Here is a 229,307-nt window from a genome sequence, read left to right as displayed (position 1 = left end):
GGAGGACGTCGCCGCGGTGGCCGGGCCCTGGTGGTACCAGGTGTACTGGCTGCGGGACGCGGAGATCACCCGCCGCCAGGTCGATCGGGCTGTCGCCGCCGGCGCGCGGGCCTTGGTGCTGACGGTCGACGCCCCGTACGTGCCGCCCCGGGCGACTTCGGGACTGCCGCTGCCCCTGCCCGAGGACGACGAGCTGTGCCGCTCGGTGGGCATCGGCACCCGGCTGCCCGGCTGGGAACAGGACCCTTCGCTGGGTCTGGACGCCATCGGCCGGCTGCACCAGATGTCAGGGCTGCCCGTCCTGGTCAAGGGGGTATTGCGGGCCGACGACGCCAGGGCGTGCGTGGCCGCGGGCGCGGCCGGGTTGATTGTCTCCAACCACGGCGGCAGGCAGCTGGACCGCGCGGTCTCCTCCGCGGACGCCCTCCCCGCTGTCGCGGCGGCGGTGGGCACCGAGGTCCCGGTCCTCGTCGACGGCGGCATCCGCACCGGCACCGACGTGCTGGTAGCCCTCGCCCTGGGCGCCCGGGCCGTCCTGCTGGGCCGTCCCGTCGTCTGGTCCCTGGCCCTCGGCGGCGCCGTGGGCGTCACCACCCTCCTGGACTCGTACCGCGCCCAACTCGCCACGTCCATGGCCCTCGCCGGCTGCGCCCGGCTCGCGGACATCGACGGGGAGCTGCTGTATGGAGGGCCCTGACTCGCTCTGCACATGACCGTACCGATCGGCCGCGACGCAGGCTGCGCGGCCGGCAGTGGCCACCCATGGCCGCCACCCACCACCCCGAACAGGCATCGAACGACCCCCGAAACGCCGAAGATCCCGCCCGATCTTGCGATCGGACGGGATCTCGTCAACGTCCTTGAGAGCTACTCAAGAACAGTCGTCTGTGGGGTGTTCACGAGTGGGGATGACGTGCATCAACGAGGCCACTTGGAGATCGCTTCCCAGATCACCAGAGATCGTTTCCCGGTGGGCCGACGGCAGGGACCGAGAAGCCGGAGCTGCCACAGATACGGGATCACTGAGCCTTTTCCAACCTCAGGTCGAGGCGTGGTGAAGGCCGAGCGCGGTCTTCACGAGGCCGTTCCCGGTGGCCCTCACCAGGGATGGGCCCCTCGTCGTTCAGGAAGCACGGATCGCCCGATCGATCTCCGCGCCGGTGCGAGCCACGACGACGGGCCACTCGTCCCTGAGAGCGGCAGGCAGACGGTCACGGTCCTCGTCCCGCTGAATCATGGTTGGTCCGCCCGGAACGACGAGCACGGCATCCAGCCGGCGCAGCAGGACGGCCAGGAGGTCCATGATTCCGCCGCCTCAGAAGCGGTTGAAGGTGATGTTGTCCGGGCTGGAGAAGAACACACCCGCCTCCTCCCTTTCCGCCGTACGGACCTGCAGGAAGTTCGTCCGGGGGTCCCGTGCCACCACATAGGGGTCGAGGACCTCGTGCGCAGCACTCATGTCCAACGGCGTCGGCTCGCCGTTCTCGAACCGGCACACGGAGATGTCGAAACTCATGGAGCCTTTCTATCCTCAGGTCGAGGCATGGTGAAGGAGGACGACTGCCTACCTCAGTCTGTGCAGTTCAGGTGCAGGGTGAGGATGGCCTGGACGAGCCTGGTGATGTGATTGGTGCTGCAGCGGAGTTTGCGTAGCAGGCGCCAGGTCTTCAGGGTGGCCATGCCCCGCTCGCCCAGGGCCCGGATGCGTGCGTGGGCGATGTTGACGGCTTGCTGACCTGCGGACAGTCGCTCCCACCGGCCGCGGAAGGGCACCCGGACGGCGCCGCCGGCGCCCTGGCCTACGCCGAAGCCGGCCGCAAGCTGGGCATAGGTGTGCCCGCAACGCAGGGGGGCCAGGGCCAACAGGGCCTGGCGGCCCGTGGTCAGCCGCCGCCAGCGGGCGCCACGCTCGCGGCGATGGGCACGCAGCCGGGCGGACAGGAAGCGCAGAGCGGAACTCGACACGTCGATCCCCGCCGGGTAGACAAGCATGTGAAGCCTCTGGCGGAGCGGTTCTCTTGGTCGAAATCCCATCTACCAGGGGCTTCACTGCGCTGTCAGCCCAACTGACCATCATGGACACCAGGTTGGAAAACGCTCACTGGCGCCAAAGGTTCCCCCTTGGATAGGCCGTTCGGATCACCGGCCGGCGCGCCCGCTCGGGTGAAGATCGGCACCTTGCGTTGATCAGCAGGACGGCGTTGTGCTCGAACTACTGAGGTTGAACTCGCGATAGCGGGCGGGTTGGTCATGGCGGTTCGATGAACAGGCCGGTCTCGGCGAGGCAGCCGTCAAGCAGGTGCGGGCGGTACTGGATCTTCTTCAGCTTGCGCTTCATGACGCGGACGAGGTGATCGAGGTTGGCGGCGGCGAAGTTCTCCAGCGACCGTTTGAGCAGCGACCACACTCCCTCGGCCGGGTTAAGGTCGGGAGCGTAGGAGGGCAGCTGGAACACCCTCAGCCACTCTTCGTTCTCCGCGATGAAGTCCGCGAGCTCGCCGGTCAGGTGGACAGTGAAGTCGATCCGGGGCGCGGTTCCGGTCTTGTCGACCGGTCCGTTTCCCCAGACCGCTTCCCGCACCCGGCGTGCCCGTTTCCGAGCACCAGGCGCTCCACAAGTCCTGTTCAGGATACGTGTGTTGTCCTCATTCCAGGCTTGGCCACGGGTTCGGGATGACTGTTCCCCGGTAGCGATAACGCGTGGTGGTCACCTTGGCCGGGTTGAACAGCGGCCTTTCCTCCGAGGCCGGCCACCATCCGACATCGCAGTAGCGGCGGCGGAGGTCCTTCCAGGTGGACCGGCGGTGTTTGTGGCGCAACCAGCCCCCGACCTGGCGCCACGTGTAGTAGCTCAGGTAGGCGAAGGTGCGGCTGGACACGCCGGGCCGGAAGTAGACGCACCAGCCCTTGAGCGCCGGGTTGAGCTGACGCAGCAGGGCATCGAGCGGCTGGCTCGTGTCCGTCGTCCGGCACATCGTCCTGACTTTGCCCGTCATGGCCTTGAGAGTGCGATTCGCGCCGTGATGCCGGGTTTGGTGTCGCTCGATGGGGTGACGTTGGAGCATGTCTGCTGGTCAGGCGTTCGGGGTTCGCTTGGGTGGCCGGATGAGTGACCGCAAGCCGTACCCGAGTGATCTCACCGACGAACAGTGGTAGTTGGTCGAGCCCGTGATCAGTGCCTGGAAGGCCGAGCACCCCTCGGCCACCGGTCACCGGTCACCAGGGTAGATACGCGATGCGGGAGATCGTCAACGCGATCCTCTACCAGAACCGCACCGGCTGTCAGTGGCAGTACCTGCCGCACGATCTGCCGCCGAAGAGCGCGACGTACTACTACTTCGCCGCCTGGCGCGAGGACGGCACCGACCAGACCGTTCACGACCTCCTGCGCTGGCATCTGCGCGAGAGCCGGAAGCGATTAGCCGACCCGAGCCTGGTGGTCCTGGACACCCAGAGTATCCACGCGGCTGTCGGTGTCCCGGCCGGTACGACGGGCAAGGACGCCTCGAAGAAGGTGCCGGGCAGGAAGAGATGCCTGGCCGTGGACGTGCTGGGCCTCGTCGTCGAGGCCGTCGCCCTGCCGGCGTCCGCGCACGACAGCACCGCCGGCACCACCCTTCCCTCCTGGAGGAACGCGTGAGCGAGATCCCCCAGTTCAAGGCCGTACTGGCCCACGTCGAGGCCCGGGAGAGCGAGGTCACCGGGCAGGCTGGCCGACTCCGGGACCAGATCGCCGAACTCACCACACGCCTACGCGAGTTCGAAACCGAGAGCGAGCATCTGCAGATCACCCGCAAGACCCTCCTCAGCCTCCCCGCACCGGCACCGGTCGACGACCCACTCCGCGCCGAGGTGCCAGAACACCCCGCCTACCAGCAGATTCTCACGACCCTCGCCGACACCGGCCATCCGATGCGGGCCCGCGACATCTGCGAGGCCCTCGACCTGCCGATCCTGCCGAAGAACACCGAGGGCATCCGGTCCAAGCTGAAACGCCTGGTCGACCGCGGCATCCTCACCGAACCCGAGACCGGCCTGTTCACACAGCCCCACCCTTGAGCACCAGCCCACCGAGCAGGGCACCTCACCCAGACCTCATCGCGAAACAGGCATCACGGCGCGAACCGCACTCTGAAAAGGGGGAGCTGACAGGTCCGAATCCTGTCGACCGGGGCAAGTACGGCTCGAAGATCCACTTGATCACCGAGCGGACCGGTCTGCCCCTGTCTGTCGGAATCTCGGGGGCGAATCTGCACGACAGTCAGGCCCTGATCCCGCTGGTGAAGGGGATACCGCCGATCCGTTCCCGGCGCGGACGTCGTCGGCGCAGACCGGGGAAGCTCCACGCTGACAAGGGTTACGACTACGACTACAGTACCTCGCGAACAGCGGGGTGCCGGATCACATCCTGGCCGCGTGGGCCGGTCACACGAACGCGGCGTTCACCAAGCGGAAGTACGTCCATGTTGATGTTGAGGACATGCGTGCCGCGGCGTCCGCGTGGGACGGCTTCCACAGCGAACATACCGACCGGTCGTGAGCGATTGTGAGAAATTGCCGCTTGTTGACCTTAGGAAACACGGTCTGAACAGGTGGTTTTCGTGGCGACGTAGAACAGTACACGGATTCTACTGGCGGATTGCGCAGGCCGGTGCGCCGCCCCGGTTTGTGGCTTGCTACGAGGGCTTCGCGGTCGCATCCGCGGTCAGTGTGCCTTCGGCGGCGGCGAACGGGAAGCTCACCCGATCGCCTTCGCGCACCATCGCGGACCATCGCGGTGATGATCCGTTGGATCACGTCGAGCGCGGAGTCCGTGGCGGGACCGGCCTGCTTGATCGCCGCTCGCAGCGTCGTCCACGAGTCGGTGATTGAGCGCTGCGTGGAGGCTGCCGAGGTCAGCAGGTCGGCTATGAGAGCGCTGCGGTCTCCCCGTCCGGCTCGCCCGTGAACGGGACGGGGTAGGGGAGCAGCTCGGGCCGTTTGGCAGGCCTTCCGTCGCCCGAGGAGCGCCCGGTGAGCCGACGCCCGATCCAGGGCAGCAGGTACTCCCGCGAGAAACGCAGATCCGCCGTCCGCCGGGCGGCCCAGCCGGCGGGTACGGCCGGGGGCAGCGGCTCCCGCCAGTCCTCCTCAGGCGCGAGCCCCAGGGTCTGCCACACGGCCTCGGCGACCCGGCGGTGACCCTCGGCGGTCAGGTGCAGCCGGTCCACGTCCCACAGGCGCTGGTCCCCGAGCACCGGGGCTCCGTACAGGTCCACCACGAGCGCGCCGTGCCGAGCGGCGATTGCGTCGATATGGGTGTACAGCTCCTCCATGCGCGGGCGGAAGCGCTCCATGACCGGCCCGTTGCGGCCCGGACTGCGCATGAGCACCAGCCGGCCGCACGACGGGGCCAGTCGTTCCACCGCCTCGTCGAGCAGTCCCCGCACCCTGCCCATGTCGCACTTGGGGCGCAGGGCGTCGTTGAGCCCGCCGACCAGGGTCACCACATCCGCGTTCATCGTCGCCGCACGGTCCACCTGCTCGTCGACGATCTGCCCGATGAGCTTGCCGCGGACTGCGAGGTTCGCGTATCGGAAACCGGGAGTGCGGGCCGCGAGGCGTGCCGCCAGGAGATCGGCCCAGCCCCGGTACGAGCCGTCGGGGCGGAGGTCGGACATGCCCTCGGTGAAGGAGTCGCCGATCGCGACGAAGCTGGCGTACTTGGCAGGTATCTCCATGGCGAGGGGATCATACCGTGCGGTATGTCGCGTGGGTTCCGTGTGTCACCCGACGTCTGCCGTCGGTACGGGGGTGCTGCCGTGGTGGAGGGCGTTCCGCCCGCTGCGAGGGGTCGGGGGCGTGAACCCGCGCGCTGGGTCTCGGTCGGTCGCTCACAGTTCGGTAATGTCGCGTACATGTCGAATCTACTGAGCGCCGCTTTCTGGACCGCCACGGCCGAACGCGCCATCCGCACCTTCGCCCAGTCGCTCGCCGCGGTGCTCGTAGCCAAGGCGACAAGCCTGTTCGACGTCGACTGGCCCGCCGCCCTCGCGACGGCGGGCCTCGCCACGCTGCTCTCCGTACTCACGGCCATAGGCGCCTCAGGAGTGGGTGGGCGCGGCCCCGGTATCACCGAGACCACGGACCGCGCCCCCTCGGCCCGGACCAAGTCCTAGGGTGTGTTGCGAAAGTAGCTCCGTCCGCCCGCAGGGCGGGGCCTGCGGCGTCTGGTGCGTGCGATCGCAAGGCGGAGGATCATCCTCGTACTGATCTTCTAGACGCTCTGCCCTGGTGTACCGACCAGCTCGCGCAGGACGTCCTCCATCGTGACCAGCCCGGCCGGTTCGCCGTCTTCGTCGAGGACCGCGGCGAGATGCGTCCGGCTGCGGCGCATCGCGGTCAGTACGTCGTCGAGCGGGGTCTCGGCCCGTACCCGGGCGATCGGGCGCAGCGCCGTGACCGGGAACGGCATATCGCGCGGAACCTCGTCCAGGGCATCCTTCACATGCAGGTATCCGAGGATCCGGCGCGTGCCGTCCAGGACCGGGAAGCGGGAGAAGCCCGACTCCGCGGACAGTCGCTCCAGTTGCTCCGGAGTGGTGCCGACCTGGGCGTAGACCACGTGCTCGACCGGCACCACGACCTCACGAACCGGTCGGCGCCCCAGCTCCAGTGCGTCGTGCAACCGCTCGGCGGCGCGGTCGTCCAAGAGCCCCGCGTCACCCGAGTCGCGCACCATCCGGGCCAGCTCGTCGTCCGAGAACGTCGCGGACACCTCGTCCTTGACCTCGACCCGCAGCAGCTTGAGCAGGGCGTTGGCGAAGGCGTTGATCGAGAAGATCACCGGGCGCATCGCCCGCGCCAGCGCCACCAGCGGAGGGCCGAGCACCAGCGCCGTACGGGTCGGCTCGGCGAGCGCGATGTTCTTCGGAACCATCTCGCCCAGCAGCATGTGCAGATACGTCGCAACCGCCAGCGCGATCACGAACGAGATCGCGTGTACCAGCCCGTTGGGCACCCCGACGGCGTCGAAGACCGGCTCCAGCAGATGCGCGATCGCCGGCTCGGCCACCACGCCCAGCACCAGCGTGCACAGGGTGATCCCGAGCTGTGCCGCGGCCAGCAGCGCCGAGACGTGCTCCAGACCCCAGATGACGCTGCGCGCCCTGCGATCTCCCTCCTCGGCCTTCGGCTCGATCTGGCTCCGGCGCACCGAGACCAGGGCGAACTCGGCGCCGACGAAGAAGGCGTTGACGACCAGCGTCAGAAAGGCGATGAAGAGCTGGATCGCGATCATCGCGCGCACCTCCCGCCCGCGTCGTCGTCCGCCGACGGGTCGGCGCTCGCCGAGGGCAGCGGCGCGTGCAGCAGCACCCGCGCCGCCCGCCGTCCGGAGGCGTCCACGACATCGAGCCGCCAGCCCGCGAGCTCGGTGGTGTCGCCGACGGCGGGTATCCGGCCGAGCGTGCTGGCGATCAGACCTGCCAGCGTCTCGTACGGGCCGTCGGGCACCCGCAGCCCGATCGCCTGGAGCTGGTCGGTGCGGGCGGCGCCGTCGGCGGACCACAGAGCCCGCCCGTCCGCGTCCTCGCCCGCCCGGGCCAGGTCCGGGGTCTCGTGCGGATCATGCTCGTCGCGCACCTCGCCGACGACCTCTTCCACGATGTCCTCCAGGGTGACCACCCCGGCGGTCCCTCCGTACTCGTCGATCACCACGGCCATCGTCCGCTTGGTGGACAGCCGGTCCAGCAGCCGGTCCACGGTCAGCGTCTCGGGCACCAGCACCGGATCCCGCAGCAACTCCACCACCGGATGCCGGGTCCGCTGCGCCGCCGGAACGGCGAGCACGTCCTTGATGTGGGCGATCCCGATGACCGTGTCCAGGTTTTCCCGGTACACGGGGAAACGCGACAGTCCGGTCGCCCGGGTGGCATTGGCGACGTCCTCCGCGGTCGCCCGCGACTCCAGGGCGGTGACCTGGACGCGCGGGGTCATCACGTTCTCCGCCGTGAGACCCGCGAGGTTGAGTGTGCGGACGAAGAGCTCGGCGGTGTCCGGCTCCAGCGCGCCCTCCTTGGCGGAGTGTCGGGCCAGGGCGACCAGCTCCTCGGGGGTGCGCGCCGAGGCGAGCTCCTCCGTCGGCTCGAACCCGAAACGGCGCACCATGCGGTTCGCCATGTTGTTCAGATGGCCGATCAGCGGGCGGAACGCGGCGGAGAACGCCCGCTGCGGCGTGGCGACGACCTTGGCGACCGCGAGCGGTGACGAGATCGCCCAGTTCTTGGGGACCAGCTCGCCGACGACCATCAGCACGATCGTGGACAGTGCCGTACCGATGACCAGGGCCAGGGACGAGGCGATGGAAGCGGAGACGCCGATCGCCTCCAGCGGACCCGTGATCAGCTTGGCGATGGAGGGCTCCGAGAGCATGCCCACGACCAGATTGGTCACCGTGATACCGAGCTGGGCCCCGGAGAGCTGGAAGGTGAGTCCGCGTACCGCCTTCAGGGCACTGGCCGCGCCGCGCTCGCCCCGTTCCACGGCGCGCTCCAGGTCGGGGCGCTCGACCGTCGTGAGTGAGAACTCCGCCGCGACGAACGCTCCACAGGCGAGGCAGAGCAGCACCGCCACGAGGAGCAGGAGCACTTCGGTCATCGGTTCACCTCCGTCCCATGATCGGTCGGTGGGAGGAGGAACGCTCGGTATCCGAGGTGGTGATTGCTACTGGGAGGCTCGCCCATGGGCGGACGCTCACACCTTTCGTTCGAAGGCGAATAGTTGCGGCCATAGTAAAGGATCGGCAAAGCAGAAGGTGATGCCGCCCCTTGTCGGCGCCCATCCGGGTGCGATTCGTTCCTGTGGGAGCGGCTTCACCCAGCGCCCCCACTGCGCCTGAGGGGCATAGCCGGCCGCACGCCACGCGGTGTGCGCATTCTCGTCGGCATGCAGCACCATGGCGTCCGCGCGCCTCCCATCGAGTGCTGCGAAGCGCTCCTCCGCCGCCGTGAGCAGCGCGCGGGCGACACCGCGGCGCCGCTGCTCCGGCAGCACCGCAAGCCGGTACAGATGGCAACGCCACCCGTCGAACCCGGCGATCACCGTGCCCACCAGATCTTCCCCGCGCTCCGCCAGGATCAGTGCGTCGGCGTCCCGGGCGATGAGCCGCTCGACTCCGTCCAGGTCGTCGCTGATGCTGGTGCCTTCGGCGACAGAGCTCCAGAACGCGAGCACGGCGTCGAGGCCGGAGGGAGTCGCGGAGCGCATACGAAGACCATTCATGGCCGCAATCCCATCACCGGCGCCTGTGACCGGTCGATGAGATTCCGGGATGTGGACCGAATCGCTCCCGCGGGCCGTATCGGCGCTCGCGTCACCGCGCCGCCCCCGGACCCGCAGCCGTCGCCCGAACCCGGCATCCCTCGCAGACCTCGCGGAGCTGTCCCGGCGCGTCGATGAGCCGAACGCGAAACGGACCGACTGCCCACGAAGCAGGAACCGGCCGATGCGCTGCGGGTCTTCGCCGATCAGCTGGACAGGAGCCCGGCGAGAAGGGTGAGTGGCCCATCGACCGGACAGGACCCGGCAGCTCGGCGTGTGCGACGTCGGCGATTCAAGGCGGCCCGCGCAGGAGGCTCAGGAGCCGGATCACCCCGCCCCGTCCGCATCACCCGCCCCGGCCGGGCCGTCGGGTGCGAACGGACGGCGCGCCACGCCGAGCACGGTGAACGAGGAGGGGAGCCTCGGCCCCTTCTCGGGGATGTACAGCGACCGGTAGGCGCCGATCTCGAAACCGGCCTGCTTCATGGCGGCAACCGGCTCCCGGGCAGTGTGACAGCCGCCGAACAGCAAAGGCCACACCGTGCGGTCGACTGCCCGCTGCGTGGCTGCCGTGAACCGCCCGGGAGCTCGGCCGTGTTCGAGGAAGCGCAGCTCACCGCCCGGCCGCAGCACCCGCCGGACCTCGCTGAGCGCCCGGGCGGCATCCCGTACCGAGCACAGCACCAGGGACACCACGGCCCCGTCGAACGCCTCGCTCTTCACCGGCAGAGCCTCGGCCGCGCCAGGCACCACATCGACCGGCACATCGGCGTTTCGCGCAGCGGTCATCGCCAACCGCCGCAGCACACGTTCCGGTTCGATCGCCACCACCTCGGAAACCGCGGCCGGGTAGTGCGCGAAGTTCAGCCCATTGCCGGCGCCGATCTCGATGATCCTGCCGGACAGGCCCGACAGCAGCTCGTCGCGGTATTGCGCGACCCCGGCTCTGGTGTCGGCCGCGACGCTCATCCTGGCGTAGAAACGGGCGAACAGCGGGTGGTGGACGGTATCCCTGGGCACTTTCGGCGCGCGCGACGTCATCGTGGCCTCCTTGGACGACCGGTACGGTGATTCTCCCCCCGGACCGCCCGGATCAGCCGATCTCGCACGCGCAAAAGCAGAATTCGTTGCCTTCCGGGTCGCGCATCACCTGGAAAGCGCCCTGCTCATCGCTGACGACGCCGCCGACAAGCGAGGCACCGAGCCGCACGGCAGCGGCGGACGCGGCCGTGATGTCGCCCGCTTCCAGGTCCAGATGCAGCCGGTTCTTGACCTGCTTGCCCTCCGGCACACGCTGGAACGCCACGCGTGCGAACCCTGGAGGCTCGACATAGGCCCAGTCCGGATCCCGCTCCACCGGATCGCCGCCGAGCAGCCCCGCCCAGAACCGGACCAGGGCCGCGGGCTCGGCGCAGTCGAAGACGACCTCGTTGACCCTCGCGCGCACCGACTCGGCATCCACCACGTCAGCCTACTGCGCCGCCGTGAAGTCGTCCGCGTCCCACATCCCACCGAGTACGGGGGCGAGCCAGGACGGTGCGCCGCGCCGGAACGCGTCGGGCGCCAACCCGCCCGCGCCATCGGGCACCGCGCCGATCAGCGCGGCGCCCGAGGTCGCAGGGAGGTCGACGAGGTTGCATCGCGCGGCGAGGCCCGGTTCGGCCGGCCAACTGCCGATCACGACTCCCAGCGGCTCCAACGAGCGCGCGCGCAGCGCCTCGGCGGTGAGCTGAGTCGCGTTCAGCGTGCCGAGTCCGGCGGTCGTGACGACCAGCACCGGCGCCTTCAGCAGGCCGGCGGCGTCGGCGAGCGTCCCGCCCGTGTCGTCAAGGCGTACGAGTAGACCGCCTGCGCCCTCGACCAGTACGAGGTCGTGCTCGGTGGCGAGCTTGTCGGCGGCCTCCGCGACCTCCTGCGGCCCGACGGTCGCGAGGCCCGCACGGCGCGCTGCGGTGTTCGGGGCCAACGGCTCCGGGAACCGTGAGAGCTCGACCGCCGTCACTCCGGGGCCCGCGAGCCGCGCCGCCTCATGGGCGTCCCCGGGCTCGCCGGGTTCCAGCCCGGTCTGCGCGGGCTTGAGTACGGCGACCTTCAGGCCCTTGGCCGCGGCCAAGGCGGCCAAGGCCGCGGTGACCACGGTCTTGCCGATCTCGGTCCCGGTTCCGCTGACGACGATGACACCCATGCCGTTCCTCGTTTCCTCGCCTTCGTTCTTCCGCGGTCACCCGGCCTCACCGGTTCAGCCCGCGGTCGCCGCCGCGCGCACCGCCCGGCCGATCAGGGCCAGATCCTCGTCGCTCGTGACGAACGGCGGCATCGTGTACAGCAGATCGCGGAAGGGGCGGATCCAGACGCCCTCGCGGACCGCCGCCCGGGTCGCGGCCTCCATGTCCACCGGATGGTCGAGCTGAACGACCCCGATGGCCCCGAGCACCCGGACGTCCCGGACTCCGGGGAGCGTGCCGGCCTCGGCGAGCCCCGCGTGAAGTCCCGCCTCGATCCGCTTGACCTCGCGGGCCCAGTCCTGGCCGAGCAGCAGGTCGATCGACGCGCAGGCAACGGCCGACGCGAGCGGGTTGCCCATGAACGTCGGACCGTGAGCCAGCACAGGGATCTCGCCCTGTGAGATGCCGTCGGCCACTCGTGGGGTGCACAGTGTCGCCGCCATCGAGAGGTACCCTCCGGTGAGCGCCTTGCCCAGGCACATGACATCGGGGGACACCGCAGCGTGCTCCGCCGCGAAGAGCGCGCCCGTACGCCCGAAGCCCGTGGCGATCTCGTCGAACACGAGCAGCACGTCGTTGGCGTCGCAGGCCTCCCGCAGCACCCGCAGATACTCGGGGGAGTGGAAGCGCATCCCGCCCGCGCCCTGGACCACGGGCTCCACGATCACCGCCGCCAACTCATGGGCGTGGCGGGCGATGAGCTCACGCAGCCGGTCCGCGTACACCTCTTCGAAGCCTGACGGCGGGGCGTCCGCGAAGATCTGACGCGGCAACACCCCCGACCACAGCTGGTGCATTCCGCCGTCCGGGTCGCACACCGCCATCGGTTGCCAGGTGTCTCCGTGGTACCCGCCGCGCCAGGTCAGCATCCGATGCTTCTCGGGCCGTCCCACCGAACGCCAGTACTGCAGGCACATCTTCACCCCGACCTCGACCGCGACCGAACCGGAGTCGCACAGGAAGACATGCCGCAGCGGTTCCGGGGTGATCTCGACCAGCCGGGTGGCGAGCCGGACGGCGGGCTCATGGGTGAGCCCGCCGAACATCACATGGCTCATCCGTGCGAGCTGGTCGCGCACCGCCTCGTCGAGGACGGGGTGCTGGTAGCCGTGGATGGCCGACCACCAGGACGACATGCCGTCGACCAGCTCCCGCCTGCCCTCGGCCGGTCCGGCGAGCCGCAGCCGTACCCCGGACGCCGACTCGACGACGAGCGGATCCGTACGGCCCGGCATCGGGCCGTACGGATGCCAGACATGCGCCCGGTCGAGCTCGACCAGGCTTCTTACCTCGTCGCTACGCATTCGGCGCGAGGTCCGTACCGGCACCACGGCGCCGCACCGAGACCAGGTCCGGGCGCGCCCCGGCGGTGTCGGGAGCAGCCGCCGCCGGTGTGGACGCGCCGCCGCAAGGTCCGCAGCCACCGTCGCTGTCACCGTGTGACGAGCCGCAGCCGCCGTCACCGTGGGCGGAGCCGCAGGCGCCGCCACCGCCGCCGTGCGACGAGCCACAGCCGCCGGCGGCAGCCGCGGCCATCGCGTCAGCCCGGTGCTCGGGCAGCGTGGTCGTGTCCGCGCCCTCCACCTCGAAGCCCGCGTCCGCGATCATGTCGAGGTCCGCCTGGCCGGCCTGTCCCTCGCTGGTCAGATAGTCGCCCAGGAAAATCGAGTTGGCGAGGTGCAGCGCCAGCGGCTGGAGCGAACGCAGCTGCACCTCCCGGCCACCGGCGAGCCGTACCTCCACATCCGGGCAGACGAAACGCACCATGGCGAGGATCCGCAGCGCCCGCTGGGGCGTGAGGTTCCACTCCCTGGCCAGCGGCGTGCCCTCGAACGGGATCAGGAAGTTGACGGGCACCGAGTCCGGGTCCAGCTCGCGCAGCGCGAACACCACGTCGACCAGGTCCTCGTCGCTCTCACCCATACCGGCGATAAGACCCGAACAGGCCGAAAGGCCCGCGGCATGCGCCTTCTGGACGGTGTCCACGCGGTCGGCGTACGTGTGCGTGGTGGTGATGTCCCCGTAGGTGCCCTCGGAGGTGTTGAGGTTGTGGTTGTAGGCGTCCGCGCCCGCCTCCCGCAGTCGCTCCGCCTGTCCGTCGGAGAGCAGCCCCAGGCAGGCGCAGACCTCGACGCCCTCGTTCTCCGCCTTGATGGTCTCGATCGTCTTCGAGACCCGGTCGACGTCGCGGTCCGTCGGTCCCCGGCCGCTCGCCACCAGGCACACCCGCTTCGCGCCACCCGCGACGCCCGCCGCTGCGGCCCTCGATGCCTCATCGGGCTTGAGCCAGGTGTACTTGAGGATGTCGGCCTTGGAACCGAGGCGCTGCGAGCAGTACGAGCAGTCCTCGGGGCACAGACCGGACTTCAGGTTCACCAGATAGTTCAGCTTCACCCGCCGTCCGAACCACTGGCGGCGCACCTTGCCGGCCGCGGCCACCACATCGAGCAGATCGTCGTCGGAAGTCGCCAGTACGGCGAGGGCTTCTTCACGGGTCGGCAGCTCACGCCGCAGGCCCTTGTCCACCAGCGTGTTCAGGAGGTCCATGGCGGAGATCCTCGCGTACCGGGCGCCTGTCGGCCAAGGAGGAACCGGACAACACACACGGATTGAGGTGTGTGTATGGCCACACTCTGACCTTTACCGCGCGGCGCTAGGGTCTGTTCGCTGCCTACAAAAGGACCGCACTGCCATGCCTCAGGCCATGCTCAAGGATCCGTTCGATTGGACCGACGAGGCTGCGCGGCTGCGCGCGGACGCCGGTCTCGTCCGTACCCTGCGCCCGCGCCCGGTCGACGATGCCCTGCTCGACCTTGCGAGCAACGACTATCTCGGGCTCACCCGCAGGCCGGAAGTCACTGCTGCGGCAGGCGAAGCCGCCGACCGTTGGGGCGCGGGAGCCACCGGATCGCGGCTGGTCACCGGAACCACGGCGCTGCACGCCGAACTCGAAGCGGAGCTGGCCCGTTTCTGCGGGTTCGAGGCCGCGCTGGTGTTCTCCTCCGGCTACGCGGCCAACCTCGCCGCGCTCACCGCGCTCAGCACACACGGGTCCCTCATCGTCTCGGACGCGGCGAACCACGCCTCCATCGTCGACGGCTGCCGACTCGCCCGGGCCGAGACGGCCGTCGTCCCGCACGCCGACCCGGAGGCGGTGCGCAAGACCCTCGACGCGCACCCCGGGCGGCGCTCGCTCGTCGTCACGGACTCGGTCTTCTCGGTGGACGGAGACGCGGCGCCGCTCACCGCGCTCGCCGCGGCCTGCCGCGCGCACGGCGCCGCGCTGGTCGTCGATGACGCGCACGGCCTCGGGGTACTCGGCGACGGCGGCCGGGGCGCGCTGCACGCGGCGGGGCTCGCGGGCGCGGTCGACGTGCTCGCCACCATGACCCTCTCCAAGTCATTGGGCAGCCAGGGTGGAGCCGTGCTCGGCCCGGCACGGGTCATCGCCCACCTGGTCAACGCCGCGCGGACGTTCATCTTCGACACCGGCCTCGCACCCGCGGCGGCGGGCGCCGCGCTGGCGAGTCTGCGTCTGATCGAGCGCGAGCCGGAGCTGGCGGACCGGGCCCGCGCCGTGGCGGCGACGCTCCATGAACGCCTCACCGACGCAGGGCTCACGGCCGCCCGCCCCGACGCCGCGGTCGTCTCCGTAAGGGCGCCGTCAGCGGAGTCTGCCGTGCGTTGGGCGGCCGACTGCCGCGCCGCGGGTCTCGCCGTCGGTTGCTTCCGGCCGCCGTCCGTGCCGGACGGTATCTCGCGGCTCAGGCTGACCGCGCGCGCCGACCTCACGGAGCGGCAGTTGGACGAGGCGATCGCCGTCATCCTGGGCGCCGCGCCGGGCCGCTGAGGTCCTCACCGGCGACCGTGGTCCGTGCCACGGTCGCCGTGGTCCGTGCCACGGTGCTCGGAGTCAGGCATCGGGTCGCCGAGGTCCGACTGCTGCCCTCGACGGTCGAACTTCCGCGCCATGCCGAGTGGTAGAACCCCCCACAGCATGACGCAGACGAACAGGGTCGCGGCGGCAGCGGTGACCCCCTCGGGCGTACCGTGCACCACGTCGACCACCAGGAGCACCGCCGAGGTCAACGCCAGGGTGAGCACGGCGAGCCCCATTCCGGCCAGCCGCGAGGAGACCGAGACGATCTCCTTTTTGGCACCCCTGCGGAACAGCCCGCGGTGGACCGCGGCGGGGGCGGTGAACAGCGCCGCGGCCACCACGGCCAGCATCAGCGTCGTCACATAGGTGCCGCGCTGGAACGAGTCGAGTGAGGGGAACCGGGCCGTGAAAGCCAGAGTCAGCAGAAAGGCGAAAAGGATCTGCACGCCGGTCTGGATGACCCTCAGCTCTTGCAGGAGCTCGGCGAAATTGCGGTCCGCCCGCTCGGTCTCGGTCTCGTCCCGCGCGATGCGGGCTTCCTCATCGTCCATATGGTATGAGTAACCCACACTATGCACGTTGTGTCCTGTTGCCGGCGGCGGCCGGCGACAGCCGTCCTGCTCGGTCAGCCCACGCGCCCGTACCGCACACCCTTCGACCAGATCTTGGTCAGCTTGACCACGGAGCCGGTCTTGGGGGAGTGCCAGATCTTCCCTGCGCCCGCGTAGATCCCGACGTGGTAGACCTGCCCGCCGTGATGGAAGAACACCAGATCACCCTTCTGACGGCTTGACGCCGCGATGTGGCGCGTCCGGTTGTACTGCGCCTGTGCGGTGCGAGGGAGGCTCCTGCCGGCCTTCCGGTACGAGTAAAGAACAAGGCCCGAGCAGTCGAAGCTGCTGGGGCCGGTGGCGCCGTACCCGTAGGGTGCGCCCTTCTTGGAAGCGGCCACCTTCAGGGCCTTGGCCGCGTGCGCGGCGGCCGCATGGGCTTCCGGGGCGCCGCCCGGTACGAGCAGCGAGCCGCCGACAGCGGCGAGCGTGACAGCGGAGACGGTACCCGTCCGCGCGAACAGGGACGGACTGTATGCATGCGCAGTCATGCGCAACCCTTCGTCAGCCGCCTGTGAAGGATGACCTGTCGGGTTCGGGCTGGCGAAGGTGCCCGGCCGCGAGCGCGGCTTCACCCCGAGGTCCGCCCGGATATGGCGGCCGGACCGTACTGCCTGGGTCCTCCACTCCTGCCGAAAGCACTCATGTCGACTCAGGCATCCGGGGCGGCGGCAGGACTCGGCGTCCGCCCGGACCGCCCCGCCGTGGTGGCGGGGGCTTGTCGTCCCAGCGATCTTGACGCACGAACTGCCGGATCTCCTCGTCGAAACGGCATTTCGTGAAGCTCCTCACCGCTCATCCAATCAGGTGGAGGACCCCATTCGGCCGTGCCGGCCGCTACCGCTGCAGGCGCCGTACCTGCGGCATAACGCCGCCTTGCATCGGATGGCCCATCGGGGAACGCAACTTGCCGGGCGCATGAGCGGCGGAATCGAGTGAGCCGGTTGGCCGACACCCACTCGTACGCGTGCGCCACGCCGCTGACGGCTCCTCGGCCACCTCAACTCCTGGATTCCGGTGGAAGGGTGATGCGGGCGGTGCGCCGTTCCCCGCCAAGCACCCGCAGGGCGCGCGTCAGTGTGGGTGCGTGCAGTTCGCTCTCCCCGCGCGCGTGCATCAGCGCGAGGGCGTCCCGGAGTGCATCCGCCCTTGCGGCCAGTGCCTGCGCGGCGCGCAGCGCCCCGTATGTGTGCGTGCCGTGTGCCGGGTTGATGCGTCCCAGCTGGTCGACGACTTCGAGGTAGCGGTCGATGACCTGGCCTTCGGCGCGGGTCAGCGCCGGCAGCGGCGGCAGTTCGGGCGGCAGCACGGCTCGTTCACCGTGTCCCGGACGAAGCCGCCGATGCCTTGCGGTTCTTGATGACATGGTCGATCAGGCCGAAGTCCTGCGCGGAAGCCGCGTCGAAGACCGTGACGCGGTCGAGCGTCTCGCGGACGCTTTCGTCGCTCTGCCCGGTGTGGCGTACGAGCATGGCGGCGATCTGATCGTGCATCCGCAGCAATTCCCGGGCCTGGATGTCCAGATCGGACGGCTGCCCCCGCATCGGCTCGGGCAGCGCGGGCTGCTGGACCACGACCCGGGCTCCCGGCAGCGCCATGCGCTTGCCGGGGGTGCCCGCGGCGAGGAGTACGGCGGCCGTGGAAGAAGCCTGCCCGATGCAGGTGGTGACCACGTCGCAGCCCACCACCTGCATCGTGTCGTAGATGGAGGTCATCGCACTGATGGGGCCGCCGGGCGAGTTGATGTAGAGCTGGATGTCCTGCTCGGGGGCGGCGTATTCGAGGTAGAGCAGTTGGGCGACCACGTCGCTGGCCGCGGTCTCGTCGATCGGCGTGCCGAGGAAGACGATGCGCTCGCCCAGCAGTTTCGAGTACGGGTCCAGGGTGCGGATTCCGGACGTGGTCCGCTCGTGGAACTCCGGAAGCACATAGCGGGCCTGTGAACGCTGCATCGCACATCTCCATCCGTAAAAAATGTACAGGACGTACAGACGACTATGATGGGGAGCATGGCCTACGAGATTCCGGTGACGCAAGCGCGGGCAGAGCTCGCCGATTTGATCAACCGCGTCGTGTACGGAGGCGAGCGGGTGGTCGTCACCCGGCATGGAAAGCCGCTCGTCGCCCTGGTCTCCGCCGCTGACCTGGAACGACTCAAGGCGCTTGAGGACGCGGAGCAGCCCGTGGGCGGGTCGGCGATCGCCTCGGTCTCGACGCTTCGCCCGCCCGCCCCGTCCGCTACCGGCGAACGGGGCAGGTTCGGTATCGCGGCGGAGCACCGCGACCCGGGTGCCGATTCCTGAGACGCGAGAGAACCGCGTGCCCCCGTCCGCTACAGCGGGGGCACGCGGCCGTTGTGGAGGGCGGTCGAACGCCCTGGCTGTCCCGGGTCAGGCCGTCGGCGCAGCGTCCGGGACCGGCTGCCGCGCGGGGCTCTGCACCCGGCGGCGTCCGCCGATCAGGACCGCGGTCAGTCCCAGTAGGGCCCAAAGGGTCAGGACGATCGCGGGTGAGGCGGCTCCGGCGCCGTCGAAGAAGGTCACCGACCGCAGCAGCGAACCACCCGCGCCCGGAGGCAGCCACTGGCCTATCAGGCCGGCCGGCTCGGGCAGCAGCTCCGGCGCGGTGCCCACGCCCGAGAACGGGTTGCCGATCAGCATGATCAGCAGGGCGCCGAGGCCGATCCCCTCGCGTCCCAGCACCGCGGCGAGCCCGGCGATGCCCCCGCCCACGGCGAGCACGGTGAGCGTCAGTACCCCGGCCTCGGTCCACCAGGCACCGGTGAGTGCGCCGAGCCAGCTGTGGGCGATGGCGGTCGCGACGAGTCCGGACAATGCGGCCGTGCCGCTCAGCGCGGTCGCCGCACGCCATCCCCGCAGGCCGAGCAGGGTCACCGAGGCTCCGGCCGCGATACCGGCCAGTGCGAGGGGCAGGATGCTCGACGCGAGGGCGCTGCCCCGGGGGTCGTCGGGGGACGCGGGGACGACGTCCTCGATCACGGGTCGGGTGCCCTCGGGAGCCGCCATGGCGGCGGACTCCTTGAGCAGTGCCGCCACGACAGGGCTCGCGGCCGAGGCCGTCAGCACCTTCGGGCCATCGGTGGTCACCACCATCGCGCCGTATACATCGCGGTCCTCGATCGCCTCACGGGCGGCGGCCTCGTCGTCGTAGTGACGGATCTCGAAGGCTTCCTCGTGCTGAGCGAGGTTCTGCTCCAGCTGGGCCGTGGCGGCTGCCGGGCCCGCGACGCCGATCGGCAGCTCGTTCGGCGCCATCCGGGCGGCGGGCCAGGCGAAGGCCCACAGCGCCAGGGAGACGAGGACGGGGACGAGCACCATCACCGCGATCATGGGGCGTATGCGGCGAGCGGGCGGTGTCGCGGGGGACAGGGCGGGCATGGGCTCCTCGATTCCAGCTCAAGAGAAGGATCGTTCGTTTTACGTCGCTGACGCCAATGTGGGGCAAGCGTGACCCCTTGTCAAGAATGAACGTTCGTTTTAAATTGGGATCATGGCTCGTGTATCCCAGGAACACCTCGACGCCCGCCGCCGTCAGATCATTGACGGCGCCGCGCGCTGCTTCGCCCGCAACGGCTTCCACGCCACCTCGATGCAGGATGTCCTCAGCGAGGTCGGACTCTCGGCAGGCGCTGTCTACCGGTACTTCAGGGGGAAGGACGAACTCATCGTCGCCATCGCCGAGGAAGCCTTCGGCGGCGTGCGCGCGGCCTTCTACGAGGCTGCCGAAGCGACGCCGGTGCCGACTCCCGACATCCTGTTGAGCCGCTTGCTGCGCAGACTCTTCGAGGAGCTGGCACCCGGCGGCGGAGGCCGGGCGTCCGCCGGGCTGATCATCCAGGTGTGGACCGAGGCGCTGCGCAACGAGCGGCTGAGCGGGATGCTGGACGGTGCGTTCGCCGACATGCGCGGGGCCTGGGCGCGGCTTGCCGACGCCTACCGGGACAGCGGCATCCTCCGGGCAGACGTGGCGTCCGAGGATCTCGCGCAGACGCTGATGGCCGCGGCCCAGGGGTTCATCGCCCAGAAGGCGCTGTTCGGTGACGTGGACGTCCGGGTTCTGGAGAACGGGCTGCGCGGGCTGATGTCCATGCAACTGCCAAAGATCAGTTAACGTGCCGGAAAAACTTCCGCCCTAACGTTCAAACTCCTGGCCACGAAGCATCACGCCGCCGTCGACGGCTGGTGGGGTGGGAGGCCGCGGTCGGCTCCCCGGCCGAACGGGCCCCGACCGGATCGAGCTTGTGAGGTGGAAGCGTGCAACTGACCCCGCACGAGCAGGAACGCCTGCTCGTCCATGTGGCCGCGGACGTCGCGGACAGGCGCCGGGCCCGAGGCGTGAAGCTCAACCACCCCGAAGCGGTGGCCCTGATCACCTCGCACATCCTCGAAGGGGCCAGGGACGGTCGTACCGTCGCCGAACTCATGGCCTCCGGACGCAAGGTGCTCACCCGGGACGACGTCATGCCGGGCATCCCCGAGATGATCCACGACGTCCAGGTGGAGGCGACCTTCCCGGACGGCACCAAGCTCGTCACCGTCCATGCCCCGATCGTCTGACCGGGGGTGCCGACGATGATCCCCGGAGAGATCCTCCATGCCGACGAGCCCGTCGTGCTCAACGAAGGGCGGGACGTGATCCTGCTGACCGTGCTCAACGCCGCCGATCGGCCCGTCCAGGTCGGTTCCCACTACCACTTCGCGGAGGTCAATCCGGGCCTCCGCTTCGACCGGGCCGCGGCGCATGGCCGTCGGCTGCACGTCGCCGCGGGCACCGCCGTGCGCTTCGAGCCGGGTATCCCGGTCGAGGTCGCACTCGTACCGCTCGCCGGACTGCGCGCGGTGCCCGGTCTGCGCGCCGAGACGGGAGGGCCGCTCGATGGCTGACAACACCGGGCACACCGGACGCTCGGCGACCACCGTGGCGCTGTCCAGGGCCAGGTACGCGGATCTCTTCGGTCCCACCACCGGGGACCGGATCAGGCTTGCCGACACCGCGCTGCTGGTCGAGATCGAGGAGGACCGTTCGGGCGGCCCGGGACGCGCCGGGGACGAGGCCGTCTTCGGCGGTGGCAAGGTGATCCGGGAGTCGATGGGCCAGGCTGCCACCACCCGGGCGGAAGGCGCACCGGACACCGTCGTCACCGGCGCGGTGATCATCGACCACTGGGGCGTTGTCAAGGCCGACATCGGCATCCGAGACGGCCGTATCACCGGCATCGGGAAGGCCGGAAACCCCGACACGATGGACGGTGTCCATCCGGGTCTGGTCATCGGCCCCGAGACCGAGATCATCGTCGGCAACGGCAGGATCGTCACAGCCGGGGCGATCGATGCCCATGTGCACTTCATCTCGCCGACCCTGATCGACCAGGCGCTCGCCTCCGGGATCACCACGCTGGTCGGCGGCGGCACCGGACCCGCCGAAGGCACCAAGGCCACCACGATCACACCCGGCTCCTGGCATCTCGCCCGGATGTTCGAGGCCCTGGAGCACAGCCCCGTCAACATCGGGTTGCTCGGCAAGGGCAACACCGTCTCGCGCGAGGCGATGTACGCCCAGCTGCGCGGAGGCGCCATCGGTTTCAAGATCCATGAGGACTGGGGTGCCACCCCCGCCGCCATCGACGCCTGCCTGACCGTCTGCGACGAGACCGGCGCCCAGCTCGCCATCCACACGGACACCCTGAACGAGGCGGGGTTCGTCGGCGACACCCTGGCGGCCATCGCGGGCCGTACCATCCACGCCTACCACACCGAGGGTGCGGGCGGCGGCCACGCACCGGACATCATCACGGTCGTTTCCGAGCCGTACGTGCTGCCCAGCTCCACCAATCCGACCCGCCCGCACACCGTCAACACCATCGAGGAGCACCTCGACATGCTGATGGTCTGCCACCACCTCAACCCGGCCGTCCCCGAGGACCTGGCCTTCGCCGAATCGCGCATCCGGCCCTCCACCATCGCCGCCGAGGACGTGCTCCACGACCTCGGCGCGATCTCCATCATCTCCTCGGACTCCCAGGCCATGGGCCGCATCGGCGAAGTGATCCTGCGGACCTGGCAGACCGCGCACGTGATGAAGCTGCGCCGCGGCGCGCTGCCCGGAGACGGCCGCGCCGACAACCTCCGGGCTCGTCGCTATGTCGCCAAATACACGATCAACCCGGCCGTGGCGCAGGGAATGGACCGCGAGATCGGCTCGGTCGAGCAGGGCAAGCTCGCCGATCTCGTGCTCTGGGAGCCCGCCTTCTTCGGCGTCAAACCCCAACTCGTCATCAAGGGCGGCCAGATCGCCTACGCGCAGATGGGCGACGCCAATGCCTCCATCCCCACCCCGCAGCCGGTGCTGCCTCGCCCGATGTTCGGCGCCACCGGACGAGCCCCGGCGGCCAACTCGGTCAACTTCACCACCGAGCAGGCGATCGAGGACGACCTCCCCGGACGTCTCGGCCTCGGTAAACCCTTCACGCCGATCCACAGCACCCGCCGGGTGACCAAAGCGGACATGCGGGAGAACGCCGCCCAGCCGCACGTCCGGGTCGACGCGGACACCTTCACGGTGACGATCGACGGCGAAACGGTCGAACCGGCGCCCGCGGAGGTGCTGCCCATGGCCCAGCGGTACTTCCTGTTCTGATCCATGGCAGCGAACGACCGCGCACACGCCGCTGATTCCGCCCGGGCCGCCCTGCTCGTCCTCGCGGACGGCCGCTTCCCCGCCGGAGGCCACGCCCACTCCGGCGGGATGGAGGCGGCAGTCAAGGCGGGCCGGATCCGGGACGCGGCCGGACTCGGTGCCTTCTGCCAGGGCCGACTGCACACCACGGGCCTGACCGCCGCCGCGCTCGCCGCCGCGGCGGCGGACGGGCTCGACCCGCTCGCACTGGACGCCGCCGCCGACGCCCGCACCCCCTCACCCGTACTGCGCACCACTGCCCGGCGACTCGGCCGCCAGCTGATGCGGGCCGCCAGGGCCGTCTGGCCGTCGCCCGAACTCGACGCACTCGCCGCCGCACGTCCCAGGGGCGCGCACCAGCCGGTGGTGCTGGGACTCACCGCACGGGCCGCAGGGCTGACCGGCTGGGACGCCGCCCACTGCGCCGTGTACGAGGCGGTCAGCGGACCCGCGTCGGCCGCCGTGCGCCTGCTCGGCCTCGACCCCTTCGAAGCCACCGCCGTACTCGCCCGCCTCGCCCCCGCCATCGACCAGGTCACCGACCGTGCGACGGCCGCCGCACGGCAGGGGATCGACTCCCTGCCCGCCGCGTCGGCACCCCTGCTCGACATCACCGCCGAGCAGCACGCGGCCTGGCCGGTACGTCTCTTCGCCTCATAGCCCCCGTTTGGAGCTGCCCCATGCACCTCAGCCACGAGCACACCGGCCACGACGGCCCGCCGGCCGCGAGCGCCGACGCCGTACGTCCCGACGGCATCCGGCGCGCCCTGCGTATCGGCCTCGGCGGGCCGGTCGGCTCCGGGAAGACCGCCACCGTCGCCGCCCTCTGCCGGGCCCTGCGCGACCAGCTCTCCATCGCGGTCGTCACCAACGACATCTACACCCGCGAGGACGCCGAGTTCCTTCTGCGCAACGCGGTGCTGCCGCCCGAACGCATCCAGGCGGTCGAGACCGGAGCCTGCCCGCACACCGCGATCCGCGACGACATCTCCGCCAACCTCGAAGCGGTGGAGGACCTGGAGGACACCGCCGGCCCGCTGGACCTGATCCTCGTCGAGTCCGGCGGCGACAACCTCACGGCCACCTTCTCCAAGGGCCTGGTGCACGCCCAGATCTTCGTGATCGACGTGGCCGGGGGCGATGACATCCCCCGCAAGGGCGGCCCCGGGGTCACCACCGCCGACCTCCTGGTGGTCAACAAGACCGACCTCGCCCCCTACGTCGGATCCGACCTGGGCCGCATGGCGCGTGACGCCAAGGAGCAGCGCGGTGAACTGCCCGTCGCCTTCACCTCCCTGACCGGGGAGCACGGCGTCGGCCCGGTCGCCGAATGGGTACGCGCACAGCTCTCCGCCTGGACCGCGTGCACGTGAGCCTCCACGCCACCGCACGCATCGTCGCGACCCGCGACGGCGGGCTGCCCGTACTCGAAAGCGCCGGGCCGCTCGCACTGCGCCGGACTCGGGGCGACGGAGCCCACACCCGTGTCACCGTGGTCGGCGCCATGAGCGCACCGCTCGGAGGTGATCGGCTGGCCATCGAGGCCGAGGTATGCGAGGGTGCCCGGCTGTACGTCGACTCGGCAGCGGCGACGGTCGCCCTGCCCGGTCCCGGGCCTGCCCCGGCGGACTACGACGTCACACTGGACGTGGCGGATGACGCCGAGGTGCGCTGGCTGCCCGAGCCGCTGATCAGCGCCCGGGGAAGCGAACTGCGGATGCGGACCCGAGTACGGCTCGCCGCCGGCGCACGTCTGGTGCTGCGTGAGGAGCAGATCCTGGGCCGCCATGGGGAACAGAGCGGCAGCCTGAGCACCCGGCTCACCGTGCACCGCGCCGGCCGCCCGCTGCTCGACCAGGAACTCGCCTACGGACCGGCCGCGCCCGCGGGCTGGGACGGCCCGGCAGTGCTCGGCGGACACCGGGCGGTCGGCCAGCTGCTCGTCGTGGACCCCGAGTTCGAGAAGCACCCGGCCCAGGCACGGCAGTTCGGAGACAGTGCGGTGCTCACCCCGCTCGCGGGGCCCGCGGTGCTGGTCACCGCCGTGGCACCCGACGCCCTGGCGCTGCGCCGGGTACTCGACACCGCGCTCAACAGCGGCAGCGGCTGAGCCGACCGTGCAGCCGCAGGCTGCGGTTCAGCGCCGCAGCCGGCGAAACCGGCTGCCCTGCTGCTGTTCCGCGGCCTCGCGCTCCTTCACCGTGGCCGCGTACTCGTCCACGTACTCCTGGCCCGACAGGGCGAGGATCTCGTACATGATCTCGTCGGTCACCGCGCGCAGCACCGACTTCTCGCCCTCCATGCCCTCATAGCGCGAGAAGTCCAGCGGCTCCCCGAACCTGATCGCCACCCGCTTGATCCTCGGCAGTTTCTGCCCTGGCGGCTGGACCTCGAACGTCCCGACCATCGCGCACGGCACCACCGGCACCCGGGCCCTGAGCGCCATCACCGCGACTCCGACCTTCCCCTTGTACAGCCGCCCGTCATGCGAGCGGGTCCCCTCGGGGTAGATGCCGAGCAACTCGCCGCGCGCCAGCACCCCGAGCCCCTCCCGGATGGCCGCCTGACCGGCTTCCTTGCCCGACCGATCCACCGGGATCTGCCCCGCACTGCGGAAGAATCCCGCGGTCATCCTCCCTTTGACACCAGGACCCGTGAAGTACTCGGCCTTGGCCAGAAAGGTGATGCGGCGCCTGATGATGGCGGGCATCAGGAAGTGATCGGAGAAGGACAGGTGGTTCCCCGCGATGATCGCCGCGCCCTCGTCGGGAATGTGTTCGAGACCCTCGATCCTGGGCCGGAACAGCAACCGCAGCAATGGACCCAGGACCACGTACTTGAGGACGTAGTAGAACACGGTGTGCTCCCAACTGTGACCGATCCGGCTCCAGGGGGCGGCTCGGGTGGCGGCCCGACCACCCGTCCCGAGCGGACGGGCTCCCCCGCGGGAGTGGCACTCCTCGTGGGCGCGGTACCCCGAATCCGCCCACGGTATGTCGCGGATCGCCCTGCTGCCCGGACATCGTGCTGCTCGGCCATGTCCGCCGCAGCGGCCAGGCCGAGCCTGCCGACCCGGGCCGAACCCGCGGGGACCGGCCGCTCCCGGCGCACCCGAGGCAACCGGGGCGCGGGAGCGCTCGTCCGCTCAGCTCACCGGGGCGCGCCCGCTCACGCGTCAGGTCGGTTTTGAGGTCAGCATTCCGAGAGTGACGAGGCCGAGTACGACCCAGGCGAACCACAGCCAGCCGTTACTGCCGAGTGCGACCGTGTAGCCGGTGATGAGCACCAGGCTGATGACGGTGAGCACGCCCATCGTCTTCGTGGCTCCGGACATCCGCGTCCTCCTCCGGGCCGGCCGCCGTGGCTGGGAGCCCGGCCGTGGCCTCTGCAGCCATCGTGACCCCTGGTACGGGCCCCGCGCCACTCTCCGGCACGTATCCGAGCCCGCCGGGATCGAGAGGTCAGCGCCCCCGGGTCTGGAGCGAGGCGAGATACGCGTTGTACGCCTCCAGCTCCTTGTCGCCGTCCCGGTCGGCCGCTCGGTCCTTGCGAACCGCCTGGCGCTGCTCGGAGTGGTACCACTGGTACACCAGGGCGATCAGTACCAGCACGGACGGGATCTCACTGAAGGCCCAGGCGATTCCCCCCGCCGCGTTCTGGTCGGAGATCGCGCTGATCGCCAGGCTCGCCGGGGGATCGGCGTAGGTCCGCACCATCGGCTCGCTCGCCATCATCAGCGCGATACCGAAGAACGCGTGGAACGGCATGCCCGCGAACAGCTCCAGCATCCGCATCACGTAGCCGGGACGGTTCGGGCCCGGGTCGACCCCCATGATCGGCCAGAAGAAGACCAGGCCCACCGCGAGGAAGTGGACCATCATCCCGATGTGTCCGGCCCTGGATCCCATCAGGGTGTCGAACAGCGGGGTGAAGTACAGCCCGTACAGGCTTGCGATGAACATCGGGATGGTGAACGCGGGATGCGTGACGATCCGCATGTAGCGGCTGTGCAGCAGTGCCAGCAGCAGCTCGCGAGGCCCCTTGGTGCCCCGGCCGGCCACCGGCAGCGCACGCAGCGCCAGGGTCATCGGGGCGCCGAGCAGCAGCAGGATCGGTGACAGCATGCTGATCACCATGTGCTGCACCATGTGGACACTGAACATCACCATGCCGTAGTCGTTCAGCTTGGTGCACATCACCAGGGCGATGCTCAGCACGCCGATGGCGAACGCGATCGTGCGGCCCACCGGCCAGGCGTCGCCGCGCCGCACCAGCCGGACGACGCCCCAGCCGTACAGGCCCAGCGCGAGCAGGCAGCCGATCAGGAAGACCGGATCCACCGACAGCTCGAGACCGCGCCCCAGCGTGAACGGCGGGAGGTCCATCGGCATACCGTGCTCGCCTTGGCCGCCGTGCCCGCTGTGATCCATCTGTGTACTCCTGGAGCGTCCCGATTCGGGGTTGTTGTCCGCACCAGACTAGAGCCGCCCCCGGCCGCGGTTGCGGGCGGGGGCGGCTCTGGGACGGCCGCGATCGTACCGACCGCTCAGCGGACCGGCGTCCGGATCACAGGACGCACTCGGCCTCGGCGTAGCGCTCGTCCGGCACCGTCTTGAGCGTCTCGACGGCATGCGCCAGGGGCACCATGGTGATGTCCGTGCCGCGCAGGGCCGTCATCATGCCGAACTCGCCGCGGTGTGCGGCCTCCACGGCGTGCCAGCCGAATCGGGTGGCGAGGACGCGGTCGTACGCGGTCGGCGTTCCACCGCGCTGCACATGCCCGAGGATCACGGGCCGGGCCTCCTTGCCGAGCCGGTGCTCCAGCTCGACGGACAACTGCCGGGCAACTCCCGCGAAGCGCTCGTGGCCGTACATATCCTTGCCGCCCTCGTCGAACTCCATACTGCCCGCACGCGGCTTGGCGCCTTCGGCGACCACCACGATCGCGAACCGCTTGCCCGCCTCGAAGCGCTCGCCGACCCGTCGCGTCAGCTCGTCCATGTCGAAGGGTCGCTCGGGCACCACGATCGCGTGTGCTCCCGCCGCCATGCCGGAGTGCAGGGCGATCCACCCGGTGTGGCGGCCCATGACCTCGACGATCAGCACCCGCTGGTGCGACTCGGCGGTGGTCTTCAGCCGGTCCAGGGCCTCGGTTGCGACACCGACGGCGGTGTCGAAGCCGAACGTCACATCGGTCGACGCGATGTCGTTGTCGATGGTCTTCGGCACGCCCACGATCGGTAGTCCCGCCTCGGAGAGCAGATTGGCCGCCTTCAGGGTGCCCTCGCCGCCGATCGGGATGATCGCGTCGAGGCCCAGCTCGGCGACATGGCCCTTGGCGCGCTCGACACCGTCGACCAGGTGCGCGGGCTGGACGCGCGACGAGCCGAGGATCGTGCCACCGCGCGCCAGGATGCCGACGACGGCGTCCAGGTCGAGCTTGCGGTAGTCGGCCTCCAGCAGGCCTTTCCAGCCGTCGTGGAAACCGATGACCTCGTCGCCGTGGTCGACGACCGCGCGGTGGACGACGGAACGGATGACCGCGTTCAGGCCGGGGCAGTCGCCCCCGGAGGTCAGGACACCAATGCGCATTGCCCGAATACCTTTGCAACGTGGGCTGACTCCCGGACCACGTCGTCCGGTGGGATCCCCGCCACCCTACCGGCGCGAGACCCCCTGAGCCGAACCGGAAGTCCGTCCAGTGGACATCGGCGCAGATGTGCGAACGGCCCGGCGGATGAGCGCCGGGCCGTTCGTCTTCGTTCGTCGCGTGGACCGCTCAGACGAGCACTCCGATGACCTCTCGAAGGCCGGCCCGAGTACCCGCCGGAGGAACGGTCAGGCGGGCTGCGTGGCGGCCCTTATCCGCTCGGCGCGCAGTGCCTCGTACCAGCGGTCGTCGGTCGGCGGCAGCGCGTTCACGTCCAGCGCGAGCTTCAGCAGCAGGTCCGCGATCTGCGGATTGCGGGCCATGACAGGGCCGTGCATGTACGTGCCGAAGACGGTGTCGTTGTACGCGCCCTCGGTGCCGTCCCCGGTGCCGTTGCCCTTGCCGAGCACGGTGCGGGCGAACGGGCGGGCCGCCGGGCCGAGGTGGGTGATGCCCTGGTGGTTCTCGAACCCGGTGAGCTGGGGCAGGCCGAGCCGCGCGTCGATGTCGGCCAGCACGTCGCCGACACAGCGCTCGCCCTCGCCGCGGGTCGACACGACATCGAGCAGGCCGAGACCGGGTTCGCGCTGGCCGATGTCGTTGATGAACTCATGGCCCAGGATCTGGTAGCCGGCGCAGACCGAGAAGATGATCGCGCCGTTGGAGGCGGCCCGGCTCAGCCCGCCGTCGCGCCGCAGCCGCTCGGCCGCGAGCCGCTGCGGGCGGTCCTCGCCGCCGCCGATCAGATAGATGTCACCGGAGGTCGGCACCGGCTGGTCGCTGCGGACGTCGATGCGGGTGACGTCCAGGCCGCGCTGCCGGGCGCGCCGCTCCACGACCAGGGCGTTGCCCTGGTCCCCGTACGTGCTGAGCAGGTCCGGGTAGACCCACACCAGACGCAGGCTGCTGTCGCTCATGCTCGTGTTCCTCTGCGATCTCTGCGGTCAGCGGGGTCAGTTGCCGACGCGGCGGCGGACGTCCTGGAAGGCGGTGTAGTTGGCGATGAGCTCGATCCGCCCGGGCGGTGCCGCCTGCACGGCGGCGTCCAGGGTGTCGCAGACGCGGAAGTCCAGACCGGCGACCTCGAGGCGTACTGCCAGGTCGAGGCGGCGGTCGCCGATCACGAAGATCGGGTGGCCGGCGAGCCGGGTGTAGTCCACGTCCCACAGCCAGGAGGTGTCGGTGCCGTCGGCGCCGCGGGCGTTGACGGAGAGGATCACCGGGGTGGGCGGCGGGTCGATCAGCGAGAAGGTCTCCAGCCAGCCGGCCGGGTTCTTCGCCAGCAGCAGCCGTACGTCGCGGCCCAGGAAGGAGACCACGTCGTAGCGGCCCGCGACCGCCTGCACCTGGTACATGCGCTCCAAGGCGACCTGCGGCGGCACGCCGAAGACCGCGGCGACGGCGGCGGAGGTGGCGGCGTTGGCCTTGTTGGCGCGGCCCGGGAGCTGGAGGTGGATCGGCCAGGCGGAGCCGTGCGGGTCCAGGACGTGGTCGCCGCTGAGCGCCCAGCTCACGGCGGGGCGCCGGAAGCCGCACTCGCCGCAGAACCAGTCGTCACCGGGGCGCTGCATCACACCGCCGCAGGCGGGGCACGACCAGGCGTCGTCTTTCCACTCCTGGCCGGCAGCCACCCAGACCACGGTGGGGGAGGACGAGGCGGCCCAGACGACGAGCGGGTCATCGGCGTTGGCGATCACCACCGCCTTGGAGCCGGACAGGCCCTCCCGCCACTTCTCGGCCAGCATCCGGGTCTCGGCGGCACGATCCAACTGGTCGCGGGAGAGGTTGAGCAGGGCGATGGCTTTGGGAGTGGTGTCCCGGGCGACGCCCGCCAGGTACTTCTCGTCGACCTCGATCACGCCGTACCTGGCGTCGGACCCACCGGCGAGCGCGGAGGTGATGCCCGCCGGCATGTTGGCGCCCAGCGCGTTGGAGACGACCGGGCCGCTGGCGCGCAGCGCCTCGGCGATCAGGCGGGTGGTCGTGGTCTTGCCGTTGGTCGCCGAGACCAGGACGACATCGAGGTGCTGGGCCAGAGCGCTCAGCAGATCCGGGTCGAGCTTGAGCGCCACCCGGCCGCCGATCACCGATCCGCTGCCACGTCCCGCCGCACGCGACACCGCCGCTGCGGCCTTGCCGGCCGTCACGGCCAGCTTGGCCCGCGGCGACAGCGACTCTGCGTTGCCAGGGTGTCCTGCCATCGTCCTAGATCCTCCTTGCGTCGGTCGGGCATCAGCCTATCGAGATCCGACCGACCGGCCGACCCCGGCTCCACGGCGAAAGCGGGAGGTCACCGAGGGGTTCGGGACCAGGGTGGTGCGAAACGTAGGCTTACCGCCATGCCAAAGCGTTCGATCCCCGGCAGTTCCGGACTCGTACGAGCCATGAGCCTGCTCGGAGATCCCGTGCTGCACGCCCCGTGCGAGCCCGTCACCGACTTCGGTCCTGCGCTCGCGTCGCTCGTCGACGACATGTTCGCCACGATGTACGCCGCCGAGGGCGTCGGCCTCGCCGCGAACCAAGTCGGCGTCCCCCTGCGGGTGTTCGTCTACGACTGCCCGGACGACGAGGACGTCCGCCATATCGGCCATCTGGTCAACCCGCGACTCGTCGATGCCGGCGGGGTCGCGGTGCGCGGCCCCGAAGGCTGTCTCTCGCTGCCCGGAGTCGAGGCGGGCACACCCCGCTACGACCACGCCGTGGTCGAAGGCGTCACGATGCACGGGGATCCGGTGCGTGTGGAGGGTACGGGCTTCTTCGCCCGCTGCCTCCAGCATGAGTGCGACCACCTGGAGGGTGGGATCTATCTGGACCACGTCAAAGGCTTGCGCCGCAACCGCGCCCTGCGGGCGGTTCGGCGGGCGCCCTGGGCGCGCGGACGTGCGCTTCCTGGCGACCTGTAGGGCCCGGACGGCCCGGCGCCCGGGCCGTGCGGTGTGAGGGGCCTGGCACCTCCGAACCCGGGCCGCGGCCCCGGCGCCCAGGGTGTGAGACCCGCCCGCTGCGCCCCTCCGGGGCCTACGGCCCGGTGTCGGCGTCGCGGTCCTCGACCTCGGCGAGCCGGCCCCAGAGCAGATCGACCAGGCTGGTCACCAACTGGGTCCGGGAGCAGGGCCGCTCGCCGAGCCACCAGTCGCCGGCGGCGTGCATCATGCCGACGATCCCGTGTCCCCAGACCCTGGCCAGTTCGCTGCCGCCCGGGCCGAGGTCCACGCGGTCCCCGATGAGCTTGCCCAACTCCTCCCCGAGGCGCCGCAGCAGCGGCGCGGAATGGCGGCCGATGTCGAAGCCGCGTGCGGACTGCTCGGCGGCGTGCGGGTCCTCGGCGGGGTGCATCAGGAAGCGGTAGACCTGCGGTGCCGCCTCGATGGTGGCGAGGTAGGTGTCGATGGTGTTCTCGACCCGGCCGCGCCGGGTCGCGGGCGCGTCGGCCGCGGCGCGCAGGGCGTCCAGCAGGGCATCGGTGTGGCGCTTGGCGAGGGCCCGGTAGAGGCCGCTCTTGTCACCGAAGTGCCGATAGAGGATCGGCTTGGTGATCCCGGCCTCGGCCGCGATCGCGTTCATCGACGCCTGCGGCCCGTCCCGGAGCACCACCCGGTCCGCGGCTTCGAGCAACTCACGCCGCCGCTGGTCCGCCGACCGCTGCTGGTCGGTCTGCTGAGTGGTGCTGTCCATGGTGGTTCTCCCCGCCCGTGTGTATTCCGTGAGGCCTGCGCAAAGTAACACTCCGCAGGGACAGCGTGCCGAACACGCTGGTTCCGGTTGACAGCGCTTACCCGGCAGTAACAGACTGTTGTTACCGCCAGTAACGCTGCGGGTGGGTCATGGATCGGTGCACATCAGGAGGGGACTATGACCGAGTTCGCGCTCGATCTCAACGACGAGCAGAAGCAGGTCCGTGACTGGTTGCACGGCTTCGCCCGGGATGTGATCCGCCCGGCCGCGGCCGAGTGGGACGAGCGCGAGGAGACCCCCTGGCCGGTCATCCAGGAGGCGGCCAAGGTCGGCATCTACTCCCTGGATTTCTATGCCCAGCAGTACTTCGACCCCACCGGCCTCAGCATCCCCATGGCGATGGAGGAGCTCTTCTGGGGCGACGCCGGTATCGCCCTGTCCATCGTCGGCACCGGCCTCGCCGCCGTCGGTGTGCTCGCCAACGGCACCGAGGAGCAGATCGGCACCTGGATCCCGCAGATGTACGGGGACGTGGACGACGTCAAGGTCGCCGCGTTCTGCTCGTCCGAGCCCGACGCCGGATCGGACGTGGGCTCGATGCGCACCCGCGCCGTCTACGACGTGGCCAAGGACGAGTGGGTGCTCAACGGCACCAAGACCTGGGCGACCAACGGCGGTATCGCCAACGTGCATGTCGTCGTCGCGGTGGTGGACCCGGAGCTCGGCAGCAAGGGTCACGCCTCCTTCATCGTCCCGCCGAACACTCCCGGGCTGTCCCAGGGGCAGAAGTTCAAGAAGCACGGCATTCGCGCCTCCCACACCGCCGAGGTCGTCCTGGAGGACGTCAGGGTCCCCGGCCACTGCCTGCTCGGCGGCAAGGAGAAGCTCGACGAGCGCCTCGCCCGCGCCCGCGAGCGGGCCAGGGTGGGCGGCGGCGAGCGCGTGAAGAACGCCGCCATGGCCACCTTCGAGGCCTCTCGCCCCGCTGTCGGTGCCATGGCTGTCGGCACGGCGCGGGCTGCGTACGACTACGCACTCGACTACGCCAAGAACCGTGAGCAGTTCGGCCGGCCGATCATCGACAACCAGGGCGTCGCCTTCCAGCTCGCCGATATGCGCACCCAGATCGACGCGGCCCGGCTGCTGGTCTGGCGCGCCTCCTGGATGGCGGTCAGCGGCAAGCCCTTCACGGCGGCCGAGGGCTCGATGTCCAAGCTCTTCGCCAGCGAGGTCGCCAAGAAGGTGACCGCCCAGGCCGTGCAGATCCTCGGCGGCAACGGCTTCACCCGCGAGTACCCGGTGGAGCGTATGCACCGCGACAGCGCGATCTACACCATTTTCGAGGGCACCAGTGAGATCCAGCGCCTGGTGATCGCCCGCACTCTCGCGGGTGTGCCCATCCGCTGAAAACCCGAGGGGGCGGGGAGCTGCGCGGGTCAGGAAGTACGCTGCTGTTCTGGTTCCTCCGCCGCCTCCATCGCGTGCTCACGGCAACCAGTGCAGTCGCCAGTGGGCGAACTCCTTCTGAGTCCGCGGCCGGCTGCGCCATTCGGGAGGGGCGGTCGGCTTCCTTCCTGTCTCGTCGATACACGCAGGTCAGCGTGCGAGCAGGACGGCAGAACGGGGACGACATCCTTCAAAGCTTCAATGCTTTGTACGGCATGACATCGCTCCCGGCGTCGGCTCGGCTTCGGCGACCTCAGCGAGCTTCAGTCACGTTCCTGTTCAACCGGGGCTGTCCGACTGTGCCCGGGTGTTGACGACTGGCCGGTCGCGACGCGTGGGCAACCGGCACGGTCACCTTCCGGGGAGCCGTGTCGAGGCGGCGCGCGGGGCTGTCGACCGGGTCGTGGAAGCACTCGTGGACAGCCTCACCGAGTTCAAGTGAATCGCCTCGTGCCAGGTAGAGACCTATCCGGGCCGATTCCGGCGGCGGCACCCGCGAGTTCGTGGCCTGGCTCGCCAGGCGAGGCCGGTGGCTGCCGTACTCGGTCGGCACGACCATCACCGAGCAGATCCACCACGCCGTCCTGAAGGTTCCCGCCCCGGCCTGGACGGCGGCCACCGAACCCGGCGGAGGGATCCGTGACGCCGCCTGGGCTGCCGAGGCGACGGCGATGTGCTCAGGGGCTCGCCGAAGGGAATCCACGCCCGATGGTCTGCACATGGAAAGTGCCCTCCCTCGGACCGACGGAACCCCTCAGCGAGGTTCGCCGTCCCGGGTCAGGAAGGCACTTTCACATTTCAGCCCCACAGCCGGCCGTCTCCAAGTGAAACGGCAAGGCCAAGGACGGTCCCGTACGCGATCTACGGCTTGGGTGCCGGCCTTGCGATGGCCAGGGCGTCGGTCTTCGGCGCAGCGGCGATGGCACGAGGTTCCTTGGCACTGGCCTTCAGCGCCAAGTCCTTGCCCTCCGCAACGGAAGCGACCTTGATTACCTTGCCCTCCGCAACGGAAGCGACCCTGTCCGCTGCCACAACCTTCTTGGCGGCGGGTACAGCCGCTATGGTGCCCTTGGGTGCCGCTGCCACGGCCTTCTTGGCGGCGGGTGCCGCTGCCACGGCCTTCTTGGCGGCGGGTACAGACTTGGCAGCGGGTACAGCCGCTATGGTGCCCGTGGGTGCCGCCACCTTCGCGTCTGCGCTGGCGACGGTTGCGCCTCCGAGGGCGAGCGCGCCTGCAGCAGCGGTGGCCAGGGCGGACTTGGCGATGACGTTCATAGCAGGACTCCTTTCACGTGGTGCGGCGGACCCGCCGGGTCCTTGCCCCAGCGGGTTCGACCTCGTGGTCCCCACGCTAGGAAATGCGGTCCGCCGCCGCGGTCCACCGAACGGTTCCCTCGACGGAGGAACCACGTATCCCCCGTCCGGGGGACACCGGCCGGTGAGGCGCGCCCGTGACGTGGACACTGAGAGGGCGTTTGAACGGTTCGAGTGATAGGGCGCCGATGGGGGCGGGCTGGTCGACCGCCACGACCATGGCTCGTCCGCCGGCTTGTGTGGACCGGGGCATGCCCGGCGTTGACAATGGGTTGAGGCTCCGTGTTTCCGCGTGAGCCGAGTGCTGACAGGACGGTGTGCCGTATGCGTACACATGAGACCCGCGTACGCGTCGTCGTTGCCGACGACCACCCGATATACCGCGAGGGCGTCACCCGTGCGCTGGGGCAGAGCGGACTGGTCGAGGTTGTGGCGGAAGCGGGGGACGGGGCACAGGCTCTGGAGCACATCCGCGTGCACAAGCCCGATGTCGCCCTTGTGGACTTCCGGTTGCCGAAGCTGGACGGACTTGCCGTGGTCCATGCCGTCGCACGGGACGGTTTGCCGGTGCGGGTGATCATCCTCTCCGCCCACACGGACGATTCCGTGGTGTTCCGCGCCGTCGAGGAGGGGGCCGCCGGCTATCTCGCCAAGGACGCCACGCGGAGCGAGATCGTCGATGCCGTGCTGAAGGTGGCCGGGGGAGGGACGGCGCTTCCTGCGGACCTCACGAGCGGTTTGATGGAACAGGTACGGCGCCGGGCCTCCGCCGGGGAGGACCGGGTGCTGCTCAGTGAGCGTGAGCGGCAGGTGCTGCAGGCCTTCGCCGAGGGCAAGAGCATTCCTCAGGTCGCCGAGGAGTTGTTCCTGGCCCCCAGCACGGTGAAGACCCATACCCAACGCCTCTACGAGAAGCTCGGTGTCGGTGACAGGGCCGCTGCGGTGGCAGAGGCGATGCGCCGTGGACTGCTGGAATGACCGTGGCCCTCCGGCGCGTCACGGTGGGCGGTTTCTTTCGGCACGCGCGATCCCGTCGGCACCACGAGGGCGCGGTCCCCGAGCGCGTGGCCCCCACGGCCCGTACCGTCGCGGACGCGCAGAGTCTGAGCGCGGCACGGTCCCAGACATCCGTGCGTCTTCTGATCGTCGCCTTGCTGGTGGTGCAGCTCTCGCTGTTCCCTCCGCTCGAAAACGAGGGCGCATGCAGAGCGCTGGTCATCGGCTACGCACTGTGGGCGGTGTTCCTGACGTGGAAGGCCTGGCGTGGCGACCGCGTGCTACCGCGGCTCTGGCAGCTGCTGCCGATCGACCTCGTCGTCCTCGGTGCGCTGCTGGCGATGGCGGGGGGGTTCGGCACCCCGCCCGGTATCAGGCCTCTGGTCGACGACGCCTTCTTCCTCATCCCCGTACTCGCCGCCTTCCAAGCCTCGCCGTGGGTGACGGCCGTGATGACCGGCGCCTCCGGTCTCGCATACGTGCTCGCCGTACAGGGAGCCGGTGCGGGTGGCGAATGGGGTCGCACCGCCCTGATCGTCCTCAGCCTGCTTCTGCTCGGTGCTGTCTGCACCGTACTCACCCGGATCCAGCGGGACCGGGTGAGAAGCATGGGGGTGCTTCTGGAGCGGAGCCGCGATCTGCTCGGGCAGGCGATGAACGCCGAGGAGCACGAGCGTCGCGATCTTGCGGAGGCACTGCACGACGAGGCCCTGCAGGACGTGCTCGCCGCACGTCAGGACCTGGACGAGGCCCGTGAGTCCGACGGCACGGAAGTGTTGGACCGCGCTGACCGTGCGCTCCAGGAAGCCGCGCGCAGGATGCGGTCGATCGTTGGGGAACTGCATCCGACGGTCCTCGAACAGCTCGGCCTGGCAGGAGCGGTGCAGAGCCTCGCCCACAGCTCGACGCAGCGCGGTGGGTTCGACGTCAGTGTCCACTGCGCCCCCATACCGCCTTCTCCCTTCGAGCCCATCGCCTTTGCCGCGGCGCGGGAACTCCTTCGCAACGTCGTGAAGCATGCGGAGGCAACGCACGTGGAGGTCCGTCTGGAGGCGCGGCAAGGACTCTTGCGTCTCCTCGTGGCGGACGACGGGAGGGGGCTGCCGCCGGGGGCCCTGGAGGAGAGCGTGCGCAGCGGCCACATCGGCCTCGCCTCGCTGCGTGTCAGGGTCGAGACGGCGGGAGGGCGCTTCCTGCTGGAGCCGCGTGATCCCACCGGGACCACGGCGACCGTGGAACTTCCGCTCGAGTCGTCCGCTCCCGCCGGGACCGGCTGATGGCCAGGCCTCCCAGTCGTACCCGCGTGCCGGGTCGGGTGCGTGCCTTGCGGTGCAGACCGACCGGTACGTCGGGGGTGGTGTGGGCGGCCTGCCCGCCTCGCCGGACGGGACCGGGGGCGATGGGATCGGTGGAAGACGTCCCCGCGCGGAAACCGCGTGTGGGAGACCGTGACGTGGGCCATGGCGCCGTGCCCAGCGCTGACGACCATCCTCGTTACTCGGCCGGCTTGGTCGTGGAGGGGACGTGCGAGAGGTCCTCCCGAACGGCCCGCAGTGTGTGGCGGAACCAGATCGTGCGTCTAGGGCGTGTTGCGAAAGTCCCTCCTGACCCGCGACGTCTGGCACGCACGCTCGCTGCGTTGTCGGAGTCATCCACGTACGTCCAGTACGAGGATGATCCTCCGCCTTGCGATCGCACGCACCAGACGCCGCAGGCCCCGCCCTGCGGGCGGACGGAGCTACTTTCGCAACACGCCCTAGGTGACTGGTGTTAAGCGGGTCGTCCTGGGCGTGCGGTGTCGCCGTTGGGGGTGTCAGGGTCGTGGTTGCTGGCTGGTGGTCGGGCGGCGTGTGGGTGGTTCGTGGCCGTCGTGGGGGCTGTTGAGGGCTTGGCACGGCCGCGTGCGGGTCGTTTGCATGGTCCAGGGCGCCCTCGGGACGGTCAGCCGGCGGCGACCGCCCACTTGTCACTGCCTGTGGACATGATTCCGAGCACGCCGAGCCGCGCGACGTTGACGGCGGCGGCCAGCAAGGAGAAGTCGGCGGCGATCTTGGCCCGGCCCCGCACCCGGGCGCGGCGTCCGCCGTGTCGCCGCCGCATCAGGTGGGCGATCTTGCGTTCGACCTTGGGGCGGGTGGCCCGGTAGGCGGCCAGCCAGACGGGGTCCGCACTGCGAGCCCGGCCCCGGGCCAGGTGTTCTTCGTGAGGGCCGATGGTGATGACGCGTCCGTTCCTGGCGGTAGTGCACTGCGCCGCAAGGGGGCAGGCGGCGCAGGCGGTCTTGAAGCAGGCCGTCCCACCGCCATCAGACTTCGGGCGGATCGCGGCGGTCACCTGGTTCGGGCAGGTGACCTGCCCTGCCTCCAGATCGATGGTGAAGGCGTCCTTGGAGAACCGCCCACCGGGCGCGTTGGCCGCCTGCACCTTGACCATCACCCGGGCGCCCGCGTCGTCCAGCTCGGCCAGCAGCGGCCCGGTCCCGTAAGCGGCGTCGCCGTAGACTTCGGCCCGCGCCTGGTCTGCCTGCTCGGCGGCAGGTGGTTGGAGAACGTCGGCGAGCAGGTCGGCGGCGGGCTCGGCATCGCCGGCGTTGCCCGCCGTGACCTCGGTCGCGGTGATGACCTCGCTGTCGGGTTCCTCGGCCACATGACCCTTGTAACCGTCGAAGGACCGGCGGACGGTCTTGTGGCCGTGCCGGGCCTCGGGATCAACCGTGGAGATGACCCGGTCCGCGGCCACCTTGCGGGCGATCTTGAAGACGCCCCCGTCCTGCTCCAGGTCCTGGCCCAGCACGGTGGCCAGCAACCGCGCGGCCTGGCCCACATCCCCGGGCACGGCCCGGCCGTCCAGCACGGTCAGCAGCGCGAACCCGTCACGGGCCCGCGAATCGATGAGGGCTTCCCGCTCGGCCGCGTCCGTCCAGTCGATGACCGGCTTGTCCGTGCTGGTGTAGGCGTCCCCGCTGGAGATCACCGCCCGCAGCTCGGCCCGCAGCACGTGATCGGCCGCCCGCAGCAGGCCGCGGATGGCCGAACGGATCAGCGTGATGGTGTCCTGCGTGGCCACCGCGTCATAGATCGGTGCCGAGTCCAGCACCCTCCTGCGGCCGACCAGTCCGGCCTGTGCAGCAACCTCTACCGTCCGCTCGAAGATCCGGTTCGGCCGGGCGGAAGCGGCAAGCCTCGCCCGCATGTCGACCAGCACGGTGTGCACGAACCCCGGATGGTCGAAGTCCAGCCCGCCGGCGGCGTACTTCCAGCGCACATCGAACGCGAACCGCTCGACCGCCTCGCGATCGGACAAACCCTCCAGACGCTGCAGGACCATCACGACCGCCACGATCATCGGCGGCACCGACCTGCGGCCGTCCTCGGCGAACAGATCGGCGAACATCTCATCGGGGAACAACGCCCGGCACTCGCGGTGCAGCACCGCGTAGATCGAGTTCGGCGCCAGCCGACCCTCGCAGAAACCCACTGTGGAGGAGAGCAACCCCGGCTGCATCGGAGTCCGGCCCACTGCCATCGCTCAACCTCTCCCCACACCCAGCGACCAACACCCCGCAGCCTGACACAGGACGAAGACCCAGCGCGAGCTCACACGATTAACACCAGTCACCTAGCGGCGGCAGCACGCCGGTGACGCCGAGGCCCGGATCTCGAACCAGATCTTCTTGCCGTGCTCCTGCGGGTCCGTCCCCCAGGCGGTGGCCAGCGCAGCGACGAGAAACAGGCCACGGCCGCTCTCCGCGTCGAGAGGGGGTGTCCGCGACTGCACTCGTATCTTCGTGTCCGCGGTGTCCGTGATTTCCACGCGCAGGCCCCTGCAGGTTCGGCGCACGCAGACCGCGCACGGCTCATGCGTGTTCTCGACGGCGTTCGCGACGAGTTCACCGGTCAGCAGCTCGATCGTGGACAGCGAACTGTCGCCCAGTGACAGGCAGAGCTCGTGGGCGAGAGCACGGACCTTGCGGCGGGCTGCAGGGACCGCCGCCACGGCGGGTCGGACGTCGAACTCGTGCGGCGGACAGGAGGCTGAGGTGGAGGGCATGCTCTGGCCTTCGAGAGGACCGGGCGTCACTGCGGATCGCGGTGTCCGTCTCGGCGGGTGTCCGGTGACGGGTACCGCGCTGCGTGCGGACGTCCGGTATGGGCGTGTGGGGGAATCCCGGCCGGGTCCGACACCGCTCCGCGGGCGGGGCGGGTCGTGCCCTGGCGGCCGACTGGTTCGTGCGAACCGCCGTCGAAGTGCGACCGGTGGCCGCGTTCACAGGCGGTGGTACCGCTTCCGCACTGATGACGCTATCGACCGCCGTGCGGTGTACCTGTCGACCAATCGGCCCCCTCGGCGGCTGATGGACAGTGTCCACCCACGGACGTGGGGGAGGTACGCCGGCGCCCTCTTCGTGGGCCCGGGCGCGTCCATGGCCGGGCCCGCTCGCGACCGGCACCCAAGGGCTTCGTCGGCAGCGCGTGACGAGGCGTGCGCCGCACGGCCACAGGACTCATCCCGTGCCGCGCCCGGCCCGGCGTATGCGTTCTCCGTCCGTCGTGCTGCGGCGGTGCCTGCGCCGCGGTCGCAGCCCGGCGAGCCCGATGCTCCGCATCACACGCACGATCCGCTTGTGGTTGGCGCGCTCGCCGTCCTCGCGGAACTCGGCGGTGATCCTGGAGACGCCGTAGTGCCGTCCGATTCCCGGTACACGGCCCGTATCCGGGCGGCCGAGCCGGCGTCGGCCGCCGGGTGGCCCGGTCCACGGCCGTCCGGCGCCAGTGGTGGAGGCCGGAGCGCGCGATGCCCAGGATGCCGCACAGCAGCTTCCCGGCGTGACGGCGCTGATGGTCGGCGACGAACTGGAAGCGGCTCTGTTCTTCCTGGTCGACCAGGGAGCGGTGCAGCGCACCGGGGGTGAAACCTCGCGCCCCGATGGACGAAGACAGGGGCACCGGCACCGCGACACCGCGATCTGCACCATCGTCGAGGGCACGAGTGAGATCCAGCGCCTGGTGATCGCCCGCACCCTCGCGGGTGTGCCCATCCGCTGAAACCCGAAGGGGGCGGGGTACGGCGTGTGCCGTGCCCCGCCCCCTTCGCTGCCGTCAGGCGCCCAGCTGAGCCTCGATCGCGGCCACGATCTCCGGAGCCTCCGGCTCGGTGCGCGGCCGGAAGCGGGTGACCTCACCCTTGGCGGAAACGAGGAACTTCTCGAAGTTCCACTGTACGTCGCCGGCCTCGCCGTCGGCGTCCGCGACCTGTGTCAGCTCCGCGTAGAGCGGGTGGCGCCCGTCGCCGTTCACATCCGTCTTCTCCAGCAGCGGGAACGACACCCCGTACGTCGTCGAGCAGAACGTCTGGATCTCCTCCGCGGTCCCCGGCTCCTGCCCCATGAACTGGTTGCACGGCACACCCAGCACCGTGAAGCCACGGTCGCCGTACTGCCGCTGCAACCGCTCAAGCCCTTCGTACTGCGGCGTCAGGCCGCACTTCGACGCCACATTGACCAGCAGCACCGTCTTGTCCGCGTACGCGGACAGCGAGGTGGGCTCGCCGCTCAGGGTGCGCAGGGGAATATCGTGCAGACTCATCAGTCTCTCCTCGGTCACAGTCCTCAGCGCCCACTCTCGCACGCCACCCCACCAAGGGTGTCCCGGAGTCCCCGGCGGGCGCACGACGACAGCCACGGCGCGGGGTTTCCCCGGGCCCTGCGGGCCAAGGGGACCTCGCTGCGTTGTCGGATCGCCCGAATGCGCCCGGTACGAGGGCGGCTCTCCGCCTTGCGATGCGTCCCCTCGGCCCCAAGGGCCGGGGGAGACCCCATACATCTGACGCCGCGCGCTGATCCACCTGGGACTACGGGACAGCTCTGCGGCGCAGGCGCCCCGGCAGGCCGTCAGAGCTGCCCGACAGAGGTCAGCCTGACCACCGCCCTGCCCTCCTCGTCGGACGCCGCCAGATCGACCTCCGCGCTGATGCCCCAGTCATGGTCGCCGTTCGGGTCGGCGAAGGTCTGGCGGACCCGCCACAGACCCTGCGCCGGGTCCTCCTCGATCGAGAGCAGCTTCGGTCCCCGCGCGTCCGGCCCGGTGCCCAGGTCGTCGTACTCGTCCCAGTACGCGTCCATGGCCTCGCCCCAGGCGTCCTCGTCCCAGCCCGCGTCGGCGTCCATCCCGCCCAGCTCGGAGACTTGGTCCAGCGCGGCCAACTCCACCCGGCGGAACATCGCGTTGCGCACCAGCACCCGGAAGGCACGGGCATTGGCCGTGACCGGCTTGACCTGGTCGGCTTTCTCCTGGGCCTCTTCGGCGGTCTCGGTCTCCGGGTTCGCCAGCTGCTCCCACTCGTCCAGCAGGCTGGAGTCCACCTGGCGCACCATCTCGCCGAGCCAGGCGATCAGATCCTCCAGGTCCTCGGTCTTCAGATCGTCCGGGATGGTGTGGTCCAGGGCCTTGTAGGCGCTCGCCAGGTAGCGCAGCACGATGCCCTCGGTGCGCGCCAGCTCGTAGAACGAGGTGAACTCGGTGAACGACAGCGCACGCTCGTACATATCGCGGATGACGGACTTCGGCGAGACCGGATGGTCGCCCACCCAGGGATGCGACTTGCGGTAGAGGTTGTACGCGTGCCACAGCAGCTCTTCCAGCGGCTTCGGGTACGAGATCTCCTGGAGCCGTTCCATCCGCTCCTCGTACTCGACCCCGTCCGCCTTCATCGCGCCGACCGCCTCACCGCGCGCTTTGTTCTGCTGGGCGGCAAGGATCTGACGCGGGTCGTCCAGGGTCGACTCCACGACCGACACCATGTCGAGCGCGTACGACGGTGACTCGGGGTCGAGCAGGTCGAACGCGGCGAGCGCGAAGGTGGACAGGGCCTGGTTGAGTGCGAAGTCCTGCTGGAAGTCGACCGTGAGCCGGACGATGCGACCCTGGGCATCCGGGGTTTCGAGCCGCTCCACGATCCCGCCGTCCAGCAGCGAACGGTAGATCGCGATGGCGCGGCGGATGTGCCGCAGCTGTTGCTTGCGCGGCTCGTGGTTGTCCTCCAGCAGCTTGCGCATCGCCTCGAACGCGTTGCCCGGGCGGGCGATCACCGACAGCAGCATTGCGTGGGTGACCTTGAACCGGGAGGTCAGCGGTTCCGGGTCGGAGGCGATCAACTTCTCGAACGAATTCTGCGTCCAGCCGACGAAGCCCTCCGGGGCCTTCTTGCGGACCACCTTCCGCTTCTTCTTCGGGTCGTCGCCCGCCTTCGCCAGCGCCTTCTCGTTCTCGATCACATGCTCGGGAGCCTGTGCGACCACGAAACCGGCCGTGTCGAAGCCCGCCCGGCCGGCCCGGCCCGCGATCTGGTGGAACTCGCGGGAGCGCAGCGTCCGCACCCGGCTGCCGTCGTACTTGGTGAGTGCCGTGAACAGCACCGTGCGGATCGGGACGTTGACCCCCACGCCGAGGGTGTCCGTACCGCAGATCACCTTCAGCAGACCGGCCTGCGCCAGCTTCTCGACCAGCCGCCGGTACTTGGGCAGCATGCCCGCGTGATGGACGCCGATGCCATGGCGCACATAGCGCGAGAGGTTGCGGCCGAACTTGGTGGTGAAGCGGAAGTTGCCGATCAGCTGCGCGATCTGGTCCTTCTCCTCGCGGGTGCACATGTTGATGCTCATCAGCGACTGTGCCCGTTCGACCGCCTGGGCCTGGGTGAAGTGCACGATGTAGACCGGCGCCTGCTTGGTCTGCAGCAGCTCGGTCAGGGTGTCGGTGATCGGCGTCGTGCGGTACTCGTAGGACAGCGGCACCGGGCGGGTCGCCGAGCGCACCACGGCCGTCTCCCGGCCGGTGCGGCGGGTCAGGTCCTTCTCGAACATCGACACATCGCCGAGCGTCGCCGACATCAGCACGAACTGCGCCTGGGGCAGCTCCAGCAGCGGGATCTGCCAGGCCCAGCCGCGGTCCGGCTCCGCGTAGAAGTGGAACTCGTCCATCACGACCTGGCCGATGTCCGCGTCCTTGCCATCCCGCAGCGCGATGGACGCCAGCACCTCGGCCGTGCAGCAGATCACGGGCGCGTCCGCGTTCACGGACGCGTCCCCGGTGAGCATGCCGACGTTCTCCGTGCCGAAGAGCTTGCACAGGTCGAAGAACTTCTCCGAGACCAGCGCCTTGATCGGCGCGGTGTAGAAGGTGACCTCGTCCCGGGCCAGCGCGGCGAAGTGCGCGCCAGCCGCGACCAGGCTCTTCCCGGAGCCGGTCGGTGTGGAGAGGATCACGTTTGCCCCGGAGACTGCCTCGATCAGCGCCTCCTCCTGGGCCGGGTAGAGCGAGATCCCCCGGCCCTCGGCCCATGACGAGAAGGCCTCGAAGAGGGCATCGGGGTCGGCGTCCTGCGGCAGCTGATCGATAAGCGTCACGCCCCCATCTTGCCTGGCCCGCGGCCCCGAGCGGGAACCGGCTACCGAGTGGAAGATCGCTACCGCTAAGCTGCCTCGTCAACTGGGGCCGAAGACAACAGCAGATGGGGCGGTACGAGCATGATGGGACCGGCGCACTCCCTGTCCGGGGCGGCTGCCTGGCTGGGGGTCGGCGCGGCGACAGCCGCCGCCGGACATCCGATGCCGTGGCCCGTGCTCGTCGTCGGGGCTCTGATCAGCGCCGGTGCGGCACTGGCGCCCGACCTCGACCACAAGGCGGCGACGATATCCCGGGCCTTCGGGCCGGTATCGCGCACGCTGTGCGAGATTGTCGACAAGCTCTCGTACGCGGTCTACAAGGCGACGAGGAAGCCCGGCGACAAGCGCAGGACAGGCGGCCATCGCACCCTCACCCACACCTGGCTCTGGGCCGTGCTGATCGGCGGCGGCACATCGGGGCTGGCCATGACCGGTGGCCGCTGGGCCGTCCTCGCGATCCTCTTCGTGCATCTGGTGCTCGCCGTGGAGGGCCTGCTGTGGCGTGCAGCCCGGGTCTCCAGCGATGTGCTGGTGTGGCTGCTCGGCGCGACCAGCGCCTGGATCCTGGCGGGCATCCTGGACCAGTCGGGCAACGGCGCGGACTGGCTGTTCACCGGCCCCGGTCAGGAGTATCTCTGGCTCGGGCTGCCGGTGGTGCTCGGCGCCCTGGTGCACGACATCGGAGACTCGATCACCGTGTCCGGCTGCCCGATCCTGTGGCCGATCCCGATCGGCAACAAGCGCTGGTACCCGGTGGGCCCGCCCAAGGCCATCCGCTTCCGCGCGGGCAGCTGGGTGGAGCTGAAGGTGCTGATGCCGGTGTTCATGCTGCTCGGGGGAGTGGGCGCGGCGGCGGCGCTCAACTTCATCTGAACGCCGCCCCGCGAGGCGGCTGCACCCCTTGGGCCGGTATGCACCGGCCGGCGGCTTCACCCGTGCCAGGACCGCCACAGCGCCGAGTACGCTCCGCCGGCCTCGACCAGCTCGCTGTGGCTGCCCAGTTCGCTGATCCGGCCCCGCTCGACGACGGCGATCACATCCGCGTCATGGGCGGTGTGCAGCCGGTGGGCGATCGCCACGACCGTACGCCCGTCGAGCACCCGGGCGAGTGAGCGCTCCAGATGCCGGGCGGCACGCGGGTCGAGCAGCGAGGTCGCCTCGTCAAGCACCAGAGTGTGCGGGTCGGCCAGCACCAGCCGGGCCAGGGCGATCTGCTGGGCCTGCGCCGGGGTCAGCGCCGCCCCGCCCGAGCCGACCTCGGTCTCCAGGCCGTCGTCGAGGGCCCGCGCCCAGCCGTCCGCGTCCACCGCGCCGAGGGCGGCCCACAGCTCGGCGTCCTCGGCGTCCGCGCGGGCCAGCCGGAGGTTGTCCCGCAGCGAGCCGACGAACACATGGTGCTCCTGGTTCACCAGTGCCACCTGTTCCCGTACCCGTTCCGCGGGCATCCGGGAGAGCTCGGCCTCGCCGAGGGTGACCCGGCCGCTTCGCGGGGCGTAGATCCCCGCGAGGAGCCGGCCCAGCGTCGACTTGCCGGCGCCGGACGGTCCGACCAGCGCCACCCGGGTGCCCGGCGGCACCTCCATCGAGACCCGGTGCAGTACGTCGACTCCCTCGCGGTAGCCGAAACGCACCTCGTCCGCGCGCACCACGCGCCCCTCGGGGCGCACATCGGGGTCACCCGAGTCGGGCTCTACCTCGCGTACGCCCACCAACCGGGCCAGCGACACCTGCGCCACCTGCAACTCGTCGTACCAGCGCAGGATCAGGTTCACCGGATCGACCATCATCTGGGCGATCAGCGCGGCTGTGGTGAGCTGTCCGATGCCGATCCAGTCCTGGAGCACGAACACCCCGCCGACCAGCAGGACGGAACCGAGCACCGTCGTGTGCGTGACGTTGATGATCGGGAACAGCACGGACCGCAACCAGAGTGTGTACCGCTCCCAGGCCGTCCACTGCCTGATCCGCAAGTCCGACAGCGCGACCCGGGCGGGCCCCAGGCGGTGGGCCTCCACCGTCCTGCCCGCATCGACGGTCTCGGCGAGCACCGCCGCCACCGCCGCGTACCCGGCGGACTCCGAGCGGTAGGCCGCGGGCGCCCGCTTGAAGTACCAGCGGCACCCGACCACCAGCAGCGGCACGGCCAGTAGCACCGCGGGAGCCAGCGGGGGCGCGGTCACCGCCAGCCCGCCGAGCAGCAGCACGGCCCAGAACACCGCGATGGTGAGCTGAGGTACGGCCTCCCGCATGGCATCGGCCAAGCGGTCGACGTCAGTGGTGATACGCGACAGCAGATCGCCGGTACCGGCTCGCTCCAGCACACCCGGGGGAAGTCCCACGGACCTGACGAGGAAGTCCTCGCGCAGATCCGCCAGCATCTGTTCGCCCAGCGTCGCCCCACGCAGCCGCACCAGCCGTACGAACACGGCCTGCACGGCGAGTGCCGCTGCGAACAGCGCCACCGTGCGCTCCGGATGAACGACGTTCGCCCCGTCCGCCAACCGCTGGACCAGGTCGCCGAGCAGCCAGGGACCGACCATCGAGGCCACGACGGCGACCGTGTTGACGGAGACCAGCAGCACGAAGGCCACCCGGTGCCGGCGCAGCAACTCGCGTACGTAGCAGCGGACCGTGGCGGAGGTTCCGACCGGAAGGGTGGCCGCCGCACGGGGCGCGGCCGGGTCGTACACCGGCGGTGGCACGCCGATCATGCGGACTCCTCGATGTCTGCGGCGGCTTCGGTGAACCGATCGGCCAGTCCTCTGGAGATTTCCTCGGCGAAGCGTTCGCGTACGGGCATGTCCATGTCCATGTCCATGTCCATGTCCATGCCTGTGCCTGAGCCCGTGGCCTCAGGCGACTCGGCGGACTCGTCCCGGGTGACCACCTCGCGGTAGTGGGGCTCCCTGAGCATCAGCTCGCGATGCCCGCCCACCGCGGCGACCGCTCCCGCGCGGACCAGGACGACCCGGTCGGCCCGGTCCAGCAGCAGCGGCGACGATGTGAACACGACGGTCGTACGTCCCGTCCGCAGCGCCCGCAGGCCGTCGCCGATCCGCGCCTCGGTGTGCGAGTCGACGGCCGACGTGGGCTCGTCCAGCACCAGCGCCTCGGGGTCGGTGATCAGTGATCTGGCCAGCGCCAGGCGCTGCCGCTGCCCGCCGGAGAGGGAGCGCCCGCGCTCTGTGATGGGCGCGGTCATCGGATCCCCGTCCAGCGAGGCCTGCGTCAGGGCATCCAGCACATCGCCGCACTCGGCGGCGGTCAGCGCCGCGGTTACGGACACCATGCCGGACGACGGCACATCGAGCAGTTCGGTCAGGCTTCCGGACAGCAGCACCGGATCCTTGTCCTGCACGAGCACGGTGGTGCGCGCGGAGTCCCGCGGCAACGCGTCCAGTTCCACGCCGCCGAGCCGCACGGACGGCAGCCCGTGTGTCTCCGAGGGATGCCCGCCGAGACGCTCGGCCAGTCGTCCCGCGGCGTCGGGGTCACCGCACACGACGGCCGTCAGCGATCCCGCGGGGGCGAGCAGGCCACTGGCGGGGTCGTACAGGTCACCTGCCGGTACATCGCCCCGCGGGCCGCCCGTCGGTACGTCGTCGGCCGGATCGGCACCGCCACCGGCCGGTCCGACCGGCTGCGCTCCGGATGCCTCCGTACCGGACACCCGAGTGCGGGAGCCCTGCGCCGAACCGCCCTGCGGCCGCTCCAGTGACAGCACTCTCGCCGCCCGCCGAGCCGACGGCTGCGCGAAGCTGTAGGCCATGGCGACCTCTTCGACCGGGCGCAGTGGATAGGACAGCAGCATCACCGCGCTGTAAACGGCCACCAGTTCGCCCACGTCGATCCGGCCGGCGGACACCAGACCGATGCCGTACCAGACCACCCACACCAGCAGCAGCCCCGGCAGCAGCACCTGGAGCGCGCTGATCAGGGCCCACATGCGGGCACTGCGGACGGCCGCCTTGCGAACCTGCTGGGAGGCGCGCCGGTAGCGCGAGAGGAAGAGCTCCTCACCGCCGATCCCACGCAGCACCCGCAGCCCGGCGACGGTGTCGGAGGCCAGCTCGGTCGCCCGGCCCGCCTTCTCGCGCTGGATGTCCGCGAGCCTGGTGGCGCGCGGCATGAGCGGCAGCACACCGAGGGCCAGCACGGGGACCCAGACCGCCACCAGGAGGCCGAGGTCCGGCTGGTAGAACAGCAGCCCGACGACCATCGCGACGATGGTCAGCGCGGCGGCGAGGAAGCGTGAGGCCGCCTCGACGAACCAGCCGATCTTCTCCACGTCCCCGGTGGAGACCGCGACGACCTCACCGGCCGCCACCCGCTTGGTGAGCGCGTTACCCAGCTCGGCGGTGCTGCGAGCGAGCAACTGCTGTGTCCTGGCCGCCGCGGTGATCCAGTTGGTGACCGTGGCACGGTGCATCATGGTGTCGCCGAGCGCGATGGCGATGCCGGAGACCGCGAGCAGCCCGCCCGCCAGCGCGAGTCCGCCGGCAGATCGTTCCACGACGGCTTGTACGGCGAAACCCACGCCGTAGGGGAGTGCCAGCACCGAGCCGAAGTGCACCAGCCCCCAGGCCAGCGCGCGGAACTGCCCGCCGAGCTGCCCGCGCCCGAGCCAGATGAGGAACCTGAGGCCGGAGCGGACGTCCGGGGTGCCTGGATCGGCATACGGAAGGTCGCGAATCTGCATGACATCCCAGATCGTTCGGAAAACCGTATCGGAACAGCAGGTTCGCCCCCGCCGGGAACTGGGGCAAACGAATTTCCGCCGCCCCGCTCCGGGATGGCCCGAACCCCGCCGGCTCCGGGCCCGGTCGGCCGCGCCGGATCACACCCCGTCGGGCAGGGCCCAAGGGCGGGTTGTCAAGGCACCAGCGCGGACAGCAGTCCACCGAGCGCCTCACGCTGCTCGGCGTTCAGCGGCGCCAGGATGTCCTCCGCGGCCGCCCGCCGGGCACCGCGCAGCTCCCTGAGCGTGGCGAGCCCGAGATCGGTCAGCTCCACACGTACGACGCGCCGGTTGGCCGGATCCTGTACGCGGCGCACCCGGCCGTTCGCCTCCAGACCGTCCACCAGCGTGGTCACCGCGCGCGGGACCACTTCGAGGCGGTCGGCGAGGTCGGCCATCCGGGGCGCCCCGTCGTAGTGCGCCAGCACCCGCAGCAGCCGGGACTGAGCGGGCGTGACGCCGACCGGCTCCAAGTGCCGCTTCTGAATCCGGTGGAGCCGTCGGGTCAGCCGCAGCAGCTGCTCGGCCAGCAGGCCATCCGCATCGGGCGCGGGCACGGGGGCGTTCATGCGGAAACACTATCAGGACCTGGCTCATTGTGAGTATAGGTAACAATGAGCTATGCTCCTCATGTGGTGTCGCGGCAATCGTCCCGCCGCCTGAGCCGTTCCCTTGCCTCCGAAGGAGCCCATGCGCCCTCACAGCGATCCCACCTGGACGCCCCCCGACCGTCCCATCGACCCGTCCCGCGCCGCCTTCCCCGACCGCCGGCCCGCGGAACTCCGGCGCATCGTGCGGCTCTTCAAGCCCTACCGCGGCAGGCTGGCAATCGTCGGTCTGCTCGTCGGCGCCTCGTCGCTCGTCTCGGTGGCCTCGCCGTTCCTGCTCCGGGAGATCCTCGACACCGCGATCCCGCAGGGCCGCACGGGGCTGCTCTCGCTGCTCGCACTCGGGATGATCCTGACGGCGGTGACGACGAGCGTCTTCGGCGTGCTCCAGACGCTGATCTCGACCACTGTCGGCCAGCGGGTCATGCATGACCTGCGCACGGGCGTCTACGCCCGGCTCCAGCGGATGCCGCTGGCCTTCTTCACCAGGACGCGCACCGGAGAGGTCCAGTCGCGCATCGCCAACGACATCGGCGGAATGCAGGCGACGGTCACCTCCACCGCCACCTCCCTGGTCTCCAACCTGACCGCAGTGGTCGCCACCGTCGTCGCGATGCTCGCGCTCGACTGGCGGCTCACCGTGGTCTCGCTCGTTCTCCTCCCGGTCTTCGTCGCGATCAGCCGCAGGGTCGGCCGGGAGCGCAAGGCCATCACGGCCCAGCGACAGAAGCAGATGGCGACCATGGCCGCCACGGTCACCGAATCGCTGTCGGTCAGCGGCATCCTGCTCGGCCGGACCATGGGGCGTGCCGATTCGCTCACCCGCTCGTTCGCCGACGAGTCCGAGCGGCTGGTCGACCTGGAGGTGCGCTCCAGCATGGCGGGGCGCTGGCGGATGTCCACCATCGGCATCGTCATGGCCGCCATGCCCGCGCTGCTGTACTGGGCGGCCGGACTGACGCTCCAGAGCGGCGGTGCGGCGATCTCCCTCGGCACCCTCGTCGCCTTCGTCTCGCTTCAGCAGGGCCTGTTCCGCCCGGCCGTGAGCCTGCTGTCCACCGGGGTGCAGATCCAGACCTCGCTGGCGCTCTTCCAGCGGATCTTCGAGTACCTGGACCTGCCGGTCGACATCACCGAACCCGCGCAGCCGGTCCGGCCGGACAAGGTACGCGGCGAAGTGCGCTTCGAGGGCGTCGAATTCGGCTACGACGCCAGAGGCGAGCCGACCCTCAGCGGAATCGAGCTCACCGTGCCGGCCGGCAGCAGCCTGGCCGTCGTCGGCCCCACCGGCTCCGGGAAGTCCACACTCAGCTATCTGGTGCCCCGGCTGTACGACGTCACAGGCGGCAGGGTCACGCTCGACGGTGTCGACGTACGCGAGCTGGCCTTCGACACCCTCGCGCAGGCGGTGGGCGTGGTCTCCCAGGAGACCTATCTCTTCCACGCCTCGGTCGCCGAGAATCTGCGCTTCGCCAAACCCGGCGCCACGGACGAGGAGATCGAGTCGGCCGCGCGCGCCGCCCAGATCCATGACCACATCGCATCCCTGCCCGACGGGTACGACACCCTGGTCGGCGAGCGCGGCTACCGCTTCTCGGGCGGCGAGAAACAGCGCCTCGCCATCGCGCGCACCATCCTGCGTGACCCTCCGGTGCTCATCCTGGACGAGGCGACCAGCGCGCTCGACACCCGAACGGAGCACGCGGTGCAGCAGGCCATCGACGCCCTGTCGGCCGGTCGCACCACCATCACCATCGCCCACCGGCTGTCAACAGTGCGGGACGCCGACGAGATCGTCGTTCTGGACGGCGGACGGATCGCGGAACGCGGCAGTCATACCGCACTGATGGAGCGGGGCGGGCGCTACGCGGCACTGGTGCGACGAGACGCGGCACCGGCCACGGTGGCAGCAGCGGCTTCCTGAGCTATCCGGAGACCACCACCGGCTCGCGCGCGAGCAGCCGCTGGATCTCGTGCACCGCGGCCCGTCCCGCGCGATTCGCGCCGATCGTCGAAGCCGACGGGCCGTAGCCGACGAGGTGAACACGCCCATCGCGCACCGCGCGGGTACCGTCCACCGCGATACCGCCCCCAGGCTCGCGCAGCCTCAGCGGCGACAGATGGTCGATCGCGGCACGGAAGCCCGTGGCCCACAGGATCACGTCCGCGTCGATCGTGCGCCCGTCGTCCCACGCCACACCGGAGGGGGTGATCCGATCGAACATCGGCAGCCGGTCCAGCACTCCTGCGGCCCGGGCCCGTCGGACCGCTTCGTTCAGCGCTAGTCCCGTCACCGACACCACACTCAGCGGCGGCAGCCCGCGCCGCACCCGCTCCTCCACCATGGCCACCGCCGCACGCCCCTGGACCTCGCCGAAAGGCCCCTCACGGAACACCGGCGGCCGCCGTGTCACCCAGGTGGTCTCCGCGGCGAAGTCCGCGATCTCCATCAGATGCTGGGTCCCCGACGCACCCCCGCCCACCACGACCACCCGCAGCCCCGCGAACGCCTCGGGGCCCGGGTAGTCCGATGTGTGCAACTGACGCCCGCGAAAGACCTCCTGACCGGGGTAGCGCGGCCAGAAGGGCCGGTCCCAGGTGCCGGTGGCATTGATCAGGGCGCGTGCGGAGTAGGCACCTTCCGACGACTCGACCAGCAGCCGGCCGCCTTCGCCCTCCCGCACCGCGCGCACATCCACGGGCCGGTGTACCCGGAGGTCGAAGGCCTGCTCGTAGCGGGCGAAGTAGTCGCCGATGACCTCGGACGACGGACGGCCCTCAGCCGCGCCGACCAGCTCCATCCCCGGGAGCGCGTGCATCCCGTGCACCTTGCCGTAGGTGAGCGAGTCCCAGCGGAACTGCCAGGCGCCACCGGGCTTCGGGGCATGGTCCAGCGCCACGAAGTCCTCATCGGGCCGCAAACCCACACGCCGCAGATGGTAGGCAGCCGAAAGACCGGCCTGACCGGCTCCGATGACGACCACATCGACCGGTCGTCCGGCGTCCTTCTCCCCAAAGTCGTTCACGCTTCCACCAACTACGGGGGTGCTCAGGATCTTCCCGAGGACGGTCTGAGCGGGCCCCGTGCACGACGGCTACGGCACGTGACCGGCCGAACCGCCGCTCACTTCGGCCGAGGCGAGGCGTCCTCCGCGGCCCCGGTCGGCCGCGGTGACGGCCCGATGCGGATCACGAAGTCCCCGGCGTACTTCTCGTGGCCCTCGACGACAGCGACGCCGACCGCCTCATCGCCCCGCTCGCCGCGCACGATCAGTGGGTCGTGCCGTAGATCGCGCACCAGCGAGAAACACATGCCGATCATCACCAGCGCGAACGGTGCGGCGACGAGGATCGTCAGGTTCTGCAGACCGGCCAGCGCATCTGCCTGACCGCCTCCCACGAGGAGCATCACCGCGGCGACCGCCCCCGTGAGCAGACCCCAGAAGACGACGACGAAGCGGCCGGGCTCCAGTGCGCCCTTCTGGGAGAGGGCGCCCATGACGAGCGAGGCGGCATCGGCACCGGAGACGAAGAAGATGCCGACCAGCACCATGACCAACAGGCTTGTCAGCGTGGCGGCGGGGAACTGCCTGAGCACGTCGAAGAGTTGGCCTTCAGGGGTCTGCTCCGCGCCAAGGCGTCCCCGTCCCTGAAGCGTCATCGCGGTGCCGCCGAAGATCGCGAACCAGCACAGGCTGACGACGCTGGGCACCAGGATGACACCGCCGACGAACTGGCGGATGGTACGCCCCCTGCTGATGCGGGCGATGAACATGCCGACGAAGGGGGTCCATGAGATCCACCAGGCCCAGTAGAAGACGGTCCATGTCCCGAGCCAGGCGGCCACACCGGAACCGCTGGCGGCATCGGTGCGACCGGCGAGCTCCGGCAGCTCGCCGAAGTAGGTGGCGATCGAGGTCGGCAGCAGGTCGAGGACGGCGATGGTCGGTCCGGCCACGAAGACGAACACCGCGAGGATCAGGGCGAGCACCATGTTGATGTTGGAGAGCCACTGGATGCCCTTCTCCACCCCGGACACCGCGGAAGCGACGAAGGCCAGCGTCAGTACCGCGATGATGCCGACGAGCAGCCCGGTGCCCGCCTTCTGCAACCAGCCCAGTTCTCCGATACCGCTGCCGATCTGGAGGGCGCCGAGCCCGAGCGACGCCGCTGAGCCGAACAGCGTGGCGAAGATGGCCAGCATGTCGATGACGCGCCCGCTCGTCCCGTTCGCGTGCCGTTCGCCGATGAGGGGAACGAACACGGCGCTGACGGTCTGCCGCCGGCGGCGGCGAAAGGTGCTGTACGCGATCGCCAAACCGGCCGCCGCGTAGATGGCCCACGGGTGGAGCGTCCAGTGGAACAGGGTGGTGGCCATGGACGTCGCCATGGCTGCAGCGGCGTCGGCGGGGTGGGTCCCGGGCGGCGGAGCGACGAAGTGCGCGAGGGGCTCACTGACGCCGTAGAACATCAGGCCGATGCCCATACCGGCGCTGAACATCATGGCCACCCATGACACCGTGCGGAATTCCGGGCCCTCGCCGTCCTGCCCGAGGGGGATGGAGCCGTAGCGGCTGATGGCGAGCCACAGCGCGAAGACCACGAACCCGGATGCCGCCAGGACGAACGCCCAACCGAAATTGTGGATCAGTCCGGACAGCAGAGCGTTCGACACCCGCCCCAGCGTGTCGGTGGCGACGGAGCCCCAGACGACGAAGGCGAGCGCCAACGCGGCGGTGACACCGAACACCACCGGGTCCGTACCGACGTGCCTCGCGGACTCGGGTAGCGCGGGCAGGTCGGCGGTCACCGGCAGCGCGCTCCGGGCCGGTGGTTTGCGTTCGTGGTCGTGCGGTTCTCGGCGCGGTACTTCATCGGACACGGTTGGTACCTTTCCGGCCTGTTACGAGCCAGTCCTCGCTTTGTGCTCAGGGCTGTCCCGTAATGCCCGGCGGTTCAACGCGCGGCGTCAGATGTATGGGGTCTCCCCCCGGCCCTTGGGGCCGAGGGGACGCATCGCAAGGCGAAGAGCCATCCTCATACCGGGCGTATGCGGATGATTCGACAACGCAGCGCCGGGGCACCTCCCGGCGAAGCCAGGGGGAGCGCCGTGGCCGGCGTCGTACGCCCGCCGGGGATTGCGGGACAGCCCTTAGGCAGTACCACATCCGCCGCTCCGTACCGTGCACCAACAGGCGTCCTGGGAATTCGGCAGCGACCAGCAGAGGAACGACGTCCGAGCCCGTCGCTGAGGATCGTCACGCTTGGTGTCCGCCGACCTCCGTCAGGACGACTCGACGCGTGAGCCACTCCAGCCGCGCTGGAGTCGGTGTCGGGCCACCCGGACGTCGGCCGACCGGGGCTGTCCGAAGACGTCAGACCCCCGCCTTCGGGGAGACGGTGTCGTTCGCGATCGATCCACCGGCCAAGCCCCACTGTCCGCGGGCTCCGACATCGGCCGCGACCGCCCCGGGCCCGGCCGTGCACCACGGTCGGGCCCGGGGCGGTTGGCGCGGTGTCGGCTCAACGACCTTCCGTCAGGCGCGACATGTAGTCCTGCCGCAGCGAGCCGAGGATCTGCGCCGCCTCCGGGAGGCCTGCCTTCCGGCAGCGTGCCGCCGCCGTCGTCAGCCGGGCGATGGCCTCCTTGAGCCGGCACAGCGCGCCGCCCTCGATCAGCGCGGCGATCCGGACCGCCTCGGCACGCGCCGACTCGCCCTCATCGCCGCCCTGTTCGTGGGCGGCGATGGCGGCCTCCATCTCGGCCAGGGCCTCCTCGAACCGCTCCGCGTCCGCCAGGACACGGCCCCGGCGGTAGTGCACGGTGCCCTGCTCGAACCAGGGCACGAAGCCCTCCGTGCCCTCCGGCACGGATGCCGCCAACGCGTCCGCCCCTGCGAGATGCTTCAGCGCCGTCTCCAGGCCGTCCGAGTCCTGCGCGTTCATGACCAGACGCGCGAACTCGCACATCATGTGCATGATCAGGGACGGGTTCGGTGCCTGTGCGTGCGCCGACAGGGCCCGCTCGTACGCCGTGTCCGCCACATCCCAGCGGTCCGCCAGAGCCAGCGCGATGGCCGTCTCAGCGGTCACCATGGTCTGGATGGGGGCATCGTCCTCCCAGCCGGAGACGGCATCCGCCAATCGCAGGAACTCCTCGGCCGACGGCAGGAACTCCTCCAGTTCCCGCAGCCCGCGCGCCAGCATGAGCCGAGCCTGGGCGACCATCCGCCCGTCGAGCGCGGCCACCGCTTCCTCGCCGACCAGCGACTCCAGGACCGCGACCGCGTCGGCCTGCCGGCCCGTCCGCATCAGGACGTCGACCAGTTGCAGCCGCACGTCCGCCGCGTCCTCCGACATTCCGGACTGGTCGAACCGCGCGGCCGCCTCCGACAGGTGGCGCACCGCACCCGCGTGGTCGCCAGAGTGCGAGACCGCGTGGCCGAGCAGCGCGTACGTCGGCGCCACGGGGAAGTCCGCGTCGTCGTACCGCACCGCGTCCGCGATCGCCTGGTGGAGCAGCTCCACCGCTTCCTGCGGTCGCTCCTGTGCCATCAGGATCTGGGCGAGCAGGGCACGCGGACGCGAACCGCGCCACGGCCGGCCGGCGGCGTCCAGGTCCTTCAGCGCGGCGCGCAGCCCCTCCTCGGCACGCACGAGGTCGCCGCTGCGGGCGGCCACGTCAGCGGCGAACTGCCGGGCGTTGGCGACCTGGTGAAGGACGGACAGCCGCTCCGCCTCGGTGTGCAGGGCCCGGACGCACCCCTCGAAGCGCTCGACGGCGCACGGGGAGGCCTCCGGACCGCCGCGGCCCAGCTCCCGATAGGCCGCGTATGTGCGCGCGTAGTGCACCGTGAGGTACGCCAGCTTGCGCTCCTGCCCCAGGTCGTCGCAGGCCGCAGCCTCCGCCGCCCCGAGGGCTTCGCCCGTGAACGGGACCTCGGTGCAGAGCCGTTCGGCCTCGTGGAGGAGTTCGTCGAGGGCGTCCCGGATCCCGTCGGAGTCCAGCCGCTCGGCTTCTCCTGCCGGCCCGGCGGTCGACGTGCTCGACCAGGCGACGGCCCGGGCCCGCGTGGACAGCGCCTGCCACGGCATGCCGAGCCGCTCGTACAGCTCCGCGGCCCGGCGCGCCTCCGCGGCGGCCTCGTCGTCGCGGTCCGCCATCGTCAGCTCAGCCGCCTGCTGCTCGGCGAGCTCGGCGCGCAGCAGCTCCTGCGGGCCGAGCACCTCGTCGTGCACCGCGCTGCCGTCGGCCAGGCGCTCGGCGATCCGGGTCCACAGCCGGGTGTCGCCGGGGTGGCCCGCGCTCGCCATCCGCCGTGCCTCGCGCACCAGGGCCACGAAGTCCTCGGGAACCGCGACGGTGGCGGGGGCCGTCGTCGCAGTCGCAGTCGCAGTCGCAGTCGCAGTCGCAGTCGGGCGGGCGACCGGCGTCCTCAGACCGAGCGGCAGCGGCGCGTCGAGGAGCGGACGCTGCGACAGACGCTCCCGGCGACGGTCCCCGACCGCCGTCGTGCCGTTGCGGGTGTCGAACGCCGCCGTCAGCCGGTCCGCCTCGGTGCGGACGTGCGTGAGCAGTTCGTCCGCCGCCCAGCTCCGTCCCGGCGGGCCCGCGACGACCGTGTCGGCATGCCCGTCCTCGACGATCCGGGCAAGCAGCAGCTCGACGCCGGTCAGGAAGTCCAGATGGGCCAGCGGAGCGCCGGTCGCCTCGAACAGCGGCCGGTTCTCGGCGAGTATCTCCAGGCCGCGACCCTCGTTGCGGGACAGCACGCAGAACTCCAGATGCCGGCCGACCCAGGTCTGCATGCCGGTGTTGCCGCGGACCCTGCGGTAGCCGGTCAGGTGGTGCGAGCGGGCCTCGTCGAGCCGGCCGGAGCGCAGTAGCGCCCCGAGTGCCAGCGCCTGGCTCATCTGCGGTTCCTCGGTGCAGCCGATCCCCTCGTCGAGGACCGGCCGAAGTGTGTCGAGTGCCCCGGCGTCGTCGCCCCCGTTCAACTGGTGCGTGGCGAGGTGCCGGGTCTCGCACGCGTCGCAGTCGCTCAGCTCGGTGCGCGGTCGGGTGACCCACAGGTCGTACGCGTCGGCGACCCCCGTGCCCGTGTGGGCCGCGACGTGGTAGCGCATCGCCGCCACGGGCTGCATGCCGTGCCCGGCTTCCTCGTACCGGCGCCGGGCCTCGTCGGTCCAGCCGCGGATGGAGGCCAGCGACACCTCGGGCACGTCGAGCAGCGAGGTAGCCACCCACTTGAACCGCCAGTAGACCTGGTGTGCCTCCCACTCGCTGAATTCCTCCGGAGACTCGTCCCACAGCTTCAGCAGCCGACCGAAGACGACCGGCGACTTGCGGTTCTCGCCAGTGAACTCGTACGCCGTCATGAGCTCCAGCAGAGCGGTGACCAGGACGTCCGGCTTCTCGAACTGTCCTGCCGCCTCCACGAGTTCTTCGGCTGTCACGGTGCGCTGCGGACCGTGCGGGCGGTCGTGGTTCTCACGTAGCGCCTCGACCACGGCCTCGGGGGTGTCCAGCATCAGATGTCCTTCCGGGGCCCGGAGCCGTCCGCGTCCGTGCCGGGGTTGTGCATGGCGTGGGTGAGCAGGCCGATGAAGGCCCGGTTCAGCAGGGCGCTCTCGCTCGCCTTCAGCGGGCGGCGGCTGAGCAGCAGGGCCTGCCCGTACAGCGCCTCGGCTGTGGTGACGGCCAGACCGCGCTCGGCGATCGTGATCGCTTGGCGCACCAGCGGGTTGAGGTGGTTCAGGACCAGCTGGGCGCGCGGCGTCTCGTGCCGCAGAGAGCCCAGGATGTCGGCCCACAGACCGTCGCTCTCGGCGGCGAGGCTCGACCGGGTCCGCTCGTGGCGTGCCTCCCGGTTGTCGAGCAGCAGTGCCGGGGCGGTCACCGGCTGGAAGTCGCGCAGCACGACATCGCAGTCGTGGGTGCCGATCGTCTCCCGGGCGACGAGCAGGAACGCCGCCGCTCGCAGTTCGGCCGTCGGGTCCACCGCGTCCAGATGGGCGGTGACCGTGGCCGGGTCGAGATCGCTCACGGAGGTGCCGGGACGGATCTCCGGCAGCCGGTGAACGAGATCGCGGTCGTAGGTGTAGCCGCCGTTGACCACGCCCAGGCCGGCCGCCGCGGCGATCGGGGCGACCTGCCGGAACTCCTCCACACTGCGGGTGACCAGCAGCGCCGAGTGCGTGCGTGCGAACTCCTCCAGCGTGACGTTGCCGTCGGTGGTCTCGAACGGCAGCCACGGCAGCACCACCCGCAGCAGCTCGTCGTCGTAGCGCGCCAGCGCCTTCACCGCGAGGTGGTGGGTATCGATGAACCGGTGCAGCAGCGCCGGGTCGCTGGCCGCGAGCCCCGTGAGCCAGTCCCGGATCCGGTCGCCCAAGGTGTCCCGTACGGCGGACAGCGTGCCGTCCTCGTACAGCGACTCGCGCGAGGCCGTCGGTCGCAGGCTCGTGGTGTCGACCACGCAGCGCACGAAGAACGCCCAGTCCGGCAGCAGTTCGGGCGCCTGATCGGTGAGCAGCATGCCCTTCAGGTGCACCCGGTGACCGGCGCGCTGCGCCGGACTCACGGCCGTCGGCAGCACATACGCGACACCGCGCAGCCCTGCCGCCGGAAGGTCCAGCTCGATGGTGTCGAGCGGGGTGAAGTCGAACCGGTCGCGGCAGTAGGCGGTCATGGCCTCGCGGCGCGCGAGTGGGGAGCGGTGGGTCTGCTCCCACGGCGGCGTGTCGTTGATCCGCACCTTCTCGCCGTGCGAGTCCACGACAGTGACCTCGTGTCGCAGCAGGCTGCCGTAGTGCCGGGCCAGATCGACGACCCGCTGCGGACTCGTCCACTCGGCGTTGTCGGCCCGGGGGACGAGCCGCACGGTGGTGCCGGGCTCAGGCACGGCCGAGGACGGCAGCGTACGGATCGTGTACCGGCCGTCGGAGTGGCCGCGCCACTCGACCGCGGGCGCCGCTGGGTCGGCGGCTGACCGGCTGAGCACGGTGATCTCGTCGGCGACGACGAAGCACGCAAGCAGACCGATGCCGAACTGGCCGATGAACTCGCCGCGGGCGGACTCCAGTCCGACACCGTCCAAGGCGCCTTCGGCGGTCCGCTTGGAGCTGCGACCGATGGTGGCGAGGAAGCGGTGGACGTCGGCCTCGGTCAGCCCGATACCGGTGTCAGTGACGGTGAGCGTGTCACCGGTGCGTACGGTGATCGCGCCGGGTGCGTCAGGGGCGATGGCCTGACGGGCCGTGATCGCGTCCACGGCGTTCTGCAGCAGCTCGCGCAGATAGACGCGGGGGCTCGAGTAGAGGTGGTGGGAGAGCAGGTCGACCAGACCGCGCAGGTCGACCTGGAACGTGTGGGCGGTCTCGGAAGGGGACACCGGACGGAATCCTTCACTGGTGCGTCCGCGCCGGCGAGCGGCACGGACGGGAAGTCGGGCAAAGAGGGGAGCAGGGGAGGGTGCGGGGCTCGTCTCGGCTTGCACGCCTTGCGGGTCAGCGCCCGGCGGCCGAGCGGTGCTTGCGGTAGGCCGCGACGGGATCGGAGCCGTTCAGGTACTCCCACGGGGACTCCGTGACGCGCCCCTGCGTGGCCTGGAAGCACTCCCGCGCGCAGGCCCGGTCCCCGGCCAGTGAGAACGCCATCGCGAAGCTGTTCAGCAGCCCCAGCCAGGAACCCTCGTGTACGAAGTCCGGATGCCGGTACGAGTGGTCCGCCGCCTGCCTCAGTGACTCCACCACCTCGCGCCGGCGCATGTAGGTGGCGTCAGGGCCCGAGTCGAGCGACAGCCACTCCTCGATGTGCGCGTCCGGCACCAGCTGGCCGAGCGGCGTGCCGCCAGGAGCCTTGAACACCGACTCGCGGGCGAACGCGTGCATCTCCTCGTGCGACCCGCCCCACTTCTCGCAGATCTGCTGCAACTGTTGCGTGTGCGCCCCCAGGTGGTGAGGGTCCCGGCGCACGGCCGCATCGAACCGGCGGCGCGCCGTGGCCTGCCCGACCTGCAGGCCACGGCCGGTGACCTGGAGGACGTACCAGGGCGAGGTCCAGCCCGGTTCGAGCTCGGCAGCCCGGTACAGCCACTCCTCGGCCTGGCGCAGCCGGGAGTGGAAGACTTCGAACTGCTCACGCGAGACGTTCTTCGCGAGTGCCGAGGTCCGGGCCTCCCAGCCCCAGCTGACGTAACGGATGCCCGCGACGGTCAGCGCCAGCGCCGACTCGGGCTCCGTCTTCAGCACGTCGCCGATCCACCGCTCGACGCCGGACGTGTCGCCGACGGCCCACAAGAGCCCCGTACGGTCCTGGCTCTCCGGTCGCGCCTCCAACAGGCCCCGCACGGCGGTCCAGTCCGCTGCGGCGGCAGCCTGGCGCACCCGTGCCACGTCCGGACGCCCGGAACCCTTCTCCAGCCGCGCCCCGGGCCGACCGGTCCATCGTCCCAGGTTGAGCCCCCTGTCACGGAGCAATGCCACTGTCCCCCACCCCTTGGTATCTCGCACGGGGAGGCAAACGATCACTCCCTCGTGGAGGTAGTGACTATCACGCGCGACTGACATTCGCACATCCGTTTGCGTCTCCGGCAACTCCGCGGGCACGGCGCCCGGCCACGTGCCCGCGGCCGGTCCGGTCCTGTCCGTCGCCGACGGGTACCGGACCACGAGCCCGTCCTGGGCGTGGCCCTGGGTACCCCTCCGAAGGGCTGTGGCGACCTGCGGGCCATACCGCCGGCTCCGACCCGGCCATGGCCTCCCACAGCCCTGACCGCAGCAGGGCTATCCGAGAAACGACAGTCGGACCTGACGCTCCGGGTTGTCCCGATTCGTATCCACGAGGACGACGGACTGCCAGGTACCCAGCTCCAGGATGCCGTCGATGACCGGGAGTGTGACGTGGGGCGGGACGATGGCCGGGAGCACATGGTCACGGCCGTGCCCGGGGGAGCCGTGCCGATGCTGCCAGCGGTCGTCGGCCGGGAGGAGCTGGTGGAGGGCGGACAGCAGGTCGTGGTCACTGCCCGCGCCGGTCTCGATGATCGCCAGGCCCGCGGTCGCATGCGGCGTGAAGACGTTGAGGAGCCCGTCCCGCCCGGCGGCCACGTCCCGCAGGAAGGACTCGCAGGCGGCGGTCAGGTCGTGGACGGTCTCCCGGGAGCCGGTGGTCACGTCGATGGTCCGTGTGGTGAAGGTGTCAGCCATACGTCCATGCTCGCGCCTCGGCGCCCGGTGCTCGCCCGGGACATGGTGAGTCCGCTCCGTGTCCGGGACCGGATCGAAGGAGGAGACCACGGAACGAGTCCGCCGGAGACCGGGCAGGATCGGTCCGCCCTTGAAAGGCCGCTGCTCGAATGAGAGGGTGCCTTGCCCGCGCGGAGGGGAACGGGGATTTCCACGCGCGAAGTCGGGCGGTGATGCGGTGGAGTCGAGGGGATCGGGCCGGTATGGCGGGGGACGAATGGACAGAGTCGCATCGCGTCGCGGGGTATTCGCTCGCTCCGCTTCAGATGGGTTTCTTCTTCCACGCCAAGTTCGATTCCTGCCGGAGTGACGACCCGGACGTCTACATCACCCAGCTCACGCTCGACTTCGAGGGGGAGCTCGACGTTTCGGAGTTGCGCCGCGCCTGCGACACGCTGCTGCTCCGCCACGACGGTCTGCGGGCCGGATTCCGGCTCGGCGAAGCGGGTGACCCGGTCCAGTTCATCGCGCCGCCGACCGAGGCACCCTGGCGGTCCGTGGACGGCAGAAAGAGCGACGTCGCCGCTCTGCTGATCGAGGAGCGCCTGCGCGGGTTCGACCTGGCCCGCCCGCCGCTGATCAGATTTCTGCTCGTCCGGGTCTCGGACACGTGCTGGCGACTGGCGATGACGAACCACCACATCATCCTGGACGGATGGTCGACCGCGCTGCTCGTGGAGGAACTGTTCGCCCTCCACCGAAGCCCGGTCGACACCGAGCCGGACCCCGCACCCCCTTACCGGGACTTCCTCGACTGGTTGGCGGAAGAGGACTTCACGGATGCGAGGAGCGCCTGGGCGGACGCCCTGGCGGACCTCGACGGGCCGACATTGGTGGCTCCGGCCGTGAGCCGCGGAGCCGCCGCTCCGCCCGCGACCGTCGGCCGCGCACTGCCGGAGGACGTGACCCGAGCCCTCGAGGAGCAGGCTCATCGCCACGGCGCGACTCTGAGCACCCTGGTGCAGGTGGCCTGGGCACTGGTGTTGCGGCGGCTCACCGGCCGAGACGACCTCGTCTTCGGTACGACGGTGTCGGGGCGCGACGCTCCGGTCGACGGCGTGGAAGGCATGGTCGGCCTGTTCATCAACACCCTTCCGGTACGGGTGGCCTTACGGGGCGGCGAGACCCTCGGCGGGCTGCTGCGGCGCGTTCAGGAGGAGCAGATCGACCTTCTGGACGCCCACCATGTCGGCCTCGGTGAGATCCAGCGCATCAGCGGATCGGCCACGCTCTTCGACACCACGACCGCCTTCGAGAACTACCCCGTAGGCGAGGGCGCCGTCGGATTCGGCGGAGCGCTACTCGTCGGGTCAGGGGGATTCGACGCCACGCACTACCCGTTGTCGCTGCTCTGCACCCCTGGCAAGGGGCTGCGGTTCCGGGTCGACTACCGCGAGGACGTCTTCGACCGCGCCTTCGCGGAACGGGTCGCGGGCTGGCTGGCGCGGATCCTGGACGACTTCGCCGCCTCCGGTGGCCTCGACGTGCCTCCGTCCTCGGTCGGCGTCCCGGTCGGCGATGAGTGCGAGCGCGTCGTCCGAGAATGGAGTGGCGGGACCACCGCTTACACCGACCGGCGGCCCGTGCACGGGTACTTCGAGGACGAGGCGCGTACCCGCCCCGATGAGACCGCCTTGGTGCACGGCGAGGAGCACCTCTCCTTCGTCGAGCTGAACACCCGGGCGAACCGGCTCGCCTGGACCCTTCTCGCCCAGGGCATCGGTCCCGAAGACCGTGTCGGGGTGCTGTTGGACCGGTCGGTCGCCTCCGTCGTCGCCGTCCTGGCCGTGCTGAAGTCGGGTGCCGCCTGTCTGCCGGTCGATGCAGGCGATCCGGCCGTGCGCGTCGCACGGATCATCGACACCGCACGGGCCCGGGCGCTGATCACCACGAAGACCGTGTACGCGCGGCTCGGTACGACCGCACCGCGAGTGGTGCCGGTCGAGGTCGATGAGGCGACGGGGAGCCCGTGCGGAACGGGGACGGACGGGAAGGGCGCGGCGCGGACGGACGACCCGACCCAGCGGGACAGGGCCGTGCCCTTGCTGCCCACCCATTCCGCCTACGTGCTGCACACCTCGGGATCGACCGGCGCCCCCAAGGGCGTGGTGGTCGAACACCGTTCCCTCACGAACCTGTTCCACAGCCACCGGACCGGGCTGTTCGCCGGTCATGTGCGCGCGACGGGCCTGGCAGCGGCACGGGTGGCCAACACAGCACCCCTCGCCTTCGACGCCTCCTGGACGGGACTGCTCGCGCTGTTCGCCGGTCACCGACTGCATCTGCTGGACGAGCCGACCCGGCGCGACCCCGCTGCCCTCGTGTCGTACATCGGACGCCACCGTGTCGACCTCCTCGACACCACGCCCACGTACGCGCTCGAACTGCTCGCCCACGGGCTGCTCGCCACACCGGAGTCCACCCCCGCCACCCTCGTACTGGGCGGTGAGGCCGTGCCCGACGCGCTGTGGCAGCGGATCCAGGCTGAGCCCGCCGTCAGCGGCCACAATTTCTACGGTCCGACCGAGTGCACCGTGGAAGCCCTCACCGTACGTATGACGGCCGCACCGACACCCGTGATCGGCAGGCCGCTCGACAACGTACGTGCCTACGTGCTCGACCGGCGGTTGCGACCTGTCCCGCCGGGCGTGACCGGCGAGCTGTACATCGCGGGGGCCGCACTCGCACGCGGATACACGGCGGCCGGGCCGACCTCCGAGCGGTTCGTGGCGTGCCCCTTCGGCGAGGGCATCCGCATGTACCGCTCAGGGGACCTGGTGCGCTGGCGTGACGACGGGAGCCTGGAGTTCCGCGGACGCGGGGACGACCAGGTGAAACTGCGCGGATTCCGCATCGAGCTCGGGGAGGTCGAGGCGGTCCTCGCGGCTCACCCCGCCCTTGCGCAGGCCCTCGTCGTTGTGCGTGAGGACGAACCGGGACTCAGGCTCCTCGTGGCCTACGTGGTTCCGCACTCGGGAGCGCAGGTCGCCGCGGCCGACCTGCGCGGATTCATGGAAGCCGCGCTGCCCGCCCACCTGGTGCCCGCGGCGTACGTCTCCCTGGAGTCGTTGCCGGCCACGGCCAACGGCAAGCGGGACCGGCGTGCGCTTCCCGCACCGCGCCGAGGCACGCTGGTGTCACGGCGTCCTCAGCTCGCCGCGACGCCCTGGGAGCGAACCCTCTGCGACCTGTTCGGCGAAGTGCTGGGCGTGGACGGTGTGGGACTCGACGACGGCTTCTTCGAACTGGGCGGCGACTCGCTGCTGGCCACCCGGCTCATGGGCCGGGTCGCGGCGCTGCTGGGGGCCGAACTGCCCATCAGGGTTCTGTTCGATGCGCCCACCGCGGCCGGCCTCGCCGCAGTGACGGCCGCGGTGGGATCGGCTCCTTCCGCCCCCGTCGACGCGCTCAAGCCCGTGCTGACGCTTCGAGCGGCGGGGGAGAGCGCTCCCCTGTTCTGCGTGCATCCCGTCACGGGACTCGGCTGGAGCTACGCGGGTCTGGCGGCGGTGTGCGACGACCGGCCGGTGCACGCCATCCAGGTATCCACCGCCGGGCACGGAAGGGGTCGCCGGGCGAAGGGCTTCACCGAGCTGATCGATGAATACGTCGCCCGGATCCGGGCGATACAGCCGCACGGCCCCTACCACCTTCTCGGCTGGTCGCTGGGCGGGAACATCGCCCACGCAATGGCGTGCCGGTTGCAGCAGTGCGGTGAACCGACGGCGCTGCTCGCGCTGCTGGACTCGTACCCGGCCGTCGCCGATGGGACGCGGGGCCCGACCGCGCGGGAGATCGCCGACCTGCTGCGTCGGGAGGCCGGCCCGCATGTGCGGCTGGACCCTCGGGACGTCACGGAGGTCTCGTGTGCGGCGGAGGCTGTGGCGGCCCTGGTGGAGGCCGCGCCGCCGGGCCGCTTCGTCGGGGACGTACTCCATCTGACCGCGACCGAGGGACGGCCGGCGGGAGCGCCGACAGCGGACGACTGGCAGCGTTTCGTCACCGGGAACGTCCACACCCGCCTGGTGGGCTGCGACCATTTGGAGATGATGCGTTCGGAGCCGCTCAAGGAGGTCTCCGCCCTGCTGTCGCGGGCCCTGCGCTGCGCAGGGCGGGAGGATCCGTCATGACCGAGCCATGGAACCCGTGCGACCCCAAGGTGCTGACGCTCCCTTCGGGCCGGATGGTCCGCGGCCGCGGACTCAGGTACGGCCTGCCGCAAGGGCAGACCCCCACGTTCGCGGTGCACTTGACGGATCACCGGCCGCCCGAGCCCCTGTGGGAGTCCCTCTGGATCCCGTGGCGTGACTTCCGGCTTCCCGCCGACCCCGTGGACGCGTTGCGCAAGCTCCGTGTCGCCTACGGGCGGGCCGCGGGTGAACGCGTGGAGATCTGCTGCGGGGGAGGCGTCGGACGGACCGGTACGGCGCTCTCCGTCTTCTGCGTCTTCGAAGGCATGGAACCCCGGGAAGCCGTCACATGGGTGCGGCGGCACCACCATCCGCGCGCTGTCGAGGTGCCGTGGCAGAGGCGATTGATCCGCCGGGCCTTCGCCGCGGAGGTTTCCGGCTCAGGGCGTTCGTAGCCCTTGCCGTGCCCTGCCGTGCCCTGCCGGTCCGCGACGGCGCGGGACGGCTCCGGCCCCGCGCGCCCGCTCCGCACCCGGTGGCCGGCCACCACCCAAGGGATCAAGCCTCCAGGACAGGCCTCAGTGCCGCGTCGGGCAAGGTTCGCCCGCCGAGGAGCGGCGCCCGGTACACGGGCCCGCTCCCGGCTCTCCGGGGCCGAGGGGGTGGGGTCTCCAGCCGCCGGATCGCCCTGTCGCAGAGGCCCTGCTCGGTTGATTCGGTAACGCCGCGAACATCGCCTGACGCGGCACTATCAGTGAGGCGCCCGGGCAGCCCGGCCGACCGACTCCACCAGCGGCAGCAGCCGTTGCGGAACGCGCTCGCGCAAGGCCATCTCGGTACGGGTACGGACCACGCCCGGCATATTGATCAGCCGCTGGATCACGTCCTCGAGATGACCGTTGTCGCGAGCCACCACCCGGGTCAGCAGGTCGCCCCCGCCAGTGATCGAGAAGGCTTCGACGATCTCGGGCACCTGGGCGAGCTCGTCGCCCACCTCGTCCAGGTGCCCCTGGGTGACCTCGATGTGCACGAACGCCAGCACCGGGTGTCCCAGCGCGGTCGGGGACAGGAACGGCCCGCTGCCCATGATCACGCCGTCCCGCTCCAGGCGGTCGATACGGGCCTGGAGGGTGCCCCGGGCGATTCCGAGTATGCGTGCGTACTCCCGCACGCTGGTGCGCGGCTGCTCGATGAGCAGGCGCAGGATTCGGGTGTCCAGCTCGTCTACGGCCATTTTCGGTCCGCCCCTTTCAGGCCGCCGCCGCACCGGATTATGGGGGCTTCCCTGTGCCGATGGCTCGCCTGGGCTGACCAGGACGGCTCTCGACTGTACCAATGGCTCAGCATAGTCGGTGCGACTTGAGCCGCTGGGGCACTAGATGCTCTCATAGTCATGTCGATGGCGCTGCGGGATCCCGCGGCGCCTTTTTCGTGCCGTCACCTGCCACGGCACGGCCGAGGCCCACGAGGCGCTAGAGGAAGGAGCGGGAAGCAGTGCTCAAGAGGGTGTTCGTGGCTCCGGACCCGGGTCTGCTGCGTCTGCGCAGCGCCCTACGGGCCGTCCTCGGCGTCGCGTCGGCGGTGGCCGCCTGCGCGCTGACCGGGCACCCGCTGCCCGCGGTGCTCACCGGCGGACTCGCCGCGATGCTCGCCCTCTTCACCGTGACCGATACGGCGATTCCCGGTCAGGCCCTGACCACGGCGCTGCTGCCCGTCGTGGGCGTCCCCGTGCTGGTGCTCGCGGCGGAACTCCACGGACAGCCACTGGCGCGGGACATGGCATTCCTCGCCGTCGCGGGGGCGGCGGTGTACGTACGGCGCTGGGGAGCGCGAGGCCATGCCCTGGGCGTGTTCGCGTTCATGATGTTCTTCGTGGCGCAGTTCTTGGGTACGCTGCCGGCGCAGCTGCCCGGGTTGTGCTCGGCCATCGCGCTCGCTCTGATCGCCGCGTCCACGGTCCGCTTCGGTGTCTGGTGCTACGAGCGCCGAATGCCGCCGCCGGCCGTGGCGTTCCCGCCCGGCGGCCGGGGCCTCGAACGACCGACCACCCGGCAGGCCGCCCAGGTGGTGGCGGCCGGCGCGTTCGCGCTCACCGTGGGCCAACTGCTGTCGCAGGACCGCTGGTACTGGGCCGTCGGCGCGGCCTGGTGGATCTTCGTCAACACTGCGTCGCGCGGCGAGACCCTGGTCCGCGGGTTCCGCAGGATCCTCGGCACCGTCCTGGGCGTCGCCGCAGGCCTGTTCGTCGCCGTTCCCGTACAGGGCGCCGTGATCCCCACGGCCGTCCTCGTGGCGATGTGCGTCTTCGGGATCTTCTACAGCGCACCGGTCTCGTACAGCTGGATGATGCTGTCCGTCACCGTGCTGGCCTCCCTTCTGTACGGGTTGCTCGGGGTGCTGGAACCCAGCCTGCTGGCGCTGCGGCTCGCCGAGACCTGCGTGGGCGCCTTGGGCGCGCTGCTGGCCGTGGCGTTCGTGCTGCCGATCACCACGCACACAGCCACCAACGCCTGGATCCGCAGAGCCGTCCGCTGCGTGCATGCCTGCACCACAGCGTCGATGGACCGGCTCGCCGGGGACGAGAGCGCCGATCCGGCCGTGCACGCCGCCGAACTGGAACTGCTCCTCGCCCGGGTGCGGATGTCCCTGGCGCCTCTGGTCCACCCCCTCAACCCCTCCCGCGCCCGGGGCACGCGGGCGCGGCAGGTGCTCGGACTGCTCGACGACTGCGCCCGTGAGGTGCGCGGACTCATCGCGGTCGCCGCAGACCCCGAAGCCTCGCACGACGCCCGTCTGGCCGCCGCCTGCTGGCGGCTGGAAGCCGCCGTGCACGCGCTTGAGGAACCGGGCGCCGCGACCGACGGACCGCTCGCCGAGACCCTGGCGGCCGGGGGCCGCACTCACCCGGGTGCCGAGGCGGTGCTCATGCACCTGCACGGTCTTGAGAAGGCGCTCGCCGGTCTGGCGGACCCGTTGCGCTCATCGCCGCGCTCCCCGCTCATGCCCGCCTGACGTCTACGGCGCAGCGGCCGGGGTTCGTACCCGGACCGGATCACCACCTGGCTGACCACGGTGCTTCGCGTGCCGTCCTTACCGCAGTGCCTGGCAACCGGCGCCGATGCCCGTCGCGGACGAGGCGCGTGCATGTGGCATCCGGGGGGTGGATCAGCCGGCGTACGGGGTAGTCCGCTCGTCAACTGTGAGCCAAGGTCGGTAATCATTCGATCACCAGCCGTTGATCGTGGGCGGTCTCCCATGGTCCGCTGTTCCGGCGTCCGCACTACTCGTCCCCGTTCAGGCCCGGAGGTGCCCATGATGCGGAAGTTCCTCAGACGAGCCGCCGCGCCCCAGGACCGGCCCTCACGAGCCGCGCCAGGCGACGGGCGCCCCGCCGCGGGCGCAGGGGCGGCGCAGGGGCAGTGCCCCGCGCACCCCGGACCGCAGGCCGCCCACCGGCAGGACGGCCGGGCTTCGTCGAGCCCGGACTCGTTGCGTCGGGAGGCAGTGGAATTCCTGCGGCTGTTCCACCAGGAGCACCCGTCCGCCGGAGGGCAGGCCGCGCTGACCTCCAGAATCGCCGCAGTCCACGCCGAGATCGACGCGACCGGCACCTACCGGCACACGGCGGCCGAACTCGCCCATGGAGCGCGCGTCGCCTGGCGCAACAGCAACCGCTGCATCGGCAGGTTGTACTGGCACTCGTTACGGGTCAGGGACCGGCGTGATGTCCATGACGCCGACACCATCGCCGCCGAAGCCGTCGCCCATCTGCGGGAAGCGACCAACGGCGGCCGTATACGCCCCGTCATCACGGTCTTCGCGCCTGATTCCCCCAGCCGTCGCGGCCCCAGGATCTGGAACGAGCAACTGGTCCGCTACGCGGGCTACACCGCACACGGTGGCGGCGGCCGCACCGGGGACCCGCGCAATGCCGGGATCACCGCCTATGCCCAGCGGCTCGGCTGGCCGGGCGGCCCGGGTACTCCCTTCGACATCCTGCCGCTCGTCGTCCAGGGCAGTGACGACAAGCCCCGGTGGTTCGAACTGCCCGCCGACGCCGTGCTCGAAGTGCCGCTGACCCACCCTGACGGCGACTGGGCCGACGACCTCGGGCTGCGCTGGCACGCCGTACCCGCGATCGCGAACATGTGTCTGGAGATCGGCGGGATCTGCTATCCGGCGGCACCCTTCAACGGCTGGTACATGGGTACCGAGATCGGCGCCCGCGACCTCGGCGACCGTGACCGCTACGACCTCCTCCCGGCGGTGGGCGAACGCCTCGGCCTGGACATGTCCAGCGATCGGACGTTGTGGAAGGACCGCGCTCTCATCGAACTCAACCGCGCCGTGCTGCATTCGTTCGACCGGGCGGGTGTGACGCTCGCCGACCACCACACCGAGTCCCGCCGCTTCCTCACCCATCTCGCCCGCGAGGAGGAGAAAGGGCGTCGGGTGGGGGCCGACTGGTCCTGGATCGTGCCGCCTGTCTCCGGCTGCGCGACCCCGGTCTTCCACCGCACCTACGACCCCGTGCAGCTGAAGCCGGCCTTCGTGCACCACCCCGAGGCGCTTGGGCGCGCCAGAGGGGAGGAGCCGGCGGGGTGCTGAGAGCACTTCCGGCACGGCGGTAGGGGGGTTCGTTCACCCCCGCGCTTTCACGGAGGTGTCGTTCACTCCTGCGATGCCGAGGGCCCGCACCAAGCGGTGCGGGCCCTTCCTGCGGATCTCCGCGGGGGCCGTCAGCGGAGCTGAGCGCCCGGCGCCTGCGTCGGGATGCCCAGCGCGGTCGTGTACTGGGACAGCACCAGCCGCCCGATCGCCGGGTACGCGCCCAGCGGCTCGGCCGCGGCGCAGCCCGCCTCCGCGGCGGCCGCGGCCAGCAGGCCGTCCGGCAGTTCGGGGCCGACCAGGTAGGGGGCGACAGCGAGCTGCCCCGAGCCGGAGGCGCGCAGCTCATCGGCGGTCGCCGCGATGGCACCCTCGCGGTCCAGCGCGGCGGCCATCACCGGCACGGCGAGCCGAGCGGCCAGCAGCATGCCAGTGATGCCCGCGGCCTGAACGGCCTCGTCGCCGCCGACCGTGGCCAGCACGATGCCGTCGGCTGCCGTCGCGACCGTGAACAGACGCGCCCGGTCGGCCCGGGCAAGGCCCGCTTCGGACAGTCGGACGTGCAGCGCCTCGGCGAGCAGCGGGTGCGGGCCGAGTACGTCGGTCAGCTCCGCGGTGCCCCGGCTGTCCATGACCGCCTGGCGTATCTGGCGGGTCAGCGCGCTGTCCGGGCCGGCGAGCAGTGGCACCACGACGGACGCGGGACCGTCCGGCTCCGCGACCTCGCGGCCTGCCGCCTTCGCCAGCTCGTACCGCTCGGTCCGCAGGGCGGCTGCCCCGGCGAGCACGCTCCCCAGCGTGGGGTACTCGGCGTCGTCACCGTCCAGATAGCCGATGACGGCCTCAAGGCCGGGCAGCTCGGAGCGGGCGATGCTGATGACTTCCTCGGCGAGCCCGCGTATCGCGGAAGAGGGTGTTCCTGGCACCGCGAGGACGAGCGCGGGCGCGCCCTCGGGGGCCGCCACGGGCTCCGGGCGGCGGTGCCGCCCGGACTGGCGGGGTCGCGGCATTCGTACAGGCAGGCCGGATGCGGGCCCAGTGGGGGAGCTCATGGCGCCGCATGCTACTGGTTTTGTCGCCGGGGCTGTTCGGGGAGGGGCGGTCACGCACCGTCTGTCCGTGTATGCCCGATGGATTTACCGGTCGACTTATGCGAGATGCGTCCGGGTTTGCGGGCGCTGCTCCGCCGGCTCAGCGACCTGTCGTCACACGGAGCAGACGTCCGTCCCGGGGCACGATCAGCCGTTCGGTCGCCAGCGCGGCGGCGACGGTCAGCGCGCCCGCCAGCGGGTCGCCCGCGGCGGCCACCAGCCGCGCGTGCGGGAGCCTCCGGGACAGTGCCGCCGAAAGTGGTGCCAGCAGGGGCTCGCCCAGCTTGAACAAGCCTCCGGTCAGAGCCACTTCGCACTCGCCTGCGGTGGGCGGCGGGCATACGGCCGCGGCCGCTGCGGTGATGTGGCCTGCCGCGTCTTCGAGAACACGCGAGGCGACCGGATCGTCCACCGCGCAGGCGGCGACCTCGGGGGCGAACGAGGCCAGCAGAGCGGGCCGGTCGGAGCGCGGATACAGCAGTCCCGGCAACTGGTCAGGAGGTCCGAACACCTTCTCCAGCCGGGCCAGCAGAGCGGCGGAGCCCCCCGCCCGCCCGTCGTGCGCGCACAGAGCGGCCTCGAAGCCTGCCCGCCCGATCCACGCACCGCCACCGCGGTCACCGAGCAGATGGCCCCAGCCGTCCGCCCGCCGCCAGGTGGCCAGATCCGTACCCAGCGCCACCATCCCCGTGCCCGCCGCGACCACGACTCCGGGGCGCTGTCCGAGCGCCCCGACATAGGCGGTCACCGCGTCCGCGGCGAGGGCGATGGCGTTCGCCCCGAGTCCGGACCCCAGAGCGGCCGGGAGTACGGCCCGCAGTTCGTCCCCGAGCGTCGCCATCCCTGCCGCGCCGATGGCGATCGCGTCCGGCCCGGGTGCGCCCGCCCGCCCGAGCAGAGTGCGGGCTGTCGGCAGCAGCCGCTCCAGCAGCGCGGCCGCGTCGATCCCGGCAGGGCCGGTGCGCACAGGCTCTTCCGACACGATCGCGTCGCCGCCGCACAGGTCCACGACCCCGGACCCGACGGGCGCGAGCGCGATCCTGAACCCCGAACCCCCGGAGTCCACTCCGAGCACCCAGCGCACCCGTCCGGTGCGCCGCCCGGTCATCCGGACCTCCGGCCGGATGCCGCCGCACATGGCCGCTGCCGGGCGAAAGCACTGCACCACCTCATGGGCCGGCTCCGGGATGACAGGGTGAGAATGGGGCGGGAGGGGCTGGGGAACGACAGCGCCAGCCTATCCTCGGGGGGCCTCATGGCGGCCGGATTCGAAAAGACACTCCGTGCACCAGTAGAGTGACGCGCCGTGGCAGCACGACCGTTGAACGAACTTGTCGAGCCCGGTTGGGCGGAGGCGCTGCGTCCCGTGGCCGGGCGCATCGCCGCCATGGGGGATTTCCTGCGCGCGGAGATCGCCGCCGGCCGTACTTATCTGCCAGCCGGTGCGAACGTACTGCGGGTCTTTCAGCAGCCTTTCGACGAGGTGCGAGTGCTGATCGTCGGTCAGGACCCCTATCCGACCCCGGGTATGGCGATCGGCCACAGCTTCGCCGTCGCGCCAGAGGTGCGCAACCTGCCCGGCAGCCTGGAGAACATCTTCCGCGAGCTGCACTCCGACCTGGGGCTGCCCCGGCCGTCCAACGGTGATCTGACCCCCTGGACCCAGCAGGGGGTGCTGCTGCTCAACAGGGCACTCACCACCGCACCCCGGAATCCCGGCGCGCACCGCGGCAAGGGCTGGGAGGAAGTGACCGAGCAGGCCATCCGAGCCCTGGCCGCCCGGGGCAAGCCCTTGGTGTCGGTGCTCTGGGGCAGGGACGCCCGCAACCTCCGCCCCTTCCTGAACGGCCTGCCGGCGGTCGAGTCGGCCCATCCTTCCCCCATGTCCGCCGACCGCGGGTTCTTCGGGTCCAGGCCGTTCAGCCGTACCAACGAGCTCCTTGTGGGGCTGGGGGCCGCGCCGGTGGACTGGCGCCTGCCCTGACGCCTGTCCGGTGCCGCCGTGATGACGGCAGCGCGGCGCCGACGGCACCGCCGCGGCCTCACCCGAGCACGGCCGCACGCACGCAGAGCACGTCCGGCAGATGTGCGGCGAGCTGCTGCCAGCTGTCACCGTCGTCCGCGCTCGCGTACAGCTCGCCGTTCCGGTTGCCGAAGTAGACTCCCGCCGGGTCGGCGCCGTCCGTGCACATCGCGTCACGCAGCACCGTGCCGTAGTGGTCGCCGTCGGGGAGTCCTGCGGCGAGGGGCTCCCAGCTGTCGCCGGCGTCGCTGGTGCGGTAGACCCGGCATCGGCGCCCGGCCGGGACGCGGTCCGCGTCGGCGTTGATCGGGAAGACATACGCCACATCGGCGCGGTGCGGATGCGCGGTGACCGCGAAACCGAAGTCCGACGGCAGCCCCCCGCCGATGTCTCTCCAGTGGGCGCCCGCGTCGTCGCTGCGGTAGACGCCCCAGTGGTTCTGGAGGTACAGCCGGTCGAGGTCTCCCGCGTCCTGCGCGATCTTGTGGACGCACTGGCCGAACTCCGGGTTCGGATCAGGGAGGAAGACAGCGGAGACTCCGCGGTTGGACGGGTCCCAGCCGGCGCCGCCGTCACGGCTGCGGAACACCCCTGCCGTGGAGACCGCGACGGTGACGGCGTCCGCGTCCCGCCGATCCGTGACCACGGTGTGCACAGCCTCCCCACCGCCCCCGGGCACCCACTGCGAGCGCGTGGGGTGCTCCCAGAGCGGGCGGACGAGTTCGAAGGTCTCACCCGCGTCGTCCGAGCGGAACAGCGCTGCGGGCTCGGTCCCCGCGTAGACCACGTCCGGTGCCGCCGGGCCCGCGGGGTGCAGCTGCCAGACGCGCTCCAGAGAGGCGCCGGTGTCCTTGGGGAACTTGACCGCGGGCTTGGCCGGCTCGGTCCAGCTCGCCCCGAGGTCGTCGGAGTGGAAGACGGAGGGCCCCCAGTGGGCACTGTCACCCCCCACGAGCAGCCGGGGGACCGGGCGGCGGGTGTCGATGCCGATCGAGTAGACCGCCTCCGCGTTGAAGCGCGGGCCGTCGAACTCCCAGTCGCCACCGCGCCTGCGGCCGATGAAGAGCCCCTTCCTGGTACCCACGGCGAGCAGCACTTCAGTCATCACAGACACCTCCAGGGCGGCGTTGTCGCGGACACCGGCCAGTCTGCACCCCACGGCTGACAACGCTCCAGGAAGTGTCCATCGCCGCAGGTCACAGCGGCCGGGTGGGCGTCAGTCCGGGATTCCCGTGCCCGCGGGGCCACCCAGCCCTGCCGTCGGCCCGCCCTCGCAGCCTGCCGCCGGGTCGTACGCCGCCTGCTCCAGGTCGGCCCCGTCGAGCTTGGCGGTCAGCTCCGCGAGACGCTGCTGGAGGTCGCCCAGCTCGGTCAGGGTGAGTCCGGTGGCCGCGGCGATCCTGTGCGGGATGAGGGCGGCCCGCTCCCGCAGTGCCGCGCCCTTCGCGGTCGGGCGCACGGTCACCGACCGCTCGTCCTCGGTGCTGCGGCGGCGCTCCACGAGATCGACCGCCTCAAGCCGCTTGAGCAGCGGGGACAGTGTGCCGGAGTCCAGCCGGAGACGGGTTCCGATGGCCTTCACCGGCTGTTCTCCGTGCTCCCAGAGCACCAGCATCGCCAGATACTGCGGATAGGTGAGTCCCAGGTCCTTGAGGACCATCCGGTAGACGCCGTTGAACGCGCGCGAGGCCGCGTGCAGGGAGAAGCAGATCTGCCGGTCGAGTCGGAGGATCTCCGTGCCGCGGGTCGCGTCCGGTGTCGTTGTCATGGCCCCAGGATAACCACCTCAGCCCAATTAAGTTGTGCACAACTTAATTGTGTGCTCTAGTAATGGGCATCCGGTCCGGCCGCCAGGGGCCCGGCCCGTCGACAGAGGGATGATCGCCATGAACGCGCTGTACACCGCCGTCGCCACCGCCAACGGCCGCGAAGGTCGTGCCGTCAGCTCCGACGGCCGCCTGGACCTGCCGTTGGCCATGCCGCCTGCGCTCGGTGGCAGCGGTGAGGGCACCAACCCGGAGCAGCTGTTCGCCGCCGGGTACGCGGCGTGCTTCTCGAGCGCACTCGGACTCGTCGGCCGTCAGGCGAAGGTCGACACCAGCGAGGTCTCGGTGACTGCCGAGGTCGGTATAGGCAAGGACGAGGCCGATGGTGGCTTCGGTCTCTCGGTGGTGCTCCGGGTCGAGCTGCCCGAGGCACTCGAAGGCGCGACCGGCGAGAAGCTCGTGGAGCAGGCCCACCAGGTCTGCCCCTACTCCAAGGCGACCCGCGGCAACATCCAGGTCGAGCTGGTCGTCGAGTAGGTCGAGTAGGTCGAGCAAGCCAGGCGAACGGTCGTCGAGCGACCGGCCTGAGGCTCACGGTGGTGCGATGCCCGGCAGGACCGGCATCGCACCACCGTTTCCGTGTGCGGCGGCCCCGTCGCCGCGCGCGGAGTCCGCTCCTCGGGCCGCCCCCAGCAATCCGTGCCAGTCGGGGATCTTCACCGAGCGCCGCCCGAGGGAGCGTCCCAGGGCTGCTTCGGCGTCCTCGATGGCCAGCCAGCCCGGCCATCCGACCGGCTCGTGCCCCAGGCTCCGCAGCACTTGGACGGGCTCGACCGTGAGAGGGCGCGCGGACAGCTCGGCGGCGTCCGCGAGCAGGGAGGCCACCGTCTCCTTGGCGCACGGCCGGTTGGTGCCGATCACCCCGGTGGGCCCCCGCTTGATCCACCCCGCGACGTACTCGCCGGGTGACGGCGCGCTGTCACGCAGCACCCGCCCCTCCTGATGGGGAATGGTTCCCCGGGTCCGGTCGAACGGCAGCCCCGCCAGGGGCACTCCGCGATAGCCGACCGCCCGGAGCACCAGCTGAGCCTCGATGTCCTCGTACGTCCCTGTGCCGCGCAGTGCGCCGCTGCCGTCCGGTTCGGTCCGCTCGCAGCGCACGGCGGCGACCCGGCCGTCCTCACCGGCCAGCAGCTCCACGGGCCGCAGGAAGAAGCGCAGCCGAACGCGCCTCGCCGGGGCGGGACCCGCCGCACCGGACGGGTCCGCGGCCCAGCCCCGGACGACCTCGACATTGCGCCGGTTCACCGCGGGCAGCGCCGACGGATCGGCGTATCCGGGATCGAGCGCCAGGTCCGTCGGCTCGACGTCCACCGCCACCCGTGGCAGTGCGCCCAGCTCCCGCAGTTCCTTGGTGGTGAACTTCGCCTGTGACGGGCCGCGCCTGCCGACCATGTGCACGTCGCGCACCCCGCTGGCGGCCAGTGCGTGGAGAGCCCCGTTCGGCACATCGGTCGGACGCAGGTCGGCCGCGCCGCGAGCGAGGATCCGGGTGACATCGACGGCGACATTGCCGACTCCGATGACCACGGCCGAACGCACGCCGCCGAGCGCGAAGCCGGGTTCGGGCGAGTCGGGGTGCGCGCTGTACCAGGAGACGAAGTCAGTGGCCGAACGGCTTCCCGGCAGATCCTCGCCGGGCACCCCGAGCCGGCGGTCCTGCGCCGCGCCCACGCAGTACACGACGGCGTGGAAGGCGTCGAGCAGCCGGGCGGGTGTCAGACCCTTGGCGCCCACTTCGACATTGCCGATGAAACCGATCCGTTCGTCCTCCAGGACCGACCGCAGGTTGTTCTGGAGGGACTTGATCTTCTCGTGGTCGGGTGCGACCCCGTATCTCACCAGCCCGTAGGGGCAGGGGAGGCGGTCGAGCACATCCACACGGACGTCCGGGACCCGGGTCTGCTGGACAAGGGCCTGAGCGGTGTACACCCCGCTCGGGCCCGAACCGACGACGGCGACACGAAGCACGACCGCGCTCCTTCCCGCAGGGTGTCTCCAGCATGGCACCCGAAACGGCGCCCGGGGAGACTCACATCGCGCGCATACGGTTGATCTCGGCGGTCTGCTGGGCGATCACCTCACTCGCCATCTCCTCCACCTGGACGTTCCGGCCGTTCGACAGTACTTCGGTCGCCATGGTGACTGCGCCCTCGTGATGGGTGATCATCAAGGTCAGGAAGAGCCTGTCGAACGCGGCGCCGTGGGCCGCCCGCAGCTGCGCCAGCTGGGCCGCGGTCGCCATTCCCGGCATCGCACCGTGGTCGTGACCGCCCTCGCCGTGGGAACCGTGGCCGCTGTCCGCCGCCCTGCTGTCGCCATTCAGCCAGGCCTCCATGGCGTCGATCTCGGGCCGCTGCGCCGCGTCGATCCGTTTCGCGAGCCGCTTGAGCCGCTCGCCGGCCGCGCGGCCGGGTGCCAGAGCCGTCATCTCCAGTGCCTGTCGGTGATGGACGATCATCATCCGCGCGTACGCGAGATCCGCCGCGTTCGGGCGGTTGTCCGGTACGGCCTCGCGTGCCTCGTCGGCCGACAACGTCCGCGCGGGCTCGCCCGGTCTGCCGGGCGCGACCACCGACGGACCTCCGTCGTCCGCGCTCTGCGCCTTCGCACTCCCGGTTTCCGAGTCGCAGGCGGTCAGGGCGAGTGCGGCGCTCACCAGGGCTGCGGCAAGGCCGGGGAAACGGCGGGGGCCACGGATCGGCGACACGGCAACCTCCTGCGAATCATGGTGTGTTGACGATCGGAAGAGCTCACTTGCCGGACTGGAGGATCAGCGTCCCGCAGGACGGTGCCGATGTCCCCTATTGGAATGGACATGCAAAGGGTGATACTGCCCGGGGATCCGCGAACCGTTCAATACCGAACGGGGATTACGGAGACAACGGAGCAAAGGGAGGTCCCAGTGTTCTCGTTGCAAACCACCCGCATGCCGTGGCGCAGACGAACGGCCGTGGCCGCAGCCGCGGCCGGGATGCTCGCCACGCTGCTGACCGCCGGACCGGCGGCGGCCATTCCCGACCCCGGGGACGGCCCGCACCAGGAGGCGGTGTCCCCGGCCCAACGTGCCGGTGCCGAGGCTGCCGTGGCCGGCGGTGAGATCCCCGCTGTGGACCAGGTCGTCCACAGCGACAACCTCACACCACTCGCCAACATCCCCAAGGACGCCCTCCAGGGCACCAACTCCGACCTGGCCTTCCAGGATGGATACGCCTTCGCCGGCAACTACGACGGCTTCCGGATCTTCGACATCCGCAACCCGAAGGCCCCGAAGACCGTGGCACAGGTCCTGTGCCCCGGCTCGCAGAACGACGTGTCCGTCTCGGGCGATCTGCTCTTCCTTTCCACCGACTCCTCGCGCAGCGACGACTCGTGCAGTAGCACCACGCAGCCCGCGACCGAGAAGTCCTCCTGGGAGGGCATGAAGATCTTCGACATCAGCGACAAACGCAACCCGAAGTACGTCGCCGCCGTGGAGACCGCCTGCGGATCGCACACCCACACCCTGGTGCCCGAGCGCCGCAACGTGTACGTGTACGTGTCCTCGTACTCGCCCAACACCGCCTTCCCCGACTGCCAGCCCCCGCATGACGGGATCTCCGTCATCAAGGTGCCGCGCAAGGCCCCGGAGAAGGCCGCGGTCGTCGACTTCCCGGTGCTCTTCCCCGGAGAGGGTCCGGACGGCGGCGGCAATCCGGGCAGTCCCACGAACCCCGGTGTCTCGAAGACGACTGGCTGCCACGACATCACCGTGCTGCCGTCGAAGGACCTCGCGGCGGGTGCCTGTATGGGCGACGGCATCCTGTTCGACATCAGGGACCCGGAGCGCCCCAAGGTCATCGACCAGGTCCAGGACAACGTCAACTTCGCCTTCTGGCACTCGGCGACGTTCAACCAGCGGGCCGACAAGGTCGTCTTCACCGACGAGCTGGGCGGTGGTGTGGGCGCCACCTGCAACGCCGAGATCGGGCCGAACCGCGGTGCGGACGGCATCTATGACATCGTGGGCAAGGGCGACAAGCGCAAACTGGTCTTCCGCAGCTACTTCAAGATCGACCGTCACCAGGCGAGCACCGAGAACTGCGTGGCCCACAACGGCTCGCTCATCCCGGTCAAGGGCCGCGACATCATGGTTCAGGCCTGGTATCAGGGCGGCGTCTCGGTATGGGAGTTCACCGACTCCGCCAGGCCCAGGGAGATCGCCTACTTCGAGCGCGGCCCGCTGTCCACCGACACCCTCACCACGGGTGGTTCGTGGTCGGCGTACTACTACAACGGCCACATCTACTCGAACGACATCGCCAAGGGTCTCGACGTGCTGAGGCTCGACGACCGCCGCACCGACCCGGCGAAGCGGATTCGGATGCGCGAGCTCAATGTGCAGACCCAGCCGGACTACTTCGACCGCCACTGACCCGGCTGACGGGCCGACCCGTCCTCCGGGTCGGCTCGGCGCGCGGCTGATCGGGCCCCGCCCGGTCGGTCAAGCGGGTTCAGCGGGCGTACGACGCGTCCCACCGGGCGGTTCCCCGCCCGGTGGGACGCCGAGTTCCCAGTCCAGCCCGTACCGCTGGAACAGCTCCGCGCGCAGCCGCTCCAGCGGCATCTGGGCTCCGGGCACCACCACCGTGAACACCGCACCCATCAGCAGCGCGCGCAACAGGGGGTACTCCGCGTCCACGTCAGCGGAGCCGTACCGTTCAAGGGCGCCACGCAGCAGGAACTCCAGTCGCTGCTGCTCGGAGCACCGGACGAAACCCTCGGCCTGGAGTATCCCGGCCATGTGCGCCCGCATCAGCACCGGCCGCTGTACGGCGAGGCCGAGCACCGAGTCGATCGCGCGTGCGAGCTCCTCCCCGCCGTCTTCGGCCCGGGGTGCGCGCTCCAGAGCCGCTTCGAGCGTCAGATGCATCAGCCGGTGCACCGCGGACTGGAAGAGCTGCCGTTTGCCCGTGAAGTAGTACGAGACGAGGCCGCGCGCCGATCCGGCGCGGTCGGCGATGTCACCCAGGGTCGTCGCTTCGTAACCACGCTCTCCCACGAGGTCCACGGTGGCCTGCAGGAGGCGCTCGCGGGAGCGCCGCCGCAGCTCTTCATTGACCGCTGGGCTCCGCGGGGACATGCTGGACTCCTGCGTTGACTGGCTTCCAGCCAATATACTCGGCGCATATCGCCGCACCGGGCTTGCGTGCCTGGTCGGCGAGGGTGACCAGCCCGACCGGGCGACGCGGGGGATCGCCCGGTCCGGCCGGCTCTCTCAGCTCCGCGAGTCCGGGGTTCTCCGCCCGGGCGGAGTGGGTGCGTCGGAAGCGAACCGTTCGTAGGTCGCGATGGCCAGACCCACCACGCAGATTCCCAGCAGCCAGCCGGCCACCACGTCCGTGAACCAGTGCACCCCGAGATAGAGCCGGGTGAAACCCACGCCCAGCACGGAGACGGACGTGACGAGCACCGCGGCCCACCAGACGCGGGTCCCCACGCACTCTCTCCCGAGCAGCCACAGCAGCAACCCGCAGACGATCGTCGCGGTCATGGCGTGCCCGGACGGGAACGCGGCGTACTGGGCGGTGTCCAGCGGATGCTCCCAGCGCGGCCGGTCGCGGCCCACCGCGAACTTCAGCGACTGCTGCACCACCGCGCCCAGCGCGCCGGCGGCGGCCACCCAGAGGGCCGGCAGCCTGGCGCCGCGCCACAGCAGCAGCACCACCGCCGTGACCAGCAGCGCTCGTATGGTCCATGGGTCCCATACCCAGTCACTCAGCACCCGGTTGGCCTCGGTGAACCCGGGCTCGGCGTGCGCCGAGCGGTGCAGTGCCCGCGCGATCGAGGTGTCGAGCGCGAGCAGCGGCGCCCACGGGACGGAGACCAGCACCAGCAGGAGCAGTGCCAGCGCAGCGGTCACCGCAGAGGTACGGGCGGGGGCGTGGACGGGGGTGCGCGCTCGGACGGGCCGGGCAGGAGGAGACCGCATAGGGCCGATCCTTGCCCACGACGGCCGCCCCAAGCTATCCGAGCGCCCTGAGCCCGGGAACGAATGCCACGAGCAGCGGAACGACCGGCACCAGCGCCGCTGCCGCGGTCAGCCCGAGCCGGTGGCTCGCGGTCAGCCGGGGGAGTGGTGCCAGCAGTCGGTTGACGCGCTGCGGCAGCTGGGCGTCGGGTGTGGGGCACGGGCCGAACACGCCCCGGTGCTCGTTCAGCTCCACCAGTGCCAGGGCGATGGTGAGCCGGCCGAAGCGGCGCGACGCGGAATCGTCGGCGGCCAGTTCCACCAGCCGGTGCATCTCGTCCCGGAACGCGGCGAAAACCGGCACCTGCGGAAAGCCGTTGGCCAGCGCCGCGGAGCAGTGCAGCAGCCAGTCGTGCCGGGCCCGGGCGTGCCCCTGCTCATGGGCGAGCACCGCGTCGAGCTGACGGCCCTTCAACCGGCGCAGCGCCGCCGTGGTGATGACCAGCTGGGGCGCGGCACCCGGGAGCCACCAGGCGTCGGGCCGCTCGGCCTCCAGCAGCACCAGGGGGTCGCTGCCCGGATCCTCGCCGGGCAACAGGGGCGCGCGCACAAGGAGTTCGGCCCGGCGCCTCTTGCGCCGGGCGTGCGCCCTGTGCACCTCCCGGGCCAGCATCGCGCCGGTCCACAGCCCGCCGCATGCCAGTACCACGGCGAGCACCGCGGACCAGGGCGCATGCGCTCCGAGCGCATAGGCTTCCACCACGGCACTCGGGGCGGGTGCGAACACGTGACCTCGTACGGCCTGCCAGGCCGCGGCGGCGCTGAACGTCATGGAGAGCGCGAAGCTCAGCAGCACGGCCGCGACCACGCACTGCCACACCCACAGCGCCACCACAGGCTCGCGCTCCGGCCAGTCGGCCCGCGCCATCAACCGCGGCGCCACCACGGCGGCCAGTGCGCCGAGCACAAGCAGCGCGAGCGAGAGCATCATGGGAACCAGCCTATGAGCGTGGCGCTACCAGGGGGTACGGCCTCGCGCACCATGTGACGCACAGCACGGTTGCGCCCATCACTGCGTCAGACGGTGAGCAGCATGGCCACCATGGCCACTCCCATGGACACCTGGCAGGCCAGAGCCAGTTCGGGCCGTGCCCCCCAGGCCGCCGGCACGGCCGCCGGGCGCGCAGCAGCCGGGACGAGGCGTGCGCCCGAGCGCAACACGAACACCACGAAGTAGACCAGCAGCACCCCGGTCAGCAGGGGTACGCCACCGGCACCCGTGCGTGCCGCGTGCCCGGTGTGCGTCCCCGTGCCCGGCTCCATCGTCAGCGCCATGTAGACCATGGCCAGCGAGCCCACCAGGTGATGCAGATGGTGTGGGCCGCCGCGCGCACGCCCGAGTGCCCACAGGGCGCGCAGTCCCGCGGCCGCGAACACGGCCGCGTACACCTGCCAGGCCCACGGTCGCGGCAGCGAGATCGCGGCGGGCAGGGCCATGGCGGCCATCCCGAAGCCCATCACCGCCTCGCCGCCCGCCGCACCGCGCTCCTCGCTCTCGCCGGTGCGCATCCGCAGTACGCAGTACGCGCCCGACGTGGTGCAGAGCGCGACGAGCAACCAGGCCGACATCGCCGTACCGTGCACCGGGCACCTCCCCGCTCGACGGGTGTCGGGGGAGGTGATGCCCCGGGTGCGCGAGGCACATACGAGCGCACGGGCGTACACGGGGGCACGGAGCCGGCGCTCGGCTCAGGGGCGCAGCCGCAGGGGGTGGTCCTCGGGCACCTCGACGACAGCGATCCGCACCCCGTCCGGGTCCAGTACCCACATCTCCACCAGGCCCCACGGTTCACGACGCGGCGCCTGCTCCACGTTGGCGCCATGCGCCAGCACATGTCCGTAGGCCGCTTTGGCGTCCGATACCTGCAGCCACAGCGAGAGACCCGGTGCGGGAGGGGCGTCGGAGCGCCCGGAGATCTCCAGGAAGCCCCCGCCCAGGAAGTAGACCGTCCCGCGCTCGGGCCCGGTGCCGAACTCCCGGTAGATCTGGAGGCCGAGTACGTCCTCGTAGAACCGCCGGGACCGGTCCGGATCGGTCGGCCGCAGAAGGACGCGGCTACTCAGCACGTGCATCATGGTCAGCACAGTAGACGGCACATGAGCGATCGGAGTTCCGACACATGGACGTCACAGCGCCGCATGAGCCCGCACGGCCGGCCTATCGCGAGGGCACCGAGGCCGATGTGGCCGCGTTGGTCGCGCTGGTCGACCGCGCCTACCGCGGGGACAGCAGCCGGTCCGGCTGGACCAACGAGGCGGACATCCTGGACGGAAACCGCACCGACCACGATGACATGCTGGCCGTGATCGGCAAGGCGGACAGCACGATGCTGGTCGTCGAGGACGGCGACGGCGTGCCGGTCGCCTGCTTCCAGCTGGAACACCGGGGCGACGCGGCCTACTTCGGGATGTTCGCGGTGCGTCCTGACCTGCAGGGCGCGGGCTTGGGACGGCGGATCATCGCCGAGGCGGAGCGTCGCGCGCGGGAGACCTGGAGCGCGCGCGAGATGCACATGACGGTGCTCTCGGTGCGCGAAGACCTCATAGCCTGGTACGAGCGGCGGGGCTACCGCCGTACGGGAAGGACGACGCCCTTCCCGTACGGCGACGAGCGCTTCGGGCGGCCGAAGCGCGACGACCTCCGGTTCGAACTGCTGGTGAAGGAACTCGGCTGACCCATCCGGCCCGGCACCGCTCGGGCGCGGGGGTTCTCGCGGCCTCTCGGCCCGCGCTCAGGCCGTGAAGCGTCCGGTTCGCCTGATCTCCGGGTAGTCGGTGGTCGCGCCGTCGAGTTCCAGCGCGCGCACCAACCGCAGATGGGTCTGGGTGTTCACCACCCAACCGATGACCCTGAGTCCCTCGCCGTGCGCGTGCTCCACGGTCTCCAGGGTGAGCCTGCGGATGTTCAGGGCGAGGGCGGCGGCGCCCACCGCCTGGCCGCGCTCCACCACATCACTGCCCCAGCGGCCGGCGACCAGGACCGTGCGCACCCCGGGCACGAGTGCCGCGATCTCCGCGATGGCCTCGTCGTGGAAGGACGACACCTCCACCCGGTCGGTGAGCTCGCGCTTGAGCATCACCTCGGCGAGTGCCCGTGCCGCGGCGACATCCTTGATCTCGGCCTGGAGCGGTGCGCGCACCGCGTCCAAGACTTCCTCGAAGACCGGAATGCGCTCACCTCGGCCCGCGTCGAACTCCCGCAGCTCGGCGAGTGTCTTGTCGGCGACCGGCCCGCTGCCGTCGGTCGTACGGTCCACGTCCGCGTCGTGCATGACGACGAGCGCGCCGTCTTTGCTCAGTCGAAGATCGAGCTCGATGACGTCCATGCCCGTCTGCTGGGCGCGGACGAAGGAGCGCAGGGTGTTCTCCGGTTCGACACCCATGACCCCGCGATGACCGATGGTGAGGAAACTCAAGATCTTCTCGCTTCCGTCGATGGTTCGGACTCGGGCTCGGGTCGCTTGACGGCACGGCCTGGGCGCAGCCTAATCCTCCGCGTGCGTTGCGTAACCGGTCGTGCACTCGTGCGTGGGCGCGTCCTCGGGGACTTGACGAACCGGGACTCTGCTCCGGCGTGGCCGGCCCGAGCCGTCACGCATGGAATCCGGCCATCGGGGAACGTCTATCCGAGTCGTAGCCGGCCGCCATGGCTTCGGGTCGGCATCGGACTGCCTTCTTGGGCTGCCGCCCCTCTCACTCACCGTAACCTTCACGTTGCCATGTGTTCGAGACAGGAAAATCTGCGGTCATTCGGGGGTGTGGCAGGATGATTTCCCAAGGTCACACTTGTCGTCGAGAGGCATGCATGGATACGCTTTCTTGACGCGAGTTTCCCCCGTGGAGGAAGTGAAATGACGGAAATCCTTGTGCAGGACGCCAGGGGTAGCGAAATAGCCACCGCGGAACGGGTGATCGACCAGCCCGCCTGGCGGACGCTCAAGGACGCGGTCGAGGAGATCCGGCCCTGGCAGTCCGAGGACGGCTCGGTCGACTTCGACGCCGATGGCGCCCCGGCCCGAGCCACCGCCGACAAGGCGGTCGAGCGGATCATCGGCGCGGTCGAGGAGCTCTCCCCGCTGCTGCCGCACGACGCCGACTACCACACCGCGCTCGTCGGCGACCTGAGGAAGTGGGCCGACAGCGCCTTCGACGTACCCGACTTCCTGGACTCGCTGCTCGCCTTCCAGCCCGCCGCGGACCGCAGGGACGGCCTCCAGCACCTGGTCGTCTTCCCCATGTACACGCAGAACGGAAACCCGGACCGCAACCTCGAGGCGGTCGTGCTGCGCATGGTCTGGCCGGAGTGGCTCGCCGAACTCGAAGCCACCCGCTTCGACAACCCGCTGTTCTGCGGGATCACCTTCGAGGACTTCACCCCCGGGTATGACACCAACTCGGCCGTGCTCTTCCCCGAGACCATCGCCGTGCGCGAGGCCCCCGAGCGCTTCAGCTGGGGCGGCATCTTCTGCGATCGCGAGGCCGCGCGCTTCCGCCGGGTCACCGAGGCCGCCGTGGACATCCTGGGCGTCGACCTGCCCGATGACATCGCCGCCATGGTCCACGACCAGGAGCGCTGCGAGAAGGCCTTCGTCCTGTGGGACATCATCCACGACCGCACCCACAGCCACGGTGACCTGCCCTTCGACCCGTTCATGATCAAGCAGCGCCAGCCGTTCTGGATGTACGGTCTGGAGGAGCTGCGCTGCGACCTCACCGCCTTCAAGGAGGCCGTGAAGCTCGACGCCGAGGGCAACGAGCACGGCCGCGACGTGCAGTACGCGGTCCTCTTCGACCGTATGTTCCGCTTCCCGGTCACGGGCGACCGCGTGCGCAACTACGACGGTCTCGGCGGGCAGCTGCTGTTCGCGTACCTCCACAAGCACGACGTCATCCGCTGGACCGACAACAAGCTCCGCATCGACTGGGAGCGGGCTCCCGAGGTCACCAACCAGCTCTGCGGTGAGATCGAGCAGCTGTACCGGGACGGTATCGACCGCCCGAAACTGGTCCACTGGTTCAAGGCCTACGAGCTGGTCTCCACCTACCTCGCCCCGCACCCCGGCTCCCGCTGGGCCAAGGGTCCCGACGCGCTGGACCTGACGCAGCCGCCGCGCAAGCTGGTGGACGACGTGCTTCCGGACGAGTTTCCGCTCAGCATGTTCTTTGAGGCGCTCTCCAAGAAGCTGAAGAATGTGATCGCCTCCACCAAGGGGATCACGGCTGAGAACGCCGAGCGAGTCGCTGCGTGAACTCTCGTACCGAGGAGACCGACACCATGAAATCGAAGGCGCTGGACGGTGCCGTCATCGCCGTTGCGGGAGCGGCCGGGCCCGCCGGTCGCGCCGCCCTGCTGCGGCTCGCCGAGGCCGGGGCGATCGTCGTGGGGGCCGACGCCGACACCGTGCGGCTCGCCGAGGCCGTGGACGCCGCCCGATACGCGCACGGCGGTGCCACCGTCACAGGGGACACGGTCGATCTGCTCGACCTGAACGCCACCCGCGAGTGGGCGAATCAGACGGAGAAGGAGTTCGGCCGGATCGACGGTCTGGTCCATCTCGTCGGCGGCTGGCGCGGCAGTGCCACCTTCGCCGAGACGGAGCTCTCCGACTGGAACCTGCTGGAGAAGTTGCTGATCCGCACCGTCCAGCACACCTCCCTCGCGTTCCACGAGGCGCTGCGGCGCAGCGACCGGGGTCGCTTCGTCCTGGTGAGCCAGTCGGGAGCGGCCAAGCCCACCGAGGGTAACGCCGCCTACGCCGCGTCGAAGGCGGCGGCCGAGGCCTGGACCCTGGCGCTCGCGGACGCCTTCCGCAAGGCAGGGGGCGAAGAGGGCCCGCAGGCCGCTGCTGCCATCCTGGTGATCAAGGCACTGGTGCACGACGCCATGCGAGCGGAGCGCCCCAATGCGAAGTTCGCGGGCTTCACGGACGTCAAGGAACTGGCCGAGGCCATTGCCGGGGTCTGGGACCAGCCCGCCCAGGAAGTGAATGGACAGCGTCTGTGGCTGACTCCCAAGCCGTGAGTTCGTCGAAGCACCCGAGTACGGATGCCCGACGGCATCATGACCCCGAGGTACGCGGCTTCGCCAGTGACAACTACGCGGGTGCGCACCCGGAGGTGCTGGCCGCGCTCGCCCTGGCCAACGGAGGACACCAGGTCTCCTACGGCGAGGACGAGTACACGGAGCACCTCCAGCGGATCATGCACAGCCACTTCGGCTCGTCCGCCGAGGCGTTCCCCGTGTTCAACGGCACCGGTGCCAACGTGGTCGCCCTCCAGGCGCTGACCGATCGCTGGGGCGCGGTGATCTGCGCCGAGTCCGCGCACATCAACGTCGACGAAGGCGGTGCGCCCGAGCGGATGGGCGGCCTCAAGCTGCTGACGGTTCCGACGCCGGACGGAAAGCTCACCCCCGAGCTGATCGACCGGCAGGCGTACGGCTGGGACGACGAGCATCGTGCGATGCCCCAGGTCGTGTCGATCACCCAGAACACGGAGCTCGGCACGGTCTACACCGTCGACGAGATCCGGGCGATCGTGGACCATGCGCACGGTCTCGGGATGAAGGTCCACCTCGACGGCGCGCGGATAGCCAACGCGGCAGCGGCGCTCGATGTGCCGATGCGCGCGTTCACCAACGCGGTCGGTGTGGATGTGCTGTCGTACGGCGGTACGAAGAACGGGATGCTTTTCGGTGAGGCGGTGGTCGTCCTCAACCCGGACGCCGTCAGCCATATGAAGCATCTGCGCAAGATGTCCATGCAGCTCGCCTCCAAGATGCGCTTTGTCTCGGTGCAGCTGGAGGCCCTGCTTGCCAAGGACCTGTGGCTGCGCAACGCTCGTCACGCCAACGCCATGGCTCAGCGGCTCGCCGAGGGCGTGCGGGCCGTCGACGGTGTGGAGATCCTCTACCCGGTGCAGGCCAACGCCGTCTTCGCGCGCCTTCCGCACGAGGTGAGCAGGCGGTTGCAGGAACGCTTCCGCTTCTACTTCTGGGACGAGGCGGCAGGCGATGTCCGCTGGATGTGCTCGTTCGACACCAGGGAAGACGACGTGGATGCCTTCCTCCTCGCGCTGAAGGAGGAGATGGCCCGCTGAGGGCTGTCCGTCCCCCGCGCACGTCACGCCCAGGGCCGTCCGGCTCACGCCGCCGGACGGCCCTGGGCGTTCTCCTTCAGGCCGGGGCGGCGATCTCCCGCAGCGCCCGGCCGAGCCCGTGGGCGTAGAGCCGCTGGAGTACCGGTACCAGCGGGCCCGCGAGCCGGGTGTACCAACGTGCCGGTCGGGAGAAGGCCGTCACGGTGAACCACACCGTGCCGTCCGCGGCGAGCTCCACGACGAAGGACTCCTCGCCCTGCTCGGGATGTCCGCGGCGGGTTCCGTAGGCGAACCCCCGGCGGTCAGCGCTGTGTTCGGCCCAGATGACCTGGCAGGGGGCACGGAAGCGCAGCGGTCCCACACCGAGCGACACTTCGACGTCCGTGCCCGGCTCGGCGTGCGCCGATTCGGCCAGCACCCGGGCACCCGTGGCGCGGTGCATCCCCCAGCCGGTGACCGCGTCCCCCGCTGCCTCGAACGCCGCTGGGCCGTGTCCTACGGCGGTGCGGTGGTGGAGGTGCCGGTACCTCTGCGGGAGCGCGGCGTGACGGGTGGCGCCGACCTCGGTGTAGTTCAGCGGGCGTGCGGCGGACATTTGGCACTCCTAAGTGTCGTGGACGGTCGCGGACGTCAGGCGTCGGTTACGCCGCTGACGCTGTGGAAGGCGGCCGTGGCGCGGCGACCTGCTCGCGGTGCTCTGCCAGGCGAGCATGGAGCACAGCCCGAAGCCCAAGGCGTTGCCGACGCCGTGAGTGGCTGCCATCCAGGTGAGGCTGGGATGCGGCAGCCCCGTGACCTCGCCGACCGCCCAGCACAGGGCCAGCACCATGGTCGCCGCGAGGGAGGCCGCCGACACGCCGAGCAGGGCACGCTTCAGCCGCCCGCTTCCGGGGCGGATCTCACGCCAGGTCAGCAAGGCGACGGCCCACATCCCGGCGGTCAGCACGAGTGCCCCCGCCAACTCGGTCTCGTTATTGACGAAGTAGCCGGCGAGGACGAGCAGGGTGCCGGAGGGAACACTGAGCGCGGCGAAGCGGCCGAGTGGCGCAGGCGCCGCCCGGCAGACGAGACCGGCGACCAGCGCCGCGGTGAAGCCCGCGAAGTGGAAGTGCGGCACGGTCAGCGCGAGCACGTCCAGGTCGAAGCCGAAGAGCCGGTGGCCGGAGCGTTCGGCCACCAGTGCCACGCCGGCGACGGCCGGGGTTGCGAGTGCCGTGAGCGTCGCGATCTCCGCCGGAGCCAGGGAGCGCGTCCGTCGCAGTCTCGCGGCAGCGCTCAGGGCGAGGGCTGCGGTTCCGAGTGCGTATACCGAGGCCGGCGCCGCACCGAAGGGCCCTCGCGGCAGCCAGAGGGCTGCCGCGCCCGGCACGGCGCACCATGGCCAGAAGCGCACCATCCGCTGTGTGACGGGGTCGTCGATCAGCCGCAGTCCCATCGGGATGATCAGCAGCATGCCGAGCATCACGATGATGCCGACCAGCGCGGTCATGACACACCCTCCCGTTGACTGTTGAACGCGTTCAGTTCCTTCGTCCGGTGAGCCTAGAGGTATTATTGAACGCGTTCAAGTCACATCAGGTCAGTTGATTGGGGTGCACTGAGGGGTGCTCTATGATGAACTGCAAAGGTTCGGATCGTTGCGCTGCGAAGCGTCGAGGCAAGGCGGATGATGACTCTCTCGCTCACCGTGTCGGACGCGGTGCGGACGCTCGCACCCGGCTTCACCCATCTCGCCGTAGAGGCTCGCGGCTTGGTCAACGGGCCCAGCAGTGAGGCGAGTTCAGCGCTGCTGGAAGACGCGGCGGCCCGGCTCGCCGAGCGGCTCGACGGTCGCGCCCCGCAGGAGGATCCGCATGTCGCCGCCTGGCGGGCGGCCTACACGGCCTTCGGAGCCAAGCCGTCCCGTACGCGGAACTCGGCCGAGGCACTCGCCCGGCGCGCTCTCGCGGACGGCGGTCTGCCGCGTATCAATGTCCTCGTGGACGCGTACAACGCGATCAGCGTGGCCCACCTGATCCCGGTGGGCGGCGAGGATCTGGACCGGATCCAGGGTGGGATGCGGCTGGTCCGAGCCGTCGGAGACGAGCCGTTCGTCACCTTCGCGCAAGGCGCCGAGACGGTGGAGCACCCCGAGGCCGGTGAGGTCGTGTGGAGCGATGACGAGGGCGTCACCTGTCGGCGCTGGAACTGGAGGCAGGGGCCGCGCACCGGTCTCACCGAGGAGTCGGTGAACGCGCTGTTCCTGCTGGAGTCGCTGCCGCCCATGACGATCGCCGAACTCGAGGCGGCGGGCGCCGAGCTCGCCCACGTGCTGGAGTCGCTCTGCCCCGGTGCGCGGATCAGCGTCCACGCACCGGAGTGACGCGCGGAAGCGGCATGCCCGTGAGGCGGGCACCGGCTGCGCTCCCGGCCGGGAGCGCAGCCGGTGGGGTGGAGGCTCAGCCTGCTTCGCGTACCTCAGCCGGGGTCGGCGCCGTGCCGCCGAGGTGCGCGGGCACCCACCAGGTGTCGCTCGCGTCCTTGGGGCGCACGGGGTAGGAGCGCTGCGCCGCCTCCAGAAGCTCCTGCACCCGCTCGCGCAGCCGCCGGGTGATCGCGCCGGCGTACTGGTCCCGGGGTGCCGCCATCGGCTCGCCGACCCTGATCGTCACGGGGATATGGCTGCGCTTGAGGTTCTTCGGCCGCCCCTTGGTCCACAGCCGCTGCGTGCCCCACACGGCCATCGGTATCAAGGGGACCCCGGCCTCCTGGGCCAGTCGGGCCGCGCCCGACTTGAAGCTCTTCAGCGTGAACGACTGGGAGATCGTCGCCTCGGGGAAGACGCCGACGATCTCGCCGGCGCGCAGCGACTCCAGCGCGTGCGCGTATGCCGCCTCGCCCTGCGACCGGTCCACGGGGATGTGCTTCATCCCGCGCATCAGCGGCCCTGAGATCCGGTGCCGGAAGACGGATTCCTTCGCCATGAAGCGGACCAGTCGCTTCTGCGGCAGGGTGGCCAGGCCGGCGAAGATGAAGTCCAGGTAGCTGATGTGATTGCTCACCAGCACCGCCCCGCCGGAGCGGGGGACATTCTCCGACCCCTGGGTGTCGATCTTCAGGTCAAGCGCCTTGAACAGGGTGAGGGCTGCGCCGACGACCGGCCGGTAGACAAGCTCTGCCATAGGTGGGGAGACCCTTCCTTCACTGTGCCCCGGGAGGGTTCGCCCGGCGGAAGTTACGCAGCCGTAGGTTTTCGGCATTGGGCAGATCGTGCACCATGCGCGGCGTATCGGCCAGTCCGCGGCGCCTCGTACGGCGAGATTCTCGTCACGTCGCGTCACCTGGTGGGAATCCGGGAGCCGGGCGCCGCGCTGTGTACGGGGTGAGGACGGACGGGAACGAGGACATGACCAGCGGACAAACAGAGCGATGCCTCGGCCCGGCCGAGCTGGGCGCGGAACTCGGGGAGCGCGCGACCCTGGTCCAGTTCTCCAGCGCCTTCTGTCAGCCCTGTCGGGCGACCCGGCGGACGCTCGCCGAAGTGGCGGCCATGGTCGATGGAGTCGCCCATGTGGAGATCGATGCCGAGGCCCGACTCCCGCTCGTGCGGGAGCTGGGCATCGCACGCACCCCGACGGTGCTGGTGCTCGACGCGAGCGGCCGGATCGTGCGCCGGGCATCGGGCCTGCCCCGCAGGGCGCATGTCATCGCGGCCATCGGCGCGGCGGCGCTGTGACTTCGGCCACCGCTTCGTGACGCTTCTCCCATCTTCTGGAAGCCGCTTGACTGTGCATGCCATCAATCGTCAGTCTGACGAGGTGCCATCTCTCATCCTTCTCCGCCAAGGTCGGCCGTGCGGGAGCCGCGCCCGCCATGCGAGTGCGCGCTGTCCGGGTGTCTGAACAGCCACGGACCACGACGCGACCCGCCCCGAACGCAGAAGGACGATGACTCGATGACGGCAGTGGCCGGACTCGGAACCGCACAGCTTGCCTCCCCCGACCTGCTCCGATCCGTGTTCAGACGGCACGCCGCGGGTGTCGCGGTCATCACCGCCCAGGGCGAGCGCCCCGTCGGGTTCACGGCCACCTCGCTCAACTCCGTCGCCGCCGAGCCTCCGCTGGTCTCCTTCGGGATCGGAACCGCCTCGTCCAGCTGGCCCGTGGTCTCCCGGGCGGAACACATCGGTGTGCACGTACTCGGCGAGCACCAGGGCGAGCTGGCCGCCACCTTCGCGCGCAGCGGCGCGGATCGCTTCGCCCCGCCCACCGGTTGGGGCATCGGGCCCGAAGGCGTGCCGGTCATCGACGGAGTGCTCGCCTGGCTGGTCTGCCGGGTCGTCGCCCGCGTGCCCGCGGGGGACCACTGCATCGTGATCGCGCAGGCGGTGGCCGGGGACTCCGACGGGGCGGGCCGTCCGCTGGTGTACCACCAGGGGCGCTTCAGCTCTCTGAGGGACTGATCCAACGATCCGGAAGGCCGGGAAGGCCCGGTTACGCAGCGTTGCCAAGGTCACAGTTCCAAGCGCTTGCTCATGGCCGCCGACCGTAATGTACTGGTGAGTAATATGACGTACGGGGCGTCGGTCGCCTTGACCGGAAACCCCGCCTTCGGGCGCCTATGCTGCCTGCACAAGGCAGGACCCCCTTGGCTTCGGTGACGGGGGACCCACGGAAAAGACGGATGCAGTAGGAGAGCCGGCGTGAGCTTGAGGATCGTTGTCTGTGTGAAGTACGTGCCCGATGCCACTGGCGACCGGCACTTCGCGGATGATCTGACCGTTGACCGTGATGATGTGGACGGCCTGCTGTCGGAGTTGGACGAGTACGCGGTCGAGCAGGCGTTGCAGATCGCGGAGGGTGTGGACGGTGCGGAGATCACCGTGCTGACCGTGGGTCCTGAGGATGCGAAGGACGCGTTGCGCAAGGCGTTGTCGATGGGTGCGGACAAGGCCGTTCATGTCGAGGATGACGATCTGCACGGCAGTGATGTGATGGGTACGTCGCTGGTGCTGGCGAAGGCGGTCGAGGAGACCGGGTTCGATCTGGTGGTGTGTGGGATGGCGTCGACGGACGGGACGATGGGTGTGTTGCCGGCGGTTCTGGCGGAGCGTCTGGGTGTGCCGCAGGTGACGTTGCTGTCGGAGGTGTCCGTCGAGGGTGGTGTGGTGACGGGTCGTCGTGATGGTGACGCGGCGTCGGAGCGGTTGGAGGCGTCGCTTCCTGCGGTGGTGTCGGTGACGGATCAGTCGGGTGAGGCGCGGTATCCGTCGTTCAAGGGGATCATGGCGGCGAAGAAGAAGCCGGTTCGGTCGTTGGATCTGTCGGATCTGGGTCTGGAGGCCGGGCAGGTGGGTCTGGAGGGTGCGTGGACCGTGGTGGATTCCGCGGCTGAGCGTCCGGCTCGTAGTGCGGGCACGATCGTGAAGGACGAGGGCGAGGGTGGTAGGCGGCTCGCTGAGTTCCTCGCGGGTCAGAAGTTCATCTGAGGGCTGCTGCCCGTCGGGGTCGTTGGTTCGGCCCTTGTTCCGTTGCGTTCGCGCATTCGTCGCATAGCAGGAGAGAAGACGTCCCATGGCTGAAGTTCTCGTCTACGTCGATCACGTGGATGGTGCCGTCCGCAAGCCGACGCTGGAGTTGTTGACGCTGGCTCGCCGGATTGGTGAGCCGGTTGCGCTTGCGTTGGGTTCCGGTGCGGGGGAGACCGTGTCGGTGCTGGCCGAGCATGGTGCGGTTCGGGTGTTGACCGCGGATGCGCCGGAGTTCGGTGCGTATCTGGTGGTGCCGAAGGTGGATGCGTTGCAGGCCGCTGTGGAGGCGGTGTCGCCGGTGGCGGTGTTGGTGCCGTCGTCGGCGGAGGGTAAGGAGGTCGCGGCGCGGCTGGCGGTGCGGATCGGTTCGGGTCTGATCACCGATGCGGTGGATCTGGAGGCGGGTGAGTCGGGTCCGGTGGCCACGCAGTCGGCGTTCGCGGCGTCGTTCACGACGAAGTCGCGTGTGTCGCGGGGTGTTCCGGTGATCACGGTGAAGCCGAATTCGGCTGCGGTGGAGCCGGCTGCGGCCGCGGGTGCGGTCGAGGTGCTCGAGGTGGTCTTCGGTGAGCAGGCGACGGGTACGAAGGTGGTGTCGCGTACGGCGCGGGAGTCGACCGGGCGTCCGGAGCTGACCGAGGCCGCGATCGTGGTGTCCGGTGGGCGTGGTGTCAATGGTGCGGAGAACTTCGCGGTGATCGAGGCGCTGGCGGACTCGCTGGGTGCCGCGGTGGGTGCCTCGCGTGCCGCGGTCGACGCGGGGTGGTACCCGCACTCCAACCAGGTCGGTCAGACGGGTAAGAGTGTGTCGCCGCAGTTGTACATCGCCTCGGGTATCTCCGGCGCGATCCAGCACCGGGCGGGTATGCAGACCTCGAAGACCATCGTGGCGGTGAACAAGGACGCCGAGGCCCCGATCTTCGACCTGGTCGACTACGGCGTCGTCGGCGACCTCTTCGACGTCGTCCCCCAGCTCACCGAGGAGATCAACACCCGCAAGGGCTGATCACGACAGGTGGCATCCGTCCCGGGCCGCGCGGTGCATCCCACCGCGCGGCCCCGGGCCGTTTCGGTGGACCATTGACGCAGTCGAGTCGCGCCGACTAGCTTCACCATACGGATAGCTGATTCCGCTGGATGGAAACGGGAGGGTGTGCGGCGATGGGGCAGCAGGAGAAGGTGGCCACGAGCCTGGCAGGTGCGATCGGCGAGGCCATCGGCGCCTCTCTCGCTCCCGTGGACGCCGAGCTCGCCCGCCGCTATCCGGGAGACCCCGGGACCCGTCAGCCCGTGCACACCGTCTACGTACCGGGTGAGGCCTTCACCGCGGGCACCGTACGGTCCTGGGGCGACCAGGCGCTCGCAGCGCTGGACGAGCACGCCCCCGACGCCGAGGCACTGGCGAGGGTGCTGGGGCTCTCCGATGAGCTGGCAGGCCCCGTCCACGACCGAGTGAAGGCCAAGCTGGAGCGCGAGCCCATCGAGGACCTCCGGGTGGACTTCGAGGACGGCTACCGGGGCACCGACGAGGACACGGACGCCGCTCGTGCGGCGCGACTGCTCGCCGGTGGCGGCGCCGACACCGCCGCGCCGTACACGGGCATCCGGATGAAGTGCATGGAGGCGGCAGTCCGTGACCGGGGCATCCGCACCACGGACGTCTTCCTCAGCGGCCTGATCGCCCAGGGCGGACTGCCCGATGGCCTGGTCCTCACCCTCCCCAAGGTCACCTACCCCGAGCAGGTCACGGCTTTCGCGCGCCTCCTGGAAGCCTTCGAGAAGACGCACGGCCTTGCGGACGGCCGGATCTGCTTCGAGATCCAGATCGAGACCAGCCAGGCCATCCTCGGCGCCGACGGTACGGCCACCGTCGCCCGGATGATCGATGCGGCCGAAGGCAGGGCCACCGGTCTGCACTACGGCACCTTCGACTACAGCGCCTGCCTGGGCGTCAGTGCCGCGTACCAGGCAAGCGACCACCCCGTCGCGGACCATGCCAAGGCGGTCATGCAGGTCGCCGCCGCCGGTACCGGCGTGCGGGTCTCCGACGGCTCGACGAACGTGCTGCCCGTCGGCTCCACGGAGCACGTCCACGAGGCATGGCGCCTGCACTACGGCCTTACACGCCGCGCCCTCGCCCGTGCGTACTACCAGGGTTGGGACATGCACCCGGCCCATCTGCCCACTCGCTACGCCGCGGTCTTCGCCTTCTACCGTGAGGGCATGGCCGCCGCAGCCGCCCGGCTCGCCGCCTACGCGGCGAGGGCGGAAGGCGACATCATGGACGAGCCCGCCACGGCGAAGGCGCTCGGCGGCTATCTGGTGCGGGGGCTGGAGTGCGGAGCCTTGGACGAGTCGGAGGTCACCGGGCTGACCGGTCTGTCCCGCGCCGACATCGAGGCATACGCCCGCCCGCGCCGGGGCGGGCTCACCGCTGCCGCGAGTTGAGATCCGCCGCCGTGCGGCGGTACGGCGGCGGCCTCCTGGCTGAGTACCGCTCGGGGCGTGGCCGCGACCCGTGGGCGCAGGGCGTGCCGGATGACGGCGTGCCGGACGGGAACCGTCAACGCCGTGCCGCGTCCAGGAGTATCCGCGCCAGTGGGGCCGGCTGGGAGAACATCGGCCAGTGACCGGTGTCCATCTCGACCAGCCGCCATCGCTCGCCGGTCAGCAACCGGGCCGCACCATCGCTCGGCTCGGCACCGTCGAGCAGGCACTTGACGTACGTCGTCGGCAGCTCGCCCAGCGGCCGGACCAGCACCGCCGGGTCGGCAAGCGAGGCACCGGGGTGCGGTGTCGCTCCGCCCAGGATCCGGGCGACCTGCTCATCGCTCAGGCCCTGGCCCGCGAAGTCCCCCTCGGTCGGGGGTGCCCACCAGCCGTCGTTGCCTGCGATGGCGGCTTCCAGGGCCGCCGGACCCTCCCACCAGGTCGAGATGAACGACTCGCCGTCGGCCGGGACCTCGGAGTCGACGAAGAGCACGTGTGCCAGCCGGTCGCCCACCCGCGCGGCGGCCTGACCGACGGGGATGCCGGAGTAGCTGTGCCCGACCAGCACGACATCGCGCAGATCGAGGCGTTCGACCTCGTCGACGATGTCCCGGACGTGAGTCTGCGCCCCGACGGGCAGTGCCTGCTTGTCTGCGAGACCGGACAGCGTGAGCGGATGAACGCCGTGCCCGGCGTCACGCAACGCGGGCACCACGTCGTCCCACGCCCATGCTCCGAGCCACGCGCCTGCCACCAGTACGAAGTTCGCCATGGACCGCACCGTAGCGGAGAGGTGTGACAATGCCTCGTCGGTGGCGCGCCGGGTCTCGGAGCCGCCGTTCAACGCCTCGGCGGCACGTGCGCATTCACGATGCGCACGCCACGACGCGGTGACCATCATGGCCGACCACGAAGCGGTGGCGCGGTGTTTCGCGGCCGGAAGGCGGATCGCCTGACGGCGGACCCGTCCCGTGGTGTGCACCGCGCGTGCACTCGCGGTGCACGGGGACGGGTCCGCCTCGCATCCGTCGGCGTCCGCCTGACGGCCAACCGGACGGTCAGTCCACGACGTTGAACACCGTGGTGGTGCGTTCTTCGAGCAGACAGGCGTTCATCGGCTGGACGAGCGCTTCGTGCTCGGAGCTCAGCCGCCACCGCTTGATGGCTTCCATGTCCTCCCACTCGCTGGTGAGCAGCCACTGCGCGGGGTTCTCGGCCGAGCGGCACAGCTGCTCGCTGAGATGACCAGGACTTGCTGCGGCCCTTCTGCGTACTTGTTTGTACGCTCTGACGAAACCGTCCTCCATGCCCTCGCGGACATGGAGAAGTCTCACGACGCGGATACGGCCCGAATCCTGAGAGACAGCTATCGAAGGCTTCACAATCCCTCTCCCTCCGCCTCGGGGCGGAAATGCCGCCCCGAACCATTGTCTTGAGTGGTGAACCCAGTGCAACTTGTTGCGACTCTCCGTATTCGGTTGCGGGAGTGCCGCAGGTGTGCGGGGGAGCGGGTGCCGAGGTGGGGCCGGGTGGGCCGGAACAGCCCGGGAGGGGGCGCTGTCGCCGTGCGTGATGTCGCCGCGCGCCACCTCAGCGCGTCCCGGGCGCCGGGGGCACCTCGCCCGAGCCACGAGTCAGCAGCCGAGTCGCCAGCTCCACCCGGGCCGGTTCGTCCGCCACTCCGTCCAGGCGGCGGAACAGCCGCTCCGCCGCCGTGCGGCCGAGTGCCGCCGCGTCCTGGGCGATGACGGTGATCCCCAGCAGATCGGCGAGTTCGATGTCGTCGAACCCGACCAGCGCGACCGGTGTCTCCCGCCTCGCGAGCATCCGTACCGCGGTCACGGTCACCCGGTTGTTGCCCGCGAACAGCGCGGTCACCGGCTCCGGGCCCGTGAGCAGCTTCTCCACCACGGGCCCGACCCGTCCCGGTTCGGTCGAGCCGAGCGAGATCCAGCGCTCGTCCACCGGCAGCCCCGCGTCCTCCATCGCGGTGCGATAGCCCCGCAGTCGCTCCTGTGCCGTGTGGATACGGGGTTGGTCGCCGATGAACCCGATCCTCCGGTGCCCGTGTGCGATGAGATGCGCGACACCGTCGCGGGCTCCTCCGAAGCTGTCCGAAAGCACCACATCCGCGGAGATGCCTCCTGCGGGCCGGTCCACGAACACCGTGGCGATGCCCGCCTTGATCTCCGGCTCCAGGTAACGGTGGTCGTCTCCGGCCGGGATGACGATCAGCCCGTCCACGCGACGTGCGCACAGGGCGAGCACCAACTCCTGTTCGCGGTCGGGGTCCTCGGCGCTGGAGCCGTTGATCAGGAGCGCGCCGTGGGCTCGGGCGACCTCTTCGACCGCCCGGCTGAGCGGACCGTAGAAGGGGTCCGCGAGGTCCTCCAGGACCAGTCCCACCGAGGAAGTGCGGCCCTTGCGCAGCACGCGCGCGCTGTCGTTGCGCCGGAAGCCCAGCGCGTCGATGGCCTCCTGCACCTTGCGCTCGGTGTCGGGTGTGACGCCAGGCTCGCCGTTCACCACCCGTGAGACCGTCTTGAGCCCGACCCCGGCGCGCGCGGCCACGTCCTTCATCGTGGGCCGGGAGCCGTAGCGGTTGATCTCGGGTCGGCGGGCGAACTCGGCCACAGTGTGCTGTCCTTGTCCTTGTACGTGTGATGCGCCCGCCGTCGGCGGGCGGCGCGAGGAGCCAGCCCTGTGTGCTGCATGCCCCGTAAGTGCTGTCCCGCAATCCCCGGCGGGCGTACGACGCCGGCCACGACGCCTCACCGCGTTGCCGAGTCATCCGAATACGCCGGTATGAGGATGACCGTCCACCTGCGATGCCCTCGGCCCCAAAGGCCGGGGGAGACCCCGTGTGTCCGACGCCGTGCGCGTATCCGCTGGGGATTGCAGGAACGCCCCTGCCGCGCAAGGCTGTGGCGTCGAGCATAGGCCCTGGACAACGTTGTCAGCCCGATGGAGACTGGATGATCGAACCCGCAGGCCCGATTCCGTCCTGCGGTCAGTCGCTGGGAGATCGCTCACTTGATGCATAACGACCTCATCGCCGCGCTCGACATCGGTGGTACCAAGATCGCCGGCGCGCTTGTGGATGCCGACGGCGCGATCCTCCTGCGCGCCCAGCGGCCTACGCCCGCGCGAGAGGACGCCGAGACGGTGATGCGCGCGGTCGAAGCGGTGCTCGGGGAGCTCACGGCTTCGCCGCTGTGGCCGGGCGCGTCGGCCGTCGGTATCGGCAGCGCCGGTCCGGTGGACGCGTCCACCGGCACGGTCAGTCCTGTCAACGTGCCGGGCTGGCGCGGTTTTCCGCTGGTGGACCGGGTGCGTGCGGCAGCGGCCGGCCTTCCCGCCGAGTTGGTCGGTGACGGTGTCGCCATGACGGCAGCAGAACACTGGATCGGCGCCGCACGCGGGTATGGCGACGCTCTGTGCATGGTCGTCTCCACTGGAGTCGGTGGCGGCCTGGTGCTCGGCGGCCGGCTCCACCCGGGGCCGACCGGAAACGCGGGACACATCGGCCATATGACCGTTGAGCTCGACGGCGACCGATGTCCCTGCGGCGGAAGGGGCTGTGTGGAGCGGATCGCGAGCGGCCCCAATATCGCCCGCCGAGCGCTGGACAACGGCTGGCGCCCGGGCCCGGACGGTGACACGTCGGCAGCGGCGGTCGCCGCGTCGGCGGCGGCGGGCGACCCGGTCGCCGCCGCGTCCTTCGAACGCGCAGCCCAAGCGCTGGCCGCCGCGATCGCGGGGGTCGCGGCGCTTGTCGAGATCCGTATCGCCGTCATCGGAGGGGGAGTCGCCGGCGCCGGGGACGTGCTGTTCATCCCGCTGCGCAAGGCGCTCCACGACTACGCCGCGCTCTCCTTCACCCAGAACCTCGTGGTTGCCCCGGCACGCACCGGAACGGACGCGGGCCTGCTGGGAGCGGCGGCCGCGGTCCGATCGGCCCCCGGCCCGCGTGCTCCTGGACGCTGATCGTCGGCCGGGGTGACGCCGTGCCGCCCCCCGGCCGCGGCGCGCGCCGTCTCGGCCAGGTGCGGGTACTCCTCATGCGGCAGTCCCGCGATGGCGGATGTGCCCCCGCCCGAGAGCGGTCCGAGGTGTTCGAGCCGGAGCGCCCCGGTGGCATAGGCGACCAGCCCGCGCAGTGCGATGACGCGCCGCCCCCGTCGAAACCCGCCTCGGTGAGGATGCCGAGCACGGTCTCGGCCCAGCGAAGTCGGCTCGGCGACCGGTGGCGGTGGGCGATGGTCAGCCGCAGTACGGCCGGGTCGGTCCCACGCGTTCCCACAGGTGCTCCGTCATGACCGCGACGCGCTCCTGCCGCAGCCCGCCCCTGGCCGACGGTGTGGCGTCGACGGCACCGCGTACCGACTCGACGACAGGCGACTCCAGTTTGTCGCGATCGGCCACGTAGCCGTAGAGCGCCATGGTGATCTTGCCGAGTCCGGCAGCCGTGGCACGCATGGTCAGCCGGCCACGATTCCCGCGGTCGTGAATGACTGGCGTTGCGACGACCGATTGAGTCCAAGCAGTACAGCGCCCGCGAATTCGCCCGAGTATGTGCCGAGTTGGGGGTGAAGCAGTCCATGGGTGCGGTCGGCACCAGCGCGGACGACGCACTCGCCGAGTCGTTGAACGCGACCCTCAAACGCGAAACGCTCCGTGGCGACCGCCGCTTCGACGGGGCCCGCGCCTGCCGCCTGACGGTCTTACTGGCGTTGCACTCGGTGGGACACCATCCGCGACGACGGCGAGCGCGTCAACCACAAGCGGATCGCACACGTGATGCGGAGCATCACGCTCGCCGGGCTGCGGCTGCGTCGCAGGCACCGCACCGCGGTCGCGGACCCGGTAGTGGCGAAGGCTCCGGACCTGATCGGCCGTGACGTCACCGCGAGCGAGCCGGACACGAAGTACGTCGGTGACATCACCTATCTCCCGCTGGACGGTGGCAAGTTCCGCTACCTGGCCACCGTGATCGACCTTCGCCGCGAGGGACACGGAGCGGTTTGCCGCGGGTCCCGCCTCCCGGGGAGAACGTGGAGCGGGGCGGCCGGGCCTGCCGACCGCCGCCCCGCAACCATGCTCCGCCGTGCCCCAACGTTCGCCACCCTTCTCCCGGAACCCCAGGGATTCGGACACCGGCTGGCCCCGGCTGCGGCCGATGCGACAAGGATCAGACGACGTAGAGGATGTCCCAGTGGCTGGACTCCTTGGCGTAGACGTTGCCGGCGACCGACTTGTACATGGGTGCGCCGTCGCTACGCTTGCCGTCGTACTTCATGTTCTTCTTGATCCAGTCGTCCACGCACGTGTTCGGTCTGATGTCGACCTTGTAGCCGTTCCAGTGGCTGTACGTGCCGGAAGCGTGGCCCTTCTCAGTGCCGCCCGTGATGGTGATCCCACACTTGCTGAGGTTCTTGAAGCCTATGATGCCGTTGACGGTGGTCTTGTTGATCTGATCGAAGGAAGTGCACGTGGTCGTGTCGCGGTCGTTGCAATTCCCGCTCGACGTCCAGGTGATCCCCGCTTCCTTCAGCAACGCAGCAGCGGTGGCCTGATCGTACTTCGCCGGGGCGGCCGTAGCGGTTCCCCCAGCCGACAGGACGGCACCCAGGACTGCCAGCGAGCCAAGCACCGCCGCGACACTGCGCTTCTTCATCATCCGATTCCTTCCCTGCTGATGTCCCGGGCCTGTGCGCCGGAACGGGCCCAGTCTCCGTCGGTGAGAGGGGGGAGCAGCAGTGGCGAGACCGCCACCTGTCGACAAAATCCTGCCATGTCCGCTGACACGGGCATACGAATGGGTGAAGTTTCCCCGAGGCCGGGTGGTTAGCGTTTTCGCAGGTCACGCAAGGAGTGTTGACGGGGTCTCTACGCGACGCAACGGAGCTCGTTGGTACAGGCAGTCGTCCAAGACAGCTTGTCCCGAAGGAGCTCCGTTGCCCGGTCATTGTGTCCTGCCGCAGTCACTGGCGAACATCACCCGTTCGGTGACTGTGGCCGCAGGGCGGTTCGTGTCCGGCCACCTGCGAGAACTGACGCCGATCATGCCGTTCGAGCTGGTCGATGCGGTCTTGCCGGAGACTCGGACCGTGTAGCGCCGGCTGCGCGACTTGCCCTCATGGGTCAGCGTCTACATCCCTGTTGGCGATGCGTCTGTTCCCCGAGGGCGGCTACCGGCTCGTGTGGGACAAACTGGCGGCCGGCCTGCCGGGGATACCGGTTGTCCGCCCGAGCACGAGGGCGCTGCATGATCTGTGCCGAAGGCTCGGCAGCGCGCCGGTGCGGGCGTGGTTCGAGGTGCTGGCCGGGCCGTTGGCCTGGCCGACCACGCCGAGGGTGCGGTTCGGCCCATACCGGACGGGTCGTTCGACGGCTGCAGCTCGATCAAGGTGCCAGACAGCGAACGCAACCGGAGCTGGCTGGGACGGTGCCCGCACGGCGGGTATCCCCAGGTCGAGCCGATGACGCTGGCCAAGACCGGCACCCGGGCCGTGATCGCAGCGATCTTCGACCCCACCCGGGAGGGCGAAACCTGCTACACCACCAGGCTGTTGCACCATCTGGACCCCGGGATGCCGATGCTGTGGGACCGGAGTTTCGATTGCAACGGCTTCCTCACCGACGTGCACGCCACCGGCGCACAGGTCCTGGGCCGTATCCACCAGCGCAGCCGCCCACCGGTCCTCAAGCCGCTTGCCGACTCCTCCCTGCCTCTCGGCCATCGGCGGCGTCCCGGTGCGCATCATCGAAGCCCAAGTGCACGTCACCTGCACCGGTGGTGTCGCCTTCGACGGCCCCTACCGCCTGGTGACCACACTCCTGGACGCCCGCCGCTACCCCGCCGACCGCCTCGTGCACCTGTATCACGAACCTGACCATCCTGCAGGCAGAACCCGAACGGCTCTGGCGCTCACGGGCGATCGCCGAACTCCTCGGCGACGTCACCCTCGTCGTCACCTACCGACAACTCCCGCGCTGGACCGAGAAAGAAATGATCAAGACCCTCAACATCCGCACCGGGAAGCCCACTTGGCGCGAAGAACCGGCAGCCCGCCACCCGTTACCACGTGGGCAAAACGACCAGACGCCCCCGAGAGCGTCACAGAACGCAATCAATTCAAAACTCACAAACCATAAAAAACAAACTGAGACAGGGCCTGATTCATGACACTCCCTCGGCCTCACTCGGAGGCAAGAGCCAGCCGGGATGATGACCTGCGGTTGTTCCGTCGGGAGGAATGTGGTGGGGATCACTGGGACGCCTGAGGGGCGGCGGACAAGACTGGGTGTGGATTTTTCTTTGCATGCCCGGGTTCGGGCAGGAGACCCTGAGGCGTTCAGGGAGATGTTCCAAGATCATGCGCAGATGGTGTATCGCCATGCGGTGCGGGTGAGCGGTGACTGGGCGGTGGCCCAGGACGTCGTCTCGCTGACGTTTCTGGAGGCGTGGCGGCTTCGCGGCAAGCTGCGGGATGAAGGGGATACCCCGAGGCCCTGGCTGATGGGCATTGCGACGAATGTGCTGCGTAACGCGGCACGTGCGGCGCGGCGGCATGATCGCGTGGTGGCCCGTATACCGGCGGCGGAGGCCGTGCCGGACTTTGCCGACGAGTTGATCGGCCGGATAGCGGACGCTGAGCAGATTGCCGCGGCACAGGCGGTGCTCGCGCAGCTGCGCCGGGCTGAGCGGGAGGTGTTCACGCTGTGTGTGTGGTCCGGCCTCAGCTATGCGGAGGCGGCACAAGCCCTGGGTGTTCCGGTGGGAACGGTCCGTTCCCGGCTTGCCCGTGCGCGGTCGAGACTGCGCGACCTTGCCGAGCAGGAGCTGAGGAAGAGGCAGGCGGATCGAGAGAAGACGGAACCCGCAGCAGGAGGCGGACAAGTACAGGGTGGCTGCACCGAAGCGGCCCGGTCGAACAAGGAGAGGAACCGATGATCATCAATCCGTGGTGGCGGCAGGAACCGCTGGATCACACGGAGCTGGCCCGGCTGCTGCCTGCGCCCGGCGATCCGGTTCTCTCCAACGACCGCCAACACCTGCTTGAGGACTTCCTGATGAGCAACGTCACTGAGGACCCCCGTCCCGTCCGCCCCCGCCGCAGCCTGGCCGTGCGCCTGGCAGCCCCCGTAGCCCTGGCCGCTTGCCTGGCCGGAACTGTGCTTGCCCTCGGCCAGGCCACCCCTCACTCGGCTTCCCCGATCACGGCCACCGACCGTGCCACCGCGGACAACTTCCCTGAGCGGATCTCTACCGTGGCCTACACCCTGCAGCGTGAGCGGCGTGGAACCGTCACGGTGACCATTAGAGAGGCGGGTGCGCAGCCTGACCCGGCCCAGCTTCAGCGCGATCTGGAGCGCATGGGCGTGCCTGCCCGCGTCTACCAGGACGACCCGACCTGCCCGCTGGACAAGGGCGAGGATCCCAAACTCGGCTACACCCCCCTGGAGGCCATCGACTTCCAGATCCGCAACGGCGCCGCCACCGCCTCCATCCACCCCAGCCAGATCCCGGCAGGGACCCACTTGGAGATCCTCGTCACCCGTCCAGCCCAGTACACCGGCGATGTCTACGCTTACGCGTTCGGCGTGCGCCAGGGCAAGGCACCCGACTGCCGCCGCAGGTTTGAGGAGTTCCCAGCCCCCACGGCGACCTTCGAGAGAGGGATCGTTTCCGAACACCGCAACTGACCCTGTCACCCGCGGTACCGGACAGGCGCCCACAGCACACGATGGCGGAGCCGAGCACACGCGACAAGACCCGGCGCCTGGATGGTCTCTGAGATGCGGCGTCTCTCTCATTCCCTGATTACCGGCTGCTCGGTCGACCGAGCACGCTTTCCCGGCCACTCGTAACGCCGGTACTCAGTGGGCGTTAACGTGCGTGTTTCGCTTGCCCCGGTGTCCGGATCTTGAGTCCTTCGCGAAGACGCCCAGCGCCTCAGGGAGCAAAACGAGGCCACGGTCACCGAGGGCGTCGACGGGCTGGTGCGGCCACGGTCCTGCCCTGAGCCGACCGAGGCATCCTGGTGTCCGCCGCCCGACGGGTCTCGCCGGGCCGGGCGAGGACGACACAGTAAGGGTGCCGACCTACACTGGTACGCCACGCGTGGGTGACGGTGACCAGGCCGGGACGGGAGTGGACCGTGGTGAAGAGCGTCGGTGGCATGAAGGACCCCTCCGCCGAGGTCCTCGCGGAGGCGGCTGCCACCTTTGGGTTGCTGTCCGCCGCGCACCGGCTTCACATCGTCTGGGCACTGGCTCAGGGCGAGAGTGACGTCACGAACCTCGCCGAGCGCGTGGGGGGAGCACTCCCCGCGGTCAGCCAGCACCTGTCGAAGCTGAAGCTCGCCGGACTCGTACGGTCCCGCCGCGAGGGCCGCCGGCAGGTCTACTACATCGACAATCCCGATGTCGTCAGCATTGTCCAGATCATGGTCGGCCAGCTGTCCGTTCGCGCCGAAGAGGCTTCCGGCTCGGTGCACCGACTCCACGGGACCCGTGCTTAGGACTGCCACCGCCGCAGGAAAGGCCGCCGGAGCACCGTTGCACGCAGCCAGCCAGGCAGCGTGCAACGGTGCCGCCGGACTCGACGCGGCGACGGTGCTGCAGGTGCTCAGGCAGCTGGACTGCGGCCCGCGCGGACTGACCGAGGCCCAAGCGGCACTGCGCCTGGAGCTCTTCGGCGACAACGCACTCCCGGCGCGTCGAAGCCCGACCTGGCCGAGGTTGGTCGTCCGCGGACTGCGGGACCCGTTCACGGCCGTGCTGCTCGGCCTCGGAGCTGTGAGCGCCGCCGTGCAGGCCTGGGGGACCGCCTGTGTGATCCTCTTCCTCGTCGTCGTCAGCTGCGTGTTGCGCGCCGCCGGTGAGCACCGGGCGGACCGGTCGACGGCCGCGCTGCGTCGGCTCGTGAGCACCACGTCGACCGTGGTGCGGCGCGCAGGCGAGGACGCGCCCCCGAAGGCCAGGGAAGTCCCGGTGGACGAACTGGTCCCCGGTGACGTCGTCCGGCTCGGCCCGGGGGACGTGGTCCCCGCGGACGTGCGGCTGCTCCGCGCGAGCGGTCTGTCGGTCCACCAGTCCGCATTGACCGGCGAATCGACGCCTGCGGCGAAGTACGCCGTCGACATCCCGGCGTCGGGCGACGGCAGCGTGCTCGCACAGCCCCAGCTGTGCTTCCGGGGCAGTAGCGTCGCGTCCGGCAGCGGCACCGCCGTCGTCGTCGGGACGGGAGCGCGCACCTGCCTCGCAGCCACCGGCGGGGCTTCGGCGTGGCAGTGGGAGCCGAGTACCTTCGACCGGTCGGTGCACGGCATCTCGTGGATCCTCATCCGTTTCATGCTGCTTGCCCCGCCGCTCGTGCTGATGGCTAACGCGGCACTGCGCGGACGCGGTCTCGAAATGCTGCCGTTCGCCGTGGCCGTGGCGGTGGGGCTGACCCCGGAGATGCTGCCGGTCATCGTGACGACCTGCCTGGCGAGGGGCGCCGCGCACCTCGCCCGGGCACACTGTGTCATCGTCAAGCGGCTGCCGGCGTTGCACGACCTCGGTGCCGTCGAGGTGCTGTGCCTCGACAAGACCGGTACCCTCACGCAGGACCGGCCGATCGTGGAACGGTGTCTGGACGCGGTAGGCCGCGAAGACGTCGAGGTGCTGCGCTGGGCGGCCGTCAACGCCTGGTGGACTCTGCAACTCGCCGAGCTGCCCGCACCCGACGCCCTCGACGCGGCGGTCCTGGACGCGGCAGTCGAGGACGACGTCCTGGCATACGACGCCGTGGCGGCCGTACCCTTCGACCCGCAGCGCCGGCTCTCCACCGCGGTCGTCCGCACCCCAGGTCGCCTCGGAACCCACACGCTCGTGGTCAAGGGAGCGGTCGAAGAAGTCCTCGCGCGCTGCACGCCGGAGCAGGACGGGCACCGACGGCTGTCGTCCCTGGCTGCGGCCGCGGCCGAGGAGGGTTTGCGCGTACTCGCCGTCGCCACGTCAGAACGCCGTGCGCGTACCGGGCCCTACACAGCGTCCGATGAACACGGTCTGACCCTCCGCGGCTTGATCACCTTCCGCGACGCAGTCGCGCCGACCGCCGCCGGCGCGCTCGGCGCGCTCGCCGAGCAGGGCGTCTCCGTCAAGATCCTCACGGGTGATCATCCGGGCACCGCGGCCCGCGTCTGCCGGGACCTCGACCTTCCCAGCGGCCCGGACCACGTCCTGACCGCGGACCGCATCGACCGCCTCAGCGACGCCGACCTCGCCGAGCTCGTCCCCCGGACGACGGTCTTCGCCCGCTGCACCCCCGACCACAAGGCGCGCATCACAGCCGCCCTGCGGTCCACGGGCCGTACCGTCGGGTACCTCGGGGACGGCGTCAACGACCTGCCCGCCCTGCGCGCCGCCGACGTGGGCATCGCCCCTCGCGGTGCCACCGATGTGGCCCGCGAGAGCGCCGATGTGATCCTGGCCGAGAAGGACCTCACCGCGATCGGCCACGCTGTCAGGTCCGGCCGGTTCAGCGGTGGCAACATCGCCAGGTACTTGCGCGTCACGCTGTCGTCGAACCTCGGCAACGTCATCGCGATGCTGTCCGCCGGTCTGCTCCTGCCCTTTCTGCCGATGCTCCCCACACAGGTGCTGGTCCAGAACCTGTGCTTCGACACGGCTCAGCTCGCGTTCGCCTACGACCGCCCCGACCCGTCCGTGCTGCGCCGCCCGATCCGGCTGAGCCCCGGGGCCCTGCTCCGTTTCCTCACCGGCTTCGGAGCGCTCAACGCGCTTGCCGACCTGGCCACCTTCGGCGCTCTGGCGCTGTCCCTCCGAAGCGCGGGGGCGGGCGGCGACGAAGCGCTCTTCCACTCCGGCTGGTTCACCGAGAACCTGCTCACCCAGGCACTGGTGATGGTGATCCTGCGCACCGGCCACCGCCGCGTCGCGCGAGGTGCCCTCGGACCGGTCCAGTGGGCGGCGGCGGCGCTGGCCGTCGTGGGACTCGTCCTGCCGCCCTCACCGCTCGGGTCGGTGCTTGGCCTGAGCGCCCTGCCGCCCACCTACTATCTGCTTCTCGGCTGTGTTCTCGCCGTCTACGCCGCTGCCCTCCTCGCGGCCCGTGCACGTGACGAGCGCCGTCGCGCCGAGGCCGTCCGCCTCAGCGGGGCAGCGCCTCCTGCGACGTGACCGGTGCCATCCGTTGCGTGATGACCGGACGACGTCGGGGCAGGGGGTGGCTTCCCCCATGATCCTTCTGAGTAGAGAAGGGCCACCTTGTCATTCAACTGCCTCGAGGAGGCACGTTGTGAGTACACGGCGCTCATCAACAGCCCTCGTCGCCGTACATCGTGTGTTCCCAGTCGGTGACGGAGCCGCAGAACCGGGCCCACTCCTCAGCCTTGCAGATCCGGTGGAACTCGGACCGCCGCCGCCTTGGAGGTGGTGAAGTTTTGTCAGCGCAGGGGCGTTTTGGTCATGGCCGCCATACTGCCCTCGGTGCCCGCCGGCTCGGCCCGGCTGCGTGTGAACGCCACAGCCGCGCACCGTCCGGAGGACATCGACACCGGAAGCGCCATCATCGCCGATGCCGTGCGGGAAGTGGCCAGGACTGGCCGCTGAGCTGGAGTTGTGCACGAAGGCAGACCGGGCGCGCCAGCCCGAGACTTCCCCTGACGCTCCCGAAGGGCATCTGAGCAGTCCCTCCAACGGGGCGCGCTGCAGATGGCGACCGAGAACCCATCTGGAGGTACCCATGCACGCCGTCGTCATCGGACCCGTCTCATCGGGGCTCTGCTACCCGGCGGCTGCGGCAGGTCGCGGGATGCGCGTCAGCGTCATCTCGGTCGCGCGTGCTCCGTATGTGATTCCCGACGATGTCCTCAGCACTATCGACGACCTGGTGCGCATCGACTGCTGGGACATCGGCCAGATCCTCGCCGCAGCCCGTGGACTGCACCGGCGCCACCCCATCGACGCGGTGGTGGCCGGCGACGAATTCCTCGTGGAGACCACCGCAGTGGTCGCGGCGAGTCCGGGCCTTCATGGCCTGTCGGCTCAAGCTCGCCGGGCGGTACGGGACAAGCGCGTCATGCGCGAGCGCCTCAAGGCGGCGGGAGCCCGGGTGCCCGGTTTCGCCCGGCCATGTTCCGGTCGACCTGCCGCGTCTGGCGGCAGAGAGTGTGGTGGGCACGGACATCGTCGACTCCGCTGTTGCCCAGCTGCACGACCGCCGGCTCGCGACGGTGACGAACAACCTACTGGTTCTCACTGATGAGGGCCGTAACACGAAGGCAGGGCTCGAACGCGCCCGGCATCAGGCCCTGGCCGCCCTGCTCGGTGACTGGGATCCGGAAGAGCATGCCGACCTGGCGATGCTTCTGAGCGGACTCGGTGAACGGCCACTGGGAGACGAGGAGGGTCGCACATGACCGGAAGAGAACATATCGGGTATGGGTGGGGCTTCCCCGGGATTCCCCGTGCGCCTGGAACCACCGCGAGCACGTGACACGGCTGATGCGCCTACCGGGCTGCCTCTCCGGGCCGATCCAACTGCCGGCGGTGCCAGGGGCGGGGCGGTGTCCGGCGGTCACGGCACGGTGGGAACCCGGTCTCCGGTTCGAGGGCGGCCTTGCTCCTCCGCCGAGCCCGGCGGTGAAGTGCGCGAGACGCCTCGTGCACGCCTGCACGCGGGCACTCGTACCATCGGAGGGACACTCGTGCGACGGCGTACCGCCAGCACCGGTCCACTTGAGGGAGGGGTCGATGCCGCGACAGCCTGACCTGGCCAAACGCCGGGACCTTCTCGACCGGATCCGCGCTTACGTGATACGAAACGGTGTGTCGGACCTTTCCCTCCGCCCGCTCGGCCGGGCCGTGGGGGTGAGCGACAGGATGCTCCTCTACTACTTCGGCTCCAAAGAACGCCTGATCACGGAAGTCCTGGCCAGGGACGAGCAGCGCCCTCTCGTGCGCATCCGTAGATTGCTCGAGTCCACAGGCCCGCCCGAGGACGCCGCGGGCATGCGTAAGCTCATGGAGGAGGTGTGGCGGCAGTTCACGGCCCCCGGCGTCCGCGCCGCCTTCCCGCTCTATGTTGATGTGCTGGCAGGCAGCCTGCTCCATCCTGACCGGTACGGGCCGGTCACGCGCGACGTCATCACGCAGTGGACAGAGCTCCTGGCCTCGGCACTCCTAGGCGTCGGCTTCCCGGAAGAGCGCGCCAAGGACCACGCCACCCTCCTCATCGACGCCACAATCGGCCTTCTTCTCGCGCCCCTGGCCGATGGTCAATGGGACCGTGCGGACAGGGCCTACCGGGCCCTCCTCGACGGCCTCGAACCTGCCTGGCAGTCTGCCCGGAACCTGCCGGCGGACACATGACGCGTGGGGCCCACTATCGGCAGCAGCATGACCGTCATCACGGCCACCACGGTGACGGCGGTGCCGGCGACACCACAGGTGAGGGCGGCCACAGGGGCCACCGTCGCGTAGTAGGCACCGAGCTGTACCGTCCCGTCCGTGGAACTGAGCGACGATGAGCGCGGCGAGCACCCCGGCAGGCAGCAGACGCAACCACATCGGCGGCATGGCAATCCGCAGCATCCTGTCTTCGGCCGGATCAATGCCCATTGAAGCACCGTTCCGGCCGAGCAGGTCCGCTGCTGCCAGCCCTGGCGCTCGGCGGAACGCAGGGCCGGCACACTCCGCACAGCAAGGTGTGAGTACAGGCTGTGAGCGCGGTGCCCGCCGTCAGACGGTCGCCGGGCGGGCGAAGGCCCATCCGACATGGTGTCGAGCCCCTTTGCGCATCAGCGACACGGTGCCCATGGCACGGGAAGCGCCCGGCCCGGTCAAGCGGTCACGACCTCACCGTCGGCACTTCGAACCACGTGGTCTTGCCTGTGGGGGTGCGGCAGCTGCCCCATACGTCCGCGAGCACATCGAGGATCACCATCCCCCGCCCGCCTTCGGCCTCGTCGTCGGCCGGCGCACACATCGGACTGACGCTGCTGGTGTCCTCCACTTCGCAGCGCAGACGGCCGTCATGGACCAACAGATTGAGTCGCAGAGGGCCGCGCGTGTGACGCACCGCGTTGGTGACCAGTTCGCTGACCAGGAGCTCGGCGGTACTGTCCACATCCCGCAGAGCCCACTCGTCGAACTGCGCGGCCACCAGGGTCCGCGCACGGTGGGGCGACGCCAGGTCCCTCGACAGGGACCATGACGCCTCCCGGTCTGCGGTGCCGTTGCGAGAGGTGCCCGACGATCTCACCGGCTGCCGACGGAACACGCGGCCCAAGGCCCGCTTCCGCCCCCGCGACTCACGCCGTAGGCGGCGGACTCGCTGCAGCATCCCCCGACAGGGCGCGGCGGAGATCGCGTCATGGCCGGTGATCTCAAAGGCCATGGGAACCAGAACCTTCCAAAGCGTTGACGAAGTGTGTCCGGCTGGCCGAACCGGATCCCGTCGATCAAGCGGTCGGGTGGACGTCCAGCATTCACGTAGCATGTGCAACATTCACGGGATGCCCGTAGCACGCGCTACGTCAAACATGTGAGCGGAAAGAATTTCTGATACGCGTGATGAGCGGTTCGACTCGAGTGCAAGGCGTTGTCAGTCGGCGGCCCTGCCGACGGCGCGGATCAGGCAGCGCGTCGAGGACGTCGGCGAGGTCCAAAGCAGGCGGTCGGGATCCTCGGAGATGGAGCCCGCATCGTGGTGAAAGTAGCGGAACACAGCGGCAATCAGCAAGGATGGCACTGGTTGCGATGAGGCGTCAGACACCTCCGTCATCACGAACCGCTTCCGTCAGTAGATCACCTGACCACAGCCCGACAACCCACCCTCACCCGGCAGTTCAGGACGTCTCGCCGCCCGAGAGCGCACGAGCCCGGGGGGCAGGGGAGGGCTGGGCGCAATGCGCTGTCCTGGTGGATGGTGCGCCGTCGACCGGGCCTCACCCTCCTGACCCGAAGGTCAGGTCCGAGCACGGATCGTCGTCTGCCGAACGTGTGCTGTTCGGCACCGACGGGGGGACGGCGTTCGGAGCCTCTGAGCCGGCGACCGGGTTCGTGTAGTTCCTGCCGAGGACGACCTTTATGCCCGCGCTGGGTCCGGCCGTGAGCTCGGCCCCGGGGAAGAGGTCGGCGACCTGTCGGGCCTGTGCCTTGAGACGCGAGTCGAACTCGACGACAGTGGTCGAGTGGTCCTGGGTGCTGGCGTTGGCGGTACGGGTGACAGTGAATCCGTGCCGGGTGAGCGTCGAGGCTGCGCGGGCGGCCAGGCCCTCGGTGGTGGTTCCGTTGTAGACGGCGACATCGACTTTCTTCGCGGGCGTGTCCGTGCGGGCACCCGGTGGCGGAGCTGAGGCTGCCCCGTCCTTCGTGGCGCCCGTGTCCTCGCCGTCGACCGTGCGGTCGGCCCTGAGCGCCGCCCACAGTTCGGAGGCATCCGGCTCGACGATCGCGACCCGCGAGCCCTCGTACCGCCAGGGTATGGTGACGAACTTCGTGTTGTGGAGGTCGATGTCCTTCAACGACACCGCGAATGAGACCAGTTTGTCCACCGTCCCCAACCCGGGGTCGACGGTCAACGACTTGGTGGCGGCGTCGGCGAGGGGCAACAGTTTGGTCGGGGTGAGCCCGTCGCTCTTCACCTTGGTGAACAGACTCGCCAAGAAAGCCTGCTGGCGCTTGATGCGCCCGATGTCGGAGCCGTCGCCGATACCGTGCCGGATGCGTACGTAGTCAAGTGCCTTCTCCCCGGACACGTCCTGCCGCCCTTTGATGAACAGCCGCTTGCCCCGGGTGGCGCGGTGGGGATTGAGGTCGCTCTCGTAGACGTCCTTCGGGAGGCAGACCGTGACCCCGCCCACGACGTCCGTGAGCGCTGTGAAGCCCTTGAAGTCCATCACCACGGTGTGGTCGACACGGAGCCCCGTCAGGTTCTCGACCGTGTTCTGGGTGCACGCGGGGTTGCCCTCGGGGGCGTTGCCGACGGAGTAGGCCGCGTTGAACATCGCATTCCGCTGCGTCTTCGTCCAGCTGCCGTCGGGCCGCCTGCACGGGGGAATTGCGACCAATGTGTCGCGGGGAATCGACACGGCTACCGCGTGCCGGTGGTCGGCGTGGACATGCAGAAGCAACGCGGTGTCGGAGCGACCCACGTCGTCCCGTTCGCCGCCACCGAATTCGCTGTTCCCGTTGGTGCGTGCGTCGGATCCGATGACCAGGACGTTCTCGCCCTTCGATACATCGGCAGTCGGACGGTTCTTGGAGACGCCGTCGGCGTCGAAGATGTCGAAGTTGCGGTTCAGCTTCAGGTAGACCCATCCCAGCCCCGCCGTGCCGAGCACCGCCACGGCCAGCACGACGAGGAGTGGGGTGCGCAGCGGGCGGCGAGGGCGACACCTTCGTGCGCCGGTGCCGCGGGACCGTCCGCGGCGGGGTGGCTCGGTGCCGCCCGCGCGGCGGGACGGGACGGCGTGGTGACTCGTCGGCATGGTTGTGGCCCCTCATCCGTCGTACTGCTACGGAGGGAAGACCCCCCATTGCTTGTATAGTTGCGCAATATAGCAATCATGTGGATGGGAATACCGGCCGAGTGTCCCGTCCGAGGAGAAGGGAAGGTGGCGCGATGCTCCGCAACGGCCTGGAACCCTGGCACCTGCTGATCGTGGTCCTCGTCGTCGTTGTGCTGTTCGGGTCCAGGAAACTGCCTGACACCGCACGTGCGCTGGGCAAGTCCATACGGATTCTCAAGAGCGAGGCCAAGGCCATGAGGGCCGACGACGCGACGCCGCAGCCCGCGGAGTCGTTCTCGGGTGGCGAGAGTGGGGCACCGGTCCCGCGCGTGGTCAAGGATGCCCCGGGGGCGGGTGTGGCCGGCGCTCCTCCCGTGGACGACGGCAACGGTGCCCGCTGATGCCGGGAAGCTCGCGGGCTCGACCGCGCACGGTGTGTCGCCCGTCGCTCGGTCCGTGGGTCGGGGTGGAGGCCTCGGCGCTCGGCGGTCCGTGTGGCGCCACGACCTGCGGTCGAGTGGTCTTCGGGGCGCTCGGCGGGGGTAGGCCGGACGCCCCCTGCTGATAACTTGCTATATTGCGCAACTGAAAGAGCGTGACGGTGGGGGGTGCCCTCTCGTCATGCCTCGGATCGACGAGGGGCTCCACAGCGGACACGAGCCGAGTCGGAGGGGGCCGCACCGCGTCCGCGTCGCGGTTCTCACCCACTGGGATGGCGGCGGGCCGATGCCACGCGAAACCACCGGCGCGGCACGGCGCCGATACGAACGGCTCCGATGGCGGACCTCCCGTTGCTGTTCCGCGCGTCCTGCACACCTCTGGAGGAAATCCCAAGATGCCCACCGTGCGACGGGGCGGTGCACGTGCGTGCACGATCGCCGTCCTGGCTGTGCTGCTGCTCGCCGTCACGGGCCTCCTGCCCGCAACCGCTCATGCGGCGAGTGGTGTGGAGGCCGTCGCTGACGCGTTGAGGAAGAGCCCTGTCTACGTCGACCCGCGGGCCGCGGAGCAGTTGCCGGGGACGTACGCCGAAGCCCTCGCGGAACGCATCAGGAACGCGAACAAACCGGTCTTCGTCGCCGTGCTGCCGAGCACGCCCGAGTACCCCCGAGTGTCGGTGCTGTCATCGGTGCGGGCCCTCACGCGCATCACCGGCGTCTACGCCATCCACCTCGGTGACGGCTTCAACGCCGGTGCCGACCCGAGCGTCATGTCCCAGAACGCGGTCGACAACCTCAAGAACGCCGTGCGCCCTTCCGTACACGATCCCGAGACCGAACTCGACGCCTTCGTCGACCAGGCGCTGAAGCAGGCCAAGGGCAACGCCCCCGCCTCCTGGGCGAACGGCAGCGGGGAAGACCGCTCCGGAGCGGCATCGGCATGGATCGCCGGAGGCGTGCTGGTGGTCTGTGGCGGTGGCGCCTACGCCCTGCACCGGCGGGCCGACAAGAAGCGCGCCACTCGGGAGCGGGACGAACTGGACGCCCTGCGTATCCTTGTGGACGAGGACATCACGGCATTCGGAGAGGAACTGGACGGAGCTGCGTTCTCGCCTTCGCATCCCGAAGCGACGGACTCCATGCGCGATGACTACACCTACGCGCTGGACATGTACGACACGGCCAAGGAGCAGATCGCCTCGGCCGCCCGCCCGGCAGACATCCAACCGGTCACGAAGACCCTCGCCGAGGGGCGGTTCGCGCTCGCGACGCTGGAAGCCCGCCGCACCGGCGCCCCGCTACCCCAGCGCCGCCTGCCGTGCTTCTTCGACCCGCGCCACGGTCCCTCGGTCACCGACACCTTCTGGTCCCCGCCGTACGGCACCGCACGGCCGGTGCCCACCTGCGCCGCCGATGCGGCACGCATCCACTCGGGACAGGACCCGGCCGCTCGTATGGTGGTCACCCAGCAAGGGCCGAAGCCTTACTGGGACGCAGGTCCCGCCTATGCCCCTTGGGCCGGTGGCTACTTCGGAGGAGCAGGCGGGGTTCTCACGGGACTCCTCGTGGGTACGGCTCTCGGCTCCGTGCTCGGCGCCCCGGCCGCCTTCGCGGTAGCAGACCTCCTCGACGATCAGCACTTTCCGGATGGCGGTGAGTTCAGCGGAGCGGACTTCGATCCGGCCGACTACGGGGGAGGGCCAGCCGGCACCGGGTTCGGAGCAGATACGGGAGACGGGTTCGGGGGAGGGGACTGGTGACCGCGTGCCCGCCCAGCGCTGCGGACGCCGAAAGCCGTGCTGCCGGCGCCGTGGCCACGGCCGTCGGACCGGTCGAGCGGAGCAGGGCCCGGGGTGTGGCGTACGGCTCCCTGGCGTCCTCGGAGGCCGCCGAGCGAAGAGGGCGTGGATGCTGACCGATCTGAGTCCCCTCAAGCTCCTCCTCCTGTCGGTCGTCGCCGTCCTGGTCCTCGGGCCGGAGCGACTACCCGCGCTCGTCCGGAGTGCGACGGCGGTGTTGCGGAAGGTGCGCTCCTTCGCCGACGACGCCGAGCGTGAGATTCGGAGTGAACTGGGGCCGGAGTACCAGGATTTCGCCTTCGAGGACCTCCATCCCAGGGCATTCGTGCGCAAGCACCTTGTGGAAGGCGGTGAAGGGCTCCGACTCGCCGAGGCCGCGGACCGCCTTGACGTGCGCAAGGACCTCAGGGAAGTCGGTGACGCCCTGGGCGAGGTGGCTGACGCATGTCTGCGGGACGCAGGCCAACGACCGGGCTCGTTCACCAAGGCCGCACCGGAGACGACACCGACCGGTCCGCGGTTCGACGACGAGGCAACGTGAGAGTTGCGTGACCGGTTGATTGCGCAGGCGGCTCGCTCCCGCGCCCCTTGCGATGCCGTGCGAAGCGTGGTCGCGCCGACGCTCGGGGCATGCCGTGACGGGCCGTGCGCTCCCGCGCTCCCGGCATCGCCCCCGCTGCTTTCACCGGTACGCGGCTACGGGAACTCACAACGGTCGGAATCCGACCAACTGGAGGTGGCGTGTGCACTCGTCTGATCGGAGCCACTTCGCCTTCCGCCCTGGCCGAGGTCGCGCTGACCCGTCACCGCAGCACGGGGCAAGGTGGGGCGTACCGCGACGAAGTGGCGTCGGCGGCCGTTCCGGCAGGCGGCGGGCTCTCCATGTCCCCACACGGTGTGGGCCTCAACCCTGCGGCCCAGGACGGGACTGCGACCGGGCGACATCGTGCCGTCCATACTCAAGTTCGAGCATGGCGGGACCGTCAGGGCCGTCGCCGTGGTGGTCCGCCCGGGCTCGACGTCCTCCTGAAGACCCCGTCAGCGGTCGTGGAGCGACCGTGCAACGCGGCCGCACCCTGCGGAGGCCCGGGTGAGGGCCCGCCGGCGCCCTCGGTCTGCTGCGGCTGTCCCGGCGGGGACCGCCCGGAAGACCGTGCCACGCGGGACCCTGAGCCGGGCGCGGTCCGGGCGGAGTGCCGTTCGCGGTGCGACCGGAGCCGAATGAGACGCTCCCGGGGTCCTTCCGCCCTACGGTCCTGATGCGCCGTGCGCACGAGGCGCCTTCCTGGTGGCCGAACACGCGCCGGGCCCTCGGGACTCGTTCCTGACGGCCGTTCCCGAAATCCTCCTCGCGGGACGTGGGCCCTCCAGTCGTTCACCGATCGCGTCCACCGGGGACCAGTGCGCTCGTGGAGCGCCGGACGGGGCAGACCATCGAGGCGAGCGTGGCAGTCTGCCGGACGCCAACTCCCCGTGGTATTCATCGATGAGAACGCTCTGCCGCCCCGCACCTCAATGTGCCCAGGATCATATGATCAGGTTTGAGTCGGCAACGGGGGCCGGGCACGTACCCATGCACGACGACGAACGTCAGGATGCGAGGATGAGGCGTCATGACTGCCGGGTGGTGTTCACGCACCCTGAGAGCCGCTGTGTTCGCGGCCGTATGCGTGCTGCTCGCCGCCCTCGGTCACACGATGATGTCCGCGGACTCCGTGCCCGAGTGGACGCTGGCCGGTGGATTCCTCGCAGCCGGCGTCCTGGGCTGGTGCCTGGCGAGCCGTGAGCGGGGACTGCTGTCGGTCGTGACCGTGGTGGTCACCGTCCAGACCGCACTGCACACCGCCTTTTCCCTCACACAGTCCCGGGCTGCCGCCGTCGGCCACACCCCACATGCAGCCGCTTCCGTCCATCAGGGTCACCACCCCATGGGTGCAGGCGGCACCGGCCAGGACCACCCGGGCGCTGTGGAGAGGATGGCGGCGAACCACGGGCACGGCGCCTCAATCGAGCATGCGGGCGACGCCTCCCTCTTGGGTGGCGTGGCTGACGTGGGCCACTCCGGCCATACGCATTACCTGGACGTGCTGTTCGGAGACACGTCGTCCCTGGGCATGCTCGTCGCCCACCTTCTGGCGGCGTTGCTCGCCGGGCTGTGGCTGGCCCACGGTGAGCGGGCTGCGTTCCGTATCCTGCGTGCGCTCGCCGGATGGCTGACCGCGCCGCTGCGGCTGCTGTCGGCGCTGCCCGTACCTCCGTATCGCCCGCGGCTGCGCCGCCGTCGCGGCCCATCGTCCCCGTCGCGTCTGCTGCCCCTGGTGTACGCGATCGTCTCCCGGGGGCCGCCCGCGGGATTCGCTGTCGTGTGACGACAGCCGGATCCCCGAGGCGGCCCGAGTGCCCCTCGGGCACCGGTCACTGACCCGCGCCGCGCGGAGAGTGACCGCTCCCCACACCGGTCCCAGGCTCAGCGGTGCCTTCGCGTGCCCTGGTCCTGATCCCGGCTGACCCGAGAAGGACACCAGGTGATCTCTTCTGCCCTGCCCGCTTCATGGGAGACGACGGAGAAGGCGCCATCGCTCGACGAGACGATCACTTCCTGGGCGCTCGCCGCCCGTGGTGGTGACGCCGACGCCGTCGAGCGCTTCGTTCGCGCCCTGCACCGCGACGTCGTCCGCTACGTCGCCCATCTGTGCGGTGATCCCCAGTCGGCCGACGACCTCGCGCAGGACACGTTCCTGCGCGCACTCGGCAGCCTGCATCGCTTCGAAGGACGCTCGTCGGCCCGTGCCTGGCTGCTGTCCATCGCCCGGCGTGCGGTGATCGACAGCTACCGCTACGCGGCCGCGAGGCCGCGCCTGTACGCGCTACCGGACTGGCAACTCGCGGTCGAACGTGCCCAGCCCGGCGATGTGCCGGGCTTCGACGAGGGCGTCGCGCTGCTCGAACTCCTGGCGGGCCTGCCGCAGGAGCGGCGGGAAGCGTTCGTCCTCACCCAGATGCTCGGGCTGCCCTATGCGGAAGCTGCCGAACTGAGCGAATGCCCGATCGGCACGGTGCGCTCCCGCGTAGCCCGCGCCCGGGCCAAGCTCACCGAGCAGCTCGCCGAATCGGAAGAGCTGGCCGCTCCCGTTCCGGCGGCATGACTCGGGAGGGCGCCGGCGCGTACACGGACGCGCCGACGCCCACATCCCGGCCGGACCGGAGCTCGACGCCGTGGCTCCCGAGTGGCGGGCGGCGACGCGGGGGCCGGATGGGGTACGCCGAGGGGCGACGCCGTTCGCCACAAACCGGGAACTCACCGGTCACTTGTTCCGACTAGTAGACCGGGTGGCGGAGTTTCATCCTCATATACCAAGTGAATTCTGGAGACTCTCATGCGTTCTCGTGTGTGGTGTGGTTCGGCGGTCGCGGTGCTCGGCCTCCTCACGGCGGGTTGCGGTGGCGGCAACGACACCGAGAACAAGGGAACGGAGAAGTCCGCTGCCGGTGGTGGCTTCCCCGTGACCGTCACCGACTGCATGGACGCCAAGACCACGTTCGACGACGCCCCGAAGAAGATCGTCACCAGCAACGCCTCCAGCCTGGAACTCCTGCTCCGGCTCGGAGCGGGCGACAAGGTGATCGGCACCGGATTCCCGCCCGGCAAGGGCGCGCTGCCCGGCGAGTTGGACGCGCAGGCGCAGAAGGTCAAGGTGCTCAGCCAGACGGTCATCCCCAAGGAGAAGCTCCTCGGCTCCGGCGCCGACCTGTACATCGACACCTTCGCCTCGATGGCGGGAATGGGCGGCGGCATGGGTGACGCGCCGACCGAGGAGGAGTTCAAGGCCGCCGGTATCAAGCATGTCTACCTCAGGTCCACCGCCTGCGCGGCGATGAGCAAGAGCCCGGCGAAGGACCTGTCCGCTGTCGAGAACGACATCACCTCCCTCGGGGCCGTCACCGGCACGAGTGCCAAGGCGAAGGAACTCGTCGCCGGTATGAAGCAGCAGGTGGACGCCGTTCAGAAGGCAGTCGGCGGGACCGCGGAGAACGCGCGGCCGACCTACTTCTTCTTCGACTTCGACGCGGGGACCAAGCAGCCGATCGCCGTGTGCAACCGCCAGGTCGCCAACGCCGTGATCACCCTGGCGGGCGCCCGCAACGTGTTCGCCGACTGCGACGGCGACTTCAAGCAGGTCAGCTGGGAGGACGTGGTGTCAGGGAACCCGGACTGGATCCAGCTCGGCGTGCGCAATCGCGGCAGTGAGGCGGCCAATCAGAAGGCGTTCGACGAGGCGCAGAAGTGGCTCGAGGGCAACCCCGCCACCAAGGGCCTGAAGGCCGTGGAGGAAGGCCACCTCCTGCGCATCGGCTCCGAGCGCACCACCATCGCGGGAGTGGAGAACGCCGCCACGGTCCACGAGATCGCCAAGGCCATCCACCCGGGCAAGGCCAAGTAGTCGTGTCGTCCACGCTGTCCGCGACGCGTCGCGGGGCGAAGGAGCCCCCGGGCGAGGCGCGGACCGTGCCTGCCGGGGTGCTCGCGATCGTCCTCGGTGCGGCGCTGCTGGCCGCCCTGACCGCGGCGGTCTCCTGGGGCTCGACGTCCATCCCGCCCGGAGAGGTGTGGAGCGTGGTCGGCAGAAGGCTGAGCGGTGAGGCACCGCGGCCCGGTACCAACGACCTGATCGTCTGGCAGCTGCGGGTTCCCCGGGCGCTGCTCGCCGCCCTCGTCGGCGCTGGTCTCGGTACCGTCGGCACCGCGGTACAGGCCCTGGTCCGCAACCCGCTGGCCGACCCGTACCTGCTGGGTATCTCCAATGGGGCTTCGCTGGGCGCCGTCGCCGCGATCGTCCTCGGTCTCGGAGCAGGCGGGGCGCTGGGCCTCGGACTGTCCGGCGCCGCCTTCGTCGGCGCGCTGGCCACCTTCGCCCTGGTGTGGGCCGTGGCCCGGCGCGGCGGCGGGTTCGCTCCGCTGCGGCTGGTGCTCGCGGGCGTGGCGATCGGGCAGTTCCTGTCCGGGTTCACCAGCTATCTGGTGCTGCAGACCGGCGACGAGCAGCAGACCCACAGCGTGCTGTTCTGGCTCATGGGAAGCCTCAGCGGGGCGAGCTGGCCGATGCTCACCGTACCCGCCGTCGCCGTGCCCGCCGGCCTGCTGTGGCTCCAGGCACGCGGCCGTGGTCTCAACGCCCTGCTGATGGGCGACGAGACCGCGGCCGGGCTCGGTGTCGACGTGACCCGGCTGCGCCGGGAGCTGTTCACCGTGACCAGTGTGCTGACCGGGGTACTCGTCGCCGTATCGGGCGGGATCGCGTTCGTCGCCCTGATGGTGCCGCATGTCTGCCGGCTGGTCGTCGGCGGCGACCACCGCAGGCTGCTGCCGGTGTCGGCGCTCTTCGGCGCGCTGCTGATGGTGGTGGTGGACATCGTGTGCCGTACGGCCATGGACACCCAGGAGCTGCCGGTCGGTGTGGTCACCTCGCTGATCGGGGCCCCGGCGCTGCTGTATCTGCTGGACCGAAGGCTGGGGAGCGGTAGTTGAGGATCGACATCGAGGACCTGTCCGTAGCCTATGCGGGCCGAACTGTCGTGTCGGGGGCGTGTCTGGTCGCCGCGGAGGGGGAGATCACCGGACTGGTCGGCCCGAACGGCAGCGGGAAGTCCACCCTCCTGCGCACGGTCTACCGGCATCTGCGTCCCCTCGCGGGCCGGGTGCTGCTGGCCGGAACCGATCTGCGCGAGCTGCCACCGGCCCGCTCCGCGCGCCATGTGGCCGCGCTGCCGCAGGAGCGGGGAAGCGACTTCGAGCTGACGGTGCGGGAGGTGGTGGCCATGGGGCGCACACCGTACAAGCGGGCGTTCGCCGGCGACGACGCCACCGACCGGGACATCGTCGTACGCGCCCTGGCGGACGTCGGCATGGCGGACGCGGCCGGACGGCGCTTCACGGCCTTGTCCGGGGGCGAGCGACAGCGGGTGCTGCTGGCCCGCGCCTTCGCCCAGGACCCGGACGTACTGGTGCTGGACGAGCCGACCAACCATCTGGACGTACGGCACCAGGTGGAGCTGCTCGCCCTGCTCAGGGCGCAGCGCCGGACCACCCTGGTGTCGCTTCACGACCTCAACGCGGCAGCCTCGGTCTGCGACCGGCTCCATGTCCTGCACGCAGGCTCGGTGGTCGCGTCGGGTCCGCCATGCGAGGTGATCACACCCGATCTGATGGCGGAGGTGTTCGGTGTCCGGGCGGCCGTGGTCGAACATCCGCTCACCGGCGATCCGCTCATCGCCTTCGACCACAGGGCTCCCGCCGACGGCCCCGCGGCCCTGGAGACCAACGTCGTCGGCTGACGGCCTGGCGGGGCGGCACGGGTGAGGGGCGGACGCCGGACGTCCCGCCCCTCACCCGTGCCCCCGTATCACGCGGGCACAGCCTCGCCGACCTCGTAGCCGGCCTCGACGATGGCGGCACGCAGCCGCTCGTCGTCTAGGTCCGTGCCGTGCACGGTGACGGTGTTCGCGGCGAGGTCGACCACGACCTCGCTCACACCGGCCACCTCACGGACCTCCTCGGTGATGCTGGCCACGCAGTGGCCACAACTCATTCCGCTGACGTTGTAGTGCTGGGTCATGGGTCACTCCTCTTGCTGCCGGGTCACGCCTTCACCGGCGTACGGATGCACGGGGAACGATGTTCAGCGCCGCGATGAGGCAGAGTCCTCCCGCACCACAGGAACACCACCCGTATTCATGTGTCACTTCAGTCGTCGGTTGAAGGGGTGCGTGAGTTCCCGTGTCCGGGTATGACGCGGGCCATTCGGGTGCCTTGCGGCAACAGGCATGCTCCTGAGCGCAGTTACCTGAAATGGCCGGGAACTCATCCGCTGGTGGCGCCGACATGTGGGACGAGGCCGCCACCCGGCGGCCGTCCCGCAGCGGAAGGGCGGAAGGGTGACGCACCATGGCGGGGGCTCGGTGGAGCCCGCAGGCATACCCGACGGCGGGGATCGCTGGCTCCTGGTGGCCGTGGCGGGACTGCTGTCCTTCGTGGCCATGCTCGACATGAACATCGTCAACGTGGCGCTGGCGGAGATCTCCCGTGACCTGGAGGTGTCTGCCACCGCGGCCCAGTGGGTCGTGCTGGGCTACCAGCTTCCGGTCGTGGCGCTGCTGCTTCCCGTCGGCGGATGGCTGGACGGCGCGGGACCGCGCTCCGCGGTGCTTGCCGCGACCGCGGGCTTCGCCCTGTGCAGCGTCCTCGCCGCAGCGGCCCCCTGGGCCGGTCTGCTGGTCACGGCCCGGCTGGCCCAGGGCACTTTCGGGGCGGTCCTGTTCGTGCTGATGCCTGTCCTCGCCCTTGGTTCGGTGCGTCCCGAGATGCGCGGACGGGCGATGAGCGTGCCCGCGACCCTCGGCCCGCTCGGCGCGGTGACCGGCCCTGCGATCGGTGGACTTCTGCTGGACGGCCTGGGCTGGCGTGCGGTCTTCCTGGTCAAGGTCCCCTTCTGTCTCCTGGCGCTGCTCGTGGCATGGAGGGCGATGCCCGGGGACAGCGGACTGCGCCTGCCCCGTGCGAGGGCGCTCCTGGACGCGGCGCTCGTCGCCGCAGGCGTAACGATTCTGCTGCTGGCGCTGACGCTGGCGGCCGGCACCCCCGCGTGGCTGGCCCTCGCCCTCGCCGCCATACCCACGCTGTGGCTGTGGTCGCGCGGGGAGGGCGGCCGGCCCGTGACCCGAGTGCTGCGTGTGCCCGGACTGCCGGGTGCGCACGGGGCCGTGCTGGCGCTGGCGACCGGGTTCGCCGCGATGCACTACGTCATCGCCCTGTACCTGCAACGCGACAACGGCGTCAGCGCCACCGCGACCGGTCTGACCGTGCTCGCTTTCCCGCTCGGCATGGGGCTTGCCGGGCCGCTCGGCGGACGCCTCGCCGACCGCTACGGAGCCCGGCCGGTCGCGGCATGCGGAGCCCTGGTCACCTCCTGCGGTCTGCTCCTGCTGATCCCGGTCGACGGAGCGTGGTCGACTGCTGACGTGGCCTGGCGTCTGGGGCTCGCCGGACTGGGCATGGGGCTCAACGGCGGTCCCGCACAAGCCCTGGTGATGGGGGCGGCGCCCCCGGAACGCATGGCCACCGTCGGCTCCACGGTCCAGCTCGCCCGGAGTCTCGGATTCACCCTCGGCCCTGCTCTCGCCACCGCCGCCTGGGGCCTTGCCGCGTCCGGGCACAGCGCCAGGGCCGGCCTGGGGCTGGCCGCCGCGGCCGCCTGCCTCTCCCTGCCCCTGCTCCTTCTGCCCGCACGCCGCGGCACCGACACCGCGGCGGCGACGAACGCGGCCACCGCCGCCCCGAACTGACCCAGGAGATTGCCCATGTGCGGAATCACCGGCTGGGTGTCCTTCCACAGAGACGCCCGCAGCCAAGCCCCCGTCATCGAAGCCATGACCGCCACCCTGACCCCTCGTGGGCCTGATGCGGGCGGAGTCTGGCTGGGCGAGCACGCGGCTATCGGACACCGCCGCCTCGCCGTCATCGATCCGGCCGGCGGCCTCCAGCCGATGACCGACCGGCCCGACGAGCCCGCCGTCGTCCTCACCTACAGCGGCGAGGTCTACAACCACCACGAACTGCGCGCCGAGCTGAGGAGCCTCGGCCACGTCTTCCGTACCCGGAGCGACACCGAGGTGGTCCTGCGGGCCTACCAGCAGTGGGGCGAGGACGTCGCGGAGCATCTGGACGGCATGTTCGCTTTCGCCGTCTGGGACGAACGCGCCCAGCGCCTCCTGCTGGTCCGTGACCGTCTGGGCGTGAAGCCGCTCTTCCGGGCCGTCGTCGACGGCGGGCTGGCCTTCGCCTCCGAACCCAAGGCCCTGTTCGCCCACCCCGAGATCCGGCCCCGTGTCGACGCGGACGGACTGCGGGAGGCATACAGCCTGCTCTTCAACACCGGACCCACGGTGTGGTCCGGGATACGCGAGGTCGAACCCGGCGGTGTCCTCGTCCTGGACCGCGGCGGCATCCGCGAGCGGCGCTACTGGCAGCTGGAGGCACGGCCTCACGACGACGACCGGGACTCCACGGTCGACCGGATCCGCGAGCTGGTCGCCACCGCGGCGCACAGCCGGCTGGAGGCCGACGTCCCCCTGTGCAGCCTGCTTTCCGGCGGGATCGACTCCACCGTGCTGACCGGGCTGCTCGCGGGCGAACTGCGCCGACGCGAAGGCCCGGAAGCCCGCATCCGCTCCTACGCCGTCGACTACAGCGACCAGGCGGAGCAGTTCACCGGCGACGTCCTGCGCACCGGCCACGACACCCCGTTCGCCACCGAGGCCGGTGCCTACGTCGGGACCGACCACTCCACGGTCGTCCTCGACCCGCGCTCCCTGCTCGACCCCGAGCACCGCAAGGCGGTCGTCGTGGCCCGGGACTCACCGATCGGCGTCGGCGACATGGACACCTCGCTGTACCTGCTGTTCGGGCGGATCCGGCAGCACTCCACCGTCGCACTGTCCGGCGAGGCCGCGGACGAGGTGTTCGGCGGCTACCCGTGGTTCCACAACCCCAAGGCTCTAGCCGCTTCCACCTTCCCCTGGCTGCTGGTCACGGGAGACGAGGCAGCCATGCCCATGAACCCCGAACTCGATCTCCGCATAGCCGAGTTCCGCGACGACACCTACCGCGCGGCCCTGGCGGCCGTCCCGCACACCGACGGTGAGACGGCGGCCGAGCACCGTCAGCGCGAGATGCAGCACGTGTCACTGACCCGCTGGCTGCGCCAGCTGCTGCACCGCAAGGACCGGCTCAGCATGGCGCAGGGCCTGGAGGTCCGCGTCCCGTACTGCGACCACCGGCTCGTCGAGTACGCCTTCAACACGACGTGGGAGCTGAAGAGCTTCGACGGCCGGGAGAAGAGCCTGCTGCGCGCCATGGGCGCCGGTCTCGCCCCGGACTCGGTGCTCTACCGGCCCAAGAACCACTATCCGACCACCCATCACCCCGACTACAACCGCGGACTCCAGCAAATGGCCCGGGACGCGCTCTCCGTTCCCCAGGTCCGGACCCTGGCGGACGAGTCCCTCATCAAGCCCTGCCTCGACACCCCGCCCGAGCAGCTTCAGTGGAGCCACCGGCTCCGCCTCGAACGCGTCGTGGACCTCGCCCTGTGGCTGGACCACCACAAGCCCGAACTCGCCCTCTGAGGAGCGCGTCATGACCCTTCAGGAACAGCCTCCCGCCGTGGACGACGCCGAAGCCCTCCCCGACCCGGTGCCGCTGACGGGCTGCCCCTACAAGAGCAACCCCTACCCTCTCTACGAACGCATGCGCGAGGCCGGTCCGGTCCACCGAGTGGTCTTCCCCAGCGGGGTGCAGGCATGGCTCGTCACCGGCTACGAAGCCGCCCACGCGGCGCTGAACGACGACCGGCTCGGCAAAAACCACGACCGGGGTAACGACCGCTGGCGGGCCCGCGCGTCGATCATGCCCGAGCCCCAGCACTCCCAGCTCCAAGTGCATCTCCTCCACCAGGACCCGCCCAAGCACACCCGCATGAGGCGGTTCGTCACCGACGCCTTCACCCCGCGACGCATCGAGAGCCTGCTGCCGCGCTTCCAGGAACTGGCCGACGCACTCGTCGACGCCCTGCCCGCGTCAGGCCCCGTTGACCTGGTCTCCGGCTTCGCCACACACTTCCCCTTCCAGGTCCTCGCCGAGGTCATCGGCCTGCCCGCCGAACTCGCCGCCCGCTTCGACCGCGACTGGGGCAAGGTCGTCCAGCCGGTCGGCCCCACCGACCCGGGCCGGCCCGCCTACGAGGCGCGGCTGCACGGGCTCCAGAGCTACATCGCCGAGGTCGTCACGCACAAGCGCGAGCACTGGGAGGACGACCTGCTCAGCCGGCTCGTCGTCGCCCGTGACCGCGGGAAGCTGTCCCAGGAGGAGCTGGACTCCATGATCTTCCAGCTCCTCGTCGCCGGCCAGGAACCGGTCACCAACCAGATCACCACCGCGCTCATCGCCCTGTTCCGGCACCCCGCCGCACTCGACCGGCTGCGCCACGACCCCGCACTGCTGCCCCGCGCCGTGGAGGAACTCCTCCGCTACGACAGCGCCTTCGAGCTCACCACCTGGCGCTTCTTCGCCGAGGACAGCGACCTCAACGGCACTGAGGTCCCGGCAGGCGACTCCGTCATCGTCTCCCTGTGCGCTGCCAACCGCGACCCCCGGCGCTTCGAGAAGCCCAACGAACTCGACCTGGAACGCAACCCGAACCCGCATCTCGCGTTCGGGCACGGCATCCACTTCTGCCCCGGCGCGGCACTCGCCCGCGCCGAGCTCCGCATCGCGCTCGGCACTCTCATCGCCCGGCTCCCCGGACTGCACCTCGCCATCCCGGACGAGGACATCCAGTGGAGCCCGGCTGTCCTCGGCCGCGGCACCAACCAGCTCCCCGTCGACTACGACCAGCGCGTCCGAGGCTGACGCGGCTGACCGGGCCCGGCGGACGGCCCGGCACGGTCAGCCGCGTTACCGACCCGCCTGAACCGCCGCGCCCGGCCGTTCGCCGAGGCGCCATGCCGCCATGCCGCCATGCCCGCGCACGTCCCCACGGAGGCCCCCATGCCGCTGACGACAGCAGCCGACCCCCGCACCACCGACGCCATCAGCACCGCGGTCCTGGAACTGCTGCTACCCCATCACCGCACGACCGACGAACGGTCCGCGTCTGCCGAGGCCTTTCCCTACCAGCTCCGGCAGATCGCGGGATACGTGCGGAAGAACGAACCCATCGCCTTCACCCTGCCCGGCTTCCCCTGCAAGTCCCCGAACGCGACCAAGGTCCTCGGTCATCTCCCTGACCAGGGGGAACGGCTCTCGCTCGCCTTCCTGAACTCGCTGTGCGCCGACATCGGGGAGATCCATCCGGCAGGGGCCCGTGTCGTCATCTGTTCCGACGGCCATGTCTTCGGCGACCTCATCCGCGTACCCGACGAGCACATAGACGCCTACTCGGACGAACTCAGCCGACTGATCTCCGAGCTCCGCCTGGACCAGCTGTCCGTCTTCGATCTCAGGGACGTCCTCGGCGACCTGCCGCATGCGGCGAAACGCGCCTACGTCCACGACCGCTACGCCCCCGGTCTCGACGAACTGCGGAACGAGGTCCGCACCGACGAACACACCCTCGCGCTCTACCGCGGCATCACCCGCTTCCTCGTCGACGACACCGCCGACTTCACCGGAACCCGCTCCGCCCTCCAGCGCGAATGCCGACGCCGCGCGTACGGCGTCATCCAGCGCAGCCGCGCCTGGGGCGAGCTGATCGCCGAGCACCACCCGGATTCGGTACGGCTGTCCATCCACCCCCAGGCCATCGGCGCACCCAAGTTCGGCATCCGCCTCCTCGACGCGCCCGACGCCTGGACCACCCCCTGGCACTCCGCCGCCCTCCACCGGCCGGACGGCACCTGGAGCCTGATGCCCCGCGCCAGGGCGGAACAACTCGGGCACCTCGTCCACCACGAGGGCAGACCCAGCCACTTCGCGTAGGGCGTGCGGCGAGGTCCGTCGTGTGCCCCGGTGGATTCGCGTGCTTCCGTGGCGTCCTTACGACAGCGACCGCAGCGGTGGGGTGCAACTGTGCGAGGAGCGCGCGGTTCTCGTCATCGGCGTCCTGACTGTCGACGAGAGCCAGGACGGGTGCGTACTCCAGCTGCCGGGCCCAGGTGTCGCCCACGGTGCGCTGGTCGGTGGCGGCCGCGGCGAGACCGGCCTCTGCGAGGTCGTCTCCGTTGGCGAGGTAGGGCAGCACGAGCGCGGGGTCGACGGCTGTGATCACGTTCGTGAGGCTCAGGCGGTCACCGCCGTGCGCGGTGATGACCTCGGCCATCGACATGGGCTCGACCGAGTCCCACAGCTCCACGATCGCGAGCCGGGTCGGGCCGCCTGCGGCCAGGCGCTCCAGCTCGGGGACGAGGTCCTCGCGCAGCGCGCAGCAGGCGCAGTCGTTGACCAGCGGTGCCTCGCCGCAGGACAGCGCGCTGGAGGCGTCCCGGATGCTCCGCTGCACGGTGCCGTGCGCGGCGGTGGCCAGGTCGTGGTGGAGCGCGATACTGCCCGGGACGGACCGCAGCAGGCGGTCGACGACTTCCCTACGGGCGTCGGAGTGGAGCCCTCCGACGATGACGACGGGCAACCGGTTCTCGTCCCGCATCAGTTGGCCCGCCCGCCGTAGCGGCGTTCGAATCGCTCGACCCGTCCGGCGGTGTCCAGCACGCGGGCGGTGCCGGTGTAGAAGGGGTGGCTCACGTTGGAGATCTCGACGTCGACGACGGGGTAGGTGTTGCCGTCCTCCCACTCGATCGTCTTGTCGCTGGTCGTGGTGGAGCGGGTGAGGAAGGCGGATCCGGCGGCCTTGTCGCGGAACACGACGAGGCCGTACGCGGGGTGGATTCCAGGCTTCATGGCGGAGTCCCTTCGGGGCAGGGGTGGTTCGGTCAGCGTTCTTCGCGGAAGTCGACGTGCTTGCGAGCCAGCGGGTCGTACTTGCGCAAGACCATGCGGTCGGGGTCGTTCCGGCGGTTCTTGCGGGTCACGTAGGTGTAGCCGGTCCCCGCTGTGGAGCGGAGCTTGATGATCGGGCGTACTTCGTTGCGGGCTATGAGCCGGTACTATATTGGAAATGGTTTCCATTACCAAAAAGTCCCCGAAGAGAGCAGGTAGCCCGTGTCCGCGCACTGCCAACTGACCGGAGCCCAACCGGGCTTCGGCAACAACATCTCCCACTCGCACCGGCGTACCTCGCGCCGCTTCGACCCCAACATCCAGCGCAAGCGGTACTGGCTGCCGAGCGAAGGCCGCAACGTACGCCTCACGCTCAGCGCCAAGGCGATCAAGACCGTCGACAGCATCGGCATCGAGGCCGCGGTCGCCCGCATCCGGGCGCGAGGAGGGAAGGTCTGATGGCGAAGAAGAGCAAGATCGCGCAGAACGAGAAGCGCAAGGCGATCGTCGAGCGGTACGCGGCACGCCGTGCCGAGCTGAAGGAGGTCATCCGGCTCCCGTCGTCGACGGACGCCGAACGCCGGGCCGCGATGGAGGAACTGCGCCGTCAGCCCCGCGACGCCAGCGCCACCCGGATCCGCAATCGCGACAGCGTGGACGGCCGCCCCCGTGGCCACCTGCGCAGGTTCGGACTCTCCCGGGTCCGCACGCGCGATCAGGCGCATGCCGGGTTCCTTCCCGGGGTGGCCAAGTCGTCCTGGTGACAGCACCGCCCTGACGGCGGATCGCTGCAACTGGCCGTGACCTCCGGCGGGGTCACGGCCGGAATCCTGTCCACGCCCGCGCGCCGCCTGCGTGCTCTCGGGCAGTAGCCCGGGCGCCACCTCCGCCATCCCGGCCGTCGCCTCGCTGCCCTGCTGCACGACACCAGCAGCATTGTGCCCGCGAGGCTGCCACCACCTGCACTGTGGAAGGCCGGGGTGAGGGAAGGGCATCAGCCCCGGTGCTCGAACGGACGGGTGGCAACCCCCCGGCTCCCGCGGCCCGTTACCAGGAAACTAGGACGACTCCGACGCAGTGATCACACCAGCCGCACCAAGATCACATCACCCGTGACCAGCAGTTACGGGACAGTCTTTAGGATGTTCCGGGCTGAGGTCTACTCACATTTGCTCTGACACACGCTCGTTCGGTCTGCCACCCTGGCCAGGGCAACCTGGGGAGTTCTCCGTACGGGGGCTCAGGGCTGTCCCGTAATCCCGGCGGGCGCGCGACGACAGCTACGGCACTCCCCCTGTCTTCGCCGGGAGATGCCCCCACGCTGCGTTGTCGAATCGCCCGAATACACCCAGTATGAGGGCGACCCTCCGCCTTGCGTTGCGTCCCCTCGGCCCCAAGGGCCGGGGGAGACCCCATACACCTCGGCCCCAAGGGCCGGGGGAGACCCCATACACCTCGGCCCCAAGGGCCGGGGGAGACCCCATACACCTCGGCCCCAAGGGCCGGGGGAGACCCCATACACCTCGGCCCCAAGGGCCGGGGGAGACCCCATACACCTCGGCCCCAAGGGCCGGGGGAGACCCCATACACCTCGGCCCCAGGGGCCGGGGGAGACCCCATACGCCTCGGCCCCAAGGGCCGGGGGAGACCCCATACACCTCGGCCCCGAGGGCCGGGGGAGACCCCATACACCTGACGCCGCGCTCTGATCCACCGCGGATTACGGGACAGCCCTTAGGGGGACCGGTGAGAAGCATCATCAGACTGGAACGGAGGCCGCGGGACTGCCCAAGTAGCAGGAGAGGCGGTGTGTGCCCTGTCCTTCAAAAATACCCAAGATCGCGGCCGCATGGGACGTGCGAGAGGGTTCATGAAGGTGCAGGGACTTGACTGCTCCTCATATCGCAGTTGACTTATTGGGCAAACGTAACAGGGCGGGCAGCGGAAGGTGCCAGCGGAGGGGATGCACTCTGGCGTCCCGCGCACCGCTCGTCAATCATCGATGGGATGACAGGTGCCCTACATAGAAGTTCGCGGGAACAGCATCCGTGTGAAGTGGTGGAGTGGCGAGTACAAGCTCGACGCTGATGGTAATCCGACGAAGAAGAAGCGGTACGCTTCCGTCAGCGGCCCCGAGCCCGGCGTCACGTTCCAGGACGAGAGTGAGGCGTACACCTACGGCCTCGACCGGGGGTCCGACGTCCGTAACAAGCGCAACCGCCGCATGGCGGGTGACTCTGTGAACATGGCCGTCTGCATCGACCGTTGGTTCAAGGACGCCGACCTGCGGGCCAACTCGAACAAGACCAATGCGTCGCGGCTGAACGCGGTGATCAAACCGTATTGGGCGCGGTGGAACGTTGAAGAGCTCACACCGCTCGAGTACGGCGCCTTCCGTAACTACGTGACCGGCAAGTACTCGGACAGCTACAGCAAGAATATCCTCGGGCTTTTCAAGATGCTGATGGACGACGCGGTCGTGAAGTGCAAACTTCGCGAAGAAAGCCCGATCGTGGAACAACGTCGCCGCGGCCGGTACAAGCGAAAGCAGGCCCGCCGCGTCAAGCGCAAGCTATCCACCCAGTCCGTGCACCGGTTGGCCGTGAACGCTCACACGTTGTGGGGCTTCACCGGCTGGGCGTACATCTGGACGGTGGCTTTCACTGGTGCCCGCCCTCCTGGCGAGATGTTCGGCCTTCAGCGTGGCTACTCGTCACCCTACTGGCCTGCCTCCGAGCCTGACGGCGAACTGCGCGAGGAAGCTGAGCAGCGGTACAGGGCGACGCACGCGATGCGGGTGCGGTGTCAGACGTACGTTGCGGACAAACGGCACGTGCTGGCAGCTCCGAAGTACGACTCATGGAGAACACTGGTGATACCGCCCTTCCTCCATGAGATCCATGAGGCTCTACCGGCGTCTCACGACAAGCCGTGGACGCTTCTTTCTGTCACGGGGAAACCGCTTCTGGTGACGTCTTTTGATCGGGGCTACTGGTGCCCGATCCGGGACGGAGCCGAGAGACGGGACTCCGGGCCGCGGTACGCACGGTGGGTGCGCCCCGCGATGCCGGCCGTCCCGGAGATGGCCGGGCAGGACATCCACCTGTTGCGGCACTGGCACAAAGCGAAGCGGATGAGCCGGGTGACATTCCGCGCGTGGCGGAGGAGGCCCGAATGGGGCATGAGCTTCCGGGCGTGGAGGGTGTGTACAGCGAGGTGACGGTTGCGATGGAGGAGAGGATCGGGGAGTACCTTCAGCGAGTATAAGAGAAAGAGGTAGTGGGTGCGGGGTTGTGGACGCCTCCTTTCCCATGCCGCTCCCAGATGACCTGCGCAATGCTACTCCGTCCCTGTTCAGCGGCCTTCCTGTCTTGGAGTATGAATGATCGTCTGGGTCAACGGTACGTTCAGCGCGGGCAAGACCACCGCCGCTCGCGAACTGATCGATCTGATCCCGAACAGCACGTTGTACGACCCCGAGGTGATCGGTGGGATGCTGCGGTACCTCCTGCCGCGCAAGCGCCTGGAAGAGGTGACCGACTACCAGGACTCGCCGATCTGGCGGCGGATGGTCGTGGACGCGGCGTCCGCGCTGTTCAGCGAGGTCGGCGGTGTTCTGGTGGCGCCTATGACCCTGCTTCGCCAGGAGTATCGGGACGAGATCTTCGGCGGTCTCGCCGCTCGACGCATACCCGTGTGCCATGTCCTGCTCGCCCCAGAGGAAACGATCCTGCGAGCCAGGATCGCCGCCCGTGACGAGCCGGGTACGCCGGATGCCGAAGAGCGCGTACGGCAGTGGGCCTATGACCACATCGAGCCCTACAAGCAGGCGCTCGGCTGGCTCAGAGACGATGCCCATGTCATCGACACCTCGTATCTGACACCCCGTGAGACCGCGGAGTCCATCGCCGAAGCCGTGCTTTCCGGCTCGTCCGGAGCCTGCGCGATCGTGCAGACACCGGAGCCGACCGGGGAGACTGTGGCGGCCGGGGTGCTGCTCTTCGACCACAAGGACCGGGTACTGCTCGTGGACCCCACCTACAAGCCAGCCTGGGAATTCCCCGGCGGAGTGGTGGAGCCTGGCGAGTCCCCGACCCGTGCTGGGGTGCGCGAGGTGGCCGAGGAGATCGGCGTACGCCTCGACACCACGCCCCGGCTGCTGGTCGTCGACTGGGAAGCGCCACGGCCGCCCGCCTACGGCGGAGTGCGGATGCTCTTCGACGGCGGTCGGCTCGCCCCCGCGGCCGCGGCGGGCATCCGGCTGGCCGGAGATGAGCTGAGGGCCTGGCGGTTCGTATCGGAGGAGGAGGCGGCGTCGTTGCTCCCGCCGCACCGCTACGAACGTCTGCGCTGGGCCCTGAGAGCCCGTGAGTGCAGCAAGGTGATCGCCCTGGAGGGAGGGACCCCCATCGGATAGCCGCCGCCGGGCCGCCCGTTCAGCCGTCCCCGTGCTCCTGCCCGGCCGCGGCGGCCAGTTGCTCCGCGGCGTCCACGGTCACCGGATCCCCATGCCCGAAGCACAGTACAGAGGGCATGAGAGCGGACAACCGCCGCATCGACTTCCGGGCCGCCTCGCGATCCACATGGAACACGCCCAGCGTCACCCGACCCACTCCCGCGACCGTGTCGCCGGTGAACAGCACACCGTGGCGCGGCAGATGCACGGCGATCGAGCCTGCGGTGTGGCCCGGGACGTGCACCACCCGGGCCCCGTCGCCGAACCCGAGGTCATCCCCGTCCACCAGTTCGCGGTGCACCCGCGTCGGGGGTGCCTCCGGCACCGTCAGCCCGTGCTCGTAGAGCGGGATCTCCCAGTCGAGCAGCACAGGTGCCGGCACCGGGACCTCACCGCGGATCACCGGTGCGTCCAGGGCGTGTGCCAGCACCCGCGCCCCGTGCCGAGCTGCGAGCTCCCCGGCCGCGCCCACATGGTCGCGATGGCAATGGGTGAGCACGATCCGGCTGATCGCCGACGGCTCGGCTCCGAGCCCGCGTACCGCTTCCTCGATCTCGTCGGCCGCGTCCGCGTACCCCGCGTCGACGAGCGTCAAGTCCTCACCGTCGCGCCAGAGATAGGCCTGGCCGATCGGGAAGCGGAGCATGTGCAGCCGGGGGATCACTTCGATGACGTCCATACGGCGAACGTACGCGGGTGCATACGTCCGTCGTATGGAGTTGCGCTCGGAGCAATCTTCGCTCGCCGCGTAACGCCGGTGGTCGCGGCGCGGGTCACGCGGTCCCGGCGCCGCGAGTCCGCCGGCTTGCTACCCCTGCTTCGAACGCGCGTAGTTCACCAGGAAGTGCGCCTCGGCCACCGACAGCCGCTCCAGCTCCTGTGGTGACACGCTCTCGTTCACGGCGTGGATCTGCGCTTCCGGCTCGCTCAGACCGATCAGCAGGATCTCCGCCTCCGGGTAGAGCGCGGCGAGCGTGTTGCAGAGCGGGATCGAGCCGCCCATCCCCGCCGACTGCATCTCCTCGCCCGGGTAGGCGACCCGCATCGCCTCGGCCATGGACGTGTAGGCCGGGCTGTTCACATCCGCACGGAACGGCTGGCCCTGCCCCACCTGCTCGATGCTCACCCGGGCGTTCCACGGCGTGTGCTTCTCGATGTGCGCGAACAGCAGCTTCGTCGCCTCGGCCGCGTCCTGACCGGGCGGCACCCGCAGGCTGATCTGCGCGCGGGCGCTCGCCGGTACCGATGGGGTCGCACCCGCCACTGGCGGGCAGTCGACGCCGATCACCGTGACGGCCGGACGGGCCCAGATGCGGTCGGCGACCGTACCGCCGCCGATCAGGCCGACTCCGTCCAGGACCTTCGCGTCCTTGCGGAAGTCCGCCTTCGGGTACTGCATGCCGTCCCAGGACGCGTCGCAGTCCATCCCGTCGATGACCGTCGAACCGTCCTCGGCCCGCAGCGAGTCCAGTACCCGGATCAGTGCCGCCAGCGCGTCCGGTGCCGCACCCCCGAACTGGCCCGAGTGGAGATTGCCCTCAAGGGTGTCGATCCGGACGCGGACCATCGTCATCCCGCGCAGGGTCGCGGTCACGGTCGGCAGCCCGACGCGGAAGTTGCCCGTGTCGCCGATGACGATCGCATCAGCGCGCAGCAGTTCCGGGTGCGCCTCGGTGTAACGCTCCAGCCCGCCCGTGCCCTGTTCCTCCGAGCCCTCGGCGATCACCTTGACCGATACGGGTAGGCCGCCGTTGGCCTTGAGCGCACGCAAGGCCAGCAGATGCATGATGAAGCCGCCCTTGCAGTCGGCGGCGCCGCGCCCGTACCAGCGGCCGTCGCGCTCCGTCAGCTCGAACGGCGGTGACACCCACGCCGCCTCGTCCAGCATCGGCTGTACGTCGTAGTGCGCGTACAGCAGCACCGTCGGCGCACCCTTCGGACCGGGCAGCAGGCCGTACACCGACTGCGAGCCGTCGGGGGTGTCGAGCAGTGCCACGTCCTGGAAGCCTTCCGACCGCAGCGCGTCCGCCACCCAGGCCGCGGCTGCCTCACACTCGCTCCGGGGGGCCACAGCCGGGTCCGCCACCGACTGGAACGCGACGAGCTCCGCCAGCTCCGCCTTGGCGCGGGGCATCAGGGCCGCGACGGTCTCGGCGATCGGATTCTCGGTCATGGGCACGCTCCTCGTGGGTGCGACGTTGTCCTCGGTGGGTGTACTGCGAAGGTACGGCCGATCCTCCCATAACGGGGGTGCCGGACCGCGCCCGTAGGATGCCGTCGAGAGCTTGGGCCAGAGGTTCGGATCGGGAGCAGAAGCACATCGTGAGCAGCGAGAACGCAGACGCCATCAGCGGACAGGGTGAGCCGGAGCAGGGGGCTCCGGTATGGGACGTCGTCGTGGTCGGCGCCGGACCGGCCGGGGCATCGGCCGCATACGCCGCCGCGGTCGCCGGACGACGGGTGCTCCTGCTGGAGAAGGCGGACCTGCCCCGTTACAAGACCTGCGGCGGAGGCATCATCGGCCCGTCCAGGGATGCCCTGCCGCCCGGCTTCGAACTGCCGCTCCAGGACCGCGTGCACGCCGTCACGTTCTCGCTCAACGGAAAGCTCAGCCGCACCCGCCGCTCACGCCGGATGCTCTTCGGGCTCGTCAACCGCCCCGAGTTCGACGCCGGTCTGGTCGAGCAGGCGCAGAAGGCGGGCGCCGAGTTGCGCACCGGGGCCACGGTCTCCCGGGTCGAGCAGCACGGCCCGGCCGTACCCGACCGCCGCACCGTCGCGGTCGTACTCGCCGACGGCGAGACGGTCCTCGCCCGCGCCGTCGTCGGCGCGGACGGCAGCGCCAGCCGGATAGGGGCACATGTCGGGGTCAAGATGGGGCAGGTGGATCTCGGCCTGGAGATGGAGATCCCGGTGCCGGCGAGTGTCGCGGAGGACTGGGCGGGGCGGGTGCTCATCGACTGGGGTCCTCTGCCCGGGAGTTACGGCTGGGTGTTCCCCAAGGGCGAGGTGCTGACGGTGGGCGTGATCTCGGCCCGGGGCGACGGCGCGGCCACCAAGCGCTACCTGGACGACTTCGTCGCCCGGCTCGGGTTGTCCGGCTTCGAGCCCGCCGTCTCGTCCGGTCATCTCACCCGCTGCCGTGTCGACGACTCACCGCTGTCGCGAGGCCGGGTCCTGGTGTGCGGTGATGCGGCCGGTCTGCTGGAGCCGTGGACCCGGGAGGGCATCTCGTTCGCCCTGCGCTCGGGCCGGCTCGCGGGAGAGTGGGCGGTGCGGCTCGCGGAGGCGGGCGACGGGGTGGACGCCAGGCGCCAGGCGCTGAACTACGCCTTCGCCATCAAGGCGGGACTGGGCGTGGAGATGGCGGTCGGGCGGCGGATGCTCGCCGTCTTCGAGCGGCGCCCCGGACTGCTGCACGCGGTGATCAGTGGCTTCCGGCCCGCCTGGAAGGCATTCGCCGACATCACACGCGGATCGACCTCGCTGGCCGGCATCGTGCGATCCCGTCCCATGGCGCGGCGCGCGCTGGAAGCGCTGGACCGGGTGCAGCCGTCGGGTACGGGGGGCGAGGACCGCGCAGGTGAAGTGGCGGGCGGCACCCCCGGAGAGCCCACGCCTGAGGGGACGGCCGTCCAGCCCTGAGGCCGCCCCGTGACAGCCGGCCGCCCCGTGACCGCCGACCGGTCCGTGACCCGGCCGATCCGTGATCCGTCGGGTGCCGACCGGCGGTCACGGATCACGAACCGACCTGGCTCCGTCGTGTCGAACCGCCGGATGCCGCAGCGCTGCCACGGCCTATGAGCCGGAGTCAGCGCGTCCGGTTCGGCCCTGTCGCCCGGCGCCGCCCGCACGGGGGAAGCGCCACAGCACGTGCACGACGCGGGCCACGAACACCACGGCCCCGAGCACGAGGCCCGCTGTTGCGAGTGCGTGTGCCACGGAGCGCGGTGGATCCAGCGCGAGAGCCGGGCCCGCCACGGCTCCGGTCACCACTGCCGCCGCGAAGAACGCGCTGATCAACGCGTACCCGATCTCCACGGTGATCGCGTCCCGCTGCGCCTGTGTGCGTCTGCCCATGGGCGCATGGTCGCAAGGCCGTGGCGCGGGGGCAAGCGACTTCGGTGTGGACCGCCCCGGGTCTCGAGCGGCACCGACCGGGTGGCTGCGTCCCCTTGCCGATGACCCCATGGGCGCGGCGTCATCGCCCAGGAGCAGCCGGGAGCCTTCCCCGGGGCAGGATCAGGTGACCGCCGGTCGCTTCCAGCGGTCCTCCGGGGAAGCGGGGTTCGCCGGGGCGGATCTGCGTGCCGAGATTCCGATGACGCCCGCGGTGGCGGCGAGGGCCGCCACCGTCGTGAGCGCCACCGGAAGTGAGAACCAGTCGGCGAGGAAGCCGATCACCGGCGGTCCGAGCAGCATTCCGCCGTAGCCGAGAGTGGAGGCGGTGGCCACACCCGAGGGTCCGGCCAGGGCGCCGGCGCGTCCCACGGCCACCGGGAAGATGTTCGCGAGACCCAAGCCTGTGATGGCGAAGCCCGCGAGCGCGAGCCAGGCGGTGGGCGCCAGTGCGCCGATGAGCATGCCCGCGGCGGCGGTCGCGCCCCCGGCGGCGAGCACCTTGGTCTGGCCGAGCCGCTCCAGCAGGGTGGTGCCCGTCAGTCGGCCCACGGTCATGGTGAGTGCGAAGAGCGAATAACCGGCGGCGGCGATGCCCGGGTGCGCGTGCAGGTCCTGCTCCAGATGAAGTGCTCCCCAGTCGGCCAGCGCGCCTTCCCCGTACGCCGTGCACAGCGCGATCACACCGAAGAGCAGGACGAGTCGGCGGGTATGGCCGCTGTCGCGGGCGGCGCGGCCCGACGTGGATGGCGGCGTGCGGGTCGTGGTCGCCGTTGCGGCGTCGGCCGGAGGGGTGGGCAGCCGGTGGCGCAGCAGCATCGATCCGGCCACGGCCGTGACCAGCAGACCGATCGCGGCGAGCGCGAAGAGGTGGAGCGCGGGGGAGAGGCCGGCGGCGACCAGCCCGCCGAGTCCTGCTCCGACCATGCCACCGAGGCTGAAGGCGGCATGGAAGCTGGGCATCACCGGGCGCCGCAGCACTGCCACCAGTTCGACGGCGGCGCTGTTCATCGCCACGTTGATGCCGCCGTAGGCCGCGCCGAACAGGAGCAGTACCAGGCCGAGGGAGAGTGCCGAGTGCGTCTGCGCGGGCAGGGCGATGCTCAGCGACAGGAGTGCCCCCGCGACCATCGTCATGGGCCGCGTGCCGAAACGCTCGCACAGGCGCCCGGTCAGGGTCATGGTGACCACCGCTCCCGCGGACACCCCGAGCAGAGCCAGGCCCAGGGTGCTCGCCGAGGCGCCGGTCTGCTCCTTGATCGCGGGGATGCGGACCACCCAGCCCGCGAACAGGAAGCCGTCGAGAGCGAAGAAGAGAGTCAGGGCGATACGGAGACGGGTCAGGGAGCGAGGGGCGAAGTCGTCGCCGTGGTTCCGCGGGGCGGCCGTCCGAGGTTTGTTTAGTAGCGGCACAAAGTCAGCGTAGAGGGAGAGACGCCCGCGACACAACCTCGCGGGATCATGGGACACTCGCCCCCATGAAGGGCAAGGTGGCGACCACGCGGACGAGACTGGAGAGAGGCCGCAACGTACTCGGCCCCGCGCTGGAACTGGTGCACACCGGCCGGGCGCCCACCCGCGCCGTGCTCACGGCCGAACTCGGTGTCACCCGCGCCACCGCCGGAGCCGTGGCTGCGGAACTCGAGGCACTCGGACTGATCCGCGTCGACTCCCGGCCCGAGGCGGCGGGGTCGCAGGGCCGCCCCTCACACCGCCTGTCGGTCGACGCCGACGGTCCCGTGGCGCTCGCGGCCCAGGTGCACGCGGATGGGTTTCGGGCCGCCCTCGTCGGACTCGGCGGCACGATCGTCGCCACCGCGCCGGGTTGCGTCACCGTCTCCGCCGATCCCGCCCAGGTGCTCGGCGAGGTCGTGGCGGCCGGAGCCGAACTCCTCCGCACCGGCGGGCGGCACTGCGTCGGAGCGGGGCTCGCCGTGCCGTCCGCGGTGGCCGAACCGGAAGGCACCGCCCTCAACCCGCTGCACCTGGCCTGGTCCGCCGGTGCACCGGTGCGGGACATCTTCGCCGAACGCGTCCGTGCCGTGGGTATCGACGGACCGGTCTTCACGGGCAACGACGTCAACCTCGCGGCGCTCGCCGAGCACCGACACGGTGCGGGCCGGGACGCCCGGCACCTGCTCTGCGTGGCCACCGGGCACCGCGGTGTCGGTGGCGCCCTGGTCCTCGACGGGCGGCTGCACACCGGGAGTTCCGGCCTGGCGCTGGAGGTCGGGCACCTCACCGTCAACCCCGAGGGGCGCCCCTGTCACTGCGGCAGCCGCGGATGCCTCGATGTCGAGGCCGACCCCCTCGCCTTCCTCACCGCAGCGGGTCGCGCGGCCGGTCCCGAGGTGTCGTTGCTGCAGCAGTCCATCGACCTGCTGCGCACGGAATATGACGACCCTTCGGTGCGGGCCGCCGCGGAGGAGATCGTCGACCGGCTCGGACTCGGACTGGCGGGCCTTGTCAACATCCTCAACCCCGACCGCATCATCCTCGGCGGTCTGCACCGAGAGCTGCTCGACGCCGACCCCGAACGGCTGCGTGCGGTCGTCGCGGACCGCAGTCTCTGGGGGCGCAGCGGCGGAGTGCCGATCCTGCCCTGCACCCTCGACCACGACAGCCTGGTGGGTGCGGCGGAACTGGCCTGGCAGCCCGTTCTGGACGATCCGCTCAGTGTGCTTCCGGCCCGCACGTCCTGAACCTGCGCCGGGCCCGGGCTCGGTTGCCGACCCGGCCGGTCATCGGGTGCGGCTCCCGGTGCGGACCTCGCGGTCAGCGGGAGGTTGCGGCCCGGACTGCTGCGGGGGTGCGCGGCTCGGGCGAGTGCCCGGCGTCGACGACCGCGAAGGGCTCGTCCAGCGAGACACCGCCGACCCCGTCGGACGCGAGGGACGTGGCCACGCTCGCACCGCACACCACGGCATCGGCGAACGTCGGCCGGTACGCCAGGGGCAGCGGCGCGGGAAGCGTGAACCACACGGCCTTGCCGCCCTCGCCCTTGGGGCGCACGCCCCAGCTCTCGCTCAGCGCCGCTATCAGGGCCAGCCCCCGGCCCGTGGTCTCGAGCCGATCGCCCGGGTTGCCCGTGGTGGGAAGCCGGGGGTCATGGTCGTGCACCGAGATGGTGAGCCTGTTGAGCAGCAGCTCGAGCTCGACGGCGCAGAGTTTGTCGGGTTGGGCGTGGCGGTGCACATTGGTCAGCAATTCGGTGACGCCCAGCGCGGCATGGTCGATCAGCGGATCGAGATGCCAGTAGCGCAGTTGCGCCGACACGATTCTGCGGACCTGACCGATCCGCGCCGGCAGAGCCTGGAGCTCCACCCTGCAATGCCTGCTTGCCTCGCTGATCACGGCTGCGACTCCCCGAATGAGGTCCGGAAGAAGGCGAAGGAACGGATCCAGCAGTTGGCTGCCTGCTGTGTGTGCCGACGGTCTGGATCACAGAGTAGCCGTCGGTGAACCCTGAGTGATGAGATCAAGCGTGAACCAGGAGCGGTGAGTGCGCAACTCCGCGCCAGGACGCTCGGTTCCCTCGCAGGTCAGGGTCGGCGGTCGCTGGGTTCGACGGTCAGTCGAGGTCGCCCCCGGCCTCGCGTACCGCGTCCAGGAACCGGCCCGCGAGCGCCGTACCGTCGAGCCTGCGGCCGTCGTGCGCCCGCCCGGGACGGTCCATCGTCAGCCGGTAGCGCGTGCCGTTGACCGTGGCGACGGTGCTGTCGCTGCCGGCGAACCAGGGCCTGCCCGCATGGACGGCGTCCATCGGCGCGCTGTCGATCACCCGGCCGTAACTCGTCAGCAGCGCGAGCCGCCCATCCTCGATGAGGACCCGGCCGGCCTTGGTCAGTGAGCGGGGCCACCGCTCGATCCGTACACCCGTCGCGTTGAAATCCGGTTCCTGCAAGACCCCTGCCCCCTTCGTACGAGCCGTACGAGCTGCCGCACCCAGTCTGCCCAGCCGGTCGCGGCGACGCCAGGGTGCATTCCGACACCTTGCCACAAGGAGTTCCTATGAAACCCCAAAGTGAACGTTTGTACAGGTGAGGGGCTTATGGTGCAGTGGGGAGGGGGCGGCAAGGCGCGAGCAGGCAAGGAGCGGGGCGCATGAGCACATACGAGGCGATGGCCACGATCGACGTGGACCGGAGCGACCCCGAGTACCGGGCGTGGCTGAAGGACGCCGTCCGGAAGGTGCAGGCCGATGCCAACAGATCGGCCGACACGCATCTGCTGCGGTTCCCGCTGCCGGATGACTGGGGCATCGACCTCTATCTCAAGGACGAGTCCACCCATCCCACCGGGAGCCTGAAGCACCGGCTCGCCCGCTCGCTGTTCCTGTACGGGCTGTGCAACGGCTGGATCCGGCCGGACCGACCTGTCATCGAGGCCTCCAGCGGTTCGACCGCCGTGTCGGAGGCCTACTTCGCGAAGCTGGTCGGCGTCCCCTTCATCGCGGTCATGCCGCGTACCACCAGCGCCGAGAAATGCCGTCTCATCGAATTCCACGGCGGACAGTGCCACTTCGTGGACGACCCGAGAAAGGTCTACGAGGAGTCGGCGGCGCTCGCGGTCCAGTGCGGCGGCCACTACATGGACCAGTTCACCTATGCCGAGCGTGCCACCGACTGGCGCGGAAACAACAACATCGCGGAGTCGATCTACCAGCAGTTGAGGCGGGAACGCTATCCGGAGCCCGCCTGGATCGTCGCCACCGCCGGCACGGGCGGCACGTCGGCGACCATCGCCCGTTACGTCCACTACATGCAGTACGACACCCGGGTCTGTGTGCCCGATCCGGAGAACTCCTGCTTCTTCGACGGCTGGACGAGGGGCGACGCGCTGGCGAGCAGCGACTGCGGCTCGCGTATCGAGGGCATCGGGCGCCCCCGAATGGAGCCGAGCTTCGTCCCCGGCGCCATCGACCGGATGATGAAGGTGCCGGACGCGGCCACGGTCGCTGCCGTCCGCGCCTTGGAACGGGCCATCGGACGCAAGGCCGGCGGCTCCACCGGCACCGGGCTGTGGAGCGCACTGAAGATCGTCGCGGAGATGCTCGCCGCAGGGCGCAAAGGCAGTGTGGTCACCCTGATCTGCGATCCCGGTGACCGCTACCTGGACAAGTACTACTCGGACGAATGGTTGGCCGGACAGGGCCTTGACATCGCCCCGTACGCCGAGGCGATCGACCGCTTCCTCACCACCGGTGCCTGGCCGGACCGAGCGTCAGCCGACTGAGTTTCAGCCCGCGTTCAGCCCGCTTGCTCGGAAGCGAGGCGGCGCTCCAGCCTGCGCACCGCGTCCCGGAACGAATGGCCCACGCCCGGCTTCGCCAGCCGGATCCCGACCCGCAGCGGCCCGGGTCCGTCGACCGCCATCGTCCACCGGACCCGCGTCCCGGATCCGGAGGGCGTGAGCCGCCATTCCTCCAACATGGCCCGGACACCGGGCAGATTGGTCTCGTCGATCCGATACGCGTACCGGACCGCCGGGTCCGACGCCATGATGGTCTCCTGGAAGCGGACACCGCCCCGCAGCGCGACATCACGGCCCGCGCCTTCCCGGGTCGGCTTCGCCCAGGCGACAGACCTGAACCAGCCCGGCCACCCCTCGACATCCTCGGCGAGCGCCCGGTAGACCTCGGAGGGAGTGGCGGCGACGTCGGCGGTGAAGACGAGGCGCAGGGGAGCGGACTCTACGAAGTCGAGCTTCACGGCATTCAGCCTGCGTGGCATCGGACCGTACCTCCGGGGTCGGGTCGCGGGTGGTCGGGCGTGGCGTTGCGGCAGGTCGCGCACGGGCCGGGACACCATAGCCGTCCGAGCGTCGAAGCGGCACTGCGGGCGCCCAGCAGGCGGGTGAGGAGTGCGCAGCGCAGCACTACTGGCGTGCCGTCAGCAAGCCGTCCACCACCCTGCCGAACAGCCTGCGGGCCGTACCCGCCACCGCCGGGTCCAGGGCACGCGGTACTCCCCGCAGCCGGAGCTCCTCTTCCCAGACCACCCGGGACCCTTCCGGTGTCGTCAGGACCTCGATCTCCGCCCAGCCCATGACCGTCCGGCCGCGCTTCTCGAGGCGACAACGGCCAGAGAGCTCCGGGGCCGGCGGCTGCCAGCGCACGATCTCCATCGTGTCGTCGAAAGTCCAGCGGCCCAGGCCGGTGCGGGCGACGAAGCGCGTGCCGGTGCCCGGTGGACCCGGGGTCAGGACCGCGACGCGGGTCAGTGGCACATGCGCGGCGTGCGCGGGCCATTCGGTCAGGCGCCGCCAGGTCTCGGCCGGCGGGAGCGACGTCGTACGGACGACGCGGAACAAAGCCATGGACCAGTCTCCAGTGATCGTCCGATCGTCCTGGCGACGGGAGCTCGGCCGCACCGCGAGCAGCGCGTCCGATCACCGCACACCAGGGAGCACGGCACCCTTTGCCGAGCTTTCCATCCTGTCACGGTCCGGCGGCACTCGTACGGGGGAGATTCCCGGAGAGACCGGCGCGATCGGGCCGCGAGGCGTGACTCTGGTCAGGCTGTCGATCCTTACCGGTGGAAGGGAGCCGCGGACGTGTCTGCTGCCGACCCGGCGTACGACCATGCGTGCGACCCGGCGTACGAACCGGCCCGGGAACCGGTGGCGCCGTCCGAAGTCGCGGGCGGCGGTGCCGCCCTGGAGCTCCTGGTACACGGTGTCGGTGGCGCCACCCCGCAGGACATGCTCGCCGCCCCCGTCACCGTGAGGATCACCGGCGACGCGACCGCGGCCGTGTACCGGCGCCCCGAGGACGCAGACGCCGAGCAGCATCCCGAGCGGTACGCGCACGGCCCGGTACCCGAGGCGTACTGCTGGGCCAACCTCACCTCGGGCAATGGCGCCCGTGCCCTGTGGCTGCTGCTCCTGCCCTTCATGGTGGTCAACCTCGCGCACTGGATGCGCCCGACCACCAAGGGCCCGTCGGCAGCGGTCAGATGCTACGGAATGCTGGTGCGGCTCGTGGCGCTGAGCCTCACCGCGCTGCTCACCGCTGCGAGTTGCGAGGTCGCGCTCGATCTGACGGCCTGGCAGTGCGCCGGCGCGGCAGCCTGCTCCGCCGGGCGGGCCTGGCTCGGATTCGTCTCCGCTGCGGGGGACGGCTGGTGGTCGCAACCGGGCCGGCGCCTGTCGCTCGCGGCACTCGTGCCCGCTGCGCTGGTGGGCCTGCTCTGGTACCTGTCCAACCGCACCTGGAGCGCGTACGAGTCGCAACGGCCCCCCGCCACCGAAGCCGCGCAGGGCACCCGGGCCACCCGTGTCACCGTTGCCGCCGCCGTGGGCGGGCAGGCGGACACCCGTCCCGCACTCGGGCGGCCCGGCTTCTGGTACGGCCGCCGCATCGTCGCCCGATTGCGTGCGGCGCACACCGCGGCCGGATTCCTCATCGTCGCCGCGGCGGTCGCCGGGGCAGCCGCACGCCATGACAGGGGAGCGGATGTCCCCGCCCTCGACCTCGCAGGCCGATCCCTGGAAACGGTGCTCGTTCTCGCCGGGACCTTCGTCGTCGCCGTCGTGTTCCGCCGCGGACACAGCGACTCGCTCATCGACCACCGCGTCGACCGCGCCGTCGTCAACTGGCTGCCCGGTGTCTCCCTCTTCCTGCTGGCCCTCGCCATGCTCTACGCGTCCTGGTCCCGCCCCGGCTGGGCCTCCCACGGCACGCTTCCCGGCGAGGAGGCCTTCCGGATACTCACCCTCGCCCAGGGCGCCCTGATCGTTGCCCTGGCCGTCACCGCGCACCTCCTGCACCGGCGCGCCTCCCATCCCCGCACCGCCCTGCGCGGTCTGGGCGGACCCGCGGTCGCGCTGCTGGCCTGCGCTCTCGGCGGGGTCATGACCGGCGGTGTCGCCCAGCGTGTCGCCGACTGGCTGGACGGCCCCGGCACACCGGGCATGGGGCACGGTCCCATCAGCGGCCCGCCCGTGCTGCTGAGTTGGCAGGCGTCGGTCATCCCCGTGCTGCTGTTCCTGTTGCTCGTCCCACTGGCGGTATTCGCCGCGAGGACCTGGCGCACCGCCCGCTCACTGACCGAGGCGGTCGAGCGGGACTATCCGCAGGAGCGGCCCGACGCGGTCCGCACCCGGCGGATCGCCGCCACCCGGGCGACGGCGGCGCTCACCGACGCCATCCCGGTCGTCGTCGGCGTCCTGTGCACCGCCACCCTGCTGCTCGGCGGCGGCGCGGTGGCCGGGTCGTGGGCGACCGGCGCGGTCCCGGGCGAAGCCTTCGAACGGGCCCATCCACTGGTGGAAGCCGTCGCCGACGCAGCGCAGACCCTGGGTTCGCTGCTGGTCGGGCTCGGCTTCGTCCTGCTTGTCACCTGGGGCCGACGCGCCTACCGGGACGCGGCGGCCCGGCGCACCATCGGCATCCTGTGGGACGTCGGCACCTTCTGGCCCCGTGCCGCCCATCCCTTCGCCCCGCCCTGCTATGCCGAGCGCGCCGTGCCGGACCTGACCTGGCGCATGGCCTCCTGGACCGGCAGCACCGGCGGACGTCTCGTCATCTCCGGCCACTCGCAGGGCAGCGTGCTCGCCGCCGCCGCGGTCTGGCAACTGCCCGCGGCCACCCGCCGCCGAGTGGCTCTGCTGACGTACGGCTCACCGCTGGAACGCCTCTACGGGCGCTGGTTTCCCGCGTACTTCGGCCCCGCGCCGTTGGGCACACTTCACCGGGAACTGCACTGCTGGCGCAATCTGTGGCGTCACACGGACCCGATCGGCGGACCGCTGCGGCTCCCACCCGAAGAGGGTAAGCCGACCGTGGACCGTCCCGCGCTCAGGGACCCCGTCGTCTACGGGCGCACCGACAGCCACCCCTTGCCGGAACCGGTACTCGGCCATTCCGACTACCAGGCAGACCCCGCCTTCGCCGAGGAGCGCAAGGGGCTGCTCCACCGGCTGCCGCCCGCGCTTCCGGCCCAGCGCACCCCGTCACGAACCGGGCGAGTCGAGAGTCAGGGATGAGCGGCGGCGTTGTGCCAGTCGATCACCATCGAGTGCTCAGCGCGGCAGCCCCTCAGCCGCCCATGATCCCGCTCAGGGAAGCTCGGGCAGGTCATCGGGCACCAGCAGCGTCAGATCGTCGGTGCTCACCTCGGCGAGTCCGGCGACCCGCCCCGCATGCCGTTCCACCATGGACTCGAAGGTCTGGCGCGCGGTACGGCCGTTGCCGAACGCGGCGCCCTTCGGCAGCGCCGTGAAGTACTTCAGCAGGGCCTCGTCAGTGCCGTCCGCCAGGCGGTACTCGTGTTCCTCGGCCTGCTGTTCCACGATCCGCAGCAACTCGTCGGGCACGTAGTCGCTGAAGGTGATGGTTCGTGAGAAGCGCGACGCCACACCCGGGTTGACGGTCAGGAAGCGCTCCATCTCTGCTGTGTACCCGGCGACGATGACGACCACGGCGTCCCGGTGGTCCTCCATCAACTTCACCAGGGTGTCTATGGCCTCCCGCCCGAAGTCCCGCCCGGAGTCCTCCGGCGACAGCGCGTACGCCTCATCGATGAACAGCACCCCGCCCCGTGCCCGGTCGAACGCCTCCTGGGTACGTATCGCCGTCGAGCCGATGTGCTCACCGACCAGATCCACCCGGGACACCTCGACAAGGTGCCCCCGCTCCAGTACGCCCAGCGATGCGAGGATCTCGCCGTAGAGCCGCGCCACCGTGGTCTTGCCGGTGCCCGGGGAGCCGGTGAAGACCAGATGGCGCCGCACCGACGCGGCCTTGAGCCCCGCCTCCTGGCGCCGCCGGCCCACCTCGATCATGTTGGTGAGGGTACGGACCTCCCGCTTGACGCTGTCCAGACCGACCAGGCCGTCCAGCGCGCTCAGCACATCGTCCGGGGTGCGGATCGGAGCCGACCGCGCATCGCCGGACACGGCGGGTTCCGGTACCGGCGCGGTCGAGGGTGGCGTGGTGAACTCACCCAGCAACAGGCCGGGGGAGCGCTGTGCCTGAGCCCCGGCGGTCGCCACCGCCGGGGCGGGAGCCGCCGCGCGCACTCCGCTGGTGTCACTGGTGCAGTCCTCGGAGGTCACACCCTCCCCGGGGAATTCGTAACCCCCTCGCGCGCAGCGCTCGGTGCGGCAGCGCGACAGCACTGTGCGGCAGCCGTCGGTCACATGGAAGCCGTAGCCCCCACTGTCCGTCACCCGGCAGCCGTGGAAGGTTCCGCGGCCCTCCGCCGACACGTAGAAACCGGCCTCCGCCGGGGAGGTCACCGTGCAGCGCTCGATCGAGGGATCGGCGCCCTTGGTGACGATCACCCCCGTCTGGGCCTTGTCGATGGTGCAGTTGCTCAGCGTGCCCCCGCTGCCGTGGTCGCGGAACCACGCTCCGGTCGACGCGTCCCGGATACGGCAGTCGTCGAGTTGGGCCGCGGCCCCGTCGCTGACCGAAACCGCCGTGTTCCGTACCTGCGACAGATCGCTGTCGACCACATCGGCCCGGGAACCGCGGTCGAGCACGAAGAGCGCGTCCGGCACGTCGTGCACTCGGCAGGAGTCCAGCACCGCGGTGGCCCCGTCACTGACCCACACGGCCGGGTAGTCGCCCGTACTGTCGTGGATCTCGCACTGGTTGGCGTCCACCCGGGTCCCCGGATCCCACACCGAAAGGCCGTTGCGCCCGAATCGCCGCACGGTCGAGCGGGTGAGTGTGAGCACCGAACGCGAGCGCAGGTCCACTGCGTTCTCGGGGATGTCATGGATGTCGCAGTCGGAGAGGGTGAGCACCGCATCCGTGTCGAGGGTGACACCGTCGGCGGTGGTGCGGTGCACGGTGGACTCGGTGAGATGCGCCGTGGCGCGCGAGGCGATCTGCACACCGGTGCCCTTGATCTCGTACACCTCGCAGCCGAGCGCCTCCAGCGCCGTAGACTCCCCGCTGACACTCATCCCCGCCCCCGACGCGTGGTGCACCTGGCAGCGTTCCAGCCGGGGATGAGCCCCGCCGTGCACGGTGACCCCGGACTGCCCCGCCGCGACGACCTCGCACTCCTCGAACACGCCACCCGCGCCGTCGAGTACGGCGATGCCCACGCCCGCGGGGTTGTCGACCGTACAACGGCGTACGGTCGGCCTGGCGGCGCCGCGCACCTCGATTCCCGCCGCCGAGCGCGTGACGATCCGCAGATCCGCCAACTCCGGTGTGCCGTCCTCCACCAGCAGTGCGGGCGCCGCGGTGTCCTGGCCCTCGACATGCAAGTCCCGCAGGGTCGCTGAGGCCCGTATGGTCAGCGGCACCCCTTCGGAGGGCGCGATCCGCACCGATCCGGCTGCGGATCCGTCGGGCCCGCGCAGGGTCACGGCACACCGCACCACGAGGTTCTCCCGGTAGGTACCCGGGGAGACGGTGAGGACGTCGCCGTCACCGGCGGCCTCCAGGGCGGCGGCGAGGGAAGCGTACTCGCCCGTGCGGCGCCGCCACCGCGATGTGCCGGTGTGCGTCACCTGGACCGTGCCCTGTGCCATGGTGCTGCCTTGCCCCCACCTCGTCGTCCAGCCGCCGTGCTTGTGCGGTGCGCGGCGTCGGTCCACCGTAGCGTGGCGCGGGCGCGCCGGTGGACCGGTCGGCCGGACGCGTGGTCTCGGGTGAGCGCCGATGCGCCACGGGGCGGACAGAATGTCCGGAACCGCAGCCGCACCCGTGCCCGGAGCCGCACCCGTGCCCCGAGCCGCAGCCGCACCCGTGCCCGGCACCAACGAGCGGTACCGCCCGGCCGCTTCGTGCGCGGGGTCCGTCGCGGGCTTCGCTCAGTCGATGATCCGCACCGCGTCGCCGACCCGGACCACCCCCGCGGTCTCCGGCACCAGGTTCTGTCCGAAGACCAGCCGGTCCCCGATGCGCCGGTGCCGGGCCAGGGTCCGCAGCGGTTCCCTGCCGCGCAGTGCCGTGGACTGGTCCGTGGTCGTCACGACGCACCGGCCGCAGGGTTTGGCCACCCGGAAGCGGACCTCGCCGACCTGGATCCTCCGCCACCGGTCCTCGGCCCAGGGCTCTGCGCCCTCCACGACCAGATTGGGCCGGAACCGGTTCATCGGCAGCGGGCCCTCATCCGGATCGCCTCCCTCGGCGATCAGCCCGTTCAGCGCGTCGAGCGACGACCGTGTGGTCAGCAGCAGCGGGAACCCGTCCGCGAACGAGACCGTCTCGCCAGGCCGGGCGTAGGCCGCGTCCACCGGTCTGCGCCGGGCGGGATCGTCCAGATGCACCAGCCGAACCGGTGCGCCGACATAGGCCCCGAACCAGTCGTCGGACGCGGTGCCCACCGGCACCGCCTCCACCTTCTCCCCGAAAAGCTCCACGACGACTGTGCACCCCGGCTCGGGCACCGCCACGGTCAGCGGCTCCTGCCCGGGCGCGGTCAGCTGGATCCCACCCTCGTCGGCGGGCACTGCGGACGCCAGCGCGAGCCGGGCTTGTTGACGCTGGGTCACCGCCAGGCCCGTGGCATCCACGAGCATCCACCGCCGGTCACCGGCCAGACCCCACGGCTCCACGACCGCCGAGTCCGGAGCGAATCCGCCGCAGGACTTGACGGGATGGACATGGACGGAGCGAAGCACGAGACCAGTCATACGGCCATCCTGTCAGAGGGTTGCCGTGCCGACGCTTCCGTGGGTGACGCCCCGGTGGGAAACGATCTAGTATCCGCCGCCTTGGTAGGGGCGGTTGTACGGGTCGTCGTAGGGCGCCGGGGTCGGTATCGGGCGCGGCGCCGCCGGGCGCATCGCCTCGTAGCCGGTCGCCACCGGGCGGGGTGGCTGCTGGGGCTGGACACCCGGGTAGCCGCGCGGGACACCGGCCTGCTGGGGGATGTACGGCGCCTGGGCCTGTTGCAGCGGAACGGGCTGCGACATCGGCTGCGGGTAGCCGTACGACGGTGCGGGCTGGGACGGAGCCGCCGGGAGCGCGGGCAGGGCCGCGGGCAGCGCCGGCATGTAGCCGCCGCCGATGGAGCCGACCGAGTCGTAGGCGGCGGGCACTCGGATCGGGGCGATCTGAGGCGTGCCCCGCTCGGCGACAAGGGAGTCGTAGATCGGGGTGTCGGCGAACGGCGGCACGGAGTAGTAGCCGCCACCGTAGGTGGAGCGGGGGGAGGTCATGGCACATAAGTTAAGCCCACGATGTGCTTTTGGGGAGTCCGGTAAGAGGGTTGTTTGACGTGTTACCGGTGGCGGGTGATCCCCAATGCGAGCGAAGTGGGGAAAATCGGTCGCTCCAAGGCATCTGGATCATGTAAAGGGCGAGCTGGGAGCGGGTTGTTCACGGGTCGCGAACGTGTACGGATGGGGTGCGGCGCTACGTTGGTCCTACCGATTCGACCGGGTGTCAGGACCCGTGATGGGGGCGAGGATGTCCATGCTCAAAGGGGCGAATGTCCCCGTGCCCGCGAAGGCCGTACAGGTGGAGCTGGGGTGGCGTTCGGGCCGCGGCGTGCCCGATGTCGACGCCTCTGCTCTGCTGCTCGCCTCCGGGTCGGGAAAGGTCCGGTCCGACGCGGACTTCGTCTTCTACAACCAGCCGGAGCACGCCTCGGGAGCGGTCCGCCACGAGGGCAAGCGTACCCAGGGTTCCGCGACCACCGATCGCATCGCCGTCGACCTCGGGCGCGTCGAGCCGTCCGTCGAGCGGATCGTCCTTGCGGCGTCGGCGGACGGCGGCAGCTTCGGGCAGGTGCCGGGAATGTACGTCCGGGTTCTCGACGCGGCGGGCGGGGCGGAGATCGCCCGCTACGAGAGTGGCGACGCGACGGTCGAGACGGCGTTCATCCTCGGCGAGCTCTACCGGCGCCAGGGCGGGTGGAAGTTCCGCGCGGTGGGCCAGGGGTACCAGAGCGGACTCGAGGGACTCGCCGTCGACTTCGGCATCACGGTCGACGAGCCCCAGCAGCCGGCGTCCGCGCGCTCCGCCCCTGTCGCTCCGGCCCCCGCCGCTTCCGCTCCTTCCACCCCCGCATCCCTCGCCGCGGGGCCCCAGGGTGCCCCGGCGCCCGTGCGGCTCAGCAAGATCACCTTGACCAAGGAAGCGCCGTCCGTCTCGCTGACCAAGCAGGGCGGGACATCCGGCGCCATGCGCGTCAACCTCAACTGGCAGGTCCGCAAGCAGTTCGCGGGCTGGGGATCCAAGCTCGGCCGGGCCGTGGCCATGCACGCCGACCTCGATCTCGACCTGTGCGCGCTGTTCGAACTCACCGACGGCCGCAAGGGTGTCGTGCAGGCTCTCGGCAACGCCTTCGGAGCCCTCCACCAGCCCCCGTACATCCACCTCGACGGCGACGACCGCACCGGCTCTCTGGCCGAGGGTGAGAACCTCACCGTCAATCTCGACCACAAGGACAAACTCAGCCGCGTCGTCATCTTCGTCGCCATCTACTCCGGCGCCCGCAGCTTTGCCGACCTGCACGCCACCGTCACCCTCCGGCCGGAGAACGGTGCACCGATCGAGTTCTCGCTGGACGAGTGCACCGTGCCGTCGACGGTCTGCGCCCTCGTGCTCCTCACCAACCGGGACGGCGACCTGATCGTGCAGCGCGAGGCGCGCTATCTGGTTCCCGAGCGCGGTGTCAGCCCGCAACGCACCATCGACCAGGCCTACGGCTGGGGCATGAACTGGACACCCGGCAGGAAGTGAGCCCGCTCGGCGACAGCCCGCTCAGCGGTCCTGCGCGGCCTCGGGGCGCGTGTATGTGCGCCCCTTCCAGGCCGCTCCACGCCCCCGGTAGTGCCGCATCGCCGAGTCCACCGTCATCAGCAGGTAGAGCAGTGCCGTGAGCGGAAGCAGCGGAGCCAGCCACAGCGACTGCCGGTAGTAGCGCAGCATCGGCATGTACGTCCCGGCCATCAGCGCCCACGCGGCGAGCCCCGCCCATCCCGCGACAGCCGCAACGGTGCCTCCTGCCGCGTACATCCCCGCGAACGCCGCCACCGGCGGCACCAGGTACACCACCACGAGCCCGGCCGCCGTCCCCGCGAGCAGCAGCGGACTGTGCCGAAGCTGGGCGTAGGCGCTGCGCGAGACCATCCGCCACAGATCCGCCAGTCGTGGATAGGGGCGGATGCTGTCCACCCGCTCGGCGAGCCCCAGCCACACCCGCCCCCCGGCCCGCCGCACAGCGCGCGCCACCGCGACATCGTCGATCACCGACTGCCTGACCGACTCCGGGATTCCGGCCCGGACCGCCGTCGCGGTCCGCAGTAGCACGCAGCCGCCCGCTGCGGCCGTGGCCCGCGCCCGCCGCCCGGGCTTGCGGCGATTGATCCAGCGGAACGGATAGAGCTGTGCGAAGAAGTAGACGAAGGCAGGGACCACCAGCCGCTCCCAAAGGGTGGCCACCCGCAGCCGCGCCATCTGCGAGACCAGATCGATGCCATGCGCACGGGCGGCGGCGACCAGCTCCGACAGACTGTCCGGCTCATGCGCGATATCGGCGTCCGTGAGCAGCAGGTACTCGGGGTCCTCGCTCAGCGCGAGCGCGATGCCGTGCCGTAGCGACCAGAGCTTGCCCGTCCAACCGGCGTCCGGTTCACCCGGTGACGCCACGGTGAGCGGCAGCCCGCCGTAGCGCGCCGACAACTCGCGGGCCAGGGCGCCCGTGCCGTCCGTACTGCCGTCGTCCACGAGAATCACCTCGGCCTGACCCGGATACGCCTGACGCAGCAGCGAGGGCAGGCTCTCCGGAAGTACGGCGGCTTCGTCCCGTGCCGGTACGACAATCACCACCGTCGGCCAGTCGTCATAAACGCCCGGTGCCGCGTCGCACCGTGGCAGCCGTTGATCCGTACGCCAGAAGAACCCCCGGCCCAGCAGCAGCCACAGCCATACGCCCAGGGAAATCACGGCGATCCACGCGAGGGTGCCCATTCGTCGCAGTCTGCCCCACACCGGCCAGGCCGCAAGGGGCGTCGGCTAGGGTGACCGGGTGAAGATCGCACTCATGGACTCCGGGATCGGCCTGCTCGCGGCCGCCGCCGCGGTACGCAGGCTGCGACCCGAGGCGGAGCTGGTGCTCTCCTGCGATCCGGACGGGATGCCCTGGGGGCCTCGCACCCCGGAGGACCTGACCGCACGCGCGCTCACCGTGGCACGTGCCGCGGCGGCACACCGCCCGGACGCGCTGATCGTCGCCTGCAACACGGCGAGCGTGCACGCGCTGCCCGCGCTGCGCGCGGCCCTGGAGCCCGGCGTGCCCGTGATCGGCACGGTGCCCGCCATCAAGCCCGCAGCCGCAGGCGGCGGGCGAGTCGCCATCTGGGCCACCCCCGCCACCACCGGCAGCGCCTACCAGCGGGGGCTGATCAGCGACTTCGCCGACGGGGCCGAGGTCACCGAAGTGCCCTGCCCTGGGCTCGCGGACGCCGTCGAGCAGGCCGACGAGGACGCCATCGACCGCACCGTCGCCGCGGCCGCCGCACTCACTCCGATGGACGTACGGGCCGTCGTTCTCGGCTGCACCCACTATGAACTGGTCGCCGAACGCATCCGCGCCGCCGTCGGCAAGGGCCGCCCCGGCGGACTCCCGCCGCTGGTCCTGCACGGTTCGGCCGGTGCCGTCGCGGCGCAGGCACTACGCCGCGCCGGCACCCGGCCGGCCGGCGCAACGGCACCGAGTACCGGCCTGACCGTGCTGCTGAGCGGGCGCGTCGGAGTCCTGCCGCGACCTGCGATGGCCTACGCCGAAGGGCGGCTCCTCGCCGCCGCGGACACGGTGAATCCGGTCACCCCGGTCCGCTGAACCCCCCGGCGAGACCCGCTGGCACCACCGCGAGAGACCCCCGCTGAACCACCGCGTGAGACCCGCTCGGTCCCGCCTGCGTGACCTTGGTGACCCGTGCCGCCGGAGCGGAACGTGAGTACGCTGCTACGCATGACGGACCACCCCGGCGTTGAGGGGCAGGCCGCTCAGGCGCCGCCCCCGATCTGGACCGGCCGCGCGACCAACCGCATCCAGTGGGCGCTGGCGGCGGTCGGCGCCGGATGCATGGCGCTCGGCATCGAACTCGCTGTCGACGCCCCCTGGACCTCAGGCCTCCTCCCTCTGCTGATGTCGGTGATCGGCTGTGTCGCCGCCGGGCTGCTGGTGCTGTTCGGCACTCTCGCCTTCGTCCATGTGGCGGTCACGGTCGACCGCGACTGTGTGGAGGTGCGCTGCGGTCCCATGGGTCTGCCGCGGCGGAAGATCCCCCTGGAGTCCGTGGTGGGAGCCGAGTACGTCCCTCGGGTCTGCCCGCGACAGTGGGGCGGCTGGGGCTACCGCTGGCGTCCCGAGCAGGGCACGGCGGTGATCGTCCGCCGAGGTGAGGGCATCGCCCTCAGACTCGGCGACGGCCGGACGTTCACCGTGACCGTCGACGACGCCGAAACCGCCGTCCGGGTGATCCGTGACAGACTGCGGCTGACCTCGAAAGGCACCGCTGCGGAGATGTGACGTGCACGAGCTGGCCTACGACGACATCGCATCCGCCAAGACGCGAGTGACCGGGTACGTCCGGCCAGTCACGGTCGCCCCGGTCGAACCGGGGCCGGGTGAGAAGCACCAGGTCTGGCTGGCGCTGGAATACATGCAGCACACCGGGTCGTTCAAGGCCCGCGGCGCGCGGAACTTCATCCAGGCCCACCGTGACGCCGGTACCTTCCCGGACGCGGGGGTGACCATCGCATCCGGGGGCAACGCCGGGCTGGCCTGCGCCTGGGCCGCCCAGCAGCAGGGCGTTCCGGCCACCGTGTTCCTGCCCGCCGGAGCGCCGCCGGTGAAGGTCGCCAGGCTGCGCCGCCTCGGCGCCGATGTACGCCTCGTCGGTGCCGAGTACGCGGAGGCCCTCGCCGCCTGCGAGGACTTCACGGCGGCCACCGGAGCGCTCGCCAGCCACGCCTACGACCACCCGCTGATCGCCGCGGGCGCGGGCACGCTGCTCGACGAGATCAGGGCGCACGTCCCGGGCCTGGACACCGTGGTGGTGGCGGTCGGCGGCGGCGGGCTCTTCGCCGGGGTCGCCACCGCCGCCGAGCGGCACGGCATCCGCACGGTGGCGGCCGAGCCTGCCGGGTGCCGGGCGCTGAACGCCGGGCTTGAGGCGGGCCGTCCCGTCGATGTCGGCGTGGACTCCGTGGCGGCGGACTCCCTCGGTGCCCGCAGAGCCTCCTCGATGGCCCTCGCGGTCGCGCAGCGCGAGCACGCCCGCTCCGTGCTCGCCGCCGACGAGGAGATCGTCGAGGCGCGCAGGGAGCTGTGGGATCAGCGCCGGGTCGCGGTCGAGCACGGCGCCGCGACCGCGCTCGCGGCGCTCACGAGCCGTGACGGCTACCGTCCGGATGACGGTGAACGGGTGTGCGTGGTCCTCTGCGGTGCGAACACCGACCCTTCGGACCTCGTCTGAAGCGGGCCGTGCCCCGGATCCGAGCCGTCCCACCCGGTGAGGCGCGGGCCACGGGGCGGACCCACGCCCGACGACTCAACGAGGCTGCGGCATCCGCGGCAGCGCTGTCGCCAGGCCGACCGCGCGGCGTACGCGGCGCAGCAGGCCGCGCCGGTCGCCAGGACCAGGAGCGCGGCCGCCGCACCGGTCCGACCGGGCGGGCTGGGGCCATGGCCGTGACGCCCGGGGCCATGCCGTAGCGCGATGCCGGCGCGAGAGCGACGCCGCCGCGCCCACGTCTGCCGACACTGCCATGTGCGTGAGACCCCCGTCCCCGGCCCCCGATGTGCATACCCCGCAGGCCGACCTCAGGTCGCCTCCGGGCGCGTCTGGATCGGGGCTGGCGCACGCCGTAGCCGGAGACCCCCGGCTCAGGAAGCCATCGCCGAGCCGGGCCGGACTTCCTCGATGCCGCCGAAAACGTAGACTCCGGCAGGTGAGCGCCACCGTGACCCCCACCGAGCCCCAGCCTCAGGACCCCCAGCCCGAGCCCGCAGCCGCAAGCCTGGTTCAGCGGCTGTCGGGCCGGTTCGCAAGGCCGGTCGCCGCCGCGCTGTCCGGCGTCCTGCTGTTCCTGAGCTTCCCGCCCCGGCCGCTGTGGTGGCTGGCCCTGCCCGGCTTCGCGCTGCTCGCCTGGTGCCTGCACGGGCGCCGTCCGCGCGCGGGGTTCGGTCTCGGATACCTCGCGGGTCTGGGCTTCCTGCTGCCCCTCCTGATCTGGACCGGCGAGGAGGTGGGGGCACTGCCGTGGGTGGCGCTCGCGGCGGTCGAAGCGCTCTTCGTCGCCGTGACCGGACTGGGTGTCGCCGTCGTGTCCCGGCTGCCGTGGTGGCCGGTGTGGGGCGCCGCTGTCTGGGTGCTGGGCGAGGGCGTACGCGCCCGGGTGCCGTTCGGCGGTTTCCCCTGGGGCAAGATCGCGTTCGGGCAGGCCGAGGGGTGGTTCCTGCCGCTGGCGGCGGTGGGCGGTACCCCTGTGCTGGGTTTCGCGGTGGTGCTGTGCGGCTTCGGCCTGTACGAGTGCGTGCGTCAGGCCCGCCGCTACCGGTGGACCGGTGAGTTCGGGCGCGGGCCGGTCGCCGCCGCGGCGCTCAGTGTGCTCGTGCCCGTCTCCGGGGCGTTCGCCGCGCTGCCCCTCGTCGACGGTTCGGCCGAGGACGGTACCGCCACCGTCGCCGCGATCCAGGGCAATGTGCCCCGCCTCGGACTCGACTTCAACTCCCAGCGCAGGGCGGTCCTGGACAACCACGCCCGCCGTACCGAGCAGCTCGCCGACGATGTCGCGGCAGGCAAGGTGGCCAAGCCCGACCTGGTGCTGTGGCCGGAGAACTCCTCCGACCTCGATCCGTACCGCAACGACGACGCTCGCCGGGTGATCGACCGTGCGGTGCGCCGGATCGGTGTGCCCACGGTGATCGGCGCCGTCCTCACCCCGGACACGGGCAAGCTCCGCAACACCCTGATCGAATGGGATCCCGAGCTCGGCCCCGTCGACACCTACGACAAGCGGCATGTGCAGCCCTTCGGCGAGTACATCCCGATGCGTTCCTTCGTCCGGCTGTTCAGCGCTGACGTCGACCGCGTCAGCCGGGACTTCGGCCCTGGCAGCGAGGTGGGCGTCTTCGACCTCGCCGGCACCAAGGTGGGCCTCGCCACCTGCTACGAGGCGGCTTTCGACTGGGCGGTCCGCGACACCGTGACCCACCACGCCCAGCTGATCTCGGTGCCCAGCAACAACGCCACGTTCGGCCGGAGCGAGATGACCTACCAGCAGCTGGCGATGTCCCAGGTGAGGGCCGTCGAGCACAGCCGGGCCGTCGTGGTCCCGGTGACCAGTGGTGTCAGCGCGGTGATCAACCCGGACGGGAAGATCGTCCAGCAGACGGAGATGTTCACCCCGGACGCCCTGGTCGCGGAGGTCCCGCTGCGCTCCTCGCTCACCCCCGCCACTCGTATGGGCACGCTCCCCGAGGGGCTTATCGCCGCGCTCGCGGTGGGCGCGCTCGGCCGGGTCGCGTACGCGCGTCGCCGGGGCACGTCCTCGTCCGTGTCCTGAAAGCGGCTCCGAGCCTCAGCGCATAGGGTCGGGCCATGGGCACGCCTGACTTCATCAGACGGATCCGGGCCAGCGTCGGTACCCAGCTCCTCTTCCTGCCGGGGGTGAGCGCGGTCGTGCTCGACGACGACGGCCGGGTCCTGCTGGTGAGGCGTGCCGACACCGGTGAGTGGTCGATCATCGGGGGTATTCCCGAGCCGGGAGAGCAGCCGGCCGCGACGGCGATCCGTGAGGTGTACGAGGAGACAGGGGTGCGCTGCGTGGTGGACCGGGTCGTGCTGGTCCAGGCCAAGCGGCCGGTCGTCTACCCCAACGGGGACGAGTGCCAGTTCATGGAGATCTGCCTGCGCTGCCGGGCGGTGGGTGGTGAAGCCAGGGTGAATGACGAGGAGTCGCTCGACGTGGGCTGGTTCCCGGTCGACACGCTCCCGGAGCTTCAGGACTTCGCCGTGTTCCGGATCAGGCAGGCGCTGGGCGATGGCCCCACCTGGTTCGATCCGTCCGACGCAGAGGCGGATCACCGCGTGGGCGGTGTCTGACCGGGACCGCCCTCCTCGGCGGCTGCATCTTCTCGGGCCGGCAGGCGGGCCGCGCGGCGGCGTCGGCCACGGCGACCTGACCCGGCTCCTGTCTCCGGACGGGAAGTCCGCGGCCACGGTGCCGCGCCGGTGGATGCGACACCGAGACCATTCCGCTCCGGCATTGCTGAAGGGCTTTCAGTCGGAGGGCTTTCAGCGCCGTCGGGCGGTGTGCTCCGGTCGTGGCCGCAGCCCGTCGAGGATGATGCCCAGATAGCGGCGCCAGTCGGTGACCCCTGCCTGGACGACATGGCACAGGCCGATGTAGAGCGGTGAGACGTCCGCGACGGTCAGGTCCTCGCGTACCGAACCTTCGGCCTGGGCCCGCTTGAGCACTTTGTCGGTGAGCTCGTTGAGCTCCGTGATCGCCTTCGCGTCGAATGTGCTGCCGCCCACCATCGCCGTGACCGTCTCCGCGTAACCGCGGTCCTGTTCCTGCATGGTTCCGCAGAACTCCAGGGAGCGCGCGAGCCCGTTCCAGGGGTCGGGATCGGGGAGCACCTCGTTTCTGAGGAAATCCAGGGTCTGCTGGAAGCGGTGTGCCACGATCGCTTCCGCCAGTGACTCCTTGGTGGGGAAGTGGCGGTACACCGTCCCGATTCCCACGCCCGCTCTGCGGGCGATATCGCCCATCTGGGCGTCCCGGCCCGACTCCGAGAAGGCGGCCCGTGCCGCGTCGAGGACCTTGAGGCGGTTGCGGGCGGCGTCGGAGCGCAGCCTGCCGCCGCGGGGCGCACGGGAAGGGGGAGGGGTGTTTGACAAGGGGAACCGCGCCTCCGTATCGTCAAAATCCGGAATCGGACGTCCGATTCCGGATACCACTCTAACCCACAGGAGCGTATCCCTCCCATGGCAACGCCTCCCGATTCCGCGTTATCGCCTTCCTCGCTCACACCACCCGACCCCCTTCGCTGGAAGGCGCTCGTCGTACTCGCCGTCGCCCAACTGACGGTCGTGCTGGACGCATCGATCGTGAACGTCGCGCTGCCGTCGATCCAGCGGGACCTGCACTTCGGCGACTCCGACGTCCAGTGGATCGTCAACGCCTACGCCCTCGCCTTCGGCGGCTTCCTGCTCCTGGGAGGAAGGACCGCCGACCTGCTCGGGCGGCGGCGGGTGTTCATGATCGGACTCTGCCTCTTCGCCGTCGCATCGCTGCTCGGCGGACTGGCACCGAGTGCGGGCTGGCTGATCGCCGCCCGTGCGGGCCAGGGCCTCGGCGCCGCGATCATCGCGCCCGCCGCACTCTCCATCGTCACCACGACCTTCACCGAAGGCGCCGAACGCAACAAGGCGCTCGGGATCTGGGGCGCGCTCGCCGGGGCGGGCGGTGCCATCGGCGTACTGCTCGGCGGTGTGCTCACCCAGTGGGCGGGCTGGGAGTGGGTGATGTTCGTCAATGTGCCGATCTGCGTCGGCGCGGCCATCCTCACCCCGCGCCTCGTCCGCGAGAGCCGCGGCCAGGAGCGCACCGGGATCGACTTCGCCGGTGCCGCGCTGGTCACCGGCGGACTCAGCGTGCTGGTCTACGCGCTCGTGGACGCCGAGCGAGCGGGCTGGGGCTCGGGCAGGACCATCGGGTTGCTGACCCTGTCCGCCGTGCTGCTCCTGGTCTTCGGCCTGGTCGAACTACGCATCGTGAAGCACCCGGTGATGCCGTTGCGGATCTTCCGCAACCGCAACCTCTCCAGCGCCAACATGGTCTCCCTGCTGGTGGGCGCCGCGCTGCTGTCGATGTTCTTCTTCATTTCGCTCTACCTCCAGCAGGTGCTCGGATTCTCCGCACTCGAAGCCGGGCTGTCCTACCTGCCGTTCTCGGTGGCGAGCATCCTCGCGGCCGGTGCCGCATCGCAGCTGGTGACGAAGGTCGGGCCCAGGCCCATCCTCCTCACCGGCCTGGTGCTGACCGCGCTGGGACTGCTGCTGTTCACCCGCATCCCGGCCGACGGCACCTTCGCCGGGGACGTGCTGCTGCCATCGGTGGTCGCGGCCCTGGGACTTGGGTTCTCCTTCGTGCCCGTGACGATCGTCGCCGTCTCCGGTGTCACACCCCAGGAGTCCGGACTCGCCTCGGGGCTCATCAACACCACCCAGCAGATCGGCGGCGCACTCGGTCTCGCTGTGCTCTCGTCCGTGGCCAACGCTCGTATCGGCGAGCTTCTCAAGGGCAAGCAGCTCGACGGTCAGACCGTGGCCGGCGCGATGACGGAGGGCTTCCGGCTCGCCTTCGCGGTCGGAGCGGGATTCGCCCTGCTCGGTGTGGTGATCACCCTGCTCGCCGTTCCCAGGACCGACCGCTCGGTGAAGGACGACGTACCGGTCGCGATGGTCTGACGCATCCGAGCAAAGGGGAAGCACGGCACGGGCCCGGCCGCCATCGGCCGGACCCGTGCCGTGCCGGTGCGTCAGTAGGACAGCCCCGGGCAGTAGACGCCCGCCCCGGGCTCGGTGTACGAGCCTCGTACGACCAGCGTCTCCAGCCGGTCAAGGGACATACCCCGGGTGCGCAACGCCCAGCCCAGGACCTCGGGCATCAGCCGGCCCGGGATGCGCAGCCGGGGTGCGGGGCCGTCGGGAGCAGCCCTGCGCATCAGTTCACCGGCTCCTGTGTAGAGGGCGCGTGCCGCGGCATCCGAGACCGCCGTCAGATGGCCCAGATCGGACAGGCCCGTGGTGTATCCGGCGATCGCGCCACTCGTCCGGTCCACGACCACATACGGTCGCGACCAGCCGAAGGCGCGCTTGGCGGCCATATGGATCTCACCGTCCCGGGAATGACCGCTGATCCCGCGGTACAGCTCCTGGCAGGCGGCCACATCGTCCTCGGACATGGCGCGCACCGCGAAGCCCGCCAGGTTCGCGGGGGTGGGCGGCGCGTACCCGGTCACCACGGACAACTGCTCGCACGGTACGAAGCCGAGTGAGGCGTACAGCCGGTACGCCCCGAGGTTGTTGGTCACCTGGACGGCGCGGACCGAGTCACGACCGTGCCGCGCGGCGGCCGCGAGCACCTCGTCCATCAGCAGCCGTCCCACCCCGGCGCCCTGCGCTCCGGTCGCGACACTGAGCGGGCCGAACGCCGCCACTGCCTCGCCCAGCACCAGGAAGTTGGAACCCACCACGGCCCCCGTGCCGTCGACGGCCACAAAGGCGAGGCAGCCCGGGGCCGCGAGGCGGTCACGGAACATCTCCGTCACCGCCTCCACCGACGACCATTCGGGCGTCAGGCCGAGCGAGGCGTTCAGTGTGCCGAAGGCGTCGAAGCAGACACCCGCCATCGCCTCCAGGTCCTCCCATGCCGCCTCCCGCACCTCGATGCCCTCGCCGTCGACGCCGTCGCGCGCGGCACCGCTGCCCGGCTCCGGGAAGTAGCCGACACGGACGAAGAACCCGACGTATTTCTCGAAGAGTTCACGGGTCATCGGCGGGCATTCGATACCGGTACCCGCCAGGAGCTCCCGGGTCCGGGAGGTGTCGACCGACAGATAGTGGTTGCGTCCGCTGTAGATGGTCGACTCGAAGGCGTCGATCATCGGGACCATCGCATTGTCGCGGCCGGCCCGGATTCGCTCGACCCAGGCGTCCCAGCGCAGTTCGTCCAGCCGGTATCCGAGGGACCGCAGCGAGTCTGTCATCTCCGAGAACGGCAGATGTGTCCCGTTCGCGAGATGGTGGTCGCGGCTCGCGGCCCGTTCGTCGCGGGACAGCCTCAGGATCGCCGCGCTCACATGGTCGACGGGAACGAGGTGGAAGATGCCCGCGGGGTCCGCCGGTACGGCGCCGGCCTGCACGATCCCCTTCATGCTCAGCCAGACGAAGTCGTGGGTCTGGCAGAAGCCGTGTTCTGTGTCGCCCGAGATCTCGTCCACCCGGTAGACCGAGACCGGCAGGCCCCGCTCCCTGGCGATACCGATGATCTGCTCCGCCACCAGTTTCGTCTGCCGGTAGCCGGATGACAGCGCCTCGGCCGGTCCCGGTGGATCGGTCACCTTCAGCGCCACTCCCGGGACCGCCTCGGCGGCGAACACGCCCGTGGACGAGACATGGTGGACGGGCACGGTGCGGTGCCGGGCGGCCAGCCGCAGGATCTCCGCGGTACCGGTGACATTGGCATCCTTCAACGCCGCATACGGATAGAGGCCGTTGACGGCCGCCGCGGCGTGGTAGACGGCGTCCACGCCGCGGGCCAGGGTGTCGAAGCGGTCGGGGGCGAGGCCCAGCAGGGGCTGCGCGAGATCGCCGACGACCACCGACAGGCGATCCGTGTCGATGCCGTCCCAGAACGCGTACCACTCCAGGTTCTTCCGCAGCCTCGCACGTGCATCCGCCTCGTCGGTCCCGCGCACCAGGCAGTGCACGGTCGCACGGGTCGTGCGCAGCAGATCGCGCAGCAGATACGCGCCCAGGAACCCGGTCGCACCGGTGAGGAGCACCTCCCGTGGGTCGTCAGCCACCCGGACGACCTCGTCGGCCGGGGTGATGTCCGCCGCCAGCACGACCTCGGCGGCGAAGTCCACCGCGTCCTCGTCCGTACTCGGCGCTGTGGACACGGCGTCCAGGACCTTCGCGAGCAGATGGTCGGCCAGCACGGCCAGGGTCGGATGCTCGAAGACGAGCGTCGGACGCAGACTCACCCCGCAGAAGTCGCTGATCTGGTTGCGCATTTCCACGGCCATGAGGGAGTCGACGCCCAGGTCGAGCAGCGGTACATCGGGGTCGATGTCGTCCGCGCTGTCGTGACCCAGCACCGCCGCGACCCGGGTGGCGATCCGCTCCATCATGTGCAGGAGCTGCTTCTCCTCGTCCAGGTCGGCCAGTACGGCGGCCAGTCGGGCGGCGACCTCGGGGCGCTCACCCGGTTTCAGCACCCGTCCGGACGGGGCCTCTTCACCGGGACCGGAGGCGGGCACCGGAGAGGGGACCGCCGAGGCCGCAGGGACGGCAGACCGGGGCAGCCAATGGCGTTTGCGCTGGAACGCATAGGTCGGCAAGGTGATGTGGCGGGCGCCGGTGCCCTCGAAGAAGGCATCCCAGTCCACCGGCACACCGGCGCTGTGCAGGGCTGCCGCCGCACCCACGGCGGTGGTCGCACCGGGCCGGTCACGCCGGGAGAGCGGCAGCGCGCGGTTGTCGTACGCATCGCCCACGACATGGCGCACCAAACCCGTCAGTACCCCGTCCGGGCCCAACTCGACGAAGGTGTCGACGCCCCGGTCGCGCAGCGTCCGCACCGCATCCGCGAAGCGGACCGGCGAGCGCAGCTGCCGGGTCCAATACCCGGGTGTCAGCAGCTCCGCACCGGCGAGCTCGCCGGTGACCGTGGACACGACGGGTGTGTGCGGCTCTCGGTAGGCGACCGTGCGTGCCACGGCCTCGAACTCCGACAGCACCCCGTCCATACGCGGAGAGTGGAAGGCGTGACTTACCGTCAGTCGCTGGGCCCTGCACCCCCGTTCGGCCAGGATCCGGGCGATCTCCGCGACGTCGTCCGCGTCGCCCGAAACCACCACCGACCGTGGGGCGTTGACCGCGGCGACCCCCGTCCGTGACTCCCGCCCCGCGAGGAGCAGCAGCACCTCCTCCTCGGTGGCCTCGACGGCGACCATGGCGCCCCCTTCGGGCAGCGCCTGCATCAACTCGCCACGGGCGGTGACCAGTCTGGCCGCGTCCGCCAGCGAGAAGACCCCGGCGACATGAGCCGCGGCGAGCTCACCGATGGAGTGGCCGGCTAGAGCGTCAGGCCGCACCCCCCAGGATCGCAGCAGCGCGAACTGTGCCACCTCCAGTGCGAACAAGGCGGGTTGGGCGAAGCCGGTGCGGTGGACACGGCCGTCGTCCGCGGCGTCATCGCGGGCGAGCAGCAACTTCCTCACCTCCGGTGCCAGATGCCCGCAGACCGCGTCCAGAGTCTCGGCGAACACCGGGAATTCGGCGTACAGTCCGCTGGCCATGCCCGCCCACTGTGAGCCCTGCCCCGTGAAGAGGAAGGCGGTGGTACGAGCCGGTCCGGCGAGCCCGGTGACCAATCCGGCCGCCGGCTCACCCGCCGCGAGCGCGCCGAGCCCGCGCAGCAGGCCGGCCACACCGTCCGAGGCGTCCGCGACGACGGCAGCGCGGTGCTCCAGCCCGGCCCGGGACATCGCCAAGGTCCGCCCCACATCCGCCGGCTCGCAGTCGGGCGCCGCGCGAACGAAGGACTCCAGGCGACGGGCCTGCTCGCGCAGTGCGGCGGGGGACTTCGCCGACAGCAGCCACGGTACGGTGGCGAGCGGCCGCGTCGTGGTCTCTTCGGAAGAAGGAGAGGGGGAGTGCGGTGCCTCCTCCAGGACGGCATGGGCGTTGGTGCCGCTGATGGCGAAGGCCGACACCCCGGCGCGCCGCGGCCGCCGACCAGGGCTCGACCACGCCCGAGCCTCACTGAGCAGACGTACGTTCCCCGATGACCAGTCGACATGCGGCGACGGCCGGTCCACGTGCAGTGTCGCCGGGAGCACCGCATGCCGCATCGCCTGCACCAGCTTGATGACACCTGCGACGCCAGCGGCGGCCTGGGTGTGGGCGATGTTGGACTTGACCGACCCCAGCCACAGCGGCCGCTCTGGGTCCCGGCCCTGACCGTAGGCCGCGAGGATCGCCTCCGCTTCGATCGGGTCACCGAGGGTGGTCCCCGTGCCATGCGCCTCGACGAGGTCCACCTCGTGCGGTGAGACCCCTGCGTTGGCGAGTGCCCGGCGGATCACCCGCTGCTGCGCCTGGCCGTTGGGCGCGGTGAGACCGTTGGACGCACCGTCCTGGTTCACGGCGCTGCCCCGGATCACGGCCAGTACCTGGTGGCCTGCCCGGCGCGCGTCCGAGAGCCGTTCGAGTAGCAGTGCCCCCGCCCCTTCACCGAAGGCTGTGCCGTCCGCCCCGTCGGCGAAGGCCTTCACCCGGCCGTCCGGGGCGAGCCCCCGCTGCCTGCTGAAGGTGATCATGTCGTCCGGCGTCGCCATCACCGTGACACCGCCCGCGAGCGCCAGCCGCGACTCACCGGTGCGCAGTGACCCGCAGGCGAGATGGAGTGCCACCAGGGACGCGGAGCAGGCGGTGTCGACGGTGACGGCGGGGCCGTGCAGGCCCAGGGTGTAGGCGACCCGGCCGGACATCACACTGCCGGATGTGGCGAAGCCGAGATAGCCCTCGTACTCGGACGCGGGCGCGGCGAGCGAACTGTACGTCTGCCCCTTGGTCCCGACGAAGACACCGGTCTCCGAGCCGGTCAGCCGGGTCGGGTCGATGCCGGCCCGCTCGAAGGCCTCCCACGCCACCTCAAGCCACAACCGCTGTTGAGGGTCCATCGCTGTCGCCTCGCGGGGTGCTATCCCGAAGAATCCGGCGTCGAAGGCGGACGGGTCGGTCAGGAACCCACCGCGCGAGGCATAGCTGGTGCCGTGGTGATCGGGATCGGGGTCGAACAGGGTGTCGAGCGGCCAGCCGCGATCGGTGGGGAACTCCGATGTGGCGTCCCGGCCTTCGGCGATGAGGTCCCACAGCTGCTCGGGCGACTCGACACCGCCCGGGAACCGACAGGCCATGCCGATCACGGCGATGGGCTCGTCCGCGTCCGGGCGGCCACCGGACCGGTCCGTGGGCTGCGTCGCGAGCGCTCCGGCGGGGGAGCGGTTGTCGCCCGAGGCCCCGCTCAGCTCCCCGACCAGCCGCTCCGCGAACGCCGCAGGCGTCGGATGGTCGAACACCGCGGTCGCCGGAAGCCGTATCCCGATCTGCGCGCTCAGCCGCTGCCCGACCGCCACGACGACCAGGGAACCGAGACCGAGGTCGACGAACGGCCTTGTGGGGGAGACCTGTTCGGGTCCCTCGACGCCGATCGCCAGGGCCACCTCCGTACGGACCAGGTCCAGCACCGCCCGGCTCCGCCCGGCCGCCGTCATCGCGGCGAGCCGATCCGCCCACGCGCCGTCACCGGCGACGCCACCACCACGGGACGCGGTCCCGAGCCCGCCGGCGGAGGCCGAACCGAGCAGCCGGGGGGCCGCTTCCGCCAGCAGATGCCGGGTGATCTTCCCCGACGCCGTCCGCGGCACGCGCTCGACGGCGTACACCTTCTCCGGCACCTTGAAGAAGGACAGCCGCGCCCGGCAGTGCTCCAGCAGTGCCGGTACGTCGACCCCTTCGGGGCCCGGCACCACATACGCGACGGGAACCTCGCCGAGCACCTCATGGGGTTCACCGCCCACCGCCGCGTCGGCCACGCCCACCGCCGTGCGGATCACGTCCTCGATCTCCACGGGATGGATGTTCTCGCCGCCCCGGATGATCAGTTCCTTGAGGCGCCCGCTCAACGTCAGATGCCCGGTGGCGTCCCGGCGTGCCAGATCACCGGTGCGGTACCAGCCGTCGCACAGCACCTCCGCGGTCGCGTCGGGCTGCCCGTGGTACCCCAGCATCAGATTCGGGCCGCTCACCCATACCTCGCCCTCCTCCCCGGTGGCGACGTCGGTACCCGACTCGCTGTCCACCAGCCGGATGTCCACCCCCGGCACGGCCGGCCCGGCCGATCCGGCGACGCGCGCACCGGTCGGCCGGTTCGAGGTGATCGCTCCCGTCTCGGTCGACCCGTACTGGTCCACGAGCGGGACCCCGAACGCCTCCTCGAATCGGCTGCCCAGCGATGCTCCGCTGGCCGACCCGGCGACGAACCCGATACGCAGCGAGGGGAGTTCGGTGTGCTCCTCACGCTCACGTTCCAGCAGGTAGTGGTAGGTCGTCGGCACTCCGGCGAGGAAGGTCACACCGTCGTCGCGCAGCGCGTCGAGGACTTCGGAAGGGGCGAAGCCGCCCATGAGCCGGGCCGAGGCTCCCACGGCCACGACCCCCATGACGCACAGATTCTGGCCAAGACCGTGGAACAGGGGCATCGGCCACAGCAGCCGGTCGTCCTGCGACATCCCGAGCACACCCACATGGCAGGTCTCCACCAGCCAGAGCGAGCTGCGCAGGGAGTAGAGCACGCCCTTGGGACGGCCGGTGGTACCCGAGGTGTAGAGCATCCACGCCGGAGCGTCGAGCGGACTCTCCTCCGGCGCCGGACCCTCGGGCGCGGTCGCCACGAGGGCCTCGTACCCTGCGACGCCGCCCGGCACGTCCTCCCGCTCGGCGGAGCCGCCGGTCAGGACGATCGCGGGCCGGGGAAGTCCTGACGCGGACACCGAGGACACCGCGCGCAGCAGTACGCCGAGCCGCGCCGGGTCGCACAGGACCACCGACGCTCCCGAGTCCGCAAGGAAGTGAGCCAGTTCGGCCTCGGACGCCTGCGAGTTGAGCGGCACGGTGATGCCGCCGGCCCGTATGACGGCAAGGCAGCTCTCCACCAGCTCGACGCAGTTGCCCATGAGGACGGCCCCGCGGCCGCCCCTCTCAAGGCCCAGGGCCGCAAGATGCCCCGCGAGCCGAGAGGTCCGCAGATCCAGTTCCCGGTAGCCGACGGCACGCCTGGCATCGGCGAAGGCCGCCTTGTCCCCGATCCGGGCGGCATGTCCCCCCAGCAGTTCGGACAGCGGACGGATCAGTGAAGAGGTCGTATCGGGAGCCATGTCATCGCACCTCTCGGCTCTGTGCTCAGCGCTTGGTGGGCGGTTACGGTCGTGCCGTCAGCGGACGGCCAGCACGGTCCTGGTCGGGCAGGAGAACTCCAGGGAGCCGTCGGGCCCCGCGAGTACCCGCAGCGCCTCGCGTGCCTCGTCGGTCGCCTCGGCCACCCGCTCCGGGAGCACCAGGTCCCACTGCATCCGGGTGGTCACCGTCTTGGTCCAGGTCAGGTAGTCGTCGATGGTCTCGAAGCGCGAGTCCGCCGGGACATGGCGGATCCGCACATCGCTGAACCCGGCGTCGAGGAACGCCGTGGCTGTGGACTCCTCGCTGACGAGGGGACCGCCGACCCCCAGGACGACCTGCCAGGGGTCGTCCACACCCTCGGGCAGGTACTTGGCCAGCACTCCCGCGAGGATCTCGGCCGACTCCCAGCCCGCGGCGAGCCTGCCGTTCTCGGTGGGGAAAGTGGTGGCGGCGAACCTGCCCCCGGGGCGCAGCGCGGACACGGCACAGGCCAGTGCCTTCTCGGCCTCGGGCAGCAGGAACAGGACCATCCCGGCGCTGGCCGCGTCGAACGGCTCATCGAAGGCGAAATCCTGGGCGTTGCCCAGTTCGGCGCGGGCCCAGCCGGAGACCCCTCGGGCATCGATGTCGGCGGCGCACGCGTCGACCATGCCCTGGGCCTGGTCGATACCGAGGACGAAGCCGCCGGGGCCGACCTGGTGGGCGATGGGGAACAGGCAGGCGCCGCGCCCGCAGCCGATGTCGAGCACACGCTCGCCCGGAGAGAGCTCCAGTGCGTCGGCGACCATCTTCCCGAGCGGATGGAAGATCATCTGACCCGCGGACTCGTACTGCTCGGCGGACTTGTCGTAGGCGTCCCTCACCAGGGAGGTGATCCGGATGTCCTCGGTCATGACACGCTCTCTTCCTGCTTTTCCTGGGGCAGTGGATTTTCGGATTTCGTCGGCCGCACAATGCAGCCGAGGCGGAATTCGGCGCAATGCGGCCTGCCCGCCACGCGCCACCACAATTGATCAGGGGTGGGCAGCATTTCGGACACGACGACCTCCCCTTCGGGAAGCCTGGTGATATCGAGTACCGACAGCGGGTCGGCGAAATCGACGTACAGCGGTTTGGGCTCGACCGGATGCTTCACGTACACATGGCGCGGAATTCCCTGGGCCGTTCTGAGGCGCTGCACCGCCAGCCATCGGGCGACGGTGTCCCCGGTGCGTTCAGGAAGAGGCAGTCGCCAGCGGGCGCGCTGGAGTACGACACCCTCCACCACGATCCGCGGGGTGTACGCCCCGAGGTCGACCGGCACCGGCACCAGCGCCGGTCTGGACACCGCCCGGTGCAGCGTGGACGACAGGTCGCCCGGGTAGAGCAGCCGCTCCTGACCGTCGATCAGTACCGTGTCGGCCGATGCGGGGACGACGGCGTCGGCGATCGGCACCACTTCGGCGCGGTCCTTGGCCGATAGGCCGGTCAGCTCGATGGCGGCACCGGGCAGCTCGGGTGTCACATGCGCGCTGCGCCGACGCGAGACGATCGTCGCGGCGGTCCCGGGCGGCACTGCCCGTGCCACCCGTTCGCCGAACTCGTCCCACAGCCCCACCGGGTCGCTGTGAAGCGGGCGTTCCAGACCTCCGAAGATCGAGCTGCAGTCATCGTGCAGCTCGGAGAGCACCCAGGCGGCGGTGGCCGGGTCAGGGCCCGCCACCATCAGGTCAGGACTCGGCAGGCAGGCGTCGTCGGGACCGTAGGACACGCTGTTCCAGAGCGGCGCCAAGGCTTCGTCCAGTTCGTTCCGGCTCAGTTCCACCGCCGGTGGCCGGCCACCGGCCCCGCCCGCCTGTGCGACGGCTCGCTCGACCAGTCCGCGCAGCACCGAGTCCAGGCGGTCGCGGCGTGGCGAGCGCGAGGGGATGTCCCGTACCGCGAGCGCGGCCAGTGGCGCCGGAGAGCCGCGGAGTTCGCCGCGCAGGGCCTCGCGGGCGTCCTCCCTCGCCAGCAGCGCCGCGAGGAACACGAGCGGGAACACCGCCTCCGTCACCTGGCGGATCCGGTCCACGACCGGCGCCCCGAAGCCGACCCGCTCGCTCAGCGGGCTCGACCTGTCCTCGTGGAACAGTTCCCGGTCCGCGTAGTGCCTGCCGCTGTCGCGAGACAGCTGCCCGCCGTCCCGCGCACGTGCCGCGCGCACGCCGGCGAGATGTCCGGCGCGCTCCGGCCACGCGGCCTGGGCGTACTTGTCGCGGGTCTCGGCCAGTTCCACCACCGCGGGCGTGGGCTGCTCGGCGGCCAGCCTGGTGAGCGCGTGCAGTTCGGTCGCGGGGAGGCGCCAGGGCGAGACGACCAGTGCCGGTCCGAGCGCTTTCACCAACCGGGCGGCGTGCGCGTCGGCCGTCCTCTCGTCCGCCGCCCCCACCTGCTGCGCGGAGGGCGCGCCGACGCCCGTCGAGGCGATCAGCGCGTCCAGTCGGCTACCCGGCGCTGCCGAAGCCGCCTTCCACAGGGCCAGCGCGGGCGCGGCGACCTTGAACCTGCGGCCGTCGACGGCCCGCTCCAGTACCGGGGACGCATCAGGTCGCCGGAACAGCGGGCTGGGCCAGACACGTTGAAGCGTCAGCGGCACTTCACGCGCGGCCTGCTCCCGCAGTTCCTCCACCAGCCAGGCACTCGCCTCCACCACGACCTTCTCCGGCCCCGGCGCGCCCACCAGCACGGCTTCCTCCTGGTCGGGCCGCAGGCGGGCGAACAGTACCGGGCCGAAGAACGACACCGTCTCGCACTTGGTCGCGAACCTGCGCAGATAGCGGTGCAGGGTGTCGACCCTGCGTCGCAGGGCGCGCGGCAGCGCACCGCCCTCTTCCCGGGCCTGGGCCCAGCCAGGATGCGCCAGTGGCGCGTGCTCGAGGGCCGTGTGGTGGAACGACGGGTTCGATACGAACACGGCGTGCCCGAAGTCGTCCTGCCCCGCGGCCTCCGCGGTGCGCAGCCGGGCTCGCAGCAAGGCCCCTTCGAGCTCGTGCCGGGCCGCTGTCAGCCGCTCGTCGAGCCCGGCGACCAAGGCGTTCCACTGGGCCGCCCAGCCGGGCTCACCGGTCGCCGCGAGCACCGACTCGCAGCGCTCGTCCAGCGGCTCCCCCTCGTCCACCAGCCGGCGGCAGCTCTGGAGGGCCCGCAGGGACCGCTGGCGGGGTTCGACCGTCCGCACGGCCTCCCGCAGCCCCGGCCACAGTTCCTCCAGGAAGCGCAGGCGCTCGGCGGCGACCGCGTCCTGAGCCGCCAGGGCCCCGGCAGCGGTGTCCAGCAGCCCGTCGGAGGCGAGCCCGTCCAGCAGACCGGCCGGGAATCCCGTCGCCCGCAGCAGCGACCAGGGCATCGTCTCGACGGAGAGTTCCCCGTCTCCCGCTCGCACGTTCCACGTCAGTGATGCCATGTCAATTCTCCATACTGGTCTCGCTTTTCGTCCCCTGCTCCGGTAGGAAGGAAAAGAATCAGGGAATGGCCGGCAATCCGGCCGTCGGTGTCCCCGGTAATCCGGAGGGAAAAGCAAGGATGCGTATTTCGTCTCGGATCATGCGCCACTGCCGCGAAAGCGTCGACCGCGCCGAGAAGAAACTGGTCGCACTGTCGAGGAGTATTCACGCCGAGCCGGAGACCGCGTTCCAGGAGCACCGGAGCGCGGCCAAGGTGAGCGGGCTGCTGCGGGACGAGGGGTTCGAGATCGAGCCCGGAGTCGGGGGGCTGGAGACCGCGTTCACCGCCCGCTACGGCAGCGGTCCGCTCACGGTCGGGTTGTGCGCCGAATACGACGCCCTGCCGGGCCTCGGCCACGCCTGCGGGCACAACATCATCGCCGCGTCGTCGGTGGGTGCGGCACTGGCGCTCAAGGACGTGGCCGACGACCTGGGCGTCACGGTCATGGTGCTGGGCACCCCGGCCGAGGAGGAGGGCGGCGGCAAGATCACCATGCTGGAGGCCGGAGTGTTCGACGAGGTGTCGATGGCGATGCTCGTCCACCCCGCCCCCGAGGACAACTGCGCTCCCCGCCCCCTTGCGCTGGTCGAGCTCGAAGTCCGCTACACCGGGCGGGAGTCGCACTCCGCTCTCGCCCCCCAACTGGGGGTCAACGCGGCCGACGCCCTCACCGTGGCCGAGGTCGCCGTCGGGGTGGGCCGTCAGCACTTCGAGCCCCGGCAGCAGGTGCACGGGATCGTCACCCGGGGCGGCGAGGTGCCCAATGTGGTGCCCGCGCACACCAGTGCCCTCTACAACCTCCGCGCCGCCGACATGGAGTCCCTGGAGCGCCTCGAAACCCGCGTCAGGGCCTGCTTCGAGGCCGGTGCCGTCGCCACCGGCTGCACCCACGAGGTGCTGTCCACCCCCGCGTACGCCGAACTGGCCCACGATCCGTTCCTGGTGGCCGCGTACCGGGCCGCCGCCATCGAACTCGGCCGCCCCCTGGCGACCCCGGAGGAGGAGCGCGCGATGCCCACCGGCAGCACCGACATGGGCAATGTGAGCCGGGCTCTGCCCAGCGTGCACCCGAGCATCGGCATCGACAGCGGCGGAGCGGTCAACCACCAGCCGGAGTTCGCCCGGGCGTGCGTGGCCCCCGCCGCCGACCGGGCGCTGCTCCAGGCCGCCGTGGCACTCGCCTGGACCGGGGCGCAGGCCGCCGAGGACGATCAGGCCCGGGAGCGCCTGCTGGCCGCCCACCGGGCGCGGCGCGGCGCGGGCGGCGCATCCGGCTGAGGGCCGCCTGGGTGCCCGGGCCGCGGCTGTGCCGCGGCCCGGGCGGCCCGGTACCCGCCCGGCGGCGGGACGTGCTGCGGTCACGGAAGCCGCACCACCGTCTCGCCTTCGGCGGTGTCGATGTGCACGGCCGATATCCGGGGACCGGCCGCGGGATCGACAGCGACGTCGAGTGCGGCCAGTCCGGGCCACCGGCCCGCCCAGCCATGCTCCTGGGCCTGTCCCGTCTCGAGGCGCCGCAGCGCCTTCGGGCACACCCTGTGCCCAGCGGCCTTCAGATCACCCGGCACCCGTGCCGCGCGCGCCTCCGCGTTGCCGTAGCTCAGGAAGAACGGCAGCACCCGACTGCGCCAGGACAGGTCGAAAGCCGCCTCCGCCCAGGGCACGCGCTGACCGTCCGCGCGGACCGACTCGCCACGGAACAGATCCGGATCCGCTCCCGTGACCGACTCCACCGCGCGTGCGGTCGACTCGATGTCGTCGGTCAGCGCGGCCCAGTTGAGGAAATCCGGACCGTCCGCCGTCCGTTCCAGGAACAGCCGCCCGAAGTCGCCGTCCATCAGCTTGCGCTCGTCATGGGTGACGAGCAGCTCCAGATACTGCACATCGGGTGTGTCGAAGGGCACCACCCAGCTCGCCGTGCCGTCCGGGTTGGGACTGCCGTCGGTGATGCCGAACCCGTGGCGCTCCCACAGCAGTTCCCGCAACGGCTCGATGGTCCGCGCGCCCAGGATCACATGGTCGATACGCATCAGGCGGCACCGCCCAGCGCGTGCGAGGGGCACATGCTGTACGGCAGGGCCTCCCAGTCGTCCCCGGCGAGACCGGCCGCCATGCCCTTGGCAGTGGCGCGTGCCGAGAGCAGCCCGTGTCCGGCGTGCCCGGCCGAAAGGAAGACCCTCGCGTGCCCGGGCAGGGCGCCCGCCAGGGGCCTTCCGGTCCCGGACACGGGGCGCAGCCCGGCTCGCAACTCCACGGGGACCGAATCCGCGAGCCCCGGCATGGCGGTGGTCGCGAACCTCAGCAGCTGGGCGATGCCCTGGGTGGTGACGTGCTCGGCGAAGCCCGCGTCCTCTTCGGTGGCCCCGACGATCACGTCGTCACCGACGCCGGGCGCGAGGTAGTAGGCCGACGACAGGATGCAGTTCAGCTCCTCGTCGGTGCGCAGCACCGCCATCTGGCCGCGCTGCGGCCGGATGCCCGTTGCCTCTGCCAAGCCCTTGCCCGAGCTCCACGCACCCGCGGTGATCACCACCCGGTCGGCGCGCAGCGCCCCGTCGGCAGTGAGGACCGAGACCGATGCTCCCTCCTCGCGCACCTCCCGCACGGCGACGCCCTGCCGCCAGTCGACTCCTTGGGCCACGCAGCGGCGCCGCACGGCGTCCAGATAGCGGCGGCCGTCGATCATCAGCCCGTCCGGGTCCAGGAGGTAGCGTCTGCTGGCCGGAAGCTTGAGCCCGGGCGTGGACCGGGCGAGCGCGTCACCGTCCACCCAGTTGCCGACGCCGAGACCGTCCAGCACCTCGCCGTACGCCTCCACGTCCGTCTCGCGCAGCGCGCGCAGGATGGGCCGGGCCACGCTGAACACGCCGGACTCCGGCTCCAGCCGGGCGACATCGGCGTCCAGATCCCGTTTGGCGGTCCGCAGCCAGTCGTAGAACTCCCGGTCGGCGAGATAGCGCAGTGAGGGGACCGCCACCCCCGCCGCCCGGTTGGTGGCGTGCCCGGGCTCGTCACCGGAGTCCAGCACCAGGACCGACGCACCGACGCCGCTCAACTCCTCGGCGAGGCAGGCGCCGACGATGCCGCCGCCGATGAGAGTGAAATCAGGGGGTGATGACGGTGACGACGGCATGTCCTGCACCTTCCATGTCGGTCGCGCCGGCGAGTACCAGCGAGCGGGTGGTCACTTCGCTGTCGCTGTGGACAGCCGTGGGCGGGCCGGCCAGACCGCGGGCCTGGCGCAGCAGGTGGATCGGTTTGCCGCGCAGCACGAGACGGAACCAGCCGCCCGGCCGGTCCGCCGTCCTGGCCAGGCAGTGGAGACGTACGGTGCCGTCGCCGTGATAGCGCTGGAGCCCCTCCACGCACCAGACGAGTTCCACCGCATCCGGGGGCACCTCGGTCTCCGGCCCGGTGAGTTCGAGCCTTGCCTGCGGCGGCGGCAGGATTCCACCGGCGTCGTGGTCCCAAAGCGCCCGCCCGATCGGGACGCCGGTGGCGGCCGGGGACACCGGCGGTGGCGGGCAGATACGGCCCGCTTCCACAAGCGGCGCGGGTCGCGCCAGGGCGCCCAGGTCGTCGATTCCGACCTCCGGCGGCGCGGACGGCAGGTCGGTCAGCGTCAGCGGCGGCAGAACGCGCCGCCCCGACAGCCGCTTCGCGGTCGCGCGCCCGCCCCGGGAGGTCAGCGAGAACGCCGCACCGGCGACCAGCACGGCCGCGGGGGACGGCCTGAGCACCAGCGGGCGCCAGCGCCAGTCGTCCGGCGGGCGGACGTGGTCGAACGGCGCGTCGAGCGAGCCGAGTTCGTCCCAGGGCAGTGCGTCCACCAGCGAGCCCGGATCCCCCTGGCCGCTGGTTCCGAGCAGCACAGGCCCGCCGGCGGTCTCCACTCTGGCCAGCAGTTCGGCCCGCCTCGACACCAGCAGACCGTCGGCGTCCCGCCATTCGCGGACCTGCGCCACAGCGCTCTGGAGACCGGCCGCTCCGGACGCCGCGCGCCCCGCCGCCTCCGTGAGCAGCAGCCCGGTCTCCTTGCCCGCTTCCTGGTCAGCCGACCCGGGGAGTCGCCGGGACCCGGTGATCCGTCCCGTGGCGGCGTCACGTCCGAGGCACAGGGTGTCGAGAGAGACGGTGAGCCGCGGGGCACCGCGGGTGGGGGTCAGGACCCCGGAGGCACGTATCCGCGTCTCAGCCATGCGATACCGCCCGCAGCCCGACGAGCCCGGCGGGGAGCCGGAAACCCGCGTTGGCGAACGACACCAGCACCGGGTACTGCCCGAGCTTTCCGCAGCCTCCGGTGGCCCGCAGATAGGCGGCCACCCTGTGCTCGTACGGCCGCAGCCCGGCGAGCACCCGTGCCCCGTCACCGGTCACCGTCATCGGGCCCAGGCGTGCGGTGCTGCCGTCGGCACGGTGGAGCAGGGAGAACGGGGCGTGGAAGACGAACGCGCCCGAGGCGATGTTCATCATGTCCAGCCGCAGCCCGTACGGTGCGATCCAGTCGCCGGCCGGGGGCTCCACCTCGGTGCCCGGATCGATCAGGGCCACGGTGTGCGCCATCCGGGGGATCGCCGGGTGCCGGTAGTCCTGCTTGCGCCCGTGCCCCGAGCCCGGCCCGCCGCCGAGCCGGGACGCGAGAGCCCGGTCGGTCATGGGCTCTCCCACCGTGCCCCGGTCGATCAGCCTCAGTGTGCGGCAGGGCGTCCCCTCGTCGTCGAACGGGCTGCGGTAGCCGGGTCCGTCGTGCGCGCCGCCGTCGAGCACCGACAGCCACGCCGGTGCCACCCGCTGTCCGGCGCGCGCCCCGAGGTAGCTGGTGCCGGAGGCCACCACATCGGCCTCCATCGGATGGCCGGCGATCTCGTGGAAGAACGCCCCGGCGAGACCGGGTAGCAGTACCAGGTCGGCCTCGTCCGGGAGTTCGGTCGCCAGCGGAAGTGCGAGGCGTTCGCGTATCGCACCGGCCTCACGCACGGCCGCCTCTCTCAGGCCGTCGGGGTCGGTCCCGGGCCGGGCGCACAGCAGCGACCGGGAGTGGACGGTGCCGTCGGCGCCGGTCACCCTCGTCTCCAGGGTCGTGACGAGCCGTTCCGTGGTGCGGACGCGTTCCGGCCCGCCCGCGGCGATGTGCTGCTGCGCCACACCGAGCGTCAGCTCCGCTCCCGTCTCGGCGGCGATCCGGGCCAGTTCGCCGCGCAGTCCAGGGGTCAGCTCGAACAGGGGCCGCTCCTGGACCTCGCGCAGTGCTCCGGCGGCCTCGGCGCCCACCGGGGCTGCCCCGACGGTCAGCAGATCGTCGCCGTCCGCGAAGCGGTGCTCGGTGAACCCCTGGCCCAGGTGCCGTTCGACGCTCATCCCGCGCGCCGACGACCGCTCGGTGCTGACACCGCCGTCCGGAAGCACATCGGCACGAAGGCGCATCGAGCGTTCGGCGAAGAGTGTGGTGACTGTCATTGGGTGCTGCTCCTGCCGATGATCTGCATCCGCAACTCGCTGGTGTAGCGCCGCCCTTCGGCGTCGCGCAGCCAGAGCTCGTCCGGCCCGGGCGCCATGCGTTCCACGCCCAAGCGGTCCGCTCCGCGCGCCACATGGCTGACCAGGTCCGCCGCGAGCGGTGAAGCCAGGTCGATCAGATACGGCTTGCGTTCGTGGGCGCTGCGGCAGAAGACGAAACGGCCTCCGGTGTCGCGCGCCAGTCTGCGCAGCGCGAGGAAGCGTGCGGACGGCTCCGCCGCCGCGAGCGCCGCGGTGGGCACCTGCCACCGTGAACGCTGCAATACGACCTCACCCAGGGTGACTTCGGGGAGCGCCCCATCGGCGGTGAAAGCCGGATGGAGCACCTGGGGATGGGAGAGGGCAGCGATCGGGGGGTACTTGACGAAGTCGCTCAGCGGGACGTACGCGCTGACCCGTCGGCCCTCGGGGTCGTGCAGGGTGACCTCGTCCGGACCGATGCGGACGGTCAGGTCCTCCGGCTTCAGAAGCCCCGGCCGGCTGTGGTCCGTCCAGGTCAGTGGGCGCATCGCGACCTCACGGCCGGGGAAGCGGTAGTAGCCCTTGTTGCGGCGCCCGAAGTCGAGGCCGACGACAGCGCCGTCCTGCTCCGCGGTCCATCCGGCGGCGTCGGCGCCGAGCCGGGCCGGGTCGGGGTGCATCGTGCCGAGCCAGCTGCGGACGAGCAGATGGTGGTGGGCGCGGGAGAGCACGAGCGGGGCGCCGTCGAGCCCGGCGGCGTCCGGGGCGGCGGGGCACAGGTCGATGACCGCGTACCGGTCGCCGTCCAGCGCCCCGGCCTCGCCGGCGAGCCGTTCGACCTCGGCACGCCAGTCGGCGCCTGGGTAGGCGGGCGCGTGCGCCGCCTGGAAGGTGCTGGTCGAGTCCGACCTGCTGATGGCCGCCCTGGTGGCGTATGTGAGCAGGTCCAACTCGACGCCGCCGCCCGTGCCGTCCGTGAATGCTTCCCGTACCGCGTCCGCCGCGGACGCCTGTGCCGCTTGCCCGTGCGCCGCACACACCTCAAGCACGGGTGCCAGACGCTCCTCCCAGCGGCTGACCAGCCCGGCGCCGAGAGTCAGCGCGAAGGGCGAGGCGCACTCCTCGAAGAACACCGCGCGGTCGGCGTACGCCGCACCGGCACCCCGGCGGGCCGGTCTCCCGGTGAACTCGGCGAACCGCTCCTCGAGCGCCGCCACCGTCACGGCCTTGCGGTCCAGTGGCTGCTCGGCCAAGTCGGTCATCAGAGCGACGAGTTCACCGATGCGGCGCAGCCACAGTCCACGAGCCGCAGAGTCGGGCAGCGCGGAGAGCTGCTCCTGTAGGGTCGCGAGCGGATCCGGGTCGTAGTCACCACCGCCCAGGCCGATCGTGACGGCTTCGGCGGCGACCAGTCGCATCAGCGTCCGCGCGACCTCGCGGGCGGGCTGCCCCGACGCTCGCACCAAGTCGCGGAACACGGTGCCGTCCGCAGCCACCAGGGCCAGCAGCGGCTCCTGCGCCGTGTCACCCCGGCCGGTGGGGTGGAACGCCAGATACGGAAGCAGCTTGGGGTCCTTGGCGATCGCCGTGGCCAGCGCCCGCGCAGCCCAGTGCGAGAAGAACACCCTGCGGGCACGGGGCACGTCGTCGCGCAGCGCGACTTCCTCACCGTCCCCGACCGAGCCGTAGGCCATGGGCCCGAAGAAGCTCACGGTCTCGTTCTTCGCGCAGAACCGCTGCACATACGTGTACATCTGCCGGCGCACCCTGCGCCAGCGCGAGCTCAGGGGGCCCTCGTGCGCCAGCAGCGGGAGCAGCATGTTGCGGTAGGCATCAGGGTTGGACAGGAACACCGCCTCGCGGACCCCCGGATCCGCCAGCAGCTTCCTCAGCCGCTCGCCCACCTCGTCGTCGGCCCGCTGGTGGGCGAGCGCATAGCGCTGCCAGACATCGCTCCAGGCACTTACCACCCGGTTCCAGTCCGCACCGCCCGACTTCGGCAGCTGACCCGAGCGGCCACGCAGCACATCGGACCGCAGCGAATCGGCGCGCGCACCGTCGAACTGCTTCTCCACGAGCTCCAGTACGACCCGCTCGTGGTCGAGCAGCTCATCGGCGAGTTCCAGCAGGGAACGGGACGCACCCAGCTCCTCCAGCCAGTCGAACGGCATACCCGCATGGCGCAGGATGAACTCCCGCCCGATGCGCCACTGTCGGCTCACTGGCTCCTCCGCATCACTCCGGCTTCGACCAGCCGGCCGGTCAGTTTGGTGCGGACCGCATCGCTGATCCGGTCCAGGACGGCGGTGTCGCCCGACGAGAGCCGCTCCACGACCGGAGCCAGCTTCGGATGCAACCGGAACGCGCTGCCCGTCCGCAGGTTCACCACGAACGAACCCGCTCCCCGGCCGTCCGGGCCCGGGCCGTGCTCGGCAACGACCGCGGCCGACGGCTCCCAGAGGGAGGGCTCCGAGCGCTGCCCGGTGCCGCCCTGCGCGATGACGCAGCAGGCGAACCTGCCGGGGAACAGGTCGGCCATGGAGCCGAGTTCGGCGTTCAGACCGTTGATGGCCGCAGCACGTGCCGCTTCGTCGAGGGTGCCGGGCGCGTCGAACCGGTCCCAGCGCGGCAGATCGTGGTCCGGTGCCGCGTGCCGGTTCAGCGGTACGCCGTCCCAGGTGTTCGGTTCCCGGTCGCCAGGGGCCGTCGGCAGTCTGAACGGGCTGAGCCCGGCGAGCCGTGGTCCCGGCCCGATCAGCAGCCTCCGTGCGGTGGAGCCGGTCTCGTCCGCGCTCGATCCGGGTGCCCCGACGAGCAGTTCCACGGCGAGCGGTGCCGCGCCCGCCAGATCGACGACGGGCCGCAGATCGGTCCGGCTGCCGTCGGCTCCGGTCACCTCGGCCCAGGAGGCCAGCCGCGCCACGGTCAGCGCCGCGCCCAGGCACTCACCCCAGGCCTCGCCGGGCAGCGTTGCCGCTTCCCCGGGGGGCAGCCAGCCGGCCCAGGGGACGCCCGGGCGCCAGTCAGCGGCTCGGCGGACCCAGTGGATCGGCGTGCCGTCTCCCGACCACTCCTTGCGCAGCCGCCAGGAGGGAGCCCAGTCGTCGATGCCGGCAGCCTTCGAGAACGGGGCCAGCGCCCGCAGCGCCGTGCCATGGGTGGCGGTGAAACGCCCGCACAGCACCACCCGTTCGGGCCCGAAGGCGGTCAGCAGAGCGACTGCGAAGGGGAGTTGCTGATCGGTCTCGACCACCAGGCGCACGCGGCGGTCCGGCGCGACGGCCGTACGGGCCCAGAGCGTCTCCGGTCCCAGCAGTGCGGTCCGCTCGGCGGCCAGGACGACATCAGCCCCCGACTCCGTCGTGCCGCCGACGAGTTCCACGTCATCGGCCGCGAGCCGCAGTGCGGGGTCGTCCTCGCCCGCCAGCCGCAGCGCCACGCCCATGGCCCGCAGCCGACCGGTGTCATGGCTGCCACGGGCGGTGATCCGGGCCGCGGCACGTGCGAACAGCGCCTTGGTACGGGCCTCGGCGGGGTCGCCGCCGCCGGGGCCGGCGAGCGCGTAGGCGCCGGCCAGCTCACCGAGGGCTTCGGCGCCCGTGAGCCGGGCGATGAACCGTGCGTTCACATCGAGGAGTTCATGGTCGGGACCGAGGTCCGGCTCCAGACTCGGATCGAACAGCGGAGGTAGTACCACCAGGTCCTGTCCGGGTGGTCGTCGCGGGCCCGCAAGGCTTTCCCGGACGGCATCCAGGCGCATCACCGCTCACCTCCGCCCCGCAGGTACACACAGCGCAGCTCGGAGGCGAAGCGCAGCGCTCCGTCCCGCAGCCATGCGTCCTCGGGCGCCGGCAGCGCCTCGGAGACCGCCAGCTGTGCAGCCGTGCCCGCCAGCCGGGCCAGGCCCTTGAGCAGTTCGGGGCTCGCCGTGTCCACATACACCGGTTTGCGCTCCGCCGGCGACTTCACGAAGAAGCGCGTCGGCAGCCCCCGTTCCCGCACCAGCCGGGCCGTCTCGAGCAGCCGCTCGTCCTCCCGCCGACTGCTGTGGGCCTCCAGCACCGCCGCGCTCGGCAGCGCCCACCGGCGCCGTGAGAACACCACGTTGCCCCAGCGCAGCCGCGGTACATGCGGCAGGTCGGGCAGCACCGGGCGGCGGATGCGGGGCAGCGCCAGCGCGGTGTGCACGGCGGTGTCGAGCTCGCCGTTGTGGAACAGGAGGCTCCGGCCCGGGTGGGCGTCGCTGCGCAGCACGACCTGTTCGCCGTCACTGTCCAGCCACAGCTGGTCCAGGCCGACCCGCTCCCGGTCCGCCGAGGCCGTGCCGCCCAGTTCGAGCACCACACCGGGGAACTCGAGCGGCGGCAGCCCGGTCGTACGGCGCGAGATGACATTCACGGCGAGCTGGTCGCCCAGTGCCCGGCGCACTCCCGCGTCCCGCTCCGCCAGCAGCTCGGCTGAGGCCGGATGGAACTGCAGCGCCCAAGGCGTGAGCAGCGCCGCGTCATGGATGTCACCGAGGACCAGCGGGGTCGACCCCGGCTCGTACCCGGACAGGTCGGGTGCGGCGACCAGTACGTCGATGGAGCACAGCACCGGCGCAGCAGGCGGCGGCGGTGTGGTCGTCAGGCCTGCCACATCCAGTTCGGCTCGGTCCGCACCCGCTGCCGCGATCACCCGGCCCAGCTCGGCACCGAGCATTCCGCCCGTGCGGATGGCGAGGTCCGCGCAGTCCCGCAGAGCCCGCAGCAGCGGGATCCTGCCCGGACCCAGCCGGGCGGCGACCGCCCGGTTGGTCTGCAGGCGGGTCGACTCGGCCTCGTGCGCCAGCAGATCCAGCACCGGCGCCACGGCGTCACACATATCGCGGGCGAGCGGCCCGCGGACCTCCAGCCCCGCCGTTCCGACCGCTGCCTCGTGGATGATGACCCGGTCGTTGTAGAAGCGCCCGCGTTCCGCCGGACGATCGTTCACCGGCAACAGCGACTCCAGCTCGGCCTGGATGGTCAGCTTGCGCTCGGGCGGAGCGGCGGGATAGGCGTCGAGCAGCTCCAGTGTCTTCACCAGCGGCGCCCGCACGCCCGCGGCACGAGCGGCCGTCTCGGGGTCCGACGCGTCGATGCGCTCCAGGGTCCAGCGCAGCGGATCGACCACGGTGGCCGGGGGGCACCACGTGTGTGTCAGCGTCCCCTTCGCCACGGCCCGGCCGAAGGCCTCCACCGCATCGCGTACACCGGCACCCGACACGGCGGCGATCTCGGCCACCGTGCGTATGCCGTCCGCCTCCCGCAGCAGTACGGTGTCGATGCCCGTACCGCCCGCGGGCGTCCGCGGCACCCGGGCCATCGTCTTGCGCAGGGGGACCAGTCGTCCGGCCAGTGCCCCGTCACCCAGCAGCAGTTCCTGCACGGCGTCGTTGACCCGGGCGGCGGTGTGCGCCTGGCGGACCCTGATCGCCGTGTGACCCTCCCAGTCCAGCACGGTCGGAGCATCGGAACCGGGATCGAGCCGCCCGTAGTTGATGGGGCCGAAGAAGCTCATCGTCTCGCTCTTGGACGCCAGCCGCTGAGCGTAGGAGGCGAGCTGACGGCGGATGCGACCGCCCGCCGCACCACGTGCCAGATCGCGGTGCACGGCCGGTGAGGAGCAGACGATGGCGTCGTTGACGCGGGGATCGTCACGTATCGCTGTGAGCGCCTCGTCGACACCGGCCGCGTCGGACTCGACGGTGGTGGTGAGCCGTTCGCGTGCCGTGGCCACCTGTTCGGCCAGGGCGTTCCACTCGGCCAGCCAGTCGGCGTGGAAGGTGTCGGACGGCGGCAGCGACCGCAGACCGCGCAACTTGCTCTGCTGGCCCCGGGACAGCCGTCCCGAGGGGCGAAGCCGGGACGCCACTTCGGCCGCCCGCGTCTCCAGGGCGAACAAGTCGTCGATGAGCCTCCGGGTCCGTTCGTACGCCAGCCGCTCGACCATCTGCCAGGGGAACCCGGCACTGCGCAGGACGACCGTGGGCAGCAGCTCCCAGCCGTGCCGCGGCGCCGGTGCCGGTGCCGGACCGTCGGGGGAGTGGGCGGGGCGGGCGGTCATGACGACGCTCTCTTCATGGCGATCCGGAACTCCGAGGTCACAGGGGCTCCGCCGTGGCGCAGCCACAGCGCGTCCGGGGCCGGTCGCATCTCGGCCAGTGACACGGCCGGACTGTCACCGGCCAGCACCATCGCCACCAGGGTGTCGACGGCCAGCGGGTTGTCCAGGTCGATCCCGACCGGTTTCGGCTCGTGCGTCAGGGAGGCGAAGCAGAACCGGGGCAGGCCGAGCCGGGCTCGCAGCGACTGCACGGCGAGGAAGGCGGCGCCCGGATCGCGCACCGTGTCGACCCCGAGGTCAGCCCGGTCGAACCACCAACGGGCCCGCTGCACGATCAGATCCCCGACCACGATTCTCGGCGCGAAGTCCCCGAGCCGCACCAGCGGCAGCCCCACACCGGGAGCGGCGAAGGCCCGCAGATGCACATGGTCGTCCTCGCCCGCGTACAGGGTCAGTTCACCGTCCGGGGCACGCAGTCGCGGTGTGCCGTCCACGAGGGAGACGGTCAGGTCGGTGAGCGGCACCGTCCGCTCCCGGTCATCGGTGGCCACCGCGGTGATCTCGACGAAACGGCCGGGGAACCAGTCGGCCACCAGGCCCTTGTGACGCCTGCGGCGAATCACCGTGGCCAGCCGCTCAGGGCCGCCCCAGGGGTCCAGGCCCGATGCGAAGTCGCCCAGCATCCGGTCCTGTTCATCGCTGAACAGACCCTGCGAGCCCCAGGCGAAGACATACGGGTGCAGCTCGCCCAGCACCAGGAGGTCGGCGCCGTCGACGCGGCGCTCCAGCATCAGGTCCGGGCTGACGAACCGGTGCCTGCCCGGCTCGGGGGCGAACGCCGCCAGTTCGGCCGGGGTGAGCCTGGCCTCCTGCCCCTGCACCGTGGCTGCCACCAGCTCCGTGTAGTCCCGCTCGAACGCGGTCAGTAGACCCGCCAGGTCGTCCATACCGCCCGCACCGACCGCCGCGTGTACCCGACGGATCAACTCGTCGTAGGGCATGGTGTCGGCGCCCGCCGCGCGCAGGATCGAGGTGCACAGCTCGGCCGCCGCGCGCTGCTGGAGCTCGCCGTAGCGGGCGGCGACGTCCAGCACCGGGCTCAGCTCGGACTCCCAGCGCCGGGCCACATCGCCGCCGACCACCACCGGACTCTGGTCGCCCTTGGCGTCGAGCGAGACCACGAGACGGTCGGCGTACATCCGGCCGCCGGCGCGGCGAGCATCGACCTCGGTGAGTCCGGTGAAGCACTCCTCCAGCCGGTCCAGCGCTGCCGCCCTGGCCCGATGGCCTTCGGCCGCCGCGTAGCGCCCGGCCAGATCCCGCAACTCGCGCAGCCGTACGGGCCACGCGGTGCCCTCCGCGTAGCGGTCGGCCCACGCGACCAGCCAGTCCAGGGGGCGGGCCGCGGTGGACGGCGGCTCTGGCCAGAGCCGTACCGCCCCCGCCTGCCGCAGCCGGTCGAGTACGCGGCGCGTCTCGTCGAGGCCGAGGCCGGCCAGTGCCGCAAGCTCGGTGGTGGAACGTCGGCCGTCGACGGCTTCGGCGAGCCGCCACCGCACGCCCGACAGACCGATCCGGCGGCCGTCGGCGGACTGGATCGCCCCCGAACCGGGCGCCTCGCCCGGCGTCCTGCGGCAGGAAGGCAGCCAGGCCACGGGCGTACGGTCACGGACAGCCGGGTCCGTACCGACCAGCCTGGCCAGTTCGCACACGGCCCAGAACGCGGTCTGCGCCTCCAGGACGTGGTAGCCGGTGGCGGTCTCAGGGCCCAGGGCCGTGCCATCGGCCGTACGGTCGACGCTGCCGTGCACCAGCGGACCGAAGTAGCTGGTGGTCTCGTTCTTCACACCGAGCCGCTGGCCGTAGAGGTAGACGCGGCGGTAGAAGGACCGGTCCTTGGCACGGTTGCGGCCCGGTGCGCCGTCCCGGTGCTCCCAGCCGTCGAGCCAGCGCAGCACCTCGGTGTGGAAGGACGGTGACAGCTGGAGCAGCGCGTCGCACACCCGCTCGTCGCGCAGCAGGTCGCGGATGCGCTCCGGGCGCCGCAGCACCTCGGCTCCGAGGACCTCGGTAAGCCGCCCCGCTGTCTCCTGCCACGCGGAGTGCGCCGCTCGATAGCCGTCGACCGCGCCTGCCACGGCGCTGTCCTGCGGGCTGTGTTCCACGGGCAGTCTGCGGCCCACCCGGCTGCGCAGCTTGGAGAGTTCGCGCAGCCCGGTGCGGTCCGTCGCACGGTCGGCCCGCGCGACGGACTTGGCGATCGCCTCCTGCACCCGGCCGCGGCTCTCCTCGAACCGCGTGACCGCCTCCCGGTAGTCCGCCGCCGCCGCACCTGTCGGATCGTCACCGAGAGCGGTCAGCAGGTCGGCGCCGAAGCCGGCCCTCCTCAGCAGCAGCCGGTCGTAGAGCTGCCATCCCGTCGCTTGGTCCGCCATGGCCTCAGTCCTGAAAGTTGATCAGGTCGAACGGACGGTTGAGCTTGGTACGCGGCTTGGGCAGGAGCCCCCGCAACTCGCCGCCTTCCGCGACCGCCTTGGCGAGTGCGTCCGCGTCACCGGGACGGGTGAGGCTCAGCGCCGCCGTCCTGCCCACCGAATCGGCGGCGGTCGTGGAACCGGCCGTCATCACCCGACCCGCCTGAGCAAGCGCCATCCGGTACGGGTCGCCCAGCAGCCGTGCCGCGGACTCGGCGCGCTCGTACTGCTCGGTGCCCGCTTCTGCGTCACCGCCAGAGGCGTGCAGCATGCCCAGTTCGAGACGTACCTCGGTCTCGTGGAACACATCACCCAGCTCTGCCGCGTTGGCGAGCGTGGTGTCCAGGTCCTCGAGCGCGGCGTCCCGCTCGCCGACGAGCAGCCGCAGTCCGGCACTTCGATAGGCGTGGTGCTTGCGGAAACCCGCGTTGGACGAACCGGCCGCCTGCTTGAACTTCTCCCAGGTCGCGAGTGCCGAGCCGTGCTTGCCGGCCTTCTCCTGGAGGACGCTGATGTTGGAGTAGAGATTGATGCGCAGATGGGCGGCACTGGCGTCGGTGAGTCCGGCCATACAGGCCAGCGCCTGCTTCTCGTGCTCGAAGGCCGCCCCGAGCCGCCGCTCCGCGAACAGGGTCAGCCCGCGAAGGTTGTGCAGCCAGCCGCGCTCGCGGCGTACGCTCTCCGCTTCGCCCGGCCTCTCCGCGACGGCGGCGAAGCCCTGCTCCACCTCGGCCACGGCCTCGGCCAGCCGGTTCTTGCGCTTGGACAGGGTGAGCGCGGTGTACAGGTGTGACTGGGCGCGTAGCTCCGGGGAGAGCCCGGTCGCGTCCTCCCGGATGGCACGGAAGCAGGCGACGGCGGCGTCCTGGTCGCCGCGGAAGCCGGCCTGGATGCCGAGCACCTTGAGCAGGAAGCCGCGTACGTCGGCGGTGCCGCGCAGGATCGCCGTCTCGAACTCGATCGCGTGGACCAGTTCTTCCTGGCGCTCCGCCTTGGCGAGCAGTCCGGGTATGCCCGACTCGGGGATACCGGACAGCAGTCCGATCGCCTCGTCGGCGACGACGGCCATGCCCTCCCAGTTCGCGGAGAAGAACGCCCGGCGGCAGTAGGCCAGCGCGGCGGCGACCCGGTCCACGGCAGAGCTCTCGGTGTCCCGCGCCCGCAGATGGAGCACGCCCTCGTCGGACACCGGCACGAAGCGGGAGTCGGCGTCCGTGCTCAGATCCATGACCAGGTCGTCCCCGGTGACCGGCAGGCCCATCCGGCGCAGGCAGCGCGCCCGCTCCGGGCGGTAGTCGGCGTACCGGCCGATCGGTTCACGCACGGAAGTGGGCATGGCCGGCTGCAGTTCGGCGCCGTCGACGACCTGGGCGTGTTCGAAGGCGCGCATGAATCCGCGCAGCGAGGACAGGTCGGTGCCGCCCAGCCCGCCGACCAGCAGGGGCCTGTCCAGCTGAGCGGTGCCCGTGCACAGGGCGGTGGCGGCCACGGTCAGTACCCGGTAGACCTGCTCGCTCTCGCGGTGCAGCCGCCGCTCGGACGGCGCGAGCGCGATCTCCTCCAGCGGTGCCGTGCCGGGAACGGTCTCGGCGGGGAAGAGCTCCGCCCACTCCGACGGATGACGCTCGGCGAGACCGGTGAAGTCGGCGCCCTCGGCACGCAGCGCGCTGATGCCCGCCCGCAGTCCCGTGTACGAGGCGGCGGGGCCGGTGTTCACGTCGACGCGCACGGAGCTGCCGGAGGCGCGGCCCGTTTCGGCCGTCCGCGTCACCATCGCGCGAGCTCGGTGGCGGCGAGGGCGAGCGGGGCGATCTTGTTCTCGACCTCGTCGAGATCGAAGTCGACGTCGTCCAGATCGTCGAGCGCCTCCAGTTCGGTGTCCTCGGCGGACTCCGCCTCCGGGGCTTCCACCTCTGGAGCCTCTGTCTGCGAGGCCTGCGCCTCGGTGGTCTCCTCGGGCTCAGCGGACTTCGTGGTGTCTTCCATGGTGTGCTCCATTTCGGGATCACGGTCGGAAACGGGCATGCGGACGCGAAGGGTCCGGTGACAGGGCAGCCGGAACCGAGGTGGCCCGCGTGATCGGGGAATCGTGGGGGTCGAGCGTTACGAGGGAGCGGCGGATGGCCGGTAGACCGGATCGCACCGCGCATCCGACGTGACGCGACCTGGCCAGGACGCGGTGTCAGCCGACCGGTGTGCGCATCCGGGCGAAGTCGACCACCTGCCGCCCGACGGCGGCCAGTTGTGCGGCGACGTGTGGATCGGTGCTGCCGCCGTTGGACGCCAGGGTGACGCTTGCCGTGTTGACGGTCACTCCCAGGGGTGTGGGCCAGCCCCTCAGGGCGTGCACCACTGAGCGGAGTCCCGCCAGTGCCGATGCGGCCTGGGCCCCGCGTGCGGTGACGACACAGCCGACGGCGCGGTCGTGCAGATAGGGACGCGTGTCCTCGCGCAGGTCCTCCATGTAGTCGAGGGCGTTCTTCACGAGACCGGATACGCCGCCGTGGTAGGCCGGCGTGCCGATGACCAGGCCGTCCGCGAGGGCGACCGCCTCGATCAGCCGCCGGGCCGCCGGGGTGCGCAGTTGCTCCCCCGGTGCGTACAGCGGCAGTTGCAGGTCCTCGGCGCCCAGCAGCAGGGTTCGGCCTCCCGCCGCTGCGGCGGCGGCGAGCACGGCCCGGACCGCCCGTTCCGTCGAGGAACCAGGGCGAACGGTGCCACCGATGCCGACGATCAGGGGTCCGTCGTCGGCAGAGCCGCCGATGCCGGGATTCTCGGCCGAGGGACCGGAACCCGGTTCCGTCTCCAGCACGGTCACACCTACCTCCTTGGCCGGTAGCGGGAGTTCGGAGTCTAGGAAGGCCGGTTACGGAGTGGTTACGCGTTGGCCAAAGGGCCGGCCGACCGCTGGGGCAGGTGCGTCGTGCACACGCAGGACCCGCTCGAAGAGTCGCTGCGTATCAGGGCTGACATCGATGTCCAGACCGTCCGACATCCGTGCGCTGTACAGCTTGTACCAGGACCTCGCCTGGCCCAACTGCCCCAGATCGCCGTGCACCTGGATCAGGATCCGGTAGACGTCCTCCTGGTAGGGGTCGATGTCCAGGGCGCGCCGGCACACATCGATGACCTCCGGCAGTTCGCCTCGGTCCAGCGCTTCCTGAAGGAGGTAGTCCGCCGCTCCCAGGGCGAGTGACCGCACCCAGTCCTGCTGCTCGCGGGCCCAGGCGGCGGTCTCACCGGGCAGGAAGTCCCCGACATGGAGCTCCAGGGCGCCGCGGTAGTGCTCCGCGGCCGCGCTCCGGTCGTTCCGGGCCGCAGCTCTGTGTCCTTCGTTGCACAGCCGCTCGAACTCCTCGAAGTCCAGCCAGGCGTCGTGGAACGTCAGCGTGTACCCGTACTCGTTGAAGACGATCTCCGCGGGCGGCTGCTCATCCGCGGTGTGCCTGCCGCTGAGGATCTGCTGCACCGCGTGCTTGGCGACCTTGACGGAGCTGGAGCCGGCCGGTCGGGTGCGGTCCGGCCACAGTGCGGCATGTAGTTCGTCGCGGTCGATCGTGCGACCCCGGTTGATGAGGAGATAGAGGAACAGCTCGCGTGCTTTGCCGGCCCGCCATCGTTTGACCGGATGTCCCATTAATTCCAGTGAAAAGCCACCGAGGCAACGCACCACGGCGCGTGTGCATATCTTGGCCATTCTGAAGAACCTTCTTCCTTCATGGGGGTGGACCACCTGTGAGTGGTCAGTCCGTTGCCTCTGGCGGAAGGCCGCATACCCGCACCGCCGGTAATGGTCGTGAGGGTCTGCTCGGAGTCACTGCGTACTCAGTTTCTTCACAAAGCCGCGTTGCGGCAATGGGCGCCATCGATGACTGGAAAGATGGCCGGGAAGCGCTGCGGAAGCGGCGGTTCCGCGCGAAACGCTGTGGTGAGGGCGCAGAGAACACAATGAACGCAAGGTTGAGCGGCAGCGTCCGGCGGAGCACAATCGCCCCGTTCGTGAGTGCTCCTGAGGGCATGTCAGGAACCTTCCTGTGTGGGATCTGTGTACCTTCGGTGGATGTCGTGCTTCTCAGGACTCGATACCGGACCGCGCAGCCTGATCGATGATCCTTTCGATTAATTTCGGTCCGATGGGTTCGGGCGACCCGAGGAATGCCGCGTCGTGCCAACGTTGTCATGATGATGATGGATTGGCGTTCGTGAATGCGAGGCCCGGTCGCTGCATGGAGTTTTCACGGGCGAGCCCCGTGGATGCGCCGGTGAAGTGCCGACGTGATAGTCGAATTCCCCCCCAAGGCGCACCCGAGTGGTGTGTGCTTCACGGAACTCGCCGTGGTTCCAGTACAACTGTCGGCCGATCGGGAAGGCAAGGCGGACACGCCGTCCTGAGAGCATCTCCACACAGGGCGTCCGCGGGGCGACCTGAGTCGGAGGCACGTCGTCTCGGGGGAGGTGGTCTACGGGCCCGTCGGCCACGACTGCCGCACGCCAAAGCGGCGAGGGCAGCGCGCGAGACGCAACTGCGCAGCGCAGGGGGGTCGTCGGGGCGCGCCCACGGAGGGAGCGCGGCATCGTAGTCGTGTGGGACGACCAGGGCCGTGTTCCGGGAAAGCGCCCCCGGCCGCCCTCGTGAACGATCACCATCGCGTACATGGTGCGAGGGGGAGCAGGAGAACAGCGGTAGGTGTGATGGCCCGTGTGGTCGTGATCGCGGCGAGCCGCGCGCTGACGTGGTGGATGCTGCCGCAGGTGAAGGTGAGCGACGCAGACCCGGCCGGGGTGGGGTCCCTCGCCGTCGGGGTCGTCGGTACGGCCGCCGGGGTCGTCGGCCTCGCGATCGCCGTGCGTTCCGCACGGCAGCAGCGCACCGGTGAGGCCGTGGCGCAGCTGCGCGCGATCGGTGGTGCGCCTGCAAGGGGCCGACAAGGGGCCGAGTACCGGAAGTTGCTCGGTGGTGGGACCTCGGCTCTCGACGGCCGCATCGATCTCCCCTGCACCGTGGTCACCGAGACCGCCTTCGCGTTCGGGTCCGCGGCCCATGTCGCGGATGCCTCCACCGGCACCCCGGGCCGTGGCGAGGACCTCGCCGCCGCGCTGGGTTTCACCCTGGCCTGGCCACCGGTCCCTGTCTGGCCTCTGGCCCTGGTCGGAGGGTGGTCCGGCGCGGCGAGCCTTCGGTGCCTCGCGCTGCAGCTCTGTACCCGCGGAAGGCTCCCCTGGTGCCTGGGTCGCTTCCGCCACACCTGCCGTCGGCTGGGTCTGCTGAGTACGGCTGGGGCGGGGTACCGGTTCCGGTACCGGGAACTCCAGGACCATCTCGCGGCAGCCCCCACACCCCCTCCCGGCTACCGAGGGGCAACCCGGCTTTGACGGCGGTCGGCCGCGGGTATGGCCTCAGCATGAGCATGCCGGGCAGAGATGACGGAACCTGGTTCTTCCTCTGCGGAATGGACCGCGAGACGTACGAGACGCTGCGCCGACTGGACACCCGACGCTCGTCCCGCGACCGGGAGCAGTGGCTGAGCGACCGGTCGGCCCTGGACCGCGCCGGTGTCACCAGCACCTCGGGCGCCCTGTCCCCGGCCACCAGGCGGCTCGCCGAAGCCGTGGTGGAGGCGGGTCGGGCCGCCGTCGCCGCAGCCCGGTCAGGGGACGCGTCCCAGGAGGAGAAGTGGGAGGCTCAGGCTCACATCGCGGGACGGGTCTGGCTCGGCGTCCGTGTGCTGGACGGCATCAGCGGGCTCCCTGACGAGGACCGCTCCGCCCGCCACGCCTACGTGCGGCGCATCCACGACGAGCTGCGTGCCTTCGCGGGGGCTCCCCCCACCCGACACCCCCATCTGGCACCCGAAACCTGACACCTGCCCGCGCGGCGTCGCCGGCCGCGTGCCGTGTCAGTGATCCTGCCCGGCGCGCTCCGCCTCCCTGGCCTTGATACGAGCGGTCTCCTTGCGGACCTCGGCCTGGGTGGCCCGCTCCTTGCGCAGCCACTCGGGCTCGTCCCGCTTGAGCGCGTCGATCTGCTCTGTGGTGAGCGGCTCCGTGACGCCGCCCCGAGCCAGTCCGGAGATCGAGATACCCAGCTTCGCGGCCACGACCGGACGAGGATGGGGACCGTTGCGGCGCAGCTCGGTCAGCCACTCGGGCGGATCGGTCTGGAGGGCGTTCAGTTCGGTGCGCGAGACCATTCCCTCACGGAACTCCGCCGGGGTGGCCTCGAGGTACACACCCAGCTTCTTCGCCGCGGTCGCGGGCTTCATCGTCTGGGCGCTCTGGTGCGATGTCATACCGTCCAGGGTATTCGAGCATGTGCACCACCTCTGACCAGCCCGGTAGCCTGGCGGCGTGACTGGCTCGGAAGCACCTCCCTCGTTCCGGCTCGCCTACGTCCCCGGAGTGACACCCGCCAAGTGGGTGCGGACCTGGAACGAGCGCCTGCCCGACGTGCCCCTGCACCTCGTATCGACGCCCGCCGCCGACGCGGTCGGCGTGCTGCGGGCGCGGAGCGCGGACGCCGGTCTCGTGCGGCTGCCGGTCGACCGGACGGAGCTCAGCGCGATCCCGCTCTACACCGAGCAGACCGTGGTGGTGGTACCCAAGGACCACATCGTGGCGGCGGTCGACGAGATCACCGTCGACGATCTGGCCGACGAGATCGTCCTGCACCCCCTCGACGACGTACTCGACTGGGATCGGCTGCCGGGGCGGCCCGCGGTCGAGCGGCCCACGACGACGGCGGATGCCATCGAGCTGGTGGCGGCCGGGGTCGGCGTGCTCGTGGTGCCGCAGTCACTCGCCCGGCTGCACCACCGCAGGGACCTCACTTACCGCCCGCTCACGGATGCCCCGGAGTCGAGCGTCGTGCTGTCCTGGCCGCAGGACGAAACAAGCGATCTCGTCGAGCAGTTCATCGGCATCGTCCGCGGGCGCACCGTCAACAGCACCCGGGGACGTCCCCAGGCCGAGGCTCAGCCCAAGGGGAAGGGCGGCGCGCGGAAGGCGGCGGGCGCGGGTACGGCCACGGGCAAGCCGTCCGGCAGGTCGGGCGGCGGCTCCGGGAAGTCAGGCAACCCCGGTAGGTCGGGTGGCGCCGGCAGGTCCGGGACGTCCGGGAAGAGCTCGCGCGGTGGCACAGGGGGTGGCAACAAGAGCGCGGGACGGGGCAAGCCCCGCCGCCGCCCGTAGTCTTCCCGTCGCCTGCCTGCCTTCCGGTCCGTCCTGTTCGTCTGTCGATCGGTCGGCCGCTCGGTCCGTCGGCAGGCAGCGGTACCGGCCGCATCCCCGGTGCTCCCCGCCTGTTGACCGCCACCCTGTCTCCTGCCTGCTCACCGGCGGTTTCCCGGACGCCGACCGGACGGACAACGGGAAACCCGTCGACGCCCCGGAGCGACCGGGAAAGGCTGAGGACGTCAGCACGCAGCAAGACCCTCAAGGGGACATCATGCGCAAGATCACTCACGCCTTCGCCGCACTCGCGACCGCCGCAGCGGCGGTGATGGCGTTCACCGGCCCGGCCGACGCGAAGGCCGCCGACTGGGCCGGCTGCCCGGACGGCGCGGTCTGCATCTACCCGCAGAACCAGAACCCGGCCGTCAGGCCGACCCATATCTTCTGGAGCTACGGGTCCCACAACCTCAGCAACCAGTTCGGCAACCACTGGGTACTCAACAACCAGACCGGTGGCGCGACCGCCGCGCTGTGCACCGGCTACAACGGAGCGGGCTGCGGCGGTCGCATCGCCGCGGACCACGGTGTCTACGCCGACCTCACGCCCATCAACTCGGTCACGCTGTACCGGCCGTAGCGAACGCCGCGGCATCGCACGCTCCCGGGTGAGCCCGGAGTGATACCCGAGTGAACACCGCGCCGGAGCCGTCCATCCACGGCTCCGGCGCGGTTCTCGTTCCGTTCCGCTGTTTCGCCACATCGTTCGTCATACCAATGGAAAGGTTTGCTTTTCCCTGCACGCCCCCCACTAACCTGGGCAATTGCCGCCCCTGACCAGGGCGCAAAGCGCCATGGGGGATTCATGGGGGAGCAGCCGTACGGACACGGGACCGACGACCCGGCCGAGCCGCCGACGGAAGCAGGCCCGCCCAAGCCGCACTTCCCTGCCCAACTGCGGCGGCTGCGACAGGAACGCGGCATCTCACTGTCCGAACTCTCGCGTCTGACGCACTACAGCAAGGGCTATCTGAGCAAGATCGAGACCGGGGCAAAGCGTGCGACGGTCGATGTCGCGCGCCGCTGCGACCAGGTGCTCCGGGCGGACGGCGAGCTGCTGGCGCTGCTGCCGGACCAGGCGTCGCAGGAGGGCTGCACCGGCTCGGGCGCCGCCGTGCCCCCCGGAGCACGGCCGGCGGACGGCGCCTGCCCCTACCGGGGGCTCCCCGCGTTCACCTCCCGCGAGGCGGAGTGGTTCTTCGGCCGGGAGCGGGTGACCGCCGCCCTGGTCGAGCGGGTCTTCGAACGGATCGGGGACGGGCCGCTGATGCTCGTCGCCGCCTCAGGGGCCGGGAAGTCGTCGCTGCTCAACGCCGGCCTCGTACCGGCCCTTCGGCGTCAGGGCGGGTTCCCCATGCCGGGGGCCGAGACCTGGCCCGTGCTCGGGTTCACCCCGACGGCGCGTCCCATGGACGAACTGCTGGACCGTGCCGCGAAGGCCCTGGGCAGCGATCCCGGCCTCACCGTACGTGAGGTGACGGAGCGTCCAGAGCTGTTGCTGGAGGCTGTACGCGCCCTGTCGTACGGCTCCCGGTCGGGCGACGGCCGGCAGCAGCCTTCCCCACCGGTCCGACCGGTGCTGCTCGTCGACCAGTTCGAGGAGTTGTTCACCCACTGCGCCGACGAGGACGAGCGACGCGCCTTCGTCCGTGTGCTCTGCGCCGTGTCAGGGACCAAGGCTGTCGCGTCGGGGTACGACCCGGCAGTCGTGGTGCTCGGCGTACGAGCCGACTTCTCCGGCGCCTGCCTGGAACTTCCCGACCTCGCATCCGTCTTCACCGACGGGCTGTTCGTGCCGCCGCCCATGTCCGTGGCGGAACTGCGCGAGTCGATCACCCGTCCTGCGGAGCTCGCGGGTGCCACCCTCGAACCGGGACTGGCGCAACTCCTGCTGCGGGACGCCGGGCTGCGTGGTGCCACCGCGGCACCCGCATCCGAGGTCACCCCGTCCGGAGCGCTGCCTCTGGTGTCCCACGCCCTGATGGCCACATGGCAGCAGCGCGAAGGCGCCATGCTGACCGTTGCCGGCTACGAGCGCACCGGGGGCATCCAGGGCGCGATCGCGCGCACCGCGGAGGACGCCTTCGCCCGGCTCCATCCGGCCGAACAGAAGACGATCCGCCGGATCCTGGTACGACTGGTGCATGTCGCCGACGGCACCGCGGCGACCCGGCACCGGATGAGCCGAACGGCCCTGATGGAGCAGCTCGCCGACGCCGACGGCGCAGCCACGGCGCTCGACACCTTCGTACGCGCCCGGCTGATCACCATGGGCAGTGACACCGTCGAGATCACCCACGAAGCCCTGCTCCACGCCTGGCCACGGCTGCGCGGCTGGATCCATGCCGACCGGGCGGGACTGCTGATCCACCAGCGCCTGGCCCTCGCCGCCGACGAATGGGAGCGCGCGGGCCGCGATCCGTCCCTGCTCTACCGGGGGACCCGACTGGACAGCGTGCGCTCATGGGCCGATGAGCTGGACGGCAGGAGCCGGCTCGGTGCCCGGGAGGAGGCGTTCCTGCTGGCCGGTCAGGCCGCGGAGGACGCGAGCGAGGAACAGACCAGGCGCCAGGTACGGCGGCGGCAGTGGATGTCGGCCACACTCGTCGCACTGCTGCTACTCGCCCTGACGGCCGGAGGCCTCGCGTACCACCAGCGCGAAGCCGCGCTCGACCAGGAACGGGGGGCGCGTTCACGAGCTCTCGCCGCGCAGTCCACCCTCCTCGCATCCGGCCGACCGGAGGCGTCGATGCTGCTCGCCGATGAGGCCTACCGTGCCGAGGCGACCACCGAGGCCAGGGGAGCCCTGCTGAGTGCCCAGTCCCAGCCCTTCGCCGCCAGGCTCGGCGGTCATGAGGGGCCGGTCAACGCCATCGCCTTCGCAGTCGGCGGGACGTTGGCGACGGGCAGTTCCGATGGCCGGGTGATCCTGCGGAGGCTGTCCGACCGTCGCACCCTCGCCGTCCTCACCGTGCCCGGCCGGGTGCGGTCGGTCGCGTTCAGCCAGGACGGGCGTACTCTCGCGGCGACCTCCACCGACGGGCCGGTGCACCTGTGGGACACCACGGGCCGCCGTATCAGGGAACTGCCCGGAATTCGGTCCGAAGGCGCCCGCGCCGTGGCGTTCGACCCCAGCGGCCGTACGATCGCCACCGCTGACGCGGACGGTGAGGTCCGACTGTGGGACACCTCGGGGAGCCACCGGCTCCTCGCGGCGCTCGCCGGCCATTCCGGGCTCGTCAACGCGCTGGCGTACGCCCCTGACGGCCGGTCACTGGTCTCGGCGGGGTCCGACCGGACCGTACGCCTGTGGGACGTGGCGGGTGCCCGTTCCCTCGCCGTGCTCAAGGGACACACGGACGAGGTACTGGGCGCGGCGTTCGCGCCCGACGGGCGGACGGTGGCCACCGGAGGGGTCGACCGGACCGTACGGCTGTGGGACGTGTCCCGGCGCCGTCAGTCGGTCTCTCTCAGCGGGCACAGCGACGACGTCAACGCCGTCGCCTACACCCCCGACGGCACCACGGTCGTCAGTGCCGGAGGCGACGGGACCACCAGACTCTGGGATGTGCGCGGCGGCAGACTCACCGCGACGCTCTCCGGCCACACCGACTATGTGATGGGCGTGGCCGTGGACCCCCGCGGCGCGACCGTCGCGACCGCGGGTTTCGACCAGTCGGTGGTGCTCTGGGACCTGAAGGCGTCGGCTCTGACGGCACGTCCGTTCACCGAGATCTGGCAGGCCGCGTACAGCCCGGACGGGACCATGCTTGCCACGGCCGACGCGGACCACACCGTGCGCCTGTGGGACGTGGCCCGCCGCCGCGTCCTGGCGATGTTCACCGGGCATCGCGAGACGGTGTTCGCGGTGGCCTTCTCGCCGGACGGCCGCATGCTGGCGTCCGCGGGCTCCGACGGCACGATCAGGCTGTGGGACATCGCGAGCCGAAGTGCGCTGGCCATGCTCGACGAGGCGCTCGACCGGCCGGGCGGCGATGTGTTCGCGGTGGCCTTCTCGCCGGACGGCCGCACGTTGGCGTCCGCGGGCTCCGACCGTACGGTCCGGCTCTGGGACATCGCGGGGCGCCGTCTGCTCGCCCGGATGACCGGCCACACCGACTTCGCCAACGACGTCGTGTTCAGCCCCGACGGCCGCACCCTGGCCAGCGCGAGCGATGATCTGACCGTACGTCTGTGGGATGTCCCCGGACGCCGCCCGCTCGCCGACCTCACCGGGCATACCGGCGCCATCCGGGGCGTGGCCTTCAGTCCTGACGGGCACACCCTGGCGAGCAGCGGAAACGACGGCACCGTACGGCTCTGGGACACCCGCGGCCACGGCTTGCTCGCGGCGCTCACGGGCCACACCGGCTCCGTACGCGGCATCGCCTTCTCACCCGACGGCCGCACCCTGGCGAGCAGCGGCAACGATCGCACGGTCCGCCTGTGGGACGTGCCGGGACGACGTCTCTGGGCAGCCCTGACGGGGCATACGAACGCGGTATGGGACGTCGACTTCGCCCCGGACGGACGGACGGTCGCCAGCAGCAGCAACGACGGCACCGTACGGCTCTGGAACCTGGACATCGGTGTCCGGCTGGCGGAAATCCGGCGGTTGCGCGAAGGGCTCACCCCGGGGGAACGGGAATCGGTGCCGCGCGGCGGCCCGGAGTCGCCGGTGCCGTGACCGGCGAAGTGCCGTGCTCGACGGGGTTTCCCACAGGGTTTCCCGTTGCCCGTTCGCATGGGGCGGCGCGGCGGTATCGACCTGTTGCCCTCGCACCGCAAGGCTGTTGGCTGCGCAGGGCACCGGTCCGGGCTCACCGAACCGGTCCGGGCCGGTCTCTGCGCGTTCACGGCGCACTTGTCGTCCTGCCGTCGGCTCCGAACGGCCGTCGGTCGACAGGCGTCGGTCCGTCAGAAAGTCGGATCGTCAGAACGGGGGATGCTCCATGCATCGTCGCACCGGTCTCATCAGCGCATACATCGGATTACTGGCCGCCTGCCTCTGCTGGCTGGCACCGCCCGCAACCGCCCAACCGCCGAAGGCCGTCCACTCCTCACCTGCGGACGGCGACTGCCGCTCCCTGGCACCTGGCGCATCCGACGCAGCCGAGCGGGCGATCGCAGCCGCCTGCCGACAGGTCGCCGCAGGCGTCTGGTACACCTGGGGCGGCGGCCACGGCGCACGTCCCGGCCCCACCTATGGGCAGGTGGACCCCACCGACCCGGCCAGTGAACACGACCCCGAACGGCTCGGGTTCGACTGCTCGGGGCTGGTCCGCTACGCCTACGCCGAAGCCACCGGCGATGACCTGCTCAACGGAGTGGCCAGCGCCCAGTTCTACACACACCGGGCGACCGGGCGCTTCACCGCCGCCGACGGGCTCGCCCCGCTGCTCCCCGGTGATCTGTTGGTCTGGGGGACATCCCAGGATCTGCACCACATCGCCATCTATCTGGGTGCGGGCAAGATGGTGGAGGCCAGGCAGTCCGGCACCAAGCTGATGGTCAGCGATGTCCGGCTCACCGGCGCCTACTACGGGGCGGTCCGTGTCGACCCCGGCCCGGTGACCGGCCATGTCTTCCGTACCTGGGGCACCGGCGTGTGGACCAAGGCCGCCCCGTCGGTCAGGGCGGCGCGCGTCTACGCATTCCCCGGACCGACCACGATCCGTGTCGAGTGCCAGAAGCACGCGGAGCGCGTCACCTCCGACGGCTACACCAATGACGCCTGGTCCTACCTCCCCGATTACAGGGCCTGGGTCACCAACATCTACATCCAGGGTCCCGCATGGCTCCCGGGGGTGCCGACCTGCACCTTCTGACACGGTGGTTCACACGCCGTCGGCCGTCCCGGAAGTCGTGGGCCGGCCGACGGCCAGCGTCAGTACGGCAGAGCCGTCTTGTCGGAGTGCGCAACGGTGCCCGTCTTCCCGGCCTCACCTGTCGCGGCAGAGGGAACGACCATCCACGCCAGGGAGCGACGCACCCAGCGCGGACGTGGTCACGAGCACTTCGTCGACACGGACGCCCAATGTGCCCAACCCCCGCCTGAACGCCTTGTTCGGGCGCCGGAGTAGCGATCGTATGCGCGCGGTAGTTGAGTCCGCAGCTCGGGCCTGACCGCGCCCGGCGGGGTCGCAGGGCGCGGTCAGGCCCGGCCGTGGGCCTTCTGCGAATGCCTCGACAGCGAGTCGAGGGTCACTGCGGCGAGCAGCACCCCTCCTGTGATCACGTACTGCATCGGTGTCGGGATCCCGGCGAGTACCATGCCCGACGCGATCGACTGGATGACCAGCATGCCCAGCAGTACAGACCAGGTGGTGCCACGGCCGCCGAACAGGCTGACGCCGCCGATCACGGCCGCTGCGATGGCGTTGATCAGCAGGATGCTGGAGCCCGAGGTCTGGCCCACCGCGGCGACCCTGGAGGCCAGGAACAGCCCGCCGATCGCGGCCATCGTGCCGGAGACCATGAACGCCGAGATCCGCAGCCACACCACGTTCAGCCCCGCACGCCGCGCGGCCTCGGCTCCGCCGCCGATCGAGACGATCCGCCGACCGTAGAACGTGCGACGGAGTATGAAGTCGAGGCCGACGACGAAGACGAGGAACACCAGCAGGGCGAGCGGCAGACCCTCGAAGCGGTTCAGCACATAGGCGGCACCGAACGCCACCAGGGCGACCGCAGCCGTTCGTGCGGCGATCACACCGAACGGGCGGGACAGCACCCCCACGTCCCTGCGGCGACGCGCTCCCTGGTACGACGCGAAGGCGAACCCCGCCACGGCGAGCGCCGCGAGCCCGTAGGCGACGGCCGGATCGTGGAAGTAGTAGGTGGTCAGCGCGCGGACCACGCCCTCCTCCGGGAGATTGATGGTGCCGCTCGCGCCGAGCGCGAACAGCATCAGACCGTTCCAGGCCAGCAGCCCCGCCAGGGTGACGACGAACGCCGGCACACCGATCCGGGCCGCGAAGAAGCCCTGCACGGCACCGATCGCGGCCCCGACGGTCAGGGCCGCGACGATCGCCAGCCATTCCGGCAGGCTCTGGTGCACGCTCAGCACGGCGAACACGGCCGCGGTGAGCCCGCTGACCGAACCCACGGACAGGTCGACCTCGCCGAGCAGCAGGACGAAGACGATGCCCAGCGCGATCATGCCGGTGCCGACGATGTCGACGCTCAGATTGGAGAGGTTGCGGGGAGAGAGGAACTGCGGCTGGAGGCTCTGGAAGATGATCCAGAGCACGATCACAGCGGCGATACCGGGGATCGCTCCCAGTTCCCCGCTGCGCAGCTTGCGGGCGAAGTGGCCGAGGTAGCTCCGGAAGCCCCCTTCGTCATCGGCCGCTCGGCGCCCGTCGGCGGGCGCGGGGGAGGGCTTGGCGGAACCGATTCCCCGGGCGGGTTCTGGCCTCTTCACCTGCCTCCTTCCCACACCCGGGCATCGCGGTGGGTGACGGCGTTGTTGGTTGCGCCGGTGATGCAGGAGACGATCTGTTCCTGGGATGTGGTCGGCACGCTCAGAAATCCATTGTTGCGACCGAGGTGGAGCACCGCGACCTGGTCGGCGACGGCCTTGACATCCCCCAGGTTGTGGCTGACCAGCAGTACGCCGATGCCGCGCTCCCGCAGCCGGTCGATGAGGTCGAGGAAGTGCGCGGACTGCTGGACGCCCAGTGAGGCGGTCGGCTCGTCCAGGATCAGCAGCCGGGGTTCGCTGATGAGGGCGCGAGCGATCGCGACCGTTTTGCGCTGGCCCGCGGAGAGGGAGGCGACCGGCACGCGCACGCTGGGGATGCCGATGGACAGGGTGTCCAGCAGTTCCAGCTCGCGGGCCCGGCGCTCCATGGACACCTCGTCCAGGACGCCGGTGCCGCCCAACTCATGGCCGAGGAAGAGATTGCCGACGACATCGAGGGTTTCGCACAGAGCGAGGTCCTGGTAGACGCTGGCGATACCCAGGCTCTGGGCGTCGCGGGGCCGGGCGATCCGCACTGGGCGCCCGTTCCACTCGATGACTCCCTCGTCGGCCGGTTCGGCGCCGGTGATCACCTTGACCAGTGTGGACTTGCCCGCGCCGTTGTCTCCGACCAGCGCGACGACCTCGCCGGCGTGGATCTCCAGCTCGACGTCCGTGAGTGCCCAGACGGCGCCGAACCGCTTGTAGATCCCGCGCAGCGCCAGCAGCGGTGCGCTCCGCATGTCGGAACCTCCTTCGCCCGGCCCGCGCGTGCCGTCATCCGATGAGCCCGGCCTCGCGGCAGGCGGCGCGGACCGCGGGAACGCAGATCTGGTCGACCGTGTACAGACCGTGCTTGACGACCAAGTCCTTGACCGTGTCGGCGGTTACGGGGGTGAGCGGACCGAGCACGGCGGGAATGTCCTTGTCGGTGTCGTTGCTGACGTGGTCGGTGGCGATGCCGTCGAGCGCTTCGCCACGGCCGAGCGCGATGGCCATCCTGGCCGCGGCGTCGGCCTCCGCCTCGAAGGACTTGTACACGGTGACGTACTGCTCGCCGCTGACGACCCGCCGGACGGCCGCCAGATCGGCGTCCTGACCGGTGACCGGTGGCAGCGGTGAGACGCCGGCCGCCTTCAGCGCGGCGATGCTGCTTCCCGCGAGCCCGTCGTTGGCCGACAGAACCCCGTCGATCTTCCCGGGCCCCAGCTCGGATATCGCCGCCGACATGTTCCTGTACGCGTTCTCCGGGATCCAGCCCGCGGTGTAGTAGGACTTGGCGATGTCGACCTTGCCCTTGAGGACGGAGAGTGCGCCGTCCCTCAGGTCCCTGGTGTTGGGGTCGGTGGGGTCGCCGTTGATCATCACGATCCGTCCGCCGTTCGCCTTCGGCCCCATCGCCTTCAGCAGTTGCTCCGCCTGGATGCGCCCGATCTCCTTGGAGTCGTAGCTGGAGTAGGCGGTGACGGGGCCTTCGGCGAGGCGGTCGTAGGAGACCACGGGCACACCCGCGTCGCGGGCCCTGGAGATCGAGGAGCTCAGAGCCTTGTCGTCCACCGGGTCCAGGATCAGGACCTTGGCCCCGTTCGCGATCATCGATTCCATCTGCTGCTGCTGGGTGGCCACATCCGCCGATGCTTGGGCGCTGATCACCCGGCAGTCCGGGCAGAACTCCTTGACCCTCTGCTCGATCAAGGGCTTGTCCTTGGTCGCCCAGCGGGCGGTGTGGGTGTCGGGGAAGAGCGCCCCGACGGTGAAGCCGCCCTCGGTGGTCGGCGTGCCCGGGTCGTCCTGTGCCCCGCCGTCAGACCCGCAGGCGGAGAGCACGGGTATTACGGAGAGTACGGACACGGCCACCGCCGCGGTGACGGCGCGACCCGGATGGATCTTCATCCGAGGAGTCTCCTGCCGCATGTGGAATAGTGATGCACGATTTGGAATGAAATACGAACTTCCTTCAGTATATTCCCGGTGTTCCTAATGCCCCCACAGGTGGATGGAGCCTTGTGCGACGGCCGACCTCGGTGGGCGGCGGGGTGGAGCCTCCGGCTGACGGAGTGCTGGTTTCGACGGTCGGTGGCGGGGCCGTGGCGTCCCGGCGCTCCGTGGACAGGTCACGGCCCGTCACTTCGTCGGTGAGTGACGGGCCGTGGAGTGCGGGGCTGCCTCAGCCCCAGAGGGCGTAGGCCATCTCCTGCTGCGTGTGTGCCGGGCGGTCGCCGGTGTAGGTGAGCTGCATCCGGGTGAAGTGCTTCAATTCGGGGTGCTTCTCCCAGGTCTCGGGCCTGTCGAGTCTCACGGTCACCGGATAGGAGTGGAACCTGCCTGCCGCGCAGTAGGGCTGACAGTCGTTCACCATGTCGATCCCGCTGCCGACGGCGGAGTCCGGTCCCCAGGTGGCCCACTTCAGGTCGACGAGCCGGTTGTTGCCGTCCCCGCAGGCCAGCAGGAAGTCGCCGGGGCGGGTCTGCGGGTTGGAGAAGCAGTCGACGGCCACCAGGCGTGAGGTCGTGGGAGCAGCCGTGGAAGCCGTTGCCGGTACCACTGCTGTGAGTGTCGCGGCAGCACACAGCATGAGTGATGTCGCGAGCTTGTGATTCACCATTGCGGCTCCCTGGGCGGCGGACTCCAGCGGTTGTTCCCGAGTCGCGGTTGCTCCTGACTCGACGGTACGACCGCACTCCGGGATGCACCACCCAAACGGGTGATAAGTGCATGAAACGCCCGTAGTGGTTCGTTCGTGCGGCACCGGATGGCGGGCGGTGAATCAGCGGCCGTCCCTCTTTGATTATGCACGGTCACGATCCGTATCCAGCGGCCCGTCCGCGGCGTGTACCGGTGTGTCCGCGACCAGCGCGCCCGCGGCCGGGCCGCCGCTGAAGGTGAGCCGGTACGTGCCCGCGGCCGTGTCCGCGGCACCGTCCACGTAGGGCGCGTACTTCAGTGGACGGGTCGGCTTGCTGCCCCGCTCCTGGCGGGGCATGGTGCCGACGGCCGGAGCGGTGGGGCGGTAGTCGGCGTGGCGTTCGCGGTCCGGCGGGAAGTACGCGTCGGTCGGCGGAAGCCCTGTCGTCCGGGTCTCCGTGCGCGCGAAGTCGAAGGCGGACGTCAAGTCGCCGCAGACCGCCCGCCGCCAGGGAGAGATCTGCGGCTCGTGCACCCCGAAGCGGCGCTCCATGAACCGGATGACGGAGGTGTGGTCGAAGGTCTCGGATCAGGTGAACCCGCCAGTGCTCCAGGGCGAGACGACAAGCATCGGAACGCGGGGGCCGAGCCCGTAGGGCCCTGCCGAGAAGCCGGAGCCCCCGGGGAAGTGGTCGAGTGCCGTCGGAGCGGTCGAAAGGCCTTGGGCCGGGCCTGACGGAGCGTACGGCGGCACGACGTGGTCGAAGAAGCCGTCGTTCTCGTCGTAGGTGATGAACAGGGCGGTACGCGCCCACACATCCGGGTTCGACGTCAGTGCGTCGAGCACTTGGGTGATGTACCAGGCGCCGTAGTTGGACGGCCAGTTGGAGTGCTCGGAGAAGGCCTCTGGGGCGGTGATCCAGGAGACCTGGGGCAGGCGGCCCGCCTGGACGTCGGCGCGCAGGAGGTCGAAGTACCCGTCGCCGCTCCTGGCGTCGGTGCCGGTGCGTGCCTTGTCGAACAGCGGCTCGCCGGGACGGGCGTTGCGGTACGCGTTGAAGTACAGCAGGGAGTTGTCGCCGTAGTTGCCGCGGTAGGCGTCCTCGATCCAGCCCCAGGATCCCGCGGCGTCGAGGCCGTCGCCGATGTCCTGGTAGACCTTCCAGGAGATCCCGGCCGCTTCGAGGCGCTCCGGATACGTCTTCCAGCCGTAGCCGGCCTCCGCGTTGTTGAGCACCGGACCGCCGCCGGTGCCGTCGTTGCCGGTGTGCCCGGTCCACAGGTAGTAGCGGCTGGGGTCCGTGGAGCCGATGACGGAGCAGTGGTAGGCGTCGCAGATGGTGAAGGCATCCTCTGTGCCGACCCGGATGAGCCGGGATGAACCCGGGATGAGTGGAAGAGTGCGTGCGGAGGGGGCAGGCTGAGTGGCATGCGGTCGGTCTTCCGCTCATACGTGCGACCAGAGGCGGGTGGTCGCCACCGGGTCTTCTGGGCGCTCGCGCAGTGTCTGCCCTTCGCCATCGCGGTCCTGGTGGTGGTCATCGAGGTCACCCCCCTGCACGTCATGTACACGGGACCGCTGCTGACGGCGACACCGGCTCTGGCGGCGGTGACGATGGGTCCCAAGGGGACCATCGCGGCAGCGGGTTTCGCCCTGGTCATCAGCGTGATCACCGCCACCTACAACCAGGCCTGGGGCACCCAGCAGGTCTATACCAACCTTCTCGCTCTGCTGATGGTGTCCGCCGCGAGCGTCATCACCAGCAGGGCCGCGCGTACGCGCAGGAAGAGCGAGCTCAACCAGATCCGCCGGATCGCCACCGCCGCGCAGGAGGTGCTGGTGCGGCCGGTGCCGGCGATGATCGGTCCGCTGCGCGTGGGCAGCATGTACCTGGCTGCCGAGATGGGTGCCCAGATCGGCGGCGATCTCTACGAAGCCGTGCAGACCCGCTACGGGGTGCGGCTCATCGTCGGCGATGTCCGGGGCAAGGGCCTTCCCGCGGTACGTGCCGCCGCGGCCGTGCTGGGCGCGTTCAGGGAGGCCGTGCACTACCAGGAGGACCTGGTGGACGTCATGGGCCACTGCGCGGCGGCCCTGGAGCGGGAGCGCCACTCGCCCGGTGTGGATCCGGAAGCCCGGGTGGAGGGGTTCGTCACGGCGCTTGTGGTCCAGGTCCCGGAGGAAGCGGTCGTCGAGGTCGTCAACCGCGGCCATCCGCCTCCGCTGATGCTGCACCAGGGCAGGGCGGAGGCGCTGATGCCGACATGCCCGCTGCCGCCACTCGGCCTTGAGGAGCTCATGACCGAGCCATGGGAAGGCAGGGTGGACTCCTACGCATTCGTCCCCGGCGACCGTCTGCTGCTGCACACCGACGGCGTGATCGAGGCCCGCAACAGCGACGGCGACTTCTTCGTGCTGCCCGATGCCCTGGAGGCGGTGCGGGGCGGCAGCCCTGTCGAGGTCCTTGACGAGCTCCACCAGGCGCTGGTGTGGCACACCTCGGGCTGTCTCGCCGACGATGTCGCGATGGTGATCATCGAGAGGGGCGAACGGACCGAGGCGGACGAGGAGGCCGAGTCCGGCCGGAACGGGCACGCCCCCGCTTCGCCTGCCGCGCCGCCGTGACCTGACCGTCGACCGGGCTGTCTCCGGTCCGAGCGCACCCCTTCACCGGTAGGTGAATCCCTCCAGGGGAAAGGTGAAAGCCCAGTTCAGGCGGTATACGGCAAGGTCGGGTAGCGGCGCCGCCCGGGGCGCTCGCGCTCCGGCCGGACCCGGATGCGTGATCATGCCCGAACGTCTGCCGACGCGGGCCCCGAACGCTGCCAGGAGAGCTTTCCGGGAGCCTCCAGCCCCGGCTTCGCGGCCCGAACCGGTTGTCCGGACTCGTAGGCACGGACCGCGCCCAAGGCGGCATCCGTGTCGGCGTGCACGGACGTGGTCAGGCTGAGACCCGTGATGTCGAGGAGCTTGCGCACCAGTGGTGTCGGCGCCGCGAGATGCATGTCACCGCCCGCGGCCCGGGCCTCCCGGGTGGTCCTGATCAGGACGTTCAGCCCTGAGGAGTCCATGAAGTCCAGCGTGGAAAGCTCCAGCACGAGATGCCGGCGGCCGTGCAGGAACTGATTGGCGAGGTGGTGGTGGAGCAGGGTTGCCGTGTCGACGTCCAGCTCACCGCGGATCCGGACGATCGCTGTGACGGCGTCGTGGACATCGACTTCGACGTCCAGGTTCTGTTCTCGCTGGGACATGGTCTCCGCTTTCACATCGTTCGTTTCCGGGTCCCGCGCGCCGTTCAACGGGGCGGCCGCTGGTCGACGCCTGCCCGGGATCGGCTCCCCTACACCTGCCCGGAGTGCGCGTCCGCGGTCATATGAGGCCCACCAGGACCTGGATGGTCTTGCCGCCCGCCAGCGGTGTGACGGTGATGTCCCGGCACAGCCGCTGGATCAGGCGCCAGCCGTGGCCACCGGGCTGCGCGCCGAAGGCGTCGTCCGTGCGCGCAGCGGCCACCGGCCGGACCCGGCTGCGGTCGGTCACCTGGAGGCGCAGCCCCTCCCGGGTGACACGTGCGGCGAACCAGGTCACACCACCACCGTGCCGGATCGCGTTGGTCACCAGCTCGGAGGTCACCAGGAGTGCGTCGGCGAGCCGGGTCTCCTCGATGGGGCCGGCCGGCCCAGTGGTCCCGGTGGCCCGGCCCGTGCCGGAAGCTTCGCCGGACAGTCCTTCGGACAGCAGTCGGCGTACCGTGTCCCGCGCCTCGGCCGCGCTCTCGGGGCGGGACCAGTCGGCCGTACCCGCCCCGGGTGCGCTGATCTCGTCTGTGCTCATCTGCCCGTTCTCCCCGTTCGGCCTCACGGAGTGCCCTTGGAGCCCTTGTGCCCCATGCGGCGTCCGGCACACCGGTCTACTGCGTGCCGGGGCCGGCGCGCCCGCGAGGCTGCCCGGGCGCGTCCCGGTGGCCCGGCCTGCGGGCCACCGGAACACGGGACGCGGAAGCGGGCGCCTCGCGCGGGGCCGATGGGGGGTCATGTCCGCGTGCTCCGGCCGGCGCGGCGTACGGACGCACGTCGCCGTTCGCGGTTGCGGCGGGCCGCCACGGCCGCGGAGAGAGCCCGGTCCTGTGCCGTCACCGCGACCAGTTCCTCGAAGAGCGCCCGCCCGCCGACCAGCGCCTGACGCAGTGGCTCGGCGTCGACCTGACCCGAGGAAGCCTCCGCGCAGGCCCGGTGCAGCCGCTGCGCACCCTGGGCCCGCTCGGGGAACACCGCCGCCAGAGCGTGCATCCGGTCCTCCCGCGGACCGGCGGGGAAGCCGCGGGCGATGGCGAGTTGGTCCAGCAGCTCGCCGGCCCTGGTCACCGCCGCCGCCGGGGAGTCCACGAAGCGCTCCTGAAGCCCCGCCCACAGAGCCACGTACTGGTCGCGCTCGTCATCGGAGAGCGGTTTCATGCTCAACCGGCCGAACCTGCGTCGCGGGCGACTGCTGTCGGTCCACTTCACCGGCCGCGCCAGGACGAGGGCGACGGTGAGGACAACCGCCACCCCGAGAATGGCAAGCGCACTGACGGACATGGCTCACTCCTTTCGCCGATCGTCCCTCCCGTGGGGTCGCTGTCACACCGGGTTACCGGATCACGGTCCGGCAAACGCCTTTGGCCACCGCATGTGCAAACACGGGGGATTCCGCTCTCCAAGCCGGTTCCTGTGCCGCCGAGTCGGCTCCGGTCTCGGAGCCACGACCTGGGGCTTGTCAGCCGTTCAGGCGCTGGTGAGCCCTGGGACGGGGGTGCGGTCCGATGTGCACCGCACCCGCCGGGCCCACAACTGGCTGTTCGCCGGAATGCTGGGCGCTTTCGTGGTGATCGTGCTCGGACTCGTCGTACTGCTGCACAAATCCGTGGCCCGCCCGCTGACCTCGCTGCGACTGGCGTCCAAGCGGGTTGCCGACGGCGACTTCGACCAGAGCATCGAACCCTCAGGGCCCGCCGACATACAGCACCTCGCCGATGTGGTGGAGTCCATGCGGCGACGGGTGAGCACCGCTCTCGGCGAATCCCGGAGCCGCGCGGCCCTGCTGGCGGAGCGGACCGCCGAACTCGATGACCAGGCCGTCGAGCTGCGGCGCTCGAACGCGGAGCTGGAACAGTTCGCCTATGTGGCATCGCACGACCTCCAGGAACCACTCAGGAAGGTGGCATCGTTCTGTCAGCTGCTGGAGAAGCGGTACGGCGATCAGCTGGACGACCGGGCCAAGCAGTACATCGACTTCGCCGTCGACGGCGTCAAGCGCATGCAGATCCTGATCAACGACCTGCTGACGTACTCCCGAGTGGGCCGGGTCAACGACGCCAGGGACGAGGTCGAGCTGGACGACGCTCTGGACAAGGCGCTGGCCAACCTCGGGACGGCCGTCGAGGAGGCGGGCGCGGTCATCGAGCGTCCCGACAGCCTCGGAGCCACCATCGGCGATCCCACCCTGCTGGCCATGCTGTGGCAGAACGTCGTCGGCAACGCCGTGAAGTTCCGCGCTCCCGATCGCCCGCCCGTGGTCCGTATCAGTGTGGAACGGGACGACAGCGGTGACACCGGCGACGGTGGTGACGAGACGGCCGCCTGGCGCTACCGGGTGACCGACAACGGCATCGGGATCCCGGATGAGTTCACGGAGAAGGTCTTCGTGATCTTCCAGCGGCTCCACGGGCGGGACGCCTACTCCGGCACCGGTATAGGCCTCGCCCTGTGCAAGAAGATCGTGGAACACCACGGCGGACGCATCTGGATCGACGGCGCCCACACCGGTGGCACCGAGATCCACTTCACGCTGCCCGCCACCGGGCCCGCCGCCATGCCCATCCTCAGCAGCACCACGGGAGACCACGTATGAACACCGCTGCCCAGCCGATCGAGGTCCTCCTGGTCGAGGACGACCCGGGCGACGAGCTGATGACCAGGGAGGCCTTCGAGGACAACAAGATCGGCAACACCCTCCATGTGGTCCGGGACGGGCAGGAGGCGATCGACTTCCTCTACCGGAAGGGCGAGTACAGCGGCGCGCCGCGTCCCGACCTCATCCTGCTCGACCTCAACCTGCCGAAGTACGACGGCCGGCAGGTCCTGGAACGCGTCAAGGCCGACGCCGACCTCACCCATATCCCGATCGTCGTGCTGACCACGTCGTCGGCCGAGGAGGACATCCTGCGCAGCTACCAGCTGCACGCCAGCGCCTACGTGACCAAGCCGGTGGACCTGGAGCGGTTCATCTCGGCGATCAGGAAGATCGACGACTTCTTCGTCACGGTCGTGCGTCTGCCACGTCCCTGACCCCTGGCGGCGGTCCCTGCTCGTCGCTGCTGTCGGCCCATCGTCTCGCGGAATCCCGAGAGGCCTTCGAGCAGGGCGGCATGCACGGTGGTGTCCACGGCCGCGCTGGCGGTCAGCAGCACCTGCTCGCGTCGCACCCGTATCTCGGGCAGATACGCCTTCGCCCGGGGGCAGACACAGCGTGAGGTCCCGCCGGCTCATCCGACTGCGGGTGCGCACCACGAAGTCCACGGCTCCAAGGCGGTCGCGCAGACGGTTCACGGACGACGGCGCCGTCCCGATGAGCTCCCCCAGAGCGCGCAGATTGACGCCCTCCGCACGCTCGATGCCGTAGAGCACGCGTCGCCGGGACGCGGAGTTCGGCGTCGGTGCGGGGCCTCAGGGCCCCGCACCCAGGCCCCGTCCGGTTCAGGCGGCGGTTTCGAGGAGGCCCTTGCGCAGCCGCTTGATGATGCGGTTCAGCAGTCGGGAGACATGCATCTGGGAGATGCCCAGCTCTTCTCCGATCTGGGCCTGGGTGAGCTCGGTGACGAACCGCATGTGCAGAATGCTGCGGTCGCGCTCGTCCAACTGGGCGATCAGCGGCGCGAGCGAGTGGAAGTCTTCGATCAGCTCCAGGGCCCGCTCCTCCTCACCGATGAAATCGGCCAGCGCCGCTTCGCTGTCCTGGGCGGCTTCGCCGCTGAGCGCGGCGTCCAGCGAGGCGGAGTTGTAGGCGTTGGACGCCTTCCGTGCCTCGATGACCTCTTCCTCGGTCAGCGACATCAGCTCGGACAACTCACGCACGGTGGGGGTGCGCCCGAGGCGGCTGCGCAACTCCTCGGTGGCCTTGGCCAGTTCCACCCTTGCCTCCTGGAGCCGCCGAGGGACGTGCACGGCCCAGCTGGTGTCGCGGAAGAACCGTTTGATCTCGCCCACGATGCACGGCACGGCGAAGGTGGTGAACTCCACCTCGCGGGACACGTCGAACCGGTCGATGGCCTTGATCAGGCCGATGGTGCCGACCTGCACGATGTCCTCCATCTCGTCCGCGCCCCGGCTGCGGAAGCGGCCCGCGGCGTAGCGGACGAGCGACAGGTTCATCTCGATCAGAGTGTTGCGCACGTACTGGTACTCGTGCGTGCCCTCCTCCAGCACCGCCAGACGGGCGAAGAAGTGGCGGGACAGCTCCCGCGCGTCCTGAGGGGACACCTCCAACGGGGCCACGGGCAGGTCGAGCGAGCCGAGAGTGCCGGAGGTCCGGATGCCGGCCGCCACCGTCGTCGTCTTGTGTGCCGTGGTGATCGCCGCGCTCACGGTCGCCATCTCTTCACCTCTGTCTTTCGATCCGTCACCCGTGGGGGTCCGCTTACCCCGGATCACGCATCGCATTCCAGGAGATTGCTCCGGTCGGCCCGGAACCCTCCCTCTCCTGGTCCTTCTTGCGTCCGGGAGGCGGACCACCTCGTCGGTGATCGTCTCCGGGATGTCCGCGGCGGAGTCGGCGCTGCCATGTGCCTGCTCGTCCCCGCGGACCAGGAAGTTGCGGGTCGACCCGTCCGTCATGACAGCCAGATGGCGTGCCGGCACCGGCATCGGTGTTCGCGGCTCGAACCCCGTGCTCGCGCTGAGCCGGTGGATGAGGTCGGTGTACGTGGCCGAATGCATGGCGTGCTGACGCTGCGCCAGATGCTCGAACCCCGGTCGGCGCAGTGCTCACCGGGGTTCCGTTCCTTCCCGCCCGGGGCTCCGGTGCTCCCTCGCCGGGAGCACCGGAGCCCCGGGCGGGCGCCTTCAGGTGCTGTAGATCCCCACCTCATACAGGGAGTAGCCCCACTTGGTGCCGCGCTCCTGCCCCAGGACCCTTACGTAGCGGGCGGTCGTCCCGGCGAACTGCGCCGTGTCCAGGCCTCCGTCACCCGCGGTCGTGGACCAGACGGAGCGCCAGTCGTCGCCGTTGTCGGAGACCTCGATGCGGTAGGCCTTGCCGTACGCGCGTTCCCATTCGAGCGTGACTCGCTTGACCAGGCTCGGTGTGCCGAGGTCGATCCGGAGCCACTGACCGTCACTCCAGCCGCTCGCCCAGCGGGTCTGCGCCCGGCCGTCCACGGCCCGGTCGGGCGCGTAGCTGGTGAACAGGTTCCACTCGGTCGAGCTGGCCGACGCGGATGAGCCCGCCGCGAGGTTCACCCCTGCCCGGTGGTTCTCGGATGCCCCCCAGGTGCGCAGATACGACTCGGCGCCCTTGAAGAGGTCGTCCAGCACGTCCTGGCCGCCGACCTGCCGGATGTCCTCCAGCCAGTCCGGGACCAGGCCGTAGTGGGAGGCCCCGTCGGTGTTGATGTCCCAGGTACGGTCGCCGGTGGTCTGCTTGTCGATGACGGAGCCGCCGTCGACGCTGCGGAACGGGTAGCGCACGGGGTTGGAGGTGTCCGCGCCGCGTGGCCCGGGCCAGCCGCCCACGCCGTTCATGTCGGTGCCGTAGCCGTAGCCCACTCCGTACTTGTCGCGGAGGTCCTTGGTACGCCGGGCCTCCGCGACGAAGCCCTCGGAGCCGTTCATGTACTGGGTGATGAACCCGCCGAGGCGGTAGACCCGCTCGGTCCAGCCGGCGTCCATCCAGCCGTGCGAGGAGATCAAGCCGGCGTACGAGCCGGCCTCGGCGATGTCGAGCACCCGGCCCACCGCCTTGACGCTCATATGGTCGATCTCGATCATCATCTTGCGCTGCATCATGCCCCGTACGGCGTACTCGCCGAGTTCTGTGAGGCCGCGGGTGTTGCACTGCGCGTCCGCCGCGTACGACGGCACCTTCACACCGACCGGCAGCCGCTTCTCCGCCGCGGTCGCCGAGGCGAGACCGATGGGGTTGTCATGCTGCGGGCCTGTGCACTTCTCCGTCTTCCAGAACGTGCCGGTCGACAGGAACTGCCCCACGTTGATGGCGGTCCCGAGGGTGCCGGAGTCGAACCGCACTCCGCACAGGGCGTTGTCGAACTTGTGGCACAGGAACATGCTGCGGACGCCGAGGCTGTGCAGCTCGTCCAGACCTCGGTCCACGTCCTGCTTGCTGCACTGCGCGATGTCGAGGATCATCTTGCACCCGAACGGCTCGGAGGTCTCGACGCCCAGCACCACGGCCAGCTTGCCCTGCTCGATGACCTCGCGGGCCTGCGCGGAGTCGGTGACGATCCTGAACCAGCCCTTGCCCGGGCCGCCGTACATGGTGTCGATGAACGACTGCATCTCGTACGTCTTCCGCGCCTGGAGGCGGATGGACGTCATCTCGTCGCAGCTGCGGTCCTTGAAGAAGTAGACCGAGCAGATCACGCCGTTGGTGACGAGATCGTTGACCAGCACCCGCTGGCCACCGCGCCAGGCGCGTTCGACCCAGGCGTAGTAGTTCTGCTGGTGGGTCAGCGAGTCATGGGCGGGCCAGTCCTTGAACGTCGGCCAGCCGTCGGGGTCGTGCTTGCCGTCGCCGCCCTTGGTGATGAAGTCGAATATCGCGAGCGAGCCGTCTGGGTAGTGCTCGGGACAGTCCTTGAGAGCGTCGGCGATGCCCTGCTCGGAGAAGGTCTTGCCGCAGATCAGTCGACCGCCGAAGGCCTCGTTGGACATCAGGTGGTCATGCGCGTCCACGAAGCCGCGTACCCGACCCTGGGCGTCCGTGCCCTTGAAGGGTTCGCCGGTGACGTTGATCTGGGAGTCGGGTGCGGGCCGCGCGGCCGGATCCCACCATCCCGACTGCGCGGAGGAGGCCGGGGCCGTGCCGAAGACCATGGCCATCACGGTGAGAAGTAACGAGAGGATCGCCAGTGGGCTGCGCCGGCGCTGTGGGGGTCGCGTCATGGTCATCACCCATGCCTTTTGGTGTCAGCACATGTCGACACGGTCCATGACCGGTCCCCCACCCCGGGCTCAGAGGCGTGGGTTGTCATGAACCATGCAAGCGGTGCCCCGAGAATCGCGACTACTCCCGGAGGAGTCAATAGTCCGGGACGCGTGACCTGATGGGCGCGACCTTGCGCCCGAGCACGTGGTGGCGGTGGGTTGGCGTGCGGTGACGCCCGGTGGAGGGATGCGTGTCGACGCCAATCCATTCGTACACATATCGAAAGAAATCAGCACAATGGATGGGCGACGGGAGTGCCCGGCGCGGTCGTGTCGTCATCGCGTCCCGCCGGGAAACCAGGGAAGGGAGTCGACTGGTGCCATCGGTTCGGCCGGGGGAAGGGAAGGCTCCCGGTGCGCTCAGGTCCGAGCCGGGGACGCTGCTGGAGCATGTCTCCGTGGCCGTCTTCGGTATCGGTGACGACGACGAGATCTGCTTCTGGGGGCCCGGCGCCCAGGATCTGTTCGGATACGACGCCGCGACGGCGCTGACCCGGCCCGCCGCGATCCTCTTCGCTGCCGATTCGGTCGACCCGGCCGATCCGGTCGACCCCGCACGCCTTCCCGATCCCGCCGGACCTCCCGCCCTGGCCGACACCGATGCGGCCGTCGGCGACGGCGACGGCAGTGGCGACGGCAGTGGCGACGGCGGTGGCGAGGCGGCCCGGCGTACGGCCGCCCTGCTGGCCGAGCGCGGTCGTACCGGCTACTGGCGGGGACGACTGCCCGTGCGCCACCGGGACGGAACCGTCTTCAGCTGCGGCTTCCGGGTCTTCCCCATCGCCGGCTCATCGGGCCGATCCGTCGTGCTCGGCCTGTCGAGCTCCAGCGCGGAGCTGGACCGGGTGAAGGACAACCTCGCCTTCCTCGACGCCCTCTTCGAGACCTGCCCCGTCGGCCTGGTCATGCTGGACGAGCAGTTGCGCTACATCCATCTCAACCAGGCACTCGCCGCAATGGACGGCCTCTCGATCGAGGAGCACATCGGGCGCCGGATGGACGAGGTCATGATGACCTCGGATGACGGTGAGTACGAACGGATGCTCCGCGCCGTCGCCGCGGAGCGGCTTCCGGTACTGGGTGCGCTGGTGGCACTGCGTACCCTCGGATTCCCGGACCGCAGCCAGATCAGGTCCGTGAGCTTCTTCCCGCTCAGCGGAGCCGTCGGCACCCGCTCGGGTCTCGGCGGGCTGATGATGGACGTGACCGACCGGGAGCGGGCGATCAGGGAGGCCAGCGCCAGCCGCAGGCGGCTCGGGCTGCTCGATCGCGCCGCGGCCCGGATCGGCACCACGCTGGACCTGGACGTCACCGCCCAGGAACTGGTGGATGTGGCCGTCCCCGAATTCGCCGACGCCTCAGTCGTGGAGATCGTGGAATGGATGGACGAGAGCCTGCCGTTCCTCCCCGAATGGCCGCTCACCACCTGCCGACTCGCCTCCAGGACCGTGCTGCCACCGCCGGCCACCGAGGCGGTGGGCGGGTTGGACCGCGTCACCTACCCGCCCGGCTCGGCCATCCACGCGATGATGTCCACCGGCCGCCCGCTCTGCGTTCCCGTCAACGACGAGTTCATGGCCCGGACCGTGGTGCACGAGGAACGTGCCCGGCTGCTGCGCCAGAGCGGTCTGGAACACATCCTCATCGCCCCGCTGGTCGCCCGTGGCGCGGTGCAGGGCCTCGCCATGTTCGGACGCTCCGCGGCCCGGCCGGCCTTCACCGACGACGACCTCAGCCTTGCCACCGAGCTTGCGTCCCGGGCCGCGATCTGCCTGGACAACGCGCGCCTCTACGGTCAGGTTCAGGAGATCGCACTCACTCTCCAGCGGGCGCTGCTCCCCAGTGCGCTGGCGGTCAGCCCGCATGTCGAAGTCGCGCATCGCTATGTGCCGGGCAGCCGCATCACCGAGGTCGGCGGAGATTGGTACGACGTGATCGGTCTGCCGGAAGGGCGGGTCGCCCTGGTCGTCGGCGACGTCATGGGCCACGGGGTGCCGGCTGCCGCCGCCATGGGGCGGCTGCACATCAGTGCCAGGGCACTGGCCAGACACAAGCAGGAGCCGGACCAACTGCTCGCCGAGCTCGACATCTGCGCCCAGGACGCGGGTATCGAGCTGGCGACCTGCCTCTACATCGTGTACGACCCGGCGACCGGCCGTGCCCGGATCGCCAACGCGGGCCACCCTCCACCCCTCGTCCTGCGTCCGGACGGCACGGTCGACGCCGTCGGCGAGGTCCTGGGTGTGCCCCTCGGCGTCGGCGGCCACCCCTTCACGACGACCGAGATCGAGCTTCCGGACCGTGCTGTCATCGCCCTGTACACGGACGGCCTCGTCGAGGCCCGCGGCCGGGACATCGAGGAGGGGCTGGCCATGGTCAGCAACGAACTGCGCGGGGCATCAGGCCTGTTGGAGGACACCGTCGAACGGATCATCGCCCGTCTGCTGCCGAACCCGCCGCGCGATGACACGGTGCTGGTGCTCGCCCGGGTCCGCAGGGCCTGAAGGGTTCACCGACCGGCAGTTCGACCGGTCGGCAGGCCGGCAGTTCGACCGGTCGGCAGGCCGGCCGGGCGGCCGGGCGGTCAGTCGCGTCCGAGCCAGAGGTCGGGGCCGAAAACCTCGTAGTGGATCGACTGGGCCGGTACACCGCGTCGCAGCAGATCGCCGCGGAACGCGCGCATGAAGGGGAGCGGCCCGCACATGAAGACGGTCACCCCGTCCGGCAGGTCGAGGGCCCAGGCGTCGGCGCGGCCGAGTCGAGCCCCCTCCGGCAGATCGCCGGAGGAGTCCCCGGCGGTTTCGTAGCAGAGGCGCAGCGTCGCTCCGGGAAGGCGGTCCACCAGGGCCCGCAGTTCCTCGCGGTGGGCGTGGTCCTCCGGGCTGCGGTCGGCGTGGACGACCGTCACCGGACGTGCGGACCTGGTGCCGGCGAGTCGGCCGAGCATGGACAGCATCGGTGTGCAGCCGATCCCGGCGGAAGCCAGGAGCAGCGGGCCGTCACCCGGGGGCAGGACCAAGTCGCCGAAGGGGTCGGAGACGGTCAGCGAGTCGCCGGGACGTGCGTGTGCGTGCAACCAGGACGACACCTCGCCGTCCGGCGTGCTGCCGTCGACGACACGCTTGACGGTGATCCGCCAGTGCGGACTGTCAGGCGCGGAGGACAGGCTGTACTGACGGATCTGTCGTGCTCCGTCGGGGAGTTCGACCTGAACGCTGATGTACTGGCCAGGCCGGAAAGGAGCGGTGGTGCGGTCGTCGGCGGCGCGCAGCGTCAAGGAGATGGTGTTCCGGGACTCCGTGCGGCGTTCGGTGACCACCATCTGCCGCCAGACCTCGCCTTCGGTCACCCGCGCCTCGCGATAGAGGCGTGCCTCGACGGCGATGAGGGCGTTGGCCATCAGCCAGTACACCTCGTCCCACGCCTCGGCCACCTCCGTCGTGACGGTGTCCTCGCCGAGCACCTCGACTATCGCCGCGAAGAGATGGCGGTGGACGAGCTTGTACTGCTCCGAGGTGATACCCAGTGAGGCGTGCTTGTGGGCGATCCTCAGGAGCAGGGCGTCCGGCCGGGCACCGGGCTGCTCGAGCAGCATGCCGGCGAACCCTGCGATGGAGCCCGCGAGTGCCTGCTGCTGCGCCCCGTTCGCCTGGTTGCCCCGGTTGAAGAGGTCGCGCAGCAAGTCGGGGTGCTCCTCGAACAGCCGTCGGTAGAAGACCTCGGTCACCTCGGCGATGGCGGCGCCGACGACGGGCAGGGTGGCGCGGATGAGCGGGGTGGAACGTGCTGACAGCATCGGGGCTCCTAATTGGTAGATGATCTTCGCATTCAATGGCGGGCGGCGGCGTGGCCGGCGGCCGGGGGGTCGGGATCAGGCCTTCGGGCGCCCCGCCAGTCCGGCCAGCACCGGCCCGGTGGGTGGCGCTACGAGGTCGTTGACGGTGAGAGGGTCGAGCGTGCTGTAGAAGGCTTCCTGGGCCTCGCGCAGGGCGTGTCGGAGGCGGCAGGCGCCGCGCAGCGGGCAGGGCGGATCGCCCTCGCAGGCGACGACCTCCTCCTCGCCCTCCAGGGTGCGGACCAGGCGGCCGACCGAGGTCTGGCGTCCCGCCTCGGTGAGTGCGAGCCCGCCGCCGCGTCCGCGCCGCGCCTCCACCACGCCGAGGTGCTGGAGTCGTGCGATGGCCTTCGCCATGTGGGTGTAGGGCACGTCCACGGCGTCCGCCACCTCGCGAGTGGTGAGTGGCCCGCCGGTGTCCCCGACCGCGAGGCGCATCACGGCGCGGAGTGCCAGGTCGGTGAACTTCGTGAGCCGCATGGCAGGACGCTACCAAATAAGCATCTCGTATTCCTATTTAACGCGGCTGGAGTGGTGTGAGCCCGGTCTCATTCCCGGCGCGGGTCGCGGTGCGGACGGGTCCGCCGTACACAGGAATCAGGAGGTGCGCGCCATGAGTGAACAGAGTCGCGGGGTGGCCCCCCGGCAGCTGGGGGAAGCTCAGCTGCTCAGGGAGCTCGAAGCGGTCCACCGGACACGTCATGAGACCTTGCTGCACGGATCCGACGACGCCCTGGCCACCCATACGCTCCGGATGAAGGAGCTGGAGGGGGAGTACCTGCGGCGGCACCCTGATCGCGCCCCGGTGGCCGGTCGTACGCGGGCGGGCGCGCGCGCCCGTGAGGACTGGAGATGAGCCGGGGAGGCCGGGTGCTGCGGTTCGTGTCGCATGACCGGACCGTGAGGCCGTCGCGTCGCCGGTCGTGCGTTCGGGCTGTGGGATCCCGATGGGGCGCGGCTGCGGGATCCTGAGGGATTACACGGGAACGGAGCCCTGGACTTCGTTCGGAGCGCGTGGTGACATGCATGCGTCAAGTCGCTCTTTTTCTCGCTCGTCGCGCTGCCTCAGGGCAGACGCCTTCGCGGCGCATTGCGTTTCCGCCCGTTCCGCCGAGAGTTCCCCACGCCGTGCGGGCCGCACGGTATCCCCATGCCTCGCACCACCGACTCCATCAGGAGGGTGAACGATGAGACTCGCCCCCACACTCAAGCGCTTACCGATGGCATTGGCCGCAGGCGCGGCGCTCGTCGGCATCGCCGTGGCGCCCGCATCCGCCGCCACCACGCCGCTGAGCTTCGCCTGCCAGGCGACCCCGCCCGTCGGCGGGGCGCAGACCTTCGAGGTCGCCAGCGGCGTCGACGCCACCGCACCCGCATCGGTCGCCGCCGGAAGCACCTTCCGGGTGTCACTGGCGCCCACCACCATGACGGTCCCCGGCTCGGTCAGCGGGTACAAGGTCAAGAACATCGGCAGCATCAAGCTCAGCATGCCGGTGCCGGCTAACTCCACGCTGGTGGGCCAGTCCCTGTCGGGTGGCTCCGGTATCGGCTCGGGCACTCCGAGCGTCGCCGTCAGCGGCAGCACCGTCACCATGACCGTGCCGGGACCGATCAACGGCGGTGCCACTTTCACGCTTCCGACGGTCAACCTGGACTTGAAGGCGGGCGCGGCGGGCACCAGCATCCAGGCGCGGCTCGCCGGCAGCAGCTATGCGAGCCCGGGGCTCACCTTCACCGCCAAGGTGCCGATCCTCTTCGTCACCGTCAATGTGCCGACAGCCTGCTACCCGTCACCCAACCCCGTGCTGAGCACCACGGCCGTCAGCTGACCGATTCGGTCCGCCCGCTCACCGCACGATGCCGGTGGGGTGCCGTCCACGGCGCCCCACCGGTCACATCGCGTTGCCGATGCTGCGGCCTCAGTGTCGACCCCGCTTGCGCAGACGGTCGGCCGCTTTCTCTGCCATCTCCTGGGCCTTGCCCAGCAACTGCTCGCTGCGCCCCTCCCGCTGCATGGAGCGGTGGTGCATGGTCTTGCCGAGAGTCTCCTTGAACTTGCCCTTGATCTGCTTCGTCTTCCCCTTGTGCATGGGATCGCCGTCCTCTCGGGCTCTCCGCGGGTCGGTCCAGCGGGACCCAGCCCCGTTCACCGTGCGTCAGATTCACCGTGCGTCAGAGTGATGGGCACCGCAACCCGCGGGCCCACGTGCCCTCCGGGTACCCGCAGGCACCCCGGGAAAACCGGTGTGCGCCGCTCATGGGGACCGAGGCGGCCGACCTCGCCAACAGGCGGAAGCCGCCGCCCGGACCGCGCCGCGCGCAGGTGTTCCCCCGTTCTCCGCGCGGAAGCGAATAGCGTGGTTTGGTTGTATAGGATCATGCGGCGAAATGGGGTTGGCGAGTCGTGTCGACGTCAAGTCATGCGGTGTCCGGCGCTCCGTGTTGGGTCAGTCTCATGGCGCGTGACCTGCATGCCGCGCAGCACTTCTACGGCGCCGTACTCGGCTGGGAGTTCCGGACCACCAGCCTGGGGGACGAGTTCTCCGTGGCGTTCCTCGACGGAGCCCCGATCGCCGGGATCGGCGCTCTCGCCCGCAGTCTCGCGGTGGCCGTGGAGTGGATCCCCTACTTCGCCGTCGACGACGCGGATGTGACCGCGGCCCGTATCAGCGAGCGCAGTGCCACGGTCGCCGTCGGCCCGATCAGTTTCGGCACCGGCCGGGCCGCCCTCGCCGCCGACCGCGACGGCGCCGTGTTCGGCTTCTGGCAGGGCAAGGTCATCCCGGACTGGACCGTGGGCCGCAGCCGCGCCCCTGCCTGGCTGGAGCTGCGTACCAGGGACGCCTTCGAGGCCGCGATCTTCTACGCCGAGGTCTTCGACTGGGGGAGCGAACGTCCCGGCGGCGTCCAGGTGTCCTACGAGGACGAGCACGTCGTGCTCCGCCACGGGCCGGACAAGGTCGCGCGGCTCACCGGCGGCGCGGTCGAGGCGGCGCCCGATCCCCGGGTCAGGCCGCGCTGGCATGTGTACTTCTATGTGCCCGACATCGACGCCGCAATCGACGCGGCCACCCGGCTCGGGGGCGGCGCCGTCACCGAGCCCGAAATCGAGGACGAGGACGACGTCCCGCCCCCGCCCGGCCCAGGGCACGGCCCGGATGACGTTCCTGCCGCCGCCCGGCGTGTCATGCTCCGCGATCCGGACGGCGGGCTCTTCACGGTCACCACGCGCGGCCCGGCGTAGTCACCGTCCGTGGTGGTCCCCCCTGGCCCGCTTCGCTTGCCCATGAGAGCGCCTTGGATAGGGTGATCTAGGGAGATCCTGACATACCGGCGGATGGAGTGACCGCCTCCGGGTGCCGTGGGGTGCGCACGCCAGTGCCCCCGGCCGGAAGACCGCGGGGACCACGAGCCCGGCAAGGGCCCGCAGTCCCCGGAGTGAGGTCGTTGCGTGGACACAGACGAGCGTCGCGCGAGGAACGTGCCGGACCAGCCCGTCACGGCGGTCGGCTACGCGGGCGTGCTCCGCGATCTCCTGCCGGTCGCCCTCTGGAAGACCGACACCAAGGGCGTACTCCTCGAATGGTCGCTCGCCGCCCGGGACCTGCTCGGCTACACCGCGGAGCAGCTGCTGGGCCGCAACGGCATCCCCATCCTGGTGCCCGAGACCAACTGGCGGCTCGCCGAACAGCTGAACGAAAAGGTCATCGCGGGAGAGACCATCGTCGGCGCCCTCCCCGTACGCCACCGTGACGGGCACATCGTGCCCATGGAGATGTGGATCTGCCCTTCTCCCGCCCCGGGTGGCGACACGGGCATCCTGGTGGTGGCCGTGGAGACATCGGCCGTCCTGAGGATGCGGGACGCTTTGGCGGCCATGGAGGGCCTCTTCACCCAGTCGCCCATCGGCCTGGCCATGCTCGATCCCGACCTGCGCTACCTACGGGTCAATGACGCGCTCGCCCGGATGAATGGCGTGTCCGCCGCCGAGCACCTGGGCAAGCGCCCGTCCGATGTGGCGCCGGGCTCTGTGACCCGGGCCCTCGAGCGGGTGATGCGGCAGGCGTTCGCCGACGGTGTGTCGGTGGTCGATGTGCGCGGCACGGGCCGCACCCGGGCCGACCCCGGGCACGACCGCACCTGGTCCTGCTCCTGTGCGCCGCTGCTCGACACCGGTGGCCAGAGCCTCGGACTGATCGCCTCACTGATCGACATCACCGAGGGACAGCGGGCCCAGGCCGAGGCCGAGCGGGCACGCCGGCGGTTCTCGCTGCTGGCCGAGGCGGGGACCCGTGTCGGTACCACACTGGACCTTCGGCAGACCGCCGACGAAGTGGTGCGGCTGCTGGTGCCGCAGCTGTCCGACTCCGCGGACGTGCAGCTGTTCGAAGAGGTCATCGATCCCGACGAGGCCGCCTCCTCCAGCCACGGCGTGATGCGCAGGGTCGCCGTGGCCTTCCCCGATTCGGAGTCCCCCACGGCGAAGCTGGTCGTGGGGATGACCTTCCAGGTCCCCGCCGGCTCGGTGTACGAGCAGGTGATGGCCGAGGGACGCCCGATGAACCTCTACCAGTCCGACCTCTCAGCCCTGATGCCCGGCCCGCAGGGCGAGCGACTGCGCACCTACTTCGCCGACCGGATGTCCTGCGCACGACTGGTCCCGCTGGTCGCGCGCGGCAGGGTACTGGGGGCGGTCGTGCTGACCCGTACCCGCGATCGCGAGCCGTTCGACGACCAGGACTGCGTGCTCATCGACGAACTCGTCGCCCGGGCGGCGCTGAGCATCGACAACGCCCGCATGTACACCGCGCAGCGGGCTGCCTCGCTCGCCCTGCGGCGCAGCCTGGCCCACAGCTCACTGCCCCGGGTCGCCGGTCTGGAGCTCACCGGACGCTACCTGCCCGCGAGCGACCAAGCCGTGGGCGGTGACTGGTTCGATGCCATCGCCCTACCCGACGGCAGCACCGGCTTGGTGATCGGTGATGTCATGGGCCACGGTGTCCACTCGGCGGCGGTGATGGGCCAACTGCGCACGGCGGTACGCACACTGGCCCGCCACGGTTTCAACCCGGACCGCATTCTCAGCTCGCTCGACGCCGCCGTGGCCGAACTCGGCGAACACGAGATGGCCACCTGTGTCTACGCCGTCCACGATCCGTTGACCGGCAGTTGCGAGATCGCCAGGGCCGGCCATCCACCGCCCGCGATCGTCGATCCGCTGGGAGCGGTCACCTTCCTCGACGGCCCACCGGGCGTACCCCTGGGCACCTGCGCCCCGGGTTTCCAGACCGAGCGCGTCACCCTTCTGCCCGGGAGCCTGCTGGTCCTCTACACCGACGGCCTGATCGAGACCCGGGATCGGGACGTCGACCAGGGCATGCGCGAACTCGGCGGTGCGCTGCGGCAGCTCGACCACCCGCTGGACGAGATCTGCGATCACATCCTCGACCAGTTGCTGACCTCCGAGGTCCAGGACGACGTGGCGGTGCTCCTCGCGCGGGTCCTGCCGCGCACGGCTCGGTGAGGAGCCCTCTCCCACCGGCTTGCGTCGCCCCGCGGTGCCTCGCCGGTCCCACCGGCTCACTCCGCCCCGCCGTCCTCCCGCGGCGCCTGCTGAGCACGGCCGCGCCCGTCGAACAGGACGTCCGTGATGAGATCGGCCGCGTCCGCGCGGAACACATCCGCCCCCCTGGCGAGCTGCCGGTCGCGGTGGGGACCGGCCCGCGCCAACCGACCGACCGCCGACACCAGCCCTGCCTGGTCCCGGGCTCGCACCGACAGTCCCGCCTCCGCCATCAGCCGCACGCCTTCGGCGCCATGCCCGGGGATGGGACGGTAGCCGACCACCGGAACGCCCGCCGCCAGAGCCTGCACCGCCGTCTGCCCCGCCGCGTTGTCGACCAGCACCCGGGCCGACGCCATCAGCGGAGCCAAGTCCGGCACCCAGCCCAACGCAAGCGCACCGGGCACCGCGGACGCCCGCCGCAGCAGCGCGCCGTCACGGCCGCAGAGCAGCACCGGCAGTACACCGTGTTCGGCCAGTGAGCGCGCCGTACCCGTCAGGGCTGAGCCCGCACCCCATGCCCCGGCCGACACCAGGACCGCCGGGCGGCGTCCGCTGTGCCGGGAGAAGACGGATTCCCAGCCGGTCGACTGCGTGTCGGATCCGGCGGCGGCCCGGAACTCCGGAGCCACGACAGGCCCGGAGACCACCGCGGGCCTGCCGGTCGCGCCGCGAGCCGCTGCCGCGACCCCGTCCGTGACACACACATGGAGGTCGTTGCCGGGGTGCAGCCAGCCGCGGTGCGCCGCGAAGTCGGTGATGAACACGGCGGCGGGTACGGACAGCGCCCCGCGCTCGCGTAGTCGGCCGGTGACCTGGCCGGCGAGATGGAAGGTGGACACCACCGCGTCGGGGCGCCAGCGGCCGGCCAGCGCCAGCAGCCGCCGCTCGGCCGTCCTGGCCAGCGGAGTGCCGCTCACCGCGGCGCCACCGCGACCCGGTGACAGGAACAGCGCGTAGACGCCCGCGTACAGCCACGGGGAGTGCCGGACCACCGCACGGTAGGAGTGGCGCAGGGCGGTCCCCGTAGCCATGGGCAGCAGCGTGAGGACATCCCGGACGAGGACGTCGCCGCCCCGTGCGTGCAGCCGTCGGGCCAGTTCGGCGGCCACGGCGTCATGGCCCGCGCCCATGCTCGCGCTGAGCACCAGGAACCGTCGTCTGGCCATGGCCCTCCCGAACACGACAAAGAAAGGAACGGTTCGCGCCCCACGGCGCCCACCGCCCAGAGGCTGAATGCCTTGCGGGACCGCCGGCGAATCGGCCCGTTCGGGTGGCTCGCCAGGTGCGCCGCCCCGAGGCACCCGGCCGTTCGGCGTCCCAGCACAGAAGCTGGCACAGGCCAGGGAGTACGAGAACCCGGAGGACCGACGATGCCTGACACAGCGCCCGGCGTGTCCCCGAACCCCACGCGACACGGCGCGGGGCGACCGGTGGCACTCATCACCGGTGCGTCATCGGGTATCGGCGAGGCGACCGCCGAACTGCTCGGTGCCGAGGACCGGTGGCTGCTCCTGCTCAACGGCCGTGACGAGGCCCGCCTGGCCGGGGTCGCACAGCGGACCGGCGGGACCGCGCTACCGGCCGACCTCTCCGATTCCTCCGGCCATGAGCAACTGGTCCGCGAGGCACTGGAGTGCGCGGGGCGGGTGGACGCACTGGTCGCGGGCGCGGGCATCGGCTGGGCCGGCCCACTGGTGGACATGCCGGCCGATGCCGTGGACCGGCTTCTCACGGTCAATCTGGCCGCCGTCGTGCACCTCGTGCGCCTGCTGCTGCCCCATATGCTCGACCGCGACTCGGGGCGGATCGTGCTCGTCGGTTCCATGGCGGGTGCCGTCGGGGTCGCCAACGAGGCCGTCTACTCCGCCACCAAGGGAGCGCTCCAGAGCTTCGCTGACAGTCTGCGCTACGAGCTCGCCGGCACCCGGATCAAGGTGGGCCTGGTGTCACCGGGCGCTGTGGACACCCCGTTCTTCGCCCACAGAGGAGCGCCCTACCACCGTGAACGGCCCCGACCGGTGTCCGCCGAGCGGGTCGCGCGAGCGGTCCGACGCTCCCTGGTACGAGGCCGCGACGACCTCTTCGTACCGGGCTGGCTCGGGCTGCCTGCCAGGCTGCACGGGGTCGCCCCCGGTGTCTTCCGGTCACTCGCCAAGCGCGTCGGCTGAGCCGGGCATCAGGGACCGTCGCCCATGACCACGCTCTCGGTCTCGCTGGCGCTGCTCGCGGCGCTCGGCAATGCGACGGCGTCCGTGCTCCAGCGCCGGGCCGCCGCCCGGGAGCACGTTCGGCCCGACGAGCGGCGGTGGTCCTGGCTGCGCCGTCTGGCGCACCGCCCGGTGTGGCTGTGGGGTGTGGGCGCGCTGTTCGCCTCCGGGCTGTGCCAGGCGGGGGCCCTGGCCGCCGGGCCGCTCGCGGTCGTCCAGCCCGTGATGACCACCGAGCTGCTGTTCACGCTGATCATCGGAGCGGCCGTGTTCCGAGTGAGGCCCGACCACCGCACCCGGTGGGCGTTCGTGGCACTGGCGGCCGGGCTGGCCTCGTTCCTCGCGCTGACCGGGACGTCCGGCGGGCTGGCCACGGTTCCGGGGACGCGGTGGCTGTGGACGGGGGTGTCGGCCGGTGCGGCCGTGGCCCTGCTGATGGGTGTCGGGAAGGCGCTTCGCCCGGCCCCGCGAGCCGCCGTGTTCGGTACCGCCACCGCGATCGGGTTCTCCTGCACGGCGGCGCTCGTCAAGGACACGACCGGCAGGCTGGCCCAGGGATTCACCGTCGCGGCCACCACCTGGCAGCCCTACGCGGCGCTGGCGGTCGGCGTCGGCAGCTTCCTTCTGCTGCAACTGACCCTGAGGGCGGGCACCCTGGTCGCCTCCCAGCCCGCGCTGACCCTGGGGGACGCGTTCCTCAGTGTGGTCCTGGGTGTGCTGCTGTTCGACGAGCAGGTCGAGCTCGGCACGCGGATCGTGCCCGAGCTGACAGCCCTGGCCGTCCTGGTGGCGGCCAGCGTGTACCTGGCGGGATCACCGCTGATCTCGGGCCGTGACCGTGAGGAGGAGGCGCCGTGGTGAAGCCGGTCCATCCGCAGGGGCCGTCGGCCCGCTCTGCCGCGGCATTCGCCGCACTGGCCGTCGCCGCGTGGCACATCGGCCCCGCCGCGACCTGGCTGCCACCGGTCCGCGCGGCACTCGGCGCGAAGCGCGGGCTCGTGCCAGGGCCCGGACCCGGCGTCGGGCTGGACGGCCGCGGGAACCCCGGCCGGGTGGCCCTCACCTTCGACGACGGACCCGACCCCGCCACCACCCCGCATTTCCTGCTGGCCCTCGACCGGCTCTCGGTACGCGCCACCTTCTTCGTCATCGGCGAGCGCCTGGCACGGCATCCCGGTCTCGGACAGCGGATCGCGGCCGAAGGACACGAACTCGCGGTCCACGGATGGCGGCACAACAGACCCTGGGCACCCCATCCCCGCCGGGACGCCCGCGACGTGCTGCGTACCGCCGCGCTCGTACGGCGGGTCTCCGGTACGTACCCGCGCTGGTACCGGCCGCCCTTTGGGATCCTCACCGGCGGCCGACTCGGCGCCGCCCGGCGGGCCGGACTCTCGACGGTCCTGTGGTCCGAATGGGGACGCGACTGGACGGCCCGGGCAACCCCCGAGAGCGTCTTCGCCGAAGCGGTCCGGGGGCTTCGAGGCGGAGCGACCGTGCTGTTGCACGACACCGACGCCTGCGGAGCCCCGGGGTGCTGGCGTGCCGCGCTGGGCGCGCTTCCCGCTTTGGTCGGGGCATGCCGGGCACGCGGCCTGACGGTCGGCCGCCTCGCGGAGCACGGCCTGCCTCCGGCGGCGGACCGGGACGCCGGCACACTGGCCCGGTGACGCTCACTCCTCGCGTATCGGAAACCATCACCCCGGAAGCCATCGCTCCGCGAGGCATCGACCCGGACCCGCCCGGAGAAACCGCCCGGCCACTGCTCACCCAGTCGTGGTTCGACCTCGCCTTCCTCCACTGGGCGGCGGAACCGGACGAGGTGGCTCGGATGCTGCCCGCAGGCACCGTCCCCGACACGCTGGACGGCGTCACCTACGTCGGGCTCGTCGCCTTCCGTATGCACCGCGTGGGGTGGTTCCGGCTCCCGGGCATCCCGTATCTCGGCACCTTCCCGGAGACCAACGTCCGGCTGTACTCGGTCGACGAGCACGGCCGCCGAGGTGTGGTCTTCCGCTCCCTCGACGCCTCCAGGCTGATCCCGGTCGCCATGGCCCGCGCGGTCTTCCGGCTGCCCTACCTGTGGTCACGGATGGCCATCGAACGCGAAGGCGACACTCTCACCTACACCAGCGAGCGGCGGTGGCCGGGCCCGCGCGGGGCGCGCAGCCGGGTCGCGATACGGGTCGGGGAGCGCGTCGACGAGCCGAACGAGCTGGAGCACTTCCTCACGGCACGCTGGGGTATGCACAACGCCTTCTTCGACCGGCCGGTGTACCTGCCGAACACGCACCCGCGCTGGCCCCTGCACCGTGCCGAACTGCTCGCCTGCGAGGAGGACCTGATACGGGCCGCCGGCCTGTCGGCACCCACCGGGGCGCCGGTGAGCGTGCTGTACTCCCCGGGGGTGCCGGTCCGCTTCGGCCGCCCGGCCCGGCCCGGCGGCATCCCGACTCCCTGAGCCCCGCGCCGCCCGGTGGGGCACCCGCCCGCGCTGTGCCCCTTCGACTACGGTGAGCCACCGGAAAGTGTCCGTCCGTGGAAGGGCGCACCAGTATGACCCCGATCCTGGCCGGTGCCCGGTCCGCACCGTCCGGCCCTGCGGCCTCATGACCGATCCCGGGTCCGATCCGGCGTCCGCTCCGTCGGGGAGCACGGCGGCCACGGCCGCACGCGCCGGTGACACCGCGGCCGCCCGCCTCAAGGAGCGGATCTACGCGACCCTCACCCTCACCGCCGTCGTGGTGGCACTCGCCGAGACGGCGGTGCCCGACCATCTGGAGGCCGCGCTCACCGTGGCCGTCACGGCGCTCGGGGTCTGGCTGGCCACTGTGGTCGCCGACGAGCAGGCGCACCGGGCCGTCACGAACCGCGGCGCGAGCCGCATCGAACTGCGCACCACGCTCTATGTGTCCGCGCCGCTGCTGCTCTCCGCAGTTGGCCCGCTGGTGCTGATCGGGGCATCCGCGCTCGGCGCGATGGAACTGGCCCCGGCGCTGCTGATGAGCGCCGCCGTCGAGGTCGGAACCTTGTTCTTCTGGGGCTGGCGCACCGGTCTGCGGATGGGCAACGGGCCGCTGTACGCGGTGGTCTCGGGGCTGATCGACATGGGCATCGGGATCGCCGTCATCGCCGTGAAGCTCCTCGCCGGCCATTGAGCCCGCCACACGCGGGAATTCACCTCCGACGGCGATGCGACCCGCGGAGGCGCCGACCGCACCGCACCGTGCCGGGATCCGGGCCTCGGCGTGCCTACGCGCACCATGCCGGGTGTGCTGTGCGGGGGCCGATGACTTCCTCGTAAGCTGACCTGCCATGGACAACAGGGGGAGTGGCAGACGGCTCATCGACGGCCGGTTCGAGCTGCTCGGCAGGCTTGGCAGTGGTGGCATGGGCAATGTGTGGCGGGCCCGCGACGTCGTGCTGCACCGTGAGGTCGCACTGAAGGAGGTGCGCCCGCCGGACGCCGCCCTGCAGGACACCGATCCCGCCCGGGCGCGGATGCTCAGCGCACGTGTGCTGCGTGAGGCCCAGGCGCTCGCCCGACTCG

Annotated in this window: 201 protein-coding genes, 7 pseudogenes and 1 riboswitch (2 of these 209 only partly in view); of the genes and pseudogenes, 97 read left to right on the top strand and 111 right to left on the bottom strand. The window is 70.6% G+C overall.

Annotated elements, in window-relative coordinates:
* Window positions 1–697 carry the 3' portion of an alpha-hydroxy acid oxidase gene (locus V1460_RS20605; protein WP_338675120.1) on the top strand. The gene continues 374 nt to the left of window position 1, outside the view, so 697 of the gene's 1,071 nt are visible here — the last part of the coding sequence; its start codon lies off the left edge, out of view; the stop codon is at window positions 695–697.
* A 426-nt stretch (window positions 698–1,123) separates the two neighbouring features.
* Here the strand turns inward: V1460_RS20605 and V1460_RS20600 are convergent, their stop codons facing one another.
* The 5 genes from V1460_RS20600 to V1460_RS20580 all read right to left on the bottom strand — a co-directional run bounded on the left by V1460_RS20600 (window position 1,124) and on the right by V1460_RS20580 (window position 2,996).
* Entirely contained in the window at window positions 1,124–1,303 is a 180-nt protein-coding gene (locus V1460_RS20600; RefSeq protein WP_338675119.1) for a hypothetical protein, read from the bottom strand.
* Window positions 1,304–1,315: 12 nt separating this feature from the next.
* Window positions 1,316–1,516 (bottom strand): hypothetical protein, encoded by a 201-nt coding sequence (locus V1460_RS20595; protein ID WP_338675118.1) that lies wholly within the window; start codon window positions 1,514–1,516, stop codon window positions 1,316–1,318.
* Between the two features lie 53 nt (window positions 1,517–1,569).
* The gene (locus V1460_RS20590; protein WP_338675117.1) at window positions 1,570–1,992 is read right to left on the bottom strand and encodes a transposase family protein; all 423 of its coding nucleotides are present in this window, start codon (window positions 1,990–1,992) and stop codon (window positions 1,570–1,572) included.
* 256 nt (window positions 1,993–2,248) lie between these two features.
* Window positions 2,249–2,581: a transposase gene (locus V1460_RS20585; protein WP_338675116.1), complete on the bottom strand. Its 333-nt coding sequence runs from the start codon at window positions 2,579–2,581 to the stop codon at window positions 2,249–2,251.
* 64 nt (window positions 2,582–2,645) lie between these two features.
* The gene (locus V1460_RS20580) at window positions 2,646–2,996 is read right to left on the bottom strand and encodes a group II intron maturase-specific domain-containing protein (RefSeq protein WP_338675115.1); all 351 of its coding nucleotides are present in this window, start codon (window positions 2,994–2,996) and stop codon (window positions 2,646–2,648) included.
* 160 nt (window positions 2,997–3,156) lie between these two features.
* Between V1460_RS20580 and V1460_RS20575 the strand changes: the two are divergent.
* The 3 genes and pseudogenes from V1460_RS20575 to V1460_RS20565 form a co-directional block, all read left to right on the top strand.
* A pseudogene (locus tag V1460_RS20575) lies at window positions 3,157–3,619 on the top strand (transposase); the annotation flags it as partial.
* Between the two features lie 17 nt (window positions 3,620–3,636).
* Complete coding sequence (locus V1460_RS20570; protein WP_338675114.1) at window positions 3,637–4,059, top strand: hypothetical protein; 423 nt, start codon at window positions 3,637–3,639, stop codon at window positions 4,057–4,059.
* 80 nt (window positions 4,060–4,139) lie between these two features.
* A pseudogene (locus tag V1460_RS20565) lies at window positions 4,140–4,367 on the top strand (transposase); the annotation flags it as partial.
* A 540-nt stretch (window positions 4,368–4,907) separates the two neighbouring features.
* Here the strand turns inward: V1460_RS20565 and V1460_RS20560 are convergent.
* Window positions 4,908–5,720: an SGNH/GDSL hydrolase family protein gene (locus V1460_RS20560; RefSeq protein ID WP_338675113.1), complete on the bottom strand. Its 813-nt coding sequence runs from the start codon at window positions 5,718–5,720 to the stop codon at window positions 4,908–4,910.
* A 177-nt stretch (window positions 5,721–5,897) separates the two neighbouring features.
* Here V1460_RS20560 and V1460_RS20555 point away from each other — a divergent pair, with 177 nt between their 5' ends.
* Complete coding sequence (locus tag V1460_RS20555) at window positions 5,898–6,158, top strand: holin (protein ID WP_338675112.1); 261 nt, start codon at window positions 5,898–5,900, stop codon at window positions 6,156–6,158.
* A 98-nt stretch (window positions 6,159–6,256) separates the two neighbouring features.
* Here the strand turns inward: V1460_RS20555 and V1460_RS20550 are convergent, their stop codons facing one another.
* From V1460_RS20550 to bioB, 8 genes and pseudogenes are all read right to left on the bottom strand, one after another.
* Window positions 6,257–7,279 (bottom strand): hemolysin family protein, encoded by a 1,023-nt coding sequence (locus tag V1460_RS20550; protein WP_338675111.1) that lies wholly within the window; start codon window positions 7,277–7,279, stop codon window positions 6,257–6,259.
* Window positions 7,276–8,637 (bottom strand): hemolysin family protein, encoded by a 1,362-nt coding sequence (locus V1460_RS20545; RefSeq protein ID WP_338675110.1) that lies wholly within the window; start codon window positions 8,635–8,637, stop codon window positions 7,276–7,278. The genes V1460_RS20550 and V1460_RS20545 overlap by 4 nt, the downstream gene beginning before the upstream one ends.
* A 207-nt stretch (window positions 8,638–8,844) precedes the next feature.
* A pseudogene (locus V1460_RS20540) lies at window positions 8,845–9,270 on the bottom strand (GNAT family N-acetyltransferase); the annotation flags it as partial.
* 357 nt (window positions 9,271–9,627) lie between these two features.
* Window positions 9,628–10,341 carry a class I SAM-dependent methyltransferase gene (locus V1460_RS20535; RefSeq protein WP_338675109.1) on the bottom strand — a complete coding sequence of 238 codons (714 nt, stop codon included), beginning with the start codon at window positions 10,339–10,341 and terminating at the stop codon, window positions 9,628–9,630.
* A gap of 52 nt (window positions 10,342–10,393) precedes the next feature.
* Window positions 10,394–10,747, bottom strand: coding sequence for a VOC family protein (locus V1460_RS20530; protein WP_338678134.1), 354 nt, complete (start codon window positions 10,745–10,747; stop codon window positions 10,394–10,396).
* A 24-nt stretch (window positions 10,748–10,771) separates the two neighbouring features.
* A complete protein-coding gene (gene bioD / locus V1460_RS20525) occupies window positions 10,772–11,485 on the bottom strand; it encodes a dethiobiotin synthase (RefSeq protein WP_338675108.1) in 714 nt (237 codons plus the stop codon).
* A gap of 54 nt (window positions 11,486–11,539) precedes the next feature.
* Window positions 11,540–12,829 (bottom strand): adenosylmethionine--8-amino-7-oxononanoate transaminase, encoded by a 1,290-nt coding sequence (locus V1460_RS20520; RefSeq protein ID WP_338675107.1) that lies wholly within the window; start codon window positions 12,827–12,829, stop codon window positions 11,540–11,542.
* Window positions 12,822–14,072, bottom strand: a complete 1,251-nt coding sequence (gene bioB / locus V1460_RS20515) for a biotin synthase BioB (RefSeq protein ID WP_338675106.1) — start codon at window positions 14,070–14,072, stop codon at window positions 12,822–12,824. The genes V1460_RS20520 and bioB overlap by 8 nt, the downstream gene beginning before the upstream one ends.
* Window positions 14,073–14,229: 157 nt before the next feature.
* Between bioB and V1460_RS20510 the strand changes: the two genes are divergently transcribed.
* Window positions 14,230–15,375: an 8-amino-7-oxononanoate synthase gene (locus tag V1460_RS20510; RefSeq protein WP_338678132.1), complete on the top strand. Its 1,146-nt coding sequence runs from the start codon at window positions 14,230–14,232 to the stop codon at window positions 15,373–15,375.
* 5 nt (window positions 15,376–15,380) lie between these two features.
* Here V1460_RS20510 and V1460_RS20505 read toward each other — a convergent pair whose 3' ends face one another.
* The 4 genes from V1460_RS20505 to V1460_RS20490 all read right to left on the bottom strand — a co-directional run bounded on the left by V1460_RS20505 (window position 15,381) and on the right by V1460_RS20490 (window position 17,968).
* Window positions 15,381–15,956 carry a DUF6328 family protein gene (locus tag V1460_RS20505; protein WP_338675105.1) on the bottom strand — a complete coding sequence of 192 codons (576 nt, stop codon included), beginning with the start codon at window positions 15,954–15,956 and terminating at the stop codon, window positions 15,381–15,383.
* A gap of 74 nt (window positions 15,957–16,030) precedes the next feature.
* Window positions 16,031–16,507 (bottom strand): C40 family peptidase, encoded by a 477-nt coding sequence (locus tag V1460_RS20500; protein ID WP_338675104.1) that lies wholly within the window; start codon window positions 16,505–16,507, stop codon window positions 16,031–16,033.
* Window positions 16,508–16,510: 3 nt separating this feature from the next.
* Window positions 16,511–16,667: riboswitch (cyclic di-AMP (ydaO/yuaA leader) on the bottom strand.
* A gap of 349 nt (window positions 16,668–17,016) precedes the next feature.
* On the bottom strand, window positions 17,017–17,325 hold the full coding sequence (locus V1460_RS20495; protein WP_338675103.1) for a hypothetical protein: 309 nt from the start codon (window positions 17,323–17,325) through the stop codon (window positions 17,017–17,019).
* A 7-nt stretch (window positions 17,326–17,332) separates the two neighbouring features.
* On the bottom strand, window positions 17,333–17,968 hold the full coding sequence (locus tag V1460_RS20490; RefSeq protein ID WP_338675102.1) for an ATP-dependent Clp protease proteolytic subunit: 636 nt from the start codon (window positions 17,966–17,968) through the stop codon (window positions 17,333–17,335).
* Window positions 17,969–18,025: 57 nt separating this feature from the next.
* On the opposite strand from V1460_RS20490, the gene V1460_RS20485 reads away from it, so the two are divergent.
* Window positions 18,026–18,319: a type II toxin-antitoxin system Phd/YefM family antitoxin gene (locus V1460_RS20485; protein ID WP_338675101.1), complete on the top strand. Its 294-nt coding sequence runs from the start codon at window positions 18,026–18,028 to the stop codon at window positions 18,317–18,319.
* Window positions 18,320–18,406: 87 nt separating this feature from the next.
* Here V1460_RS20485 and V1460_RS20480 read toward each other — a convergent pair whose 3' ends face one another.
* Window positions 18,407–19,414, bottom strand: a complete 1,008-nt coding sequence (locus V1460_RS20480) for an ABC transporter permease (protein ID WP_338675100.1) — start codon at window positions 19,412–19,414, stop codon at window positions 18,407–18,409.
* A gap of 112 nt (window positions 19,415–19,526) precedes the next feature.
* Here V1460_RS20480 and V1460_RS20475 point away from each other — a divergent pair, with 112 nt between their 5' ends.
* From V1460_RS20475 to V1460_RS20445, 7 genes are all read left to right on the top strand, one after another.
* On the top strand, window positions 19,527–20,147 hold the full coding sequence (locus V1460_RS20475; RefSeq protein WP_338675099.1) for a helix-turn-helix domain-containing protein: 621 nt from the start codon (window positions 19,527–19,529) through the stop codon (window positions 20,145–20,147).
* A 143-nt stretch (window positions 20,148–20,290) separates the two neighbouring features.
* Entirely contained in the window at window positions 20,291–20,593 is a 303-nt protein-coding gene (locus V1460_RS20470; RefSeq protein WP_338675098.1) for an urease subunit gamma, read from the top strand.
* A gap of 15 nt (window positions 20,594–20,608) precedes the next feature.
* Entirely contained in the window at window positions 20,609–20,920 is a 312-nt protein-coding gene (locus tag V1460_RS20465) for an urease subunit beta (protein WP_338675097.1), read from the top strand.
* Complete coding sequence (locus V1460_RS20460) at window positions 20,913–22,673, top strand: urease subunit alpha (RefSeq protein ID WP_338675096.1); 1,761 nt, start codon at window positions 20,913–20,915, stop codon at window positions 22,671–22,673. Before V1460_RS20465 ends, V1460_RS20460 begins: the two co-directional genes overlap by 8 nt.
* A gap of 3 nt (window positions 22,674–22,676) precedes the next feature.
* Window positions 22,677–23,372: an urease accessory UreF family protein gene (locus V1460_RS20455; RefSeq protein ID WP_338675095.1), complete on the top strand. Its 696-nt coding sequence runs from the start codon at window positions 22,677–22,679 to the stop codon at window positions 23,370–23,372.
* A gap of 20 nt (window positions 23,373–23,392) precedes the next feature.
* Window positions 23,393–24,085, top strand: coding sequence for an urease accessory protein UreG (gene ureG, locus V1460_RS20450; RefSeq protein ID WP_338675094.1), 693 nt, complete (start codon window positions 23,393–23,395; stop codon window positions 24,083–24,085).
* A complete protein-coding gene (locus V1460_RS20445; RefSeq protein ID WP_338675093.1) occupies window positions 24,082–24,822 on the top strand; it encodes an urease accessory protein UreD in 741 nt (246 codons plus the stop codon). Before ureG ends, V1460_RS20445 begins: the two co-directional genes overlap by 4 nt.
* 27 nt (window positions 24,823–24,849) lie before the next feature.
* Here V1460_RS20445 and V1460_RS20440 read toward each other — a convergent pair whose 3' ends face one another.
* From V1460_RS20440 to V1460_RS20415, 6 genes are all read right to left on the bottom strand, one after another.
* A complete protein-coding gene (locus tag V1460_RS20440) occupies window positions 24,850–25,569 on the bottom strand; it encodes a lysophospholipid acyltransferase family protein (RefSeq protein ID WP_338675092.1) in 720 nt (239 codons plus the stop codon).
* Between the two features lie 318 nt (window positions 25,570–25,887).
* Window positions 25,888–26,046, bottom strand: coding sequence for a hypothetical protein (locus V1460_RS20435; RefSeq protein WP_338675091.1), 159 nt, complete (start codon window positions 26,044–26,046; stop codon window positions 25,888–25,890).
* Window positions 26,047–26,173: 127 nt separating this feature from the next.
* Window positions 26,174–27,142 carry a cytochrome c oxidase assembly protein gene (locus tag V1460_RS20430; RefSeq protein WP_338675090.1) on the bottom strand — a complete coding sequence of 323 codons (969 nt, stop codon included), beginning with the start codon at window positions 27,140–27,142 and terminating at the stop codon, window positions 26,174–26,176.
* Window positions 27,143–27,278: 136 nt separating this feature from the next.
* Window positions 27,279–28,304: a 6-phosphofructokinase gene (locus V1460_RS20425; protein WP_338675089.1), complete on the bottom strand. Its 1,026-nt coding sequence runs from the start codon at window positions 28,302–28,304 to the stop codon at window positions 27,279–27,281.
* Between the two features lie 246 nt (window positions 28,305–28,550).
* Window positions 28,551–29,279, bottom strand: coding sequence for a glutamine amidotransferase (locus tag V1460_RS20420; protein ID WP_338675088.1), 729 nt, complete (start codon window positions 29,277–29,279; stop codon window positions 28,551–28,553).
* A gap of 36 nt (window positions 29,280–29,315) precedes the next feature.
* Window positions 29,316–30,563: a MurT ligase domain-containing protein gene (locus tag V1460_RS20415; RefSeq protein WP_338675087.1), complete on the bottom strand. Its 1,248-nt coding sequence runs from the start codon at window positions 30,561–30,563 to the stop codon at window positions 29,316–29,318.
* A gap of 138 nt (window positions 30,564–30,701) precedes the next feature.
* On the opposite strand from V1460_RS20415, the gene def reads away from it, so the two are divergent.
* A complete protein-coding gene (def, locus tag V1460_RS20410) occupies window positions 30,702–31,265 on the top strand; it encodes a peptide deformylase (protein ID WP_338675086.1) in 564 nt (187 codons plus the stop codon).
* Window positions 31,266–31,380: 115 nt separating this feature from the next.
* On the opposite strand, the gene V1460_RS20405 is transcribed toward def, so the two are convergent.
* Entirely contained in the window at window positions 31,381–32,037 is a 657-nt protein-coding gene (locus tag V1460_RS20405) for a TetR family transcriptional regulator (protein WP_338675085.1), read from the bottom strand.
* 177 nt (window positions 32,038–32,214) lie between these two features.
* Here V1460_RS20405 and V1460_RS20400 point away from each other — a divergent pair, with 177 nt between their 5' ends.
* Entirely contained in the window at window positions 32,215–33,444 is a 1,230-nt protein-coding gene (locus V1460_RS20400; protein ID WP_338675084.1) for an acyl-CoA dehydrogenase family protein, read from the top strand.
* A gap of 900 nt (window positions 33,445–34,344) precedes the next feature.
* On the opposite strand, the gene V1460_RS20390 is transcribed toward V1460_RS20400, so the two are convergent.
* Complete coding sequence (locus tag V1460_RS20390; protein ID WP_338675083.1) at window positions 34,345–34,758, bottom strand: hypothetical protein; 414 nt, start codon at window positions 34,756–34,758, stop codon at window positions 34,345–34,347.
* A 363-nt stretch (window positions 34,759–35,121) separates the two neighbouring features.
* Here V1460_RS20390 and V1460_RS20385 point away from each other — a divergent pair, with 363 nt between their 5' ends.
* Complete coding sequence (locus V1460_RS20385) at window positions 35,122–35,775, top strand: response regulator transcription factor (RefSeq protein ID WP_338675082.1); 654 nt, start codon at window positions 35,122–35,124, stop codon at window positions 35,773–35,775.
* Window positions 35,772–37,070, top strand: coding sequence for an ATP-binding protein (locus V1460_RS20380; RefSeq protein ID WP_338675081.1), 1,299 nt, complete (start codon window positions 35,772–35,774; stop codon window positions 37,068–37,070). The genes V1460_RS20385 and V1460_RS20380 overlap by 4 nt, the downstream gene beginning before the upstream one ends.
* A gap of 664 nt (window positions 37,071–37,734) precedes the next feature.
* Here V1460_RS20380 and V1460_RS20375 read toward each other — a convergent pair.
* The 3 genes from V1460_RS20375 to V1460_RS36450 form a co-directional block, all read right to left on the bottom strand.
* The gene (locus tag V1460_RS20375) at window positions 37,735–39,318 is read right to left on the bottom strand and encodes an IS1182 family transposase (protein WP_338674102.1); all 1,584 of its coding nucleotides are present in this window, start codon (window positions 39,316–39,318) and stop codon (window positions 37,735–37,737) included.
* A gap of 93 nt (window positions 39,319–39,411) precedes the next feature.
* Window positions 39,412–39,843 (bottom strand): ATP-binding protein, encoded by a 432-nt coding sequence (locus V1460_RS20370; RefSeq protein WP_338675080.1) that lies wholly within the window; start codon window positions 39,841–39,843, stop codon window positions 39,412–39,414.
* A gap of 454 nt (window positions 39,844–40,297) precedes the next feature.
* Window positions 40,298–40,696 (bottom strand): IS3 family transposase, encoded by a 399-nt coding sequence (locus V1460_RS36450; RefSeq protein ID WP_407077500.1) that lies wholly within the window; start codon window positions 40,694–40,696, stop codon window positions 40,298–40,300.
* Here V1460_RS36450 and V1460_RS20365 point away from each other — a divergent pair.
* A pseudogene (locus V1460_RS20365) lies at window positions 40,683–40,838 on the top strand (acyl-CoA dehydrogenase family protein); the annotation flags it as partial. The gene V1460_RS36450 and the pseudogene V1460_RS20365 sit on opposite strands and share 14 nt — an antisense overlap.
* Before the next feature lie 54 nt (window positions 40,839–40,892).
* Here V1460_RS20365 and V1460_RS20360 read toward each other — a convergent pair.
* Entirely contained in the window at window positions 40,893–41,378 is a 486-nt protein-coding gene (locus V1460_RS20360; protein WP_338675079.1) for a glutathione peroxidase, read from the bottom strand.
* 305 nt (window positions 41,379–41,683) lie between these two features.
* Window positions 41,684–44,197, bottom strand: coding sequence for a DUF3516 domain-containing protein (locus tag V1460_RS20355; RefSeq protein ID WP_338675078.1), 2,514 nt, complete (start codon window positions 44,195–44,197; stop codon window positions 41,684–41,686).
* A gap of 120 nt (window positions 44,198–44,317) precedes the next feature.
* Here V1460_RS20355 and V1460_RS20350 point away from each other — a divergent pair, with 120 nt between their 5' ends.
* Window positions 44,318–45,109, top strand: coding sequence for a metal-dependent hydrolase (locus V1460_RS20350; protein WP_338675077.1), 792 nt, complete (start codon window positions 44,318–44,320; stop codon window positions 45,107–45,109).
* Between the two features lie 56 nt (window positions 45,110–45,165).
* Here the strand turns inward: V1460_RS20350 and V1460_RS20345 are convergent, their stop codons facing one another.
* From V1460_RS20345 to V1460_RS20335, 3 genes are all read right to left on the bottom strand, one after another.
* Window positions 45,166–46,947, bottom strand: a complete 1,782-nt coding sequence (locus tag V1460_RS20345; RefSeq protein WP_338675076.1) for an ABC transporter ATP-binding protein — start codon at window positions 46,945–46,947, stop codon at window positions 45,166–45,168.
* A complete protein-coding gene (locus V1460_RS20340) occupies window positions 46,944–48,935 on the bottom strand; it encodes an ABC transporter ATP-binding protein (protein ID WP_338675075.1) in 1,992 nt (663 codons plus the stop codon). The genes V1460_RS20345 and V1460_RS20340 overlap by 4 nt, the downstream gene beginning before the upstream one ends.
* A 173-nt stretch (window positions 48,936–49,108) precedes the next feature.
* Entirely contained in the window at window positions 49,109–49,543 is a 435-nt protein-coding gene (locus V1460_RS20335; protein WP_338675074.1) for a MarR family transcriptional regulator, read from the bottom strand.
* Window positions 49,544–49,664: 121 nt separating this feature from the next.
* Here V1460_RS20335 and V1460_RS20330 point away from each other — a divergent pair, with 121 nt between their 5' ends.
* Complete coding sequence (locus tag V1460_RS20330; RefSeq protein ID WP_338675073.1) at window positions 49,665–51,506, top strand: ABC transporter ATP-binding protein; 1,842 nt, start codon at window positions 49,665–49,667, stop codon at window positions 51,504–51,506.
* A 1-nt stretch (window position 51,507) separates the two neighbouring features.
* On the opposite strand, the gene V1460_RS20325 is transcribed toward V1460_RS20330, so the two are convergent.
* From V1460_RS20325 to V1460_RS20300, 6 genes are all read right to left on the bottom strand, one after another.
* Window positions 51,508–52,608, bottom strand: a complete 1,101-nt coding sequence (locus V1460_RS20325) for an NAD(P)-binding domain-containing protein (protein WP_338675072.1) — start codon at window positions 52,606–52,608, stop codon at window positions 51,508–51,510.
* A gap of 98 nt (window positions 52,609–52,706) precedes the next feature.
* The gene (locus V1460_RS20320) at window positions 52,707–54,398 is read right to left on the bottom strand and encodes a BCCT family transporter (protein ID WP_338678130.1); all 1,692 of its coding nucleotides are present in this window, start codon (window positions 54,396–54,398) and stop codon (window positions 52,707–52,709) included.
* A 707-nt stretch (window positions 54,399–55,105) separates the two neighbouring features.
* Window positions 55,106–58,114, bottom strand: coding sequence for a hypothetical protein (locus V1460_RS20315; RefSeq protein WP_338675071.1), 3,009 nt, complete (start codon window positions 58,112–58,114; stop codon window positions 55,106–55,108).
* Window positions 58,114–59,976 (bottom strand): HSP90 family protein, encoded by a 1,863-nt coding sequence (locus tag V1460_RS20310; protein WP_338675070.1) that lies wholly within the window; start codon window positions 59,974–59,976, stop codon window positions 58,114–58,116. The genes V1460_RS20315 and V1460_RS20310 overlap by 1 nt, the downstream gene beginning before the upstream one ends.
* A 115-nt stretch (window positions 59,977–60,091) precedes the next feature.
* Window positions 60,092–61,069, bottom strand: coding sequence for a hypothetical protein (locus tag V1460_RS20305; protein ID WP_338675069.1), 978 nt, complete (start codon window positions 61,067–61,069; stop codon window positions 60,092–60,094).
* A 300-nt stretch (window positions 61,070–61,369) separates the two neighbouring features.
* Window positions 61,370–61,792 (bottom strand): secondary thiamine-phosphate synthase enzyme YjbQ, encoded by a 423-nt coding sequence (locus tag V1460_RS20300; RefSeq protein ID WP_338675068.1) that lies wholly within the window; start codon window positions 61,790–61,792, stop codon window positions 61,370–61,372.
* A 242-nt stretch (window positions 61,793–62,034) separates the two neighbouring features.
* Between V1460_RS20300 and V1460_RS20295 the strand changes: the two genes are divergently transcribed.
* Window positions 62,035–65,961: an amino acid adenylation domain-containing protein gene (locus V1460_RS20295; protein ID WP_338675067.1), complete on the top strand. Its 3,927-nt coding sequence runs from the start codon at window positions 62,035–62,037 to the stop codon at window positions 65,959–65,961.
* Window positions 65,958–66,416, top strand: a complete 459-nt coding sequence (locus tag V1460_RS20290; RefSeq protein ID WP_338675066.1) for a protein phosphatase — start codon at window positions 65,958–65,960, stop codon at window positions 66,414–66,416. Before V1460_RS20295 ends, V1460_RS20290 begins: the two co-directional genes overlap by 4 nt.
* A 296-nt stretch (window positions 66,417–66,712) precedes the next feature.
* Here the strand turns inward: V1460_RS20290 and V1460_RS20285 are convergent, their stop codons facing one another.
* The gene (locus V1460_RS20285) at window positions 66,713–67,195 is read right to left on the bottom strand and encodes an Lrp/AsnC family transcriptional regulator (protein WP_338675065.1); all 483 of its coding nucleotides are present in this window, start codon (window positions 67,193–67,195) and stop codon (window positions 66,713–66,715) included.
* Between the two features lie 260 nt (window positions 67,196–67,455).
* On the opposite strand from V1460_RS20285, the gene V1460_RS20280 reads away from it, so the two are divergent.
* A complete protein-coding gene (locus V1460_RS20280; RefSeq protein WP_338675064.1) occupies window positions 67,456–68,973 on the top strand; it encodes an FUSC family protein in 1,518 nt (505 codons plus the stop codon).
* Window positions 68,974–69,273: 300 nt separating this feature from the next.
* Window positions 69,274–70,569, top strand: a complete 1,296-nt coding sequence (locus tag V1460_RS20275; RefSeq protein WP_338675063.1) for a nitric oxide synthase oxygenase — start codon at window positions 69,274–69,276, stop codon at window positions 70,567–70,569.
* A gap of 131 nt (window positions 70,570–70,700) precedes the next feature.
* Here V1460_RS20275 and V1460_RS20270 read toward each other — a convergent pair whose 3' ends face one another.
* Both V1460_RS20270 and V1460_RS20265 read right to left on the bottom strand, forming a co-directional pair.
* A complete protein-coding gene (locus V1460_RS20270) occupies window positions 70,701–71,621 on the bottom strand; it encodes a hypothetical protein (protein ID WP_338675062.1) in 921 nt (306 codons plus the stop codon).
* A gap of 139 nt (window positions 71,622–71,760) precedes the next feature.
* Complete coding sequence (locus V1460_RS20265; RefSeq protein WP_338675061.1) at window positions 71,761–72,768, bottom strand: BadF/BadG/BcrA/BcrD ATPase family protein; 1,008 nt, start codon at window positions 72,766–72,768, stop codon at window positions 71,761–71,763.
* A 198-nt stretch (window positions 72,769–72,966) separates the two neighbouring features.
* Between V1460_RS20265 and V1460_RS20260 the strand changes: the two genes are divergently transcribed.
* Window positions 72,967–73,644, top strand: a complete 678-nt coding sequence (locus V1460_RS20260; RefSeq protein WP_338675060.1) for a uracil-DNA glycosylase — start codon at window positions 72,967–72,969, stop codon at window positions 73,642–73,644.
* Window positions 73,645–73,702: 58 nt separating this feature from the next.
* Here V1460_RS20260 and V1460_RS20255 read toward each other — a convergent pair whose 3' ends face one another.
* Both V1460_RS20255 and V1460_RS20250 read right to left on the bottom strand, forming a co-directional pair.
* Complete coding sequence (locus V1460_RS20255; protein WP_338675059.1) at window positions 73,703–74,788, bottom strand: exo-alpha-sialidase; 1,086 nt, start codon at window positions 74,786–74,788, stop codon at window positions 73,703–73,705.
* 111 nt (window positions 74,789–74,899) lie between these two features.
* Window positions 74,900–75,451, bottom strand: a complete 552-nt coding sequence (locus V1460_RS20250; RefSeq protein ID WP_338675058.1) for a MarR family transcriptional regulator — start codon at window positions 75,449–75,451, stop codon at window positions 74,900–74,902.
* A 118-nt stretch (window positions 75,452–75,569) separates the two neighbouring features.
* Here V1460_RS20250 and V1460_RS20245 point away from each other — a divergent pair, with 118 nt between their 5' ends.
* Window positions 75,570–75,986, top strand: coding sequence for an organic hydroperoxide resistance protein (locus V1460_RS20245; RefSeq protein WP_338675057.1), 417 nt, complete (start codon window positions 75,570–75,572; stop codon window positions 75,984–75,986).
* A 54-nt stretch (window positions 75,987–76,040) separates the two neighbouring features.
* Here V1460_RS20245 and V1460_RS20240 read toward each other — a convergent pair whose 3' ends face one another.
* Both V1460_RS20240 and V1460_RS20235 read right to left on the bottom strand, forming a co-directional pair.
* Window positions 76,041–77,480, bottom strand: coding sequence for an FAD-dependent oxidoreductase (locus V1460_RS20240; RefSeq protein ID WP_338675056.1), 1,440 nt, complete (start codon window positions 77,478–77,480; stop codon window positions 76,041–76,043).
* Window positions 77,481–77,541: 61 nt separating this feature from the next.
* Entirely contained in the window at window positions 77,542–78,219 is a 678-nt protein-coding gene (locus V1460_RS20235) for a DUF305 domain-containing protein (protein ID WP_407077499.1), read from the bottom strand.
* A 219-nt stretch (window positions 78,220–78,438) separates the two neighbouring features.
* Between V1460_RS20235 and V1460_RS20230 the strand changes: the two genes are divergently transcribed.
* Complete coding sequence (locus V1460_RS20230; RefSeq protein WP_338678127.1) at window positions 78,439–79,923, top strand: hypothetical protein; 1,485 nt, start codon at window positions 78,439–78,441, stop codon at window positions 79,921–79,923.
* Between the two features lie 69 nt (window positions 79,924–79,992).
* Here V1460_RS20230 and V1460_RS20225 read toward each other — a convergent pair whose 3' ends face one another.
* The 5 genes from V1460_RS20225 to V1460_RS20205 form a co-directional block, all read right to left on the bottom strand.
* Window positions 79,993–80,631 carry a helix-turn-helix domain-containing protein gene (locus tag V1460_RS20225; protein ID WP_338675055.1) on the bottom strand — a complete coding sequence of 213 codons (639 nt, stop codon included), beginning with the start codon at window positions 80,629–80,631 and terminating at the stop codon, window positions 79,993–79,995.
* A 135-nt stretch (window positions 80,632–80,766) separates the two neighbouring features.
* Window positions 80,767–81,480, bottom strand: a complete 714-nt coding sequence (locus V1460_RS20220; protein ID WP_338675054.1) for a phosphatase PAP2 family protein — start codon at window positions 81,478–81,480, stop codon at window positions 80,767–80,769.
* Window positions 81,481–81,514: 34 nt separating this feature from the next.
* Entirely contained in the window at window positions 81,515–82,450 is a 936-nt protein-coding gene (locus tag V1460_RS20215) for a M56 family metallopeptidase (protein WP_338675053.1), read from the bottom strand.
* An 86-nt stretch (window positions 82,451–82,536) separates the two neighbouring features.
* Complete coding sequence (locus V1460_RS20210) at window positions 82,537–83,088, bottom strand: DUF5134 domain-containing protein (protein ID WP_338675052.1); 552 nt, start codon at window positions 83,086–83,088, stop codon at window positions 82,537–82,539.
* 120 nt (window positions 83,089–83,208) lie between these two features.
* Window positions 83,209–83,595 carry a VOC family protein gene (locus V1460_RS20205; RefSeq protein WP_338675051.1) on the bottom strand — a complete coding sequence of 129 codons (387 nt, stop codon included), beginning with the start codon at window positions 83,593–83,595 and terminating at the stop codon, window positions 83,209–83,211.
* 44 nt (window positions 83,596–83,639) lie between these two features.
* On the opposite strand from V1460_RS20205, the gene V1460_RS20200 reads away from it, so the two are divergent.
* A complete protein-coding gene (locus tag V1460_RS20200; RefSeq protein WP_338675050.1) occupies window positions 83,640–84,194 on the top strand; it encodes a GNAT family N-acetyltransferase in 555 nt (184 codons plus the stop codon).
* Window positions 84,195–84,251: 57 nt separating this feature from the next.
* Here V1460_RS20200 and V1460_RS20195 read toward each other — a convergent pair whose 3' ends face one another.
* On the bottom strand, window positions 84,252–84,935 hold the full coding sequence (locus tag V1460_RS20195) for a glycerophosphodiester phosphodiesterase family protein (protein ID WP_338675049.1): 684 nt from the start codon (window positions 84,933–84,935) through the stop codon (window positions 84,252–84,254).
* Window positions 84,936–85,370: 435 nt separating this feature from the next.
* Between V1460_RS20195 and V1460_RS20190 the strand changes: the two genes are divergently transcribed.
* From V1460_RS20190 to V1460_RS20180, 3 genes are read left to right on the top strand one after another with little or no spacing between them, the layout of a single operon-like run.
* Window positions 85,371–86,768: a DUF6421 family protein gene (locus tag V1460_RS20190; protein WP_338675048.1), complete on the top strand. Its 1,398-nt coding sequence runs from the start codon at window positions 85,371–85,373 to the stop codon at window positions 86,766–86,768.
* Window positions 86,769–86,794: 26 nt separating this feature from the next.
* The gene (locus V1460_RS20185; protein WP_338675047.1) at window positions 86,795–87,541 is read left to right on the top strand and encodes an SDR family NAD(P)-dependent oxidoreductase; all 747 of its coding nucleotides are present in this window, start codon (window positions 86,795–86,797) and stop codon (window positions 87,539–87,541) included.
* Complete coding sequence (locus V1460_RS20180) at window positions 87,538–88,617, top strand: low specificity L-threonine aldolase (protein WP_338675046.1); 1,080 nt, start codon at window positions 87,538–87,540, stop codon at window positions 88,615–88,617. Before V1460_RS20185 ends, V1460_RS20180 begins: the two co-directional genes overlap by 4 nt.
* Before the next feature lie 76 nt (window positions 88,618–88,693).
* Here the strand turns inward: V1460_RS20180 and V1460_RS20175 are convergent, their stop codons facing one another.
* Together V1460_RS20175 and V1460_RS20170 are read right to left on the bottom strand one after the other, a co-directional pair.
* On the bottom strand, window positions 88,694–89,212 hold the full coding sequence (locus tag V1460_RS20175; RefSeq protein WP_338675045.1) for a DUF1990 domain-containing protein: 519 nt from the start codon (window positions 89,210–89,212) through the stop codon (window positions 88,694–88,696).
* Between the two features lie 9 nt (window positions 89,213–89,221).
* Window positions 89,222–90,106 carry a YndJ family protein gene (locus tag V1460_RS20170; protein ID WP_338675044.1) on the bottom strand — a complete coding sequence of 295 codons (885 nt, stop codon included), beginning with the start codon at window positions 90,104–90,106 and terminating at the stop codon, window positions 89,222–89,224.
* Between the two features lie 180 nt (window positions 90,107–90,286).
* Between V1460_RS20170 and V1460_RS20165 the strand changes: the two genes are divergently transcribed.
* Window positions 90,287–90,979 (top strand): phenylalanine--tRNA ligase beta subunit-related protein, encoded by a 693-nt coding sequence (locus tag V1460_RS20165; RefSeq protein WP_338678126.1) that lies wholly within the window; start codon window positions 90,287–90,289, stop codon window positions 90,977–90,979.
* Window positions 90,980–91,055: 76 nt separating this feature from the next.
* On the opposite strand, the gene V1460_RS20160 is transcribed toward V1460_RS20165, so the two are convergent.
* A complete protein-coding gene (locus V1460_RS20160) occupies window positions 91,056–91,778 on the bottom strand; it encodes a lysophospholipid acyltransferase family protein (protein WP_338675043.1) in 723 nt (240 codons plus the stop codon).
* Window positions 91,779–92,002: 224 nt separating this feature from the next.
* Here V1460_RS20160 and V1460_RS20155 point away from each other — a divergent pair, with 224 nt between their 5' ends.
* From V1460_RS20155 to V1460_RS20135, 5 genes are all read left to right on the top strand, one after another.
* Complete coding sequence (locus V1460_RS20155; RefSeq protein ID WP_338675042.1) at window positions 92,003–92,332, top strand: thioredoxin family protein; 330 nt, start codon at window positions 92,003–92,005, stop codon at window positions 92,330–92,332.
* Window positions 92,333–92,551: 219 nt separating this feature from the next.
* Window positions 92,552–93,058: a flavin reductase family protein gene (locus tag V1460_RS20150; protein WP_338675041.1), complete on the top strand. Its 507-nt coding sequence runs from the start codon at window positions 92,552–92,554 to the stop codon at window positions 93,056–93,058.
* 240 nt (window positions 93,059–93,298) lie between these two features.
* Window positions 93,299–94,084, top strand: coding sequence for an electron transfer flavoprotein subunit beta/FixA family protein (locus V1460_RS20145; protein ID WP_338675040.1), 786 nt, complete (start codon window positions 93,299–93,301; stop codon window positions 94,082–94,084).
* 85 nt (window positions 94,085–94,169) lie between these two features.
* Window positions 94,170–95,132: an electron transfer flavoprotein subunit alpha/FixB family protein gene (locus V1460_RS20140; RefSeq protein WP_338674252.1), complete on the top strand. Its 963-nt coding sequence runs from the start codon at window positions 94,170–94,172 to the stop codon at window positions 95,130–95,132.
* A gap of 155 nt (window positions 95,133–95,287) precedes the next feature.
* Window positions 95,288–96,574 (top strand): DUF6986 family protein, encoded by a 1,287-nt coding sequence (locus tag V1460_RS20135; protein ID WP_338675039.1) that lies wholly within the window; start codon window positions 95,288–95,290, stop codon window positions 96,572–96,574.
* 115 nt (window positions 96,575–96,689) lie between these two features.
* On the opposite strand, the gene V1460_RS20130 is transcribed toward V1460_RS20135, so the two are convergent.
* The gene (locus tag V1460_RS20130) at window positions 96,690–97,388 is read right to left on the bottom strand and encodes an alpha/beta hydrolase (protein WP_338675038.1); all 699 of its coding nucleotides are present in this window, start codon (window positions 97,386–97,388) and stop codon (window positions 96,690–96,692) included.
* On the opposite strand from V1460_RS20130, the gene V1460_RS20125 reads away from it, so the two are divergent.
* Complete coding sequence (locus V1460_RS20125; protein WP_338675037.1) at window positions 97,387–97,572, top strand: hypothetical protein; 186 nt, start codon at window positions 97,387–97,389, stop codon at window positions 97,570–97,572. The two genes, V1460_RS20130 and V1460_RS20125, sit on opposite strands and share 2 nt — an antisense overlap.
* Window positions 97,573–97,674: 102 nt before the next feature.
* Here the strand turns inward: V1460_RS20125 and V1460_RS20120 are convergent, their stop codons facing one another.
* Together V1460_RS20120 and V1460_RS20115 are read right to left on the bottom strand one after the other, a co-directional pair.
* A complete protein-coding gene (locus V1460_RS20120; protein ID WP_338675036.1) occupies window positions 97,675–97,950 on the bottom strand; it encodes an antibiotic biosynthesis monooxygenase family protein in 276 nt (91 codons plus the stop codon).
* Between the two features lie 256 nt (window positions 97,951–98,206).
* Complete coding sequence (locus V1460_RS20115) at window positions 98,207–99,196, bottom strand: LacI family DNA-binding transcriptional regulator (protein WP_338678124.1); 990 nt, start codon at window positions 99,194–99,196, stop codon at window positions 98,207–98,209.
* 456 nt (window positions 99,197–99,652) lie between these two features.
* On the opposite strand from V1460_RS20115, the gene V1460_RS20110 reads away from it, so the two are divergent.
* On the top strand, window positions 99,653–100,603 hold the full coding sequence (locus tag V1460_RS20110) for an ROK family protein (protein WP_338675035.1): 951 nt from the start codon (window positions 99,653–99,655) through the stop codon (window positions 100,601–100,603).
* A 276-nt stretch (window positions 100,604–100,879) separates the two neighbouring features.
* Here the strand turns inward: V1460_RS20110 and V1460_RS20105 are convergent, their stop codons facing one another.
* Complete coding sequence (locus V1460_RS20105) at window positions 100,880–101,095, bottom strand: hypothetical protein (protein WP_338675034.1); 216 nt, start codon at window positions 101,093–101,095, stop codon at window positions 100,880–100,882.
* A gap of 712 nt (window positions 101,096–101,807) precedes the next feature.
* On the bottom strand, window positions 101,808–102,296 hold the full coding sequence (locus tag V1460_RS20095; protein WP_338675033.1) for a hypothetical protein: 489 nt from the start codon (window positions 102,294–102,296) through the stop codon (window positions 101,808–101,810).
* Between the two features lie 277 nt (window positions 102,297–102,573).
* Between V1460_RS20095 and V1460_RS20090 the strand changes: the two genes are divergently transcribed.
* The 9 genes from V1460_RS20090 to V1460_RS20055 all read left to right on the top strand — a co-directional run bounded on the left by V1460_RS20090 (window position 102,574) and on the right by V1460_RS20055 (window position 111,001).
* On the top strand, window positions 102,574–102,732 hold the full coding sequence (locus tag V1460_RS20090; RefSeq protein ID WP_338675032.1) for a hypothetical protein: 159 nt from the start codon (window positions 102,574–102,576) through the stop codon (window positions 102,730–102,732).
* On the top strand, window positions 102,701–103,102 hold the full coding sequence (locus tag V1460_RS36445; protein WP_407077498.1) for a transposase domain-containing protein: 402 nt from the start codon (window positions 102,701–102,703) through the stop codon (window positions 103,100–103,102). Before V1460_RS20090 ends, V1460_RS36445 begins: the two co-directional genes overlap by 32 nt.
* A gap of 823 nt (window positions 103,103–103,925) precedes the next feature.
* The gene (locus tag V1460_RS20085) at window positions 103,926–104,573 is read left to right on the top strand and encodes an RNA polymerase sigma factor (protein WP_338678123.1); all 648 of its coding nucleotides are present in this window, start codon (window positions 103,926–103,928) and stop codon (window positions 104,571–104,573) included.
* Window positions 104,570–105,325, top strand: a complete 756-nt coding sequence (locus V1460_RS20080; protein WP_338675031.1) for a hypothetical protein — start codon at window positions 104,570–104,572, stop codon at window positions 105,323–105,325. The genes V1460_RS20085 and V1460_RS20080 overlap by 4 nt, the downstream gene beginning before the upstream one ends.
* Before the next feature lie 476 nt (window positions 105,326–105,801).
* Complete coding sequence (locus V1460_RS20075; RefSeq protein WP_338675030.1) at window positions 105,802–106,143, top strand: metalloregulator ArsR/SmtB family transcription factor; 342 nt, start codon at window positions 105,802–105,804, stop codon at window positions 106,141–106,143.
* The gene (gene mgtA / locus V1460_RS20070; RefSeq protein ID WP_407077497.1) at window positions 106,136–108,808 is read left to right on the top strand and encodes a magnesium-translocating P-type ATPase; all 2,673 of its coding nucleotides are present in this window, start codon (window positions 106,136–106,138) and stop codon (window positions 108,806–108,808) included. Before V1460_RS20075 ends, mgtA begins: the two co-directional genes overlap by 8 nt.
* 288 nt (window positions 108,809–109,096) lie before the next feature.
* A complete protein-coding gene (locus V1460_RS20065; protein ID WP_338675028.1) occupies window positions 109,097–109,240 on the top strand; it encodes a hypothetical protein in 144 nt (47 codons plus the stop codon).
* Between the two features lie 563 nt (window positions 109,241–109,803).
* A complete protein-coding gene (locus V1460_RS20060; protein WP_338675027.1) occupies window positions 109,804–110,049 on the top strand; it encodes a hypothetical protein in 246 nt (81 codons plus the stop codon).
* A 334-nt stretch (window positions 110,050–110,383) separates the two neighbouring features.
* Window positions 110,384–111,001: a TetR/AcrR family transcriptional regulator gene (locus V1460_RS20055; RefSeq protein WP_338675026.1), complete on the top strand. Its 618-nt coding sequence runs from the start codon at window positions 110,384–110,386 to the stop codon at window positions 110,999–111,001.
* Between the two features lie 478 nt (window positions 111,002–111,479).
* Here the strand turns inward: V1460_RS20055 and V1460_RS20050 are convergent, their stop codons facing one another.
* Together V1460_RS20050 and V1460_RS20045 are read right to left on the bottom strand one after the other, a co-directional pair.
* Window positions 111,480–112,028, bottom strand: a complete 549-nt coding sequence (locus V1460_RS20050; protein WP_338675025.1) for an ATP-binding protein — start codon at window positions 112,026–112,028, stop codon at window positions 111,480–111,482.
* Window positions 112,029–112,578: 550 nt separating this feature from the next.
* A complete protein-coding gene (locus V1460_RS20045) occupies window positions 112,579–114,123 on the bottom strand; it encodes an LCP family protein (protein ID WP_338675024.1) in 1,545 nt (514 codons plus the stop codon).
* Between the two features lie 134 nt (window positions 114,124–114,257).
* On the opposite strand from V1460_RS20045, the gene tatA reads away from it, so the two are divergent.
* The 8 genes from tatA to V1460_RS20005 all read left to right on the top strand — a co-directional run bounded on the left by tatA (window position 114,258) and on the right by V1460_RS20005 (window position 122,716).
* Window positions 114,258–114,545, top strand: coding sequence for a Sec-independent protein translocase subunit TatA (tatA, locus tag V1460_RS20040; protein ID WP_338675023.1), 288 nt, complete (start codon window positions 114,258–114,260; stop codon window positions 114,543–114,545).
* A gap of 434 nt (window positions 114,546–114,979) precedes the next feature.
* Window positions 114,980–116,344 (top strand): hypothetical protein, encoded by a 1,365-nt coding sequence (locus tag V1460_RS20035; RefSeq protein ID WP_338675022.1) that lies wholly within the window; start codon window positions 114,980–114,982, stop codon window positions 116,342–116,344.
* A gap of 148 nt (window positions 116,345–116,492) precedes the next feature.
* Complete coding sequence (locus V1460_RS20030; protein ID WP_338675021.1) at window positions 116,493–116,924, top strand: sec-independent translocase; 432 nt, start codon at window positions 116,493–116,495, stop codon at window positions 116,922–116,924.
* Between the two features lie 1,072 nt (window positions 116,925–117,996).
* On the top strand, window positions 117,997–118,752 hold the full coding sequence (locus tag V1460_RS20025; RefSeq protein WP_338675020.1) for a hypothetical protein: 756 nt from the start codon (window positions 117,997–117,999) through the stop codon (window positions 118,750–118,752).
* 156 nt (window positions 118,753–118,908) lie between these two features.
* Window positions 118,909–119,529, top strand: a complete 621-nt coding sequence (locus tag V1460_RS20020) for a sigma-70 family RNA polymerase sigma factor (RefSeq protein WP_338675019.1) — start codon at window positions 118,909–118,911, stop codon at window positions 119,527–119,529.
* A 231-nt stretch (window positions 119,530–119,760) separates the two neighbouring features.
* Complete coding sequence (locus V1460_RS20015) at window positions 119,761–120,825, top strand: ABC transporter substrate-binding protein (protein WP_338675018.1); 1,065 nt, start codon at window positions 119,761–119,763, stop codon at window positions 120,823–120,825.
* Between the two features lie 2 nt (window positions 120,826–120,827).
* Window positions 120,828–121,910, top strand: coding sequence for an iron ABC transporter permease (locus V1460_RS20010; protein ID WP_338675017.1), 1,083 nt, complete (start codon window positions 120,828–120,830; stop codon window positions 121,908–121,910).
* Window positions 121,907–122,716, top strand: coding sequence for an ABC transporter ATP-binding protein (locus V1460_RS20005; RefSeq protein WP_338675016.1), 810 nt, complete (start codon window positions 121,907–121,909; stop codon window positions 122,714–122,716). The genes V1460_RS20010 and V1460_RS20005 overlap by 4 nt, the downstream gene beginning before the upstream one ends.
* Window positions 122,717–122,784: 68 nt before the next feature.
* Here V1460_RS20005 and V1460_RS20000 read toward each other — a convergent pair whose 3' ends face one another.
* A complete protein-coding gene (locus tag V1460_RS20000) occupies window positions 122,785–122,997 on the bottom strand; it encodes a heavy-metal-associated domain-containing protein (RefSeq protein ID WP_338675015.1) in 213 nt (70 codons plus the stop codon).
* A gap of 319 nt (window positions 122,998–123,316) precedes the next feature.
* Here V1460_RS20000 and V1460_RS19995 point away from each other — a divergent pair, with 319 nt between their 5' ends.
* From V1460_RS19995 to V1460_RS19980, 4 genes are all read left to right on the top strand, one after another.
* A complete protein-coding gene (locus tag V1460_RS19995) occupies window positions 123,317–124,723 on the top strand; it encodes an MFS transporter (protein WP_338675014.1) in 1,407 nt (468 codons plus the stop codon).
* Window positions 124,724–124,738: 15 nt separating this feature from the next.
* Window positions 124,739–126,565, top strand: a complete 1,827-nt coding sequence (gene asnB, locus V1460_RS19990) for an asparagine synthase (glutamine-hydrolyzing) (protein WP_338675013.1) — start codon at window positions 124,739–124,741, stop codon at window positions 126,563–126,565.
* A gap of 10 nt (window positions 126,566–126,575) precedes the next feature.
* Window positions 126,576–127,847 (top strand): cytochrome P450, encoded by a 1,272-nt coding sequence (locus tag V1460_RS19985; RefSeq protein ID WP_338675012.1) that lies wholly within the window; start codon window positions 126,576–126,578, stop codon window positions 127,845–127,847.
* A gap of 138 nt (window positions 127,848–127,985) precedes the next feature.
* Window positions 127,986–128,915, top strand: coding sequence for an isocyanide synthase family protein (locus tag V1460_RS19980; protein ID WP_338678121.1), 930 nt, complete (start codon window positions 127,986–127,988; stop codon window positions 128,913–128,915).
* Window positions 128,916–128,988: 73 nt separating this feature from the next.
* Here V1460_RS19980 and V1460_RS19975 read toward each other — a convergent pair.
* The 3 genes and pseudogenes from V1460_RS19975 to rpmG all read right to left on the bottom strand — a co-directional run.
* Window positions 128,989–129,579: pseudogene (locus V1460_RS19975) on the bottom strand (GTP-binding protein); the annotation flags it as partial.
* Window positions 129,579–129,830 carry a type B 50S ribosomal protein L31 gene (locus V1460_RS19970; protein ID WP_338675011.1) on the bottom strand — a complete coding sequence of 84 codons (252 nt, stop codon included), beginning with the start codon at window positions 129,828–129,830 and terminating at the stop codon, window positions 129,579–129,581. The pseudogene V1460_RS19975 and the gene V1460_RS19970, both read right to left, overlap by 1 nt.
* A 32-nt stretch (window positions 129,831–129,862) precedes the next feature.
* The gene (gene rpmG / locus V1460_RS19965; RefSeq protein WP_338678120.1) at window positions 129,863–130,027 is read right to left on the bottom strand and encodes a 50S ribosomal protein L33; all 165 of its coding nucleotides are present in this window, start codon (window positions 130,025–130,027) and stop codon (window positions 129,863–129,865) included.
* 64 nt (window positions 130,028–130,091) lie between these two features.
* Between rpmG and rpmB the strand changes: the two genes are divergently transcribed.
* The 4 genes from rpmB to V1460_RS19945 all read left to right on the top strand — a co-directional run bounded on the left by rpmB (window position 130,092) and on the right by V1460_RS19945 (window position 134,286).
* A complete protein-coding gene (gene rpmB / locus V1460_RS19960) occupies window positions 130,092–130,328 on the top strand; it encodes a 50S ribosomal protein L28 (RefSeq protein WP_338675010.1) in 237 nt (78 codons plus the stop codon).
* Window positions 130,328–130,633, top strand: a complete 306-nt coding sequence (gene rpsN / locus V1460_RS19955) for a 30S ribosomal protein S14 (RefSeq protein ID WP_338675009.1) — start codon at window positions 130,328–130,330, stop codon at window positions 130,631–130,633. The genes rpmB and rpsN overlap by 1 nt, the downstream gene beginning before the upstream one ends.
* A 1,250-nt stretch (window positions 130,634–131,883) precedes the next feature.
* On the top strand, window positions 131,884–133,089 hold the full coding sequence (locus V1460_RS19950; protein ID WP_338675008.1) for a hypothetical protein: 1,206 nt from the start codon (window positions 131,884–131,886) through the stop codon (window positions 133,087–133,089).
* Between the two features lie 162 nt (window positions 133,090–133,251).
* Window positions 133,252–134,286: an NUDIX domain-containing protein gene (locus V1460_RS19945; protein WP_338675007.1), complete on the top strand. Its 1,035-nt coding sequence runs from the start codon at window positions 133,252–133,254 to the stop codon at window positions 134,284–134,286.
* A 19-nt stretch (window positions 134,287–134,305) separates the two neighbouring features.
* On the opposite strand, the gene V1460_RS19940 is transcribed toward V1460_RS19945, so the two are convergent.
* Entirely contained in the window at window positions 134,306–135,004 is a 699-nt protein-coding gene (locus V1460_RS19940; RefSeq protein WP_338675006.1) for an MBL fold metallo-hydrolase, read from the bottom strand.
* Between the two features lie 129 nt (window positions 135,005–135,133).
* The gene (locus V1460_RS19935; RefSeq protein ID WP_338675005.1) at window positions 135,134–136,498 is read right to left on the bottom strand and encodes a dipeptidase; all 1,365 of its coding nucleotides are present in this window, start codon (window positions 136,496–136,498) and stop codon (window positions 135,134–135,136) included.
* A gap of 149 nt (window positions 136,499–136,647) precedes the next feature.
* On the opposite strand from V1460_RS19935, the gene V1460_RS19930 reads away from it, so the two are divergent.
* Entirely contained in the window at window positions 136,648–137,970 is a 1,323-nt protein-coding gene (locus V1460_RS19930) for a geranylgeranyl reductase family protein (RefSeq protein ID WP_338675004.1), read from the top strand.
* A gap of 153 nt (window positions 137,971–138,123) precedes the next feature.
* Here the strand turns inward: V1460_RS19930 and V1460_RS19925 are convergent, their stop codons facing one another.
* A complete protein-coding gene (locus V1460_RS19925) occupies window positions 138,124–138,405 on the bottom strand; it encodes a DUF6332 family protein (protein WP_338675003.1) in 282 nt (93 codons plus the stop codon).
* A 162-nt stretch (window positions 138,406–138,567) separates the two neighbouring features.
* Window positions 138,568–139,857 (bottom strand): MFS transporter, encoded by a 1,290-nt coding sequence (locus tag V1460_RS19920; RefSeq protein WP_338675002.1) that lies wholly within the window; start codon window positions 139,855–139,857, stop codon window positions 138,568–138,570.
* 65 nt (window positions 139,858–139,922) lie between these two features.
* Between V1460_RS19920 and V1460_RS19915 the strand changes: the two genes are divergently transcribed.
* Window positions 139,923–141,146, top strand: a complete 1,224-nt coding sequence (locus V1460_RS19915; RefSeq protein WP_338675001.1) for an ROK family protein — start codon at window positions 139,923–139,925, stop codon at window positions 141,144–141,146.
* A gap of 73 nt (window positions 141,147–141,219) precedes the next feature.
* Here the strand turns inward: V1460_RS19915 and V1460_RS19910 are convergent, their stop codons facing one another.
* Both V1460_RS19910 and V1460_RS19905 read right to left on the bottom strand, forming a co-directional pair.
* Window positions 141,220–141,798 carry an ATP-binding protein gene (locus V1460_RS19910; protein WP_338675000.1) on the bottom strand — a complete coding sequence of 193 codons (579 nt, stop codon included), beginning with the start codon at window positions 141,796–141,798 and terminating at the stop codon, window positions 141,220–141,222.
* Window positions 141,799–142,015: 217 nt separating this feature from the next.
* Window positions 142,016–142,348 carry a hypothetical protein gene (locus V1460_RS19905; RefSeq protein WP_338674999.1) on the bottom strand — a complete coding sequence of 111 codons (333 nt, stop codon included), beginning with the start codon at window positions 142,346–142,348 and terminating at the stop codon, window positions 142,016–142,018.
* Between the two features lie 200 nt (window positions 142,349–142,548).
* Here V1460_RS19905 and V1460_RS19900 point away from each other — a divergent pair, with 200 nt between their 5' ends.
* Window positions 142,549–143,679, top strand: coding sequence for a PLP-dependent cysteine synthase family protein (locus tag V1460_RS19900; RefSeq protein ID WP_338674998.1), 1,131 nt, complete (start codon window positions 142,549–142,551; stop codon window positions 143,677–143,679).
* A 14-nt stretch (window positions 143,680–143,693) separates the two neighbouring features.
* Here the strand turns inward: V1460_RS19900 and V1460_RS19895 are convergent, their stop codons facing one another.
* Together V1460_RS19895 and V1460_RS19890 are read right to left on the bottom strand one after the other, a co-directional pair.
* Window positions 143,694–144,176, bottom strand: coding sequence for an SRPBCC family protein (locus V1460_RS19895; RefSeq protein ID WP_338674997.1), 483 nt, complete (start codon window positions 144,174–144,176; stop codon window positions 143,694–143,696).
* Window positions 144,177–144,321: 145 nt separating this feature from the next.
* Window positions 144,322–144,762 (bottom strand): SRPBCC family protein, encoded by a 441-nt coding sequence (locus V1460_RS19890; protein WP_338674996.1) that lies wholly within the window; start codon window positions 144,760–144,762, stop codon window positions 144,322–144,324.
* 303 nt (window positions 144,763–145,065) lie between these two features.
* Between V1460_RS19890 and V1460_RS19885 the strand changes: the two genes are divergently transcribed.
* Window positions 145,066–147,432 carry a hypothetical protein gene (locus V1460_RS19885; protein ID WP_338678119.1) on the top strand — a complete coding sequence of 789 codons (2,367 nt, stop codon included), beginning with the start codon at window positions 145,066–145,068 and terminating at the stop codon, window positions 147,430–147,432.
* 72 nt (window positions 147,433–147,504) lie between these two features.
* Here V1460_RS19885 and V1460_RS19880 read toward each other — a convergent pair whose 3' ends face one another.
* The 3 genes from V1460_RS19880 to V1460_RS19870 form a co-directional block, all read right to left on the bottom strand.
* On the bottom strand, window positions 147,505–149,937 hold the full coding sequence (locus V1460_RS19880; protein WP_338674995.1) for a right-handed parallel beta-helix repeat-containing protein: 2,433 nt from the start codon (window positions 149,935–149,937) through the stop codon (window positions 147,505–147,507).
* A gap of 282 nt (window positions 149,938–150,219) precedes the next feature.
* Window positions 150,220–151,044: an MOSC domain-containing protein gene (locus tag V1460_RS19875; protein ID WP_338674994.1), complete on the bottom strand. Its 825-nt coding sequence runs from the start codon at window positions 151,042–151,044 to the stop codon at window positions 150,220–150,222.
* Between the two features lie 66 nt (window positions 151,045–151,110).
* Window positions 151,111–151,572 carry a DUF6643 family protein gene (locus tag V1460_RS19870; RefSeq protein ID WP_338674993.1) on the bottom strand — a complete coding sequence of 154 codons (462 nt, stop codon included), beginning with the start codon at window positions 151,570–151,572 and terminating at the stop codon, window positions 151,111–151,113.
* 256 nt (window positions 151,573–151,828) lie between these two features.
* On the opposite strand from V1460_RS19870, the gene V1460_RS19865 reads away from it, so the two are divergent.
* Window positions 151,829–153,100 carry a TerD family protein gene (locus V1460_RS19865; protein ID WP_338678118.1) on the top strand — a complete coding sequence of 424 codons (1,272 nt, stop codon included), beginning with the start codon at window positions 151,829–151,831 and terminating at the stop codon, window positions 153,098–153,100.
* Window positions 153,101–153,121: 21 nt separating this feature from the next.
* Here V1460_RS19865 and V1460_RS19860 read toward each other — a convergent pair whose 3' ends face one another.
* Window positions 153,122–154,330: a glycosyltransferase gene (locus tag V1460_RS19860; RefSeq protein WP_338674992.1), complete on the bottom strand. Its 1,209-nt coding sequence runs from the start codon at window positions 154,328–154,330 to the stop codon at window positions 153,122–153,124.
* Window positions 154,331–154,388: 58 nt separating this feature from the next.
* On the opposite strand from V1460_RS19860, the gene V1460_RS19855 reads away from it, so the two are divergent.
* From V1460_RS19855 to V1460_RS19835, 5 genes are all read left to right on the top strand, one after another.
* On the top strand, window positions 154,389–155,201 hold the full coding sequence (locus tag V1460_RS19855; RefSeq protein WP_338674991.1) for an aspartate/glutamate racemase family protein: 813 nt from the start codon (window positions 154,389–154,391) through the stop codon (window positions 155,199–155,201).
* Between the two features lie 132 nt (window positions 155,202–155,333).
* A complete protein-coding gene (locus V1460_RS19850; protein ID WP_338674990.1) occupies window positions 155,334–155,894 on the top strand; it encodes a hypothetical protein in 561 nt (186 codons plus the stop codon).
* Between the two features lies 1 nt (window position 155,895).
* The gene (locus V1460_RS19845; protein ID WP_338674989.1) at window positions 155,896–156,843 is read left to right on the top strand and encodes a threonine/serine dehydratase; all 948 of its coding nucleotides are present in this window, start codon (window positions 155,896–155,898) and stop codon (window positions 156,841–156,843) included.
* Between the two features lie 475 nt (window positions 156,844–157,318).
* On the top strand, window positions 157,319–158,935 hold the full coding sequence (gene lnt, locus V1460_RS19840) for an apolipoprotein N-acyltransferase (RefSeq protein ID WP_338674988.1): 1,617 nt from the start codon (window positions 157,319–157,321) through the stop codon (window positions 158,933–158,935).
* Window positions 158,936–158,970: 35 nt separating this feature from the next.
* The gene (locus V1460_RS19835; RefSeq protein ID WP_338674987.1) at window positions 158,971–159,474 is read left to right on the top strand and encodes an NUDIX domain-containing protein; all 504 of its coding nucleotides are present in this window, start codon (window positions 158,971–158,973) and stop codon (window positions 159,472–159,474) included.
* 192 nt (window positions 159,475–159,666) lie between these two features.
* Here the strand turns inward: V1460_RS19835 and V1460_RS19830 are convergent, their stop codons facing one another.
* On the bottom strand, window positions 159,667–160,275 hold the full coding sequence (locus V1460_RS19830) for a TetR/AcrR family transcriptional regulator (protein ID WP_338674986.1): 609 nt from the start codon (window positions 160,273–160,275) through the stop codon (window positions 159,667–159,669).
* Between the two features lie 87 nt (window positions 160,276–160,362).
* Here V1460_RS19830 and V1460_RS19825 point away from each other — a divergent pair, with 87 nt between their 5' ends.
* On the top strand, window positions 160,363–161,847 hold the full coding sequence (locus V1460_RS19825) for an MFS transporter (RefSeq protein ID WP_338674985.1): 1,485 nt from the start codon (window positions 160,363–160,365) through the stop codon (window positions 161,845–161,847).
* 71 nt (window positions 161,848–161,918) lie between these two features.
* On the opposite strand, the gene V1460_RS19820 is transcribed toward V1460_RS19825, so the two are convergent.
* The 3 genes from V1460_RS19820 to V1460_RS19810 are packed head-to-tail and all read right to left on the bottom strand — an operon-like array spanning window position 161,919 to window position 172,552.
* Entirely contained in the window at window positions 161,919–169,106 is a 7,188-nt protein-coding gene (locus V1460_RS19820) for a thioester reductase domain-containing protein (protein WP_338674984.1), read from the bottom strand.
* 57 nt (window positions 169,107–169,163) lie between these two features.
* On the bottom strand, window positions 169,164–170,021 hold the full coding sequence (locus V1460_RS19815; protein ID WP_338674983.1) for a methyltransferase domain-containing protein: 858 nt from the start codon (window positions 170,019–170,021) through the stop codon (window positions 169,164–169,166).
* The gene (locus tag V1460_RS19810) at window positions 170,018–172,552 is read right to left on the bottom strand and encodes a lantibiotic dehydratase (protein WP_338674982.1); all 2,535 of its coding nucleotides are present in this window, start codon (window positions 172,550–172,552) and stop codon (window positions 170,018–170,020) included. Before V1460_RS19810 ends, V1460_RS19815 begins: the two co-directional genes overlap by 4 nt.
* A gap of 119 nt (window positions 172,553–172,671) precedes the next feature.
* On the opposite strand from V1460_RS19810, the gene V1460_RS19805 reads away from it, so the two are divergent.
* Window positions 172,672–173,871 carry a M20 family metallopeptidase gene (locus tag V1460_RS19805; RefSeq protein WP_338674981.1) on the top strand — a complete coding sequence of 400 codons (1,200 nt, stop codon included), beginning with the start codon at window positions 172,672–172,674 and terminating at the stop codon, window positions 173,869–173,871.
* Between the two features lie 80 nt (window positions 173,872–173,951).
* Here the strand turns inward: V1460_RS19805 and V1460_RS19800 are convergent, their stop codons facing one another.
* The 12 genes from V1460_RS19800 to V1460_RS19745 all read right to left on the bottom strand — a co-directional run bounded on the left by V1460_RS19800 (window position 173,952) and on the right by V1460_RS19745 (window position 190,269).
* Window positions 173,952–174,623: a VOC family protein gene (locus tag V1460_RS19800; protein ID WP_338674980.1), complete on the bottom strand. Its 672-nt coding sequence runs from the start codon at window positions 174,621–174,623 to the stop codon at window positions 173,952–173,954.
* Window positions 174,623–175,726 (bottom strand): FAD-dependent oxidoreductase, encoded by a 1,104-nt coding sequence (locus tag V1460_RS19795; RefSeq protein WP_338674979.1) that lies wholly within the window; start codon window positions 175,724–175,726, stop codon window positions 174,623–174,625. Before V1460_RS19795 ends, V1460_RS19800 begins: the two co-directional genes overlap by 1 nt.
* Window positions 175,698–176,792 (bottom strand): hypothetical protein, encoded by a 1,095-nt coding sequence (locus V1460_RS19790; protein ID WP_338674978.1) that lies wholly within the window; start codon window positions 176,790–176,792, stop codon window positions 175,698–175,700. The genes V1460_RS19795 and V1460_RS19790 overlap by 29 nt, the downstream gene beginning before the upstream one ends.
* Window positions 176,785–178,050 (bottom strand): metallopeptidase TldD-related protein, encoded by a 1,266-nt coding sequence (locus V1460_RS19785; RefSeq protein ID WP_338674977.1) that lies wholly within the window; start codon window positions 178,048–178,050, stop codon window positions 176,785–176,787. The genes V1460_RS19790 and V1460_RS19785 overlap by 8 nt, the downstream gene beginning before the upstream one ends.
* Complete coding sequence (locus tag V1460_RS19780) at window positions 178,047–180,293, bottom strand: lantibiotic dehydratase (RefSeq protein ID WP_338674976.1); 2,247 nt, start codon at window positions 180,291–180,293, stop codon at window positions 178,047–178,049. Before V1460_RS19780 ends, V1460_RS19785 begins: the two co-directional genes overlap by 4 nt.
* Window positions 180,290–181,768, bottom strand: a complete 1,479-nt coding sequence (locus tag V1460_RS19775; protein WP_338674975.1) for a hypothetical protein — start codon at window positions 181,766–181,768, stop codon at window positions 180,290–180,292. Before V1460_RS19775 ends, V1460_RS19780 begins: the two co-directional genes overlap by 4 nt.
* Before the next feature lie 62 nt (window positions 181,769–181,830).
* Complete coding sequence (locus V1460_RS19770; RefSeq protein WP_338674974.1) at window positions 181,831–184,158, bottom strand: hypothetical protein; 2,328 nt, start codon at window positions 184,156–184,158, stop codon at window positions 181,831–181,833.
* Window positions 184,155–186,593, bottom strand: coding sequence for a lantibiotic dehydratase (locus V1460_RS19765; RefSeq protein ID WP_338674973.1), 2,439 nt, complete (start codon window positions 186,591–186,593; stop codon window positions 184,155–184,157). Before V1460_RS19765 ends, V1460_RS19770 begins: the two co-directional genes overlap by 4 nt.
* A 4-nt stretch (window positions 186,594–186,597) precedes the next feature.
* Complete coding sequence (locus V1460_RS19760; RefSeq protein ID WP_338674972.1) at window positions 186,598–188,406, bottom strand: hypothetical protein; 1,809 nt, start codon at window positions 188,404–188,406, stop codon at window positions 186,598–186,600.
* Entirely contained in the window at window positions 188,400–188,618 is a 219-nt protein-coding gene (locus V1460_RS19755; RefSeq protein ID WP_407077496.1) for an ammosamide/lymphostin RiPP family protein, read from the bottom strand. The genes V1460_RS19760 and V1460_RS19755 overlap by 7 nt, the downstream gene beginning before the upstream one ends.
* A gap of 196 nt (window positions 188,619–188,814) precedes the next feature.
* Complete coding sequence (locus V1460_RS19750) at window positions 188,815–189,450, bottom strand: NADPH-dependent FMN reductase (RefSeq protein WP_338674971.1); 636 nt, start codon at window positions 189,448–189,450, stop codon at window positions 188,815–188,817.
* A gap of 48 nt (window positions 189,451–189,498) precedes the next feature.
* Entirely contained in the window at window positions 189,499–190,269 is a 771-nt protein-coding gene (locus V1460_RS19745; protein WP_338674970.1) for a BTAD domain-containing putative transcriptional regulator, read from the bottom strand.
* A 1,055-nt stretch (window positions 190,270–191,324) separates the two neighbouring features.
* Between V1460_RS19745 and V1460_RS19740 the strand changes: the two genes are divergently transcribed.
* Both V1460_RS19740 and V1460_RS19735 read left to right on the top strand, forming a co-directional pair.
* Window positions 191,325–192,005 (top strand): hypothetical protein, encoded by a 681-nt coding sequence (locus tag V1460_RS19740; protein ID WP_338674969.1) that lies wholly within the window; start codon window positions 191,325–191,327, stop codon window positions 192,003–192,005.
* A 29-nt stretch (window positions 192,006–192,034) separates the two neighbouring features.
* Window positions 192,035–192,493 carry a hypothetical protein gene (locus V1460_RS19735; protein ID WP_338674968.1) on the top strand — a complete coding sequence of 153 codons (459 nt, stop codon included), beginning with the start codon at window positions 192,035–192,037 and terminating at the stop codon, window positions 192,491–192,493.
* A 36-nt stretch (window positions 192,494–192,529) separates the two neighbouring features.
* On the opposite strand, the gene V1460_RS19730 is transcribed toward V1460_RS19735, so the two are convergent.
* The gene (locus V1460_RS19730) at window positions 192,530–192,922 is read right to left on the bottom strand and encodes a DUF5997 family protein (RefSeq protein ID WP_338674967.1); all 393 of its coding nucleotides are present in this window, start codon (window positions 192,920–192,922) and stop codon (window positions 192,530–192,532) included.
* A 58-nt stretch (window positions 192,923–192,980) separates the two neighbouring features.
* Here V1460_RS19730 and V1460_RS19725 point away from each other — a divergent pair, with 58 nt between their 5' ends.
* The 4 genes from V1460_RS19725 (at window position 192,981) to V1460_RS19710 (ending at window position 199,687) form a co-directional block, all read left to right on the top strand.
* On the top strand, window positions 192,981–193,820 hold the full coding sequence (locus V1460_RS19725) for a LysR substrate-binding domain-containing protein (RefSeq protein ID WP_338674966.1): 840 nt from the start codon (window positions 192,981–192,983) through the stop codon (window positions 193,818–193,820).
* A gap of 256 nt (window positions 193,821–194,076) precedes the next feature.
* On the top strand, window positions 194,077–194,439 hold the full coding sequence (locus V1460_RS19720; RefSeq protein ID WP_338674965.1) for a hypothetical protein: 363 nt from the start codon (window positions 194,077–194,079) through the stop codon (window positions 194,437–194,439).
* Between the two features lie 225 nt (window positions 194,440–194,664).
* Window positions 194,665–198,546 (top strand): helix-turn-helix domain-containing protein, encoded by a 3,882-nt coding sequence (locus V1460_RS19715; RefSeq protein WP_338674964.1) that lies wholly within the window; start codon window positions 194,665–194,667, stop codon window positions 198,544–198,546.
* Between the two features lie 265 nt (window positions 198,547–198,811).
* Window positions 198,812–199,687, top strand: a complete 876-nt coding sequence (locus V1460_RS19710; protein WP_338674963.1) for an NlpC/P60 family protein — start codon at window positions 198,812–198,814, stop codon at window positions 199,685–199,687.
* Between the two features lie 326 nt (window positions 199,688–200,013).
* Here the strand turns inward: V1460_RS19710 and V1460_RS19705 are convergent, their stop codons facing one another.
* The 5 genes and pseudogenes from V1460_RS19705 to V1460_RS19685 all read right to left on the bottom strand — a co-directional run.
* Window positions 200,014–201,285: an ABC transporter permease subunit gene (locus tag V1460_RS19705; protein WP_338674962.1), complete on the bottom strand. Its 1,272-nt coding sequence runs from the start codon at window positions 201,283–201,285 to the stop codon at window positions 200,014–200,016.
* On the bottom strand, window positions 201,282–202,067 hold the full coding sequence (locus tag V1460_RS19700) for an ATP-binding cassette domain-containing protein (RefSeq protein WP_338674961.1): 786 nt from the start codon (window positions 202,065–202,067) through the stop codon (window positions 201,282–201,284). Before V1460_RS19700 ends, V1460_RS19705 begins: the two co-directional genes overlap by 4 nt.
* Window positions 202,068–202,101: 34 nt before the next feature.
* On the bottom strand, window positions 202,102–203,217 hold the full coding sequence (locus V1460_RS19695; protein ID WP_338674960.1) for a substrate-binding domain-containing protein: 1,116 nt from the start codon (window positions 203,215–203,217) through the stop codon (window positions 202,102–202,104).
* A gap of 274 nt (window positions 203,218–203,491) precedes the next feature.
* Window positions 203,492–203,929, bottom strand: a complete 438-nt coding sequence (locus tag V1460_RS19690) for a hypothetical protein (protein ID WP_338674959.1) — start codon at window positions 203,927–203,929, stop codon at window positions 203,492–203,494.
* Window positions 203,930–204,139: 210 nt separating this feature from the next.
* Window positions 204,140–205,369, bottom strand: a pseudogene (locus V1460_RS19685) (alkaline phosphatase family protein); the annotation flags it as partial.
* 9 nt (window positions 205,370–205,378) lie between these two features.
* On the opposite strand from V1460_RS19685, the gene V1460_RS19680 reads away from it, so the two are divergent.
* Window positions 205,379–206,575: a PP2C family protein-serine/threonine phosphatase gene (locus V1460_RS19680; RefSeq protein ID WP_338674958.1), complete on the top strand. Its 1,197-nt coding sequence runs from the start codon at window positions 205,379–205,381 to the stop codon at window positions 206,573–206,575.
* A 161-nt stretch (window positions 206,576–206,736) separates the two neighbouring features.
* On the opposite strand, the gene V1460_RS19675 is transcribed toward V1460_RS19680, so the two are convergent.
* The 3 genes from V1460_RS19675 to V1460_RS19665 all read right to left on the bottom strand — a co-directional run bounded on the left by V1460_RS19675 (window position 206,737) and on the right by V1460_RS19665 (window position 208,527).
* Window positions 206,737–207,201 carry an STAS domain-containing protein gene (locus V1460_RS19675; RefSeq protein ID WP_338674957.1) on the bottom strand — a complete coding sequence of 155 codons (465 nt, stop codon included), beginning with the start codon at window positions 207,199–207,201 and terminating at the stop codon, window positions 206,737–206,739.
* 118 nt (window positions 207,202–207,319) lie between these two features.
* Complete coding sequence (locus tag V1460_RS19670) at window positions 207,320–207,784, bottom strand: ATP-binding protein (protein ID WP_338674956.1); 465 nt, start codon at window positions 207,782–207,784, stop codon at window positions 207,320–207,322.
* A gap of 197 nt (window positions 207,785–207,981) precedes the next feature.
* Complete coding sequence (locus V1460_RS19665; protein ID WP_338674955.1) at window positions 207,982–208,527, bottom strand: hypothetical protein; 546 nt, start codon at window positions 208,525–208,527, stop codon at window positions 207,982–207,984.
* 217 nt (window positions 208,528–208,744) lie between these two features.
* On the opposite strand from V1460_RS19665, the pseudogene V1460_RS19660 reads away from it, so the two are divergent.
* Together V1460_RS19660 and V1460_RS19655 are read left to right on the top strand one after the other, a co-directional pair.
* A pseudogene (locus V1460_RS19660) lies at window positions 208,745–209,839 on the top strand (ATP-binding protein); the annotation flags it as partial.
* Window positions 209,836–210,276: a response regulator gene (locus V1460_RS19655; RefSeq protein WP_338674954.1), complete on the top strand. Its 441-nt coding sequence runs from the start codon at window positions 209,836–209,838 to the stop codon at window positions 210,274–210,276. The pseudogene V1460_RS19660 and the gene V1460_RS19655, both read left to right, overlap by 4 nt.
* Before the next feature lie 408 nt (window positions 210,277–210,684).
* Here the strand turns inward: V1460_RS19655 and V1460_RS19650 are convergent, their stop codons facing one another.
* Both V1460_RS19650 and V1460_RS19645 read right to left on the bottom strand, forming a co-directional pair.
* Window positions 210,685–211,581 carry an RNA polymerase sigma factor SigF gene (locus V1460_RS19650; RefSeq protein ID WP_338674953.1) on the bottom strand — a complete coding sequence of 299 codons (897 nt, stop codon included), beginning with the start codon at window positions 211,579–211,581 and terminating at the stop codon, window positions 210,685–210,687.
* Window positions 211,582–212,049: 468 nt separating this feature from the next.
* A complete protein-coding gene (locus V1460_RS19645; RefSeq protein ID WP_338674952.1) occupies window positions 212,050–214,107 on the bottom strand; it encodes a discoidin domain-containing protein in 2,058 nt (685 codons plus the stop codon).
* A 359-nt stretch (window positions 214,108–214,466) separates the two neighbouring features.
* On the opposite strand from V1460_RS19645, the gene V1460_RS19640 reads away from it, so the two are divergent.
* Entirely contained in the window at window positions 214,467–216,653 is a 2,187-nt protein-coding gene (locus V1460_RS19640; protein ID WP_338674951.1) for a SpoIIE family protein phosphatase, read from the top strand.
* A gap of 80 nt (window positions 216,654–216,733) precedes the next feature.
* Here V1460_RS19640 and V1460_RS19635 read toward each other — a convergent pair whose 3' ends face one another.
* The gene (locus tag V1460_RS19635) at window positions 216,734–217,945 is read right to left on the bottom strand and encodes a globin domain-containing protein (protein WP_338674950.1); all 1,212 of its coding nucleotides are present in this window, start codon (window positions 217,943–217,945) and stop codon (window positions 216,734–216,736) included.
* Window positions 217,946–218,020: 75 nt separating this feature from the next.
* Window positions 218,021–218,464, bottom strand: coding sequence for an Rrf2 family transcriptional regulator (locus V1460_RS19630; RefSeq protein WP_338674949.1), 444 nt, complete (start codon window positions 218,462–218,464; stop codon window positions 218,021–218,023).
* Window positions 218,465–218,597: 133 nt separating this feature from the next.
* On the opposite strand from V1460_RS19630, the gene V1460_RS19625 reads away from it, so the two are divergent.
* Both V1460_RS19625 and V1460_RS19620 read left to right on the top strand, forming a co-directional pair.
* Window positions 218,598–218,840 (top strand): DUF6158 family protein, encoded by a 243-nt coding sequence (locus tag V1460_RS19625; RefSeq protein ID WP_338674948.1) that lies wholly within the window; start codon window positions 218,598–218,600, stop codon window positions 218,838–218,840.
* Between the two features lie 331 nt (window positions 218,841–219,171).
* On the top strand, window positions 219,172–219,813 hold the full coding sequence (locus tag V1460_RS19620) for a cyclase (RefSeq protein WP_338674947.1): 642 nt from the start codon (window positions 219,172–219,174) through the stop codon (window positions 219,811–219,813).
* A gap of 90 nt (window positions 219,814–219,903) precedes the next feature.
* Here V1460_RS19620 and V1460_RS19615 read toward each other — a convergent pair whose 3' ends face one another.
* Window positions 219,904–220,074, bottom strand: a complete 171-nt coding sequence (locus V1460_RS19615; RefSeq protein WP_338674946.1) for a CsbD family protein — start codon at window positions 220,072–220,074, stop codon at window positions 219,904–219,906.
* Window positions 220,075–220,439: 365 nt separating this feature from the next.
* Here V1460_RS19615 and V1460_RS19610 point away from each other — a divergent pair, with 365 nt between their 5' ends.
* Window positions 220,440–221,228 carry a VOC family protein gene (locus tag V1460_RS19610; protein ID WP_338674945.1) on the top strand — a complete coding sequence of 263 codons (789 nt, stop codon included), beginning with the start codon at window positions 220,440–220,442 and terminating at the stop codon, window positions 221,226–221,228.
* 207 nt (window positions 221,229–221,435) lie between these two features.
* Complete coding sequence (locus V1460_RS19605) at window positions 221,436–223,508, top strand: SpoIIE family protein phosphatase (RefSeq protein WP_338674944.1); 2,073 nt, start codon at window positions 221,436–221,438, stop codon at window positions 223,506–223,508.
* A 56-nt stretch (window positions 223,509–223,564) separates the two neighbouring features.
* Here the strand turns inward: V1460_RS19605 and V1460_RS19600 are convergent, their stop codons facing one another.
* Window positions 223,565–224,716: an MGDG synthase family glycosyltransferase gene (locus tag V1460_RS19600; protein ID WP_338674943.1), complete on the bottom strand. Its 1,152-nt coding sequence runs from the start codon at window positions 224,714–224,716 to the stop codon at window positions 223,565–223,567.
* 204 nt (window positions 224,717–224,920) lie between these two features.
* Here V1460_RS19600 and V1460_RS19595 point away from each other — a divergent pair, with 204 nt between their 5' ends.
* The 6 genes from V1460_RS19595 to V1460_RS19570 all read left to right on the top strand — a co-directional run.
* A complete protein-coding gene (locus V1460_RS19595) occupies window positions 224,921–225,718 on the top strand; it encodes an SDR family NAD(P)-dependent oxidoreductase (protein ID WP_338674942.1) in 798 nt (265 codons plus the stop codon).
* A 24-nt stretch (window positions 225,719–225,742) separates the two neighbouring features.
* Window positions 225,743–226,618, top strand: coding sequence for a DMT family transporter (locus tag V1460_RS19590; RefSeq protein ID WP_338674941.1), 876 nt, complete (start codon window positions 225,743–225,745; stop codon window positions 226,616–226,618).
* Window positions 226,612–227,427, top strand: a complete 816-nt coding sequence (locus V1460_RS19585) for a polysaccharide deacetylase family protein (protein WP_407077495.1) — start codon at window positions 226,612–226,614, stop codon at window positions 227,425–227,427. Before V1460_RS19590 ends, V1460_RS19585 begins: the two co-directional genes overlap by 7 nt.
* A complete protein-coding gene (locus V1460_RS19580) occupies window positions 227,424–228,218 on the top strand; it encodes a YqjF family protein (RefSeq protein ID WP_407077494.1) in 795 nt (264 codons plus the stop codon). Before V1460_RS19585 ends, V1460_RS19580 begins: the two co-directional genes overlap by 4 nt.
* A 148-nt stretch (window positions 228,219–228,366) precedes the next feature.
* Window positions 228,367–228,915, top strand: a complete 549-nt coding sequence (locus V1460_RS19575; RefSeq protein WP_338674940.1) for a hypothetical protein — start codon at window positions 228,367–228,369, stop codon at window positions 228,913–228,915.
* A gap of 157 nt (window positions 228,916–229,072) precedes the next feature.
* Window positions 229,073–229,307: the 5' end (the start) of a protein kinase domain-containing protein gene (locus tag V1460_RS19570; protein WP_338674939.1), read on the top strand. It continues 1,553 nt past the right edge of the window; the window shows 235 of its 1,788 coding nt (coding positions 1–235); it begins with the start codon at window positions 229,073–229,075; its stop codon lies off the right edge, out of view.

Source organism: Streptomyces sp. SCSIO 30461, from assembly GCF_037023745.1.
Lineage (GTDB): Bacteria > Actinomycetota > Actinomycetes > Streptomycetales > Streptomycetaceae > Streptomyces.
Note: the sequence above shows the minus strand (reverse complement) of the source record. Positions and strands in the feature narration are given on the sequence as shown.

Coding starts and splice junctions, on each gene's coding strand:
- V1460_RS20600 (WP_338675119.1), bottom strand. CDS start 1,303: ATGGACCTCCTGGCCGTCCTGCTGCGCCGGCTGGATGCCGTGCTCGTC.
- V1460_RS20595 (WP_338675118.1), bottom strand. CDS start 1,516: ATGAGTTTCGACATCTCCGTGTGCCGGTTCGAGAACGGCGAGCCGACG.
- V1460_RS20590 (WP_338675117.1), bottom strand. CDS start 1,992: ATGCTTGTCTACCCGGCGGGGATCGACGTGTCGAGTTCCGCTCTGCGC.
- V1460_RS20580 (WP_338675115.1), bottom strand. CDS start 2,996: ATGACGGGCAAAGTCAGGACGATGTGCCGGACGACGGACACGAGCCAG.
- V1460_RS20560 (WP_338675113.1), bottom strand. CDS start 5,720: ATGGAGATACCTGCCAAGTACGCCAGCTTCGTCGCGATCGGCGACTCC.
- V1460_RS20555 (WP_338675112.1), top strand. CDS start 5,898: ATGTCGAATCTACTGAGCGCCGCTTTCTGGACCGCCACGGCCGAACGC.
- V1460_RS20550 (WP_338675111.1), bottom strand. CDS start 7,279: ATGATCGCGATCCAGCTCTTCATCGCCTTTCTGACGCTGGTCGTCAAC.
- V1460_RS20545 (WP_338675110.1), bottom strand. CDS start 8,637: ATGACCGAAGTGCTCCTGCTCCTCGTGGCGGTGCTGCTCTGCCTCGCC.
- V1460_RS20535 (WP_338675109.1), bottom strand. CDS start 10,341: ATGACGTCGCGCGCGCCGAAAGTGCCCAGGGATACCGTCCACCACCCG.
- bioD (WP_338675108.1), bottom strand. CDS start 11,485: ATGGGTGTCATCGTCGTCAGCGGAACCGGGACCGAGATCGGCAAGACC.
- V1460_RS20520 (WP_338675107.1), bottom strand. CDS start 12,829: ATGCGTAGCGACGAGGTAAGAAGCCTGGTCGAGCTCGACCGGGCGCAT.
- bioB (WP_338675106.1), bottom strand. CDS start 14,072: ATGGACCTCCTGAACACGCTGGTGGACAAGGGCCTGCGGCGTGAGCTG.
- V1460_RS20510 (WP_338678132.1), top strand. CDS start 14,230: ATGCTCAAGGATCCGTTCGATTGGACCGACGAGGCTGCGCGGCTGCGC.
- V1460_RS20505 (WP_338675105.1), bottom strand. CDS start 15,956: ATGGACGATGAGGAAGCCCGCATCGCGCGGGACGAGACCGAGACCGAG.
- V1460_RS20500 (WP_338675104.1), bottom strand. CDS start 16,507: ATGACTGCGCATGCATACAGTCCGTCCCTGTTCGCGCGGACGGGTACC.
- V1460_RS20490 (WP_338675102.1), bottom strand. CDS start 17,968: ATGCAGCGTTCACAGGCCCGCTATGTGCTTCCGGAGTTCCACGAGCGG.
- V1460_RS20485 (WP_338675101.1), top strand. CDS start 18,026: ATGGCCTACGAGATTCCGGTGACGCAAGCGCGGGCAGAGCTCGCCGAT.
- V1460_RS20480 (WP_338675100.1), bottom strand. CDS start 19,414: ATGCCCGCCCTGTCCCCCGCGACACCGCCCGCTCGCCGCATACGCCCC.
- V1460_RS20475 (WP_338675099.1), top strand. CDS start 19,527: ATGGCTCGTGTATCCCAGGAACACCTCGACGCCCGCCGCCGTCAGATC.
- V1460_RS20465 (WP_338675097.1), top strand. CDS start 20,609: ATGATCCCCGGAGAGATCCTCCATGCCGACGAGCCCGTCGTGCTCAAC.
- V1460_RS20460 (WP_338675096.1), top strand. CDS start 20,913: ATGGCTGACAACACCGGGCACACCGGACGCTCGGCGACCACCGTGGCG.
- V1460_RS20455 (WP_338675095.1), top strand. CDS start 22,677: ATGGCAGCGAACGACCGCGCACACGCCGCTGATTCCGCCCGGGCCGCC.
- ureG (WP_338675094.1), top strand. CDS start 23,393: ATGCACCTCAGCCACGAGCACACCGGCCACGACGGCCCGCCGGCCGCG.
- V1460_RS20435 (WP_338675091.1), bottom strand. CDS start 26,046: ATGTCCGGAGCCACGAAGACGATGGGCGTGCTCACCGTCATCAGCCTG.
- V1460_RS20430 (WP_338675090.1), bottom strand. CDS start 27,142: ATGGATCACAGCGGGCACGGCGGCCAAGGCGAGCACGGTATGCCGATG.
- V1460_RS20425 (WP_338675089.1), bottom strand. CDS start 28,304: ATGCGCATTGGTGTCCTGACCTCCGGGGGCGACTGCCCCGGCCTGAAC.
- V1460_RS20420 (WP_338675088.1), bottom strand. CDS start 29,279: ATGAGCGACAGCAGCCTGCGTCTGGTGTGGGTCTACCCGGACCTGCTC.
- V1460_RS20415 (WP_338675087.1), bottom strand. CDS start 30,563: ATGGCAGGACACCCTGGCAACGCAGAGTCGCTGTCGCCGCGGGCCAAG.
- def (WP_338675086.1), top strand. CDS start 30,702: ATGCCAAAGCGTTCGATCCCCGGCAGTTCCGGACTCGTACGAGCCATG.
- V1460_RS20405 (WP_338675085.1), bottom strand. CDS start 32,037: ATGGACAGCACCACTCAGCAGACCGACCAGCAGCGGTCGGCGGACCAG.
- V1460_RS20400 (WP_338675084.1), top strand. CDS start 32,215: ATGACCGAGTTCGCGCTCGATCTCAACGACGAGCAGAAGCAGGTCCGT.
- V1460_RS20390 (WP_338675083.1), bottom strand. CDS start 34,758: ATGAACGTCATCGCCAAGTCCGCCCTGGCCACCGCTGCTGCAGGCGCG.
- V1460_RS20385 (WP_338675082.1), top strand. CDS start 35,122: ATGCGTACACATGAGACCCGCGTACGCGTCGTCGTTGCCGACGACCAC.
- V1460_RS20380 (WP_338675081.1), top strand. CDS start 35,772: ATGACCGTGGCCCTCCGGCGCGTCACGGTGGGCGGTTTCTTTCGGCAC.
- V1460_RS20375 (WP_338674102.1), bottom strand. CDS start 39,318: ATGGCAGTGGGCCGGACTCCGATGCAGCCGGGGTTGCTCTCCTCCACA.
- V1460_RS20370 (WP_338675080.1), bottom strand. CDS start 39,843: ATGCCCTCCACCTCAGCCTCCTGTCCGCCGCACGAGTTCGACGTCCGA.
- V1460_RS20360 (WP_338675079.1), bottom strand. CDS start 41,378: ATGAGTCTGCACGATATTCCCCTGCGCACCCTGAGCGGCGAGCCCACC.
- V1460_RS20350 (WP_338675077.1), top strand. CDS start 44,318: ATGATGGGACCGGCGCACTCCCTGTCCGGGGCGGCTGCCTGGCTGGGG.
- V1460_RS20345 (WP_338675076.1), bottom strand. CDS start 46,947: ATGATCGGCGTGCCACCGCCGGTGTACGACCCGGCCGCGCCCCGTGCG.
- V1460_RS20340 (WP_338675075.1), bottom strand. CDS start 48,935: ATGCAGATTCGCGACCTTCCGTATGCCGATCCAGGCACCCCGGACGTC.
- V1460_RS20335 (WP_338675074.1), bottom strand. CDS start 49,543: ATGAACGCCCCCGTGCCCGCGCCCGATGCGGATGGCCTGCTGGCCGAG.
- V1460_RS20330 (WP_338675073.1), top strand. CDS start 49,665: ATGCGCCCTCACAGCGATCCCACCTGGACGCCCCCCGACCGTCCCATC.
- V1460_RS20315 (WP_338675071.1), bottom strand. CDS start 58,114: ATGCTGGACACCCCCGAGGCCGTGGTCGAGGCGCTACGTGAGAACCAC.
- V1460_RS20300 (WP_338675068.1), bottom strand. CDS start 61,792: ATGGCTGACACCTTCACCACACGGACCATCGACGTGACCACCGGCTCC.
- V1460_RS20295 (WP_338675067.1), top strand. CDS start 62,035: ATGGCGGGGGACGAATGGACAGAGTCGCATCGCGTCGCGGGGTATTCG.
- V1460_RS20290 (WP_338675066.1), top strand. CDS start 65,958: ATGACCGAGCCATGGAACCCGTGCGACCCCAAGGTGCTGACGCTCCCT.
- V1460_RS20285 (WP_338675065.1), bottom strand. CDS start 67,195: ATGGCCGTAGACGAGCTGGACACCCGAATCCTGCGCCTGCTCATCGAG.
- V1460_RS20275 (WP_338675063.1), top strand. CDS start 69,274: ATGATGCGGAAGTTCCTCAGACGAGCCGCCGCGCCCCAGGACCGGCCC.
- V1460_RS20270 (WP_338675062.1), bottom strand. CDS start 71,621: ATGAGCTCCCCCACTGGGCCCGCATCCGGCCTGCCTGTACGAATGCCG.
- V1460_RS20265 (WP_338675061.1), bottom strand. CDS start 72,768: ATGACCGGGCGGCGCACCGGACGGGTGCGCTGGGTGCTCGGAGTGGAC.
- V1460_RS20255 (WP_338675059.1), bottom strand. CDS start 74,788: ATGACTGAAGTGCTGCTCGCCGTGGGTACCAGGAAGGGGCTCTTCATC.
- V1460_RS20250 (WP_338675058.1), bottom strand. CDS start 75,451: ATGACAACGACACCGGACGCGACCCGCGGCACGGAGATCCTCCGACTC.
- V1460_RS20245 (WP_338675057.1), top strand. CDS start 75,570: ATGAACGCGCTGTACACCGCCGTCGCCACCGCCAACGGCCGCGAAGGT.
- V1460_RS20230 (WP_338678127.1), top strand. CDS start 78,439: ATGCCGTGGCGCAGACGAACGGCCGTGGCCGCAGCCGCGGCCGGGATG.
- V1460_RS20225 (WP_338675055.1), bottom strand. CDS start 80,631: ATGTCCCCGCGGAGCCCAGCGGTCAATGAAGAGCTGCGGCGGCGCTCC.
- V1460_RS20220 (WP_338675054.1), bottom strand. CDS start 81,480: ATGCGGTCTCCTCCTGCCCGGCCCGTCCGAGCGCGCACCCCCGTCCAC.
- V1460_RS20215 (WP_338675053.1), bottom strand. CDS start 82,450: ATGATGCTCTCGCTCGCGCTGCTTGTGCTCGGCGCACTGGCCGCCGTG.
- V1460_RS20210 (WP_338675052.1), bottom strand. CDS start 83,088: ATGTCGGCCTGGTTGCTCGTCGCGCTCTGCACCACGTCGGGCGCGTAC.
- V1460_RS20205 (WP_338675051.1), bottom strand. CDS start 83,595: ATGATGCACGTGCTGAGTAGCCGCGTCCTTCTGCGGCCGACCGATCCG.
- V1460_RS20200 (WP_338675050.1), top strand. CDS start 83,640: ATGGACGTCACAGCGCCGCATGAGCCCGCACGGCCGGCCTATCGCGAG.
- V1460_RS20190 (WP_338675048.1), top strand. CDS start 85,371: ATGACGGAAATCCTTGTGCAGGACGCCAGGGGTAGCGAAATAGCCACC.
- V1460_RS20185 (WP_338675047.1), top strand. CDS start 86,795: ATGAAATCGAAGGCGCTGGACGGTGCCGTCATCGCCGTTGCGGGAGCG.
- V1460_RS20175 (WP_338675045.1), bottom strand. CDS start 89,212: ATGTCCGCCGCACGCCCGCTGAACTACACCGAGGTCGGCGCCACCCGT.
- V1460_RS20170 (WP_338675044.1), bottom strand. CDS start 90,106: ATGACCGCGCTGGTCGGCATCATCGTGATGCTCGGCATGCTGCTGATC.
- V1460_RS20165 (WP_338678126.1), top strand. CDS start 90,287: ATGACTCTCTCGCTCACCGTGTCGGACGCGGTGCGGACGCTCGCACCC.
- V1460_RS20160 (WP_338675043.1), bottom strand. CDS start 91,778: ATGGCAGAGCTTGTCTACCGGCCGGTCGTCGGCGCAGCCCTCACCCTG.
- V1460_RS20155 (WP_338675042.1), top strand. CDS start 92,003: ATGACCAGCGGACAAACAGAGCGATGCCTCGGCCCGGCCGAGCTGGGC.
- V1460_RS20150 (WP_338675041.1), top strand. CDS start 92,552: ATGACGGCAGTGGCCGGACTCGGAACCGCACAGCTTGCCTCCCCCGAC.
- V1460_RS20140 (WP_338674252.1), top strand. CDS start 94,170: ATGGCTGAAGTTCTCGTCTACGTCGATCACGTGGATGGTGCCGTCCGC.
- V1460_RS20135 (WP_338675039.1), top strand. CDS start 95,288: ATGGGGCAGCAGGAGAAGGTGGCCACGAGCCTGGCAGGTGCGATCGGC.
- V1460_RS20125 (WP_338675037.1), top strand. CDS start 97,387: ATGGACCGCACCGTAGCGGAGAGGTGTGACAATGCCTCGTCGGTGGCG.
- V1460_RS20130 (WP_338675038.1), bottom strand. CDS start 97,388: ATGGCGAACTTCGTACTGGTGGCAGGCGCGTGGCTCGGAGCATGGGCG.
- V1460_RS20115 (WP_338678124.1), bottom strand. CDS start 99,196: ATGAAGGACGTGGCCGCGCGCGCCGGGGTCGGGCTCAAGACGGTCTCA.
- V1460_RS20110 (WP_338675035.1), top strand. CDS start 99,653: ATGCATAACGACCTCATCGCCGCGCTCGACATCGGTGGTACCAAGATC.
- V1460_RS20105 (WP_338675034.1), bottom strand. CDS start 101,095: ATGCGTGCCACGGCTGCCGGACTCGGCAAGATCACCATGGCGCTCTAC.
- V1460_RS20095 (WP_338675033.1), bottom strand. CDS start 102,296: ATGATGAAGAAGCGCAGTGTCGCGGCGGTGCTTGGCTCGCTGGCAGTC.
- V1460_RS36445 (WP_407077498.1), top strand. CDS start 102,701: ATGCGGTCTTGCCGGAGACTCGGACCGTGTAGCGCCGGCTGCGCGACT.
- V1460_RS20080 (WP_338675031.1), top strand. CDS start 104,570: ATGATCATCAATCCGTGGTGGCGGCAGGAACCGCTGGATCACACGGAG.
- V1460_RS20075 (WP_338675030.1), top strand. CDS start 105,802: ATGAAGGACCCCTCCGCCGAGGTCCTCGCGGAGGCGGCTGCCACCTTT.
- V1460_RS20065 (WP_338675028.1), top strand. CDS start 109,097: ATGGCCGCCATACTGCCCTCGGTGCCCGCCGGCTCGGCCCGGCTGCGT.
- V1460_RS20055 (WP_338675026.1), top strand. CDS start 110,384: ATGCCGCGACAGCCTGACCTGGCCAAACGCCGGGACCTTCTCGACCGG.
- V1460_RS20050 (WP_338675025.1), bottom strand. CDS start 112,028: ATGGCCTTTGAGATCACCGGCCATGACGCGATCTCCGCCGCGCCCTGT.
- V1460_RS20045 (WP_338675024.1), bottom strand. CDS start 114,123: ATGCCGACGAGTCACCACGCCGTCCCGTCCCGCCGCGCGGGCGGCACC.
- tatA (WP_338675023.1), top strand. CDS start 114,258: ATGCTCCGCAACGGCCTGGAACCCTGGCACCTGCTGATCGTGGTCCTC.
- V1460_RS20035 (WP_338675022.1), top strand. CDS start 114,980: ATGCCCACCGTGCGACGGGGCGGTGCACGTGCGTGCACGATCGCCGTC.
- V1460_RS20030 (WP_338675021.1), top strand. CDS start 116,493: ATGCTGACCGATCTGAGTCCCCTCAAGCTCCTCCTCCTGTCGGTCGTC.
- V1460_RS20025 (WP_338675020.1), top strand. CDS start 117,997: ATGACTGCCGGGTGGTGTTCACGCACCCTGAGAGCCGCTGTGTTCGCG.
- V1460_RS20015 (WP_338675018.1), top strand. CDS start 119,761: ATGCGTTCTCGTGTGTGGTGTGGTTCGGCGGTCGCGGTGCTCGGCCTC.
- V1460_RS20000 (WP_338675015.1), bottom strand. CDS start 122,997: ATGACCCAGCACTACAACGTCAGCGGAATGAGTTGTGGCCACTGCGTG.
- asnB (WP_338675013.1), top strand. CDS start 124,739: ATGTGCGGAATCACCGGCTGGGTGTCCTTCCACAGAGACGCCCGCAGC.
- V1460_RS19985 (WP_338675012.1), top strand. CDS start 126,576: ATGACCCTTCAGGAACAGCCTCCCGCCGTGGACGACGCCGAAGCCCTC.
- V1460_RS19980 (WP_338678121.1), top strand. CDS start 127,986: ATGCCGCTGACGACAGCAGCCGACCCCCGCACCACCGACGCCATCAGC.
- V1460_RS19970 (WP_338675011.1), bottom strand. CDS start 129,830: ATGAAGCCTGGAATCCACCCCGCGTACGGCCTCGTCGTGTTCCGCGAC.
- rpsN (WP_338675009.1), top strand. CDS start 130,328: ATGGCGAAGAAGAGCAAGATCGCGCAGAACGAGAAGCGCAAGGCGATC.
- V1460_RS19945 (WP_338675007.1), top strand. CDS start 133,252: ATGATCGTCTGGGTCAACGGTACGTTCAGCGCGGGCAAGACCACCGCC.
- V1460_RS19940 (WP_338675006.1), bottom strand. CDS start 135,004: ATGGACGTCATCGAAGTGATCCCCCGGCTGCACATGCTCCGCTTCCCG.
- V1460_RS19935 (WP_338675005.1), bottom strand. CDS start 136,498: ATGACCGAGAATCCGATCGCCGAGACCGTCGCGGCCCTGATGCCCCGC.
- V1460_RS19925 (WP_338675003.1), bottom strand. CDS start 138,405: ATGGGCAGACGCACACAGGCGCAGCGGGACGCGATCACCGTGGAGATC.
- V1460_RS19915 (WP_338675001.1), top strand. CDS start 139,923: ATGAAGGGCAAGGTGGCGACCACGCGGACGAGACTGGAGAGAGGCCGC.
- V1460_RS19900 (WP_338674998.1), top strand. CDS start 142,549: ATGAGCACATACGAGGCGATGGCCACGATCGACGTGGACCGGAGCGAC.
- V1460_RS19895 (WP_338674997.1), bottom strand. CDS start 144,176: ATGCCACGCAGGCTGAATGCCGTGAAGCTCGACTTCGTAGAGTCCGCT.
- V1460_RS19890 (WP_338674996.1), bottom strand. CDS start 144,762: ATGGCTTTGTTCCGCGTCGTCCGTACGACGTCGCTCCCGCCGGCCGAG.
- V1460_RS19880 (WP_338674995.1), bottom strand. CDS start 149,937: ATGGCACAGGGCACGGTCCAGGTGACGCACACCGGCACATCGCGGTGG.
- V1460_RS19875 (WP_338674994.1), bottom strand. CDS start 151,044: ATGACTGGTCTCGTGCTTCGCTCCGTCCATGTCCATCCCGTCAAGTCC.
- V1460_RS19870 (WP_338674993.1), bottom strand. CDS start 151,572: ATGACCTCCCCCCGCTCCACCTACGGTGGCGGCTACTACTCCGTGCCG.
- V1460_RS19865 (WP_338678118.1), top strand. CDS start 151,829: ATGCTCAAAGGGGCGAATGTCCCCGTGCCCGCGAAGGCCGTACAGGTG.
- V1460_RS19860 (WP_338674992.1), bottom strand. CDS start 154,330: ATGGGCACCCTCGCGTGGATCGCCGTGATTTCCCTGGGCGTATGGCTG.
- V1460_RS19850 (WP_338674990.1), top strand. CDS start 155,334: ATGACGGACCACCCCGGCGTTGAGGGGCAGGCCGCTCAGGCGCCGCCC.
- V1460_RS19835 (WP_338674987.1), top strand. CDS start 158,971: ATGGGCACGCCTGACTTCATCAGACGGATCCGGGCCAGCGTCGGTACC.
- V1460_RS19825 (WP_338674985.1), top strand. CDS start 160,363: ATGGCAACGCCTCCCGATTCCGCGTTATCGCCTTCCTCGCTCACACCA.
- V1460_RS19820 (WP_338674984.1), bottom strand. CDS start 169,106: ATGGCTCCCGATACGACCTCTTCACTGATCCGTCCGCTGTCCGAACTG.
- V1460_RS19815 (WP_338674983.1), bottom strand. CDS start 170,021: ATGACCGAGGACATCCGGATCACCTCCCTGGTGAGGGACGCCTACGAC.
- V1460_RS19810 (WP_338674982.1), bottom strand. CDS start 172,552: ATGGCATCACTGACGTGGAACGTGCGAGCGGGAGACGGGGAACTCTCC.
- V1460_RS19805 (WP_338674981.1), top strand. CDS start 172,672: ATGCGTATTTCGTCTCGGATCATGCGCCACTGCCGCGAAAGCGTCGAC.
- V1460_RS19800 (WP_338674980.1), bottom strand. CDS start 174,623: ATGCGTATCGACCATGTGATCCTGGGCGCGCGGACCATCGAGCCGTTG.
- V1460_RS19795 (WP_338674979.1), bottom strand. CDS start 175,726: ATGCCGTCGTCACCGTCATCACCCCCTGATTTCACTCTCATCGGCGGC.
- V1460_RS19790 (WP_338674978.1), bottom strand. CDS start 176,792: ATGGCTGAGACGCGGATACGTGCCTCCGGGGTCCTGACCCCCACCCGC.
- V1460_RS19785 (WP_338674977.1), bottom strand. CDS start 178,050: ATGACAGTCACCACACTCTTCGCCGAACGCTCGATGCGCCTTCGTGCC.
- V1460_RS19770 (WP_338674974.1), bottom strand. CDS start 184,158: ATGACCGCCCGCCCCGCCCACTCCCCCGACGGTCCGGCACCGGCACCG.
- V1460_RS19765 (WP_338674973.1), bottom strand. CDS start 186,593: ATGGCGGACCAAGCGACGGGATGGCAGCTCTACGACCGGCTGCTGCTG.
- V1460_RS19760 (WP_338674972.1), bottom strand. CDS start 188,406: ATGGTGACGCGGACGGCCGAAACGGGCCGCGCCTCCGGCAGCTCCGTG.
- V1460_RS19755 (WP_407077496.1), bottom strand. CDS start 188,618: ATGGAAGACACCACGAAGTCCGCTGAGCCCGAGGAGACCACCGAGGCG.
- V1460_RS19745 (WP_338674970.1), bottom strand. CDS start 190,269: ATGGGACATCCGGTCAAACGATGGCGGGCCGGCAAAGCACGCGAGCTG.
- V1460_RS19740 (WP_338674969.1), top strand. CDS start 191,325: ATGGCCCGTGTGGTCGTGATCGCGGCGAGCCGCGCGCTGACGTGGTGG.
- V1460_RS19735 (WP_338674968.1), top strand. CDS start 192,035: ATGAGCATGCCGGGCAGAGATGACGGAACCTGGTTCTTCCTCTGCGGA.
- V1460_RS19730 (WP_338674967.1), bottom strand. CDS start 192,922: ATGACATCGCACCAGAGCGCCCAGACGATGAAGCCCGCGACCGCGGCG.
- V1460_RS19720 (WP_338674965.1), top strand. CDS start 194,077: ATGCGCAAGATCACTCACGCCTTCGCCGCACTCGCGACCGCCGCAGCG.
- V1460_RS19715 (WP_338674964.1), top strand. CDS start 194,665: ATGGGGGAGCAGCCGTACGGACACGGGACCGACGACCCGGCCGAGCCG.
- V1460_RS19710 (WP_338674963.1), top strand. CDS start 198,812: ATGCATCGTCGCACCGGTCTCATCAGCGCATACATCGGATTACTGGCC.
- V1460_RS19700 (WP_338674961.1), bottom strand. CDS start 202,067: ATGCGGAGCGCACCGCTGCTGGCGCTGCGCGGGATCTACAAGCGGTTC.
- V1460_RS19695 (WP_338674960.1), bottom strand. CDS start 203,217: ATGAAGATCCATCCGGGTCGCGCCGTCACCGCGGCGGTGGCCGTGTCC.
- V1460_RS19690 (WP_338674959.1), bottom strand. CDS start 203,929: ATGGTGAATCACAAGCTCGCGACATCACTCATGCTGTGTGCTGCCGCG.
- V1460_RS19680 (WP_338674958.1), top strand. CDS start 205,379: ATGCGGTCGGTCTTCCGCTCATACGTGCGACCAGAGGCGGGTGGTCGC.
- V1460_RS19675 (WP_338674957.1), bottom strand. CDS start 207,201: ATGTCCCAGCGAGAACAGAACCTGGACGTCGAAGTCGATGTCCACGAC.
- V1460_RS19670 (WP_338674956.1), bottom strand. CDS start 207,784: ATGAGCACAGACGAGATCAGCGCACCCGGGGCGGGTACGGCCGACTGG.
- V1460_RS19665 (WP_338674955.1), bottom strand. CDS start 208,527: ATGTCCGTCAGTGCGCTTGCCATTCTCGGGGTGGCGGTTGTCCTCACC.
- V1460_RS19655 (WP_338674954.1), top strand. CDS start 209,836: ATGAACACCGCTGCCCAGCCGATCGAGGTCCTCCTGGTCGAGGACGAC.
- V1460_RS19650 (WP_338674953.1), bottom strand. CDS start 211,581: ATGGCGACCGTGAGCGCGGCGATCACCACGGCACACAAGACGACGACG.
- V1460_RS19645 (WP_338674952.1), bottom strand. CDS start 214,107: ATGACGCGACCCCCACAGCGCCGGCGCAGCCCACTGGCGATCCTCTCG.
- V1460_RS19635 (WP_338674950.1), bottom strand. CDS start 217,945: ATGCTGTCAGCACGTTCCACCCCGCTCATCCGCGCCACCCTGCCCGTC.
- V1460_RS19630 (WP_338674949.1), bottom strand. CDS start 218,464: ATGCGGCTCACGAAGTTCACCGACCTGGCACTCCGCGCCGTGATGCGC.
- V1460_RS19625 (WP_338674948.1), top strand. CDS start 218,598: ATGAGTGAACAGAGTCGCGGGGTGGCCCCCCGGCAGCTGGGGGAAGCT.
- V1460_RS19620 (WP_338674947.1), top strand. CDS start 219,172: ATGAGACTCGCCCCCACACTCAAGCGCTTACCGATGGCATTGGCCGCA.
- V1460_RS19615 (WP_338674946.1), bottom strand. CDS start 220,074: ATGCACAAGGGGAAGACGAAGCAGATCAAGGGCAAGTTCAAGGAGACT.
- V1460_RS19610 (WP_338674945.1), top strand. CDS start 220,440: ATGGCGCGTGACCTGCATGCCGCGCAGCACTTCTACGGCGCCGTACTC.
- V1460_RS19600 (WP_338674943.1), bottom strand. CDS start 224,716: ATGGCCAGACGACGGTTCCTGGTGCTCAGCGCGAGCATGGGCGCGGGC.
- V1460_RS19595 (WP_338674942.1), top strand. CDS start 224,921: ATGCCTGACACAGCGCCCGGCGTGTCCCCGAACCCCACGCGACACGGC.
- V1460_RS19590 (WP_338674941.1), top strand. CDS start 225,743: ATGACCACGCTCTCGGTCTCGCTGGCGCTGCTCGCGGCGCTCGGCAAT.
- V1460_RS19575 (WP_338674940.1), top strand. CDS start 228,367: ATGACCGATCCCGGGTCCGATCCGGCGTCCGCTCCGTCGGGGAGCACG.